Source organism: Phycobacter sedimenti, assembly GCF_038148855.1.
GTDB lineage: Bacteria > Pseudomonadota > Alphaproteobacteria > Rhodobacterales > Rhodobacteraceae > Phycobacter > Phycobacter sedimenti.
Map to the genome: position 1 here is coordinate 1 of NZ_JBBVGR010000003.1, position 227,946 is coordinate 227,946.

At 60.3% G+C, this 227,946-nt stretch carries 223 protein-coding genes, 1 tRNA gene, 3 pseudogenes and 1 riboswitch (1 of these 228 only partly in view); of the genes and pseudogenes, 96 read left to right on the top strand and 131 right to left on the bottom strand.

The window, feature by feature from the left end:
* Positions 1–237: 237 nt before the first annotated feature.
* Positions 238–1,413 carry an acetyl-CoA C-acyltransferase family protein gene (locus tag AADA15_RS05680; RefSeq protein ID WP_341640586.1) on the bottom strand — a complete coding sequence of 392 codons (1,176 nt, stop codon included), beginning with the start codon at positions 1,411–1,413 and terminating at the stop codon, positions 238–240.
* 109 nt (positions 1,414–1,522) lie between these two features.
* Between AADA15_RS05680 and AADA15_RS05685 the strand changes: the two genes are divergently transcribed.
* On the top strand, positions 1,523–2,089 hold the full coding sequence (locus tag AADA15_RS05685; RefSeq protein WP_341640587.1) for a helix-turn-helix domain-containing protein: 567 nt from the start codon (positions 1,523–1,525) through the stop codon (positions 2,087–2,089).
* 34 nt (positions 2,090–2,123) lie between these two features.
* Here the strand turns inward: AADA15_RS05685 and AADA15_RS05690 are convergent, their stop codons facing one another.
* Positions 2,124–2,636: a hypothetical protein gene (locus AADA15_RS05690; protein WP_341640588.1), complete on the bottom strand. Its 513-nt coding sequence runs from the start codon at positions 2,634–2,636 to the stop codon at positions 2,124–2,126.
* A 213-nt stretch (positions 2,637–2,849) separates the two neighbouring features.
* Here AADA15_RS05690 and AADA15_RS05695 point away from each other — a divergent pair, with 213 nt between their 5' ends.
* Together AADA15_RS05695 and tdh are read left to right on the top strand one after the other, a co-directional pair.
* The gene (locus tag AADA15_RS05695) at positions 2,850–4,037 is read left to right on the top strand and encodes a glycine C-acetyltransferase (RefSeq protein ID WP_341640589.1); all 1,188 of its coding nucleotides are present in this window, start codon (positions 2,850–2,852) and stop codon (positions 4,035–4,037) included.
* Between the two features lie 14 nt (positions 4,038–4,051).
* Positions 4,052–5,125, top strand: a complete 1,074-nt coding sequence (gene tdh / locus AADA15_RS05700; RefSeq protein ID WP_341641005.1) for an L-threonine 3-dehydrogenase — start codon at positions 4,052–4,054, stop codon at positions 5,123–5,125.
* 218 nt (positions 5,126–5,343) lie between these two features.
* Here tdh and AADA15_RS05705 read toward each other — a convergent pair whose 3' ends face one another.
* Positions 5,344–6,075: a metallophosphoesterase family protein gene (locus AADA15_RS05705; RefSeq protein ID WP_341640590.1), complete on the bottom strand. Its 732-nt coding sequence runs from the start codon at positions 6,073–6,075 to the stop codon at positions 5,344–5,346.
* A gap of 202 nt (positions 6,076–6,277) precedes the next feature.
* Here AADA15_RS05705 and AADA15_RS05710 point away from each other — a divergent pair, with 202 nt between their 5' ends.
* Positions 6,278–6,643, top strand: a complete 366-nt coding sequence (locus AADA15_RS05710; protein ID WP_341640591.1) for a hypothetical protein — start codon at positions 6,278–6,280, stop codon at positions 6,641–6,643.
* 70 nt (positions 6,644–6,713) lie between these two features.
* Here the strand turns inward: AADA15_RS05710 and serA are convergent, their stop codons facing one another.
* On the bottom strand, positions 6,714–8,312 hold the full coding sequence (serA, locus tag AADA15_RS05715) for a phosphoglycerate dehydrogenase (protein ID WP_341640592.1): 1,599 nt from the start codon (positions 8,310–8,312) through the stop codon (positions 6,714–6,716).
* 93 nt (positions 8,313–8,405) lie between these two features.
* On the bottom strand, positions 8,406–9,551 hold the full coding sequence (locus AADA15_RS05720) for a phosphoserine transaminase (protein ID WP_341640593.1): 1,146 nt from the start codon (positions 9,549–9,551) through the stop codon (positions 8,406–8,408).
* Between the two features lie 248 nt (positions 9,552–9,799).
* Here AADA15_RS05720 and AADA15_RS05725 point away from each other — a divergent pair, with 248 nt between their 5' ends.
* The 3 genes from AADA15_RS05725 (at position 9,800) to AADA15_RS05735 (ending at position 12,604) form a co-directional block, all read left to right on the top strand.
* Entirely contained in the window at positions 9,800–10,840 is a 1,041-nt protein-coding gene (locus AADA15_RS05725) for an AI-2E family transporter (RefSeq protein WP_341640594.1), read from the top strand.
* A gap of 106 nt (positions 10,841–10,946) precedes the next feature.
* Positions 10,947–11,822, top strand: a complete 876-nt coding sequence (gene serB, locus AADA15_RS05730) for a phosphoserine phosphatase SerB (RefSeq protein WP_341640595.1) — start codon at positions 10,947–10,949, stop codon at positions 11,820–11,822.
* A gap of 59 nt (positions 11,823–11,881) precedes the next feature.
* Complete coding sequence (locus tag AADA15_RS05735; RefSeq protein ID WP_437343183.1) at positions 11,882–12,604, top strand: TSUP family transporter; 723 nt, start codon at positions 11,882–11,884, stop codon at positions 12,602–12,604.
* 178 nt (positions 12,605–12,782) lie between these two features.
* Here AADA15_RS05735 and AADA15_RS05740 read toward each other — a convergent pair whose 3' ends face one another.
* Positions 12,783–13,781: an asparaginase gene (locus AADA15_RS05740; protein ID WP_341640596.1), complete on the bottom strand. Its 999-nt coding sequence runs from the start codon at positions 13,779–13,781 to the stop codon at positions 12,783–12,785.
* Positions 13,782–13,962: 181 nt separating this feature from the next.
* Here AADA15_RS05740 and AADA15_RS05745 point away from each other — a divergent pair, with 181 nt between their 5' ends.
* From AADA15_RS05745 to AADA15_RS05755, 3 genes are all read left to right on the top strand, one after another.
* A complete protein-coding gene (locus AADA15_RS05745; RefSeq protein WP_341640597.1) occupies positions 13,963–14,496 on the top strand; it encodes an invasion associated locus B family protein in 534 nt (177 codons plus the stop codon).
* Between the two features lie 169 nt (positions 14,497–14,665).
* Positions 14,666–15,850, top strand: a complete 1,185-nt coding sequence (gene rlmN, locus AADA15_RS05750) for a dual-specificity RNA methyltransferase RlmN (protein WP_341640598.1) — start codon at positions 14,666–14,668, stop codon at positions 15,848–15,850.
* A 192-nt stretch (positions 15,851–16,042) separates the two neighbouring features.
* A complete protein-coding gene (locus AADA15_RS05755; RefSeq protein ID WP_341640599.1) occupies positions 16,043–16,261 on the top strand; it encodes a hypothetical protein in 219 nt (72 codons plus the stop codon).
* A 45-nt stretch (positions 16,262–16,306) separates the two neighbouring features.
* On the opposite strand, the gene AADA15_RS05760 is transcribed toward AADA15_RS05755, so the two are convergent.
* Positions 16,307–17,155 (bottom strand): LOG family protein, encoded by an 849-nt coding sequence (locus AADA15_RS05760; protein ID WP_341640600.1) that lies wholly within the window; start codon positions 17,153–17,155, stop codon positions 16,307–16,309.
* 145 nt (positions 17,156–17,300) lie between these two features.
* Between AADA15_RS05760 and AADA15_RS05765 the strand changes: the two genes are divergently transcribed.
* The 3 genes from AADA15_RS05765 (at position 17,301) to dapD (ending at position 19,804) form a co-directional block, all read left to right on the top strand.
* Complete coding sequence (locus tag AADA15_RS05765; protein WP_341640601.1) at positions 17,301–18,230, top strand: threonine/serine dehydratase; 930 nt, start codon at positions 17,301–17,303, stop codon at positions 18,228–18,230.
* Between the two features lie 38 nt (positions 18,231–18,268).
* Entirely contained in the window at positions 18,269–18,868 is a 600-nt protein-coding gene (locus AADA15_RS05770; RefSeq protein WP_341640602.1) for a GntR family transcriptional regulator, read from the top strand.
* A 108-nt stretch (positions 18,869–18,976) separates the two neighbouring features.
* On the top strand, positions 18,977–19,804 hold the full coding sequence (gene dapD, locus AADA15_RS05775; RefSeq protein ID WP_341640603.1) for a 2,3,4,5-tetrahydropyridine-2,6-dicarboxylate N-succinyltransferase: 828 nt from the start codon (positions 18,977–18,979) through the stop codon (positions 19,802–19,804).
* 56 nt (positions 19,805–19,860) lie between these two features.
* On the opposite strand, the gene hutU is transcribed toward dapD, so the two are convergent.
* Genes hutU through hutI form a run of 4 tightly spaced genes read right to left on the bottom strand, consistent with a single transcriptional unit; the run spans position 19,861 to position 25,038 of the window.
* Complete coding sequence (gene hutU / locus AADA15_RS05780) at positions 19,861–21,528, bottom strand: urocanate hydratase (RefSeq protein ID WP_341640604.1); 1,668 nt, start codon at positions 21,526–21,528, stop codon at positions 19,861–19,863.
* The gene (gene hutG, locus AADA15_RS05785; protein ID WP_341640605.1) at positions 21,525–22,307 is read right to left on the bottom strand and encodes an N-formylglutamate deformylase; all 783 of its coding nucleotides are present in this window, start codon (positions 22,305–22,307) and stop codon (positions 21,525–21,527) included. Before hutG ends, hutU begins: the two co-directional genes overlap by 4 nt.
* Positions 22,304–23,827 carry a histidine ammonia-lyase gene (gene hutH, locus AADA15_RS05790; protein ID WP_341640606.1) on the bottom strand — a complete coding sequence of 508 codons (1,524 nt, stop codon included), beginning with the start codon at positions 23,825–23,827 and terminating at the stop codon, positions 22,304–22,306. Before hutH ends, hutG begins: the two co-directional genes overlap by 4 nt.
* The gene (hutI, locus tag AADA15_RS05795) at positions 23,815–25,038 is read right to left on the bottom strand and encodes an imidazolonepropionase (protein ID WP_341640607.1); all 1,224 of its coding nucleotides are present in this window, start codon (positions 25,036–25,038) and stop codon (positions 23,815–23,817) included. Before hutI ends, hutH begins: the two co-directional genes overlap by 13 nt.
* A 74-nt stretch (positions 25,039–25,112) precedes the next feature.
* On the opposite strand from hutI, the gene AADA15_RS05800 reads away from it, so the two are divergent.
* The 3 genes from AADA15_RS05800 to AADA15_RS05810 all read left to right on the top strand — a co-directional run bounded on the left by AADA15_RS05800 (position 25,113) and on the right by AADA15_RS05810 (position 27,714).
* Positions 25,113–26,480: a formimidoylglutamate deiminase gene (locus AADA15_RS05800; protein ID WP_341640608.1), complete on the top strand. Its 1,368-nt coding sequence runs from the start codon at positions 25,113–25,115 to the stop codon at positions 26,478–26,480.
* A gap of 77 nt (positions 26,481–26,557) precedes the next feature.
* Positions 26,558–27,259, top strand: a complete 702-nt coding sequence (hutC, locus tag AADA15_RS05805) for a histidine utilization transcriptional repressor HutC (protein ID WP_341640609.1) — start codon at positions 26,558–26,560, stop codon at positions 27,257–27,259.
* Positions 27,260–27,366: 107 nt separating this feature from the next.
* On the top strand, positions 27,367–27,714 hold the full coding sequence (locus AADA15_RS05810) for a DUF8846 family protein (RefSeq protein WP_341640610.1): 348 nt from the start codon (positions 27,367–27,369) through the stop codon (positions 27,712–27,714).
* A gap of 21 nt (positions 27,715–27,735) precedes the next feature.
* Here AADA15_RS05810 and AADA15_RS05815 read toward each other — a convergent pair whose 3' ends face one another.
* Together AADA15_RS05815 and AADA15_RS05820 are read right to left on the bottom strand one after the other, a co-directional pair.
* Complete coding sequence (locus AADA15_RS05815) at positions 27,736–28,755, bottom strand: transporter substrate-binding domain-containing protein (RefSeq protein WP_341640611.1); 1,020 nt, start codon at positions 28,753–28,755, stop codon at positions 27,736–27,738.
* A gap of 182 nt (positions 28,756–28,937) precedes the next feature.
* Positions 28,938–30,509, bottom strand: a complete 1,572-nt coding sequence (locus tag AADA15_RS05820) for a Hint domain-containing protein (protein WP_341640612.1) — start codon at positions 30,507–30,509, stop codon at positions 28,938–28,940.
* Between the two features lie 341 nt (positions 30,510–30,850).
* Here AADA15_RS05820 and dapE point away from each other — a divergent pair, with 341 nt between their 5' ends.
* The 5 genes from dapE (at position 30,851) to AADA15_RS05845 (ending at position 36,804) form a co-directional block, all read left to right on the top strand.
* The gene (dapE, locus tag AADA15_RS05825) at positions 30,851–31,996 is read left to right on the top strand and encodes a succinyl-diaminopimelate desuccinylase (protein WP_341640613.1); all 1,146 of its coding nucleotides are present in this window, start codon (positions 30,851–30,853) and stop codon (positions 31,994–31,996) included.
* Entirely contained in the window at positions 31,993–32,415 is a 423-nt protein-coding gene (locus AADA15_RS05830; RefSeq protein ID WP_341640614.1) for a GNAT family N-acetyltransferase, read from the top strand. Before dapE ends, AADA15_RS05830 begins: the two co-directional genes overlap by 4 nt.
* Before the next feature lie 23 nt (positions 32,416–32,438).
* A complete protein-coding gene (locus AADA15_RS05835; RefSeq protein WP_341641007.1) occupies positions 32,439–33,002 on the top strand; it encodes a TIGR04282 family arsenosugar biosynthesis glycosyltransferase in 564 nt (187 codons plus the stop codon).
* Between the two features lie 51 nt (positions 33,003–33,053).
* Positions 33,054–35,336, top strand: coding sequence for a ribonuclease R (rnr, locus tag AADA15_RS05840; protein ID WP_341640615.1), 2,283 nt, complete (start codon positions 33,054–33,056; stop codon positions 35,334–35,336).
* 133 nt (positions 35,337–35,469) lie between these two features.
* A complete protein-coding gene (locus tag AADA15_RS05845) occupies positions 35,470–36,804 on the top strand; it encodes a lytic murein transglycosylase (protein WP_341640616.1) in 1,335 nt (444 codons plus the stop codon).
* Between the two features lie 78 nt (positions 36,805–36,882).
* Here AADA15_RS05845 and AADA15_RS05850 read toward each other — a convergent pair whose 3' ends face one another.
* The 6 genes from AADA15_RS05850 to AADA15_RS05875 all read right to left on the bottom strand — a co-directional run bounded on the left by AADA15_RS05850 (position 36,883) and on the right by AADA15_RS05875 (position 44,646).
* Positions 36,883–38,058, bottom strand: coding sequence for an ABC transporter permease (locus AADA15_RS05850; RefSeq protein ID WP_341640617.1), 1,176 nt, complete (start codon positions 38,056–38,058; stop codon positions 36,883–36,885).
* Between the two features lie 5 nt (positions 38,059–38,063).
* A complete protein-coding gene (locus AADA15_RS05855; RefSeq protein ID WP_341640618.1) occupies positions 38,064–39,743 on the bottom strand; it encodes an ABC transporter permease in 1,680 nt (559 codons plus the stop codon).
* A 130-nt stretch (positions 39,744–39,873) separates the two neighbouring features.
* Positions 39,874–40,974: an extracellular solute-binding protein gene (locus AADA15_RS05860; protein WP_341640619.1), complete on the bottom strand. Its 1,101-nt coding sequence runs from the start codon at positions 40,972–40,974 to the stop codon at positions 39,874–39,876.
* 85 nt (positions 40,975–41,059) lie between these two features.
* The gene (locus AADA15_RS05865; RefSeq protein WP_341640620.1) at positions 41,060–42,160 is read right to left on the bottom strand and encodes an ABC transporter ATP-binding protein; all 1,101 of its coding nucleotides are present in this window, start codon (positions 42,158–42,160) and stop codon (positions 41,060–41,062) included.
* Between the two features lie 340 nt (positions 42,161–42,500).
* Positions 42,501–43,895, bottom strand: coding sequence for an aspartate aminotransferase family protein (locus AADA15_RS05870; RefSeq protein WP_341640621.1), 1,395 nt, complete (start codon positions 43,893–43,895; stop codon positions 42,501–42,503).
* Positions 43,896–43,959: 64 nt separating this feature from the next.
* Positions 43,960–44,646 (bottom strand): GntR family transcriptional regulator, encoded by a 687-nt coding sequence (locus tag AADA15_RS05875; RefSeq protein ID WP_341640622.1) that lies wholly within the window; start codon positions 44,644–44,646, stop codon positions 43,960–43,962.
* A gap of 141 nt (positions 44,647–44,787) precedes the next feature.
* On the opposite strand from AADA15_RS05875, the gene AADA15_RS05880 reads away from it, so the two are divergent.
* From AADA15_RS05880 to AADA15_RS05900, 5 genes are all read left to right on the top strand, one after another.
* A complete protein-coding gene (locus AADA15_RS05880) occupies positions 44,788–45,873 on the top strand; it encodes a polyamine ABC transporter substrate-binding protein (RefSeq protein WP_341640623.1) in 1,086 nt (361 codons plus the stop codon).
* 111 nt (positions 45,874–45,984) lie between these two features.
* The gene (locus AADA15_RS05885; protein WP_341640624.1) at positions 45,985–47,112 is read left to right on the top strand and encodes an ABC transporter ATP-binding protein; all 1,128 of its coding nucleotides are present in this window, start codon (positions 45,985–45,987) and stop codon (positions 47,110–47,112) included.
* Positions 47,112–47,993: an ABC transporter permease subunit gene (locus AADA15_RS05890; protein WP_341640625.1), complete on the top strand. Its 882-nt coding sequence runs from the start codon at positions 47,112–47,114 to the stop codon at positions 47,991–47,993. The genes AADA15_RS05885 and AADA15_RS05890 overlap by 1 nt, the downstream gene beginning before the upstream one ends.
* A complete protein-coding gene (locus AADA15_RS05895; protein WP_341640626.1) occupies positions 47,990–48,805 on the top strand; it encodes an ABC transporter permease in 816 nt (271 codons plus the stop codon). Before AADA15_RS05890 ends, AADA15_RS05895 begins: the two co-directional genes overlap by 4 nt.
* On the top strand, positions 48,805–50,124 hold the full coding sequence (locus tag AADA15_RS05900) for an NAD(P)/FAD-dependent oxidoreductase (protein ID WP_341640627.1): 1,320 nt from the start codon (positions 48,805–48,807) through the stop codon (positions 50,122–50,124). The genes AADA15_RS05895 and AADA15_RS05900 overlap by 1 nt, the downstream gene beginning before the upstream one ends.
* Here AADA15_RS05900 and AADA15_RS05905 read toward each other — a convergent pair.
* The 3 genes from AADA15_RS05905 to AADA15_RS05915 all read right to left on the bottom strand — a co-directional run bounded on the left by AADA15_RS05905 (position 50,097) and on the right by AADA15_RS05915 (position 53,003).
* Positions 50,097–50,840, bottom strand: a complete 744-nt coding sequence (locus AADA15_RS05905; RefSeq protein WP_437343173.1) for a phosphotransferase — start codon at positions 50,838–50,840, stop codon at positions 50,097–50,099. The two genes, AADA15_RS05900 and AADA15_RS05905, sit on opposite strands and share 28 nt — an antisense overlap.
* A gap of 204 nt (positions 50,841–51,044) precedes the next feature.
* On the bottom strand, positions 51,045–51,725 hold the full coding sequence (locus tag AADA15_RS05910; protein ID WP_341640629.1) for a flagellar hook capping FlgD N-terminal domain-containing protein: 681 nt from the start codon (positions 51,723–51,725) through the stop codon (positions 51,045–51,047).
* A 3-nt stretch (positions 51,726–51,728) separates the two neighbouring features.
* Positions 51,729–53,003 carry a flagellar hook-length control protein FliK gene (locus AADA15_RS05915; RefSeq protein WP_341640630.1) on the bottom strand — a complete coding sequence of 425 codons (1,275 nt, stop codon included), beginning with the start codon at positions 53,001–53,003 and terminating at the stop codon, positions 51,729–51,731.
* Positions 53,004–53,541: 538 nt separating this feature from the next.
* Between AADA15_RS05915 and AADA15_RS05920 the strand changes: the two genes are divergently transcribed.
* The 6 genes from AADA15_RS05920 to AADA15_RS05945 all read left to right on the top strand — a co-directional run bounded on the left by AADA15_RS05920 (position 53,542) and on the right by AADA15_RS05945 (position 56,884).
* Positions 53,542–53,829 (top strand): rod-binding protein, encoded by a 288-nt coding sequence (locus AADA15_RS05920; protein ID WP_341641008.1) that lies wholly within the window; start codon positions 53,542–53,544, stop codon positions 53,827–53,829.
* On the top strand, positions 53,816–54,175 hold the full coding sequence (locus AADA15_RS05925) for a flagellar biosynthesis protein FlgN (protein WP_341640631.1): 360 nt from the start codon (positions 53,816–53,818) through the stop codon (positions 54,173–54,175). The genes AADA15_RS05920 and AADA15_RS05925 overlap by 14 nt, the downstream gene beginning before the upstream one ends.
* Positions 54,176–54,389: 214 nt before the next feature.
* The gene (locus AADA15_RS05930; protein WP_341640632.1) at positions 54,390–55,214 is read left to right on the top strand and encodes a flagellin N-terminal helical domain-containing protein; all 825 of its coding nucleotides are present in this window, start codon (positions 54,390–54,392) and stop codon (positions 55,212–55,214) included.
* A gap of 82 nt (positions 55,215–55,296) precedes the next feature.
* Positions 55,297–55,668 carry a flagellar biosynthesis regulator FlaF gene (gene flaF / locus AADA15_RS05935; protein WP_341640633.1) on the top strand — a complete coding sequence of 124 codons (372 nt, stop codon included), beginning with the start codon at positions 55,297–55,299 and terminating at the stop codon, positions 55,666–55,668.
* 2 nt (positions 55,669–55,670) lie between these two features.
* Positions 55,671–56,075 carry a flagellar biosynthesis repressor FlbT gene (gene flbT / locus AADA15_RS05940; protein WP_341640634.1) on the top strand — a complete coding sequence of 135 codons (405 nt, stop codon included), beginning with the start codon at positions 55,671–55,673 and terminating at the stop codon, positions 56,073–56,075.
* Entirely contained in the window at positions 56,072–56,884 is an 813-nt protein-coding gene (locus tag AADA15_RS05945; RefSeq protein ID WP_341640635.1) for a DUF1217 domain-containing protein, read from the top strand. The genes flbT and AADA15_RS05945 overlap by 4 nt, the downstream gene beginning before the upstream one ends.
* A 128-nt stretch (positions 56,885–57,012) precedes the next feature.
* Here the strand turns inward: AADA15_RS05945 and AADA15_RS05950 are convergent, their stop codons facing one another.
* Positions 57,013–58,341: a FliI/YscN family ATPase gene (locus tag AADA15_RS05950; RefSeq protein WP_341641009.1), complete on the bottom strand. Its 1,329-nt coding sequence runs from the start codon at positions 58,339–58,341 to the stop codon at positions 57,013–57,015.
* An 88-nt stretch (positions 58,342–58,429) separates the two neighbouring features.
* Between AADA15_RS05950 and AADA15_RS05955 the strand changes: the two genes are divergently transcribed.
* The 9 genes from AADA15_RS05955 to AADA15_RS05995 are packed head-to-tail and all read left to right on the top strand — an operon-like array spanning position 58,430 to position 62,996.
* A complete protein-coding gene (locus AADA15_RS05955) occupies positions 58,430–58,819 on the top strand; it encodes a FlgB family protein (RefSeq protein ID WP_341640636.1) in 390 nt (129 codons plus the stop codon).
* A 15-nt stretch (positions 58,820–58,834) separates the two neighbouring features.
* Complete coding sequence (gene flgC / locus AADA15_RS05960; RefSeq protein WP_341640637.1) at positions 58,835–59,227, top strand: flagellar basal body rod protein FlgC; 393 nt, start codon at positions 58,835–58,837, stop codon at positions 59,225–59,227.
* A 28-nt stretch (positions 59,228–59,255) separates the two neighbouring features.
* Entirely contained in the window at positions 59,256–59,552 is a 297-nt protein-coding gene (gene fliE, locus AADA15_RS05965; RefSeq protein WP_341640638.1) for a flagellar hook-basal body complex protein FliE, read from the top strand.
* A 3-nt stretch (positions 59,553–59,555) separates the two neighbouring features.
* The gene (gene fliQ, locus AADA15_RS05970; protein ID WP_341640639.1) at positions 59,556–59,828 is read left to right on the top strand and encodes a flagellar biosynthesis protein FliQ; all 273 of its coding nucleotides are present in this window, start codon (positions 59,556–59,558) and stop codon (positions 59,826–59,828) included.
* Positions 59,828–60,541, top strand: coding sequence for a flagellar hook-basal body complex protein (locus AADA15_RS05975; protein WP_341640640.1), 714 nt, complete (start codon positions 59,828–59,830; stop codon positions 60,539–60,541). Before fliQ ends, AADA15_RS05975 begins: the two co-directional genes overlap by 1 nt.
* A gap of 10 nt (positions 60,542–60,551) precedes the next feature.
* Entirely contained in the window at positions 60,552–61,337 is a 786-nt protein-coding gene (gene flgG / locus AADA15_RS05980) for a flagellar basal-body rod protein FlgG (RefSeq protein WP_341640641.1), read from the top strand.
* Positions 61,337–61,753: a flagellar basal body P-ring formation chaperone FlgA gene (gene flgA / locus AADA15_RS05985; RefSeq protein ID WP_341640642.1), complete on the top strand. Its 417-nt coding sequence runs from the start codon at positions 61,337–61,339 to the stop codon at positions 61,751–61,753. The genes flgG and flgA overlap by 1 nt, the downstream gene beginning before the upstream one ends.
* A complete protein-coding gene (gene flgH, locus AADA15_RS05990) occupies positions 61,753–62,493 on the top strand; it encodes a flagellar basal body L-ring protein FlgH (protein ID WP_341640643.1) in 741 nt (246 codons plus the stop codon). The genes flgA and flgH overlap by 1 nt, the downstream gene beginning before the upstream one ends.
* 8 nt (positions 62,494–62,501) lie before the next feature.
* Positions 62,502–62,996, top strand: coding sequence for a flagellar basal body-associated FliL family protein (locus AADA15_RS05995; RefSeq protein ID WP_341640644.1), 495 nt, complete (start codon positions 62,502–62,504; stop codon positions 62,994–62,996).
* 181 nt (positions 62,997–63,177) lie between these two features.
* On the opposite strand, the gene AADA15_RS06000 is transcribed toward AADA15_RS05995, so the two are convergent.
* The 9 genes from AADA15_RS06000 to AADA15_RS06040 form a co-directional block, all read right to left on the bottom strand.
* A complete protein-coding gene (locus AADA15_RS06000) occupies positions 63,178–63,576 on the bottom strand; it encodes a hypothetical protein (RefSeq protein WP_341640645.1) in 399 nt (132 codons plus the stop codon).
* Entirely contained in the window at positions 63,576–64,664 is a 1,089-nt protein-coding gene (gene flhB / locus AADA15_RS06005) for a flagellar type III secretion system protein FlhB (RefSeq protein ID WP_341640646.1), read from the bottom strand. The genes AADA15_RS06000 and flhB overlap by 1 nt, the downstream gene beginning before the upstream one ends.
* Positions 64,661–65,440 (bottom strand): flagellar biosynthetic protein FliR, encoded by a 780-nt coding sequence (locus tag AADA15_RS06010; protein ID WP_341640647.1) that lies wholly within the window; start codon positions 65,438–65,440, stop codon positions 64,661–64,663. The genes flhB and AADA15_RS06010 overlap by 4 nt, the downstream gene beginning before the upstream one ends.
* On the bottom strand, positions 65,437–67,470 hold the full coding sequence (flhA, locus tag AADA15_RS06015; RefSeq protein ID WP_437343184.1) for a flagellar biosynthesis protein FlhA: 2,034 nt from the start codon (positions 67,468–67,470) through the stop codon (positions 65,437–65,439). The genes AADA15_RS06010 and flhA overlap by 4 nt, the downstream gene beginning before the upstream one ends.
* Positions 67,471–68,016: 546 nt before the next feature.
* Entirely contained in the window at positions 68,017–70,539 is a 2,523-nt protein-coding gene (locus AADA15_RS06020) for a tetratricopeptide repeat protein (protein WP_341640649.1), read from the bottom strand.
* Positions 70,536–71,405: a flagellar motor stator protein MotA gene (gene motA, locus AADA15_RS06025; RefSeq protein WP_341640650.1), complete on the bottom strand. Its 870-nt coding sequence runs from the start codon at positions 71,403–71,405 to the stop codon at positions 70,536–70,538. Before motA ends, AADA15_RS06020 begins: the two co-directional genes overlap by 4 nt.
* 89 nt (positions 71,406–71,494) lie before the next feature.
* Entirely contained in the window at positions 71,495–72,112 is a 618-nt protein-coding gene (locus tag AADA15_RS06030; protein WP_341640651.1) for a MotE family protein, read from the bottom strand.
* On the bottom strand, positions 72,112–72,564 hold the full coding sequence (locus AADA15_RS06035; protein WP_341640652.1) for a hypothetical protein: 453 nt from the start codon (positions 72,562–72,564) through the stop codon (positions 72,112–72,114). Before AADA15_RS06035 ends, AADA15_RS06030 begins: the two co-directional genes overlap by 1 nt.
* A gap of 9 nt (positions 72,565–72,573) precedes the next feature.
* Positions 72,574–73,092 carry a flagellar basal body-associated FliL family protein gene (locus AADA15_RS06040; RefSeq protein ID WP_341640653.1) on the bottom strand — a complete coding sequence of 173 codons (519 nt, stop codon included), beginning with the start codon at positions 73,090–73,092 and terminating at the stop codon, positions 72,574–72,576.
* A gap of 119 nt (positions 73,093–73,211) precedes the next feature.
* Between AADA15_RS06040 and fliF the strand changes: the two genes are divergently transcribed.
* From fliF to fliP, 4 genes are read left to right on the top strand one after another with little or no spacing between them, the layout of a single operon-like run.
* Positions 73,212–74,876, top strand: coding sequence for a flagellar basal-body MS-ring/collar protein FliF (gene fliF / locus AADA15_RS06045; RefSeq protein WP_341640654.1), 1,665 nt, complete (start codon positions 73,212–73,214; stop codon positions 74,874–74,876).
* Positions 74,876–75,475 (top strand): ABC transporter ATP-binding protein, encoded by a 600-nt coding sequence (locus AADA15_RS06050; RefSeq protein WP_341640655.1) that lies wholly within the window; start codon positions 74,876–74,878, stop codon positions 75,473–75,475. The genes fliF and AADA15_RS06050 overlap by 1 nt, the downstream gene beginning before the upstream one ends.
* A complete protein-coding gene (locus AADA15_RS06055; protein ID WP_341640656.1) occupies positions 75,468–75,764 on the top strand; it encodes a FliM/FliN family flagellar motor switch protein in 297 nt (98 codons plus the stop codon). The genes AADA15_RS06050 and AADA15_RS06055 overlap by 8 nt, the downstream gene beginning before the upstream one ends.
* Positions 75,761–76,507: a flagellar type III secretion system pore protein FliP gene (gene fliP / locus AADA15_RS06060; protein WP_341640657.1), complete on the top strand. Its 747-nt coding sequence runs from the start codon at positions 75,761–75,763 to the stop codon at positions 76,505–76,507. Before AADA15_RS06055 ends, fliP begins: the two co-directional genes overlap by 4 nt.
* A gap of 307 nt (positions 76,508–76,814) precedes the next feature.
* Here the strand turns inward: fliP and AADA15_RS06065 are convergent, their stop codons facing one another.
* Positions 76,815–77,711 (bottom strand): calcium/sodium antiporter, encoded by an 897-nt coding sequence (locus AADA15_RS06065; RefSeq protein WP_341640658.1) that lies wholly within the window; start codon positions 77,709–77,711, stop codon positions 76,815–76,817.
* A gap of 553 nt (positions 77,712–78,264) precedes the next feature.
* On the opposite strand from AADA15_RS06065, the gene AADA15_RS06070 reads away from it, so the two are divergent.
* Positions 78,265–81,930 carry an ORC-CDC6 family AAA ATPase gene (locus tag AADA15_RS06070; protein WP_341640659.1) on the top strand — a complete coding sequence of 1,222 codons (3,666 nt, stop codon included), beginning with the start codon at positions 78,265–78,267 and terminating at the stop codon, positions 81,928–81,930.
* A gap of 1,068 nt (positions 81,931–82,998) precedes the next feature.
* On the top strand, positions 82,999–84,495 hold the full coding sequence (locus AADA15_RS06075; RefSeq protein WP_341640660.1) for a fused MFS/spermidine synthase: 1,497 nt from the start codon (positions 82,999–83,001) through the stop codon (positions 84,493–84,495).
* Positions 84,496–84,804: 309 nt separating this feature from the next.
* Here AADA15_RS06075 and AADA15_RS06080 read toward each other — a convergent pair whose 3' ends face one another.
* From AADA15_RS06080 to AADA15_RS06110, 7 genes are all read right to left on the bottom strand, one after another.
* Positions 84,805–86,376 carry a tyrosine-type recombinase/integrase gene (locus AADA15_RS06080; protein WP_341640661.1) on the bottom strand — a complete coding sequence of 524 codons (1,572 nt, stop codon included), beginning with the start codon at positions 86,374–86,376 and terminating at the stop codon, positions 84,805–84,807.
* Between the two features lie 64 nt (positions 86,377–86,440).
* A complete protein-coding gene (locus AADA15_RS06085; RefSeq protein WP_341640662.1) occupies positions 86,441–86,653 on the bottom strand; it encodes a helix-turn-helix transcriptional regulator in 213 nt (70 codons plus the stop codon).
* 92 nt (positions 86,654–86,745) lie between these two features.
* Positions 86,746–87,372 carry a hypothetical protein gene (locus AADA15_RS06090; RefSeq protein ID WP_341640663.1) on the bottom strand — a complete coding sequence of 209 codons (627 nt, stop codon included), beginning with the start codon at positions 87,370–87,372 and terminating at the stop codon, positions 86,746–86,748.
* Positions 87,353–88,567 (bottom strand): tyrosine-type recombinase/integrase, encoded by a 1,215-nt coding sequence (locus AADA15_RS06095; protein WP_341640664.1) that lies wholly within the window; start codon positions 88,565–88,567, stop codon positions 87,353–87,355. Before AADA15_RS06095 ends, AADA15_RS06090 begins: the two co-directional genes overlap by 20 nt.
* A 213-nt stretch (positions 88,568–88,780) precedes the next feature.
* Positions 88,781–90,091 carry an McrC family protein gene (locus AADA15_RS06100; protein ID WP_341640665.1) on the bottom strand — a complete coding sequence of 437 codons (1,311 nt, stop codon included), beginning with the start codon at positions 90,089–90,091 and terminating at the stop codon, positions 88,781–88,783.
* Positions 90,091–93,312 (bottom strand): DUF8426 domain-containing protein, encoded by a 3,222-nt coding sequence (locus AADA15_RS06105; RefSeq protein ID WP_341640666.1) that lies wholly within the window; start codon positions 93,310–93,312, stop codon positions 90,091–90,093. The genes AADA15_RS06100 and AADA15_RS06105 overlap by 1 nt, the downstream gene beginning before the upstream one ends.
* 6 nt (positions 93,313–93,318) lie before the next feature.
* Complete coding sequence (locus AADA15_RS06110) at positions 93,319–96,570, bottom strand: TM0106 family RecB-like putative nuclease (RefSeq protein ID WP_341640667.1); 3,252 nt, start codon at positions 96,568–96,570, stop codon at positions 93,319–93,321.
* Here AADA15_RS06110 and AADA15_RS06115 point away from each other — a divergent pair.
* The 4 genes from AADA15_RS06115 to AADA15_RS06125 all read left to right on the top strand — a co-directional run bounded on the left by AADA15_RS06115 (position 96,454) and on the right by AADA15_RS06125 (position 98,820).
* On the top strand, positions 96,454–97,704 hold the full coding sequence (locus tag AADA15_RS06115; protein ID WP_341641010.1) for a helix-turn-helix transcriptional regulator: 1,251 nt from the start codon (positions 96,454–96,456) through the stop codon (positions 97,702–97,704). The two genes, AADA15_RS06110 and AADA15_RS06115, sit on opposite strands and share 117 nt — an antisense overlap.
* 96 nt (positions 97,705–97,800) lie before the next feature.
* Positions 97,801–98,256 (top strand): transposase, encoded by a 456-nt coding sequence (locus tag AADA15_RS06120; RefSeq protein ID WP_341640668.1) that lies wholly within the window; start codon positions 97,801–97,803, stop codon positions 98,254–98,256.
* Between the two features lie 95 nt (positions 98,257–98,351).
* Positions 98,352–98,498 carry an IS3 family transposase gene (locus AADA15_RS19290; RefSeq protein WP_437343174.1) on the top strand — a complete coding sequence of 49 codons (147 nt, stop codon included), beginning with the start codon at positions 98,352–98,354 and terminating at the stop codon, positions 98,496–98,498.
* Between the two features lie 91 nt (positions 98,499–98,589).
* On the top strand, positions 98,590–98,820 hold the full coding sequence (locus AADA15_RS06125; RefSeq protein ID WP_341640669.1) for a hypothetical protein: 231 nt from the start codon (positions 98,590–98,592) through the stop codon (positions 98,818–98,820).
* 87 nt (positions 98,821–98,907) lie between these two features.
* On the opposite strand, the gene AADA15_RS06130 is transcribed toward AADA15_RS06125, so the two are convergent.
* Positions 98,908–100,104 carry a phospholipase D family protein gene (locus AADA15_RS06130; protein WP_341640670.1) on the bottom strand — a complete coding sequence of 399 codons (1,197 nt, stop codon included), beginning with the start codon at positions 100,102–100,104 and terminating at the stop codon, positions 98,908–98,910.
* Positions 100,105–100,505: 401 nt separating this feature from the next.
* On the opposite strand from AADA15_RS06130, the gene AADA15_RS06135 reads away from it, so the two are divergent.
* Positions 100,506–101,537: an IS110 family RNA-guided transposase gene (locus AADA15_RS06135; protein ID WP_341641011.1), complete on the top strand. Its 1,032-nt coding sequence runs from the start codon at positions 100,506–100,508 to the stop codon at positions 101,535–101,537.
* 528 nt (positions 101,538–102,065) lie between these two features.
* On the opposite strand, the gene AADA15_RS06140 is transcribed toward AADA15_RS06135, so the two are convergent.
* From AADA15_RS06140 to AADA15_RS06155, 4 genes are read right to left on the bottom strand one after another with little or no spacing between them, the layout of a single operon-like run.
* Positions 102,066–105,185, bottom strand: coding sequence for a DEAD/DEAH box helicase (locus AADA15_RS06140; RefSeq protein WP_341640671.1), 3,120 nt, complete (start codon positions 105,183–105,185; stop codon positions 102,066–102,068).
* Positions 105,178–106,515, bottom strand: a complete 1,338-nt coding sequence (locus tag AADA15_RS06145) for an EH signature domain-containing protein (RefSeq protein ID WP_341640672.1) — start codon at positions 106,513–106,515, stop codon at positions 105,178–105,180. The genes AADA15_RS06140 and AADA15_RS06145 overlap by 8 nt, the downstream gene beginning before the upstream one ends.
* Complete coding sequence (locus AADA15_RS06150; protein ID WP_341640673.1) at positions 106,512–107,606, bottom strand: OmpA family protein; 1,095 nt, start codon at positions 107,604–107,606, stop codon at positions 106,512–106,514. Before AADA15_RS06150 ends, AADA15_RS06145 begins: the two co-directional genes overlap by 4 nt.
* Complete coding sequence (locus AADA15_RS06155; protein ID WP_341640674.1) at positions 107,603–109,663, bottom strand: hypothetical protein; 2,061 nt, start codon at positions 109,661–109,663, stop codon at positions 107,603–107,605. Before AADA15_RS06155 ends, AADA15_RS06150 begins: the two co-directional genes overlap by 4 nt.
* Before the next feature lie 183 nt (positions 109,664–109,846).
* On the opposite strand from AADA15_RS06155, the pseudogene AADA15_RS06160 reads away from it, so the two are divergent.
* Both AADA15_RS06160 and AADA15_RS06165 read left to right on the top strand, forming a co-directional pair.
* Positions 109,847–110,697, top strand: a pseudogene (locus AADA15_RS06160) (IS5 family transposase).
* Between the two features lie 122 nt (positions 110,698–110,819).
* The gene (locus tag AADA15_RS06165; protein ID WP_341640675.1) at positions 110,820–113,774 is read left to right on the top strand and encodes a UvrD-helicase domain-containing protein; all 2,955 of its coding nucleotides are present in this window, start codon (positions 110,820–110,822) and stop codon (positions 113,772–113,774) included.
* Positions 113,775–114,076: 302 nt separating this feature from the next.
* On the opposite strand, the gene AADA15_RS06170 is transcribed toward AADA15_RS06165, so the two are convergent.
* Positions 114,077–114,397: a head-tail joining protein gene (locus AADA15_RS06170; RefSeq protein WP_341640676.1), complete on the bottom strand. Its 321-nt coding sequence runs from the start codon at positions 114,395–114,397 to the stop codon at positions 114,077–114,079.
* A gap of 15 nt (positions 114,398–114,412) precedes the next feature.
* Here AADA15_RS06170 and AADA15_RS06175 point away from each other — a divergent pair, with 15 nt between their 5' ends.
* Positions 114,413–115,261 (top strand): PGN_0703 family putative restriction endonuclease, encoded by an 849-nt coding sequence (locus AADA15_RS06175; protein WP_341640677.1) that lies wholly within the window; start codon positions 114,413–114,415, stop codon positions 115,259–115,261.
* Here AADA15_RS06175 and AADA15_RS06180 read toward each other — a convergent pair.
* A pseudogene (locus AADA15_RS06180) lies at positions 115,262–115,669 on the bottom strand (transposase); the annotation flags it as partial.
* Between the two features lie 239 nt (positions 115,670–115,908).
* Here AADA15_RS06180 and AADA15_RS06185 point away from each other — a divergent pair.
* The 15 genes and pseudogenes from AADA15_RS06185 (at position 115,909) to drmC (ending at position 137,577) form a co-directional block, all read left to right on the top strand.
* Entirely contained in the window at positions 115,909–116,622 is a 714-nt protein-coding gene (locus AADA15_RS06185; protein ID WP_341640678.1) for a hypothetical protein, read from the top strand.
* A gap of 85 nt (positions 116,623–116,707) precedes the next feature.
* Positions 116,708–116,893 (top strand): helix-turn-helix transcriptional regulator, encoded by a 186-nt coding sequence (locus tag AADA15_RS06190; protein ID WP_341640679.1) that lies wholly within the window; start codon positions 116,708–116,710, stop codon positions 116,891–116,893.
* A gap of 1 nt (position 116,894) precedes the next feature.
* On the top strand, positions 116,895–117,782 hold the full coding sequence (locus tag AADA15_RS06195; RefSeq protein ID WP_341640680.1) for a helix-turn-helix domain-containing protein: 888 nt from the start codon (positions 116,895–116,897) through the stop codon (positions 117,780–117,782).
* Positions 117,783–118,344: 562 nt separating this feature from the next.
* Positions 118,345–118,797, top strand: coding sequence for a DUF2924 domain-containing protein (locus AADA15_RS06200; RefSeq protein ID WP_341640681.1), 453 nt, complete (start codon positions 118,345–118,347; stop codon positions 118,795–118,797).
* Positions 118,794–120,104 (top strand): recombinase family protein, encoded by a 1,311-nt coding sequence (locus tag AADA15_RS06205; protein WP_341640682.1) that lies wholly within the window; start codon positions 118,794–118,796, stop codon positions 120,102–120,104. Before AADA15_RS06200 ends, AADA15_RS06205 begins: the two co-directional genes overlap by 4 nt.
* Positions 120,101–120,319: pseudogene (locus AADA15_RS06210) on the top strand (hypothetical protein); the annotation flags it as partial. The gene AADA15_RS06205 and the pseudogene AADA15_RS06210, both read left to right, overlap by 4 nt.
* A 315-nt stretch (positions 120,320–120,634) precedes the next feature.
* Positions 120,635–121,702 (top strand): integrase core domain-containing protein, encoded by a 1,068-nt coding sequence (locus AADA15_RS06215; RefSeq protein WP_341640683.1) that lies wholly within the window; start codon positions 120,635–120,637, stop codon positions 121,700–121,702.
* Positions 121,703–121,851: 149 nt separating this feature from the next.
* Positions 121,852–122,040: a methylation-associated defense system helix-turn-helix domain-containing protein MAD1 gene (gene mads1 / locus AADA15_RS06220; protein WP_341640684.1), complete on the top strand. Its 189-nt coding sequence runs from the start codon at positions 121,852–121,854 to the stop codon at positions 122,038–122,040.
* Positions 122,041–122,071: 31 nt separating this feature from the next.
* The gene (locus AADA15_RS06225) at positions 122,072–123,169 is read left to right on the top strand and encodes a DNA cytosine methyltransferase (RefSeq protein WP_341640685.1); all 1,098 of its coding nucleotides are present in this window, start codon (positions 122,072–122,074) and stop codon (positions 123,167–123,169) included.
* A gap of 13 nt (positions 123,170–123,182) precedes the next feature.
* Positions 123,183–123,578, top strand: a complete 396-nt coding sequence (locus AADA15_RS06230; RefSeq protein WP_341641012.1) for a very short patch repair endonuclease — start codon at positions 123,183–123,185, stop codon at positions 123,576–123,578.
* Complete coding sequence (drmD, locus tag AADA15_RS06235; RefSeq protein WP_341640686.1) at positions 123,569–126,679, top strand: DISARM system SNF2-like helicase DrmD; 3,111 nt, start codon at positions 123,569–123,571, stop codon at positions 126,677–126,679. Before AADA15_RS06230 ends, drmD begins: the two co-directional genes overlap by 10 nt.
* Positions 126,676–130,986, top strand: a complete 4,311-nt coding sequence (locus AADA15_RS06240; protein ID WP_341640687.1) for an Eco57I restriction-modification methylase domain-containing protein — start codon at positions 126,676–126,678, stop codon at positions 130,984–130,986. Before drmD ends, AADA15_RS06240 begins: the two co-directional genes overlap by 4 nt.
* 2 nt (positions 130,987–130,988) lie before the next feature.
* Positions 130,989–134,975: a DISARM system helicase DrmA gene (drmA, locus tag AADA15_RS06245; protein ID WP_341640688.1), complete on the top strand. Its 3,987-nt coding sequence runs from the start codon at positions 130,989–130,991 to the stop codon at positions 134,973–134,975.
* Positions 134,975–136,816: a DrmB family protein gene (drmB, locus tag AADA15_RS06250; protein WP_341640689.1), complete on the top strand. Its 1,842-nt coding sequence runs from the start codon at positions 134,975–134,977 to the stop codon at positions 136,814–136,816. Before drmA ends, drmB begins: the two co-directional genes overlap by 1 nt.
* On the top strand, positions 136,816–137,577 hold the full coding sequence (drmC, locus tag AADA15_RS06255; RefSeq protein WP_341640690.1) for a DISARM system phospholipase D-like protein DrmC: 762 nt from the start codon (positions 136,816–136,818) through the stop codon (positions 137,575–137,577). Before drmB ends, drmC begins: the two co-directional genes overlap by 1 nt.
* Here the strand turns inward: drmC and AADA15_RS06260 are convergent.
* The 23 genes from AADA15_RS06260 to AADA15_RS06370 form a co-directional block, all read right to left on the bottom strand.
* Positions 137,574–138,818 (bottom strand): radical SAM protein, encoded by a 1,245-nt coding sequence (locus AADA15_RS06260; RefSeq protein WP_341640691.1) that lies wholly within the window; start codon positions 138,816–138,818, stop codon positions 137,574–137,576. The genes drmC and AADA15_RS06260 overlap by 4 nt on opposite strands.
* The gene (locus tag AADA15_RS06265) at positions 138,818–139,450 is read right to left on the bottom strand and encodes a hypothetical protein (protein ID WP_341640692.1); all 633 of its coding nucleotides are present in this window, start codon (positions 139,448–139,450) and stop codon (positions 138,818–138,820) included. The genes AADA15_RS06260 and AADA15_RS06265 overlap by 1 nt, the downstream gene beginning before the upstream one ends.
* Before the next feature lie 2 nt (positions 139,451–139,452).
* Entirely contained in the window at positions 139,453–139,731 is a 279-nt protein-coding gene (locus AADA15_RS06270) for a hypothetical protein (RefSeq protein ID WP_341640693.1), read from the bottom strand.
* On the bottom strand, positions 139,721–140,461 hold the full coding sequence (locus tag AADA15_RS06275; protein ID WP_341640694.1) for a hypothetical protein: 741 nt from the start codon (positions 140,459–140,461) through the stop codon (positions 139,721–139,723). The genes AADA15_RS06270 and AADA15_RS06275 overlap by 11 nt, the downstream gene beginning before the upstream one ends.
* Complete coding sequence (locus tag AADA15_RS06280; protein ID WP_341640695.1) at positions 140,461–141,369, bottom strand: hypothetical protein; 909 nt, start codon at positions 141,367–141,369, stop codon at positions 140,461–140,463. Before AADA15_RS06280 ends, AADA15_RS06275 begins: the two co-directional genes overlap by 1 nt.
* Positions 141,366–141,902, bottom strand: a complete 537-nt coding sequence (locus tag AADA15_RS06285; RefSeq protein WP_341640696.1) for a tail fiber domain-containing protein — start codon at positions 141,900–141,902, stop codon at positions 141,366–141,368. The genes AADA15_RS06280 and AADA15_RS06285 overlap by 4 nt, the downstream gene beginning before the upstream one ends.
* Positions 141,902–142,153 carry a hypothetical protein gene (locus AADA15_RS06290; protein ID WP_341640697.1) on the bottom strand — a complete coding sequence of 84 codons (252 nt, stop codon included), beginning with the start codon at positions 142,151–142,153 and terminating at the stop codon, positions 141,902–141,904. The genes AADA15_RS06285 and AADA15_RS06290 overlap by 1 nt, the downstream gene beginning before the upstream one ends.
* Positions 142,154–142,165: 12 nt before the next feature.
* Positions 142,166–143,410 carry a head decoration protein gene (locus AADA15_RS06295; RefSeq protein WP_341640698.1) on the bottom strand — a complete coding sequence of 415 codons (1,245 nt, stop codon included), beginning with the start codon at positions 143,408–143,410 and terminating at the stop codon, positions 142,166–142,168.
* Complete coding sequence (locus AADA15_RS06300; RefSeq protein WP_341640699.1) at positions 143,410–143,637, bottom strand: hypothetical protein; 228 nt, start codon at positions 143,635–143,637, stop codon at positions 143,410–143,412. Before AADA15_RS06300 ends, AADA15_RS06295 begins: the two co-directional genes overlap by 1 nt.
* Before the next feature lie 3 nt (positions 143,638–143,640).
* On the bottom strand, positions 143,641–143,982 hold the full coding sequence (locus AADA15_RS06305) for a hypothetical protein (protein ID WP_341640700.1): 342 nt from the start codon (positions 143,980–143,982) through the stop codon (positions 143,641–143,643).
* Between the two features lie 135 nt (positions 143,983–144,117).
* Positions 144,118–144,375 carry a hypothetical protein gene (locus AADA15_RS06310; protein ID WP_341640701.1) on the bottom strand — a complete coding sequence of 86 codons (258 nt, stop codon included), beginning with the start codon at positions 144,373–144,375 and terminating at the stop codon, positions 144,118–144,120.
* Positions 144,372–144,590: a hypothetical protein gene (locus tag AADA15_RS06315; protein WP_341640702.1), complete on the bottom strand. Its 219-nt coding sequence runs from the start codon at positions 144,588–144,590 to the stop codon at positions 144,372–144,374. The genes AADA15_RS06310 and AADA15_RS06315 overlap by 4 nt, the downstream gene beginning before the upstream one ends.
* Positions 144,587–145,519, bottom strand: a complete 933-nt coding sequence (locus AADA15_RS06320) for a C40 family peptidase (protein ID WP_341640703.1) — start codon at positions 145,517–145,519, stop codon at positions 144,587–144,589. Before AADA15_RS06320 ends, AADA15_RS06315 begins: the two co-directional genes overlap by 4 nt.
* Before the next feature lie 75 nt (positions 145,520–145,594).
* Positions 145,595–145,906 carry a phage holin family protein gene (locus AADA15_RS06325; protein ID WP_048599768.1) on the bottom strand — a complete coding sequence of 104 codons (312 nt, stop codon included), beginning with the start codon at positions 145,904–145,906 and terminating at the stop codon, positions 145,595–145,597.
* Entirely contained in the window at positions 145,903–146,559 is a 657-nt protein-coding gene (locus tag AADA15_RS06330; protein ID WP_341640704.1) for a tail fiber domain-containing protein, read from the bottom strand. Before AADA15_RS06330 ends, AADA15_RS06325 begins: the two co-directional genes overlap by 4 nt.
* Complete coding sequence (locus tag AADA15_RS06335) at positions 146,559–149,108, bottom strand: phage tail protein (protein WP_341640705.1); 2,550 nt, start codon at positions 149,106–149,108, stop codon at positions 146,559–146,561. Before AADA15_RS06335 ends, AADA15_RS06330 begins: the two co-directional genes overlap by 1 nt.
* A gap of 15 nt (positions 149,109–149,123) precedes the next feature.
* Positions 149,124–149,531, bottom strand: coding sequence for a DUF6950 family protein (locus AADA15_RS06340; protein ID WP_341640706.1), 408 nt, complete (start codon positions 149,529–149,531; stop codon positions 149,124–149,126).
* Between the two features lie 2 nt (positions 149,532–149,533).
* Positions 149,534–150,094, bottom strand: coding sequence for a hypothetical protein (locus AADA15_RS06345; RefSeq protein WP_341640707.1), 561 nt, complete (start codon positions 150,092–150,094; stop codon positions 149,534–149,536).
* A complete protein-coding gene (locus AADA15_RS06350; RefSeq protein ID WP_341640708.1) occupies positions 150,094–150,681 on the bottom strand; it encodes a hypothetical protein in 588 nt (195 codons plus the stop codon). Before AADA15_RS06350 ends, AADA15_RS06345 begins: the two co-directional genes overlap by 1 nt.
* Position 150,682: 1 nt before the next feature.
* Complete coding sequence (locus AADA15_RS06355) at positions 150,683–153,124, bottom strand: phage tail tape measure C-terminal domain-containing protein (protein ID WP_341640709.1); 2,442 nt, start codon at positions 153,122–153,124, stop codon at positions 150,683–150,685.
* 48 nt (positions 153,125–153,172) lie between these two features.
* Positions 153,173–153,337: a DUF7697 family protein gene (locus tag AADA15_RS06360; protein WP_341640710.1), complete on the bottom strand. Its 165-nt coding sequence runs from the start codon at positions 153,335–153,337 to the stop codon at positions 153,173–153,175.
* Positions 153,338–153,504: 167 nt separating this feature from the next.
* Complete coding sequence (locus AADA15_RS06365; RefSeq protein ID WP_341640711.1) at positions 153,505–153,873, bottom strand: phage-derived protein YdaY family protein; 369 nt, start codon at positions 153,871–153,873, stop codon at positions 153,505–153,507.
* Between the two features lie 2 nt (positions 153,874–153,875).
* Entirely contained in the window at positions 153,876–154,814 is a 939-nt protein-coding gene (locus AADA15_RS06370; protein WP_341640712.1) for a phage tail tube protein, read from the bottom strand.
* A 102-nt stretch (positions 154,815–154,916) separates the two neighbouring features.
* Here AADA15_RS06370 and AADA15_RS06375 point away from each other — a divergent pair, with 102 nt between their 5' ends.
* Positions 154,917–155,123 (top strand): hypothetical protein, encoded by a 207-nt coding sequence (locus AADA15_RS06375; protein ID WP_341640713.1) that lies wholly within the window; start codon positions 154,917–154,919, stop codon positions 155,121–155,123.
* 22 nt (positions 155,124–155,145) lie between these two features.
* On the opposite strand, the gene AADA15_RS06380 is transcribed toward AADA15_RS06375, so the two are convergent.
* Positions 155,146–155,565 (bottom strand): acyl-CoA transferase, encoded by a 420-nt coding sequence (locus AADA15_RS06380; protein WP_341640714.1) that lies wholly within the window; start codon positions 155,563–155,565, stop codon positions 155,146–155,148.
* Positions 155,566–155,650: 85 nt separating this feature from the next.
* Here AADA15_RS06380 and AADA15_RS06385 point away from each other — a divergent pair, with 85 nt between their 5' ends.
* On the top strand, positions 155,651–156,349 hold the full coding sequence (locus AADA15_RS06385; RefSeq protein ID WP_341640715.1) for a hypothetical protein: 699 nt from the start codon (positions 155,651–155,653) through the stop codon (positions 156,347–156,349).
* A gap of 30 nt (positions 156,350–156,379) precedes the next feature.
* Here the strand turns inward: AADA15_RS06385 and AADA15_RS06390 are convergent, their stop codons facing one another.
* Genes AADA15_RS06390 through AADA15_RS06420 form a run of 7 tightly spaced genes read right to left on the bottom strand, consistent with a single transcriptional unit; the run spans position 156,380 to position 161,470 of the window.
* Positions 156,380–157,012 (bottom strand): DUF6441 family protein, encoded by a 633-nt coding sequence (locus AADA15_RS06390; protein ID WP_341640716.1) that lies wholly within the window; start codon positions 157,010–157,012, stop codon positions 156,380–156,382.
* Positions 157,009–157,320 (bottom strand): head-tail joining protein, encoded by a 312-nt coding sequence (locus tag AADA15_RS06395; protein WP_341640717.1) that lies wholly within the window; start codon positions 157,318–157,320, stop codon positions 157,009–157,011. The genes AADA15_RS06390 and AADA15_RS06395 overlap by 4 nt, the downstream gene beginning before the upstream one ends.
* Positions 157,320–158,333 carry a major capsid protein gene (locus AADA15_RS06400; RefSeq protein WP_341640718.1) on the bottom strand — a complete coding sequence of 338 codons (1,014 nt, stop codon included), beginning with the start codon at positions 158,331–158,333 and terminating at the stop codon, positions 157,320–157,322. The genes AADA15_RS06395 and AADA15_RS06400 overlap by 1 nt, the downstream gene beginning before the upstream one ends.
* Positions 158,334–158,378: 45 nt before the next feature.
* Positions 158,379–158,750, bottom strand: coding sequence for a head decoration protein (locus AADA15_RS06405; protein WP_341640719.1), 372 nt, complete (start codon positions 158,748–158,750; stop codon positions 158,379–158,381).
* Between the two features lie 6 nt (positions 158,751–158,756).
* Positions 158,757–159,737, bottom strand: a complete 981-nt coding sequence (locus AADA15_RS06410) for a head maturation protease, ClpP-related (protein WP_341640720.1) — start codon at positions 159,735–159,737, stop codon at positions 158,757–158,759.
* A 4-nt stretch (positions 159,738–159,741) separates the two neighbouring features.
* Positions 159,742–161,250, bottom strand: coding sequence for a phage portal protein (locus AADA15_RS06415; RefSeq protein ID WP_341640721.1), 1,509 nt, complete (start codon positions 161,248–161,250; stop codon positions 159,742–159,744).
* A gap of 4 nt (positions 161,251–161,254) precedes the next feature.
* Positions 161,255–161,470: a phage head-tail joining protein gene (locus AADA15_RS06420; RefSeq protein ID WP_341640722.1), complete on the bottom strand. Its 216-nt coding sequence runs from the start codon at positions 161,468–161,470 to the stop codon at positions 161,255–161,257.
* 47 nt (positions 161,471–161,517) lie between these two features.
* Between AADA15_RS06420 and AADA15_RS06425 the strand changes: the two genes are divergently transcribed.
* Positions 161,518–162,132, top strand: a complete 615-nt coding sequence (locus AADA15_RS06425; RefSeq protein ID WP_341640723.1) for a plasmid pRiA4b ORF-3 family protein — start codon at positions 161,518–161,520, stop codon at positions 162,130–162,132.
* A gap of 10 nt (positions 162,133–162,142) precedes the next feature.
* Here the strand turns inward: AADA15_RS06425 and AADA15_RS06430 are convergent, their stop codons facing one another.
* Positions 162,143–164,161 (bottom strand): phage terminase large subunit family protein, encoded by a 2,019-nt coding sequence (locus AADA15_RS06430; RefSeq protein WP_341640724.1) that lies wholly within the window; start codon positions 164,159–164,161, stop codon positions 162,143–162,145.
* Positions 164,109–164,669, bottom strand: coding sequence for a hypothetical protein (locus AADA15_RS06435; protein ID WP_341640725.1), 561 nt, complete (start codon positions 164,667–164,669; stop codon positions 164,109–164,111). The genes AADA15_RS06430 and AADA15_RS06435 overlap by 53 nt, the downstream gene beginning before the upstream one ends.
* Positions 164,670–164,782: 113 nt before the next feature.
* On the opposite strand from AADA15_RS06435, the gene AADA15_RS06440 reads away from it, so the two are divergent.
* Positions 164,783–165,025, top strand: a complete 243-nt coding sequence (locus AADA15_RS06440; protein WP_341640726.1) for a hypothetical protein — start codon at positions 164,783–164,785, stop codon at positions 165,023–165,025.
* Between the two features lie 5 nt (positions 165,026–165,030).
* On the top strand, positions 165,031–165,249 hold the full coding sequence (locus AADA15_RS06445) for a hypothetical protein (protein WP_105234576.1): 219 nt from the start codon (positions 165,031–165,033) through the stop codon (positions 165,247–165,249).
* Here the strand turns inward: AADA15_RS06445 and AADA15_RS06450 are convergent.
* The 19 genes from AADA15_RS06450 to AADA15_RS06540 all read right to left on the bottom strand — a co-directional run bounded on the left by AADA15_RS06450 (position 165,246) and on the right by AADA15_RS06540 (position 180,959).
* Positions 165,246–165,473 carry a DUF7220 family protein gene (locus AADA15_RS06450; protein ID WP_341640727.1) on the bottom strand — a complete coding sequence of 76 codons (228 nt, stop codon included), beginning with the start codon at positions 165,471–165,473 and terminating at the stop codon, positions 165,246–165,248. The genes AADA15_RS06445 and AADA15_RS06450 overlap by 4 nt on opposite strands.
* Before the next feature lie 9 nt (positions 165,474–165,482).
* Positions 165,483–166,664 (bottom strand): DNA cytosine methyltransferase, encoded by a 1,182-nt coding sequence (locus AADA15_RS06455; protein WP_341640728.1) that lies wholly within the window; start codon positions 166,662–166,664, stop codon positions 165,483–165,485.
* Between the two features lie 3 nt (positions 166,665–166,667).
* On the bottom strand, positions 166,668–167,927 hold the full coding sequence (locus tag AADA15_RS06460; RefSeq protein WP_341640729.1) for a site-specific DNA-methyltransferase: 1,260 nt from the start codon (positions 167,925–167,927) through the stop codon (positions 166,668–166,670).
* 407 nt (positions 167,928–168,334) lie between these two features.
* Positions 168,335–168,721, bottom strand: coding sequence for a DUF6362 family protein (locus AADA15_RS06465; RefSeq protein ID WP_341640730.1), 387 nt, complete (start codon positions 168,719–168,721; stop codon positions 168,335–168,337).
* Positions 168,714–168,914: a hypothetical protein gene (locus AADA15_RS06470; protein ID WP_341640731.1), complete on the bottom strand. Its 201-nt coding sequence runs from the start codon at positions 168,912–168,914 to the stop codon at positions 168,714–168,716. The genes AADA15_RS06465 and AADA15_RS06470 overlap by 8 nt, the downstream gene beginning before the upstream one ends.
* The gene (locus tag AADA15_RS06475) at positions 168,911–169,399 is read right to left on the bottom strand and encodes a crossover junction endodeoxyribonuclease RuvC (protein ID WP_341640732.1); all 489 of its coding nucleotides are present in this window, start codon (positions 169,397–169,399) and stop codon (positions 168,911–168,913) included. The genes AADA15_RS06470 and AADA15_RS06475 overlap by 4 nt, the downstream gene beginning before the upstream one ends.
* Positions 169,400–169,789: 390 nt before the next feature.
* Positions 169,790–172,087 carry a PriCT-2 domain-containing protein gene (locus AADA15_RS06480; RefSeq protein WP_341640733.1) on the bottom strand — a complete coding sequence of 766 codons (2,298 nt, stop codon included), beginning with the start codon at positions 172,085–172,087 and terminating at the stop codon, positions 169,790–169,792.
* The gene (locus tag AADA15_RS06485; RefSeq protein WP_341640734.1) at positions 172,087–172,311 is read right to left on the bottom strand and encodes a DUF6511 domain-containing protein; all 225 of its coding nucleotides are present in this window, start codon (positions 172,309–172,311) and stop codon (positions 172,087–172,089) included. Before AADA15_RS06485 ends, AADA15_RS06480 begins: the two co-directional genes overlap by 1 nt.
* Positions 172,308–174,044, bottom strand: a complete 1,737-nt coding sequence (locus AADA15_RS06490) for a DEAD/DEAH box helicase (RefSeq protein ID WP_341640735.1) — start codon at positions 174,042–174,044, stop codon at positions 172,308–172,310. The genes AADA15_RS06485 and AADA15_RS06490 overlap by 4 nt, the downstream gene beginning before the upstream one ends.
* Positions 174,038–174,982: a PDDEXK family nuclease gene (locus AADA15_RS06495; protein WP_341640736.1), complete on the bottom strand. Its 945-nt coding sequence runs from the start codon at positions 174,980–174,982 to the stop codon at positions 174,038–174,040. Before AADA15_RS06495 ends, AADA15_RS06490 begins: the two co-directional genes overlap by 7 nt.
* Entirely contained in the window at positions 174,982–175,344 is a 363-nt protein-coding gene (locus AADA15_RS06500) for a hypothetical protein (RefSeq protein ID WP_341640737.1), read from the bottom strand. The genes AADA15_RS06495 and AADA15_RS06500 overlap by 1 nt, the downstream gene beginning before the upstream one ends.
* Positions 175,345–175,411: 67 nt before the next feature.
* A complete protein-coding gene (locus AADA15_RS06505) occupies positions 175,412–175,912 on the bottom strand; it encodes a DUF669 domain-containing protein (protein ID WP_341640738.1) in 501 nt (166 codons plus the stop codon).
* A 21-nt stretch (positions 175,913–175,933) separates the two neighbouring features.
* Complete coding sequence (locus tag AADA15_RS06510; protein WP_292268928.1) at positions 175,934–176,680, bottom strand: ATP-binding protein; 747 nt, start codon at positions 176,678–176,680, stop codon at positions 175,934–175,936.
* Entirely contained in the window at positions 176,680–177,177 is a 498-nt protein-coding gene (locus tag AADA15_RS06515) for a hypothetical protein (protein ID WP_341640739.1), read from the bottom strand. The genes AADA15_RS06510 and AADA15_RS06515 overlap by 1 nt, the downstream gene beginning before the upstream one ends.
* Complete coding sequence (locus AADA15_RS06520; RefSeq protein ID WP_292268932.1) at positions 177,170–177,946, bottom strand: hypothetical protein; 777 nt, start codon at positions 177,944–177,946, stop codon at positions 177,170–177,172. The genes AADA15_RS06515 and AADA15_RS06520 overlap by 8 nt, the downstream gene beginning before the upstream one ends.
* Positions 177,943–178,428 (bottom strand): hypothetical protein, encoded by a 486-nt coding sequence (locus AADA15_RS06525; protein ID WP_341640740.1) that lies wholly within the window; start codon positions 178,426–178,428, stop codon positions 177,943–177,945. Before AADA15_RS06525 ends, AADA15_RS06520 begins: the two co-directional genes overlap by 4 nt.
* Positions 178,429–178,438: 10 nt before the next feature.
* Positions 178,439–178,648, bottom strand: a complete 210-nt coding sequence (locus AADA15_RS06530; protein WP_173507329.1) for a helix-turn-helix transcriptional regulator — start codon at positions 178,646–178,648, stop codon at positions 178,439–178,441.
* A gap of 156 nt (positions 178,649–178,804) precedes the next feature.
* The gene (locus AADA15_RS06535; protein ID WP_341640741.1) at positions 178,805–179,722 is read right to left on the bottom strand and encodes a hypothetical protein; all 918 of its coding nucleotides are present in this window, start codon (positions 179,720–179,722) and stop codon (positions 178,805–178,807) included.
* Positions 179,723–179,735: 13 nt separating this feature from the next.
* Positions 179,736–180,959, bottom strand: a complete 1,224-nt coding sequence (locus AADA15_RS06540; RefSeq protein ID WP_341640742.1) for a hypothetical protein — start codon at positions 180,957–180,959, stop codon at positions 179,736–179,738.
* 158 nt (positions 180,960–181,117) lie between these two features.
* On the opposite strand from AADA15_RS06540, the gene AADA15_RS06545 reads away from it, so the two are divergent.
* The 5 genes from AADA15_RS06545 (at position 181,118) to AADA15_RS06565 (ending at position 185,490) form a co-directional block, all read left to right on the top strand.
* The gene (locus AADA15_RS06545; RefSeq protein WP_341640743.1) at positions 181,118–181,438 is read left to right on the top strand and encodes a helix-turn-helix domain-containing protein; all 321 of its coding nucleotides are present in this window, start codon (positions 181,118–181,120) and stop codon (positions 181,436–181,438) included.
* A complete protein-coding gene (locus AADA15_RS06550; protein ID WP_341640744.1) occupies positions 181,435–182,340 on the top strand; it encodes an ImmA/IrrE family metallo-endopeptidase in 906 nt (301 codons plus the stop codon). The genes AADA15_RS06545 and AADA15_RS06550 overlap by 4 nt, the downstream gene beginning before the upstream one ends.
* Before the next feature lie 941 nt (positions 182,341–183,281).
* Positions 183,282–183,782: a DUF2924 domain-containing protein gene (locus AADA15_RS06555; protein WP_341640745.1), complete on the top strand. Its 501-nt coding sequence runs from the start codon at positions 183,282–183,284 to the stop codon at positions 183,780–183,782.
* The gene (locus AADA15_RS06560; protein ID WP_341640746.1) at positions 183,782–185,107 is read left to right on the top strand and encodes a recombinase family protein; all 1,326 of its coding nucleotides are present in this window, start codon (positions 183,782–183,784) and stop codon (positions 185,105–185,107) included. The genes AADA15_RS06555 and AADA15_RS06560 overlap by 1 nt, the downstream gene beginning before the upstream one ends.
* The gene (locus AADA15_RS06565; protein WP_341640747.1) at positions 185,104–185,490 is read left to right on the top strand and encodes a hypothetical protein; all 387 of its coding nucleotides are present in this window, start codon (positions 185,104–185,106) and stop codon (positions 185,488–185,490) included. Before AADA15_RS06560 ends, AADA15_RS06565 begins: the two co-directional genes overlap by 4 nt.
* Positions 185,491–185,554: 64 nt before the next feature.
* Here the strand turns inward: AADA15_RS06565 and AADA15_RS06570 are convergent, their stop codons facing one another.
* From AADA15_RS06570 to AADA15_RS06580, 3 genes are all read right to left on the bottom strand, one after another.
* Positions 185,555–186,205: a transmembrane anchor protein gene (locus AADA15_RS06570; RefSeq protein WP_341640748.1), complete on the bottom strand. Its 651-nt coding sequence runs from the start codon at positions 186,203–186,205 to the stop codon at positions 185,555–185,557.
* A 12-nt stretch (positions 186,206–186,217) separates the two neighbouring features.
* The gene (locus AADA15_RS06575; protein ID WP_341640749.1) at positions 186,218–186,946 is read right to left on the bottom strand and encodes a HupE/UreJ family protein; all 729 of its coding nucleotides are present in this window, start codon (positions 186,944–186,946) and stop codon (positions 186,218–186,220) included.
* Between the two features lie 61 nt (positions 186,947–187,007).
* Positions 187,008–187,229: a hypothetical protein gene (locus AADA15_RS06580; RefSeq protein WP_341640750.1), complete on the bottom strand. Its 222-nt coding sequence runs from the start codon at positions 187,227–187,229 to the stop codon at positions 187,008–187,010.
* A gap of 213 nt (positions 187,230–187,442) precedes the next feature.
* Between AADA15_RS06580 and AADA15_RS06585 the strand changes: the two genes are divergently transcribed.
* Both AADA15_RS06585 and AADA15_RS06590 read left to right on the top strand, forming a co-directional pair.
* Positions 187,443–187,703, top strand: a complete 261-nt coding sequence (locus tag AADA15_RS06585; RefSeq protein WP_341640751.1) for a metal-sensing transcriptional repressor — start codon at positions 187,443–187,445, stop codon at positions 187,701–187,703.
* An 8-nt stretch (positions 187,704–187,711) separates the two neighbouring features.
* On the top strand, positions 187,712–189,031 hold the full coding sequence (locus tag AADA15_RS06590; protein WP_341640752.1) for an MFS transporter: 1,320 nt from the start codon (positions 187,712–187,714) through the stop codon (positions 189,029–189,031).
* On the opposite strand, the gene AADA15_RS06595 is transcribed toward AADA15_RS06590, so the two are convergent.
* Both AADA15_RS06595 and AADA15_RS06600 read right to left on the bottom strand, forming a co-directional pair.
* Positions 189,026–190,390, bottom strand: coding sequence for an ATP-binding protein (locus AADA15_RS06595; RefSeq protein ID WP_341640753.1), 1,365 nt, complete (start codon positions 190,388–190,390; stop codon positions 189,026–189,028). The two genes, AADA15_RS06590 and AADA15_RS06595, sit on opposite strands and share 6 nt — an antisense overlap.
* Positions 190,390–191,121, bottom strand: a complete 732-nt coding sequence (locus tag AADA15_RS06600; RefSeq protein ID WP_341640754.1) for a response regulator — start codon at positions 191,119–191,121, stop codon at positions 190,390–190,392. Before AADA15_RS06600 ends, AADA15_RS06595 begins: the two co-directional genes overlap by 1 nt.
* Positions 191,122–191,295: 174 nt before the next feature.
* Here AADA15_RS06600 and AADA15_RS06605 point away from each other — a divergent pair, with 174 nt between their 5' ends.
* The 5 genes from AADA15_RS06605 to AADA15_RS06625 all read left to right on the top strand — a co-directional run bounded on the left by AADA15_RS06605 (position 191,296) and on the right by AADA15_RS06625 (position 195,554).
* Positions 191,296–191,829: an EF-hand domain-containing protein gene (locus tag AADA15_RS06605; RefSeq protein ID WP_341640755.1), complete on the top strand. Its 534-nt coding sequence runs from the start codon at positions 191,296–191,298 to the stop codon at positions 191,827–191,829.
* A gap of 63 nt (positions 191,830–191,892) precedes the next feature.
* Complete coding sequence (locus AADA15_RS06610; protein ID WP_341640756.1) at positions 191,893–192,396, top strand: cytochrome b; 504 nt, start codon at positions 191,893–191,895, stop codon at positions 192,394–192,396.
* Between the two features lie 59 nt (positions 192,397–192,455).
* Positions 192,456–193,673, top strand: a complete 1,218-nt coding sequence (locus AADA15_RS06615) for an HlyD family efflux transporter periplasmic adaptor subunit (RefSeq protein WP_341640757.1) — start codon at positions 192,456–192,458, stop codon at positions 193,671–193,673.
* Positions 193,670–194,842 (top strand): FtsX-like permease family protein, encoded by a 1,173-nt coding sequence (locus AADA15_RS06620; RefSeq protein ID WP_341640758.1) that lies wholly within the window; start codon positions 193,670–193,672, stop codon positions 194,840–194,842. The genes AADA15_RS06615 and AADA15_RS06620 overlap by 4 nt, the downstream gene beginning before the upstream one ends.
* A 10-nt stretch (positions 194,843–194,852) precedes the next feature.
* Entirely contained in the window at positions 194,853–195,554 is a 702-nt protein-coding gene (locus tag AADA15_RS06625) for an ATP-binding cassette domain-containing protein (protein ID WP_341640759.1), read from the top strand.
* A 377-nt stretch (positions 195,555–195,931) separates the two neighbouring features.
* Here the strand turns inward: AADA15_RS06625 and AADA15_RS06630 are convergent.
* From AADA15_RS06630 to ychF, 3 genes are all read right to left on the bottom strand, one after another.
* Positions 195,932–196,021: transfer RNA gene (locus tag AADA15_RS06630), tRNA-Ser, on the bottom strand.
* A gap of 112 nt (positions 196,022–196,133) precedes the next feature.
* Positions 196,134–196,988: a DMT family transporter gene (locus AADA15_RS06635; RefSeq protein WP_341640760.1), complete on the bottom strand. Its 855-nt coding sequence runs from the start codon at positions 196,986–196,988 to the stop codon at positions 196,134–196,136.
* Positions 196,989–197,247: 259 nt separating this feature from the next.
* Entirely contained in the window at positions 197,248–198,345 is a 1,098-nt protein-coding gene (gene ychF, locus AADA15_RS06640; protein ID WP_341640761.1) for a redox-regulated ATPase YchF, read from the bottom strand.
* Positions 198,346–198,556: 211 nt separating this feature from the next.
* On the opposite strand from ychF, the gene AADA15_RS06645 reads away from it, so the two are divergent.
* Positions 198,557–199,048 (top strand): acyloxyacyl hydrolase, encoded by a 492-nt coding sequence (locus AADA15_RS06645; RefSeq protein ID WP_341640762.1) that lies wholly within the window; start codon positions 198,557–198,559, stop codon positions 199,046–199,048.
* Positions 199,049–199,172: 124 nt separating this feature from the next.
* Positions 199,173–199,964: a tryptophan synthase subunit alpha gene (gene trpA / locus AADA15_RS06650; RefSeq protein WP_341640763.1), complete on the top strand. Its 792-nt coding sequence runs from the start codon at positions 199,173–199,175 to the stop codon at positions 199,962–199,964.
* 16 nt (positions 199,965–199,980) lie between these two features.
* Here the strand turns inward: trpA and AADA15_RS06655 are convergent, their stop codons facing one another.
* Positions 199,981–201,264, bottom strand: coding sequence for an ATP-binding protein (locus tag AADA15_RS06655; protein ID WP_341640764.1), 1,284 nt, complete (start codon positions 201,262–201,264; stop codon positions 199,981–199,983).
* 231 nt (positions 201,265–201,495) lie between these two features.
* On the opposite strand from AADA15_RS06655, the gene AADA15_RS06660 reads away from it, so the two are divergent.
* The 6 genes from AADA15_RS06660 to hmuQ all read left to right on the top strand — a co-directional run bounded on the left by AADA15_RS06660 (position 201,496) and on the right by hmuQ (position 206,334).
* On the top strand, positions 201,496–202,662 hold the full coding sequence (locus AADA15_RS06660; protein WP_341640765.1) for an alpha-hydroxy acid oxidase: 1,167 nt from the start codon (positions 201,496–201,498) through the stop codon (positions 202,660–202,662).
* Positions 202,663–202,774: 112 nt separating this feature from the next.
* Positions 202,775–203,398 carry a 50S ribosomal protein L25/general stress protein Ctc gene (locus AADA15_RS06665; RefSeq protein ID WP_341640766.1) on the top strand — a complete coding sequence of 208 codons (624 nt, stop codon included), beginning with the start codon at positions 202,775–202,777 and terminating at the stop codon, positions 203,396–203,398.
* A gap of 153 nt (positions 203,399–203,551) precedes the next feature.
* Positions 203,552–204,238, top strand: a complete 687-nt coding sequence (gene pth, locus AADA15_RS06670; RefSeq protein ID WP_341640767.1) for an aminoacyl-tRNA hydrolase — start codon at positions 203,552–203,554, stop codon at positions 204,236–204,238.
* Between the two features lie 74 nt (positions 204,239–204,312).
* Positions 204,313–205,476 (top strand): serine hydrolase domain-containing protein, encoded by a 1,164-nt coding sequence (locus AADA15_RS06675; RefSeq protein ID WP_341640768.1) that lies wholly within the window; start codon positions 204,313–204,315, stop codon positions 205,474–205,476.
* 18 nt (positions 205,477–205,494) lie between these two features.
* On the top strand, positions 205,495–205,866 hold the full coding sequence (locus tag AADA15_RS06680) for a DUF2237 family protein (protein WP_341640769.1): 372 nt from the start codon (positions 205,495–205,497) through the stop codon (positions 205,864–205,866).
* Between the two features lie 147 nt (positions 205,867–206,013).
* Positions 206,014–206,334 (top strand): heme-degrading protein HmuQ, encoded by a 321-nt coding sequence (gene hmuQ / locus AADA15_RS06685; RefSeq protein WP_341640770.1) that lies wholly within the window; start codon positions 206,014–206,016, stop codon positions 206,332–206,334.
* 73 nt (positions 206,335–206,407) lie between these two features.
* Here the strand turns inward: hmuQ and AADA15_RS06690 are convergent, their stop codons facing one another.
* From AADA15_RS06690 to miaB, 21 genes are all read right to left on the bottom strand, one after another.
* Complete coding sequence (locus AADA15_RS06690; protein ID WP_341640771.1) at positions 206,408–206,953, bottom strand: helix-turn-helix transcriptional regulator; 546 nt, start codon at positions 206,951–206,953, stop codon at positions 206,408–206,410.
* Positions 206,954–207,442 (bottom strand): hypothetical protein, encoded by a 489-nt coding sequence (locus AADA15_RS06695; protein ID WP_341640772.1) that lies wholly within the window; start codon positions 207,440–207,442, stop codon positions 206,954–206,956.
* 196 nt (positions 207,443–207,638) lie between these two features.
* Positions 207,639–208,013, bottom strand: a complete 375-nt coding sequence (locus AADA15_RS06700; RefSeq protein WP_341640773.1) for a hypothetical protein — start codon at positions 208,011–208,013, stop codon at positions 207,639–207,641.
* A gap of 223 nt (positions 208,014–208,236) precedes the next feature.
* Entirely contained in the window at positions 208,237–209,496 is a 1,260-nt protein-coding gene (gene trpB, locus AADA15_RS06705; RefSeq protein ID WP_341640774.1) for a tryptophan synthase subunit beta, read from the bottom strand.
* A gap of 102 nt (positions 209,497–209,598) precedes the next feature.
* Positions 209,599–210,255 carry a phosphoribosylanthranilate isomerase gene (locus AADA15_RS06710; RefSeq protein ID WP_341640775.1) on the bottom strand — a complete coding sequence of 219 codons (657 nt, stop codon included), beginning with the start codon at positions 210,253–210,255 and terminating at the stop codon, positions 209,599–209,601.
* 4 nt (positions 210,256–210,259) lie between these two features.
* Positions 210,260–210,610 (bottom strand): lipopolysaccharide assembly protein LapA domain-containing protein, encoded by a 351-nt coding sequence (locus tag AADA15_RS06715; protein ID WP_341640776.1) that lies wholly within the window; start codon positions 210,608–210,610, stop codon positions 210,260–210,262.
* On the bottom strand, positions 210,611–210,895 hold the full coding sequence (gene ihfB / locus AADA15_RS06720) for an integration host factor subunit beta (protein ID WP_192964471.1): 285 nt from the start codon (positions 210,893–210,895) through the stop codon (positions 210,611–210,613).
* 345 nt (positions 210,896–211,240) lie between these two features.
* Entirely contained in the window at positions 211,241–212,962 is a 1,722-nt protein-coding gene (gene rpsA, locus AADA15_RS06725) for a 30S ribosomal protein S1 (protein ID WP_341640777.1), read from the bottom strand.
* A 294-nt stretch (positions 212,963–213,256) separates the two neighbouring features.
* Positions 213,257–213,886, bottom strand: coding sequence for an NAD(P)H-dependent oxidoreductase (locus tag AADA15_RS06730; protein WP_341640778.1), 630 nt, complete (start codon positions 213,884–213,886; stop codon positions 213,257–213,259).
* A 219-nt stretch (positions 213,887–214,105) separates the two neighbouring features.
* Positions 214,106–214,720, bottom strand: a complete 615-nt coding sequence (cmk, locus tag AADA15_RS06735; protein ID WP_341640779.1) for a (d)CMP kinase — start codon at positions 214,718–214,720, stop codon at positions 214,106–214,108.
* 21 nt (positions 214,721–214,741) lie between these two features.
* The gene (aroA, locus tag AADA15_RS06740; RefSeq protein ID WP_341640780.1) at positions 214,742–216,088 is read right to left on the bottom strand and encodes a 3-phosphoshikimate 1-carboxyvinyltransferase; all 1,347 of its coding nucleotides are present in this window, start codon (positions 216,086–216,088) and stop codon (positions 214,742–214,744) included.
* Positions 216,089–216,193: 105 nt separating this feature from the next.
* Positions 216,194–216,958: a tRNA (guanine(46)-N(7))-methyltransferase TrmB gene (gene trmB, locus AADA15_RS06745; protein ID WP_341640781.1), complete on the bottom strand. Its 765-nt coding sequence runs from the start codon at positions 216,956–216,958 to the stop codon at positions 216,194–216,196.
* 110 nt (positions 216,959–217,068) lie between these two features.
* Positions 217,069–217,713, bottom strand: a complete 645-nt coding sequence (locus AADA15_RS06750; RefSeq protein ID WP_341640782.1) for a COG3904 family protein — start codon at positions 217,711–217,713, stop codon at positions 217,069–217,071.
* A 184-nt stretch (positions 217,714–217,897) separates the two neighbouring features.
* The gene (gene metK / locus AADA15_RS06755; protein ID WP_341640783.1) at positions 217,898–219,079 is read right to left on the bottom strand and encodes a methionine adenosyltransferase; all 1,182 of its coding nucleotides are present in this window, start codon (positions 219,077–219,079) and stop codon (positions 217,898–217,900) included.
* Between the two features lie 6 nt (positions 219,080–219,085).
* Positions 219,086–219,136: riboswitch (SAM-SAH riboswitch) on the bottom strand.
* A 62-nt stretch (positions 219,137–219,198) separates the two neighbouring features.
* Positions 219,199–220,686 carry an apolipoprotein N-acyltransferase gene (gene lnt, locus AADA15_RS06760; protein ID WP_341640784.1) on the bottom strand — a complete coding sequence of 496 codons (1,488 nt, stop codon included), beginning with the start codon at positions 220,684–220,686 and terminating at the stop codon, positions 219,199–219,201.
* Positions 220,686–221,609, bottom strand: a complete 924-nt coding sequence (locus AADA15_RS06765; protein ID WP_341640785.1) for a hemolysin family protein — start codon at positions 221,607–221,609, stop codon at positions 220,686–220,688. Before AADA15_RS06765 ends, lnt begins: the two co-directional genes overlap by 1 nt.
* Before the next feature lie 22 nt (positions 221,610–221,631).
* Positions 221,632–222,144 (bottom strand): rRNA maturation RNase YbeY, encoded by a 513-nt coding sequence (ybeY, locus tag AADA15_RS06770; protein ID WP_341640786.1) that lies wholly within the window; start codon positions 222,142–222,144, stop codon positions 221,632–221,634.
* Positions 222,145–222,157: 13 nt separating this feature from the next.
* On the bottom strand, positions 222,158–223,171 hold the full coding sequence (locus AADA15_RS06775; RefSeq protein WP_341640787.1) for a PhoH family protein: 1,014 nt from the start codon (positions 223,169–223,171) through the stop codon (positions 222,158–222,160).
* A 160-nt stretch (positions 223,172–223,331) separates the two neighbouring features.
* Positions 223,332–223,637, bottom strand: coding sequence for a hypothetical protein (locus tag AADA15_RS06780; RefSeq protein WP_192964483.1), 306 nt, complete (start codon positions 223,635–223,637; stop codon positions 223,332–223,334).
* A 12-nt stretch (positions 223,638–223,649) separates the two neighbouring features.
* Positions 223,650–224,213: an OmpA family protein gene (locus AADA15_RS06785; RefSeq protein ID WP_341641013.1), complete on the bottom strand. Its 564-nt coding sequence runs from the start codon at positions 224,211–224,213 to the stop codon at positions 223,650–223,652.
* Between the two features lie 305 nt (positions 224,214–224,518).
* Positions 224,519–225,844 (bottom strand): tRNA (N6-isopentenyl adenosine(37)-C2)-methylthiotransferase MiaB, encoded by a 1,326-nt coding sequence (gene miaB / locus AADA15_RS06790; protein ID WP_341640788.1) that lies wholly within the window; start codon positions 225,842–225,844, stop codon positions 224,519–224,521.
* A 129-nt stretch (positions 225,845–225,973) separates the two neighbouring features.
* On the opposite strand from miaB, the gene AADA15_RS06795 reads away from it, so the two are divergent.
* Complete coding sequence (locus AADA15_RS06795) at positions 225,974–226,843, top strand: glycosyltransferase family protein (protein ID WP_341640789.1); 870 nt, start codon at positions 225,974–225,976, stop codon at positions 226,841–226,843.
* Between the two features lie 20 nt (positions 226,844–226,863).
* Here the strand turns inward: AADA15_RS06795 and AADA15_RS06800 are convergent, their stop codons facing one another.
* Both AADA15_RS06800 and irrA read right to left on the bottom strand, forming a co-directional pair.
* Positions 226,864–227,661 (bottom strand): phytanoyl-CoA dioxygenase family protein, encoded by a 798-nt coding sequence (locus AADA15_RS06800; protein ID WP_341640790.1) that lies wholly within the window; start codon positions 227,659–227,661, stop codon positions 226,864–226,866.
* A 142-nt stretch (positions 227,662–227,803) separates the two neighbouring features.
* Positions 227,804–227,946, bottom strand: the 3' portion of a protein-coding gene (gene irrA / locus AADA15_RS06805) for an iron response transcriptional regulator IrrA (RefSeq protein WP_341640791.1). The gene runs 274 nt beyond the window's last position; only the last 143 of its 417 coding nucleotides appear in the window; the start codon falls outside the window, past its right edge; the stop codon is at positions 227,804–227,806.

Here is a 227,946-nt window from a genome sequence, read left to right on the forward strand (position 1 = left end):
GGGGGGGTTGTTGGGGGTTGGTGGTCTTTTTTTATTTCTCTCTGTGGTTGTAACCCCACGGGCCCGCGCCGGGGGGGCCCCCGCGGGCGGGGGCGGGGGGGGGGGGGCCCCCCCCCCCCCGCGCCCCCCCCCCCCCCCCCCCCCCCCCCCCCCGGGGCCCAAGGGTGCAAGGGGTGCGACGGCGCAGCCGCCGGATCCCGAGCGCGCGCGGGAGTGCCACGCACGCAGGTATTAAGATCAGAAACGTTCGATCGCCAGGGCGATACCCTGGCCGCCGCCGATGCACATGGTGATGAGACCCAGCTTGCCGCCGGTGCGCTCCAGCTCATACAGAGTCTTGATGGTGATGATCGCGCCGGTTGCGCCCACCGGGTGGCCCAGCGCGATGGCGCCGCCGTTCGGGTTCACTTTCGCGGGGTCCAGACCCAGCTCCTTGTTCACCGCCAGCGCCTGGGCGGCAAAGGCCTCATTCGATTCGATCACGTCGAAATCGCTGGCCTTGAGGCCGGTCTTTTTCAGGAGGTTCTGCACCGCGGGGACCGGGCCGATGCCCATCACTTCAGGCCTTACACCAGCGTGGGCGTATCCCACCACACGTGCCTTGGGGGTAAGGCCCGCCTTTTCGGCCGCTTCGGCCCGCGCCAGAACAATCGCCGCCGCGCCATCGTTGATGCCCGAGGCGTTGCCTGCGGTCACGCGGCCGTCTTTCTTGAACACAGGACGCAAACCACCCAGCGCCTCCATCGAGGTGGCCTTGGGGTGCTCGTCCACCTCGAACGGCACCATATCGCGCTTCACCTTCACATCGACGGGCACGATCTGGCTGGCGAAATAGCCGGCCTCAATCGCCGCTGCCGCGCGGGTCTGGCTGGCGAGCGAGAATTCATCCATCTGCTCGCGGGTGATGTCGTGCTCATCCGCGACGTTTTCAGCCGTGACGCCCATGTGGCCGGTGCCAAAGGGGCAGTTCAGCGCGCCCAGCATCATGTCGAGCGATTTCACATCACCCATCTTCGCGCCCCAGCGCTGCTGCTGCATGATGAAGGGGCTGCGCGACATGTTCTCGGCGCCGCCCGTGAGTGCGTAGTCCGCATCGCCCAGCATCAGTGACTGGATGCCGGACACAATCGCCTGCGCGCCGGACCCGCAAAGACGGTTCACGTTCATCGCCGGAGTGCCATTGGGCACGCCCGCCTGCATCGCCGCGACGCGGGACAGGTACATATCGCGCGGTTCGGTGTTGATCACATGGCCAAAGACCACATGGCCGATCTGCTCCGGCGCCACGCCAGAGCGCTCCATCGCCGCCTTGGAGGCCACTGTGGCCAGGTCGATGGGCGCGGTATTGGCCAATGCGCCGCCAAAGGTGCCGATGGCGGTCCGGGCGCCGTCCAGGATCACGATATCTGTCATTTTTTCTCTCCTCACGAGTCAGTTGCGCGCATTATGCAGATGCAGCATCCGCTGTCTTGCCAAACGTACCGTCATTGACAATTTCACGGATCAGGCGCAGGCTTCCGTTATGCCGGACAAATCAGACGATATCCTGACATTGCTGCCCTCACGCCTGAAAGAGGCGCGCCGCGCCAAGGGATTGAGCCTTGAGGCGGTGGCGCATCTGTCTGGCGTCTCGCGCTCGATGGTCAGCCAGATCGAACGGGGCGAGTCGAGCCCGACGATTGCGACCCTGTGGAACCTCACGCGTGCCTTGCAGGTGGATTTTGCGGGGCTGCTGGATTCCGGTGACAAGACCGACCGGATCGAGGTGCTGCGCGCGGGCGATGTGCCCACCATCGACAACATGGGCCAGGGCTGCCGCATCCGCATCCTCTCCCCGCCCGAGGACGCCGGGGGTCACGAGGTCTACGACATCGAGTTCGACGCTGGCGGGACCCTGGACAGCCAACCCCACGGGCGTGGCACGGCGGAGCATGTGACCGTGCTGGAGGGCGATATCAGCGTCACCTCCGGCAGCGCCCATATGCGCCTTCATGCAGGGGACACCGCGCGCTATGCAGCCGATATTCCCCACAAGATCACGGCATCTGATGGCGCGGCCCGTGTGTTTCTAATCGTCAAGAACGGTTGAGCTGTCGCTTACTCAGCCACCTGCCTGCAGTGCCCTACGGGAAATGCTGGACACCACTCCACAATATGTGGAACCCATATACCCCCCAGAAGTACAGGCAGAAGAGTCCGAAGCGAAGCCACTTTCGCTGATAGGTGTGGTATTGGATCAAGGCGGCCAAAGGATAGACAGGCAACAGTATCGGAACCAAGGACCATAGAAAGCTTGGCTGGTACATTGCGAATGGCATCAACCCGATAACAATCCAAGGAAACCAAGCAACAATCTGAACCGGTGTCACAAGAGCCAAAGAAATGGCTGAGATGAGGCGCCCCCGCGTTGGGCGCAACGCCGTAAGGCCCGCGCTGCGCACGTTTGCCAGCAGCCAACAGATCATGGCCAGCGCCTGACCAAAAATCAAAGCAGCCAGCAGAGCAATCGGGAGTGGAGCCGGATCTCCAAGAATATGGAGGTACTCTCCCCGCTCAACGCGCCACCAGAATTGGTAACCCGCGAAAACCCCAATGCCTATCAGCCCACCCATGAGCCATGGATGTTTGTAGGTCATTTTTCAACTCCATAGCCTCACGGCGAGGCAGAGGCGCCTTTAGCCAACTCGCCTTTGGCAATCTTGCACACCAGTGATTTTGAATACCACCCATTCGACAGGTTCAGGAAGATTATCCGTTTTTACGGATTATTTTCCATCATCACGAAATCCCCTATTTGGGAATTCTATCCGTTATGATAGACACGTTTCCGACGTAGAAGGAGATTCCCCATGTCCAACGCCTTTTTGACCGATATCGCCAAGACCCTGGACGCGATCGAAGCCGAAGGTCTGACCAAGCGGGAACGAATGATCACCTCCCCGCAGGGGGGCGAAATCACGGTGGGCGACCGCGAGGTCATCAACCTTTGCGCCAACAACTACCTTGGCTTGGCGGATCACCCCGATCTGATCGCTGCCGCCTGCACTGTCATGGATGACAAGGGGTTCGGCATGGCCTCGGTCCGCTTCATCTGCGGCACGCAGGACATCCACCGGGAACTGGAACAGAAGCTGGCGAAGTTTCTGAACAAGGACGACGCAATCCTCTTTGCCGCCTGTTTCGATGCCAATGGCGGGCTGTTTGAGCCGCTCTTGGGGCCGGAGGATGCGATCATCTCGGACAGCCTCAACCATGCGTCGATCATCGACGGGGTGCGCCTGTGCAAGGCCAAGCGCTATCGCTACCTCAACAGCGACATGAACGACCTTGAAGCCTGGCTGAAACAGGCTCGCGAGGATGGCGCGCGCCATATCATGATCGCCACCGATGGCGTGTTCTCGATGGATGGCTATCTGGCCAAACTGCCGGAGATCCGCGCGCTGGCCGACAAATATGATGCCGTGGTGATGGTGGACGATTGTCACGCCACGGGGTTCATGGGGCCAAACGGAGCTGGAACGCCCGATCATTTCGGTGTCGATGTGGACATCCTGACGGGAACTCTGGGCAAAGCACTTGGGGGGGCCATCGGCGGTTATATCGCCGGGCCGCAGCCAGTGATCGACCTGCTGCGGCAGCGGGCGCGGCCTTATCTGTTCTCCAATTCGCTGCCGCCCTCCATCGTTGCCGCCGGGATCGAGGCGCTGCGGCTGGTCGAAGAAGGCGCGGACCTGCGCGCGCGCCTGTTCGAAAACACCCGTTTCTGGCGCACGGGACTGGAAAAACTGGGCTTTGACCTGTTGCCGGGCGAGCATCCCATCGTACCGATCATGCTGGGCGAGGCACAACTGGCGCAGGACATGGCGGCGCAGCTGTTCGATGAAGGGGTCTATGTGTCGGGCTTCTTCTTCCCCGTGGTGCCGCGCGGTCAGGCGCGCATTCGCACCCAGATGAACGCAGCATTGACGCAAGACGAGCTGACCCGCGCCCTTGCCGCATTCGGAAAGGTAGGAAAATCGCTGGGTGTGATCTCATGAGCCGTCCAGACACAATGAAAGCGCTGGAGAAATCCAGACCCGAAGAGGGCCTCTGGATGGTTGAGGCACCGGTCCCCGAGATCGGCCCGGACGATGTGCTGATCAAGATCAACATGACCGGGATCTGCGGAACGGACCTCCATATCTGGAACTGGGACGACTGGGCACAGCGCACGGTGCCCGTGCCGCTGATCACCGGCCATGAATTTGCAGGCGAGATCGTCGAACTGGGTCGCAATGTGACGGACCTCAGGATCGGGCAGCGCTGTTCGGGCGAAGGGCACTTGATCGGCCATCATTCGCGTCAATGGCGGGCCGGGAAGTTCCACCTCGACCCGGAAACCCGTGGCATAGGCGTGAACGAGCAAGGCGCCTTTGCCCAGTACCTGCGCCTGCCCGCCTTCAACGTGGTGCCTCTGCCGGATGAGATCCCGGACGAAATCGGCGCCATTCTGGACCCCTTGGGGAATGCGGTCCACACGGCGCTCAGCTTTGATCTGGTCGGGGAAGACGTGCTGATCACAGGCGCCGGTCCCATCGGCATCATGGCCGCTGCTGTCGCCCGTCACGTGGGCGCCCGCCACGTTGCGATTACAGATGTGAACCCAGAGCGGCTCGCCCTCGCCGAAAAGGTCGCCGATGTACGCGCCGTCAACGTGGCCAAAGAAGACCTGAAGGATGTGATCGCAGAGCTTGGCATGACGCAGGGCTTCGATGTGGGGCTTGAAATGTCCGGCAACCAGGCCGCACTGGACCAGATGGTCGAGGCGCTGGTCATGGGCGGAAAGATCGCGCTGCTGGGTATTCCTCCAGGCAAATCCCCTGTCGATTGGAGCCGCATTGTCTTCAAGGCGATCACCTTGAAAGGCGTTTACGGACGGGAAATATTTGAAACCTGGTACAAGATGATCGCCATGCTGCAAAACGGCCTGAAGGTCGATGAAGTCATCACGCATCGATTCGGAATAGAAACGTTCCAAAAAGGGTTTGCGGCGATGAAATCCGGCCATTGCGGCAAGGTAATCCTGGACTGGAACACCCCTTTCCAGACCGCAAACCACCGCCTCAGTCAGCCATCAACCCCCTAATATAAAAGAAAAAGCCGCCCATCATCAGGGCGGCATTACTCATGATACACTTGGTTTTTTGGCGTGGCCGGCGCCGAAACAAGATCATCCCAGAACCGAGAAGAAAAACAGAATAAAACTGGCAAAATGACGACCAGCCACATTCATAAGTTAGCATACCTTCACGTGGGATGCGAAACAAAACTGAGGAGCTGTGCGTAAAATGCACACTCTTTCGGTTAGGCGGGTCTTAACCTTTTTCGCTCGCCGGGCGTGAGTTTCCAGCACCTCCCTCCCTCAAAGACCGCCGCAGTCAGAGGGCGTCCAAAGCCCGCACCGCTGTCGAGGTTCACCCGGTTTCCGCGGTGTTCGGCAGCAGGAACATGAGTATGGCCGTGCACAACGAGCCAGGGATGCTGCCGTGGATCGTTCAGGAATTCCTGGCGGATCCAGATCTTGTCATCCTCGCTTTGCTGCGACAGCGGGACGCCCGGCCTGATCCCGGCATGAACAAACAGAAGCGCCTCTTCTTCGCAATGGCTGGGCAGACCTTCCAGAAAAGCGCGGTGATGCTCTGGCACCGCTGCGCGCGCCTCGGCGTGGACCTCATGAATGCGCGCGCCCTCCGGGACACCAACCCCATATGAGGCCAGCGTCTCAACCCCGCCGATCTTGTCATGCAGCCAGTGATAGCCGACCAGAAGGCGCGCATCATTGCGGGGATAATCCTCCATGAACATCGAGAACATGCGGTCATGGTTGCCCATCAGGCAGGTCCAGTTCTTGCCCGCCGCCTGCCCATCGATCAGCAGATCCAGGACGCCCCGGCAGTCCGGCCCGCGATCCACGTAATCGCCCAGGAACACCACCCGGGCCTCCGGGCCGCCATCCGCCGCGATCAGATCGAGCGCCTCTTCCAGCATCTCGCGCTGTCCGTGGATGTCACCAATGGCATAGATCGGCGCGGTCATGAGGCATCTCCTTGGCAGTGATACAGAATAGATGACCCATGCCCGCCCGCATCACAAGGGGGCCACGGCGTCAGGAAAAACTGGATCAAAGCCGGAAACCCGGCCAGAATGATGCCCACTGTCGCACACAAGGCCCGCACTCCAGCGGAACGAAAACGATGCGGCAGCCAAGGGTAACGAGTTCAACGGGGGAAACAGACCAATGAAGGGACTATCATCAGCATTCTTTTTGATTGCCGTGATCGCAGCGCTTGGCGGCATGGCCTGGGGCATACACATGGCAGCATCGGGCGATCACGGCCTGTCACCCGCGCATGGACATCTTAATCTCATCGGCTGGGTCAGCTTTGCGATCTTCGGTTTTTTCTACCATCTGGTGCCGAATGCCGCCCAAGGGGTTTTGCCAAAACTGCATTTCGGATTGTCTGTTGCCGGTCTTGGTGTGATCGTTCCGGGCATCGCAATGGCAATCTCGGGCCAGACCGAGGCGCTGGCCAAGCTTGGCTCGGTGCTGACCCTGGCCGGCATGCTGGCTTTTCTGATCGTGGTCCTGCGCGCGCGCGACTGATACCCAGCCTGAACGGCAGAAGCCGCCCCGTTTCCGGAGCGGCTTCCTGTGTTCTGATTGATCGTGCAGATCAGTTCACGTCGAACTCAAGCGGCTTGATCTGGTTGAAGAGACCGGTTTCCGCCAGTTTGGCGCGGGCTTCGGCAGGGACCAGACCGTCCACATACAAGAGCGCAATCGCTTCACCGCCCGCAACCGCACGGCCAAGGGTAAAGTTCGCGATGTTGACGCCGTGATCGCCCATGGTCTTGCCCAGGGTACCGATGATGCCCGGCACGTCGTTGTTGGTGGTGTAGAGCATGTGCTCACCCACTTCGGCGTCGATGTTGATGCCCTTGATCTGGATGAAGCGCGGCTTGCCATCCGAGAACACGGTGCCCGCGATGGAGCGTTCACGCGTCGGGGTCGCCACGGTCACCTTGACATAGCCTTCAAAGGCGCCGGACTGTTCCTGATTGGTGGTCGAGATCTGGATGCCGCGCTCCTTGGCGATCATCGGGGCCGAGACCATGTTCACGTCCGGGTTGATCGACTTCATGATCCCCGCGATGAGCGAGCAGTTCAGCGCCTCAAGGTTCATCTCGGCCGCGCAGCCATCATAAAGAATGTTGATCGCCTTGATCGGCTCGTCATCGGTCATCTGGCCGATGAAGGCGCCCAGGTGCTCGGTCAGCTTGATCCAGGGGCCCATGACCTTGGCTTCTTCTGCGGTCACCGACGGCATGTTCAGCGCGTTTTCGACAGCGCCGGTCAGAAGGTAGTTCGCCATCTGCTCGGCCACCTGCAGGGCGACGTTTTCCTGTGCCTCGGTGGTCGCGGCGCCCAGGTGCGGGGTGCAGACCACGTTGGGCAGGTTGAACAGCGGGTTTTCCGTTGCAGGCTCAACCGAGAAGACGTCGAAAGCCGCACCGGCGACATGGCCGGATTTCAGCAGTTCCGCCAGCGCCTCCTCATCGACCAGGCCACCACGGGCACAGTTGATAATGCGCACGCCCTTCTTGGTCTTGGCGAGGTTCTCGGCCGACAGGATGTTCTTGGTCTGATCGGTCAGCGGCACGTGCAGGGTGATGAAATCGGCGCGGGTCAGCAGATCCTCCAGTTCGACCTTCTCGACGCCCATCTTGTCGGCCTTCTCCTGGCCGAGGAAGGGGTCATAGGCAACGACCTTCATCTTGAGGCCGCGGGCGCGGTCGCAGACGATGCCGCCAATGTTGCCCGCACCGATGACGCCCAGGGTCTTGCCGGTCAGCTCGACCCCCATGAACTTGGATTTTTCCCACTTGCCCGCATGGGTGGAGGCAGAGGCCTCGGGAATCTGGCGCGCCACGGCGAACATCATCGCGATGGCATGTTCGGCGGTGGTGATCATGTTGCCAAAGGGCGTGTTCATCACGATCACGCCTTTTTTCGACGCGGCTTCCTTGTCGATGTTGTCGGTGCCGATGCCGGCGCGGCCGATCACCTTGAGGTTGGCCGCGTTCTCCAGGATCTTTTCGGTGACCTTGGTGGCCGAACGGATCGCAAGACCGTCGTAGTTGCCGATCACCTCGGCCAGCTTGTCCTTGTCCTTGCCAAGGTCGGGCTGGAAGTCGACCTCGATGCCGCGATCACGGAAGATCTGAACGGCGGCTTCGGAGAGTTTGTCGGAAATGAGTACTTTGGGGGCCATGTCTGGTGGTCCTTTGTGCGGGGGCCTTCTGAGAGGCCATCAATTTTGAAGGGGAGACGCCCGGCTGTGTCGCCGGGCGAGGACACTTCTGGATCAGCCTTGCGCGGCGATCTCTGCCTCAAAGGCCCATTCAAGCCAGGGCAGCATGGCCTGCACGTCAGAGGTTTCGACCGTGCCGCCACACCAGATCCGCAGACCGGCAGGCGCGTCGCGATAGGCGCCGATGTCCAGCGCGATGTTTTCCGCCTCAAGACGTTTCGCAACGGCCTTGGCAAAGGCGGCGCCGTCCTGGATACGCGCATCGGTGAACTTCAGGCAGACCGAAGTGTTCGACAGGGTCGCCGGATCCTTGGCCAGGAAGTCGATCCAATCGTGCAGTTCGACGAAATCGGCAACCGCCTTGGTATTGGCATTGGCACGGGCCTGCAGCCCTTCGAGACCGCCAACCGAGCGCGCCCAATCCAGCGCGAAGAGGTAGTCCTCGACCGCCAGCATCGAGGGGGTGTTGATCGTCTCGCCCTTGAAGATCCCGTCGATCAGCTTGCCGCCCTTGGTCAGGCGGAAGATCTTCGGCATGGGCCATGCGGGCGTGTAGCTTTCCAGGCGCTCCACCGCGCGCGGGGAGAGGATCAGCATGCCGTGGGCCGCTTCGCCGCCCAGCACCTTCTGCCAGGAGAAGGTGGTCACATCCAGCTTGTCCCAGGGCAGGTCCTGCGCAAAGGCCGCCGAGGTGGCATCGCAGAGGGTCAGACCTTCACGGTCCGCCGGGATCCAGTCGCCGTTGGGGACGCGCACACCCGAGGTGGTGCCGTTCCAGGTGAAGACGACGTCATTGGTGAAATCGACCGAAGCCAGATCAACGATCTCGCCGTAATCGGCAGTCTTGGAAACGGCGTCCAGCTTCAGCTGCTTCACGACATCCGTGACCCAGCCGGAGCCGAAGCTTTCCCAGGCGAGCATCTCGACGCCGCGGGCGCCCAGCAGGCTCCACATGGCCATTTCCATGGCACCGGTGTCCGAGGCGGGCACGATACCGATCTTGTATTCAGCGGGGATCCCCAGAACTTCGCGGGTGCCTTCGATGGCGGCCTTCAGCTTGTCCTTGCCGACAGCGGCACGGTGCGAACGGCCAAGAGGCGCATCTGCGAGTTTGGTCAGATCGAATGTGGGGGGTTTGGCACAGGGGCCAGAGGAAAAACGCGGGTTGGCCGGCCGCGTAGCCGGTTGCTGGTTAGCCATTTATGCTATCCTTCCAGATAAATGCCCCTCGTTGGGGAGGGGTGTCCCACCGACGGAGCTAAGGCCTGTTGTCGCGTCGCGCAATATCAAAAACGACAGATTGCGGCGATCTGGCGCGCAATTGCGACTTGTCGTGACGCCTTTCGGAAACTTCGTGAACAGAGTTTTGCCAAAACCGGTGTTTCATTGCAGCCATGGGGGCAATGCTGTTGTCTGTTCGAGGACAAGAATCGAATCGGATAATTCAGATGAGCAGACTGGCCCTCGTCACCTATTCCCTGGCCCTTTTGCTGATGGTGGGCTGGTTGCTGACCGCCGGTCAGGCCATCCTCCTGCCGATCCTGATTGCCATCATAGCCGTCTATATCCTGACCACCGCCGCCGAGGTGTTGGGCCAGGTCCCGGGCATTGGCCGCCTGCCCCGCACCCTGCGGCGCCTTCTTGTTCTGCTGGGGATTCTCGCGGCCTTCATGGTGCTGGCCTCTTTCATCACGGCAAGTGCCACGGCCATTTCTGCGGCGCTGCCACAATATGCGGCGAACCTCGACAAGCTGCAGCACCAGCTCCTGACCTATCTGGGCGTGGATGAGGTCCCGAGCTGGGCCAATCTGGGCGAAAGCCTTCTGGATCTCATCGATGCCACCACCCTTATGCCAGCCATGCTTGCCACGATCAGCAACGGCGGCACCCTGATCGTGGGCGCAGCGCTATATGCGGTGTTCATCCTGACCGAACTGGACCGTCTGCCGGAAAAAACGCTCAAGGCAATGAGCGATCCCGAGGATGCAGAACGCACGCTCGAACTGGCGCGTAAGATCAACGACAAGATCGGCGGGTATCTTGCGGCCAAGACGCTGGTGAACGTGGTCTTGGGTCTCATCTCCTATGCGATCCTGCTGATGCTCGGGATCGCACATCCGGCCTTCTGGGCGATCCTGATCGGACTGCTCAATTACATTCCCTACATCGGCTCGATCATCGCCGTGTTCTTTCCGGTCACCATCAGCCTGATCCAGTTCGGCTCTTTTGGCCATGCAGCGATGGCGCTGATGACACTGATGACACCGCAGATGATCATAGGTTACTACGTGGAGCCAAAGTACCTTGGCCAATCGGTCAACCTGAGCCCATTCTCGGTGCTTCTGGCACTGGCGCTCTGGACCGAACTCTGGGGGATGACGGGTGCGATCCTGGCGGTGCCACTGACCGCCATGGTGATGATCATCCTGGCCGAAATCCCCAACACACGCTGGCTGGCAGTCATGATGTCCGAGAACGGCAAGATCTGATCCCCTGTCCCATTGAAGCCACCTTTCGCCGCAGGGACTGGTCCCTGCGGCCCCGCATCGCTATGAGGAGCAGCAAACCTGCCCTCTCCCGCCTTGGAGCCTGCCCATGTATACCGTCACCCTGCTCTGCCCCCCTGCGGCCCGCTGCCTTGAGACCGCGCTGGTCGAGTCTCTGCGCAATGCATGGGGTGGCGGAGAAGCCCGCTGGCTGTCACCCGATGTTGCGGCCGAATTCTCGCTTGAGGCACTACCGGACAACCAGTGGACCGTCTGGGACGACCTGCAGAAGATCTCTGTCGATCTGGTGGTCCAACCTTCCGAAGGGCGTCGCAAGAAAATGCTGCTTGCGGACATGGATTCGACGATGATCCAGCAGGAATGCATCGACGAATTGGCCGAGGTCGCAGGAGTCGGCGAGCGCGTCAAGGACATCACCGCCCGCGCCATGAATGGCGAGCTGGACTTCGAAGGCGCCCTGACCGAGCGCGTTGGCCTGTTGAAAGGACTGCCCGAGGCCATGATCACCGAGGTGCTGAACACCCGGATCTCTCTTATGCCGGGCGGCACGCAGCTGGTGGCGACGATGAAAGCAGACGGTGCCTATGCGGCACTGGTCTCGGGCGGGTTCACCGCCTTCACCACCAAGGTCGCAGCCGAGCTCGGCTTTGATGAGAACCGAGCTAACACCTTGCTCGCGGCGGATGGTACGCTCACCGGGGAGGTCGCTCGCCCGATCCTTGGGCGCGAAGCGAAGGTGAACGCTCTGGAAGAGATCACGGCGCAGCTGGGTATTTCCGAAGGGGATGTGATTGCCGTTGGGGATGGGGCAAACGATCTTGGCATGCTCAAGCGCGCAGGGGCAGGTGTTGCACTTCACGCAAAACCGTCAGTCGCCGCCGAGTGCGACATCCGCATCAACCACGGCGATCTGACCGCGCTCCTCTATGTTCAGGGCTATGCCCAGGACGACTTCAAAGGCTGATCTCAGTGCCCGAATTCCTGCTCGTGGCAGAGGTTGCCCCGGACATCCTGCTGCTCCTGATGGCTGCGGGGTTTGTCGCCGGTTTCATTGATGCCATCGCGGGCGGCGGCGGGCTGATCACGGTGCCTGTGCTGCTGATTGCCGGGGCCAATCCGGTGACCGCCCTTGCGACCAACAAAATACAGGGCTTATTCGGCGCTGCGACTGCAGCCCTGTCTTATGCGCGTGGCGGCCATGTGGATCTGCGCAGCCAATGGAGATCTGCACTGATTGCCTTTGGCGCCTCGATCCTGGGAGCCTTGCTTGTGTCAGTACTCCCGGTCGAATGGATCCGAATGATCCTGCCAGTCTTGCTCATAGGCATTGCACTGTTTTTTGCTTTCAAAAAGGGGCTTGGAGATCTTGATCGCGCACGCCGCCTGTCACCTGCCGTTTTTGCCGGAACCATGGTGCCGCTGTGTGCTGCCTATGACGGCCTTCTGGGGCCGGGCGCCGGAAGTTTCTACATGCTCGCCTTCGTCTCACTGGCCGGATACGGGATCCTCAAGGCCACCGCCCATACGAAACTGCTGAACCTCGCTTCCAACGCAGGTGCCCTGGCCGCTTTTGCATTCGTCGCAACACCATGGTGGATCACGGGTCTTGCCATGGGGGCTGCCCAGATTGCAGGAGCAAGATTGGGCGCCATCCTTGCCCAGAAAATCGGCGCACGGCTGATCAAACCCCTTTTGGTGGTCACGTCGGTAGCACTTGCCGCAAAACTCATCATCGACATGCTGTAGACAGGCAAACCCCAGCACGGGCGTTCTCCCGCGCCTGCGCGTGCAAGGGACCATCGGGCCGGGACCCGCTGGCAGCCTTGGGCGCCGCGCCGCGCATCGCGCGGCGCCACGCCCAACGGGAGGGGGGCTTGCCAAAGGCCCCCGACGGGCGGGAGCCCTTGACCAATTCGCTCACCGTTCAGAAAACGAGCTCGTCAGCCGGGCGGATCGCACCGCAGTCGATGCCGCGCCGATTGAGCAGCGGCGCATTCATGTACTTCCGGGTCTCCGGATGGTCCACTTCCAGCACGCCAAGGCCGACAAGGATTGTGGCAATCGCGCATTCGCTGGCGCGCGTCGCCCCGTCCACGATCTTCAATGCAACACCCAGCTGCTGCTCGGGCAGGATCGCCACGAACACCGCCTCGGCGCCGGTCTTGATCGCCACGCGCCCGCCCATGGCGCGCATCAGGTTGGTACAGGCGCGTGTCTCTCCAGCGACAAGCTCGGGGTGCGTGGCCATAGCCGACACCAGCTGCGCTGCCCCTTCCGAGGCACGGTCGGACCGGGTATGCGCAGAGGCAAACCACCCCATCGCCCGCGCCAGCCCATGCACAGAGGTGGCGAAGTTCGGCGCCGAGCAGCCGTCGATGCCATAGCCCGGGCTGTCCATCCCCGTCACCTCCTCAAAGGCGGAAAGGCAGGCCTGTTGCACCGGATGATCGACATCCACGTACTCTGGCCCAGCGCCCAAGTGCTGGTTCAATGTCAGAAACCCTGCGTGCTTGCCCGAGCAATTGTTGTGCACCTGGCAGGGAGACTGATCCGTCTTGATCAGCTCGTTGCGCGCGGGAATATCGGCAGGTTCTTGCGGGCCACACCGAAAATCAGCGTCAGCGAGTCCAAGTTGCCCCAACCAGGTGTTTACCCGATCCGTATGAATGTGGGCTCCGTTGTGCGACGCGCAGGCCAGAGCCAGTTGCTCGGACGTCAGGCCATACTTGGCGGCGGCGCCCGAGGTCATCAGCGGCAGCGCCTGGATCATCTTGGCCGAACTACGCGGGTAGATTACCGCATCCGGATCTCCCCAGCTACGCACGATCTGGCCACTCGCATCACAGACCACCGCGTGACCCAGATGCAAGCTTTCCAGCAGTGGTCCGCGCCAGACTTCGGCCATGGGAACAGGTTTCGTCATGATATCAGCCTCGTTTCTTGGCGAAATCCTGCCAAAACGCACTTTCGCCCGTGGTGCTTGTTACGTTACTGTGCTTCTGTATGGCAAGCGGGGCAATGCGGGTAAAGACGGCGGTTAACGCTGCCAAACCCATGAAGCATCCCCTTGAATTGAGGTTATGACAGTCTTGGAGTCGGGACAAATGGCATCGAAACTCGTCCGCTTGGCCGCGGGCCTGTGTATGGCCGCACTGGCCACCACCGCACAAGCACAGCAAGCAACGACAGACAACCGCGTTGGCGCAAATGTCGACTGGAGCGTCTTCCAGGCCGACAACCCAAAAGAATGCTGGGGCGTTTCAGCGCCCAAGGAAACCGTGAACACGCGTGATGGCCGCGTCGTCGCGGTGCGCCGCAGCGACATTCAACTTTTCGTCCTGTTCCGCCCCGACGACAGCGACAAGGGACAGGTCAGCTTTACCGGCGGCTATCCCTTCGCGCCGGGATCGACCGTGAACATGGTGATCGGGGACGCGGAATTCGAACTCTTCACAGAGGGCGAATGGGCCTGGCCCGCTACCCCAGCGGATGATGCAAAGATCATCACCGCGATGAAACGCGGCGCCGATGCGGTCCTTACGGCGCGTTCGGCGCGCGGTACGCAGACCAAGGACAGCTTCTCGCTCCTGGGGTTCACCGCCGCCTTCGAAGACGCCGAAAAGCGCTGCACGCAGTAAGCCGGACAGCCCACTCGGGCGATAGAATTGGCCCCGCCTTCATAAGGTGTCGGGGCCTTTTTTTGCGCGGCCCGCACCCTCCAACGCAACAGATCTCACAGGAAATCTTTTGATCTTTGGGCAAACTCCTATATAGAGCCGCATCCAGCCCCTTAATTCGAGTCGCCCCATGTCCGCCAACGCGCCGATCACCCAAGACGTTCTGACCCTGCCCCGTAAATTGCCCGAGGGCGGCAAGATCAACCTTGTGGGCCTCACCCGTGATCAGATGCGCGCGGTGCTGATCGAACATGGCACGCCGGAAAAACAGGCCAAGATGCGGGTCGGACAGATCTGGCAGTGGATCTATCAGTGGGGCAAGCGCGACTTTGCCGAGATGACCAACCTCGCCAAGGCTTATCGCGCCCAGCTGGCCGAACACTTCGAAATCGCCATCCCCGAGGTGGTCAGCAAGCAGGTCTCCTCCGACGGCACCCGCAAGTATCTGGTGCGGATTGCAGGCGGGCATGAGGTCGAGGTGGTCTACATCCCCGAAGAGGGGCGCGGCACGCTGTGTATCTCCAGCCAGGTGGGCTGCACACTGACCTGTTCCTTCTGCCACACCGGCACCCAGAAGCTGGTGCGCAACCTCACTGCGGCCGAGATCGTCGGCCAGGTGATGATGGCGCGCGACGATCTGGACGAATGGCCGGTTCCGGGCGAACCAAAAGACGAAACCCGCCTTCTGTCCAATATCGTGCTGATGGGCATGGGAGAGCCACTTTACAACTTCGACAACGTGCGTGACGCGATGAAAATCGCCATGGATCCCGAGGGGATTTCCCTGTCGCGCCGCCGTATTACCCTTTCCACATCGGGCGTAGTGCCTGAAATCGCCCGCACCGCCGAGGAAATCGGCTGTCTGCTCGCGGTCTCCTTCCACGCCACCACCGACGAGGTGCGCGACAAGCTGGTGCCGATCAACAAGCGCTGGAACATCGAGGCGCTTCTGAACGCGCTGCGCGATTATCCGCGCCTGACCAACTCCGAACGCATCACCTTTGAATACGTGATGCTGAAGGATGTGAACGACAGCGACGAAGACGCGCATCGTCTGGTGGAGCTGATCAAGGGCATTCCGGCCAAGGTGAACCTCATCCCCTTCAACGAATGGCCCGGCGCGCCTTACAAACGCTCGTCGAACAACCGCATTCACGCCTTTGCCAATATCATCTACCAGGCCGGATATGCCTCTCCTATCCGCACCCCACGCGGTGAGGATATTCTGGCCGCCTGCGGTCAGCTCAAGTCCGCCACCGAACGCGCCAGGAAAAGCCGCAAGCAGATCGAAGCCGAGGCCGGTCTGTCGTCCTGACCTGCTTGCCCATCTGAAACACGCAGGAGGCGGGCATATCGCCACTGGACCACGCGGATCGCGCCGTTGTGGCCGCTTTTTGCCATGATTGCGCAGTCCCTGCCGCAATCTTTCCCTGTTTCAGGTGAAATTTCGCCATTCAGGCGGAACAGTTTCGATTCCAGCGACAATGTAGTCCAGAAAGGAATCGAAATGCAGTACAGCATCGGCGAAGCCGCCAATCTCAATGAGATCGAACCGGGCGTTCTGACCATGATCCGCGATGAGCGCGAAAAGGCACTCAGCCCGCGCGAATGGAAATTCCGCCTGCGTGGATACGGCTATGGCATCAAGACCGTCGAAGGGGAACAGATCCTGACACGGCTACCCAAGAACGTGCCAATCGGTGTCCTGCCGCCAGAGTTCTGCTGAACACCGGCGGCATGCTTCAAAAGCGTTTGATGGATCGCCCGACGCTCAGATATTGCGGTCCGGCAGAGAGTCGCGCGGCGGCGCCGGCTCCCAGTTATCGATGACATGCACCGCCTCCTGGGCGGTCTCGACAAATCGGAAAAGGTCCAGGTCTCGGTCTGAAATGGTCCCGGCATCGGCCAAGGCCTCCCAGTTTATGATCTTTTCCCAGAAGGCGCGCCCAAAAAGGATGAAGGGCACCCGCTCCATCCGCCCGGTCTGAATGAGGGTCAGGCTCTCGAACAGTTCATCCAGCGTCCCAAAACCGCCCGGGAACACAGTGATCGCCCGCGCGCGCATCAGAAAATGCATCTTGCGCACAGCGAAATAGTGGAAGTTGAAGCTGAGTTCCGGCGTCACATATTCGTTCGGTGCCTGTTCATGCGGCAGAACGATGCCAAGACCAATCGAGTGCCCGCCCGCATCGCTGGCACCCAGGTTGCCGGCCTCCATCACGCCAGGGCCGCCGCCGGTCACAACCACATTGTGACGACAAGAGGATTTCAGCGACTCCACCGTCATCAGCCGAGCAAACTCTCGCGCTTCATCATAGAAATGCGACAGATCCGCCAAGGTCTTGGTGCGTGCCTGATCCTTGTTCTTCGGGCTTGGAATACGGGCACCGCCGAACATGACGATCGTGCTTTCGATACCTCTTTCGTCCAGCAAAAGCTGCGGTTTCAGCAGTTCCAGCTGCAGACGCACCGGGCGCAGCTCGTCCCGCAGCATGAAGGCATCATCCGCAAAGGCCAGCCGATAGGACGGAGACTGCGTTTGCGGGGTCAGGGGAATGTGTTCGGCGCGGCTGCGGTCGGACAGGGCGTCGGGAAACGGACTTTTGCGATCATCACTCATGGGGACTGCCTGCGTTTTTTGTTCACTTACTTTCCTGTCTATCCGCGCCGTGCGGCGGGCGCCAGTCAAACGCTGCTCCTAACCTCTTGCGCCCGAGGCGCAGTGGCGTAGTCTCCCCCGCACGAGCAAGGAACAGGCGGACCAGATGAATTGGACAGGCGAAATCACCAAGGCAGCAGAGCGTATCAACGGCCATGTACAGGTTACACCGGTTCTGCGGACGCAAGGCTTTGGCCTGCCCTTCGCGGTGGAGATGAAGCTGGAGCACATGCAGCACACCGGCAGCTTCAAGGCCCGCGGCGCTTTCAACACCCTGCTGAGCAGTGACGTACCGGAGGCAGGTCTTGTTGCGGCGTCGGGCGGCAACCACGGTGCAGCCGTCGCCTATGCGGCCAGCAAGCTAGGTCACAAGGCGCGGATCTACGTGCCCGAGATGGCCGGCCCCGCCAAGATCTCCCTGATCCGCGATGCAGGTGCCGATCTGCAGGTCGTACCCGGCGCTTACGCGAATGCGCTGGAACTGGCACAAGGCTACGAGGCCGAAACCGGCGCGATGCAGGTCCACGCCTATGATGCCCCAGGCACCGTTGCCGGTCAGGGCACCTGTTTTTCCGAATGGGAAGATCAGGGGCTTGAGGCCGATACCGTGGTAATCGCGGTTGGCGGTGGTGGGCTGATTGCCGGCGCTCTGGCGTGGTTTGACGGTCGCAAAAAGATCGTTGCGGTCGAACCCCATACCTCCTGCGCGCTCCATGCCGCGCTTGAGGCAGGTGCCCCGGTGGATGTTGAGGTTTCGGGCGTTGCGGCCAATGCCCTTGGCGCCAAACGCATCGGGTCGATCTGCTTTGATCTCGCACAGGAAAAGGGCGTGAACTCGGTAACCGTATCGGACGATTCAATTGTCACGGCGCAAACGGCGCTCTGGCGCGAGCGGCGCATCCTGACTGAACCGGCAGGCGCCACGGCTCTGGCGGCCCTGATGTCGGGCGCCTACAAGCCTGAACCCGAGGAGCGTGTGGCCGTGCTGGTCTGTGGTGGCAATATCGCCCCAGATCCGCTTGCATCGCAGGGCTAAGGCTTGCGACAGGGCCAAAGGCACCCTATCGCAGGGTCATGACCGCCACGATTGCAGACAGGATCTATCTGGAGCTGAGCGAGCGTATCGTCACCGGGCAGCTGCCTGCGGGCGAAAAGCTGCGCCAGGACCATATCGCGCGCCAGTTCGAAACCAGCCATGTGCCCGTGCGCGAGGCCCTGTTGCGGCTGGAGGCCCACGGGCTTGCCTATTCGCAGCCGCGCCGTGGCACCCGCGTGAGCGCCCTTGATCCCGCCGAGATCCGAGAAGTGATCGAAATGCGCGTGGCGCTGGAGGTTCTGGCGCTGACACACGCTTTTGCCCGGCTGAGCGATACAGACACCACAGCGGCAGACGCCGCCCGCATCGCCTGTGACGAGGCAACCGACATGGCCTCCTGGGAGCGGCTGAACCGCCAGTTTCATCGAACCATCCTGTCGCCCTGCGGCATGCCGCGCCTTCTGGCGGCCATCGACGATCTGCACATCGCTTCGGCCCGGCATCTGTTTGCGAACTGGAAACACCAGTGGCGCCCGCGCGCCGATAAGGATCACGCCGCCATCGTTCAGGCCATGCTGCGGCGGGATGCGGCGGCGGGATGCGAGATCCTGCGCCGCCACCTGCGCCGGGTGCGTTAGATCGTCCGAGGCCGCCAAAAGGCGCCCGAACACCGCAATCCGCACATGACCTTGCCCGCAAATGCCGCTATGTAGGCGCGAAACCCTATTCTTGCCGGAGATACACATATGTCCAACGCACAGCTGGAAGCCGCAATCGAAGCCGCCTGGGAGGCGCGTGACACCATCACCCCCGCGACCTCGGGCGAAACCCGTGAGGCGATCGAGGATACGCTCAATGCGCTAGATTCCGGCAGCCTGCGCGTCGCCGAGAAGATGGAGAACGGCGACTGGCACGTGAACCAATGGGCGAAAAAGGCCGTGCTGCTGGGCTTCCGCATCAAGGACATGGAGATCCAGACCGGTGGTCCGCAAGACTCTGGCTGGTGGGACAAGGTCGACAGCAAATTCAAAGGCTGGGGCGAAAACCAGTGGAAGGCCGCCGGTTTCCGCGCGGTCCCGAACTGCGTCGTGCGCAAATCCGCCTTCATCGCGCCGGGCGTGGTTCTGATGCCATCGTTTGTGAACCTCGGCGCCTATGTGGATGAGGGCACCATGGTCGACACATGGGCCACCGTCGGCTCCTGCGCACAGATCGGCAAGAACGTGCACCTGTCCGGCGGCGTCGGCATTGGCGGCGTGCTGGAGCCGATGCAGGCCGGCCCCACCATCATCGAGGACAACTGCTTCATCGGTGCCCGCTCCGAGGTGGTCGAAGGCTGCATCGTGCGCGAAGGCTCGGTCCTTGGCATGGGCGTCTACATCGGCAAATCCACCAAGATCGTCGACCGTGAAACCGGCGAAGTCATGTATGGCGAAGTGCCGCCCTATTCGGTTGTGGTCTCCGGCTCCATGCCCTCCAAGAACGGCATCAACCTCTACTGTGCGGTGATCGTAAAGCGCGTGGATGCGCAGACCCGCTCCAAGACCGGCATCAACGAGCTGCTGCGCGACTGATCCCGGCCTTACCAAACGGTTCTTGAAGCGCGCCCCAATTGGGGCGCGTTTTCTCGTTAAAGGATCCCCGGCAGGGTCAGCTGATGCTCTCGCGCGCAGTCCTTGGCGATCTCATATCCCGCATCCGCATGACGCATGACGCCGGTGGCAGGATCGTTCCACAATACGCGGGCAATACGGCGGTCAGCGTCTTCGCTGCCGTCGCAGCAGATCACCACGCCGGAATGCTGCGAAAAGCCCATACCGACCCCGCCGCCATGATGCAGCGACACCCAGGTCGCCCCCGAGGCGGTGTTCAGCAGCGCATTCAGAAGCGGCCAGTCCGACACCGCATCCGAGCCATCCATCATCGCCTCTGTCTCGCGATTTGGAGAGGCGACAGAGCCACTGTCCAGATGGTCGCGGCCAATGACCACCGGCGCGGACAGCTCTCCGGTGCGGACCATCTCGTTAAAGGCCAGCCCGGCCCGGTGGCGGTCGCCCAGCCCGATCCAGCAGATCCGCGCGGGCAAGCCCTGAAAGGCGATCCGCTCCTCTGCCATATCCAGCCAGCGGTGCAGACCCTCGTTTTCGCGGAAAAGCTCTTTCATCTTGGCGTCGGTCTTGCGGATATCCTCGGGATCGCCCGACAGGGCGCACCAGCGGAAGGGGCCGATACCCCGGCAGAACAGCGGGCGGATGTAGGCAGGCACGAAACCGGGAAAATCGAATGCGTTCGTAAGCCCCTCCTCCAGGGCCATCTGGCGGATGTTGTTGCCATAGTCCACTGTGGGAATGCCCATGGCGTGGAACTGGCACATGGCCGCGACCTGCACCTTCATGCTGGCGCGGGCGGCCTTTTCCACTGCTTTAGGGTCTGTTTCACGCTTTGCGATCCACTCCCCCATGGTCCAGCCCTGGGGCAGGTAGCCGTTGATGGGATCATGGGCCGAGGTCTGATCCGTCACCAGATCAGGGTGGATGCCGCGACGGACCAATTCAGGAAAGACATCTGCGGCATTGCCCAAAAGGCCGACGGATTTCGCCTCGCCTGCAGCCGTCCAGCGGGCGATCATCGCCAGCGCCTCATCCAGGCTGTCGGTCTTTTCATCGAGGTAGCGCGTGCGCAGACGGAAATCGATGCTGTCCGGGTTGCACTCCACCGCCAGGCAGCAGGCCCCGGCCATCACCGCCGCAAGAGGCTGCGCACCGCCCATGCCGCCAAGGCCGCCTGTGAGGATCCACTTGCCGGAAAGATCGCCGCCATAGTGCTGGCGCCCGGCCTCGGCAAAGGTCTCATAGGTGCCCTGCACGATGCCTTGGGTGCCGATGTAGATCCAGGACCCGGCGGTCATCTGACCGTACATCATCAACCCCTTGCGATCGAGTTCGTTGAAGTGATCCCAGGTCGCCCAGCGCGGCACCAGGTTCGAGTTGGCAATCAACACGCGCGGCGCGTCCCTGTGGGTTTGGAAGATGCCGACGGGTTTGCCCGATTGCACCAGAAGGGTCTGATCCTCTTCCAGGCTCCGCAGGCTGTCGACGATGAGGTCAAAATCCTTCCAGGTTCGCGCAGCCCGCCCGATACCGCCATAGACCACCAGTTCATGCGGGTTCTCGGCCACATCCGGGTGCAGGTTGTTCATCAGCATCCGCAGAGGCGCCTCTGTGAGCCAACTTTTTGCGCTGATCTTGGGTCCTGTAGGGGGGTAGATGTCGCGGTTGTTCTTGCGGGGATCGGTCATGTCGGCCTCCAGGAAATAAGATCAGTCAGGATGTGGCGAAGATGGTCGCGCAGCCGGTCGGCATGGGAGTTGTCATAGGTCCAGGGCGGAGCCTCAACGCAGTAGGTCGACTGCGCCAGTTCCATCTGAATGGCATGAAACCCTTTCGCGGGGTGGCCATAGTGGCGGGTGGTCCAGCCACCAAGGAAGCGGCCATTGAGGATGGAGGAATAGCCCTTGGCAGCCTCGCACCGCTGCTGGACCTGCGCCTCAATCCTCGGATCGCAGGTCGCGCCGCGATCGGTGCCGATGTTGAAATCCGGCAGCATGCCATCGAACAGGAAGGGGATCTGGCTGCGGATCGAATGACAGTCGTAGAGGATGGCAAAGCCATGCAAATCGCGGACCCTGCGCAGCTCGGCCTCTAGCGCCGCGTGATAGGGCGCATGAAAAAGATCCCGCCGTCGCGAAATCTCTGCCGCGTCCGGTTCCGCCCCCTCCTGCCAGATCGGTTGCCCGTCAAAATCCGTCATCGGGACCATCGTTGTGGTGTTCTGCCCAGGATAAAGGCTTTGTCCATCGGGGTCGCGATTCACATCAATCACGTAGCGATGGATAGGGGTGCGCACCGTGGTGATTCCGTCGATCAGACCGGAATAGAGGTCGTGCACATGCCAATCCGTATCCGTCAGCGCGCGACCGGTTTCGTTGAGCCTGTCCCAGACCTCGACCGGGACATGGGTGCCGGTATGTGGAAGCCCCAGTACGAGGGGCGATGCGCCGCGCGTGACCTCGATCATTTTTCAACCTCAATGCCCGCTGCCGCCGCGATGCGGCCTGCCCGAACCATGGCGCTGGCCGTTTCGATCTCGGGCGCGAGGTAGCGATCCTCGGCCAAAGGCGGAATCTCGGAACGCAAGTCCCGCATCACATCCAGCAAATGGGTGGAAGTCGTCAGCGGCGCGCGCGCTTCGACCCCTTGGGCGGCGCAGAGCAGCTCCACGCCAAGGATGACCGAAAGGTTCTGCCCCATTCGAGCCAGACGCAGCGCGCCATGAGCAGCCATGGAGACGTGATCCTCCTGATTGGCAGAGGTCGGAGTGGAGTCTGTCACGCAAGGATTGGCGAGATGCTTGTTCTCGCTCATCAGGGCAGCTGTCGTTACCTCGGCGATCATGAAGCCGGAATTGAGCCCCGGATCGGGCGTTAGGAAGGGCGGCAGGTTATGGGACAAGGTCGGATCCACCATCAGTGCAACGCGGCGCTGCGCAATGGCGCCGATCTCGGCGATGGCAAGCGCAATCTGATCGGCGGCGAAGCCCACATATTCGGCATGAAAGTTCCCGCCCGAGACAATCCGCCCGGCCTCGGTCAGCACCAACGGATTGTCGGTGACGGCGTTCGCCTCCACCTCAAGCGTGCGGGCGGCCATGCGCAGAACGTCCAGCGCCGCGCCCAGAACCTGCGGCTGGCAGCGGATGCAGTAGGGATCCTGCACGCGGCTGTCGCCCTCACGGTGGCTGTCGCGGATCTCGCTGCCCTGCATCAGGCGACGCATTGCACGGGCCACGTCAATCTGCCCAGCGTGTCCGCGCAAATCGTGTACCTCGGCCAACAGCGGCGCGGTAGAGCCCATGATCGCATCCGTGGTCAAGGCGGCCACCACGATGGAGGCTTCTGCAAGCCGCCAGGAATCGAACAGCCCGGCAAGGGCGCAGGCGGTGGAGAACTGGGTGCCATTGATAAGGGCCAGCCCCTCTTTCGGGCCCAGGACAACAGGCTCCAATCCGGCCTGTTTCAAGGCCTCGGCACCTGACATTCGGGTGCCCGCCACCGTCGCCTCCCCCTCTCCGATCATGACCGCTGCCATATGCGCAAGCGGCGCCAGATCGCCCGAGGCACCGACTGACCCTTGCGAGGGCACAACAGGGATGACGCCATAGGACAGCATCTGTTCGATCAGCTCAATGACCGCCCAGCGCACACCGGATGCCCCGCGCCCCAGCGACACCAGTTTGAGCGCCATCATCAGCCGGACCTTGTCTGCGGGCAGCGGATCGCCGACCCCGCAGCAGTGGCTTAGGATAAGGTTGCGCTGCAACTGTGCGGTATCGGCTGGGGCAATCCGGGTTGAGGCCAGTTTTCCAAAGCCGGTGTTGACCCCGTAGATCGGCTCATCGCCAGCGGCAGCCACAGCGACCATGCGGGCCGCTTCTTCGACCCCGGCGCGGGCGGACGGGTCAAGACACAGGGAATCCGTGCCGCGATATATGGTTTCGAGCGTGTGTAGTGTCACCGCTCCGGGCGTTATCTGGAGCATGTCTTGCCCTCAAAAATGGTTGTGTGAAGCGGGTTGAATCCGATGCGATAGGACAGCTCGGCCGGGCGCGTGACGTCCCATACCGCAAGATCGGCACGCAAGCCGGGTGCGATGCGACCCCGATCCGAAAGGCCCAGCGCGCGGGCGGCATGAGTGGTCACCCCGGCAAGTGCTTCTTCCGGTGTCATGCGGAACAGGGTGCAGCCCATGTTCATCGCCATCAATAGCGAGGTCATCGGAGAGGAGCCGGGATTGCAATCGGTGGCGAGAGCCATGGGCACGCCATGCTTGCGGAATAGATCTATCGGCGGCGCCTGGGTTTCACGGATGGTGTAGAAAGCCCCCGGCAGGATCACCGCAACGGAACCTGCCTCTGCCATGGCTGCGGCATCCGCTTCATTGGCATATTCCAGATGATCGACCGAAAGCGCCCCGCGCCTGGCCGCCAGGGCGGTTCCACCCTGATGGCTCAGCTGCTCAGCGTGGAGTTTGACCGGCAAACCGAGGTCCGCCGCGCATTGGAACACAAGATCGATCTGCGGGGCAGAGAAGGCGATGTTTTCACAGAACCCATCCACCGCATCGACAAGCCCTTCGGCATGGGCGGCGCGCATGGTCGGCAGGCAGATCTCGATCAGGTAAGCCTCGGCCCGCCCCTCGTATTCGGGGGGAACCGCGTGCGCCCCCAGAAAAGTCGTTGTCACGGTAACCGGTCGCAATTGCCCCAGCCGTCGAGCCGCACGCAGCATGTTCAGTTCGGTTGCGCGATCGAGACCGTAGCCGGATTTAATCTCGACCGTTGTCACCCCTCCCGCGATCAGCGCATCCAGACGCGGCAGGGCGCTGGCGATCAGTTCATCCACCGAAGCAGAGCGGGTCGCGGCGACGGTCGAAGCAATCCCTCCCCCGGCGCGCGCGAGCTCTTCATAGGACGCGCCTTTCAGACGCAATTCGAACTCCTGCGCACGGTCGCCCCCAAAAACCAGATGAGTGTGGCAATCGATCAACCCCGGCGTCAGCAGGCGACCCTCAAGATCGACGCTCGCCCACGTCTGGAAACGCAAAGGCAGCTCTGCTGCGCGACCCACCCAGGCAATCCGGCCCTGATCAATGGCAACCGCCGCGTTCTGGATCAGCCCATATGGGATTCGCCCTTGCCCCAATGTCGCAGCCGTACAGTCGCTCAGCACATATTGGATTGGATCGCTCATTCGGTCCTCAGAAATGTCTTGATGGGGAAGTGATATGAGCATACTCATATTATGTCTATACATAAGGTTATCTCATGCAGACAATTTTTGCGCGGCAAGCCTGTCTTCCCAATGGCTGGGTACAAGACCTGCGCCTTGAAATTGCAGGCGGGGTCATTTCGACGATCACACCGGGAGCCGCGCCGCAGAACGGGGATACGCGGGTCGATACGCTGTTGCCAGGCATCGCCAACCTGCATTCGCACAGCTTTCAACGCGCCATGGCCGGGATGACCGAACATCGCGCTCCGGGTAAGGACAGCTTCTGGACCTGGCGCGATCTGATGTACCGCTTCGTTGAAAGGCTTACCCCGGACCATATCCAGGCGATTGCGGCGCTGACCTTCATGGAGATGCTCGAGGCCGGCTTTACCTCGGTTGGGGAGTTCCACTACATCCACCACCAGCCGGGAGGCGCGCCCTACGCAGACCCTGCCGAACTGAGCCAGCGGATCTTTGCCGCCGCCAGCGAGACCGGCCTCGGCCTTACGCATCTGCCGGTCCTCTATTCCTATGGCGGCGCCGGGCAACAGCCACTGTCAGGTGGGCAACTCCGCTTTGGCAATTCCCTGGATGGTTTTGCCGCGCTGCTGGACGGGGTACGCACCTCGGCCCGGCGTGACATGCCCGCTGATGCGGTGGTTGGCCTCGCGCCCCACTCCCTGCGGGCGACCTGTCCAGTTGAGCTCTTGAGCGCGATCACGCTGCAGGAGGGTGCGCCGCTTCACATCCACATCGCCGAACAACCCGCCGAAGTGCGGGACATCTCGGGCTGGCTCGGGGCGACTCCGGTCGCATGGCTGCTGGAAAATGCGCCAGTCAACGACAGCTGGTGTCTGATCCATGCAACGCATATGACCGAGGCAGAGACGCACGATCTGACCAAGACCGGAGCCGTTGCGGGTCTTTGCCCCATTACCGAGGCCAACCTGGGCGATGGCCCCTTCAACGGGCCGGGCTTCCTGTCCAATGACGGGCACTTTGGCATCGGGTCGGATTCCAATGTTCGTATTTCCCTGCCCGAAGAGCTGCGCACGTTGGAGTATTCTCAGCGCCTGCGCGATCTGGCCCGCAACGTGATGGTCAAAGAGGTCGGATCGGTGGGCAATTCGCTGTACCTTGGCGCGGCAAAGGGCGGTGCGCAGGCGCTGGGGCGCGGCAGCGGGCTGATCGAGGTGGGCGCGCTGGCTGATCTCATGGCCATCGACAGTGGCCTTCCTGGCCTTTGTGCACTCGCGCAGGAACAGCTGCTGGATGGCTTTTGCTTTGCCGCAGGCGATGATGCGGTCACCGATGTCTGGAGTGCCGGACGCCATCAGGTCAGGCAGGGGCAGCACATTGCCCGCGATGCGATCATCGCGGTCTATCGCAAGACCATCCGTGACCTCTGTGCATCGCTTTAGCCGCACAACTTTACAAACGGCGCGCAGAGACCGACAAAGACCCCGACGCGCCATTGACGCCAGTGACAGGACAGCCGTTGCAACCGGAAAAGAAGACCACCTATCAGGATGTACGGGACGAGGTCCTGCGCCGCATAAAGGGCCGGATCTGGGACCAGGGCAGCCTGTTGCCGACGGAGCAGGAGCTGTCCGAGGAATTCGGCTGCGCCCGCGCCACCGTCAACCGCGCCCTGCGGGAGTTGGCCGAGCGCGGGATCATCGACCGAAAGCGCAAAAGCGGCACACGCGTCGCGGTCGCTCCTGTGAAACAGGCCCGGCTGGAAATCAGCGTCACGCGGCAGCAGGTCGAAGAGATGAACGCGGCCTACCGCTACAGGCTGGTGAACCGCGAGATCGTGGCCGCCCCCGATTGGCTGGCCGCCCAAATGGGCTTGCCTGCGGAGACTAAAGTTCTGCACCTCACATGTATGCATTACGCGGACAATCGCCCATTCCAGCACGAGAACCGCTGGATCAACATCAAGGCCGTCCCCGACATCGCCGAGGCAGACTTCAATGACACCGGCCCAAACGAATGGCTGCTGGCGCGGGTACCCTTTTCGGATGCCGAAATAACCCTGTCTTCGGTCGCCGCAGAGACCGAGATCGCCGCCTTTCTTGGTGTCCAAGAGGGTGCGCCGCTGTTTCAGATGGAGCGCAGCACCTGGTTTCAAGCGCAGCCCGTTACCTATGTTAGGCTTCACTTCCATTCAGGCTACAGGATGCACACGCGATACTGACGTTCACACTGGCAATACAGCCAGCACCCCTCACCTCTGGGTGCAGCCGTTTTCCAGCGCGCGCTAAACCGATTGACCGCAAGACCGCGCAAGCGTAATTGCGGCCCATGGAAAAGAAGAAACCCTCTCGCCAGCAGGTCTACACACTCTTGGTTCAGATCGGACGCAAAGAGGGCGATGGCCTGCCAGATGGCGCAACAGGCGCAGCACTGATGATCTATGCCTCGGGCGTGGACGAAGCGGAAGCGGTACGCGAGACGGTCGCAATCCTGAAACAGGCGGATACCGCCCCATTGGATGTGACCGGCTATGGTACGCTGGAGGAACGCGAGGCCGAAGGGCATGAGATCGGGGACGAAGAACGCGATCTCATGCAGCGCGCCTTGGCGGAAAACGCCGTTATCGTGGCGCAGATGACGCCCTTCTTTGACGGCGACGAAGCCACGATTCACTGACCGATTTGCGGATTTCCGGCCTTACTTGGTGTTGCCGAACCAGTGCTTGTAGATCTGATCGTAGGTGCCGTCTTCCTGGATCGCCAACAATGCGCGGTTCACCTCTTCGGTATGAGGTGAGCCTTGCGGGAACAAGAGCCCATAGTTCTCACGCAGGAAGGAAGCCCCGATGGTCCGTCCGTGCGCCTCTCCCTCGTGGTTGACGTAGTAGTTCAGGACAGGCGCGTCAAAGACAACCGCATCGATGTCGCCTTCCTCGAAGGCTTCGATCAACTCAGACAACCCAGCGAAGTCGTAAAAGTCGATGTCCCGCCGCTGCAGGAAACCGGACGCGGTCGAACCTGTGATCGTACCCACGCGCTGACCGTATAGATCGTTGACGGAATTCACCTTTCCGGTGATCGCCTCCACAGTCATGGCTGTGGTGATCTTTGCCACGAAGATCGAGACGACAAACAGCGAGGAAATCACCAGGAGCACGCCGAACATACGCCCTATGGGCGTGCGCGGGACGCGTTCTTCAAAGCCGCCATTCACAACCAGGTTCAAGGCCCACCAGAAGGATGGAAACCAGGCCTCGTTCAGGGGGCGGTCGAAATAGGGCTGGGCACGGCGCTCAAATACCCACATCAGCATGCCGCCGCCAAAAAGCACGATAAAAGCAAGTCCGATAGCGGCCGCCAGATCCCAGGACAACATGGCCCGGAGCAGCGACGGCGGGCGCACATCATCGGCATGGACCATGATCTGCAAACCGCTTTCGAACACCGGCTGGCTGAAGTCCATCTCGGTCTCACGCGCCGCCGTGATCGAGATATTGGCCGCTGCCATGTCGGCCGTGCCGCTGCGCACACCCTCGAGCATCTCCCCGAATGTGTCGGTTCGGTTGATCTCGTAGGCCCAGCCAAGACGCTTGGCCAGAGCATCGACCAGATCAATGGAAAACCCGGTATCCCTGCCATTTTCGACCATGGAAAACGGCGGGCGGGTCACGGTGTTGACCGTCAGCGTCTGCGCCGCGATCGTCTGCGCCCATAGCATGAGCACCATCATCATGGAAAAGCGAAAGAAGCGCACGTTCGACCTGGGCCCGTTGTTTGGCAAATCAGAAAGGTCTTAGGCGCTCAGGGTGCTTCACGCAAGCTTGATCACCCTTCGCTCCCCCGGCGCGTGTCCGATCGTGTCACAGCCGCACATCCTGTCATGCTCAGGCATGCCGGGAATCAATTCATATGCACAGCAGAAAGCAGTCGTCCCTCGGCCCCCGACAGGGTGCGCCGCGCAGCCGGTCCGTACCCGCCCCCCGTGTCAGGGTCCAGTTCAGGGAACAATGTGCAGATTTCCTCAAGCACCTGCCGTTCAAACAGATCCTTGATCTGTGGTCCCGGCAGGAAACTCTCGCTTGGCAGATCCTCCGAGTAGACGATCTGGTGGCGATCAAACATCAGGTGAACGTAACGCACCTCGGGGCAGGACCGCCTGCGTACCGTGCAGTCATTGATCAGATCACGAGCCGCGACCAACACTTCCGCCTCGGCAAACAACAGCTCGGCCAGTGCGCCCCGCACCAGCACACGATGCTGCGGTGAAACTTCCAAGTCCCCATGCGCCCCGAACGTTCCGGCAGCAATATGGACGGGGGCAAAATCCCCCACTCCCGCAACGGCGCGCGACCCGATCCAGCGCAACGGCTGCGGTCCCTCATCACGGGTCATCACCAGATCTCCCGGCTTGAGGGTCTCAACCGGAACATCGCCCTGCGGCGTGCGGATCATGGTTCCGGCCACGAAACAGGGTATCGATGTGGCATTGACCAGGCCGGTATCCGAGATCTTTCCATCGCTGACCGTGTAACTGAACGCAAAGTCCTCAACATCACCGTCCCCCGTCAGGGTGAGCGTGCCGTCGGCGTTCAGGGTGACCTCTTGCCCGGTATCAAGCGTCAGCACCGACCCGGGCGCGACCTCAAGCCCGTTGAGATGGGTAATCGACAAAGGCCCGCCCGCATCACTCAGATCATTGTCCAGAACATCGATCGTCTTGCTGCCACTGGGCTGCACGTGAACCATGTCGGTCTGCGCCACGAGGCTGGTCTGAATGGAGTCCCCGGCAATCAGAAGGTTACTGTCGTAGACACTGTCCCCGACATCCGCGATGCCGATCCGCAGGGTGTTCACCTCATCCGGGTTGACGTGCATGGTCAGCGTCATCGTGACGGTCAGCCCGTCCATCTCGGTGTTGTAGGCATCTCCGGTGTTGTCGAGGTAGAAATTCTGGTTCCGCGTGGCACTTACATTGTCCGGTGTCGCCGTTCCGCTTCCCAGTTCCAGCTGCACCTGCTCGCCATTGACCCAGACGGACACGACATCCTGATAGACCGAGTTCTGGTACTCAGGGAACTCTTCCGAGGAAAAGATGAACTGCATGGTCATCACGTCGGCATCCGGGATGAAGCTTACATCCAGATATGAGGCATCAAAGGTGCCCGCCCCCGCAGCAGCATCGAAATCGGCATTGCCATCCGCGCCACCGGTATCGGTCGAGCGGCTCTCGGACTGGTTCGCCTCGCCACTGGCGTTGGTGTAATCATCGGCGCGGCCTGTCGACAGGATGACACCAGTGTCTGCGGGCGTAGCACCCGGTGCGATCGCATCCCCGCCGGAATAGATGCCCGAGGCGCTGCCGTCACCAGAGTAGCTGGCGCTCACCACCGTGACACCGGGGCCAAATATCTCCTCGGCCATCTGTTCGGCCGATGCACTCAGATTGTAGTTCAGATCAGACGCCGCAACCATGACTGCCCCACCCTTTTGCCAACAAGGCAAAGCGATCCCGGCCCAGTCGCAGCGATGCCGCCGCGCCAGAGTTTCGCCCGTCTCTCAAGGGGGGATGGGTGCTTTTGAAAAGACCCGCACCGTGCTGCTCGTGCACGGACGGGATGCCTTGCATTCATTATAGTTAACGGTGTGTTAACATGATTCCTTTCACGAGTCCCCTCCCGCAAAGGCGGATCACGAAATGACCTTTGACACGCCACATTTCGAACGGGCCTGCCCGATTTCTGCCACGCCCCGGTTTGCACCCTGATTGGATCCGCGCTAGGCCATACGCACCCAAGATTTCAGGAGCCTGCCAGATGACCCCGACCGATCCCGCTCGCCTCACCGCCGATCTGATCCGCTGTCCTTCGGTCACACCCGAGGAAGGTGGCGCACTGGCGTTGCTGGACAAGGTACTGAGCGCGGCAGGCTTTGACTGTGCGCGGGTCGACCGGAATGGAACGCCAAACCTTTTTGCGCGCTGGGGCACCAAGGGACATGCCCGCACGTTTGGGTTCAACGGACATACCGATGTGGTCCCGGTAGGCGATGCCGATGCCTGGACCGTCGATCCCTTTGGCGCCGAGGAAAAGGACGGCATCCTATTTGGTCGCGGGGCCACCGACATGAAATCGGGCGTAGCGGCCTTCGCCGCAGCCGCCATCGATTTCGTTCAAACCACCCCGCCGGATGGTGCCGTGATCCTGACCATAACCGGCGACGAGGAAGGCGATGCACTGGATGGCACCACCGCGCTGCTCGACTATATGGAGGATCAAGGCGAAGCCATGTCCGTCTGCCTCGTGGGGGAACCCACCTGCCCCAACACCATGGGCGAGATGATCAAGATCGGGCGCCGTGGATCGCTGTCAGCCTGGTTCACGGTTACCGGAAAACAGGGTCATTCGGCCTACCCGCACCGCGCAAACAACCCGCTGAACGCCATGGCGCGGCTGATGGACCGCCTCGCCAGTCATGAACTCGATCAGGGCACCGAACACTTTGATGCCTCCACCCTGGCCGTCGTTACCATCGACACCGGCAACCCCGCGACCAACGTGATCCCGGCGCAAAGCCGCGCCACGGTAAACATCCGCTTCAACGACACCCACACGGGTGCCAGCCTGACCGAGTGGCTGCGCGCCGAGGCCGAGAAGATCGAAGCCGAATTCGGCACCACTGTGGAGATGAAGGTCAAGATTTCCGGCGAAAGCTTCATCACACCCCCGGGTGCCCTGTCTGATCTGGTCTCGAAGGCGGTTGAGGCGGAAACCGGTATCACACCCGAGCTTTCGACGACCGGCGGCACCTCGGACGCGCGGTTCGTCAAAAGTCATTGCCCAGTGGTGGAATTCGGCCTTGTGGGCAAGACCATGCATCAGGTCGATGAATGCGTCGAGGTTGCGCAGATCCATCAGCTCAAGGCGATCTATTCCCGTATCCTGAAAGACTATTTTGCATGAGCGTCGAGATTACGGTCACCGAGGATCGCGAAACCTGTTTCCGCCTGCGCTTCGAGGTCTTTGTCGACGAACAGGACGTGCCGGTTGAGGAAGAGATCGACGCGCTGGACGATGTGGCAACGCACCTGCTGGCCACGCAAGATGGCCAGCCCATCGGCACTGCCCGCATCGTCTTTGACGGGGCGACGGCCAAGATCGGCCGCGTCTGCGTCACCAAAGTCGGCCGGGGCACCGGGCTTGGCAAGGCCCTGATCGAAAAAGCGGTTCATATCGCCCGAGACACACCGGGCGTCACCCACGCCAAGCTTGGCGCGCAGGTGCAGGCGCTTGGGTTTTATGAAAAGCTGGGTTTTGCAGCCTTCGGACCAGTCTATGACGATGCCGGGATCGACCACCGCGACATGGCGCTTGAGCTGTGAGACAGCGCCCTACCCTTGTCATCATGATCAAGGAGCCGCGCCCCGGACGGGTCAAGACGCGGCTTGCGCAGGGCATCGGAACGATCCCTGCAACCTGGTGGTTTCGCCACCAATCCGCCCGCCTTGTCCGATGCTTACGCGATCCACGCTGGCAGATCGTTCTCGCGGTTGCCCCCGATCGGGCCGTCACCTCACCCATGTTTCCTGTGGATCTGCCGCGCCTGCCACAAGGCGGCGGAGACCTCGGACAGCGGATGAAACGGATGCTCAGAGCCGCCGCTCCCTATGGACCGGTCTGCCTGATCGGGGCAGATATCCCCGGCATCACCCGCGCGCATATCGCTCGCGCCTTTTCCGCGCTTGGGACCAGCGAGGCTGTGTTTGGCCCGGCCACGGATGGCGGCTATTGGCTGGTAGGAGCAAAGCACCCTTCCCGGCTGCCGCAGAGCCTCTTTCAAGGGGTGCGCTGGTCCAGCGCACATGCGCTCGCTGATTCTGTCGCTACCCTGCCCGGCTTCCGCATTGCGTGCACCGATACTCTGCAAGACATCGACACAGCGGCAGATCTGCGCCAAAGCGCAGCCTGAAGACCTCTTTTTCACGATGACCTTGCCCGCGTGCCGTGATACGCGGGATTTATGACCCGTATCCCTTCCAAGGCCGAAATCCTCGACTGGATTTCCGCCCACCCGACCCAGACATCGAAACGCGACATCGCCAAGGCCTTTGGTATCAAGGGGGCCGACCGCATCGACCTCAAGCGCGTGCTGAAGGAGCTGGAGGAGGAAGGGCACCTGCAAAAGCGCAAGAAAACCTATAGCGACCCGGATCAACTGCCGCCCGTCACCATTCTGACGGTGAAGCGCTCGGACCGGGACGGTGATCTTTATGGCCGCCCGCTGGAATGGCACGGCGAGGGGATAGAGCCGATCATTCTACTGGTTCTGCGGGCGTCGGACCCTGCTCTGGGCGAAGGGGACCGTATCCTTGCGCGTCTTTCCGCCGTCAAAGGCGATGATCACAACTACGAGGCCCGCCTGATCCGCCGCATCGGCACCAACCCGAAACGGGTTCTTGGCGTCTTTCGCACCGGGGCCGAAGGCGGGCGTATCGTGCCCATCGACAAAAGCGCCTCGACCGAGTGGATGGTGCCGACGGATGCCACAAACGGTGCCAAGGACGGCGAACTGGTCGAAGCCGAACAGGCCGGACCAAAGGCGCGCATGGGCCTGCCCCGCGCCCGCATCGTCGAACGTCTTGGCGATCCGTCGGCGCCCAAGGCAGTGTCGCTTATTGCCATCCACCAGCACGGCATTCCCGATCAGTTCCCCGATCAGGTCATGGCCGAGGCGGACGCCGCCAAACCCATCGGCCTCAAGGGGCGCGAAGATCTGCGCGACCTGCCCCTGATCACCATCGACCCCGTCGATGCGCGCGACCGCGACGATGCCTGTTTTGCCGAAGCAGATACCGATCCCGACAACCCGGGTGGCCATGTGATCTGGGTCGCCATCGCGGATGTGGCCGCCTATGTGCGCCCTGGCACGGCGCTGGACCGCGAGGCGCGCAAGCGCGGCAATTCCAGCTATTTCCCCGACCGTGTTGTGCCGATGCTGCCGGACCGCCTGTCGGGCGATCTGTGCTCGCTGCATGAAAACGTCCCGCGCGCCTCGGTGGTCGTGCGGATGCAGATCGATGCCGAAGGCAACAAGATTTCCCACCGTTTCATGCGGGCCCTGATCAACTCCAGTGCAGCACTCAGCTATCAGGAGGTGCAAGACGCCATGGACGGGCGCCCCAGCGAGAAAACCGCCCCCCTGCTCGATGACGTAATCAAGCCGCTTTATGCCGCCTACCGCGCCCTGACCAAGGCTCGTACCGCGCGGCAGCCTCTGGATCTGGACCTACCGGAGCGACGCATCGTTCTGGATGACGACGGCCATGTCGCCTCGGTCAACTTCCGCGATCGCCTGGATGCCCACCGGCTGATCGAAGAGTTCATGGTGCTGGCCAATGTCGCGGCAGCTGAGACACTTATCCAGAAGCGCACACCATTGGTCTTCCGCGTCCACGAAGAACCCGCGCCGGACAAGCTGGACGCCCTGCGAGACACGGCTCAGGCGGCAGGGCTGACCCTAGCCAAGGGTCAGGTTCTGCAGACCCGGCACCTCAATGCACTGCTGAATGCCGCTGCCGGGACGGATGACGCCGAGTTGATCAACATCTCCACCCTGCGGTCGATGCAGCAGGCCTATTACAACCCGGAGAACTTTGGTCATTTCGGCCTTGCGTTGCGCAACTATGCGCATTTCACCTCGCCCATCCGCCGCTATGCGGACCTGATCGTGCACCGCGCGCTGATCACCGCCCATGGCTGGGGGCCGGACAAGGGCAAGGACGGTCTCACACCCGATGAGATCGAGCGGTTGGACGATACCGCCACCCATATCTCCGAGACCGAGCGCCGCTCGATGATTGCAGAGCGAGACACCACGGACCGCTACCTGGCTGCCTATCTGTCGGAACGTGTAGGCAACGAATTCACCGGGCGGATCAGTGGTATGGCGCGCTTTGGCGCCTTCGTGAAACTGGATGAGACCGGCGCCGACGGGCTGGTGCCGGTGCGCACCATCGGGCGTGAATTCTTCCATTTCGACGCCGAGGCCGGAACTCTGATGGGCGCCGATACCGGGTTTACACTGGCGATCGGACAGAGGGTTACCGTACGCCTGACCCAGGCCGCGCCGGTCACTGGTGGGCTTGAACTGGAACTTCTATCGGTCGAGGATGCAACGATCCCCACCGGCGGCGGACGCGGACGGCGCAGCCCGGCGGGGCGCACCGTCAAACGCAAGGCCGCCAAATCAAAGCAAAAGGCCGCCAAGACCAAACGCAAGGTCGAGCGCAAACGCCGCAAGTAATCCTGCGTAAGGGGTACGCAAATGCAGGCGAGGCTTTGCCTGCCATGGACCGGTTTTTGGACCGCACCCTTTTGTGAAGGCACGCCAAAGGCTACATTCTGCATGAGCAGACAACACATAAGGTAACAGTCACATGCGAATCTGGATGACGGCGGCAGCCTTTGCTGCAACCGGAACACTCGCTGGGGCCACCGCGCCCGATATTTCCCTGCGGCCTGCTGGCAGGCCTATGGCGCAGGAGCAGAACGGGGTTCAACTGGCAGCGGCGATCTCCCTGCGGCCCCCGGCGCGGCCCGGAGATCTTGCCTCGGTCGTCGACACACCGGAGGAGGCTCAGCCGGTGGCCTCCAACAGCGCCTTTCAAGCCTGGATCAATAGCTTTCGCAAACGCGCGCTGGCGCAGGGCATCACTTCAGCCACATTCAACCGGGCCTTCCGGGGCGTGGAATACGACAACGAGGTCATCCGCCGCGATCGCAACCAGTCCGAATTCACCAAGACGCTGGAAGAGTATCTGGCCAGCGCGGTTTCGGACACCCGTGTCAAGAACGGAAAAAACGCCCTGCGGGAGCAGCGCCGCCGCCTGAACCAGATCGAGGCTACCTATGGTGTCGACAAGGAAGTCGTGGTCGCCGTCTGGGGCTTGGAAAGCAACTATGGCAACAACCGCGGCAACATGGATGTCATCCAGTCGCTGGCAACACTCGCCTATGACGGACGGCGCGGAACGTTTTTTGAAAAGCAGCTGATCGCCGCGCTGAAGATCCTGCAATCGGGAGACGTCCCGCCGCGCAAGATGACCGGCAGCTGGGCCGGCGCCATGGGGCACACCCAGTTCATCCCCACCTCTTACCTGGCCTATGCGGTTGATTTCACCGGCGATGGCAAGCGGGACATCTGGTCGGACAACCCTTCTGATGCGCTGGCCTCGACAGCGGCCTATCTGAAACGGTTTGGCTGGGTGAAAGGGCAGCCCTGGGGCGTGGAGGTCAAACTGCCACGCGGCTTCAATTACGGGCTGGTTGGACGGTCGATCCAGAAATCCCCGGCGGAATGGGCACGGCTTGGGGTTACGGGCATGGATGGCAGAGCCGTACCGAACTACGGCTCCGGCGCGCTCCTGCTGCCTGCGGGCGGAAAAGGCCCCGCCTTCATGGTCTTCAAGAACTTTTCGGTGATCGAGCGGTACAACGCTGCTGATGCCTATGTGATCGGCGTCGGGCACCTGTCGGACCGGATCAAGGGCGGTGGCGAATTTCAGGCGAAATGGCCGGGCGGAGACCGCGCCCTCACCTTCCGTGAACGCAAGGAACTGCAGCGCAGGCTGACCCGTGCCGGCTTCAATACCGGCGGCGTCGACGGCAAGATCGGCCCCAAGACGCTGGGCGCCATTCGGGCCTATCAAAGCGCCAAAGGGCTGGTGCCCGACGGCTTTGCCTCGCTCAGCCTGCTAAAGCACCTCCGCTAGGTCGACGCCCTCCACACAACAAGAAAAGGCCCCGAGCGTTCTGCTTCGGGGCCTTTGTTACTCTCATATCTTGAGCGATCAGCCGGGGCTCATGCCGCGCAGGCGTTCGGACCGGCGACGCAGCAGTTCCAGAACGGTCAGCAGGCAGATCGAGATCGCGACGAGAATCGTTGCCACCGCCAGGATGGTCGGAGAAATCTGCTCGCGCAGGCCAGTGAACATCTGCCACGGCAAGGTCTTCTGCCCCGCTGAGCCAACGAAGAGCACCACGACCACCTCGTCAAACGAAGTGATGAAGGCAAAGAGACCGCCCGAAATAACACCGGGCAGGATGAGCGGCATCTGCACCCTGAAGAAGGTCGTCACAGGGTCGGCGCCCATATTGGCGGCCGCTCGTGTCAGCGACCGGTCAAAGCCCACGAGGGTCGCGGTCACGGTGATGATCACAAACGGAATACCCAGCGCTGCGTGCGCAAGGACAACACCGAAATATGTCCCCTGCATCCCGATACGGCTGTAGAAGAAATACATGCCCGCAGCCGAGATGATCAGCGGCACGATCATCGGCGAGATCAGGATCGCCATGATCGCCCGGCGGAACGGCACATGCGGCTGACTAAGGCCGATCGCGGCCAGAGTGCCGAAAGTCACAGAAAGCACCGTCGCCATCGGCGCGATCTTGACGGAATTCCACAACGCCTGCTGCCAGTCGGAATTGGTAAAGAAGTCCTCATAGTGCTTGAGTGAATAGCCCGCCGGATCAAACCGCAGCATCTCGGGAGTGAAGGTGAAGAAGTCTTCGGCATTAAAGCTGAGCGGCATCACCACCAGAATCGGCGTGATCAGGAAGACGAAGATCACACCGCAGATCACACGGAATGTATAGTGCCACAGGACCTGCCCGGGGGTCAGGTAGGGGGCCAGATGCTGACGGTACCGCGAGGTGGCAAGCCAGAAGATGAACCAGCCGGCAAACCAGCCGAACAGGCCGCCAAGCACGGCTTCGGGCAGGCCACCCAAAATGTAGCCAATCACCAGAAACAGCACGAAGGTTGCCCAGCGCAGCGGTTTTTCCTTGTCGGCCATACCGGCAAAAACAAAGCCGAGTACGCCCATCAGGGCTGCACCGATCAGGATCCCGATCAGCCCGGTGGCCTGCGCCGTGCCGACAAAAAGGCCAAAGAAGGCTCCGGCGCCCGCTGCGACAGCAGCGGTGAAACCGGGCGTTTGAGGTGTAACAGGTGTCAGTGCCATGTGTCTTATCCCAGCTTCACGTTGTCGATGCCGACGATCTTGTCATAGGCCCAGTAGAGCAGCAGAACGACCACCAGAAGGATCGCGCCCAGCGCCGCCGCCAGACCCCAGTTGAGCGAGGACGAGATGTGATAGGCAATCCGGTTCGAGATGAAGACACCCTTGGTGCCGCCAACGATCTCGGGCGTGATGTAGTAGCCGATGGCAAGGATAAAGACGAGGATCGACCCAGCCCCTATGCCCGGCACCGACTGCGGGAAATAGACCCGCCAGAAGGCCGTCCAGTTGGTTGCGCCAAGGGATTTGGCGGCGCGCAGGTAGGATGGATTGATCGTCTGCATCACCGAATACATCGGCAGGATCATGAACGGCAGCAGGATGTGGGTCATCGCCACGATAGTGCCGAACTGGTTGTTGATCATCACAAGGCGGGCGTCATCCGCCACCAGTCCCAGCCAGACCAGAACGTCGTTAATGACCCCCTGCTGCTGCAGCATCACCTTCCAGGCCGACGTCCGCACCAGAAGCGAGGTCCAGAACGGCAGCAGGACCAGGATCATCAGCAGGTTGGCGGACCGCGCCGGCAGGTTCGCCAGGATCCAGGCAATCGGATAGGCCAGAACGATGCAAGACGCCGTGATCACCAGGGACATGAACATCGTGCGCTGGAACAGCGTGATGTAGATCTGCTGGTTCTCGGGGCGCGCCTCGGCTCCGTCTGGCCCCTTCTGCATGTCGATGGAGTTCAGGAAATAGCCACTGGTGTATTTGGGGCTGTAGGTCTGAATCGTGCGCCAGTTGTCGATATCACCCCAGTCCTCGTCGATATCGAGAAAGGATGCCTTGAACGAAATGGGCTCCAGGCCCGCAAGCGCCTCGGCCGCCGATTTCAGCTCGGCTGCGCCAGGACCGGTGTATCCGGCAAGTCTATCAGCACCGCCCGGTGCCTGCACTTCGCTGGCAAAGGCGACAAGCACGCTTTCCCAAGGATCTTCCTCGGCTACAACCTTCTCGTCGACCACCGCCGTGAACAGCGCGAAATCGGTATAGGCCTGCGCCATGCGCGGGAAGCGTTCGGAAATCTCGGCTCCGGGGACGTAACCGATATCCATGGCAAACGCCCCATCGGTCAGCTGACCCATCTTGGTCTTCTGCGCTTCCAGCAGCGCGGAGTCGCCTGCCGCGCCGGTGCCGCCGGTCATTATTGCGAACCACAGCGCTTCGTCCTTGAGGGCGCCGCCACCGGCGCGTTCTATGGCTTTCACATGGTCCTTGCCGATATCATCGACTTTGCGGCCACTGCTGCGGAACAAAGACGAGATACCCGTCTGTTCATAGTTCAGGCGCGTACCAAGCTTGGTGTGTTCCTTGGCTTCCGCGGCGACAAAGAGGTCATAGTACAGGTCTTCATAGACCGCTTCTCCGGGGGCTTCGCCGCTCTTGGCATCCCAGTTCTGCAGGGTTGCAACCGTCTTGGGAAGCGTATCCGAAACGATCCGGTTCTCGACCGAGCGGAACAGCATATCCGCAATCGGGAGAATGAAGGTCAAAAGGATGAACAGCAAAAGGGGCGCGATCAGCATCAGCGCACGCAGCTTTTGCATTCTCAGGGCGCGGGCCAGGCTGCGCTTCAATGGCGTGCCGTCAGCCGCCAGAACCGGGCCGGATTGGGTGGTATCGCTCATATCTATCCCTGTGTTTTGCCCGCAGTGTCCCTCGCGGGTTTTGCTCTTCCGGCCGTTCAAACGCGGCTTGCTGTGAAGAGTGAAGGGCCAGAGAGCGGCGGGCGCTCTCTGGCAAGACTTTCAGGTCGGCTTACTTCGCCAGCCAAGCCTGGAATTTCGCGTCGATGTCGTCGCGGTAGTCAGCCCAGAACTCGTAGTTGTAGAGGAACGTGTTCTTGGCGTTGTTGGGGTCGGTCGGCATGTGCGGAGCCATGTCGATGCCGAGGTCCGCGTGCTTGCCAACCAGAGGAGCCGAAGAGGCACGTGCGGGACCGTACGAGATGTACTTGGCCTGATCCGCCAGACGCTGGGTGTCGGTTGCGAACATGATGTAGTCGAGAGCACGTGCCTTGCGCTCTTCTGAGAGACCTGCCGGGATGATCCAGCCGTCCAGGTCAAAGACCTGCGCGTCCCACATCATGGCAACCGGCTGCTTCTGCTCTTCGATGACCGAGAACAGACGACCGTTGTAGGTGGAACCCATCACGACTTCGCCATCAGCCAGCAGCTGCGGGGTGTCGGCGCCCGCGGACCACCAGATCACGCTGTCCTTGATGGTGTCGAGCTTGGCCAGGGCCTGCTCTTGACCTTCTTCGGTCTCCAGCACGTCATAGACGTCTTCCTTGGCGACGCCGTCACAAAGCAGAGCCCATTCCATGTTGTTGATCGGACGCTTTTCAAGCGCGCGCTTGCCCGGATAGGCTTCGAGGTCGAAGACATCGCAGATGTCATCCGGCGGGGTGTCGCCAACCATGTCGGTGCGGTAGCCGAAGGTGGTGGAGTAGACGATCTGCGGGATGAAGCAGTCGGACACAAGCAGTTCACCAAAATCCTCGGACGCCGGGGTGCCATCGGGCGCAGCCGCCAGCTGGGTGTCGGCATCGATTTCCATCGCCAGGCCTTCGTCGCACAGACGCATGGCGTCAGCGGCAACCACGTCGACCACGTCCCAGGTCACGTTGCCCGCTTCGTTCATCGCGCGCAGCTTGGCCACGGCTTCGGCGGAGGACTCATCGTTGATGATCTTGACGCCGGTCTTCTCGGAATAGGGCTCGTGATAAGCCTTGAGCTGGGAGTTCGAGTACGCCCCGCCCCAGGACACGATGGTCATCTCATCTGCCATTTCCGCAAACGCCATGGGCGCGCAGAGGGCTGTGGAGGCTGCAAGGGCAGTCAGTTTTGTGAGTTTCATAAACACTCTCTCCTTGTTGATCTTGAATTTACGTCATGTCCCCCGGTCACTTGGCCGCCAGGGGTTTAGAGGCAGCGCGCTGGCGTCAGGCGTCCAACGCGCGGCAATCTTCGGGCAACCAGCCGATTTCAATCTGCTGACCGGGCTTCAGACGCACCTGGTCAGGCGCGTTACGCGTCTTGATGATGAACTCATCATTGCCGGCCACCCGCAGGCGTGTGCGGAAGATGTCACCCATATAGATGAACTCCAGCACCTCCGCTTTCAGGGTATGCGCCCCTTCCTGGAGACGCTCCTTGTTGTACTCGACCCGCTCGGGGCGGATGGAGACGCGGGTGCGCTCACCGGGCTGCGAGACATTGACCGGCTTGCAGTCGATCAGCTCCCCGCCATCCAGCTGAACCAGCGCAAGACCGTTGTTGATCTCCTTGACGGTGCCTTCGAGGGTGTTGTTCTCCCCGATAAACTGGGCAACGAAGCTGTTTTCCGGCTCTTCATAAAGCAGGTCCGGCGGTGCCAGCTGCTGAATGCGGCCGTCATTGAAGACCGCCACGCGGTCCGACATGGTCAGCGCTTCGGTCTGATCGTGGGTCACGTAGACCACGGTGATCCCCAGTCGATGCGCCAGGTCGGTGATTTCGAACTGCATCTTTTCACGCAGCTGCTTGTCGAGCGCACCAAGCGGTTCATCCATCAGAACCAGCTCGGGTTCGAACACCAGTGCACGCGCCAAGGCGACACGCTGCTGCTGACCACCCGAAAGCTGCGACGGCCTGCGGCCGCCAAAGTCGCCCATCTCGACCATATCCAGCGCGCGTTTGACTTTTTCCTCACGCTGGGACTTGCCAATCTTGCGCACCTCAAGCGGAAAGCTGAGGTTCTCCGCGATGGTCATGTGCGGGAACAGGGCGTAGTTCTGGAACACCATGCCGATGCCGCGTTTGTGAGGCGGAATATTGTTGATGGAAACGCCGCCGAGCCGGATGTCGCCATGGGTGGCGGTTTCAAAGCCGGCCAGCATCATCAGGCAGGTGGTTTTGCCGGAACCAGACGGCCCCAGCATCGTCAGAAACTCACCTTTGGGCATCACCAGGTTCAGGTCTTTGACGACGAGCGTTTCGCCATCATAACTCTTTTGGACGCGTTCGAATTCAACGAACGCATCACTGTTTGACGCATCAGCCAAAACAGGCTCCCCGTGTTGATTTGGCAGTTTGTTCTGCACTTCTTTCACTGATGTAAACATACCCACCATGTGGGATGCAACCGGATCGTCCGATCAGTGTTGAAAGTCAGCTTATGCGCAGCCTGCCGACTGATGGGATCGCTTGCGACATATATGAGATAAATTGCGGCATATTTGCGATAACTGCGCGAACTGCGCTCAAAACAAAAGAATATGTCGCAAGGAAACGAAGAAGGGCCCCGCAGACACTGACGAAAACGCCAATTGCGAGGCCCATTTTTTTTGCAAAACGGAAGTCAGGCTTCCCTATTATCAGTCAAACCGGTCGTTAATGCGGGAATCAGGCGCTCTTGAGCAGGCCCTGCTCCTTGAGGGCAGCGTGGCACTCATCCAGCGACAGGCGCGCGCGCGCGATCAGCATGTCGATCTCTTCCGGCTTGATCACCAGCGGCGGCGAGATGATCATCCGGTCGCCCACATGACGCATCACCAGATTGTTGGCAAAGCAGCGCTCTCGGCAGATGTAGCCCACGGTGCCCGCAGGAGCCGCAAAGGCCGCGCGGGCCTCCTTGTTCGGCGTCAGCGCGATAGAGCCCATCATGCCAACGATCTTGGCCTCGCCCACAAGCGGATGATCGGTCAGCGCCTCCCATTTCTTTTTCAGATAGGGGGCCGCAACCTCCCGCACGTGTCCGATGACGTTTTCCTCTTCCAGAATACGAAGGTTCTCCAGCGCCACGGCCGAGGACACCGGGTGCCCGGAATAGGTATAGCCATGGTTGAACTCATCCCCCGCGATCACGGCGGCGACCTCATCGGATACGATGGAGCCACCGATCGGCGCATAGCCGGACGACAGACCCTTGGCGATGGTCATGATATCGGGGCGGATGCCCATGGTCTGGCTGCCGAACCAGTTTCCAGTCCGGCCAAAGCCGCAGATCACCTCGTCCGCGATCAGCAGGATCTCATACTTGTCGCAGATCCGCTGGATCTCGGGCCAGTAGGTGGCCGGGGGTACGATCACGCCGCCTGCACCCTGTACCGGCTCGGCGATGAAGGCCGCAACGCGATCCTCACCCAGTTCCAGAATCGCCTGTTCCAGCTCTTGTGCACGCTGCAGCCCGAAGTCTTCGGGGGACATATCGCCCCCTTCGGCCCACCAATGAGGCTGGTTGATGTGGTGAATATCCGGGATCGGCAGGCCGCCCTGCTCGTGCATGGCGCTCATGCCGCCAAGGCTGCCACTGCCCACGGAAGAGCCGTGATAGGCGTTCTTGCGGCTGATGATGATCGACTTGCTCGGCTTGCCCTTCAGCGCCCAGTAATGGCGCACCATCCGGATGTTGGTGTCATTTGCCTCCGAGCCGGACCCGGCAAAGAAGACATGGTTCAGATCGCCCGGCGCCAGTTCGGCGATCTTGTTGGCCAGCGCGATGGCGGGCACATGGGTCGTCTGGAAGAAGGTGTTGTAATACGGCAGCTCGCGCATCTGACGGGCGGCTACATCGGCCAGCTCATCGCGGCCGTAGCCAATGTTCACACACCATAGCCCCGCCATGGCGTCCAGGATCTGGTTGCCCTCGCTGTCGGTCAGCGTAACGCCACTGGCACGGGTGATGATACGCGCGCCTTTTTGGGCCAGTTCACCATTGGCGGTAAACGGGTGCATGTGGTGCGCGGCGTCCAGGGCCTGCAATTCGGCCGTCGGCATGTGGTTGGTGATCGCATTCATAGGAGTCGCTCCAAAATAAGAGATTGGGTCCAGAATATGATCAAATTCTGCAGTGTCAATCGAATCAGTTGCTCTCGGCCAACCCCATGCTCACCTGCTCCATGCCCTGACAAACGTCCCGCTCCATCGCCAGAGCAGCCATTTCCGGATCCCTGCGACGCAAGGCCTCAAGGATGTCTTTGTGACGGTCCGGAAAGCTCTGCGTGCCAAAGCGTCCGCAGACCACCCGCAGCGAGGGGCCGAACCGTAGCCAAAGACGGTCAGCCAGATCGGTCAGAATCGGGGCACCCGCATGACCATAGAGCGCCGTGTGGAAGCTGTAGTTCTGGGCCAGGTAGCCCGGCACATCTCCGGTGGAAATGGCCCTGTCGAGATCCGTATCAATCCGCTCTAATTCGGCAATATCCTCATCGGAGATATTGACTGTTGCCAGCCTCGAAAGCTCGCACTCTATTGTTTTTCTGGCAAAAATAAGCTCCTTCACATCCGCTGGCGTTATCTGGGGCACCGACACGCGCCGATTGCCCTGGAACACCAGCGCCCCATCGGAGATCAACCTGCGGATGGCTTCGCGCACCGGGGTCATTCCCGCGTCCAGAGCTGCTGTCAGCCCCTGGATCGTCACCGCCTGTCCCGGCGCCAGCTCACCAAACAGGATCTGTTCCCGCAACTGTTGATAGACGGCCTCATGAGCGGGCCGTTTTGCAGCGCCCTCACCTGCGTCCTGCGCCGAAGAACTGGTCTCTGTCACCTTTGGGGATCCTCCTAAATTTTGGGCAGCTTGCACCAAGATCGCCTCGGTGAAAACATAAACAGTATTGCCCCCAGAGGCAAAACTTGATCAAATCCACCCCAGCCGGGCACTGAAACCGGCAGGCACAGGGAGATACTCATGACACTCAAGACGATGACACTGACCGCCGTCGTTGCCCTTAGCAGCGCGGCCGCCGTCGCGGAAGAGGTGCGCGTTTACAACTGGTCCGACTATATCGATGAAGCGCTGCTGGAGAAATTCGAAGCCGAAACCGGTATCGATCTGATCTATGACGTTTTCGACAGCAACGAGCTTTTGGAAACCAAGATGCTGGCCGGCGGGTCGGGTTACGATGTTGTGGTCCCGACCGGCACCTTCCTGCAGCGCCAGATCATGGCCGGCTCGTTCCAGAAACTGGACATGTCCAAACTCCCCAACCACAAGAACATGTGGGATGTGGTCGAGGCCCGCACCGAACAGTACGACCCGGATAACGCCTATTCCATCAACTATATGTGGGGCACCACCGGCATCGGCGCCAATGTCGGCAAGGTCAAGGAACTGCTGGGCGAGGATGCCCCGATCAACTCGCTTGAGCTGGTCTTCAACCCTGCCAACATGGAAAAACTGGCCGAATGCGGCGTGCACTTCCTGGACGCCCCGGCCGAGATGATCCCCGCCGCGCTGAAATACATTGGCGAAGATCCCAACAGCCATGACCCGGACGTGATCGCCAAGGCCGAAGACGTCTTCATGGCCGTACGTCCCTACATCCAGAAATTCCACTCATCGGAATACATCAACGCCCTTGCCAATGGTGACATCTGCGTCGCGGTCGGCTGGTCCGGTGATGTTCTGCAGGCCCGTGATCGCGCCGCCGAAGCCGACAACGGTGTCGAGATCGCCTACAACGCCCCAGTCGAAGGCGCTCAGATGTGGTTCGACCAGATGGCTATCCCCGTGGATGCTCCGAATCCGGATGCTGCGCACAAGTTCCTGAACTTCATCATGGATCCGCAGAACATGGCGGATGCATCCAACTACGTTTACTACGCCAACGGCAACAAGGCATCCCAGGAGTTCCTGGTCGAGGACGTGATTGGCGATCCGGCGATCTACCCGGACGAAGCCACACTCGCCAACCTGTTCACAACCACGCCTTATGACCCCAAAGTCCAGCGCGTCGTGACCCGTCTGTGGACCAAGATCAAATCCGGCACCTGATACTTCGATGCCAGATCCGGCAGGGCGCATCACGCGTCCTGCCGTCCTTATCCTAAGACCGTCCAAAGAGGCCCCGCGCCGCCTTGGACATGGACCGCGCAGGGGGCCGGCTTGACACTTCCCGTTTTTGAACCCTGGAACGATCCCGAGGCGAAGCCCTTGATCGAGTTTCAGAATGTCACCAAGCGTTTTGGCGACTTCACCGCCATCGACGATCTGACCATCGGCATCTACGAGCGGGAGTTCTTTGCGCTCCTTGGCCCATCGGGCTGCGGCAAGACCACGTTGATGCGGATGCTGGCAGGGTTTGAAACCCCGACAGAAGGCAAGATCTTCCTGTCCGGTCAGGACATGGCCCCGGTTCCGCCCAACAAGCGCGCCGTGAACATGATGTTCCAGTCCTACGCCCTGTTTCCGCACCTCAGTATCTGGGACAACATCGCCTTTGGTCTCAAACGCGAGGGGCAATCAAAAGATCAGATCGAAACCCGCGTCGGCGACATGCTGCGCCTCACGCGACTTGAAAAATTCGCCCGCCGCAAACCGCACCAGATCTCGGGCGGTCAACGTCAGCGGGTCGCGCTGGCCCGCAGCCTTGCCAAGGCGCCGAAACTCCTGCTGCTGGACGAACCCCTTGGCGCGCTTGACAAAAAGCTGCGCCAGGACACCCAGTTCGAGTTGATGGACATCCAGGAAAAGACAGGCACCACCTTCGTGATCGTGACCCACGATCAGGAAGAGGCGATGACCGTGGCCAGCCGCGTCGCCGTAATGGACAACGGCAAGATCATTCAGGTCGCCACCCCTGCCGACATCTACGAGGCGCCAAATTCGACCTATGTGGCCGACTTCATTGGCGATGTGAACCTGATCGAAGGCACCACGAAACCGATCGGCGAAGACACCTATGCGCTGCACTGGCGCGAGGGCGCCGAGCCGCTTACCGTCAAGACCGCCAACGGTTTTTCGGACGGGCAAACCGCGCATCTGGCGATCCGGCCCGAGAAGGTCACCATCTCCGCCGAGCGGCCCGAGGCAGCCGACAATGCGGTGCAGGGCAAAATCCTGGATATCGCCTACCTCGGGAATATCTCCACCTATCACGTCGAGCTGCCCTCGGGCGCGGTGATCAAGGCGCAGGCGGCCAATACTCGCCGCATCGCCCGCCGTTCCTACACATGGGAAGACACTGTCTGGCTGTCCTGGACCGCCACGGCAGGCGTTCTCTTGGCTGACTGATGCGCCGCTTTGCCCTGATCGCCATTCCCTACCTCTGGCTTCTGGCGCTGTTCTTGGTGCCTTTTGCCATTGTCCTGAAGATTTCACTGTCCGATGTGGCGCTGGCGCGGCCCCCCTATATGCCGCAATTCGACTGGGCTACGGGCCTTTGGGCTTTTCTGTCCGAGCTGGATTTCGAGAACTTTGTCTGGCTGACGCAGGATGACCTTTACTGGAAAGCCTATCTCAGCTCGCTCCAGATCGCCTTCTTTTCCACGCTGCTGACCCTGATGGTGGGCTACCCGATGGCCTATGGCATGGCCCGCGCCCCCGAAGAATGGCGCGCCACTCTGATGATGCTGGTGATTCTGCCCTTCTGGACCAGTTTTCTGATCCGGGTCTATGCCTGGATGGGGATCCTGTCGAACGAGGGCTTCCTCAATCAGGCGCTGCTGTGGCTGGGTGTGATCAACGAGCCGCTGACAATCCTCAACACCAACACAGCCGTCTATATCGGCATCGTCTACACCTATCTGCCCTTCATGATCCTGCCGATCTATGCCGCTCTTGAACGGATGGACGATTCCCTCATTGAGGCGGCCGAGGATCTGGGCTGCTCGCGCCTGTCCGCCTTTTGGCTGGTGACCATTCCGCTGTCGAAATCCGGCATCATCGCCGGCTGTTTCCTAGTCTTCATCCCCACCTTGGGCGAATTCGTGATCCCGTCGCTCTTGGGCGGCTCTGACACGCTGATGATCGGCAAGGTCCTGTGGGAAGAGTTCTTCTCGAACCGTGACTGGCCGGTGGCCTCGGCCGTAGCCGTGGTGCTGCTGCTCATTCTGATCGTGCCCATCGTGCTGTTCCAGCGCAACCAGCAGAAGCAACAGGAGGCCGAGCAATGAACAGGATGAGCTGGTTCAATACCGTATCGCTGAGTTTGGGCTTTGCCTTCCTCTACATCCCTATGGTGATCCTGGTGATCTTCAGCTTCAACGAAAGCAAGCTGGTCACCGTCTGGGCGGGTTTTTCGACCAAATGGTACGGGGAGCTGATGCAGAACGAGGCTTTCCTCAATGCAGCCTGGGTCACGATCAAGGTGGCGGTCTTCTCTTCAACCATCGCGACCGTCCTTGGAACCATGGCCGCCTATGTGATGGTGCGCGGCGGGCGGTTCATGGGGCGCACCCTGTTTTCCGGCATGATCTACGCGCCGCTGGTGATGCCCGAAGTCATCACCGGCCTGTCGCTCCTGCTGTTGTTCATCGGGATCGGCCTTGATCGCGGGGTTCTCACCATCGTTCTGGCTCATACAACCTTTGCCATGTGCTATGTCTCGGTGGTGGTCTCTTCGCGGCTGGTGACCTTTGACAGATCGCTGGAGGAGGCCGCGCTCGACCTTGGCTGCTCTCCGGCGGAAGCCTTCCGCCTTGTGACGCTGCCGATCATCGCCCCTGCGGTGATCTCGGGCTGGCTTCTGGCCTTTACCTTGTCGCTTGACGATCTGGTTATCGCTTCATTCACCTCGGGACCTGCGGCGACCACCCTGCCGATCAAGATCTTCTCGGCAGTGCGGCTGGGTGTATCCCCCGAGATCAACGCCCTGTCGACGATCATGATTGCCATCGTCACAGTTGGCGTGATCACCGCATCATTAGTGACAAAGCATCAGGCGGTACGGCAGAAACGCGACGAACAAGCCGCGGCCCGCAGCTGATGCGGCGGATCTTTTCGGATTATGCCTATGGGCCAGGCCCGCGCACGGGTTGCTGGTGGGACGAAACAATCGCAGCCCCCGATTGGCCGGAGTTGACCGGAGAGGTCAGCACGGAGGTCGCCATCATCGGGGGAGGCTTTACCGGAATCTCTGCCGCGCTCCACCTCGCAGAAACCGGGGCAAAGGTCACCGTCCTGGAGGCCGAAACACCCGGCTGGGGCGCCTCCGGACGGAATGGGGGCTTTTGCTGCCTTGGCGGCACCATGCTGTCCGGTCAAGCGATGCAGCGCAAATACGGGGAAGAGGCCGCCGAAACCTACGCCGCAGGGGAGCTGGCCGCCATCGAACTGGTGCAGGGCCTTCTCGACCGACTCGGGATCGAGGCAGACACCCACTCCAAAGGTGAAACCCGCATGGCGCACAGCCCGCGCGCCATGAAGGCCCTGCGCCGCGAAGCAGATGAGATCGCGGCCGGTGGCGATACCCCTCAGTTGCTGGAGCAACAAGATCTCCCGGATCATGGGCTGAACGGCACGTTTTTCGGAGCGCTCACCACGCCTGTCGGCTTTGGCCTCAATCCGCGCAAGTATCTCTTCGGGCTGGCAGGCGCTGCCGAGGCCGCTGGTGCCACGCTCTGCCAGAACAGCCCCGTCACCGCACTGTCGCAGGATGCCGACGGGCATGTCTTGACCACTCCTCGCAGGAGCCTGCGTGCCAAAAAAGTGATCATTGCAACCAATGGCTATTCCTGGGACGGGCTGCCGAAATGGCTGTCGGGCCGATACATTCCCGCGCAATCCACCGTCATGGTGACCCGCCCCCTGACCGATGAGGAGGTGCAGGCGCAGGGCTGGTTCAGCGATCAGATGGCCTATGACACACGCAACCTGTTGCATTACTTCCGCCTGATGCCGGACCGGCGCTTTCTGTTCGGGATGCGGGGCGGTATCTTTGCCTCACCCCGCGCCGAAGCCGCGATCCGGCGGTTGCTGCGCAAACACTTCGAAGATCTGTTCCCAGCTTGGCGCGATGTGGAAGGCACCCATTTCTGGTCTGGCATGGTCTCTATGGCACGCAACCTTGTGCCTTTTGTCGGCCCGGTGCCCGGAACGCCGGGAATGTTCGCAGGGCTTTGCTATCATGGCAATGGCGTAGCAATGGGCACCTATGCGGGGCGGCTTTTGTCTGACCTGGTGCAAGGGAAGAAACCGGACCTGCCCTACTCCCCGGTGATTCAGAGCATGGGCAAGTTTCCCTTTGGCCCCGCGCGCCGGATCCTGATGCCGCCCGCCTATGCCATGCTTGGGCTGATGGACTGAAGCGCTGCGATCTCAAGCTCCATCGCCTCGCGGTCCTCTGCGCCGCCCCGTTCGGCCTTCCATAGGCAATAGGCCGCCATGCGCCAGTGAAACCAGGGCAACAAGACCCGAAGGCGCGTGACAACCTGTGGGTCCGGATAGGCCACCAGAAATGCGTCCTCCTCTCCCAAGCTAAGAGGTGCACCGCGATAGAGAAGCTGCATGGCAGGTGACAGGAACAGGGCCAGATCCTCTGCCGGATCGCCCAGTTTGGGGCATTGCCAGTCGATCAGGGTCAGGGTGCCGTCGTGCGCCACCAGGTTGCCGGGCACCGGGTCGCCGTGGATGAGCGTGCTACGCTCTGCTGGCAGCACGTGGCAGCTTGGACGCAGGGCACGCAAGGCATCGCCGGTGCGGCAATCGGCCAGGATCGCCTCTGTCTGCGCTTCGAGCATAGAGCTGCCATTGGCGCCTTTGGGCAGCCCCGCAAAGGCCGTCTGGTCGTGCAGGCGACCCAAGAGGCGGGCGACAGGGGCCGGACCATGCTGCCAGGGCGCGCCCTTCAGATGGGAATACGCCAGCCAGTGACGCCCTTCGAAACAGCCTGAACGCACCAGATGCGGCACCATTCCGGTGCCCGACAGCGCTCGCAGCGCCGCCAGCTCACAGCCGGGATCATTGGAGAACAGGGGATTCGCACCACTTTGATCGTAGAGCTTCACCACGAGGGGCCCCATGCGCCACACGTAGTTCGAGCGCCCGCCGGTCAGGATCCGGGGTGCCTGTGCCTCCAGTCCCAGGCCCGCAAGATGGCTAAAGAACCTGGCGTGAAATTCGCAAGTCAGGGCTGACAGGGTCCGCTCCCATTGGCAAAGGCCCACGGATGTGGGGAGTCACAAAGACGTCTTGCCGCTGGTCAAAAGGACCCTGCCAAACAGAGATCAGGCGTCCGTGGACCGGTTGCGCAAGGCCGTCACAGAGGAGGCCAAGATCGCCGAGCCGCCCTCGGTTATCAAGACCACATCACTGCCAAGCATCTGGGTTTCTTTCACTTCGGTGTAAACCTCCGCCAGATCGGTCAGCACAACATCATCGCCTCTGCGGCTTTCGATGGTGAACGTATAGCTGCCTTCCTCAACCGTGTTGCCGTCCTTGTCGGTTCCATCCCAGGAATAGGGCTCTGCCGAGACGGGCAACGCGATTCGGTTGACCTCTGTTCCATTGGAATCCCGCACGATCATCGTCACCGCATCAGCAGTAGCCGCAGGGTTCGGCGAAACCACCACTGGGGATGTTCCGTTGAAATAGCCGGGCGCCGAAACGCGCGCTTCCATACCAACCCAGCCGGACATGGCCGCCATGTTGGACAGTCCCAGCTGATTCTGCATCGCAACCAGTGTCTCGTTGCCCTGCACCTGCTGTTCCACCATCGAGAACTGAGCCAGTTGCGAGGCGTATTCGGTCGAATCAAGTGGCTCCAGCGGATCCTGATAACGGGCCTGAGCCGTCAGCATCTTCAGAAAGGTCTCGAAATCCGAGGTCAGCCCCGTTGCGCGCTTGCTCTGGGCGCTGCTGGATTGGGTTGTGGCTGCGGTGGTCGCCGCGCTTACTGCATCAGTCATTGATTATACCCTCATGTCCACGCCGGTCGTACCCAGGCGGAGGTCTTTCATTTGTGTATCGGCAACCTCGTCAGTGATTGCCATGTCGGTATCCGTTCCACGAATGCCCGCCGCGGAGCCGGAGCCGTCGGAAAGCCCCTGCTCGGTCTGACCTCCAAAGGCAGAATCACCGCTGCTGAATTCGAAAGAGATGTCCTGGAACCCCATGCGGCGGAACTCTTCGGCCAATTCATTGATATGACGCCGCATGAGATCGCCCGTTTCCGGTCGCTCGGTCTGGATGGTCATGACGATACCCGTCTCACTCGTGGAGACGCGCATTTTCACGCGGCCCAGCTCTTCGGGGTTCAGCGACACTTCCATGTTCCGCTCACCCTTGGCGGCAAAAGCCTCGGCCAGCTGCGTTGCAATCATGCGCGGGGTTTCCACGCGATGAGTCGCGCCGGGCTGGAACACAGCCTCGGTCAATAGCTGCGACAGACCGGGCATCTCTGCAGTCAAGGAAGTGTGACTTGCCATCGAATCGGCCAGCAAGGATGCCGACTGTGATCCCTTGGCAATATCGGCCTGCAGGGTCTGCGCCAGCGAAAGCGCCGCGTTTGCCGAGGCCATAGCGGAGTTCGGCGCTGTCACGCCGGCGGCCGCAGCGCTGGCCTGAGAGACCGCAGGCGCAACCTGCACCTCACCCTCGCGGCTGCGATACCGAGCCTGGCGTTTTTCACCGGCTTCCGCATTTTGAACCTGAACCTGGAACACCGATTGCGACGCAGATGCCGGAACCGGGTTTGCGGATGCAGGGGCGCCAGGCGACGTTCCCGCGCTCTGCAGGCGACCCTCAACACCTCTGTCCGAGGGCGGGCTTTGCTTGTCCCCCTCGCCGGCTTGCAGTTTGGCCTGCACCGCAACAGCTTCCTGAGACGCTGTGCGCCCTTGCCCCTGAACCTGAGACGATGCGGGTGTGGCGGTTCCCGTTTCGGAGCGGCGCATCTCACTTAGCCCGGCCTCCGCTTTCGCAGAACGCCCTGCCTCCTTGGCACCGGCTGCGTCCAACGGGACATCGCTTTCGGCCTGAGATGTGTGTGATGCCCCCTTGCTTTCAAGGTCGGGTTTCGCCGCGGCCTCTGCCGAAACTGCCTGTCCGGCAGCGGATGCCTTGGCCGCCGCCGCATCCCCTACTGTGGGTCCAGGCACAGCCATGCGGCCGCGTTTTGCCATGTCGGCATCACCTTCGGCATCATTGCTCTGCGGGTTCGCCGCATCCGAGGCTTCCCGAGCCATTTGCCCGAGCATTTCCCCATCAGTCCGGGAGGCCGAAGCCTTCACAGCTGCTTGCTCACGGCTCAAGTCATTCGCGGCTTCGGCAACGACTTCTGAGCCGTCCGATCCGGCCTGACTCTCAATCGGATCCGCAGCATTTTCGCTTTTCTCGGATGTCGAGTGATCGGCTTGACCTTTCGGGGCGCTGGAGGCAGCTCCCTGATCCGCATTTTTCGGTTTTGATGGCGTATCCGCTTCCGGCTTGGTCCGCTTATCCTCGACATGATCTGCAAAGGATCGATCCTTTGCCGTATTTGACGACGACTTGTACGCATCCTGCGCCGGTGAGGCCTTGGTTCCCTGGGCTCCGCCGAGGGTTTGGCCAATGAGTGATGTGCTGTGCATGGGCTTCCAGACGTTCTATCTCGATGCAACCGGTCTACAGCAAAGCGGTTACGGCAATTTTAACCGGTTCTGTCGCAGTCTCTGAAAAATCGAAGCAATTCGAAACTTCTTTCAAATCGAGGCCAAAATGCCGGATCCAATTCAAACCGTTCAAATGACGCCGATATCGAAACCGCTGTCAAACACGGTGTCACACACCCCAGCAGAAGACCCGCTTCGCAAGGCAGCCATCGACCTAGAGGCTTCATTTCTCGCGGAAATGTTGAAGTCGGCGGGGCTCGGAGAATCACGGGAAGGCTTTGGTGGCGGCGGCGCCGGAGAAGACCAGTTTTCGAGTTTTCTGGTTCGCGCCCAGGCCGAGCAAATTGCAAAGGCAGGCGGCATTGGCCTGGCCGAATCACTGTACCACGCCCTGAAGGAGGCACAAAATGACCACCCCTAACCCCCAAACCCATATCGACGAACTTGACCGAATCCTGGATGAGGAACGCGCGGCGCTGATGGAGGGAGATCTGGCGAAGCTGGAAAAGATCCTTGCACGCAAGGAAGACGTAATTGATCAGCTCAACGCCATCTCTGACCTGGAGCGCGACACGCTTGCCAAGGTTCAGACCAAGGTGATGCGCAACCAGGACATGCTGGAAAGCGCCATGGAGGGCATCCGCTCTATCGCGGCCCGGATGGCCGAACTGCGCCGCGTACGTAAAGGACTGGACGTCTACGACAGCACCGGCCGCAAGACCCGCTATGGCACACGCCTCGACAAGAAGCTGGAGAAGCGCGCTTAAGCCGATGCAATTTAGGGAAAATTCTACGGATTGGAATTTGGCTCATTAGCACTCCCTTAGCAAATATCGCGGCAAAGTCACCTTGCATCTCGGAAACACGAGGTGGCGCGAAAACCGGTCGGTTGAACGCATTGTCAGAAAGACGTCAGAGAGCGCCCTTCGGGGCAGGGAAAATCAGAGACCAAAGTGTCTCTTCGCTAAAGGAATATAAGCTATGACCAGCATTCTGACCAACAACGGCGCAATGGTTGCGCTGCAGACCCTGAAAACCATCAACAACAACCTGGAAAACACCCAGAACGCGATCTCCACCGGTAAAGAGATTGCAACCGCCAAGGACAACTCGGCAATCTGGGCGATCTCCAAGGTTATGGAATCGGACGTCTCCGGCTTCAACGCCGTATCCGACTCTCTGGCGCTGGGTGAATCCACTGTTGCGGTTGCACTTGCCGGTGCAGAGCAGATCACTGAACTCCTGAAAGAGATGAAGGAAAAGGTGGTTGCAGCAACCGGTGAGAACGTTGACAACGACAAGCTCGATGCGGACGTTACCGAACTGAAGAACCAGATCACCTCGATCATCTCCGCTTCTCAGTTCAACGGTGCGAACCTGCTGAACAGCGAAGGTGGCGACATGACTGTTCTGTCCTCGCTGGATCGCGACTCCGCCGGTGACATCTCCTCGTCGAACATCACCGTGTCGTCGGTCAACTTCGAATCCAACCTGGACCTGACCACCGTTGACGTGTCTTCCTCGACTGCGGCCGACGCCTCGATCAGCGAGATCGAACTTCTGATCCAGACCGCAGTTGACGGCGCTGCCGCACTGGGTGCCTCCGCTTCACGGATCGAGAAGCAGTCCGAATTCGTGTCGAAAGTGACCGACGCGATGAAGAGCGGCATCGGCTCGCTGGTGGATACCGACATGGAAGAAGCATCTGCGCGACTGAAGGCTCTGCAGACACAGCAGCAGCTTGGCGTACAGGCGCTATCCATTGCCAACTCGGCGCCGCAGACCCTGCAGCAGCTGTTCCGTTAAACGGCCTGATCTGGGGCGCGCCTGGCGCGCCCCAGTCCTCTATCCTCAGAGAACCTGAAGAAATAGTACGTTAGGAAAACACGTGAATGCCCTTCTGAATGCGAAGCGCGCCTATTCTGCGGCAAAAGCCCCGACACGCACACCGAAAGACCTGGAGTTCGAGGCAATCGCTCGGATTACGCACCGCATAATCCGCGCATCGAAACAAGGACCAGAGGGTTTTTCTGCACTTGCCGAAGCTCTGAATGACAACCGCAAACTGTGGCAGATCTTTCAAACAGACGTCAACAGTTCGGACAACGGGCTTCCCGAAGACCTCAAAGAGCAGATCCTCTATCTCGCGGCGTTCACGACCCAGTACACCAGCCGGATACTCGCCCGCAAAGCGGGAGTCGGCCCCCTGGTAGAAATCAATACGGCCATCATGCGTGGCCTGCGCAGCGGAGCATCCTAAATATGAGCGGTCTGGTCCTCAAACTTGCCCCAAAAGAACGCGTCCTCGTAAACGGCGCGGTAATCGAAAACGGAGATCGACGCAGCCGTCTCTCCATCGTTACACCTGATGCCAACATCTTGCGTCTGCGTGACGCGATTCATCCCGAAGAAGCCAATACTCCGGTACGGCGTGTCTGCTATGCGGCACAGCTGGTACTCTCGGGCGATGTTGATCCTGAAGAAGATCGCCTGCCCATGCTGCGGCGCATCGAAGAGTTGAGCCAGGTGTTCACGGACCCTGACAGCAGAGCCGCCTTGGCCGAGGCCACGGATTCGCTCCTGAACAACAACCACTATCGCTGCCTGAAGGCACTGCGGGCCCTGTTGCCGCGTGAAGAACGCCTGATGGCTATCCGCCCGTCATGATCCTCTATCAGCCGATCATACCCACCGATGGCATTGCAGGATGGAAATTCCTGCAATCGACCTACGACAAGCAGTTCGATACCTTTTCCAAGGATCCTGTTCTGTCCAGGGAAAGCGATTATTTCCTTGAAAACATCGGCAAGGTCGAGACGGCCGCGGATCTGGTCAAGGACACCCGCCTTCTGGGTATCGCCCTCGGGGCCTTCGGCCTGGATGATCAGCTTCCGATGAAAGCCCTCGTACAGCGTGTGCTGGAAGACGGGTCTTCGGCAGACGACGCTCTGGCCAACAAGCTGGGGGATGATCGCTGGGTTGCCTTTACCGAGGCGTTTGGCTTCGGCCCCGGGGAAACGGTAAAGACCCGTTCGCCCAAGGACATGGAGAATATCGTTTTTTCGAACAAGACCCAGTCCTTCGAAGCTGCAGTCGGTCAACAGAATGAATCCATGCGGATCGCCCTGTTTGCCCAGCGGGAACTCGTCAATATCGCAACCGACGTCAACGAAGACGGTGAGCCGACTTCGGTCAACACCAAATGGTTCAACGTGATCGGCCAGCCAGCCCTTCAGCAGATGTTCCAGACGGCGTTGAACCTGCCAAGCAACTTCATCCAGCTGGACATCGACCAGCAGCTCGGCATCTACAAGGATCGTGCACAACGGTTCCTTGGAACGGATGATCTCGGGGTGTTTGCGGATCCTGAAAAAATGGAAGAGCTGACGACGCGCTATCTTGCCCAGGCGCAGCTGGCAGATTTTCAGGCCTCGCAATCGAGTGCGTCAACGGCGCTCATGTTGCTGATGCAGTAGCCTGTGAGACCGATCCGAACGATCTAGAAAAGCGCCTGCCGGGATCCTCCGGCAGGCGCTTTTCTTTGGGATAACAGAAGTCCGGCGCCGCATGGTCCAACCATGGCCGCCGGTTCTGCAGCCATTGCTCACCGCCCGGCAGCCGCGCGGCGCAAGAGAAGCTTCAAGCGATCAAAGCTGCCTTTCACCCCACCGGCTTCATCCCGCCCGAAGAATCCATCCAGCTCGGGCCAGAGCTTGACGGCCGTATCCAGCACCGGGTCGCTGCCTTCGGAATAGAGCCCCGCACGAATCATCACTTCTGACTGTTCATACGACCCCAGATACTTGCGCACATCCAGGATCAGATCATTCTCTTCCTTGGTGGCCGCCGCAGGCAAACTCCGCGATACGGAACGCGATACATCGATGGCCGGGAAGCGGCCACGCTCGGCGATTTCGCGACTGAGCACGATATGCCCATCCAGAACCCCCCGCAGAATATCCGCAATGGGCTCATCCATGTCGGACCCCGCAACCAGAACACTGAAAACCGCAGTGATATCGCCCTGATCGCCGGACCCCGGCCCTGCACGTTCGCACATCCCCGTAATGAGCGGCGTCACCGAAGGCGGGAATCCACGCAAGGCGGGGGCTTCGCCGGAAGCGGCAGAAATCTCACGGTGGGCCTCGGCAAAACGAGTGACCGAGTCCGCCAGAAGAAGGACATTCTTACCCTGGTCACGAAAATGCTCGGCAATCGTCATTGCAGCCCAGGCACAACGGCGGCGCACAAGGGGAGACTGGTCAGAGGTTGCCGCGACGACAACGGATCGGCGCATCCCTTCCGGCCCCAAAACCTGCTCGACAAAGTGATTCACCTCGCGCCCACGCTCACCAATGAGCGCCATGACAACCACATCGGCCTCCATATTTTGCGCAAGTTTTGCAAGAAGCGTCGATTTACCGACACCGGAACCTGCGAAAAGGCCAATTCGCTGTCCACGCACCACCGGGAGAATCGTGTTGAGAACTGACAGTCCGGTGTTCAGCCGTTCTCCCATGTGACGGCGACCAGCTGCCTTGGGAGGGGCAGACATAATGTCCCGTGCCTTTTCTCCCCGCAGAAGGGGCCGACCATCCAGCGGTTCCCCGAAGGGATCAACGACCCGCCCAATCCAGTTGTCACTTGGGGCAAAATCAGGCGCAGAATACAGTAAAACCGGGTCTCCCATGGCGACACGATCTGGCGCCTTGTCAGATAACATACTGATTTTATCTGAATAAATTTTCAGCACCTCGCCGTGCAGCTCGTCCTTCGGACCGCGCCGCAGTACCAGGCGATCCCCGATGCGGGCGACGGTCTGAAGGCCGGAAATTTCTATTTCTCCCCCGGCGATTCCGATCACCCGCCCCATGGGCGTTGCCAGGCGTTTGCTCGCGATTTCTTCGGTCATTGCTTTCAGCTCAGCAATCATGGTCGAGGCCTCCAATTGTTTCCCGCAAACAATTTCTAAAGGAATCGGGGTTAAGCCTTGATTGAAATCGATCGAGGGAGAAGCCCCGGTGTTTACGGAACTGAATGTTTTCAAAATTGCATATGCCATGGCGACCCATGCCGGGAAGCGCCAGGCACTGGTGTCGCAGAACATCGCAAATGCGGACACCCCTGGCTATCATGCCAAAGACATCAAACCCTTCAAGGAAGTCTACGCGGCCAATGCGCGTCCCGGTGACATGGTCGCCAGCCGCGCCTCCCATCTGAACGGCACGGCCGGGATCGGGATGGACTGGGCCGTGACCGAGACAGGCGCTGGGTCGGATCCCAACGACAACTCCGTTTCCATTGAAACCGAGCTTCTCAAAAGCGTTGAGACCAAGCGCCAGCATGATCGCGCCATGGCGATCTACAAGTCTTCGATGAACATCCTGCACGCCAGCATTCGGCGCAACTGAAGGGGGAGATGAACCATGAGTGAGTTTTCCAGAGCCCTGAGCGTAACGGCAAGCGGCATGAAAGCCCAGGCGGCACGCCTGCGCCATGTCTCCGAGAATATCTCGAACGCCGATACACCCGGCTATCGCCGCAAGACCGTGCCGTTCGAAGCGATTCGCGACCTCAACACCGACGTAGAAAGCGTCAAAGTTGGCCGCGTCACACTGGACCGCAGCGATCTGGAAAAAGTCTACGATCCTTCGCATCCGCTGGCGGATGAGTCCGGCCACTATCAAGGGTCCAACGTGGACCTGATGATCGAAATCGCAGACGCGCGTGAAGCGCAGCGCAGCTATGAAGCGAACCTCAAGATGTTCGACCAGACCCGTCAGATGTCGGCTTCGCTGATGGATTTGCTGAAACGATAACCTAACCCTTTGACCTTGGAGATCCAGAATGGATATTCGCTCCCTTTCCGCAGCAAGCGGCTATGCAGCAGCACGCCCGGCCACGCAGGCCGACCCAGAATTCACCGGCACCGGTGCCACCGAACGGGCCAAGGCGAGCTTTGAGAATTTCACCAACACGCTGAAAACCAGCGAGCAGGCATCCGTGCAGGCCATGACCGGCAACGGCGACCCCCATGCGCTGGTCCAGGCCCTGGCCCAGACCGAGCTGGCCGTCGAGACCGCAGTCACCGTACGCAACAAGGTGGTCGAAGCCTATCAGGAAATCCTGAGGATGCCGGTCTAAGCCATGATGACTGAAGGCCTGTTCTACGACACCCTGCGCCAGGCCTTATGGGCCGCGGTCATGATGTCCACGCCGATCCTGATTGTGGCGCTGGTTGTCGGCCTGGCCGTCGGCCTGTTTCAGGCTCTCACGTCAATCCAGGAAATGACGCTCACCTTCGTGCCGAAACTGGCTGCGATCCTCGTCGTTTTCTGGGTGTCGATGGGCTTCATGACACAAACACTTGTGGCCTTTTTCAATGGCCATGTCATTCCGCTGATTTCTGGAGGTTCTTGATGGAAACCGCAGGTTACGCAACCCTCTCCCGCCAATCCGGGCTTATGCGCGAAATGCGGGTGGTGGCGAACAACATCGCTAACGCCGCAACCACAGGGTACCGGTCCGAAGGGTTGATCTTCTCCGAATACGTGAAATCCGCGCCGGGTCAGGAATCGCTGTCCATGGCGCGCGCGAACATTCACAATACCTCTCTGGAACAGGGGCAGTTGACCAAGACAAACGGCACCTTCGATTTCGCCATCGAGGGAGATGCCTTCTTCATGGTCGAAACCCCGCAAGGCGAGCGCCTGACACGCGCAGGCGCCTTTTCTTCGAATGCAGCGGGCGATCTGGTTACGATGGACGGGCACCGGGTTCTGGACGCTGGCCGGGCGCCGGTTTTTGTCCCCACCGACGCCGAATCGGTGCAGGTTGGCGCTGACGGCACCATCAGTGCAGACGGTCAGCCACTGGGCCAGATCGGCCTGTTCAGACCTCTGGAAAAACACACCATGTCCCGCGAGGACGGCGTGATGTTCCGGGTCGACGGTGACATCGAAGAAGCCCTTGATGGCCGCGTTCTGCAAGGCTTCCTCGAAGGGTCCAACGTGAACGCAATCCACCAGGTGTCCCGTCTGGTCGAGATTCAGCGGGCCTATGAAATGGGCCAAAGCTTCCTGACAACCGAAGACGAGCGCATCCGCGCCGCCATCAAGAACCTGATCAAGTAGGAGAAACACCATGCGTGCCCTTAAGATCGCCGCCACCGGTATGAGCGCGCAGCAACTGCGCGTCGAAACCATTTCGAACAACCTCGCCAACATGAACACCACGGCCTATAACGCACGGCGCGCCGAATTCGCCGACCTGCACTATCAGCAGGTATCGCGAGCCGGCACGGTGAATGCTTCTGACGGCACTGTCCTGCCCACCGGCGTTCAGGTCGGTCTGGGTGTCCGCCCGGCCGCAATCTCGCTTCACTTGGCTCAAGGCCCGTTGCAGGAAACCCAGAATGATCTGGATCTGGCCATCGACGGCAAAGGCTATCTGGAAGTCACCCTGCCCTCTGGTCAGACCGCCTACACCCGCGATGGCGCCCTGAAACGCTCTGCCGAAGGGCTGATCGTGACCTCGGACGGCTATCCGGTCTCACCCGAGATCACCATCCCGGATGATGCCCGCAGCATTTCCATCAACGCCGAGGGCGAAGTCTACGCCTACTTTGACGAGGCCGCAGAAGGCGAACTCCTGGGCCAGCTGACGCTGTCCGGTTTTTCCAACCCCAAAGGCCTTGAGGCGCTCGGCAGCAACCTGTTCAGCATTACAGAGGCCTCTGGCCCGGCGCTGACATCTACCGCCGGCGCTGACGGCCTGGGCACCCTGCGTCAGGGGTATCTGGAGGCCAGCTCGGTCGATGCGGTGCGCGAAGTCACCGAACTGATCGAAGCCCAGCGCGGCTATGAAATGAACGCCAAAGTCATTTCGGCAGTCGACCAAATGATGGGCGCAACCACACAGGTCCGCTGATGAAACTCAAACTCGCCCTCCTTGTCACGCTGATCGCGCAGACCGCCGCCGCCGATATTCTGGTGCCGGTGCGCACGATCCGTCCGAAGGAAGTCCTGACGGCTTCGGATCTGGCGCTGAAACCCGGAGAGGTCCTGGGCGCGCTGTCAGACCCAAGCGACGTGATCGGGCAGGAGGCGCGGGTTGCGCTTTATCCAGGTCGCCCCGTTCGGGCTGGCGATATTGGCCCCCCCGCCATCGTTGAACGCAATGATCTTGTCATCCTGACGTTCAGCCGCGGCGGGCTGACAATTTCCGCCGAAGGGCGTGCTTTGGGGCGCGGCGCGGAAGGCGAACTGATCCGCGTGATGAACCTGTCATCGCGCTCAACCGTAACCGGACGCATAGCGGCCGACGGATCCGTCGAGGTAAAATAATGAAAAACAGAGCATTTTATTCCAAGTCCGCCCTGGCTGGGCTGATCATTCTCGGCGCATGCGGACGGGCAGACCATATCGGCAAGCCCCCGTCCTTTTCACCGGCAAACGAGTCGTCGGAACACGTCGCGATGCTCTGGCAGGGTCTACCTCTGGACAGCCAGCCCCGCCGCGCCGTTGACAATGCCTCGCTCTGGAGCGGCTCGCAAAACTCCCTTCTGGGTGATCGCCGCGCCATGAAGAAAGGCGACATCATGACCGTCGTCATCGAGATCGATGAGACGGCCGAGATCAAGAACGACACGGCACGCTCGCGTTCCGGTTCGGAAAGCCTGGAGCTTCCGCAGCTTCTGGGCCTGCCCCAGCGCCTTGACGAAAACCTGCCTGATGGGGCTTCCTCGGCCAATGCTGTTGAGCTTGGCAGCTCGAGTTCTGCCTCTGGCAAAGGTTCGGTCAAACGTAGCGAAAAGCTGGAACTGAGAGTGGCCGCCACCGTTGTCGACGTGCTGCCCAACGGTGTGCTGGCAATCAGCGGCTCGCAGGAGTTGCGGGTGAATTTCGAAATGCGTGAACTGTTGGTGACCGGTTACGTGCGCCCGCAGGACATCAGCCGCCAGAACGAAATCACCTATGACAAGATCGCTTCGGCGCGCGTTTCCTATGGCGGACGCGGTCAGATCACGGACATGCAGCAACCGCGCTACGGACAACAGGTCCTTGATGCGATCCTGCCCTTCTGAGGTTTCAAATGATTGCAAAACTCCTCCCAGTCATCCTGCTGATCGTCGGCACCGGAGTCGGAATCGGTGCCGGGCTCATGCTTGCGCCCGAACCTGATCCCCAAGTCGAAACCGCCGAGGCACAGCAAGATGCCGAAGCTGAACATACGGAAGAAGAGTCCGACCAAGGAAAAGCCGAAGAGCACGAGTACAACAGGCTGCCAAATCAGTTCATTGTACCGGTGGTCGAACGGGACGAGCTGACCTCCATGGTTGTGATCACGCTCAGCCTTGAGACAAAGACCGGGATGGCAGAGAAAATTCGCCTCTATGAACCAAAACTCAGGGACGTTTTCCTGCAGGTTCTGTTCGACCATGCCAATATGGGAGGGTTTCGCGGCGCCTTCACACGGTCCGATGTCATGACTCCGCTTCGGACCGCGTTGCGCGAGGCTGCACAGCAGCTCTTGGGAAAGGATGTCTACGATGTCCTGATCATGGATATCACCCGCCAGGACGTCTGAGGCGTTTCGCAAACCAAAACGATACGCGGCCGGAACTGAACAGTTCCGGCCGCGATGTTTTTCAAAATGCTCACGATACGGCTGCGGCTGCGCCGCAAGTTCATCCCGGCAACCGCATGTTCGAAAGCGCCCCCCTCACGGGAAGCGCCTCGATGCAGCGGTGCTCCGACAGCCTGTCGGCCTAAGACGACAGGCTCTCCTGAAGCGCCTTGATCCTTGCCATTCTGATCCGCTTGTGCTCGGCCTTGGCCATGTCTTCGATTGCGGTCTTGCGACCGAAAGACTTGCGCAGCTTGTCCATTGCCATCAGCTTTCTGGCTGTCACCTTGGCAAGCTCCATGTTCAACTCCCTGCGGGTCCGGATATGCCACCCTTCCCAAAGAAGATCGGCACCAAGCGCCTTCATGGCATGGTCTTGATCTGCCTGCACCCGCGTTTCCAGCACCCGTTCCTGCAACTTGTTCAGTTGCCCGCGCAGCCGCGCTTCTTCGTCCAGCACAGGTTTCACTCGGGCATGTTCCCGCAGATATTGCGCATGAGTCACCGCAGCCATCTGATCCAGCATTTTTTTCTTTTTCATCAGATCCCTCCTTTTGCCCGCTCCCGCATGGCTTCCGCAAAACGGATTGCCGCAGCCACAGGCGCATAATGTTCTTCCTGAATTTCCTGTCCGATCTCGATCGTCGCATGCAGCGCCCGTGCGGTGGGCGGATCGCTATGGATCGGTACGGCATTCTCATTGGCGACACGGCGGATCGCAGCGGCAACTTCGTCCACGCCCTTGGCCACGCATATTGGTGCTGACCCTTTTTCACGGCTCCATTGCAAGGCCACCGCGTAGTGAGTCGGGTTGACGATAACCACATCAGCCTTCGGGACATCTGCCAGCATCTGCCCCATGGCGATCTGTTGAGCCTTCTGCCGACGCTGCCCTTTCATATGAGGGTCACCTTCGGCATCCTTCATCTCGTCCTGGATTTCCTTGCGGGACATCATGTTTTTGCGCCGATGCTCTGCATGCTGAAACGCTGCATCGATCACGCCAATGGGCAAGGCGATCAAGAGCGACAGAACCAGGAACTCCATGCCCAGTTTTGCCAGCATCATCACAACTGAAAAGGCGCCGGTTCCGGACGTGGCGATCATTTCCGGCATACGGTAGCCCAGATAGAGACCAAGACAGATCGAGTAGAGCACGAGTTTGACAAAACTCTTGAAGAACTCGAACAAGCCCGCGCGACCGAATTTGTTCTTCGCGTTCGAGATCACCGAAATCTTTGAGACTTTTGGCTCCAGTCTGCTGGGAGCGAACACCAGTGCTTTCTGAGCCAGAATCGACAAAAGAACTGCCGCGAAGGGCACCACGAACATCGGCAGCAATGGGCTCACCAGGGCCATCAACAACCCGCCGATGGGCGTCGTGCCGGAACCGTTGAACAAGAGTTCCGCATGCCTGTCGGGCTGGTCCAGCAAGGACATCAAGGCCGTGCCGAACCCGTGCATCATGTCGCTGCCTACCGCATACAAGGCGACCAGCAGTCCTGCGTAGGCCGCAGCGACCGACAGATCGGTGGACTTTGCAACCTCACCCTTTTCACGCGCCTTTCGGAGTTTCGCTTCCGTCGGCTCGAATGACTTGTCTGAATCGTCGTCCTGACCGCCGCTCATGGAATGTTGCCTCCCGGATCCCCGAGAAAGGTCGTCAAGGCCCGGAACCACACGTCCAGGATCATCGGGCTGGCGATCATCAGAATGAACAGCCCGCCAAAGGTGATCACCGGCGCACCGACAAAGGCGACCATCAACTGCGGCATCGCCCGGTTGATGACACCAAGCGTCAGGTTATAGATCACGGCCGTGATCAGGAACGGCGCGGCAAGGGTAAAGGCCATGTAGAAGCTTTTCGAAATCCGTTGCACCCCCCATTCCGACAAGGCTGCCGGATTCGGGAATACACCAACGGGAAAGGCCTCGTAGGAGTATATCATGAACTGCGCAACGCGCACATGAAGCCCGAGCATGACCGCAAGCGCCAAGCCAGATACCAGCAGAACAGCCCCCAGAGCCGGCATCGGTTCCGCACCGATGCCGCCCAGGACCTGCGACAACGAGGTACTTTGCGCAGCCATCGTGCCTGCGGTCTGCAAGGCGTGCACGAAGAACCGGATCCCCATCCCCAGAGCCAGCCCCACCACGGCCTCGCTGGCCGCATAGCCTGCGTATTGCAGGGGCCCGGTGGGGATCGGCATTTGGGGCAGCGCCGGTGCGACGATCGCGGTAAAGGCCAGCGCAATGGCCAGTTTGATCCGCGCAGGAACGTATTGTTCGCCAAAGGCTGGCAGAACCGACGTCATCGCACCGATCCGCAGAAACACCATAGCCCCATGCCAGAACGCCGCGCCGAAAAGCGCAAAGAGTTCCGGAGGGAGGTCCAGCAGGTTCATGCCTGTACCATACCCACCAGCGCTGGCCGTGCCTCCAGCCCGATCTCTTCGAAAGACAGAACCGGATTGGTTATACCGCGGGATTTCAGGATGGTGCGCAGATAGCGGCGGCGGCGTGTCGAGGTCACCACGGCGGCAAAGACCCCCTGCTCGGTGATGTTGGTAAGCCGCTCGCTCAGACCTTCGGCCAGACGGTTGAACATGTCCGGCGGCAGCGCGATATCGAGCCCACCACCCTGAGTGTCGACCTGATAGGTCGAGAAGGTATCCTCCCATTCCGGCGCGAGTTGCACCAGCGGGATGGTACCATCCTCGCGTTTCATTTCGGCAACCAGCTGGAACCCCATGCGCTGACGCACATGTTCGCAGATCAGCTCTGGCTGGGTGACATGCACCCGAGCCTCGGCGATGGCCTCCAGAATCAGCGGCATGTTTCGGATCGAGACCCGCTCATCCAAGAGCAGACGCAGCACCGCATGCAGGATATCCATCGGGACCTTGTCCGGGATCAGATCATCCAGGAGCTTGCGGTTGGCCTCGGCCCGGAACGGATCCGACAGCTCGGTCATCTCGTTCAGGATCCGGCGCAGCGACTTCAGGGTCAGCAGGCGCGAGAAGTTCTGTTTTATGACTTCAAGCAGGTGCGTCGCCAAGATTTCCGGAGCAGTCACAACAGTGGCCCCGGCAACGGCAGCCTCGTCCTGGCTTTTACTGGAAATCCAGCGTGCAGGGGCACCATAGACGGGCTCGGTCACATCGGTGCCCGGCGGCAGGGATGAATGGTTGTCCGGCATAAGCGCAAGCACCATTTCCGGATGGAGCGTGCCCCGCGCCTGTTCAACGCCTTGAACCTTGATCACGTATGTTCCCATTTCCAGGTCAGCCTGATCGGTCAGTCGAATCTCGGGCAGGATCAGACCAAAGCTGGTTGCAATATGCGTCCGCATATTGGCGATCCGCGCATCCAGGCCCGTGCCTGAGTCGAGGACCATGCTGACAAGGTCCGGAGAAAACTCGAGATGAAGATCATCCAAGTCAAGAATATCGCCCAAGGCCTTGGAAGGCTCGGGATTGGCAGCAACCTCCAGCTGCTCCTCGATCTCAGCGTCTTCCGCCGCCTGTTTCTTCATCTGGATGCGATAGGCGAGGTAACCAAGGACTGCACCCCCCGTGATGAACGGCAGGAACGGCAAACCCGGAACCAGTGCAAACAGGACCATCAGAACGGCAACCGTGGTCAGGGCTGCGGGGTGCTTGCCGAATTGTTCGAACAGGGCAATATCGGTCGCCCCGGTTGCACCGCCACGGGCCAGCAGAAGGGCAGCCGCGATGGAAATGATCACCGAAGGGATCTGGGATACAAGGCCATCGCCCACCGTGAGAATAGCGTAGGTCTCAAAGGCGCTGCCAATGGGCATGCCATGTACCAGAACCCCCATGATCAGCCCCATGATGAGGTTCAAAAGGGTGATGAGAAGTCCGGCAACGGCGTCGCCCTTGACGAATTTCGATGCACCATCCAGCGAGCCAAAGAACGTCGTCTCGCGTTGATCTGTTTCACGGCGCGCGCGCGCCGTGGCGTGGTCGATTGCGCCTGCGGACATATCGCTGTCGATGGCCAGCTGCTTGCCCGGCATACCATCCAGAGCAAAACGGGCTCCAACTTCAGCCATACGGGCCGCGCCCTTGGTTATGACCATGAAGTTCACGATCAGGAGCACGCCAAACACCACCAGGCCGAGGAAAACGCTGCCCCCCATGACGAACTGGGCAAAGCCCTGAATCACATCCCCCGCCGCATCGGTGCCGGTGTGTCCCTGACCGATGATCAGCTTGGTGGAGGAGACGTTCAAGGACAGTCGAAGCATCAGCGACGCCAGAAGGATCGTCGGAAAAGACGAGAAATCCAGTGGTTTTTCGATAAACAAGGTGATCGTGAAGATCAGGATCGCCAGACCAAAGGAGGCGGCCAGACCCACATCCAACACCCAGGACGGCATCGGCAGAATCATCATCACGATAATGGACATCAGAGCCAGCGCCAGCAGCACTGTGGGGCTGAACAACTGTTGCACGGTAATCTTGGGCACCTGTCTTATCCTCTATTTCAAAGGTGTCAGGACACGCGGCAACTGGACCGCAGCGCGCTGGAGTTTTGCAGAAGATCGTCTTTCGCGCGGTGAGGACTGCACAGTCACCCGTCCGCAGGAAGTCGCCTTCGAGATGCCAACGGGCCGCTGCCAGCCCCCACTGACAGGCCCTTCGCCATCAAGGCAAAAGGATTCGGCCCGAACGGTCGAGCAGCGTGCAGCAACGCGCACCGGACGCCGCACGGCGCCATGCGATACAGGATCACCCAATAGAATCGAGCGGTTGTCAGGCAAATGTGAGCGCCACTGGCTCCATCGCCGCCCGACCAGGCGTGTTTTTTGTTCTTTTTCCGGCATTCTGCCCGTTCCAATTGCGGATTCATCCGCAGACGAAGCTAGGCTGAGACTGTTTATAATCCGTTATCATTCAACGCAAAGACCGCACCCCGAAAGATGCGGCCCGTTTCAAGGAAACCAGTTTGGCCTTTACTGGGAGGCAGCCCCGGAAGCACTCAGCTGGTTGAGCAGTTCCTCGATCCCGCCTCGGGTTCCCTGGCTGCTTTCCACCAGTGCACGCGCATGAGCCAGGGGGGTCAGACCTTCTGGATCCTTTGCTGTCTCGCCAATTTCCGTGGTCATGTCAGCAACCTGCCGGAAGGGAGCATCGGCTTCCGGTTCGATCATCTGGATCGCCTCCAGATCCTCGGAGTGCCAGAAGCCACGCATAGCCTGGTTGGCGTCCTGCGCTACTTGCATGTATTCGCCAGATCGTCCGTATTCCCCATTGCGCCACAGGGCCTGCGCACGTAGTCGGTTCGCCTCTGTCCCATCCAGTCCCATGAGTTCGACCAGGGCCTGTTGCGGCTTGTTTTGCGCAAGGGCAGCCTCTGCCAGCATCAGGCGACGATCTTCGTTCTCAGGCTCCAGCGCCAGTTTCTTCAGCAGCGACATGGCCTGATCGGCAAACCCAAGATCCAACAGGCGCCGCGCGATAAGATCGGCAACAGGCGCCGCCTCGGTGGCTGTGGATTGCTTGGCAAAGACCAGCGCATATTGCAGGAAGGTCACATCGTCCGCACGTTCTGTCAGAAGCGTCATCAACGGATCCAGAGCCTGTGCCCGGGCAGCCGGCCCGTCGTCCTTGGTCACAGCCTTCAACTCCTGGAAAGCGTCGTGAAAGCGTCCGGTCAATGCCAGGGCGGCAATCTGGGCCTGGCGCAACCGGGCACCCAGTTCGCCATCCTTGTTTTCATGCTCATATGACCCGATGAGATCCGGTACATCCGGCGACAGAGCCTTACGTTCGTTGTAGCTGAGAGCAACCAACTCGATCAGCGCAACAGGCGTATTCTCAGTCCGGTCAGTCACCTCTTCGGTCAGCTTTTCCGCCATTGTCTCGGTATCGCCAGCCAGGTCCGCGATCGCGGCCTCGGCCATGTTCATTTCTGGCACGTCTTCCACACCAGTCCGGCTCACGGCGCGCAGAATGGCCTCTGCCACATGAGAATCGCCCGCTTCGGCAAAAATGGAACTCAACCGTGGCCCAAGATGTACCCGCATATGTCCGGGCAAGCGGCCAAAGGCCTGCTGAATGGCATCGGAGTTGGCGCCCTTCTTGATGGTGCCATCCGCCAGAACCGCCCACAGGGGCGAATTGCCTTCACAAATCTGCTGTCCAGAGAACACGTGATTGATCGGCAGGGTATTACCATCGACCAGATCCGCAAGCGCCATCATGATCTCTTTGGTCTGCGGCGCAATTCGGTCGGCAGGCAGTATGTTCAGCATCGCCTTTGCTTCACTGCCGAAACCGAAAAAGAGATAAAGTTTGGCCAGAGACATCACCGTCGCCGGGTTTACGTCGTCGAATTCCTGCACCAGGGCCCCACGCAAGGGACCCAGCTGCTCTGCAAAGGGACTGTCATTTCCCCAGTTGTAGATTGCGGTCGTGCCATCGGGCAGACAAAACTCAGGTTCGCTGTCCTCGGTGGCGCGCGAAATGAGGCCTGCCTCGCGATCAATGGCCGAGGTGATCATGATGTTGGCCAACGGATCCAGCGGGCGACCATCCCGGCCCAGCGGGTTCAATTGCCGTCCGGATGTATCAATCTGCGCATCTGCAATCGCCATATCCAAGAGACCCTGGTTGGCGGCACGTCCAATCTGCTGTAACAAGCGCTGTTCGGATGCGTTGACAGTCGCAGCCCTCGCAGATTCCTCCATATCCAGAAGCAAATTCACCTCAGGAAGATCGTCGCCTTCCGTCACTGCTCCCATGTTCGCTTCAACAGCATCAGGGGCAGGCAGGCCCTGTGCTTCGGCAAGACGCTCGAGCGGGAGAAGAGCAGGCTTGCGCGGCTGTTCAGGTGCGGCGGCGGGACGCGTTTCGGCACTTGAGGGGGCGGCAGTGCCAGCGGTGTCAGCGGCAGGTGCCGGTGTTCCTGGAACCGATCTTGCAGGATACGCCGGAGCATTTCTTGCAATTGCGGCAGCCATATCCAAGGCCAGACGCGCATCGGCCACGGCCTGCTGCCCCAGATTGAAGCGATACCCAGTTCCAGGCTGTTCAATCGCCGCAAGCGGTGCAGAAGGAAGAAACGGAGCGCCGCTGCCGTTGGAAGCATAGACCGGCTGATCGTTGCCATCGCGGATGTCGATCACCAGATAGCCGTTGCTCAGCACATAAGAGCGGATTTCACAATTGCATCCCAGATCCATACGCAGCGGCTGCCCCGGTGCGGTCTGACGGATCGCCGCCAAACGGTCCCGCGGAATGAGGTCAAAGACACGCGAGGTGTCGTATACAATATTGGGCGCTCCAATATTGAGGGTCGCACTGCGCCCGCTTTGGGTCAGCGACCAATCTGCCCCGTCGGGCAGACGCATGACGAGTCGGGAAAACCCGTCATGTTCTCCTGAGCGGGCCACGACCGTCTGGGCTCGGGCTTCGCCCGACGCCAGAAAGGCGATCGCAAGGCCTGCAAGTATCGCGAATGCGCGCAAGATCATGCTGCGTCCTGTTTCACCGATCTAAGAGCTTCTTCCAGTTCCGAAAAACCGGGGCGGATATGAGACGGCGTATTCTGACGGCCGACCTCGATGCAGATTGCTGCCGCGTGATTGTGCAGGTTTGCCACCAGCACTTCGCGGATCAGCTGATAGAAATGAGCGTCTTCCTCGGTGACGGATTTCACCTTGTTTGCGAAAGGGCCAACCAGACCATAGGCCAGGAACACGCCAAGGAAGGTACCCACCAGAGCGCCACCGATCATCTTGCCCAGAACCTCTGGCGGCTGATCGATCGATCCCATTGTCTTGATCACACCAAGAACAGCCGCGACGATCCCAAGCGCAGGGAGGCCGTCTGCCATGGTCTGCAGCGCGTGGCTGCCGTGCATTGCATGGTGGTGATTTGCCTCCATGCGCTTTTCCAGCACCTCTTCGACCTGATGCGGATCGTCGTAGTTCATGGACGCAGACCGCATGGTATCGCAGATCAGGTTCACAACCTCCTTGTCCGACAGGATCTTGGGGTACTTGTTGAAGACCGAAGAATTCTCCGGGTCCTCGATATGCTGTTCCACCTCCACCGGGTTCGCGCGGGCGATCCGGATCAGGGCAAACAGAAGACACAGAAGGTCCTTGTAGTCATCCGCCTTCCACTTGGGGCCTTTGAATACCTTACCGACATCCTTGAGCGTGTGCTTGATTCCGCCCATGTCATTGCCGATCAGGAAGGCGCCAATTGCTGCGCCGCCGATCATCATCATCTCAAATGGAAGCGACTTCAGGATGATGGCCATCTTGCCGCCAGCCAAGAGGTAGCCACCAAAGACCATGACAAAGATGATGACTATACCTACAATCCCGATCATAGGTTCACTCCGAATTTTGTTGCTTTTTAGAAGCTTAGCCGAGTCTGATTAAGAAAGGCTGATCAAGGCGCCGCAAGTTGGGTCCCAGGTTATTCCTTGGGCACCGCACCGTTGCGTCCTGCCAGAACCACACTGATCGTATAAGCCGCTTCGGGGCTGAGACCGGCCATGATGCCAGCAGCTGCCTCGGGCCGCATGCGCGCCAGGAAACCGGCGGCGAATGTGGGGTCCATTTCCTCAAACAGTGCGGCCGATTCTTTTGGCTTCATCTGCTCATAGACCGTGGTGAGCCGCGCCACATCAGATTCGGTGGCACCATCCGCCAAAGCCAGTGTCGATTTCAGCTTTTCCTCGGCGTCCTGCAAGGCCGCAAGCTTCTTTTCGATCGCCTCGTCTGCGATCTCCAGCGCCTTCATACGGTCTTCGATCTCAGCTTCGCGTGCCGCCAGGGCGGCCTCTCGTTCCTTGAAGGCCGCCAGCATTTCCTGCAGCTCCGCAGAAGAAGGCATGGTCTGGCTATGCAGTTGCCCGCTGTCCGCCTCACGTTCGGAACCGCCTTTTTGCAGACTCGCCACCTCGCGGGCGATGGCCGGACCGGCATCAATGCCAAGCCGAACGATTGCAGAGCCCATCAACAGGATCGCAATCATCATCAAGGTACCGCTTTTCGCGCGCGCGCCTTTTCTGGCTTTCTTTTTCTCGCTCATCACGCCACCCGATTCTGACCACGGCTGTGACGGACAAACATCAGACCAGAGGAGCTCGTTGCTTCCTCAGCCGGTTTCTCCGGTTCAGCCTGAGATTCGTAAGCCGCTGCCAGGGCGTCTCGTTCCTCGGCCGCCCTGGGCTGGGCCGGTGCAGGCTGCACTGCGGCCTCGGGCATGTCGTGCATCGATGCCATCATCAGCTCCAGCCGCTGAGCAACGGTTTCAGCCCGGCCAGTCAGTTGCTCAAGCGCCTTGCTGGAGCCATCAGACACATGTCGCGCCGAAACCAGAGATTTGTTAAGGTCATCCACCTGCGCCGAAAGAACCGCGACGGCACCGCCGACGCCCTTTTCAAGGTCATTGAACCGTTTCAACCGGCGCGACAGCACCAGACAATAGAAACCGGCCCCGAGGGCTCCAGCTGCAAGCAGGATATCAGCAATAAGGTCCATCCTGTCCTCCTAGTTTAGTACGAAATCCATGATCAGCAGATCACGCACACGCCCCTGTCCGGTGGCTATGTTGATCCGCCGCAGCATCTGTGCGCGCAGTTTTGGCAAGGCCATCGGATCTGAAAGATCCTCAACCTCCAAAGCTCGCAGATAGCTGTTCAGTACATCGACAACTCGGGGGAGGACTTTTTCGACTTCGGCCTGGTGAGCCACGTCGACCTCTAACTGAGCACGGAACCGCAGATGCATCATTCCGCTGCTGTCGCGCAGCGATATGACAATCGGCTCCATTTCGATGAAGGCAAGTCCTGCAATATCCTCTGCAGTCTCACCACTATCCACGCCTTCTGGCGCCTCATTGGCCATGTGCGCCGATTCGGGCGCGCTTTTCTGACCAAAAGGAAGAAGGCCTGACTGAACAGCGAAGAATCCGCCGCCCCCACCAGCAACTGCGAGCACAACCCCAATAATGAGGGGCATTTTGCTCTTTTTGGCTGGTTCTTCTGTATCAACTACAGCGTCTGTCATGGCTATCCCTAAAACGTCGTGCACCCTCTTCATAACCTGCGAGGAACTAACCGAATGTTAAGGCCGTTGGTTCAAAAGGGTTGCATACCGGACAGAACGCCGGTGCGACGGAGGTTAATGTGCAGCAGATCAAGAATGTCTGGGCAGGTTTGGATACGCGGAAGCGCCTGATCGTGATCGGCGCGACTTTGGCAGTGATTGTCAGCGTCCTTGCGATGTCCAATTTGGCAACCAAGCCAACTATGAAATTGCTCTATGCCGGACTGGAAAGCGGTTCGGCCGGAGATGTTGTAAGCTCGCTCGAGCAGCGCAACATACAGTATGAGGTACGCGGTGGCTCTATTTATGTACCAGCGGACAGGCGCGATGAATTGCGCATGACGCTGGCCAGTGAGGGCCTTCCGGCAAATGGCGGTCGTGGATACGAGCTGCTCGATTCGCTCAGCGGTTTCGGAACGACCTCGCAGATGTTCGACGCTGCATACTGGCGTGCAAAAGAAGGTGAACTGGCCCGCACGATCGTGGGCAGCCCCCATATCAGTCAGGCGCGCGTCCACATTGCCAATACCGGCACCAATCCTTTCCAGCGCACAGCGGATGCGACAGCATCTGTCTCGGTCGTGCCCATGGGCTCGCCCATTACGCCCGCACAGGCAAACGCGATTCGCTTTCTTGTCGCCTCGGCCGTAACCGGGCTTGCCGTGGAAAACGTTGCCGTGATCGACGCAAACGGCGCGCTGATCGGGTCGACCGAGGCTGCTGCGGCGGCGGGTGGCGGCTCCGACGACCGCGCACAGTCGGTTCGGGAACGTGTCATGCGCCTGGTTGAAGCGCGCGTGGGTCACGGGAACGCCGTGGTCGAAGTCAGTGTCGAAACCGTAACCGACACCGAATCGATCCGCGAAAAGCGTGTTGACCCCGAAAGCCGTGTCGCCATCAGCACCGATGTCGAAGAACGCGCCGACTCGTCTCAGAATCAGGCAGGAGAGGTTACCGTCGCCTCGAATATCCCGGATGGAGACGCCGCGTCCGGCCAAGGGTCCAAGGCCAACACAAGCGCAACCCGGGAACGTGTGAACTATGAGATCTCGGAAACGGAAAAAGAAATCGTCCGGGGGCCCGGTGCCATCAAAAGGCTAACGGTTGCCGTTCTGGTCAACGGCAACACCGTGACCAACGCGGCTGGCGAAACCGAATTTGCGCCCCGCCCTGACGAAGAGCTTGAAGCCCTGCGTGAGCTGATTTCCGCAGCCGTCGGTTTCAACGAGGAACGCGGCGACGTGATCACCTTGAAGTCGATGGATCTGCCATCGGTTGAACCTCAGGGTACCGTGGCCACCAGTTCTTTCATGGACAACCTCTACTTTGACGCCATGTCCCTGATCCAACTTGCAGCCCTCGCCATCGTTACCCTGATCCTGGGCCTGTTTGTGGTGCGACCGATCCTCGCCGGTCAGAGCAGCTCGGTTGCTGCTTTGGCAGGCCCTGATTCGTCTCTTCCTGATCTGCCCCAGCTGGGCGGTGGAGATTTCATGGCGAATCCGGATCTGGGCTCAGGTCTCGCGCTGGATGGAGAAATCCAGGATGACATGGGCGGAGGCTTTGCCCCGCTTGGCGACATGCCCGGCATGGGTACGGGCATGGATGAACTTGGCGGATTGCCAGCGCTTGGAGGCGCCCATGAAAATCCCGTCGACCGTCTGCGCGCCATGATTGGCGAGCGCCAGGAAGAAACCGTCCAGATCCTTCGGGGCTGGCTTGAAGAAAACGAGGAGCGGGCCTGATGAGCATTACCCACCTGCTTGAGGACTTTGGCGGCGGATCCGCCGTCGAGATTCCGGATCCCGGACTGTCGGAAGAGGCTGTCGAAGAACAGAGACTGGCCTCCTTCGAAAAAGGGTACAGCGCGGGCTGGGAGGACGCGGTCACTGCGAAAGACCAGGAAGCCACCCGGATTTCCACCACGCTTGCCAGTTCTCTTGAGGATCTGAACCTCACCTACCACGAAGCTCAGACCCAGCTGATCGAATCGCTGGATCCGATGTTCAAGGTTTTGACCAGCGCGGTCCTGCCCGATGCAATGGCTGCCACATTCGGCCACCACATCGTGGATCAGCTGACGGACATGGCACGTACACAAACCGACCAAGCCATGCGGATCCTGGTTGCCCCCGGTGAAAGCGGGGCTGTCCGTTCGCTTGTTGCCGAACATGTCTCGGTTCCGGTCAAGGTTCAGGAAGATGAAAACCTGTCTGCGGGGCAGGCTTACCTTCGGGTCGGCGACGCCGAACGCGAAATAAACAGCGCAGCGCTGCTCGAGTCGATCCACGATTCGATCGACGCCTTTACCTACCATGTCAGAGAGGACAGCCATTATGGATGATGCAGCCGATCTCAATATGAAAGCCACCGACGCCAGCAACCCCTTTGTATCCGTTCCGGTCGAAGTGGTTGTTTCGGTCGGCAAAGCCAGACCCTTGATCCGCGACCTGGTCAATCTCGGCGAAAACGCCATCCTGACGCTGGACAAACGTGTTGAGGATCCGGTCGACCTATACGTCGGTGACCGCCTGGTTGCGCGCGGCCAATTGGAAGAAATGGAAGGCGATCAGGCCGGTCAGCTGGCCGTGCGTCTGACTGAAATCGCCGATTTAAAAAACGGCCTGGGATGACACAGAAATCTTTTGCCTATGCGGTGCTTATCACCTTTGTGGTGCTGGCACTGCCACAGGCTGCTGTTGCTCAAGAACTGAGCTTGTCATTGGCGGATGGGCAGTCGATTACGGCCCGCTCCGTCCAGCTGATCCTTTTGATCACGGTCCTGAGCCTCGCGCCTGGTCTGCTGATCATGATCACCTGCTTCCCGTTTCTGGTGACGGTTCTGTCGATCCTGCGCCAGGGCATCGGCCTGCAGCAGGCCCCCCCCAATATGCTGATCATCAGCCTGGCCCTGTTCCTGACCTATTTCGTGATGGAACCGGTCTTTACCGAGGCCTGGACGGTCGGGATCAACCCCTTGATCGAAGAACAGGTGGATGTGGAAACCGGGATCGTTCGCGGCCTTGAGCCCTTCCGGGCTTTCATGGCCAACCGGCTGGACCCAGATACCTTCTACGCAATTGCGGATTTGCGCCCGGCCACGCAAGGGCTTGATCCGACCCCGGATGCACCGCTTTCCGTATTGGTATCCAGCTTCCTTCTGTCGGAAATCGCCCGCGCCTTCCAGATCGGGTTCCTGGTGTTCCTGCCCTTCCTGGTCATCGACCTTGTTGTGGCCGCGATCCTGATGTCCATGGGTATGATGATGGTTCCCCCGGCCGTCGTCTCCCTCCCCTTCAAGCTGGCTTTCTTCGTGGTCGCCGACGGTTGGAGCCTGATCGCAACAGCTCTGGTGCGCAGCTACTATCCATCCTAGCCGGATCGACGGCCATTCACGGCAGCTCCCAGCCCTCCGAACAGCGTTTCGGGGGGCTTTTGTTGTTCTGTTCTGTGGAGGCGCTCAGGAAATTTTTGTTGCAGATCACGAGTTCTAATCTCTGGTGAACCTGGACGATATCTGCTTGCGGAGCGATGCATTCGCGCTTTTCCACCGCCCCCGTCAGCAACAATAGAAAAGACATGATTGCGAACATGCAGATCTGGATTGCGGGAGCATTGCGACCATTCATCAGGTCACGCCAAAGGTAAGCTTGCGGTCACACGCCTGCAGTCCCCACCTCTCTTCAGGTCAGCAGCACGCCAAGGTAGACCGCGTAAGCCAGAACGAAGAGCCCGCCCTCACGCCGAGAGATCGTCCAGCCCGTTCGAGCAAAGCCGAGAAGAACGAGCGTCGTGGCACACAAAACCCAGATATCCAAGGTGGCAATCTGGCTTGGAATGTCCATGGGTTGGACAAGAGCAGTAATCCCGAGAATGCCCAGAATGTTGAAAATGTTGCTGCCCAGGACGTTTCCCAAGGCGACGGCTCCCTCACCTTTTCGAACCGCAATGATCGAGGTGACGAGTTCCGGCATCGACGTTCCAATTGCAACAATGGTCAGACCGATCACCGTTTCCGAAAGCCCCGCAGCCTGTGCAATCGACACGGAACCAGACACCAGGAACTTCGCACCAAATATGGTAATCGCCAAACCGGCCGCTGCCAGCAGCAGCGAAACGCCGAGCGAGGTTTCCGGTCCGGGCACGGCCTCGGCTTCACTCTCATAGATTTCACCGACTGGCGTGCCACCTGACCGTTTCTCAGACCAGAGCGTGAACGTAAGATATGCCACCAAAGCGAACACAAGCCCCGCACCGAACAGCCGACCAACTTCGCCGATTAGAACGGCCCCCAGACACAGTAGCGTGGCAAGCACGACCACCGTTCCGTCGCGCCGGAACGCTTTCGGGTCAACCGAGATAGGCGCAATCAAGGCAGCAATGCCAAGGATGAGTAGAACGTTGCCAATATTGCTGCCAACAACATTTCCGACTGCGATGCCGGAAGACCCGGAGAGCGCAGCTTGCAGGCTTGTGACCAATTCCGGAGTTGAGGTTCCAAAGCCAACCAGTGTCAGCCCGATTACCATCGGCGAGATGCTGAATGATTTCGCAGCGGAAACCGCGCCACGAACCAGCAATTAGCCGCCGACAACCAGACCAAGAAGGCCTAAAATAACGAGGAGCAACGCACTCATTGCGGGAGGGGCCTTCTACAAGATTTCGTTGCAGATTTGGGCATTTGGAACTGCGTTGCAATACCCCAAGCAGACTTTCGTCAGGGCGCGCAGCAATGTGCCGGTTGGGCTCAGAGCCGACTTGCGGCGTTGCGGCAGCAGGGGCGCAGCGAATCCGCGCCTCGTCTCCGCCCCCGGATGACGTAAGCCAGCCCAAAGCGGACCCGACCATTCAACCGCTTCAAGTGCGGAGCATCTACAAGTCGGGCGGAAAGCAGACATCCTCTGCGGGTGCACGGCGCTAACAATCAATCTCTTAGAGCCGCCGTTCACACGAATGATTGCAAGTTCAGATTAGCGACCCCAAAAGAGGTTATAGCGCAATCGATGCGAGGATGCTAAATTTTTGAACTGCGGCGCTTGTGGTCAATGCAATTTCTGCCGCGCCAGAACTTGAGTGTAGTATATGGTCAGACAAGTATGAGGCACTAGAACCCAACGGCTGTGATGTTGTCAGATGCCACCTCGTTTCTGTGCAAGCAAATTTGAAAGGGATCGTTTATTGTCTAGTAAGGGAAAATTCTGCTGCTTTAGGTGCCCCAAACCTGATTTCGGCATCAAAGCTATCGACGACTTATGCCCTGATTGCAAACACCCATACAACTTTGAACTCAATAATCACCCCACAAGAATCGGTGATTACAAGATTGTTCGTGCCCTTGGTCGAGGATTCTACGGAGCAACATTTGTCGCTGAGCGGATGGGCCCGATTCCGCGCAAGTATGTCCTCAAAGTAGTTCCAAAAAAGAATTACCAAGAATTCGGAAAAGACTTTTCGGAAGAATGTCAAACCCATGCAAGAACTGCGGATGGAGCAGACTATATTGTTGACATCGTCGACGCGTTTGATGGTCGAGCGAAATTTGGAGATTGTGATCTTGAAGTACATGTTGCGGTCTTAGAAAACTTGGATGGTAAACCGCTTCAGAGTTATCTGGATGGGAAATCACAGCTAAGCGCAGGTCTTGTGGCTCAAATAGCAAGTGATCTGATCAAGGTTGTTCATGAACTTCGAGCAAGAAGCCAGAATCATAACGACTTCCATGCTGGTAACATACTGATCGAGGAATTAACTCGGGAGCGCTACCGAGACGCGGCTCTTGAGCCGTCGGTACGTGCAGTAGCTATTGATCTTGGGTCGACTTCAGGCGATCGCAGGTCTGGAGGTGGATACAAGAGCGACCTCCATTGGGTTGCAGAACACATCGATATCCTTTCAAACAAATTGCTTGAGACTGTAGGCGGTCAGATAAACGATCTCGACGCAAGAGTTGCTCTATCTCTGAAAGATGTTGCTGCATCAATTTCTTCACCCGTTGAAACCCAAAGAACACCACCTGCTGAGGAAATGGTAAGAACCATTGAGCAAGCTTACTATCGGTCAGGGGAGCCTTGGAGACCATGGCGCTCTCCCTTGGTTTTCAAGAACTTCGGCGAGTCCTATAACGCTCAGACTTTGGCACCTTGGCACATTCCGCATTTGCTGGTCGACCCGGAAGGTGATTGGCAAAGGCGCGCAAGCTCAAAGGGTCCTCTTATTGTCACTGGCATGCGGGGGTGCGGAAAAACTATGCTATTAAGATCGTTGCAATTTCACGCGCGCGCTATGCAAAAGCGAGATGAAAGCGAAGAGCAGGTGATCGACAGACTGGCAAGTGATGGCTTCGTTGGTTTGTTTGTCTCGGCCCAAATTCTAGTGGACCGTGGCACGTCAGACGAGACCCCCAACAACAAATTATTCGCCAGGCTTTTACTTGCGTATGCTCTTGAGGCTTCGAGAGCTCTCGCCCACCTCAAAGATATCAAAGCAGACTTGGTATCCCCGCAATCTCCTAAACTCATATGTGACGCACTTTCCGATCTTCTTTCAGAATTCCAAATCGACGTCCCAGGAAACTCCATTGAGCGCTTTGAGCACGCTTTAGTTCGAAAGCTCTTGGAAGTAAGCAAGCCTGACAACCCTTGCACCCTTGATATTCATCCATCAAAATCTTTCCCTGCGCTTGCAAAAGCGATCGCTCAATGCTCGAAAGTTTGGACGGATTCTCGAATTCTGTTCCTGCTGGACGATGTATCCACAAGGTATCTTGAGCCCGCAAAAATCGAAGAAATATTCTCGGCGATAATTTTTCAGAACACAGACCAAGGTGCGGATTGCGCATTTAAACTCACATCGGAAACCCAAACAATATTTCTGTCTTTGAAGTCATTGGGCGGAGTTGAGTACGCAGCGCATTGGCGTGACTTTGAGACATTTGATCTTGGCGCGGAGGTATACACACGACTCAAAGGTAAAGGAGGAAAGGCATTTATTGGTGACATTCTTTCTCAGAGATCTCAGTACTTTCCAAGTCACCCAAAGGCTCACCCATCCGTCGTATTGGGCGACAAAAAGCTAAATGATATTGCTCATGAAATCGCGGCAAACTCGGCAACCTTGGGCCGTAGGAAATCCGTCTATGCAGGGGTATCTGCTTTGAAAGCAGTTTGTGTCGGCGACATTGGCAGCGTCATTTCCATTTACGAGAGTATTCTACATAAAGGGCAGACTGCTCATCCCGTATCAGCAGACGTCCAATCACAGGTGTTCCAAGATCACTGCACGCGTCATCTCTATGTTTTGGACAGAAGAGGGAGCGATTTAAAAAACACAGCAAAATCTTTTGCAGCGGCGTCACACCGCGCGTTGATAAACTCCCATCGAAAGGGAGAGACTAGAGGCCTTCGCCAGTACACCTCAATTTATGTGAACGCTTCTGTCGAAGATGCAGGTAATCAGAACGAGCGGTTGCGTGAATTGGTTGACGCAGGTGTTTTTGTATTTCACGGCGGAACACCTAGGAGCAAAACTGAACACTCGGACCCAGTACAGCAATTCAAACTTGTCTTCCGAAAGCTCTATGGTCTTGCGGACTTCATCCCTTTGGCTGATCGAGATCGATTTGAGTTGACTGGAAAAGATCTTTCCGACTGGCTTTCAGATCCTCAAAATGGATCGGATCTCCTGAACAGGAACCTTGGTTCCGAGATTGATGATGAGTATGAGACGGACGAAAGTGAAGTATCGGCTGTAGAACCAAAAATCCCTGAAAAGGAGCAAGCCGAGTTCGACCTCTTATTTCCAAAGACAAAGTCGCAGTCAGCCGCAAAGAAGCATTGCCTTGATGTTCCGAAGATCACCGAATTGTCAGACAAAGAAGTCGAAACTCTTGAAATAGACGAAATACTGCTGGGTCTAGGCTTCGAAGAGTCATGTGAGAAATCTGCAAACAACTGTTTCGAAAGATTGAACCCCCAAAAGGCTAAGCTGATTGAGTACAACCTTTCGGGCCGTGCGGACGCAATCAGAGAAACTGTGCTAAGCCGTGTAAGCGACGTGGAAATACGGAAAGCAGATGCGAGTACTTTTTTCGAGACAGGTGCCTCGAACACATGCAGACTTGTTGATATTTCTGGACTTGCCAAGCCGATAATCTACCGAAGCGTCAAGCAAGCCTTACAGTTGGAAGGGTTCGTGTATTTGGCATTCACTGAGCCAGAATTGAACTCACCCAAGGATGAAGATCTAACCAAGATACTGAGGGCTCAAGAACAACATGAGTCCGTTGTCGACAGTCTGCGTCAGATCGTCGGCAGCGAGTTTCCCCCGTATCATTCGGTTGAAGTTGACAGCATGGAGTCCGACGCGACTCGCAGTCGCGCGCTCTTGGCTTTTTCGAGTTCATCGCATGAAAGGTTAGTCCACTTGGTTTCAGAGAGTAACTACAATCACGCAGACCTAATAACTAGTACCAGCGATAGTTCTCATGCCAGGATTGCTGCGATGTTAGCTAAAGCGGCTGCAAGGGAAGCAGAATCGAGCGACATTATCGAGGTCGACCTCATGGATCCGCAACGCATTCTTAAAACGATCGAGCAGTCTTACACGCAAAAGTACCTGGATAGCGGTATGAACTTTGAAATCGGGCTGACAGGTGGAAAGCTCGATACCGTTGCGAGTGCCGCCTTCTGCTCTCGCTATCCAGTAAACAAAGTTTGGTACGTAAGGCCCGACAAATTTGATCCCGACAAATTTTCGCAGGGCGCGAAGAAAACTCGATATTTCAAAATTTCCAACCAATAGTTATCTGAGGTCGATGTAATGTCAGATTCTCCATATCTAATAGATGATGCGCGACTGGGCGACGTTATCGCTGCGATTCAAGCTATGAGCATCTAGAAGTTCTATAAGCTCGACTTTGCGGGATGGTCTGACCGCATATCCGGAGATCCAGGAAAAAGCGAACACTGGAAGCAAGTTTTCGTGGAGCACCCTGAGTTCTTCCGATTGGATTCGGCTAGAGAAAAAGCGTCGCTAGTAGCGAGGCGTCAGCATCCTAAAAACTACAATGTTGACGCCAGGAAACAGATCGAGACCAATGAGTTTCGTTCTATGGATTCCTCACAAAAGGCGCGGATCTCTAGAAGTCCATTGTCACACGGGGAGATGGCGTCGTTGATCCAAACGGCGGTTGAGCTCCATTCTAGGGCCATGGACCAGGCGAAGGACCGGCGTTGGTGGCTACCCGTTCTGACTGCATTCATTGGCGCGGCTTCAGGTATCGCGGGCACGCTGTTGGGTGCATTGCTCACTTAGCTACAATGGTAAGCCGCAGCGAACGGGCGGATTGCCCCGCATATTGAAAGTTCGCTTGGTTCTGGAGTTTGCTAGCGCAGCGAACGGGTAGTTCGGCGGGCCGCTCCGAAGTATCACTTAGGGTGGCTGGATGTCTCCTTTGGGCCGTGCGTGTCCCGAAGGCGCGCCGTTGCGACCGACTTTGCAAAGGTCGCTATCTGCGCTTCGCTGACCTTGAAGCTGGGACAGCATCGCTTGGGTCAACTGAGCAGACTTGAAGGTCCGCTTTCGGGAAGCGTTTCGCGCTCTCAGAAGCGCCTTCGCTGCACCTTGCATGAATTTCGTGATTGGGCTGGCCTGCAGTCATTTGGTGGCCAAGCCGTCGCTCACCTGGGAGCGGGAATGCCTCAGCAACGTCGCATTGCAACTTTGAACGCCAGAAGCAGAAAAAGGATGCGTATGATCAAACCTGCGTGCCCTGTTCGTGGTGAGCCGAAGCCACTGATCCTACGCCTTGAAACGGGACCTTTCCTGGTTTCAAATGAACTGCTTGAAACCGGATGTGGAGGCGCTCCCGTGGCACGCGCGACACCCTTATGGCTCCTCGTGACGGCGCAAGGCGTGGTCAGCGCTGCGTCACTTGTCGTGGAAATCGTCGCCGGGCGCATGCTGGCGCCTTATGTGGGCATGTCGCTTTATACCTGGACAGCGGTCATCGCCGTTGTCCTCGCCGGCTTTTCGGCCGGTCACTGGTGGGGCGGTCGGCTGGCCGAGAAACCGGCAGCGGCGGCCCTCAGATGGACCGGGGGTGCGATGCTGGCCGCTGCGATTACGACGGCCGGCGCGTTCCTGATCCTGCCGGCCACGGCGGGTTGGGTTCTTGACGCAGTGCCGCAACCGGTTTGGGGCATCACGGCGCTCACGACCCTTGTATTCTTCCTGCCGTCTTTCTTTGCGGGGGTCCCCGCGCCGGTTCTCGCCATGATTGCGGTGAAAAACGCGGATCGGGCTGGCACGGCACTTGGCGCGATGTTCGCCTCCGGAGCCATTGGCGCGATTGCCGGAACGCTGCTCGCCGGGTTCCTTTTCATCTCCTGGCTGGGCTCGTCCACGACTCTTGTTGTCGTGACCGTGGTCTACCTGGTTTCGGGCCTGCTGTTCTTCCGGTTGGGAGGATGGAGCAGAACCGGCACCGAGTTCCTTGCGTCGCTGCTGGCCGCAGGTTCAGCCGTGCTTGCATTGAATGCTCCTGCCCCCTGCGATCAGGAAAGCCGCTACTTTTGCCTTCGGGTCGAAGACATTTCTGCCGACCCGTCAGACCCGGTGCGCCTCATGGTCATCGACCATCTGGCGCATGGGATCAGCGCAGCGCGGCTGCCCGACATCCAGTTCACGGACCACACTGCGATGCTCGACAGCCTGTCGATGCTTCGCGCCCCGAGGGCTGATTTCACCAGTTTTCACATTGGCGGCGGCAATTATGCCGTGCCACGCGCCTTTGCGGCACGCGGAACCGGGGAAATCACTGTAGCTGAGATCGACCCCGCCGTGACGCAGATGGCAGCTGAGTCTTTCTGGTTCGATCCTGCCTCTGCCACCGTCCTGCACGAAGACGGCCGCCGTGCCCTGCTTGCACGACCGGGACAGCGTTTCGACATCATCATCGGCGATGCCTTCACCGACGTCGTGGTGCCCGTCCACCTTGTGACACGCGAGTTCTTTGAGCTTGCCGCAGACCGGTTGTCAGACGGCGGTAGTTTCCTGATGAATGTGATCGACCATGAAGACAGGCTGCAGGCGCTCGGCTCGATCGTCAGGACCATGCAAACCGTGTTCCCGATTGTCGAGGTCTGGACCGAACAGGTTCAGCCCACACCCGGCGCGCGCATGGTGTTCGTTGTGGTAGGAAGCGATGCGCCGACATCTGAAGACAGCTTTGTCGCGAGTGCGCCCGACCGCAAAAGGTTCGGCGCGCTTGCGGAAGAGATGGTCGCGCGAATGGCGAGTCGAAACGGCCTGATCCTGACCGATGACTATGCACCGATCGACCGCCTCATGAGGCGATCAGATTGATTTTTTGCACGACGTCGAAACCATTTCCGTCAATACCCGTCGCACCCTGCATTAGAGGCAGCAGTTTCTCGCGCGGCGAAAGGCACGTCCGGATTTCGAGCTGACCCGAAGTCTAAAGGGCTGCTTCGGTGAGGCGTACGGCAGCACTGCGATCATTTCCGTGCCCCGGTCAGGTCAGACCCCCGGAGCTCTTCGCATCTGCATCAGCCAGTCCCATCCCGCAGAGCAGGCCTTGCAAGGAAAAACGCGGCGACCCTGAGGCCTGATTGCCTGCTTAACGACGGTTTCCTACCCAGTTTCAACCCCCGCTCATTGCCAGCCAACCTTCGCCAGCAACTCATCCAGCAGCGCAATTTTCTGCGCATCGGTCATTTTGCGTGGCGTAGACCCAACATCCCCCTTGCCATTGGCTATCTCCTCAAAAAGGGCGAAACGTTCTGCCTCGGGGAGTTTCCCATAGTGGATTTCGGTAACTTTCTCGCTTTCGTGGCCCATGTTTTCGGACCAAGCCTTGCGCTGTTGCTGTGTCAGAGGACGGCGGTCGCGCTCGGCGGCAAGCGTGTCCTTGACAGAATGGGGGTTATACTTGGCTTCCCTATCTCGGCAAGCGAGAGCGAAGGCTTTGGCCACGGCATCCTTGGAGGCCATCGGCTCAATCGGAGCCCGCACTGGGTCCCTCAAAGAGGAGCCTCTCTTCAATTCGGGGAGGCTTGGGAACAGTGCATCTTCTTCACGCAGCCCCATGGACTGCATCTGTTCGACCCAATCAACCACGGCGGTGACGAACACTTTGGCGATTGGGAACCAGCTGATCCTTAGGCTCTTGCCATTCTTGGTGCGAGAGGTGGTGGCATCCTGAATGATCTTTCGGCCGTCTTGATCAAAGTGGGCAAGCCTCAATGATGTGATGGTATCCGCGCGCAGCGCCCCAAGGTAAGCAATGGCGAACATCGCCCTGGCTCTCCGGTCCGCGAGGCTCAGCGCTGGCATACCCCGCAAAAGCCCCTCAGCCTCCTCTAGGGAGGCGTAGGCCTTCTCCCCCTTTGGCATTGCCTCTGCGTAGGCCGCCTTAGGCAGCTGAATATAGCTCGGCAGGTCGGCTGGTAGACGTTTGTAGCCGTCCTGTTTGATCAACCATTCCAGAAAGCTCATGATCTGAGAAGCCTGATGCGAAGCAGTGGACCTTGATTTTTGGCCTTCTCCCTTCGTCACCATCGCTCCCTTGAGCGCGCTTCGCACGAGATCCACATCCCGGACAGTAAGTCGGTCGAAGGGCTTTCCTGCCAAAACCTCCTCCATAAACCGGATTGCTGACAGGTGCTGATCGATTGTCTGCTCCGCAAGTCGGCCAGCGTGAACCTGCCAGTTATAGACAACGCGGTCATTTCCGCCCCACCAGTGCGGGCTATCCGTTTCCGCGCTAATCCCAATACCACCGGGGTCTCGCCCAATTCCTTCGTGTAAGGAGTCCACGGTGGTATTGGGATCGCGCAACCGTTCAAACACCACCAAATCGGCGTCAGAAACGAACTTTCTCACTTGGCAGCCACACTCCGAACACTGACCAAATGCCATGCTGGCGCCGTTAGGCACTCGGTTGATAGTGAGGCTGCCTAGCTCCGGAAACACCGCTGACTTACAGCCTGTGCATTTAAACTCCCCAGGATTCAGTCGGGTGCGCAGTCGCTCATGGCGAGCCTTGTGAAACGCCATCACCAGACCGCCACGGAAAACATAGGGGCGCTTGCCATCAGAGGGTCGTAAGCCAGCTTTCCTCCAGTTTGAGATCGTGTTGGCGCTCACTGCATAGGCACGCTGCAAGTCTTCGGTCGAATAGACGCGGTTCTTCTTTAGTCGAATGCCCTTGTAGGACCGGCTCATGTGGCACCGCCAATCACGCAGGATAGGGCGTGCAAATCTTTGAAGAAGGCCGCAAACAGGTGCATCATTTTGCGCCGTCATGAGACGGATCGACACGGTTTGCGGCTAGCCAAGCGTTCAAATCAGCTCCGCGATAGATCACCTTGCGGCCGATTTTGTAATAGGCGGGGCCCACCCCCTTGTGGCGCCATTGTGCCAGTTTGGCTCGATTCCCAAGGAGTTCGAGTTCGGGCTCTCCCAAGGCGTAGCAACGTTCATCTTCAAATAGGTTCGGCACGGTTGGGTTTCCTTTCGCTGATTTGAATGTCAGCGAATGAAGTGAACCTTACCTAGGGAGCGCGGCAGTCCCCGATCTGCAAATCTGGGACTCTAAACATTTGATATATATAAAAAAGAAATCTGCGTTTTTGGGTCTACATATGGCAAAGACGTGCCCTTGGGGCAATTAGAGCTAAGGCCGGAGCGAAACTTCTCAGCGAGGTGAAGCACATGCCACGCCGTCTCCGGATGATCTTCGCAGTAGTCCATCGCCATACCCAAATGCACGACACCGCGATAGGTGTTCCAGATCCTTCGCAAAACGTCCAGATCTCGTGCGCCGCCAACTCCATTTTGCTTCGCGTAGTCCCGCGTCTGCTCCAGCAAGCCACCTTTAACCTGCACTCCTTGGAACCTCTTGGTCTGAATGCTGTCCCACACACGCTTTCCGATATACTCGGCTACATTGAGCTTGCGTTCGTTCTTTCTCTCATATCGTCCGGCAATCTCATGGAAAGTGTGCGCGGCATCTTGACGATATTGCGCAGTTTCAGCGACCCATTGGACGAATTCGGGGTGCGAAGACCTGCTAACAGGAAAGTTTTCCAAGCCGAGACTCACAACTTCATGACGTATGGTATCAATTGCTCTAAGTCGGCCCTCGTCCGTCTCTTCACTGAGCGCCATGCGAAACAGCCCGAGGCATTCAGACTCGGGCTCATTCAGTGGAACTTTCATGCCTATGCCCTTTATTGTTCCCGGAGGTTACAAATTTCGACCAATCGTTCATCAATGAGCGGCGCTTTTCCAGAAGGTCAGACCGTGCATATGCCCGCTCCACATCAGAGCCGACCGTATGCGCCAGGCTCTTCTCTGCCACCTCGCGCGGCGCATTGGCCACTTCCGCCGCCCAGTCCCGGAAGGTGGAGCGGAACCCGTGCACTGTCACCCCCTGCACCTTCATCCGGCGCAGAAGCATCAGCATTGACATGTTGGAAAGTGGCTGATGGCGTTTTTGCCCTTCGAACACAAATTCAGAGCCCATGGCTTTTAGCGGCTCGATAATCGCAAGCATCTCACCCGTAAGTGGCACCCTGTGGTCCTCACCGGTTTTCATCCGTTCTGCCGGGCAAACCCACAAACGGTTTTCCAGATCCAGCTCAGCCCAGCGCAGGCCCAGCACTTCACCGGTTCGTGCCCCGGTCAGGCAAGTAAACATCAGCGCCTTGGCGGACATCGCATTCTTGGTTTCAAGGTCTGCAAAGAACTCTGGCACGTCCTGCCAGCGCATTGCCTCATGGTGTTTGGGCTTGGCCTTGACCTTGGGAAGCACTTGAGCGTCCTTGATCGCTGTGACCGGGTTTTCACCGGAACGAAAACCTTTCGACCTGGCTACATCCAGAACAATCTTGATGCGTTGCGCCAGGCGTCGCGCAGTCTCATGCTTCTCTGTCCAGATAGGTGACAAACACATCAGCACCTCAGGTTGGCCGATGCTGTCAACCGGCATGCGACCTATCTTGGGAAAGGCATAGTCCCGCAGAGTGTTGATCCATTGAGCCCCGTGCTTGGCGTTTTTCCACGTTGGCATGCGATCGATGTGGACCTGTTGCGCCACTTCTTCGAAAGTGCGCACCTCTTGACGCGCATTGAACCTGGGATTCAGCCCCTGTTTTGCCATGCGCCGATATTCGAGCGCTCGCTCCCGCGCCTGATTGAGGGGCACAAGATCCGCGCTGCCCAAACCGAAATCAGTGCGAAGCGGGCCACCCTTTTTGTTCTTTTGCCCTTTGACCACCACGCGCACAATCCATCGGCGCGCACCTGACGGATCAACAACGAGATACAAACCGTTGCCGTCCCCGTGACGCCCAGCGCCGAGATTCTCCACCAGCTTTTTGGTTAGCTTGCCAGAAAGGGCCACTGCATTCATACCACATTTCATACCACTCAATGAACGAGAATAGGCGAAACCGAAAGAAACTCAACTAAAAGCTAGCGGCCGAATAACTGCAATAAAAACAATGAAAAAGGCCGCTCAAAGCGGCCCAGTCAGATCAAACAAAATTGGTAGATGGCGGAGAGGGTGGGACACCCGTCGAACCTTCTCCATCTTGCGCGCCTTCGAAGATGATCGGCGGCTCCGTTAAACTGACAGTTCTGCTGCCAACTCGCTGGAGAGAAGCAAGCTTTGAAGCCGATCAATTATGTTTTCACCATTCGCTACATCAATGCTGGCTATCTCCAATGTTGTCGTTTGACCGGTTATTCGGTGTCTAGCCTGGACAAGCTCTGTTGCACCCAGCCCTGGATGATGTGGATAAAGAAGAGTAAGCCGAGGCGCACAATACAGCTGTGCATAGGCCATCATCTGGTAGACGTCGCCTTGGGAAACTCCTTGTTTTCGATCATCAATGCGGGAGGAAATCCGCTTCCACTTCGTGTCAATCAAATGGATAACCTGCCCCGCACGCCAGATCAGGATATCGGGTTTGGTCTGGAACACAGCGCGTTCATCTTCAAGCGATGTCAGGCAGAACAGTCTCCCGCCCTGTAGAGAGACCCGATACTCCGTGCTTGCCAAGGCGCGTGTGACCAGTCGGCCGACATATTCCTCGAAAAGTGTATTCATCTCAAAGAGAAGCGCAGTACCTCGCCCCGCCCCGGCACTCGTCGTTTGGTAGCGGCTACGCAGAAACAGTTGCGCCATCCCGAACAATTCCTGCCAAGCCCGGTTGGTCCGGTCGATAACGACTTCGTCCCATTTCAGCGCAGACACAGCGACTTCGGCAATATCAGCGTAGACGAAAGCCAATTCGCGCAAGCGCTGTTGGTTGGACGGGCTACGGGACATTCTGAAGAGATGTGCGACCGTGGCTTTCATGATGCGGTTCAGAGCGATGTCCTCAGAGAGCTCATCGAACTTGCAGGCAAGCCGTGAGGGGTTCGCTGCGTGGCGTGTAAATTGACGAGGCAGATTGAGCGTCCCGCGCAACGCCGAAAGGTCTTCCTCTTGGACGATATATCGCCGCGGCATGCCGCGACGAACGGCATCGGTCAGCTTGCTGCAGAAAATGCGGATGAGAATTTCCAGAAGCGTTTCGCGCTGCCAGTCAAGCTCTGTGAATTGGCCTGTCTCCATCTTTAGGTCGAGCGCGACAGCAAGCATGTGAACAAGGCGTTTGCGAATGGCAGCGTTTTGCATTGCTTCACCATCCTGCACCTCGACATCGATCTTAGGAAGGATCTCGAGACTGCACTCGTCGGTCGCCAAGACGCCGACGATACCACGCGCTCGCAGTTCATGGCGCCGATCCTCAAGCACTCCGCCGCCGCTGCCGGCAAAGGTAGATTTCTTGGCGAGCGCCGCGAGACGCTCGGCAAAATGCTCGGGAATGCAGCCGTCCCCTTCGCCGTGGGGCAACGTTTCCCATTCGCGCAGGGTGAAGGCCGGCATCAGGCCGCAAACTCCGAGAAGTCGAATTTGTCTTTGACCGTCCACCGCAGCTTTTCGCTAGAAAAGTCGTCTTCAGTCATGCCTCCGGGTACCGCAATTTGTTTGGCGTCAAGGAAGCGGGCGGGACCGTGAGTAGAGTCGCCAAGAACAGCTGCGACCTTGGACCAGTCCTCATAGAAATACTCAGCCAGAAGCGGGATCACCTTGTCTCGCATGACGCTCTCGATATCCGACCGCGTCTGGCAGCTGGTGAAGTACGCGTGCCCGATTTGATGCTCCCGGTCGAACAGATACTCAATTCGCTCGTTGATCGTAGACAGCAGCTTTTGCAGATCAATACCCTCAACGTTGTTCGACAGAACTAAAGGGTCGGGCATCAGTTCCTTGAAAGAAAACCGGCGGCGTAGTGCTGTGTCCAACAGCGCGATGGAGCGATCGGCGGTGTTCATCGTACCGATGACATGGAGGTTCTGAGGCACGCCAAAGGACTTCTTGGAATAGGGAAGCGTGAGGCGGATTTCGTTGTCCATCCCGAGCCGCTTGTCGGGCTCGAGAAGCGTGATCAGCTCGCCGAAGACCTTCGAGATGTTCGCCCGGTTGATCTCGTCGATGATGAGGACATGCGGTCTTGCCTCGCGATGGACCGGTTCACCGCCGCTATTCATGTAGCTTTCGAGGGCAACGGTATCGAGGCGGGCCCGATCGAGAGCATAGATCGACTTCATGGTGAAGTTGCTATCGTAGATCTCGGAGGCGGGAACCCCATCCCTGTCCACCCAGAGCCATCGCACGGACCGCCGGTGGCAGTATTTCCGGTTGTCCCGCTGCCGGTATTGATATTCGCCCGTGACCTCGCCGATGGCCCGGAACAGGCGGTTACCCTTGGTGACAACGATGATGTCTTCGAAGTCCAACTGGTTACGGAACACGTCCACTTGGCTTACCTGACCCGACTGCAGAGTAACCTTGCCTTCGCGCTCACCTTGGGCACGACAAGCCTCCAGTATCTCCTCGACATCGGAAAACCTGTCGTCGGAGAAGTCGATGTCCTCCCAGCCGAGGAGCGCGTGCCCCTCGGAAATGGCCTCCTCGAACAGGTAGCCCTCCGCGGCCACGTTGGCGCGCGCGATCGACATCTTGAAGACGTGGCGCCCATCGAGGGAAAGGACGTTCTCTCGCGGCACGGTCGGTACGCCCTTCTCCGCACGCTCCGAGATGCGTCTGAAGATCCCGGGGACCGGCTCCAGCCGAAACCCAGTGCCCGCCGAGCTGTCTTCGGAATGATCCGTAGTCGGTCGCAGCCCCTCGACGAACTCCTCGTAGGACATCGACTGGTGGAAGGTCACGAATTCGATGCGCCCTTCGCTCACGAGGCTACGGTACGTGCTCATGAGCTCTGCTCGGCTATTCTGTCCAGTAAAGAAAGCGGCAGCCTCGTCACCCAAGCACAGCCGTACTGCTTCCCATGCCGTCTGATACGTTTTTCCCGTGCCCGGCGGGCCGTAGAGGATCAAGTTTACGGCAGAAGGCGAAGCTTCATTGTTTGTGTCGGTCACGGTGTCCGCCTCCGGTTGGGAATTGAGCGTATATGTGAAAACGGTCGAGCTGCTTGGATTCGGTTCGGTACTCTTGGGCGACGGAACTTGCGCAAGTTTCTGGAATTTTTCACCGCCAAGGGCCTGACAGATGTTCGGGAACGCGTCTTTCTGCCCGATCGCCGTTGCAAGGTCTCCTGCGCGGATGCAGACCTCCTTGGCCGCCTTTTCCCGAGCAGGTTCGATGAAATAGTTCAGGGCGCAAAGCCTGATCCGGTCGGCGCCCTCCATCAGGTGTTCATAGCGCTCAGGGCGCTCGGTGGGCTGATCGTTTTGGTCGACGATGATGTAACCGGCGTTGTGAAGACGGGAAGCAGCATCCGCCTTCTGTCCCCATCCACCGTTTAGTTCTGTCTTGCCGAGAATGAAGCCAATTAGCGGTTTGGTCGGATATACTCGGTTTTCGCGCTCACGCGATGACCGGACCCAATAGTCGCGTGGCTCACCGAAAGCACCAAAGATATCGCTATGCGCCCCGTTCGCACGGTAGCTGTCGTATGCGTCCATCGCGGTTTCAATCTGGGCTCGATCGATTTCCTGGCTCTTTCCGCCTTCCTCCATCGCATAGTTATGGACGACCCAAAGCGCACTTTGAACGTCGATCATATCTCGAGGTGCGAGGCCACGCTCTTCGAATGCCTGACGTACTGCCGTCATAAAGCGCATCTCATCCGCGTATGTCTCGGCAAGCGTTGAATGCTTCGGGAATGGTGTTCCTACTGCTTCGCGCCATAGATCCTGCCGAACCGTATGCCGGATGTAGACTGCCTGATCTGGCCATAGATGAAAGAAAATGAACTCGCCGATCTGCCTCGCCGCGTCTTCCGTGCCTTTCGGCACGGCCTTTTTCCAAATGCCTGCGAAGACGTCGAGCGCCGCCGCGTGTTCTTCCGGTGATCTAAGTGCAGCACGTACAAGCGACGCAACGGCGGGATCGAGAAGCCCGTGGTCAGCATTGCTCTTCGGGCTTAGAGGTTCGCTCGTGCGCCAATCCAAAAGGTTATTAGAGTCAGTCGCTGCGGTGAAAACGGCTACAGTAATCGAGCTGTCATCCCCTGCGCTTTCCAGGGCCGGGCGCAGCTTGTTGATCGTTGCCAGTTTGTAGTTTCGTTCTGCTTCATCAAAATCTGGATCCGGGCGATCGAAGCGTTCGAGGCTTGGAAAGAAGTGTTGCAGACGATCTATCCAGCGCTTCACGGCAGTCGGGTCGAGGTGAAAGTCTCCCGCAAAGCCAAGAGCGGTCAGAGCGGCGCACGCTCTATCAGGATCGAGGTCACCAAGCTTCCAAGCGTCTATGTCTTGAAAACCTTTTGACTTGAGCCCGCTGTGGCGACCTTCACTATCGCTTCCGGATGGCGGTTTCCTGCTGGGATCCAGACCCGCATCCTGCAGAGCACGCACATGGCTTTCATGAAACCAGAGGTTTGGGCGATCGTTCGTGTACTCGAGACAGAGCGGCCGACCCTGCGGATCGATCAGTGGGCCAAGATAGAGGCTTGCATCGTAATCCGGGTTTGGCCGCAGTTTCGAGTTTCGAATGACTTCAAACACTGCACGGCGATTAGCCGAGGGCTTTCGCTTTGTTTCAAGTTCGGAGATGCGGTTTGTGAAACTGCTCCAGTCCATTTTCCCCTATCTCTTTGATTCTGTTTGACAGTTTTTCAGCGCGCATAGCGTGTTGACCAGCTGCATTTGCTCAACAGTATTACACTTTGCCTCACGCAATCGCGGAGCTCCAAATGCCAATGCGAGTCCCTTGGCGCGTGACACCGCGACATTGATGCGGTTCAGAGAAAACAGAAACTCCATCCCGCGCGAGGTTTCTTCGGCGGAAGATGCCGTCATGGAAACCAGGCAGACTGGCGCCTCTTGCCCCTGAAACTTGTCCACGGTTCCGACGCGGACGCCTGAAGGAAGGGCATCCCGCAAAGCGTTTACTTGTGCGTTGTATGGGGCGACGACGATGATGTCCGTCTCGCGCATCGGCCGCGTGCTGCCGTCCTTCTCCGTCCAGCTGCCGTCGAGGAGGTCAGTGACGGTTTTGCCAATAGCGTCGACTTCTTCCTGTGCGATCTGTGCATTTCCCTCATGGGGGACAGGCACCCAGAAAGCTCCGGCTTCGGGGAGCGCCGTGCCTGTCACGCACTGGTGAGCCGTATCAGGATGGCTGGTCAGTCGGCCTTCATAGACCTGCTCCGAGATGAACCGACAGACTTCAGGATGCATACGCCGGGATGTGGGAAGGAAAATGCCCCGTTCGGCTGGAACCGTCGCATGCTCACCGAGCATCCAATCCAGGCACGACAGGTTCGCAGGCTCGGGATGTGCCCCCTGAATGACCTGCGGCAACTGGCGTGGGTCGCCCACGAGGACGATGTTTCGCGCGGCACGCCCCATGGCGACCATGTTGGCAAGTCCGACCTGGCCTGCCTCGTCCACGAACAGCCAATCAAAGGCCTGAACATTTTCGTCGCGCGAGAAGAACCACGCGGTGCCGCCCACGACATGCCCGCTTCTGGCGGCTTCTGCGTTGTCGGTCGTACGATGAACATCGCAATCTTCGGGGTAACCATCCTCGCTGCCAGAAACCTTGTGCACGAGTTCGAGATTGATCGGCAGGTCTTGGTCTTCCAACGCTGAAAGACAGCCCATCAGCACATTCCTGATAGCCTCGTGGCTGTTGGATGCGACGCCGACGCGATGGCCCTTGCGCACCAAAGACAGGATCGCGCGCGCGCTCACATAGGTCTTGCCGGTACCGGGTGGTCCCTGGATCGGCAGGACTGTTCCATCCATGTCATTCACCACGGCAATGGTGCCTGCAACGGGGTCTGCCCCGCCCAGAAGATCGCCCCTTGGACCGACGAAGCGGAGACGCGGCGCTGCGCGCGACAGCAGGTCATCCACGGCCGTGTACCGGCGTGCGCCGCACTGATCGGCAATTAAATCACGCAAAGCACCGGCAATGACGCCTGTCTGGATCGGCCAGTTCGGATGCAGCGTCAGTTTATCCGCCAGAAGATCGGCCTTACCCCGGCCTGCTTTGACGGTGATCTGACGAGCGCGGCGATCCATTGACTCGATCTCAACCGTTGTAGGTGGGCCACCGAATACAGGAACCGTCGCCTTCTTACCGCTCCGCAGTTTCGTTTCCTGTTCGGGATAGGTGTATCGGCGCGCGAAGGATCGCTTGACGGGTTCGACAGGGCCCGCTGCCTCAAGCCCGCCAAGCGCATCGAGATCGTCGAGCAGATCATCTTCGTCCTTCGCAGCGCTATCGAATACGGCCCATTGCGCGGGCTTCACCTCGCGGCTGTGAAAAACGCCGAGGTTGAACAACATATCCTGCCGCGCCTCGGGCAAGCCAGACTCTGCCAGCATGCTCCGCAATGCTTGCGTATCGGCATCCTGTTCGACCTCTTTATCGCCTGCATCCGGGGCAAGTGTCGGCCAAGGGCCACCAGGCCGGATGCCAACCAGCCAGTCGCGCAATTCCTCGGTCGAGATACAATCGACGCGGTTGTAATCCTCGATCTCGTCCAGAATCTGCTGGTCCTGTGTTTCCCGCCAGCGCTCATAGGCCACGACGGAACCACCCGCTGTCTTGACCTCGCCGTCGCGCTTGCGGTCGTAAAAGGCCTCCATCGATTTGATGGAATAGTTCGGCTCCGATCCGATCAGCCCGCCGCGGACCACGGCGAATAGATCGACGAAACGGCGTTCCCTTAGCAGCCGGTCAAGGAAAGCCTCTCCGATCCCATATTTCGTGGTCAGGCGTTTGAGCGCTGTGATCTCGTAGGGCGCGTAGTGATAGATACGCGCATTGGGGTACTGTGAAATCCGCGCGCGAAAAAACGCCAGCAAGTCGGACAATGCCCGCGCTTCTGCGTCGTGGTCATGGGCCCAGAACGCCTTGAACTCCCCGTCGAACCAGATGCCGTGCAGGTATTCAAGGCCGCCCTCGTAGTGTGGATCGCCTTCAATGTCGTAGAACAGGTCACCCGGCTGTGGTTCCGGCAAAAGGTCGAAGCCCTTGCCAGGCTCGGGCGCACGCAGTTCGAAATCCGGTTCCCCGGTTTTGCGGGCCTGCTGCAGGCGGGCTTGAGTGACCAAACGGGCTTGGGTGTTTTCGGCCATTCCGCGCACTGGGTGATCGAGCGTCGAGAGAGCCTCCAATGTGTGAACACCCGCGGCTTCCAACTTCTTCACCTGACCACGGCTGATGTTGGCGACATTGAACAAGCTGTCTTCGGCGTGCCAGACGCTGTTGCAATGTTCGGCCCAGCGGCACAGGCCGCAATCGGCACATGGTATAGGGCGGGTCGACGGTGGATCAGCGACGAAGGCTTCCAGCCGTTGTCGCGCCATCCGAGCATAGGAAGAGTAGTCCGCCAGGCGCAGAGTCGCGCGCGTGCCGTCGCCCAATTCGACATGCGCAAACTCGGGCACCACCCCCTGAATTTCCGCCAAAAGATCGGAATACAGAACCAGCTGAAGCACATGTTTGGGATCGGCCCGACGTTTCAGCTTGGTGTCGGCCACCTCGTAGCTGAACGATCCGAACGCCGAGGGTGTCTCGACACGTTCCAGGAAGTCGGACCAGCCGCCCCAGTTTCCCGACAGAAACGCGCCCTGAAATACGACGTCCGGACCAGCAGCGAGAGCCGCGCGCGTGGCTTCGGCGTTTTCGCCAAGTTTGCCGCGCGCGATTTCCATGACCGTGCGCCCTGCTTTCTTGAGATGTGCAAGGTGCGCCGCCTCATGCGCATCGCCCTGCTTTTGCAACAGTGCTGCGTCCTCGGTGTCTTCTCCCGGCTCCGGGCCCGTTCCGCGCATATGTGCCAGATCAAGGGTGGTCGCATGTGCGCACCCTGTGAAGCGCATGAGATCCGTGGCGGACAAAAATATGCGACCGTCGAGATCCCTCATGGCTACTCCATTACCTATGCAAATCAATCTCCAAGGGAATCACCTCGACAGACCGCAAGGTCATCAATACCGTTTGAGGGTGTCAATTTCTGGCATGGAGATCAAATGTCTTTTGCAAAAGCGCAGGATTTGCTTCGCCTTGCCCAGATGGCGGCCTCTCGCCGAGGTGGCGTCAGCCTCGAGGACATCTGCGCCGAGTTCGATGTGTCGCATCGCACTGCTCAACGGATGACTGAGGCTCTCGAAGCAACTTTCGTGAACGTTTCGACCGCAGACGACGCAGAAAGACGGCGTTACTGGCGGATGGACGCACCCTTGCCGGACCGACTGCAGCCCCGACAGGAAACGGCGATCGAGGCGCTGGAAATTGCGACACGTACCGCACGCGAAGAAGGGCGAATACGGCATTCACGCGCATTGGAGGATCTCCGCGACGGGTTGCTGGCGCGATTGAATCCAAGGGACGCGCTTCGGTCGGAAGCCGATGCAGAGGCAGTGCTGGCTGGATTGGGCCAAGTCACGCGCCCCGGCCCTACCGTCACACTGAAGCCTGCCGTGACAGATGCCGTCATCGAAGCCCTGCGCGGTCCGTTCAGGCTGCGCGTCTGCTATGGCGCTCAGGACGCTGCGCCGCGTGTGATCGAGCCGCATGGCATGCTACTGGGGCACCGCACCTATCTCGTCGCACGGCAACCCGCGCGTGGAGAAGACATCCTGAACTTCCGCATGGATCGGATTCATGAAGCGGAGGTTCTGAACGAAAGCTTCCAACTGGCCTCGGGTTTCTCCTTAGAGACCTATGCCGCTCAGGCGTTTGGTGTCTACCAAGACCCCGAACAATACGGCGAAGTCGTGTGGCGCTTCTCACCGGAAGCCGCTGAGCGAGCCGCCGAATTCCGTTTCCACCCAACCCAAGTTGTCGAGCTTCAGGACGATGGCAGCCTGATCGTCAGGTTCAAGGCGGCGGGCTGGCTGGAAATGGCATGGCACCTCTATCAATGGGGCGACAAGGTCGACGTGTTGGCGCCCCAAGGCTTGCGCGAATTGATTGCGGGCCACCAGAGGTCGGATTTCGACGCTCTGCCATGACCGTATCGAAAAAGGATGAGCTCCCTCCCGAAATTCCGACACTGACGGAAGTTACGGTTTGTTGTCTGCTGGTCTTCGGCGAGAAGGAGATCAGAGGTGTCGAAACGGAAGAACCATTCTCCGGAATTCCAGGCGAAGATTCCGCTAGAGGCTCTGAAGGGTGAACAGACGGTGGCCGAGTTCGCGAGCCGGTTTGGCGTTCACCCGCCGATGATCCACAGCTGGAAGCGGGCGCTGTTGGAAAGTTCATCCGGTGTATTTGAGCGCGGCGGCAGGAAAGCCCCGCAGATCGACGAAGAACAGGTCAAGGAGTTGCACGCCAAGATCGTGGGGCGAGGCCGCGAACGCCGTGCGTTCGAGAGAGCCGCCGAACGCTGTGGCCAACGATTTGTTGTCACGAAAGCTCGAGCCGTGAATCTGCGAGTAAGACGGCAGACGGTTAAGCCCGCCAATCCCCAACGGCCCATTGGCAATCAATGCAAGCTGTTGTCGATCTCACGGTCATCGTCCTATTACCAGCCCAAGGGCGAGACCGCGATGACGCTGATGTAAATACGTCAGATCGACGAGCTGTTTCTGGAAACGCCGCTCTTCGGTGTCCGGCAGCATCTATTGACATCGCGGCGCAATGCCATTTCCGCCAGCGTATGACTTGGCATCTGCGCAACCAAGGCCATCTGGTGAACAAGAAACGCATAAGCCGCTTGATGCGACTGATGGGCCTGATGCCGATCTACCAGAATCCCAACACCAGCATGGCCGCGGGGGGGCAAAAACCCAACCCTATGTGCTGAGGGGGCTAAATGTGACACAACCGAACCAGGTCTGGGCAGCGGGCATTACCTACCTGCCGATGCGGCGTGGGTCCTGTATCTGGTGGCGATCATGGATTGGCATACCCGCAAGGTGCTGGCCTGGCGGTTCTCGAACAGGCTGGCGACTGATTTCTGCGTCGAGGAGCTAAATGAAGCCATCTTCACGTTCAGTCTGCCGGAGACTGGATTAGAGTCCAAGGCCGGTGTCGGGAAGTGGATCGCGTTCTACACCCGTAAACGCCCCCATTTCGCTCTTGGCGGCAAATCACCAGCCGTTGTTTATTTACTGAGAAACGATTAAACATAAACCGATCAGCAGGAGCAAAGAGCAGCTTAACTTACCCCAATATCTGTCGAAACGTTGGGAATTATTTCACCGAAACTGCCTTTAAGGACTGTAGTATATCGCATCCAACATCGCTACGCGTGCATCCCACAGCTCCATTTCAGGCCCTGATGGGCGTTCGGAATTGAACCAAGGCGCCTGATGGACGGGTTCGATAATCCTGTCCCAATAATTATCAAGCGATAGTGTAGTTGGTGAAAAGTTGAGCGCTTCAGCTAGGCCATTTTTATTGGGTCCATCTACGCAAACAAACAAATCTGGGCGTTTCATCGTGATCAAGCGTGTCGCAGAGCCTATCGGATCCCTAGCCTCTAAAGTTTTTCGGAAAGCATCGACATAATTCTCAAATTGATGCCTAGTTACGTCACCTCGCTTGGGAATTTGATCCAAGGCTTCAGCAATTCCCAGTTTCTTTCGTTGAATAGCTTTTGAGAACACGGTGGCCCGGTTCATCGAACCAAACCACCCCCATTCGTGCCCCTCCATTTTTGCCTCAACAGCTTCAGAGGGAGGGAGAATTCCAGCAACACCTTTCCACTCCGCAACCGAAAGATCCATGAAAGATCCGCTCTTAGCAAACATCGATTGGATGGCACGAACCAACTCAATGCGTCTTATAAAATCGTGAAATTTGTCTTCTTGCGCCCGTTTAGAAAAATCGTCCCACGACATGGAGGCTAGCTTAGAGACCGGTCGGCCCCATTGATAAGTTTCATTGGGAAGAACGGGATTTTTCGGCCTTGGTTTTCTACTTGCGGCCTTAGCTTGCAGTCGGTAGCTTGCTGCTAACTCTTTCGTGATGCTACGGCCAAACTGTTTGTATGCCGCAAGCTGATCTCTAATTTCCTCGAAAACAGTCTCATCGGCCTTCCCGCGCATGAAAATGTTTCCTTCAAAATTTCCACCCAGGCCGCCACGAGTGAAGTTGGCGCTGCCAACGATCGCCGCAGCGGATTTTCCTGTTTGGAAGTAGTATATCTTCGGGTGAAAGCATCCAGGAGTGTTTTCCGCGACGTAAGCATTGGGGACGCCCACTAGGTTATCAATTAGATCTGGGTCGCTCGCTGAAAAATCAACACCAAATATCACGATGCCAAATTTTGATTGATTGCTTAGCAATTTCTTCGCAACGGGTGTCCAGTGCCCCCAGGCTACGGCCATTGAGATGAGTTCATGCTTGACGAATAACTTCTTGAGTTGGTTGGATAATTTATTTTCCTTTAAAAAATTTACTTTCATCTTCGCTCTCACACATTCAGGTTAAGCAATTTTAGATACAAGAGGGTCGATAGATCGGATGTGCCAACGTGCTTTATAGCTGGCGAGGTATTCACCCCCACAAACTGTCCGTGTTTTTCAGCGGAATGGGCGCTCTTCGGACATTCAAACCTACCATTGCGCATTCCCAGACCCAGTCCAAGCCGTTGGTCGACCGCCATCAATGATAGACGGACGGGGCACGAGGAACGGACCTGAGCAGCTGCGGCGCCCGCATCCACTGAGTCCAGAAGGCCGTGCCAAAGGCGACCTTGTCAATCCGGTTTCAGTCTGAAGCGGTGCGGATGGCTGAGCTCATGTGATGAACTGCCTTCCCACCAACCCGTTGCTAGAGTGGCGGACATAGGTGGAGAGAGGAGGATCTGACGGACATCAAGGTTCTGGGCATTGATTTCGGCAAGACCGTTTGTAGCCTGGCCGGGTTGGATGAAGTGGGAGCGGTTGTGTTTCGCAAACGGCTCCAGCGGCATCGGCTGCTGGACTTTCTTGATGTGCTTCCGCCCTGCGTGGTTGCGATGGAAGCTTGTGGCGGGGCACACCACATTGGGCGCTTTTGTGTTGAGAGGGGACATGAGCCTCGGTTGATGTCGCCGCTCTATGTCCGGCCCTATGTGAAGGTTCACAAGAACGATGACCGTGATGCGGAGGCCATTGCCGAAGCCGCGACGCGCCCGACGATGTCATTCGTTGCGATCAAGTCGGAAGAGCAGCTTGATCTTCAGGCCATGCACCGTGCGCGGGAACGTCTCGTGTCGGACAGGACGCGCTTGATCAATCAGGGCCGCGGTTTCCTGATAGAACGCGGGATCCGGGTAGGAACCGGGCGCCACGTCTTCCAGAAGGAATTGGACAGATTGGCCGCAAAGGGCGCTGCTGATCTATCACCCCGTATGCTCCTGCTCGTGACTGACATGGCGTCTGAACTGAGCGGGATCAACAACCGGGTCGCAGCCATTGATGCCGAGATCAAGGCGTTGGCCAAAGCGGATGCAGATACGCAGAGGCTGATGGAAATTCCGGGGATCGGTCCCACGATTGCCACGGCACTTGTGGCTGCCGTCGGCACGGGCAGCAGCTTTGGTAAGGGGCGTGATCTCGCCGCATGGCTTGGCTTGGTGCCACGGCAGGTCACGACAGGTGGCAAGGCCAAGCTGATCGGCATCTCGAAACATGGCAATCGATATTTGCGAAAGCTCTTCATCGACGGAGCTCGAACGGTTCTGCATCTCGTGCGAGATAGGACGTCGCCAATAACGGCCTGGGTAGACTGCCTGAAGGAGCGAGCGCATGTGAACGTCGCGGCAGTCGCCATGGCCAACAAGATGGCGCATATCGCCTGGGCTGTTCTGACGAAGAAAGAGAGATATCGGCCAAATGCCATGAGCGGTCTGTAGTCGGTCAAACGCGCAACCGGACAAAGGGATCTGCGAGCGAGGAGGAGATGGACCAACGACCGATCGGCGTCTTGTCAGTCTGACGGGGAGTATGGCCCCAGAGTGCCGATGAGCTAACGAGACACAGGACGCGCGACTTCCCATCTTGGTTAGGGGCAATACGAACGGCCCCAAAGAAAGACCGAATACATAGAAGCAGGGTCAATGGCGCATCAACAAATTACTTGCAGGGGAAGGCAGTTCATACATACTCCCCAATGTTTGGACTATTTCCAGCGTGATCTAAGCTACGTGCTGTTCCTGCTGATTGAACCGCCGAAAACTCAAAGGTTTGCCTTAGAGACTACAATGAAGAAAGACCGCATAGCGCGATCGGCAACAAAATTCCGGGAGCGCTCATAAAATTGCTGGATTAATCTAGCCCGTCTGTGTGATTTAAGCGCGGAAAATCTGGCCCTGACTAGGGACACTTTCAGTAGCACATCACTTGTCTGGCTGAAGCCGCCACTGTCTTTCGCCCAATCGTAGTTACTTTAGTTCCCATATCCCATCCACATCCGGGCTTGTTGGATGCAATCCATCCCGGCGAAACTGTTCGGCCATGCTGTCTGCGATAACGGCATGCTTACCGCGCTGTGGGGAAACCATAGCCTCAGCTAACCCGGAAACGTCCTCAGCGTTGTCCCCCATGGGCCAGAGCGCCTGTTCCGCGAGCTTCCGCTTGCGCTGCATCAGGCTCTGCAGAAGGCAGTCAAAACTCTGAACGCCCAGTTCCGGGTGCAAAGCCATTGGAATGTGAACTGATACGGGATTCGTCTGACCGATGCGATGGACGCGGTCGTTGCACTGCTCTTCGACGGCGGGGTTCCACCAGCGAGAAAGGTGGATGACATGTGTAGCAGCCGTGAGGGTCAACCCGGTGCCAGCAGCTTTCGGCCCGAGGATCAGTATATCGAAACCGTCATCCGTGCGAAGATGGCGCTGGAAGTGGTTGACGATCTCTTGCCGCCGAGGGATCGGCGTGTCGCCGTTGATAACGTCGATTTTTTCGAGCCCGAACATGTGGCGGACAATTTCTGCAAAGCGGAACTGCATCTCACGGTGTTCTATGAAGACCAGCACGCGTTCGCCGACGCCCTTTATCCGGTGAAGTATGTCGATTGCCGCCTCGAGCCGGGCACTCTGCGCAATGAACTCTTCGGGCGGCAATGACTTGTTCGCGCCTGGGTGGACGGAAACGGAACGGATGTGGTGCAGCATTTTCAGTGCTGCCCCGGGGCCACCATTGGCGAGCTTGAGTTGCGCGAGGTCGTAAGCGTCGGCCTGAGCTTTTGGCATCAAGCGTGGATGAAGGAAGCGACGCTTTGATGGCAGATCACGCGCGACTTCATCCTTCAGTCGGCGCAGGCCGAGCGGTGGCACCGTCCCACAAGGTTTGAACACGCGTGCATGCAGTTCGGCCATGTTTTCGGCATCAGGCGTAGCGTAATGTGCTTTGAATTCCGTTCCGGATCCGAGGCAGCCCGGCGCGATCCGGTCCATTATGGTCCAGAGGTCGATGGCGGCATTCTCGATTGGGGTTCCGGTTAAGCCGATGCGAAAATCTACATTCATTGCCTCGACGGCCTTCGATGCCAGAGACGCCCGGTTTTTGATGTTCTGGATCTCGTCCAGGACCATTGCAGAGAAAGGGATTTTCCCCAACGAATGCTGATAGTTGGCAAGCGTTGTGTACGTGGTCAGGAACCAGTAGCGATGCGCTCTACCATCTTCGAATGCTTCATCGAGCCAATCGAGATCGAGTTGCGGAAGACCGGATTGCGTTTCTGTGCCCCGTGCGTCGCGGCGTTTCTGGGTGCCGAGCGAAGACCCGAAAAGACGGATCAGGGTTCCGAAGCCGCGTCCCTCGACGTGGATGTCGACTTCCTGTTCCCAGTTCCGGAGCAGCGAGGTCGGAGCTACGACGAGGATAGGACCCCGGTTTGCTGCGGTGGCCTGCTTCATGTGCTCTTTGAGCCAGGCCAGGAATGAGATCGTCTGCAATGTCTTGCCGAGACCTTGTTCATCCGCGTTCAGAATGCCTGGAAGGCCAGCCTGCCAGGCGTTCGTTGCCCAGTCAAAGCTGGACTGTTGGTGCTCGCGGAGCGGTGTGCGGATGGCCTTCGGCAGTGCGACCGGGATCGATGGCTCGCGTGGAGAGAGTTTGGCCTCCCAAGTCAGTTCGTCGTAGTTTGCCATGGTCTCGAGGATGATCGGCCCGTCGTCACCTTCGGACGTCACTTTGTCTTCCTCAGGATCGGTTGCGAGCGTCTCGCGCCGCTGGATCTCGCCTTCGATGACGGCGAGCTGGGTAGGGGTTACCTGCACCTCTTCGCCTGCAATCTCGACTGGGGTATCAGTTCCGCTTTCGATGACATCATTCATGTGATCGCGCAACGCCCGGAGTTCTGGGTCCGGCATGGACTGGATGGCTTCGACGAGATGTTGTGCAAAGGCCTCTGGCAACCAGGTCGTGCCGCTGCCATCTCCCATCTCGGAGGTGCGTTTGTAAACGATGACCCCTGTCACGCGGTCCGAATACTCGCGGCTTTCAATCAGCGCGGGGCCGGCAATTGCCTCAACCATTTCCGCTTGCTGCGCGTCGTCCAGACCATCCAATTGTCCGCGTTCGGCAAGGTGCCGGTTAACTGCTTCGGTAATAAAGGCGCGCGGGTTCTCGATAAAGTTACGGCGTTCCTCGCGCGGTGCCTTCTGGACGCGGATCATCTCCTCTAGGACCGGGGCCGTCCCCTTGTCGATGACAAGGTATGCGTTGTTTCCGAGCCTGTAGGCGGGCTTTGCTCCATATTGGTGTAACCCGAACTGGAAAACCGCCAACGACTCTCCACTCAGTTCAGCATCTTCCTCAGAGATGTCGTCGGTCAGGCCAGCGTTTTCCAACCGTTCCGCAGAATAGGGGACCACCTCGAACTGGCTCAGTGTGCTGTTCGGGGAAATGGAAAAACGGTCGGCGATGCGGACCTCAAGGCCGCGCAGGAAGGCGGTCATGGATAGGCCGGCCACCTCACGGTTGGTCGGCATTTCTGCCCTGATTTCTGTATCCGGCTCGATGGCACGCCGAAATTCGGCGAGAGCTCGCCAGTGCTCTTCTAAAGGGCGAGTAGCGTCAAAGCCATCTGCAAGATCGAGCGCTCGTTTCATCCAGAGCGGCAGGCGACGAGGACCTTTTGCGGTTCGAAGGACCGCGCCGCTACGCTGCGGTGTCTCGCGACGTCCATGGCGGGACCATTCGTAGTGGAATCGGAACTCAGGGCGGCCGAGGACACCCGTTACATCGGTCTTAAGCATCAAGTCGACAGTGCGCGGGAGGCCCAGGGTTTCGGCTGCGGGGGCTGAAAGGCTGGCGGCTGCATCATGGGAAATTCGGAGTAGATCCCTGGAGACCATGACCTCGCCAGGATGGCTGTCCTCCCAGGCGCGCAGCTCCCCGATGGCAAAGAGAAGATCACGATCTTCCGGGGCCAGTTCGGTGAAACTGCGGGCAGCTGGTTTCGACAAGAGACGGGAGAGCAGCCCTTGCCTCGCCTGCGGGAAGCGGATCTCTATGGTGTCGTCAGTGACGGTGCAAATGGGGGCGGTGTCAGACATTCTGCAGCACCCACTGGGACCAATTTCGAATGGAATTATGCGGCTTCGAGTTTCGCGATGCCCGCATGATGCGGTCGCATTCATAGGTGCGCTGATACAGTTTCGGCGCGCGCTCATCATCTATCCGGAAAATGTGTGTCTTGTAGCTGTGGCAACCGTCGACAACGATCTTGTTTCCGATCCGCATGATCAACAACGACGTGCTGCCGCCCCGATCAAGCTGGCGACCGAAGCGACGGTTAATGTCCGTTTTTCCGCCGCGCACAAGGTTTTGCTGGGCAAAGCGGCGCGCTTCTGAGCCAAACGCAACCCAAGCCTCGTCAATCATCTTGTCATCGTATAGCCGCAACCAGAAATCCCGGCGCGGAGGCCACATATGGCTATCCTGTGTGGCCGTCACCATGTCGCAGAAAAACTTCATGTCCTGATGCGTCAACCAACGCAGCAAGACGGCCTTCAGCTCGGGGTCAAAGCCAGACCATATACCGCCCGTGTGCAAACGCGGGTCGTTCCACGCGGCAATTATCTGCTCAGACAACTCATCGCGCAATGTGTCGGGCGGTGCGCGGTGACGCCAAACAGAGAGAAGGGCTTCGACAGCGTGACCAGCGCCGGTCTGCAGGACTGGGCCTTTGTCGGGCGTGAGCCAATTGAAGAGTTTTGCCCGGGCTTCCGGTTTAGCAAGATCAGGGGCGAAGCTTTGGACAAAGGTATGGTGCGCAGCTTTCGCAAGTCCCGAGGTGTGCGGGCTGCTCAACCCCATGGCTTTCAGTGTCGAATAGGAATCCTCAGACTCGACCATGATCTGCGCAAGGTCCATCGGTGCTTCATCTGGCCGGAAAAGAGAGGGCAGGCTCTCCGACAGCTTGTGCGCACGCCCATTCAGGTCAGTGCTGCGTTGCCCGAGTGCCTGGGCGAGGAGCCTTGTATGTGGGGCGTCAGAGCTGAAGCTGTCGATATAAATGCCAACCATTCCGTCAAGGAAGGCTCCGGGTTCGCGCGTTGTGATTTCGGACAGATAAAAGGCGCGCACGGGTTCCAGGTCCGAACGTTCGCGTCTCTCTTCATCAAAGACAGCAACTCCGGCAGAGAGCACCCGCTGGGTGGTGATGTCTTCCCAATTCCAGGTCCTGACACGGGAGAGCATGTTCATCGCGAGTTTTTCCCGGTCACGATCTTCGGGCGTGCGCAAAGCATCTGGCCATCGGGAAAGAATGCTCTCGACTGAGCGACGGACTTGGTCCAATGGGGGCAAAGCGCGTTTGCGCAGCGGATTCAAACGGTCAAGAAGCCCGCGCGTGCTCTCGGTCTTGGCCAGCGCGTCGGTCATGGCTCACCCTCCACAGCTTGCAGGGCCTCGCGAATGATTTTGATCCCTCCGGTATCCTGCGGTGTGACCATGATGAAGCGCAGGTCGATGCGCCGGTTGGTGGCCCGTCCCTCGGGCGTGTCGTTCGTCGTGACGGGGCGGTCGGGACCGTAGGCCGCAACCGAAAGCACAGGCTGCCGTTTCAGGTTCAAGTGCTGCATCACGCCTTGCGCTGCACCAGTCATGGCAAAAAACGTGCTGTTCGCGCGCGCTGCTGAGAGCGACCGATTCACGCGATCAGTTCCTCGGTCATCGGTATGGCCTTCGATCTGGACAGCCTCGACCATAGCGTAGGCCGGGTTGCAGGTTTCATCGAAGCGCGACGCCTCGCCCAGCGTGAAACAAGGAAGAATCTGATCGAGGCGTTCGGCAAGTTTCGAGACGATTGCCGCCTTGTCGCGCGTGAGATCCGACCGGCCGGAGGCAAAAAGGCCTTCGCCCTGGAAACGAAGCGCGTCACTTTCTTCGCTCAGTTCAACCTTCAGGTCAGGGAAATCGGCAAGAATTGCATCACGCAGGCGGGTCAGGACTTCTCGACGCGCTTGCGAGACCCGGGCGAGATAGGCCTCGAGTGGGTCAACTTTCTCCAGTTCGGCCAGCTGCTCGCGCAGCCGTTCGATTTCCGCGTCTTTTTCCTCGATCTGTTGCCGAAGGTCTGCGACCAATTCCTCCAGTTCGGCAACTCGCTGGCGCAATTCGACGTTGTCGGCTTTCAGCTGGGCAATTTGTGCCTTCAGGGCATCGCGTTCGCTGGTCAGTTCAGCCACCTGCGCGCGGAGTTCCGCGACAAGCTGTTGCAATGCAGCCAGTTCGTCCTCGAGACGAACGATGGTTTCTGCACGAGATTCTGCCAGCGCGCGCCACTCGTCGCGTTGTTGGACCATCTCGTCAAAACGGCTGATTGGCACGGTCTCTGTCTCACGCACCTGGCTGGCGAAGAACGCCAGCAGGATCATCATGATGAACAGGAAACCAACCGTCATGTCCGTCATCGAGACGAAGGCGCTTTCTTCCTCTTCCTCGTGACGGGCCTGTTTAGCCTGCGCTCTCATGCGCGTCCTCTGGGCTGTTGCGGGATGAAGGCCTCAGCTTGTTCAACGACGCTCTTGAGAGTGTCGAGACCGGGCGCCAATGCGTCGCGCATCTGACCTACATGATCCTGGGCGGTGCCGAGAGCGGCGTCGAGCTGCGCGTTGTATTCTTTTAGGGCGCGCCCCAGCATCTCGTCGATTTGATCCAGTTTTTCGGCCTCGTTGGACAATTGGGCGATTGCGGAGCGGGTGGCTTCAAGGTTCCTTTGGATGCCCTCGCGTTCCGTACCAAGCGCAGTTTGCGCGCTTTGAAGGACGTGCGCGGCGTTCTCGGCCACTGACTTTGAGTTTTGCATGAGGGTCTCTGAAACCGTATCCACCAGATCGCTCACACGGCGCATCGTCGTCTCGATCCTTTCTTGCGAAGCCCTGATCGGCTCGGCGGCGGCAACAAGGCTCTCGCTGGCTGTTCTGAAGCCTGCAGAAGCCCCTTGAATTGCGTCCGCGCCGCTGTTCATGCCCTGCGCGGCGCTTTGGGCACCGGAGGCTCCACGTTGCACGGCATCGGCCATATCAGAAAGGCGGGCGCTGATTTCCTCAAGACGCGAAAGGAGTTTGTCGCTAATTTCATCGCCCATTTCAGAACCGAGCTTGGCGATGTCCTGGCTTGTCTGGTTGAAGCTTTCAAGCAGAGCGCGCCCGGCGCCAGTGATCGCTTGGCCGGCTTCGTCGGTGCTTTCCGCCATGCGTTGCCGCGCGGCCTCGGCGCTGTCCCGGCTTGCGCTGTCCAAGGTGTTTCGAAAGCCCTCCGCGGCGAGCCGCATTTCCTCGGCGGCTGTTCGCATGGCTTCCGCTCCTTGGCCCGTGTTGTCCCGGATGCTCGAGAGCGTGTCGTTCATGACCGAGAGCAGACGATCGGCGCCCTTGTTCATGGCCTCTGACGCTGTGCGTCCACTCGCGGCCACTTCGGTGCGCATGTCCGACATTGCGCGGGCGATCTGGTCGAGTGCATCGCGAAGTCCATCGCCCGCCTGAGTATTGGAGCTGTTCAAACGATCGACCATGAGACCGATGCGATCGGTGGCCTCGCCAAGCGACTCGCTCGCCCTTGTGAGAGCATTTCCGACGGAGTGCGACAGTTGATGAGACAGGTCGCCGACCAGACCTTCCATGTTGCTGGTTCCCATTGTCGAAACACGGTCAAAGATTGGGTCCATCTTGTCCGAAATGGCGGTGGTGATGGCGTCCGGAAGTGCTTCGAGCGGTTCGCGGAGCTGCGCTATCATTCCGGTACCGATTTCGCGCAGATGTTCACGCTGTTCCGTCGCGGCGCGAAGTTGGCGGAATCCGAGGTCCTCAAGACTCACAAAAACGAGGCGACGCTCGATTCCGCTGCACAGGCGATTGAGTGCCGCTTCGATCCGGTTTTGCCGAGCACGCAGTAGAACAGTGAAGAGGATCGAACAAAACAGACCGGCCAGCGACATCACGAACTTTGCTGAAGCAATTGTCATGAATTCCTGCATTGCGCGATCCATGCCGCCGGAACCAACGTTCATTGATTGCGAAAACTGGTGCAGCGCTGCGACTAACCCCAGAAATGTCAGCAGAAGGCCTGCGGAGACGAAGGTGTTGGGAAGGATACGATAGATTCCGGGTCCAAATTCCAGGTCCTCGACGTTCAAAAATGAAGCAGGGCGAATTGAGTTGCGCAGTCTCAAGGGGCCGTCGATGTCGTCCGGCACGATTGTTTCGCTAAACTCGTCGAAGGCCTCCCAGACGGCTTCGCGCGTGCGGTTCGTCCGATAGTTCTCGCGCAGAGAGGCGCGAAATCCGTCGTAACCTTGTGCAAAGGCATCGATGCTTTCGTGCTTTCGCACGCGGGCATCCAACTCCTTGACGGCATTCAATTGCAGGCGTGTTTTTCTCAGGTAGAGAAAACCCGCGAAAATTGTAAGCAAAAGAAAAAAGCCTGCGAAATAACCAGGGCGGCTGTCGGAAAGTGTCAAGGCTTCTGCCAGGATGATGATGCCGTCTTTCAGCAACAGGCCGAAGTCATTGCCAAGTTCAAATTGCACGTGTGTCTCCTGCGGAAATCCCCGTGATCAAATCAATTTCGATCTACAACCGTAGAATTGAACGCCTCAAATCGCAAGATGCCAAGGTGCTGTTTTCCTTGAAACCTTTGAGGTCGCATTGCTTCTGTTGCACAAATCCCGTGAGGGATTCATCTCGTGAATGCAGGGTGGTAGCTGATATGCATGAGCAGACCCCCACCTCCGATCCACGGGATCAGAAACTGGCCCGCCAATAATCAAGCGCTAAAGCGTCATTGTTTGCTGACTATTTGGTTCGATCCTGAGATGAGCTGGGATTCCGTGCCAAAAGGCAGACGCGGCCGCCATCAGACCTACAACGATGCCGTCATGCAGACGTGCCTTTCAATGAAGGAGCTGTTCGGCATGGCGCTCCGGCAGACGACAGGCTTCGTTGAAAGCCTGTTGCGGCTGGCCGGTCTCTCGCCGTCAGAAGCCGCTGGTGGTCAACATTCCCTTATGGGGCTCCAAGAGAGCGCTGAACCTTCTTCTCGATAGCACCGGGACACAGGTCGAAGGTGAAGGCGAATAGCACGCACGTAAGGATTGTAGGACAAAACGGCGGATCTGTCGAAATCACCGGGAGCCACATCGGCGATGCACCAGTGTTTCCCGACCTGCTCAAAAAAAATCCCGAAGGATCAAGAGATCGGCTCGGTGACCGCTGATGGCGCCTATGATACTCGCAAATGCCACGATGCCATCGCTGATCGCGTCGCCCACGCTGTCATCCCGCCCCGCAAGAACGCCAGCCATGGAGGAACGTCACCGCCGGTGCGGTCGCTCGAAACTAGGCCTTGCGCGCCTCCAAATACCTTGGGCGCGCGCTATGGAAACGATGGAGCGGATACCACCGCCGGAGCAGCGTCGAGACGAAGATGTATTGTGTCAAACTGCTGGGTCAGCGGATGATGGCGCGAGATTTCTACCGCCAAGTCGCGGAGATCCAGGTCCTTGTAGCCCTGCTCAATCACTGCACCGCGCTCGGCATCCCCGTCACGGAAGCTTTGGGATAAGTCCGTCCGGAGAAAGGGGAGCTTCGATCATTGCCCGATTTGTTCAACAGAGTCTGGGTTCGGCAAAAACGACCAAAGTAGGCACTCTTTCGCGCCTGAAATGCGCCCCACAAGGTTCCCCGATGTCCAATATCTGCTACACCTCGGGAAAGACAGGCAATTCGGTGCACATGAACCTCTCCTCAAAATCCTTCTTAGGATTCCTGATTGACCCTCTGGGCCGACATCCAAGATCATTAACACTGCAGAAAAACGGTATCGCGGCACGCGGGGCTGGTTCGCCCTGGATAGGGCTCGAAGATATCGTGACGCGCCCATCGGTGAAAAAGGGCTTTCTCTCGTCGTCGCTTTCGCTCGATCTTGGAGGCGACCGACACCTGACTTTGCCAGCGGTGGATGCGTTTGCTGCCAGAACTTTCGCAGATGCGGCTACAACCGCCTGGACGAATTTTAATCGGGCGGAGCTGGAAAAGGAGGACGCCACGGTCCGGCGCATCTTACATGCACTTGATGCGCTCAAGGTGCCGGATGCCTATCCCGCAGCATGCCATGTAGCGCCGTTGGCGCACGATGCTGCCGATCTGAACAGCCGCGTGCTGTCCAAGCTGAATGCGGAGGCCGTTGGCAAAAAGGTGATGTCTCGAATTGCCCCGATCACGGCGTTCGCGTCCGATCCGAATGCCGTACGTGACGCATCAATCGAGGCGTTCGTCGAAGCTCAACTACTGCGTTGGAAGGATTTCTTCGACACTGTCGAGTCCATGCCGCTGACACCGGAACAGCGGCTCTCAGTCGTGGTCGACGAGGACGCGACTCTCGTTCTAGCTGGCGCCGGATCGGGCAAAACCAGCGTGATCACCGCGAAGGCCGCTTACCTCGTGAAGGCGGAGATACGGGAGCCAAGCGAGCTCCTTCTGCTGGCCTTCGCGAAGGATGCCGCAACCGAAATGTCAGAGCGGATAGAGGCCCGGTGCGGGGTCCCCGTGGCGGCGCGCACCTTCCACGCGTTGGCCTATGAGATCATCGGCGAAGTGGAAGGCGAGAAGCCACCTTTGGCGTCGACTGCGACCGACGACAAGGCGTTCTTGTCGCTGATTAAGGAGATCCTGCGGCACATCGTGGCGACCGCCAGCGAGATCGCGCAGACCGTGATCGGCTGGTTCGCAGGTTTCTTCGACGACTTCCCGACAGAATGGGACTTCAAGACGAAGCACGAATGGTATGCGCAGGTCGAAAGCCGCAACCTGCGGACGCTACAAGGCGAGATGGTGAACAGCTTTGAAGAGCTGCTGATCGCTAACTGGCTGTTCCGGAACGGCATCGCCTACGAATACGAGCCCAGCTACGAGCACATGCTCCGGAAGACCGGGCGCCGCGTCTACACGCCCGATTTCCGGCTGACAGAAAGCGGCGTCTACATCGAGCATTTCGGCGTGCGAAAGAAACGCGGCAAGGACGGCAAGGAGGAGCTAACGACGGCCCCTTACGTCGATCGCGATGAATACCTAGAGAGCATGGACTGGAAACGGCGGGTCCACGCCGAGCACGAGACGGTATTGGTCGAAACATACAGCTGGGAGCGTAAAGAGGGCCGACTTCTCGAGGCACTTGCCGAAAAGCTCGAACCCCACGTCACGCTGCGGCCGATCCACGATATCGAGATCTACGACCGTGTGACCGAGGTCGGGGTGGTGGACAGCTTTACCTCGCTGATGGGCACTTTCCTACGTCACTTCAAGAACGGTGGCTACCGGGTCCAGGACTGTTCAGATAAGGCGCTAACGCTGAAGATGGGCAAACGCGCCGAAGCATTCCTTAAGATCTTCGGCGCCGTATTCCGGGAGTATCAATCCCGCCTGGGTGATCGGATCGACTTCGAGGACATGGTGAACCGCGCCACCGCCCTCGTCGAAAGCGGACGCTACCAGAGCCCGTTCCGGCACATCCTCGTCGACGAATTCCAGGACATCTCGACCGGACGGGCGAAGTTGATCCAGGCCCTCAAGCGCCAGCATTTCGACGCCAAGGTGTTTGCCGTCGGCGACGACTGGCAGTCGATCTACCGCTTCGCCGGGTCGGACATCCACATCATGCGTAACTTCGGCGCTGAATTCGGCGGCGCCTATGCAGGAGCTACTGATGTCCATCGGACCGTCGACCTCGGCCGGACCTTCCGGTCCGTCGACAAGATCGCTCTGGCCGCCCGTCGCTTCGTTCTTCGTAACCCCGCTCAAATCACCAAGACGGTGATACCGGCAGGTGAAACGGACGAACCCTCGATCAGGATCGCCTGGACGCGCCGTGAAACCGGGGAGACGGCGTTGAACGACACTGTGGCTGCTCTTGCCACCACTGAAGGCAAGGGGGGCGGGAAACCATCAATCCTGATCCTCGGGCGATATCGTTTCCTGAGGCCCGATATAGGGCGACTCCAGCGTCAGAACCCAGGAGCGACGATCGACTTCAAAACCATCCATGCATCGAAAGGCCTAGAGGCCGATCACGTTATCATCCTTGGCGTTGACAACGCCAGAATGGGCTTACCGTCGATGATCGTCGACGACCCGCTACTCGGCCTGGTATCGCCCGAGGCCGAGCCATATCCGAATGCCGAAGAGCGGCGTGTCATGTATGTCGCCTTGACCCGGGCACGGCGGACAGTGACCATACTCGCTTCCGAGGCGCGCCCCTCTGTCTTCGTCGAGGAGCTGCTTAAGGAACCGGAGTTCGGCGTGGTCGTGCCCCCGGAGTCCCAGAAGCACACCCACACCTGTCCGGGTTGCGGCGGTCGTCTGCTCCACATGCCGGACCAGGACGGTCGCGATTGGTATCGCTGCGAGCACGTGAAGTTGTGCGGCAGTCGTCTGCCGTCTTGTCCCTCCTGCGGCGTTGGCCTCCCCATCCGTTCCAGGACTGGTGGAGACTCGGTTTGCGGAGATTGCGGTGAAAGCCAGTCGGCTTGTCCCAGTTGTGACGCGGGATGGCTTGTCGAGCGACGCGGCCGTTTTGGAGCATTTCTCGGTTGTGTCCGCTTCCCTGACTGTGCTGGTAAAGCCAAGCTGAAGAAAAGCGACTGACATGCTGAAAGAGCACGACCCTGCCGCCATTCGCCCGGCCTACGACGAAAATCTGCAGGCAGAGAATTCGGAACCGCTATGGTCGCCGCGGCGAATGGCAGGTCCTCGCCCGTTTCTCCACGCGCGAGGATTGTCGGCAGGCAGAGCGCGGGTTTAACCGGCGCTCGGTAATGTCTGGTTGCGGATTAAGTTGGCGAGCCGTCGCCCGAGCCCCGCGCCGGTGATCTGTGCCCGCCAAGAAGACTACAACCAGACTCCCGCCTCGCGCATGGCGGCGACGAGATCGGGCGTGATGTCGAGCTTCAGCTTCGCGCGGGCCTCAGATCAACGGTCCAGACGAGCCGCTCGCGGTCGCGGACCGGCTCCCCTTGGATAAGGAACGCGACCCCGTCGATCTCAATCCGGTCGCCGGAGCGAGGGTTCGCGACATTGGCCACGCGCAGGTCGATCTGAGTGGTTTCCGACCAGAGACGCGCATCGCCGAAGTCTGTCATCGAGTCCACCTGACGCGAGCCAACGCGTACCAGCACTGGCGCACCACCGTCGGAGGTGTATACCGCTTCCCGACTGATATTCGGCTCGGCAAAGAGCGCATCCAAGTCAGATGCAAACGCGCTGGTCATGGCTATAATGCTCCTATGAAACAGGAAAAAATGTCAGAACGCCCGACGAGGATCCGAGCCCTTGAGGCGCTGTCACAGGCGTTCATGCGCCAGCATTCAGGTACGGCCCTCGACCTGAAGGGCTACGCTGAAGATTTCCGCGACACCCTTCTGCCGCAGGTCTCGGTCGAGGACTTCGAAGCAGACCTGTCGTCGGGGGACGGCAACGAACTCGAGAGCAAATTCCGGGCAGCACATTCGTCATCTGGGCTGGCGGTAAACTGTTTCGCGCCGTTCCGGCGCAAGATCACCGATCTAGCGATGACGGGACATGCCAAATTCAATAGCCTCGAGTTCGAGCGGAAATGCCCCACGGGGCTGCGCGGCGGAAGGGCCCCAAATCTTGACGTCGTGCTTTCGGCCACTGGTGGAGTGGTCGGGATCGAGTCAAAGTTGACCGAATACCTGTCTTCCCACCGAGCCAAATTCTCCCCTGCCTACGAGGAGCAGATCAGGGACACGCGGCGTGACCAGGAATACTTCAGAGAGATGCTGCGCCTCCGGGATAGCCCAGACCATTACACCTGGCTCGACGCGGCACAGCTCATCAAGCATGCGTTCGGTCTGGCTCGTACTTTTCCCAATCGTCCTGCGACGCTGCTTTATCTGTTCTGGGAGCCCGCGAACCCGGACGCCGGTCCGGAGTTCGCCGCTCACCGCGACGAGATAGGGGAGTTCACGGCGCGCGTGTCAGGTGCGTCACCAACCTTCAAGGCGATGAGCTATCCAGAGCTCTGGCAATCCTGGCGCGAGAGTGTCTCGACGCCTGGATGGCTGCATGAACATCTCGAAAACCTGCAGAGACGTTATCTGGTCAGCATCTGAGCGTTTCAGAAAATCGCGTTCACCCTCGGTTTTGATGCCCGTGCTATGGATCAGAAGGTTCAGCGGGCCGGTGCCACCACGATAGGGCAGGTTCGCGTTCAGGGTTTTCTGGCGACCGCACAGGGTGCTGAAGTCTGGCACCGACCAATCCAAGCCGATCAGCCGCAACAAACTTTGCACAAAACCGGTTTTCTGCTGGAGCGCCATTCCGAACAGCACCTTCAGCGTGAGGCACGCCTGGATCTCAGCATCACTGAAGCTCTGTTGTCGGCCGCGCTTGCCGCTCGGCGGCAGCACCCAAACCATCTCAGGATCAAAACATATCGACAGCGATCCGCGTCGCTTCAAGATGTCACTGTAAGCTGGCCAGTTCGAAGTCTTGTATGTTGTAGGGGCCCAACTGCTCATGCCCTCCAGCTATCATGCTGGATTCGAGAGATGAAATCCTCGACCGATTTGTGCAACAAAGCCTCGTCGAGGCAGTCTTGGATGGGAGCCGAGCAGCTCCGAGTACAGCAGCGGATGCTCTGCGCCGAGCAATGTGCTGGCGAAGGGCATGCGGGTGACCGAGGCGAGACATTTTTTTAATGCCCTAAGGGTTCGGAGCAGTATGACAGTTTCCTTGGCGTGCCATTAGATTGAGCAGCATGAAAAATGATTCTTTTCTGCAGCATGTGCGCTGGGCCGAAGGCCTTCTCCGGGATCAATTTGAGGTCATGGAGGAAATCCGAGGTGCGATAGGCTGGACAGACCAAGATGAGCGGGTTTTGGACAATCTGACGCGTTTGGAGACAGCGCGAGAAGAAAACGCGCTATCGGCTCGTCAGATCGCTTTGGAGCAGGTTTCACTGGATTTGCGTGATATCGAAGACGCTTTCAGGCAAGGCTTGGCTCCAGAAGGCAAGTTTCCTACCGAACGCAATCCCTACCTGAGGCTTCTCAAAGAACTGGCCGAAACATCATGCCACGAGGCGGCCGCATTTGATGCGATGGTTATCCACGCCACTCAATACTTGAATTACGCAGAGTCAATGCCTGTGGAAATACGGCGTTTCGTCATCGCTTGCCTTAATGGCGAACTAAATCGACCGATCAAGCGCGGTCCTCATACTAAAGGCACGTTGATGAACGGTCTGATTTACGATGTGGTCGTTGACTTGGTTGACCGCTTTGATCTGAAACCGACACACAACGAAGCCGCTGAAGAAGGCAAGAGTGCATGTTGGGTTGTGGCCAAGGCTATGGTCAACCTCAGAGCGCGGCCACAAAGCTACCAATCAATCAAACGCATTTACTTCCTGGAAAACGCCGAGCGAAAGCGCGCTCAGGTGCGAACCATGTGGGCGGAAGTAGGTCAATAATCCGACCGAATTATCAATCCGCGAAATTCTGCACTTCGTCCAGCAAGGTTCCTCTCACACCGTACGTGTTGAGAAAGGAACAACGATGGACGAAGAAATCTGGAGACTGCCACGGGTCATGGCTGCTGTCGGTATGGGGCGAAGCTGGATTTATCAGTCGGTTTCTGACGGTAGCTTTCCCCCCCCATTCAAGATCGGCAAGCGTGCCGTAGGTTGGAGGCGCGCCGACGTACAAGCTTGGCTTAAGAGCCGTCTGACGCGGGGGAGCTGAAATGCACGAAGGAACGAAGCCGCAATCTGAATACGTGAACTTCAAGGCCTTCCAATGGGCATTGAGCGTCGAAGGACTAGCCCAAAACACCCGTTCACTTTTTTTGGAGCTCGCACGTCGATCTGATGAGTACGGTTGCAGCCACATAGGTCGCCGGAAAATCGCCGAAGTCATCGGGTGTAGTAGACGGACGATCGATACTCATGTCTCCAAGCTGGTCAGTCTGGGGCTGATCCGGCGCATTGGCCGGTACACCGCTACCCAGGGGCAGATCACCAGCGTTACTCAGCTCTCCGCATGGCCAAATCGCGCGCGAATTCCGACATCAGGCCATCCAAAATACGGTAAGTTTATCAAAGAAGATGCGCTTGACGCTCTGATCTTTGCCCGCTCGAACCTGCAAGACTTGCAGGGGGCCGGCGAAGATTCTTCGAACCATAGAAAATATTCAAATAGAATAGAAGCTACTACACAGTGCATAGAAAATGAGGCGCTTGTGGCCTGCCTTGACGCGCTGGGGCCTTGGGCCAATGAAACCAACCGCAGAAATTTAAGCCGCAGGGTAAGCACGCTCTCAGATCTGCTCGACGCGGGTTACGATCTCGAAAAGGACGTGTTTCCGACGCTGCGAGAAATGAGCAAACGCGGAGGCAAAATCCCGACCTTGCGTTCCTGGAAGTATTTCGAGGACCCGATTCGGCATTTCGCGGAAGCTCGCAACAGCCAAGGTCACAAACCTGGAACGGAATGTCATTCGACAAGTGCAGAGTGCGAGGAAGGCTATGCGGATCCATCAGATCTCGAACTCAAGACCAATCGGGAAATGAGCCGCTTCCTGCGATCCGTCATCGCGCCAAAACGCATGCCTTTGACTGGTGGGGGATCTTGATGCCACAGATTTCAAAACCCATGGCCGCGCGTTCTTCTGGTGCTCCCATCTTCGGGTCCTTCCTGCGCGTTTTCCTATGCGGGGGGCAAAAGCCCGCAAACTCGCTAGTTCGAGAAAACAATTTTGGGTTCGCACTTGGGGTTCGCAGGTTCGCACTTGGGGCCAAAAGGTTCGCACCTGTTTCGAAACGGGAGCCTGCCGCTCGGGTGCGCCCCGGCATTCAAAGCACCCTATCCCACGGTTCGGGCAGGCTGCCCCCTGTCAAATGGGATCTTGGCGATGAATCCTCACCGATATTAGGGCGCTGGGCGGCGCCTGGGGAAGGTGCGCGATGGAAAACCTGACCTATGGATCCAACCCCGTACCTGTCGCGTTGCTGACGCCAACAGAGCGTCGGCGAGAACTATGCGTCCTTCTCGCGCTTGGCCTGATCCGACTTCGCAACCGCAACCAGGCCAAATAGGGCAGCGGCATAGATGAGACACAGAAAATGAATAACGGCATGGATCTACACTCTTGGACCGATTTGAGCGCCCATTCCCGCATCTCAGGAGGAGACCGCATGACCAAACAAGATCCCATTCCCGCCCGCCTGGCCGCGCTCAAAACGACATCGACTCCAGACTTGAAGAAGCAATGGCGCGATCTTTTCGACAGCGAGCCGCCGCCGTTCAACCGCCGCTACCTTGAGAGCCGACTGGCGTACCGAATCCAGGAGCTGGCCTATGGCGGCCTGAAGCCGGAAACGGTGAAGCGGCTGGAAGCTCTTGGCGAGCAACTTGATGGCGGTGATCGCACAAAGAGCCGCGTCCGCGCTGACATGATGCCCATCGTCGGCACACGGCTGATCCGTGAGTGGCAAGGCGCCGAGCATGTCGTCACCGTCACCGCCGACGGTTTCGACTGGCAGGGGCGGCCCTACAAATCGCTCTCCGCCATTGCCCGCGCCATCACTGGAACGCGCTGGAACGGCTGGGTCTTCTTCGGCCTGAAAAACCACCGGAGGCGCGCATGACCAAGCCAATTGTCCGGAAACTGCGCTGCGCGATCTACACGCGCAAATCCTCTGAGGAAGGGCTGGAGCAGGAGTTCAATTCGCTGCATGCCCAGCGCGAGGCCTGCGAGGCCTATATCGCCAGCCAGCGCTCTGAAGGCTGGGTGCTTGTCCGCGATCAGTATGATGATGGCGGTGTTTCCGGCGGCACTCTGGACCGCCCCGGACTGCAGCGACTAACGACGGACATCGAGGACGGCCTCGTTGACGTGGTGGTCGTTTACAAGATCGACCGCCTTAGCCGCTCGCTGGCCGATTTCGCCAAGCTAGTGGAGGTGTTCGACCGCAATGACGTGACCTTTGTTTCGGTCACGCAGTCGTTCAATACCACCACCTCCATGGGGCGGCTGACGCTGAACATCCTGCTCTCGTTTGCCCAGTTCGAGCGGGAGGTGACGGCCGAACGGATCCGCGACAAGGTCGCGGCCTCGCGCCGGAAGGGCATGTGGATGGGCGGCGTGCCGCCTTTTGGCTACCGCGTCGAAAACCGGAAGCTGTTGATCCACGACGAGCGCGCGGACCAAGTTCGCTGGATCTTCTCCCGCTTCCTCGAGATCGGATCTGGAACGGAACTGTCCCGAGAGGTCGCGAAGCGCGGCATCCGCACGCCGCGCGGCAACCGGATCGACAAGAAGTACCTGTACCGAATGCTGAACAACCGCGCCTACATCGGCGAGGCGGTCCACAAGGGCGACAGCTATCCCGGCGAGCACGACGCCATCATCGACCGTGAGACGTGGGACCGCGTTCACGCCATCCTGCAGGAGAGCCCGCGCAAGCGTGCTGCCCGCACCCGTGCCAAAACACTGGCTCCGTTGAAAGGATTGCTATACGGACCGGACGGCGCGGCGTTTTCGCCGACCCACACTCGCAAGGGCGGTAGGCTCTACCGGTACTATGTCAGCCAGACGGTTCTGAAGCACGGGGCGGGAACCTGTCCCATTGGCCGGGTGCCAGCGGGCGAAATCGAAACCGCCGTCATCGATCAGCTTCGCGCCGTCTTCCGCCAGCCAGAGATCGTGGCCGGGACATGGAAGGCCGCGCGCAAGCATGCCGATGACATCACCGAGGCCGATACCCGCGCGGCTCTGCAGCAGCTCGATCCGATGTGGGACGAGCTGTTCCCGGCCGAACAGGCGCGCATCGTGGCGCTGCTGATTGAGCGCGTGGACATCGGCACGGAGGGGCTGAACGTGCGGCTGCGCGTCGATGGCCTGAGTGGCCTTGCGCGCGAGATGCTTGCAGGCGGTGTTGAGGCAGCGGCATGACCCGCGGAGGACCAATCCCTGAAACGGTTACACTCCACGTCCCGTTCCGCGTCGTTAAGCGCGGAGGGCGAAAGGAAATGCAGCTGCCCGAGGGCGTCCAGCAATCGCGGCGGACCGACAATACGCTGGTCAAGGCGCTGGCGCGCGCGTTCCGGTGGAAGCACATGCTCGACTCAGGTGAGTTCGCGACCATCGGCGAACTGGCCGAGCACGAGGCGGAGGGAGCCAACCTGGCACCCAACTCTCTCCCGTGTCAGAGGCAGCCATTGCGGGCTTGAGCGAAACTCTGCGCGACATTTTTCAGTTGGTTGGGCGCGCTTCCTGACGCGGTTCAGCAGTCTGCGGGGTCGTTCTCGAGGGGATCAGCGGAAGAGGAAAGGCCCAGTTGCGTCCCAAGCTCGAGTTCGACGTCGGCGATCCGCAGCCTTGGACGCTTTTGGCCTTCCCTGAGAAGGGTGCCAAAATGTAAGCGAGCCCCATCACGTTGACATAGCGTCATTTTTTTAAATGCCGCGGTGGAGCCCGGCAAGATGAATTCGACCATATCCCTCCTTCTGGTTTTCCTGAACCAGTTCTTCATGCCGCGGCACAACGCGCAACTGAGGCTGCTGAAGGCCCAGATCGCGATCTTGCGGGCACGCATCCCGACGCAGCGGATCATCCTGTCGCCCGCCGAGAAGGCCGAACTCATTCGCATCGGAGAAGAATGCGGACATGATATTGACGGGCTGATGGAAGTTGCCAAGCCCGCGACCTACAAGCGCTGGCTCGCCCAGATGCGCGGTGGCCGGCCCTTTCAGTCCGTGGGGCGGCCGCGCCTGACCCAAGAACTGCGCGACGTTGTCATACGCGTCGGTTCTGAAAATCTCCTGTGGGGCTACAAGCGGATCGCTGGCGAGCTGAAAAAGCTGGGGCTCTACGCCGGTGCCAATTCCGTCAAGCGCATCCTCAATGATGCGGGCATTCACCCGAGCCCCGAGAGGCGCAAGAAGAAGCCCGCCCTGCCGTGGACCACGTTCATCAGGGCGCACATGGAAACCATGGTCGCCTGCGATTTCTTCTCGAAGACCGTGTTTACGCTTCGTGGCCCAAGGACGGCCTATGTGCTGATGTTCATCCACCTTGGCAGCCGCCGCGTCTTCTGTAGCGCGCCGACCTATGCCCCGGACTCGGGTTGGGTGACCCAGCAGGCGCGCAACACGTTGATGTGGTGCGAAAAACAAGGCATCACGCCGGAGTTTCTGATCCGAGATGCCGACACCAAATTCAGCGCCAGTTTCGATACCGTCTGGGAGTCGGAGGCCGCTCGGGTAATCCAGATCCCGCACAGGGCGCCCGATGCAAACGCCTTTGCGGAATCGTTCATAGGCACGATCAAACGCGAATGCCTCGATTTCTTCGTCTGCTTCAGCCGGTCCCAGCTCGATTACATCCTGCGGACCTGGGTGCGCCACTACAATGTCGAACGCCCACATCGTGGGCGGGATATCGGGAACAACGTGCTGCAAGTCGATTTCAGGCCTGTGCGGGACGGCCCGATCCGGCGCAAGCGCCAGCTCGGTGGCATTGTCACATCATACACCCGCGACGCGGCGTGAACTGCCGCGGAACACCGAACCGGATCAATATCGTGGTCGCACAACGCTGCTCTAATCAGCCTTAATCCCCCTAAATCCGATTTACTCCAACGTAAAAGCGTGCAAACATCCAAGCAAAGCAAGTTGGCTTGACCGCGAAAGGTCGCTCCATGACTGATCGATGGCTTTCCGTTGACGAAATCGCTGACTACCTCGGTGTAAGCAAAGACACCGTCTATGGTTGGATATCCAAACGCGAGATGCCTGCTCACAAGGTAGGTCGGCTTTGGAAATTCAAGGCCGATGAGGTCGACGAGTGGGTCAGGAATGGCAAAGCTGCGGATGAATATAGGGCCTAGGTCCACGAATTTTTGAGGGGCAGTTCAACGAATGAAAGACGTGGCGTGCATTGACCTTTTTTGCGGCGCTGGTGGGCTGACCCACGGGCTGCAACGGGAAGGTGTCAATGTTGTCGCTGGCGTCGATGTAGAGGAAAGCTGCCGCCACCCCTTCGAGCACAACAACGATGCGGCATTCATTAAACAGGATGTCAGCAAGATTTCTGGCAACCAGTTAAATGAATTTTTCGGAGACGCCGCAGTCAAAGTCCTCGCGGGTTGCGCGCCCTGCCAGCCCTTTTCCACCTACTCTCAGCGATATGATGTGTTGAGCAGCCCGCGCTGGGGGCTGCTTTATCAATTCGATAGGCTTGTCAAAGAAACTCGGCCTGAAATTGTGACCATGGAAAATGTTCCGACGGTCGCCAAGCATGCCGTTTTCGATGATTTTGCCGCTTCGCTCGAAAGCCAAGGTTATTTTGTGCACCGCGATGTGATCGACTGCACCAAGTACGGCTTACCGCAAACCAGGCGGCGCATGGTGCTAATGGCATCGAAGCTCGGACCTATCGGCATAGTAGCTCCTGATCTCAAAAGGGCACGCACCGTTCGTGAAGCCATTGGCGGGTTGCGGTCAATCTCTCACGGCGAGAGCGACCCCATGGATCCGATGCATTCGGCTTCCAAGCTGTCGCCACTTAATGTCGAACGCATCAGGGCGTCCAGACCAGGCGGAACCTGGAGAGATTGGCCCAGTCATTTGGTGGCGGCGTGTCACCGCAAAGAAACCGGACGGACTTACCCCGGTGTATACGGGCGGATGGAATGGGACGCCCCTTCTCCAACGTTGACAACCCAATACTACGGTTTCGGGAATGGACGGTTCGGGCACCCCGAACAAGAGCGAGCTATTTCACTTCGTGAGGGGGCGATCCTTCAGGGTTTTCCCACCACGTATTCATTCGTGCCTGAAGGCGCGCCAATTCATTTCAAATCACTTGGGCGGATGATCGGTAACGCAGTTCCGGTCACACTTGGAGAAGTCATAGGCCGAAGCATAACGAGCCACCTGCGGGAGATGTACCAAGCTCGCACTGAAATTACGGAGACGATCTCGGAAGATGGAAAAGACGCAGTCTTCGTCGCATGATGCAAGCCAACGGATGGCACGCGTGCGACAGAAGGGCACGCGCTGTGAAATCGAGCTTCGCAAAGCTCTCCATGCACGCGGATTGCGTTACCGAATACAAGTCCCGTTACTCAGCAAGCCTCGCCGAGTTGCCGACGTAGTATTTCCATCTGCACGCATAGCGGTCTTCATCGACGGTTGTTTTTGGCATGGTTGCCCTGAACACGCTTCATGGCCAAAAACAAATTCCGACTTTTGGCGCTCCAAAATCGAAACAAATCGCGCACGCGATACCGATACAAATCAGCGACTTGATAGCCTTGGCTGGAAGATAATCCGAGTTTGGGAACACGAAGATCCCGACGAAGCCGCTGCGCGCATCGCGGAGCTCGTGAAAACACGCAGAAATGAGGGTAAACGATGCAGGTAACGGCAGATACAAAAGCTACAAGCGTCCTTACCGCACCGGAACCGGGCCAGCTCGTCGAAGCTCGTCGTCGCCAATGGATGGTCTCGGAAGTCAACGGCGGGTCGGTCGCACCCGGTTTGCCCAAACGGCATCTCGTCCGGTTGGCCTCCATCGACGAGGATGCGCTCGGCGAAGAGATCGAGGTCCTCTGGGAGCTCGAGCCAGGAGCTCATGTCATCGAGAGGGCCGGTTTGCCTCGCTTGACCGGCTTGGACGACCCTTCGACACTGCAAGCGTTCCTTGATGCGGTCGTATGGGGTGCAGCGACGAACGCTGATCGCGGCTATTTGCAGGCCCCATTCCGCAGCGGTGTAAGCATCGAAGATTACCAACTGGATCCGCTCGTGCGAGCAATCGACATGGCGCGCACCAATCTTCTAATCGCCGACGACGTCGGCCTCGGCAAGACCATTGAGGCCGGGCTCGTCATTCAAGAGATGCTCCTGCGTCACCGCGCCCGCACGGTCCTCGTGCTCTGCCCTGCCTCCTTGCAGGAAAAGTGGCGCGTCGAGATGGAGGAGAAGTTCGGGCTTGAATTCCGGATCGTCGATACGGACTATGTCAAGCGTTTGCGCCGCGAGCGCGGTCTCCACGCTAATCCGTGGACGTCTTTTCCGCGTCTGATCACCTCAATGGACTGGGCCAAACAGGGCGAAGGATTGCGCCTTTTGCGGGACGCACTGCCCCCGCATGTGAGCCATCCCAGGAAGTTCGACTTGCTCATCATCGACGAGGCTCACAACGTGGCCCCGACCGTCGGCCGCTATGCCGTCGAAAGCCTCAGGACGCGGCTTGTTCGTCTGGCCGCGCCACACTTCCAACACAAGCTGTTTCTCACGGCCACGCCGCATGACGGCTATACTGAATCCTTCACCGCGCTCCTCGAGCTTCTCGACGATCAGAGGTTCGCGAGAAATGTCCTTCCTAGTGACCCCCAGTTGACCCGCGTTATGGTCCGTCGACTAAAGAGCGATCTGGTCGACGCCAACGGCAAGCGCATCTATCCCGAGCGGAAACTTGAGGCATTGCCGGTAGAATATGAGGGCGACGAGAGGAATGCCCGGAGCCAACTCGACGCATACATCAAGAGCCGCGAAGGCGGTGCTGATGGAGGACGGGCCGTCGATCACTTCGTACACCAGTTGCTGCGCAAGCGCCTATCATCATCTCCTGCTGCGTTCGCCGCCACGCTGGAGCGCCATATAGCGACGATCGAAGGTCGCTCGGTTAGCGACCGCAGCCAGAAAAAATTCGATGACCGCATTCTTCGGCGAGCGATAGCCAAGACCGAAGAGGACTACTCGGACGACGCGCAGCGCGACGCCGCCGAAGCGGAGGCAATCGAGGAAGCAGGAAAGCACGTCCGGCCACCGACCGACGAAGAACGCCGGATGCTCGACCGGCTGCGATCCTGGGCTCAGCAGGCGGCTCGTCGGGCCGACGCCAAGGCCACCGCAGTACTGGGTTGGCTGGCCAGACACCTGAAGGACGGTGACAGATGGACGAATGAGCGGGTGATCCTGTTCACGGAGTATCGCGCCACCCAGCAGTGGATGCAGGAGATCCTCGCATCGAGCGGCTTCGGGGGCGATAGGTTGGCTCTCATCTATGGCGGCATGGACCCAAAAGAACGCGAGAGCGTGAAGGCCGCGTTCCAAGCAAACCCCTTGGAATCCCCAGTCAGGATTTTGCTGGCGACAGATGCGGCGTCAGAAGGCATCGACTTACAGAACCATTGCCATCTGATGATCCACCTCGAAATCCCATACAACCCGAATGTAATGGAACAGCGGAACGGTCGCATCGACCGCCATGGGCAACGCGCCGGCGAAGTCGTCATATGGCATCCGGTAGATGCCGAAGGCGGCCAAGGCGACGACATCCTGCGCGCGCTCCGCAAGCTGGATGCGATGCGCGCCGACATGGGCAGCGTAAATCCAGTCATTGCGCCGCAACTACCTGATTTGCTTGAAGGACGCCGCCGTGACCTGGACACGAGGGAAGCCGAAATACGCATGGAGAAGTCTCGCCGTTTCGTGAAGGCTGAACGCGATCTTCGCGATCGTGTGGCAAAACTCCACGAACGGCTGAGCGAGACTCGACGTGAACAAAGCCTCGTGCCCGACCACATTCAGCGCGCCGTCAGCACCGCACTTCGTCTTGCGGACAAACCTGACCTGGAACCCGTTTCCCTGACGGGCGCTCCGGATGGCACGGTTTTCAGAATGCCGCCCCTCTCGGGTTCCTGGTCCCGTTGCCTTGAGGGGCTGGAACACCCGTATACACAGAAGGTCCGCCCCATCACCTTCGACCACGATGTGGCCAAGGGACGAGATGACGTCGTCCTCATTCACCTCAACCATCGACTTGTTCAGATGAGCCTGCGGCTCTTGCGCGCGGAAATCTGGGCCCGTGACGACGTAAAGAAGCTCCACCGGGCAACCGTACGCTCTCTTCCGGATGGGGAAATCGAAGGACCAGCCGTGGTGGTGATGTCCCGGCTCGTCGTGACCGGCGGGAACCATCACCGCCTGCACGAGGAGCTCACGGAGGCTGGCGGCTATATGCGTGATACCGGTTTCCGACGTGAGGGGGTCACGGAAGTTCGGCGTTGGCTCGAACAATCTCAGCCTGCGGCACTGTCGGATGCAACATTCGACGCCTTGAGGACACGTTTCGACAAGCAGCGTGATAACATTTTGGCGGCCGTCGACGCTCGATCCAAGGACCGTCTCCGTTTTCTGGTGAACACGATCGAGACACGCAAGCGCAGGGAAGCCGAGGACATCCGCCAAGTTCTGGACGACCTCGAAAAGGCGCTGAAAACCGAAATCGCCGCAGAGCAAATACCCGTCCAGCTCTCACTTTTCTCAGAAGACGAACGGACGCAGCTCAAGCGCGACCTTGCAGCCCTAGAAGCACGCTTGGCCAGAATCCCGAACGAGCGCGAGCAGGAGCTGAAGGCGATCGAGGAACGGCATTCCAATGCCGTCGACCATACGTTCCCCGTGGCCGTCGTGCTGCTGGTTCCGGATTCCCTCGCGACGGAGAAGCGCAGATGAGCAACGATCACGAATGGCTGAACCTGATCGAAGTATCAGGGCCCTTCCTCGCGGTGCCCGTGCTGCGCGACGTCTTTCCTCAAGGCCTCGAGGCGCTGCCCTCGGGACGACCTCAGCGACTTCGGCGCACCTACGAGGAATGGCGTGATGCAGTCGACACAGACGATCTCGACCTTTCCGCTCTGCACGCGGCTTGGATAGATGATGTGCTGAAAAATGCTCTCGAGATGGACGAGACGGTCCTTCGCAGGGGGGTGGCGCTGCCCGAGCAGCTGACTGTCTCGTTGCCAGAACACGGGGTCAAAGTCGCGCCCGATCTGGCTATCGTGAACCCCACGAACTCCGACGAGCCGCTTTTGCTCATCCAAGTTTATGGACCCGATACTGATCTTGATGCGACGCGCCGCTTCGATGGCTTGGCGATTACCCCGGCCGATCGAATGGTCGCTCTGCTCCGGGCGACTGGATGTCCAACTGGCGTCGTCACCAATGGCGAGCGCTGGATGCTCGTCCACGCGCCCGTAGGCGCCGTGGCAAGCTTCGCGAGCTGGTACGCGCGCCTTTGGGGTCAGGAACCGGAAACGTTGCGGGCATTCGTCAGCCTGCTGGGCGTCCGCCGCTTTTTCGGCCCCGACGACGGCAAACTTCCGGCGCTTTATGAACGTTCCCTGAAGCATCAGGATGACGTTACCGAAGCGCTAGGAGAACAAGTCCGCCGAGCCGTCGAAGTGCTCGTCCAGGCTCTCGACCGCGCCGACCAGGACCGAAATCGCGAACTCTTGCGTGACGTCGATCCGCGAGAGCTCTATGAGGCCGGCCTGACCGTGATGATGCGGCTTGTGTTTTTGCTGGCTGCCGAGGAACGCGCCCTACTGCTGCTCGGCGACCCGCGTTACGAGGCCTTCTACGCCATCTCCAGCCTCCGGATGCAGCTGCGCGCGGATTCCGAGGAAATCCTGGAGCGCCGTCGGTCCGCCTGGTCACGGCTGCTTGCTCTGTTTCGCGGCGTGTATGGCGGGATCGATCACCCGACCCTGCAGCTACCGGCGCTCGGAGGTTCGCTGTTCGACCCGGATCGTTACCCTTTCCTCGAAGGACGGAAGAAGGGCACGAGTTGGCGAAGCGATCCGGCCGAACCACTGCCGATCGACGATCGCACCGTTCTCCTGCTGTTGGACGCGATCCAGATCTTCGAAGGTCGCACGCTGTCCTACCGCGCGCTCGACGTGGAACAGATCGGGCATGTCTACGAGGGCCTCCTCGAGCGCACTGTGAAGCGCGTCGATGACGTCACACTCGAACTCGATAGCGGATCGAAGGCGAAGAGCCCGCGTGTGACGCTCGGCGAAATGGAGTCGGCGCGACTCGATGGCGCTGTCAAAGTGGCCGAACTGCTCAAAGAGCGGAGCGAACGATCGGAGTCCGCAATCCGCAACGCCCTCGATCGGACGGCCGACGACCGCCTTTCCGCACGTCTGCTCAGCGTCTGTCGTGGTGACGTTGGTCTGCGCGACCGCATTCTACCTTATGCCCCCCTGCTGCGGACCGATCCCTGGGGCTATCCGCTCGTGCACCACAAGGGCGCGTTCGTCGTGGTCCTCGGTGCCGACCGGCGCGAGAGCGGCACGCATTATACGCCCAAGAGCCTGACCGAGAAGATCGTCGCAGAAACGCTGACTCCGGTTGCCTACCGCGGCCCGGCCGAAGGCAAGGCGCCCGAGGAATGGGAACTCAAGAGCGCCGAAGACCTGCTGGATCTGAAGATCTGCGACCCTGCGATGGGGTCCGGGGCCTTCCTGGTGCAAGCGTGCCGTTGGCTCTCCGACCGCCTGGTCGAGGCCTGGGGGGCGGCCGAGGCCGACGGCAAGCGGATCGACAGCGAAGGACGCATCTTCGATGATGCGACCGAGGGGTTCGACCCGCTGTCGCAGGATGTCGAGGAACGCGCGATCGTGGCGCGCCGCCTCGTGGCGGAACGGTGCCTCTATGGCGTCGACAAGAACCCGCTCGCCGTGGAGCTGGCCAAGCTCTCGCTCTGGCTCACCACCATGTCGAAGGGGCGGCCCTTTGGCTTCCTCGACCACAACCTGCGCAGCGGTGACAGCCTCCTCGGGATCCATGACATCCGACAGCTGACCGAACTCAGCATGGCCCCGAAAGGATCGACGCAGCTCAGGTTGTTCGGGCGGAGCATTCAGGCTGCTGTGGAGAATGCCATCGAACTGCGCACCCGTCTGCGCTCCATCCCCATCCGGGACATCGGAGATGTAGATGCGATGGCCGCACTCGATGCCGAGTCACGACGCGCGCTTCTCTTGCCGCAGGCCGTGGCCGATGCCTTCGTTGGGATCATTCTGGCGGAAGCGCGCGCGACCGAACGGGCAGACCGACTTCAAGCCCTCGAAACCCTAGCCGACGCGGCGGCAAACGGGACCGAGGCTGCGGTGGATCGACTTCGTCGCGATGCGATGACGGACCTACGCATTGATGCACCTGATGGCCTTTCCCGCGACCCCTTCCACTGGCCGCTCCAGTTTCCTGAGGTCTTCGGCGATCAACGATCAGGGTTCGATGCGTTTATCGGGAATCCACCGTTTATCGGGGGCAAGCGAGTCAGCAGCGTCGCCGGCCCCGCCTATAATGTCTGGCTGGTCACGTCCAATCCAGGAAGCGGCCGAAATGCTGACCTCGTTGCGCATTTCTTCCGTCGGGCATGGAGTATGCTTCGCGAGGGCGGAGGGTTAGGGCTGCTTGCAACCAACTCGATTGCAGAAGGTGATACCCGACAAAGTGGCTTGGAGTGGATGGTTCACGATGGCGCAACTATCTACGCCGCCTACCCAAGCGAGCCGTGGCCGGGAAGAGCAGCCGTTGTCACGAGTAGGATTCACCTAAGGAGAGGTAAATGGCTCGGCACCCGCCGAATTTTTGATGACATCGTCGATGAAATCTCTCCATTCCTGACCTCAGGCACTCAGTGGAGCCCTGTTGCCCTTCAAAAAAATTCCAACCTCGCATACCAAGGCTCAATTGTGCTGGGAATGGGTTTCGTCTTGGATCAGGACACGGCCAGTCAGATGCTTGATGCAGATCCGGCAAATTCGGAGGTCATTTTCCCGTATCTCAACGGACAGGAGTTGAACTCTGATCCGCGCCAAGAACCATCTCGCTATGTGATAAACTTCTGGGATTGGCCTGAAGAGCGCGCGAAGGAGTACGCGCTTCCATACCAATGGCTCAAGAAACATGTTTACCCTGAGCGGCTCGAAAAGAGCTCACAGAACTCTTACAAAAACATTATGAGCATGTGGTGGCTGCATTGGAATGCACGGCCCGCACTCTATCATGCAGTCGGCCGAGGCCATCATTTCGAACGGCATCCAGCAGGCTGGGACCAGGAGCAGCACAGGCTTTCTCGGGTCCTTGCTGTCACCCGAGTTAGCAAAACATTGGCATTCAGTTTTATCTCACCGGATTGGGTGTACTCGGATGCAACAGTAGTTTTTGCCACGGACCGTCCCTCCGCTTTCGCGGCACTGCAAAGTAACATTCACGCTGTATTCGCTTGGCAGCACGCATCTCGGCTAAAAAATGACCTTAGGTACTCACCCACTGATGCTTTAGAACCATTTCCATTCCCCGACTCTGAGAATTCGAATGTGCTTCACTCTCTAGGAGTGGAGCTGGATGATCTTCGTCGGGAGGTCATGACCGCCAAAAATTTTGGGCTCACCAAGTTGTACGGCGAAATGCATTCGAGCGAAATCTCTGGTGCGGACATAGCTCGGATGAGGGAGCTACATCGCGAGATCGATCGCAGCCTCACCATTGCCTATGGCTGGGACGACTTGGAGCTGGAGCATGGGTTTCACGAGGTAGCGTATCTGCCCGACAATGATCGAACCCGGTTCACAATTTCAGAGGCTGCGCGTGCTGAGGTTCTTCGCCGCCTCTCTGAGCTGAACAAGCGCCGCCATGATGAAGAGGTTGAAGACGCGCCAGCCACCACATCAACCGGCACCACTCGGGCACGAGCCCCCAAAGTGTCAGCACAAGCCGAGCTCGGCTTCGACGCCCCTTCGCAGAACAGGCCGGGGTCAATAAACAGCGTAGGCTCCGCGGCAGACAAGATATTGTCTCACCTCAAGGCGCGTCGCTCCTGGCTGAGCAAGTCGGACATCCTCGCTTATGTCGACATCCCGGATGGCCAATGGAATTCCGCGATCAATGATCTGTTGGCGCGCGGCGCCGTTGAACGTCAAGGCGAACGCCGCAGCGCCCGCTACCGCATTTCCGAGAGTGATTGAAAATGACCGAGTTGATTGAACAAGCCGCCCCCCAGAATGCTGCGTGGATCCTCCATGGCGAGCCTGCCAGCAACGGACGTGCACTCCGGATCGAACTCGGCCCGACCGACGAAACCGCGGCTGCGCCTGGTGACTGGGCAGTCGTCGTAGGGTCCGACGATGCGGTGAGGATCGTCGGACGCATTCTGCGCGTCCGGTCGGATACCGATGGTCGGACCATCTATTTCGACCAGGCTCAAGCCGTTGATCCGGCGGTTCCTCTGACCGCGCTCGGCCTGACCGCGCCGATCGCACCGGCGACACGGCTGCCTTGGGGTGATTTCCTTCGTGTCCTTCCCTCACTCGGCGCTGCTTCACCCGACGCAGTGCCGCTGATCCAGGACGTGACCTACGTTCGCGATCTTCTCGAGGTCTCGGTACGGGACGATCTGCTCGGCCCAGCGGAAGGGCCGCACGAGCTGATCAAGGACATGAGCGTACGCGATCGCTATCTGGTTGGCAAGCTGGCCCCTCGACGCCCGAGTGACGATCAGGCCGCGCAGGTGGAACCGGCTTCCGGTGCCGATGAGGCGGGCGACCTCGAGGAAGAGCGGGCCGCACCGCTGCACGAGCCCGGAGCGGAGTTTCCGACTGCCACCGGCCGGGTAGAGCCCGAAGACGACGCGCTCGACGAGATCGACACGACGAACAACCAATCGCTTGTGCCATCGAGCATGGGACTGACCTTCTGCGTCGCGCCCGATGTGCCGGCGTTGTTGGTCGATGCCCGGTGGGGCCGTTACGAACGCGTCCCGAATGATGAGCATGACATCACCAAGACCCGGCGAAACCGCCAGACCGGCCGAGAAGAAGAGGTGAAGGTCAGGGTCTGGCGGCGCGTCCCGTGTGGTGGTGTGGTCCCGCTGCCGCTCGCCGACGGGCAGCTCAAACCGTCCACACCCGACCCCGACCAACCCGACGTACGTGTTCAGGGCACGGTTAGGACGAACGCCAAAGGCGAACGTCTCGTCACTCTGTTCCTCGTAAACGGACAGCTGGAGCCCGACGACAACAAGGATCGCGCATGGCTGTTCCAACCGGAAATCACCGTCGAGGCTCCCGAAGATCACGGTGATAGGTCGGTCTTTCGGCGTCGCCCCACGAACGAAGTTGTTGTCGACGACCCGGAACGTGACCGTCTCGCCCTCATCTATCGCAACCGGCTCGAGTTCGCGGTCGGCCACGGAGTGTCCGTTCACGCCGATACGACGCCCGAGGAGCCGACGAAAGCCCATCGCGTCAGAACAGAGATCATCCCGCGTTACGAAGTCGCCGTCACCGAAACGCCGGGCCTCGATCCTAGAGACCGCCCTGCCATGCGGCGCATGGTCGACGAGGGCTGGCTCGACATGACGCGGCTGGCGGAGATGGCGCCAGACGCGCTGCGCGACGCTCTTTCGTGCCTCGTCGACGATTACGCCGTTTGGATCGGCGAACAGAAAATCCGGCTGGGGTCGGAGATCACCGGCTTCGATGAACCGGGCAAGGACGTCATTCAGCGCTGCGAGGAGATCCTGCGCCGCCTCCGAGAGGGCATGGACACTCTCTTCGCCGACCCGAAAGCGATGGAGGCGTTCCGCTTTGCCAACCGGTCCATGTCGATGCAGCGTGTCCGAAGCATCTACGCTCTGAAGCGCAGACGGAACGAAACCGTCGACGTGACCACTTTGGACGTGCCGAAGAACAGATCGTGGCGCCCGTTCCAGCTGGCGTTCCTGCTCCTGTCGATTCCGTCGCTCGCCGATCCGATACACCCGGACCGGACCAAGCCGGTCGAGGCGTTCGCCGATCTCCTCTGGTTCCCGACGGGTGGTGGCAAGACCGAGGCCTATCTCGGTGTGGCGGCCTTCGCCATGGCCATGCGCCGACTAAAGAATGATCTCGGAGGCCTCGACGCATCACGCGGTCTAGCCGTCATCATGCGCTACACACTGCGACTGCTGACTCTTCAGCAGTTCCAGAGGGCGACGACGCTGCTCTGCGCGATGGAGGTCATCCGTCGTGCAGACGACAAAACCTGGGGCAAGGAGCCGTTTACGCTCGGTCTCTGGGTCGGCAATCGCGTGACACCGGGTACGACCGAAGCGTCTCACCAGGCTGTCGAGGCCATTCGAAACAACGATCGCAACAAGGCGGGTATTGCATCGCCTGCCCAGCTGACCAGCTGCCCGTGGTGCGGTTCGGAGATCTCCGGTGGTCGCGACATCGACGTCGACAGGATCGCCGGCCGAACGCTGATCCATTGCGGCGACAAGCTGGGCGGTTGCGATTTCTCGAAGGCGAAATCCACTGGGCAGCCTCACCCGGGGCTTCCCGTGAAGGTCGTCGACGAGGAAATCTACCACCGCCCGCCGACGATGATGATCGCGACCGTGGACAAGTTCGCGATGATGGCGTGGCGTCCCGAGGTTCGGAACCTTTTCGGCCGCGTCGATCAAGAATGCGGACGCCATGGTTTGCTCTGGCCGAGTCACGACTGCGGTACGGGGCACCGAGCGAGGGGCGCACATCCCGCCGCCAGTGTGAAGCCGGTCCGCGCGATCCGACCACCAGATCTCATCATCCAGGACGAGTTCCACCTCATCAGCGGCCCATTGGGCACAATGGTGGGTCTTTACGAAACGGCCGTCGACGAGCTGAGCAGTTGGGTTCTGGGCGAAAAAAAGGTTCGACCCAAGGTCGTCGCATCCACCGCGACCGTGCGGCGGGCCGACGACCAGGTGCGCAATGTTTTCATGCGCCGCATTTCTGTGTTTCCGCCCTCCGGCCTGGACGTCGAAGACAATTTCTTCTCGGTCCAGAGATCCATCCGCGAGAAACCCGGCCGACGGTACATGGGCATCTGCGCTCCCGGCAGCTCTCGCCCGGCTGTGCTAATCAGGACCTATACGGCGTTCCTAACCGCCGCGCAGGCGCTATTCGATCGGTTCGGCCCGGTGGCCGACCCCTATATGACCCTCGTCGGCTACTTCAACTCGTTGCGAGAACTCGGAGGGATGAAGCGTTTGGCAGAAGACGACGTCCAAACGCGTTCGTTCCGCGTCGAAATGAGCCTGGTGGACCGACCGGGGCTCGCGCAGCGCCGGGTCGAAGAAATCAGCGAACTGACATCGCGGGTCTCCAGTCAGGACATCCCGAGATACCTTGATCAGCTTGAGGTTCCTTTCGATGGCACCTTCGACCCGGCACTAGGCAAATGGGTGACCAACAGGAAGCCAGGAGAGGCCCGGCCGATCGATGCCGTTCTCGCGACAAACATGCTGTCGGTCGGTGTCGACGTGAATCGCCTCGGCGTGATGGTCGTAAACGGCCAACCAAAGGGAACGGCGGAATATATCCAGGCAACCAGCCGTGTGGGCCGCACGCCGCCGGGACTCGTGGCGACAGTGCTGACTTGGGCACGGCCCCGCGACCTGTCACACTACGAGACCTTCGAGCACTACCACGCGACCTTCTACCAGCACGTCGAGGCGCAATCCGTCACCCCGTTCTCGCCACGGGCATTGGACCGAGGGCTCACCGGCGCGATTCTGTCCATCATGCGTCACTCTTACGATCCCTTCGCGGCAAATGACGGCGCTGGCGCCATGAACAGTCCGAGCCGCAAAGAAATGTTGGATACGATCGGCGCCGTCGCCACTCGCACCTGGGAAGTCACTGAAGACTCGGGGAAGAAGACCTTGACCGAAGCCGAGATGAAGAGCCGCGCTGACGATTGGGCCAATGAAGCGGGCGTGGGCGGCCGTACGCTCGTCTACCAAAAGCACGGCGCAGGACCCACTGCCTATCCGCTACTTTCGGCGCCGGGGATCAAGCCTTGGACCGACTGGACGGTCCCGATGTCAATGCGCGAAGTCGAACCCGGTGTACGGCTCGTGATGGAAGATGATCGATCAACCAGTGATCCGACATGGCGACCACGGGTGACGCAGCCCGAGGAGGACCAATAATGAGCAGAACACCCGTAGGTGAAATCCGCCCCAGCCAGTTACTCTGGACCTACGGTCCAGGAGCATTGATCGATCTCCCTAACATGTCGGTGGTCACGATGGGGATCGACCGCTGGGAGAAAGACAGGTGTCAGCCGATACAAGAGGCACGCTTGCTTGCCAATGTCCGCAGCGTGCTCGGGCCTCAGGTCGAGGCATTGCGGATGCCTCCCATCGGCGAGAGGGACGTCGTAGACCCCTTTTCTGCTGCAGCGCTGATCGGCGTACCCGTCAAGCCGTTCCCAAGATGGCTACGCTGCGTCAAGTGCGGGCTGCTATCGCCCTATGACGCCGGCTTGTTTAAGCTGAAGGAAAACAGGTATCGGCCTGAGTTGACTCGTTTCGTCCATGAGGGCTGTCGCGGGTCGAATAACGATCAAAGGGCGAGGGATGCCGATGCCGTCCCGGCTCGCTTTCTAATGGCATGTCGAGCTGGCCACCTCGACGACTTTGCCTGGCATTGGTTCGTTCATGGCGGGCCTAGCACTTGCCGCGCGACGCTGAGGTTTTTCGAGAGCGGCGCATCACTTCAAACCGAGAACCTGTGGGTCAAATGCGACGGCTGCGGTGCATCGAAGAACATGGCGCAGGCTTTCGGTCAGGCTGGTCGAGAAAATCTTCCGGGGTGCCGCGGGCGACACCCGCACATCGATAAGTTCGAAGACGATTGTACAGAAGACCCTCGTGCCATCTTGCTTGGGGCGACAAATGGTTGGTTTCCCGTGACGCTATCGGTCTTGGCCATACCGCAAACAGGAAGCCCCCTCGCGCAGCTAGTTGCAGACGGCTGGACTTTCTTCGAAGACGTAAGTTCAGCCGCAGAGGTCGCGTTCGTCGCGAAGACACTCAAGAAGACCGCACAACTTCCCGGCATCGAACAGTACAGCGATGAGCAGATTTGGTCCGCCATCGAAACCCATCGCAATGGTGGATCGGTCGTCGATCAAAGTGATCTGAAGGGACCCGAATGGGATATCCTGACAGATGACAATCCGCCCACAGATTATCCGCACTTCATGAGCAAGAAGGTTGGCACTCCTCCGGGCTTCGGTACGGCGATCACACGCGTCCTCTTGCTGGAGCGCCTTCGTGAGGTGAATGCACTACTGGGCTTTACCAGGGTTGAGTCCCCAGACGAAGGCACGGGAGACGACGCAGCCCCACGGGCTCCACTCGGACGCGCTGCGCCGAACTGGGTTCCGGCCACACAAGTTCACGGCGAAGGTATTTTCATCCGTTTCGACAACGACGCGTTGAAGAGTTGGGCGGACAAGGAACCAGTTAAAGCGCTCGATGCTCGGCTCCGACAAGGGCACCGAGGATGGCGTCAAAAGCGAAACCTCGACCCGAACGAAGGTTATCCAGGCGTCCGCTACGTGATGTTGCACACCCTCGCGCACATGCTGATCCGAGAACTTGCGCTTGAGTGCGGGTACAATGCTGCGAGCATTCGCGAGCGGATCTATGCTGAGGTCGATGACAGCAGGGATCAGGCTGGATTTCTCATCTATACCGCTGCAGCAGACTCCGATGGCACGCTTGGGGGACTGGTGGAGCTCGGCAAGCCCGAGAACCTCGGTCGTCTTCTACGCCAAGCGCTTGACCGCGCCCACATCTGCGCCTCCGACCCTCTGTGCGCGGAACACGATCCTAGCAAGGATCAGTCGCTTCACGGCGCCGCGTGTCACGCTTGTTCGTTCGTCTCGGAAACGTCATGCGAGAGGGGAAATCGCCATCTCGACCGTTCCCTCGTGGTGCCAACGCTCGAACACCCCGATGCAGCATTCTTCGAGAACATCTGATGGAAAAGATGCTGATCGCTGCCACGGATCTCGTGGCCCTTCTGTCACCGTCGAGGATCGAAGCACTTGCTCATCGTGTCCGCGGCTCGCAGGCGGCCGAGCAAGATGGGAGCCTGCACCGGATAGTTAGCACGCCGGCTGCACGCGCAGCCCTTGATAACTTAATCGCAGCATGGAAGCAGACCGAGATTTCGGGTGATTTGCTGGCCGGCATCTTGGTCGGTGGATCTTTTGCCCGACAACAAGTGCAGCGCGATAACAGTGTCGAACTCGTTTGGACGGGCCCAACGACCCCCTCAGTCCCTACCCGCCGAACAGAGCAGGTGCTCTTAGATCTGATCCATGGCGCAACGCGGGACCTCTTTATTGTCAGTTTCGTTGCATATGACGTCTCCTCGGTAGTCGATGCATTGAATGCCGCAACTACTCGCGGAATTGACACCAGAATACTGTTGGAGACATCCAGCAGCCATGGCGGGAGCCTCTCCGTTGATCCCGTTTCGACGATGCGAAGCTGTGTTCCTTCGGCGTCCTTGTACGTATGGACTGACCGACCCTATCCGTTTGTCGAAGGAAGGGTTCACGCAAAGGTGGCTGTCGCTGACGGCAACTCGGCATTCTTGACCAGCGCGAACCTTACTGGACACGCACTCGAAAAAAACATGGAAGCCGGCGTGATCATCCGTGGAGGAAATGTGCCAAGCAGTCTTCGTGAGCATCTTCATGCCTTGATCCAGACCAGAGTTATCCGCCCAGCCTAACCTGCGCCGTTTTCTCGCCCGGTCTCGCCTTTCACCCCAACCACCACCATCCCCGTCAAATGCCAGACGGCAGCCATCATGATCCCCATATTGAAGGCAAACTCGTTGGCGCAGCTCTGCTTGAAGAACTCGCCCTCGAGGAACATACAGGATCCCTTGCAGAGCTGAACGACGGGGCAGGACATGCATTCCACCCGGAAGGCAAAATGCGTCGCGGTATCGAGCGCGATGCCGTCAAACTCGGCGACATGGCCGATCTTGTGCACGCCCTTCGCACCGGTGTTCTGGCAGGTCATGACGTTTCCGTGCAGGTCGACGGCGATCGCGTCTTGGCTGTCCATCCCGCATTTCTGGCCGAGGGCCTCGATTGGCCGCCGACGCTGGATCGAGGCATAGAATTCGTTGATGCGTTCCCCAAGGCCGAAGGCATTCGGGTCTTCGACCAGCGCTTTGAAGATCGACCGCGTCAAGCTGTTCAGTTCCGCGGGCTCAAACCGCCCTGTCCCGATGGCGGTCGCGGCGTCATAGACATTCACCACGCCTTCGAGCCCGACGAAGACATCCGGCCCGACGTTTTCTGCAAACCAGGCCTTGAGGGCCCGCAGGTCGTGATGCTGGCGCGTCAACACCGCATTGAACCCGGTCTTTTCGGGGCGCTCGGCCAACAGGGTTTGGATCCAGTGTCTCTTGTCAGGATCGTCGAACGGATCCGGCCCGCGCAGATGCTGCCCCGGGCCATCATGAGAGATTGTGATCGCGATGTCATGCGTGGAAATGAAGTCGAGCTTCTCGCGGTCAAGGAGTGATCCGTTGGTGATGATCGAGAAGGTAGCCGTAGTGAACCGCGCCGCCAACGCCGGCACCAACCGCTTGATCTTGGCCCAATAAAGAAACGGCTCACCACCCCAGAGCTCGATCTTTTCCGGGGCGTCGGTGATCCAGCCGTCGAGCTGAGTCAGGAAGTGCTCGACATCGGCCAGCTTCGAGACCGTGGCATCGGCGATCTGGAAGGCCTGGCTGCAATAGCTGCAGGCATAGTTGCACGACAGGCCGAGTTGGATTTTCAGGATGCGGGGAGCGCGAGATTTTCCGATGGGCTTGTCTTTGGCCACGCGGGCAACCGGTGCAAAGCTCCCCCGTTCGACCGGCAGCGGCAGCCCCTCGCATTCGGAGGTGTGCGGGTTGTAGCGCACGGAATGACGACTGCCGTCACGCGCTTCCAAAGTCAGATCAAACCACATCAGTCGAACAGCCTTTCTTCGATAGCGGTTGGCAGGTTGACGCGGAAGTTCGCGACGACCTGAACATGCGGCGCGCTCCCCTCGTAGGGGTGCTGGTTGTGGGGAATATGAGAGGGAAAGAAGACCGAAAGCCCCGGTCGCGGATTAACCGAGAAGCCATGACGGCTCTCATAAGGCAGCCGCCCCTCATCAAAGTACCGCGACGGATCCTCGATCACGAAGCGCGGGGTGCCCACGCTGTTCACCGGCTGGCCCGATCCACCGCCGGTCAGAAAGTGGACGCAGGTCAGGTCCCCCTCGCGGCTGTCCTTATGCGTCGAGATGAACCCGCCAGGCTCGATGATCAGCGCGCGGTTTTCGCAATGGTTGGGGTCGAGGTAGGAAGCCCAAGGGCCGAGCACGGCACGCGCGCAGGCGAAGAGATGCGCCTTCAACGCTTGCCCCGCCGCGCTGCCATCGAGAATGCCGCGCACCCGGCGTTTCGCGGCGCTGGGCGGTTTCGCGGTTTTCCCAATCTCCGCCGCCGTAATAGCCTCCTCGGCCAGAAGCCGGTTTACCTCCCAGTCAGGCGGGGTTTCAAAGAAGCTGACCCGCGTCGGCCAAAGCTCAATGGTGGTGCTGTGAATGTCCACGGTCAGCACCGGCAATTGCAGTTGCAGTTGAACTGCCGCCGCACCGAGGTCACGGTAACATCCCCCGTCGTGCCGCCGCCGCTGATGCTTTCGACATAACAGTTTCCCACGTATGGGTATGCATAGCTTTGACTGATATTCACGCCCCCACTGGGCGCGCCGTTGGTCACGGTCACGGAGGTAATATCGCCTGTGCCGATGACCGGCTTGTTTGCAATGCGCGACCAATCCACATTGCCGCTATCGTCGATGACGATGGTGGTACCAACCTTATAGGCCATGAGAGCCTCCTTGCGCCTGATGGGCCAGGATCTCTGTGAGCCCGGCTTTGCAGTGAGAATTGGGAAGGTCGAGCGAACAAAGAATCGGAATGCACATCCGCTCCTCGCCCTCGAAATAGGTGCTGTCGTGCGGCACATGCCCCTCGAAGACCAGCATCGAGCCCGCCTTTGGCTCGACCGCATACCAACCGCCGACATAGGCGTTGGGATTGTTGCAGGGCCAGAGCCGCTTGCCGACATTGGCCGGATCGTAAAACCGCACCGCCCCGCGATGCAGCGAAGTCTCGGGGCAATCGGCGTCGAGCACCACCCGCGGATAATAGGTGCAGACGATGTCGCTCTGGATATGGGTGTGGGCGTTGATGCCGACGTTTTCCCGCGCGGTACGGCGCTGCCAGAAGGTGTCTGACATCATCCGGATATCGCCCTGATGATCGTAGCCATAGGCGAGTTGCAGATATTCCCGCACCCCGGCGGCAACCATCTGCGCGAGCACCGCAATCGCCGGGTCGCACCGGTCCATCAGGAAGTTGTGCCGCAAATGCCCGAGATGGTTGGTATCATCGCCGACATTGCGGCGGTCCCTCGCATCCTGAATTCGGTTTGCAAGCGCATCCTCGGCCGCCAGCGCATGCAGCCGGTCATTGAAGCCCTCTGGCATCTCCCAGTGCTTATGCAGCACGAAGCTTGGATAAATGAGCTGGAATTCACTTTTGGTTGCGATTTCCATCACACCACCTCCAACACCATCTTGCCGATCGCCGTGTAATGCTCGGTGTTGATCTTGACCGCGATCTGATCGCCGGGCGCGAGCCCCAAGGCCTCAACAGCAAAGCTGCCCGTGCCGTCCGGCCCCGTCACCAACCGCCGCTTCGGCAGATAGCCCGCATCAGACTCGAGCTTCAGCGCCAGGGCATGGGCACAGGGTGCGCTGTCGGCGTTCCAGTGCAGCGCCACGGCCACCTCGGCCCGCCCACCGGCGGGCACGGTGAGAACCGCCCCTTCGGCCGCAACGGCATGGAAATAGAACTGCCGGAACCACTGGCCGTCCTTAGGGATCGTAGCGTCATCGACGCGCCCGGCGATTTCCGTGCCGTTCAGGAAGATCGGGTCCTGATCGCAGAGCACCTCGATGCGCAGCTGATCGAAGGGGGCCTCAAGGGGCATGAAGATCACCAGCGCATTGGCGATCTGGGCACGGGCCCGGTGTCGGAATGAGAGATCGACCTTTTCGCGTGCGGATTGGGCAAAGCGGTTGCGCCAGGGCAGCGGCTGGCCATTGTGGCCGACAGCAATGTCGATCAGCGAATAATCGACAAGCTCATCGCGCCCCCGCATGCCATCCGCAAAAATGTAGGAGCGCCCCTTATAGATGCCGCCATGCGCAGCCCCCGGCAGATCCGGGACCAGAACCTCATTGTAGCTCAGATCGACGAAGCCTGCGTTGTTGCCAAGGCTCGGCGGAGTTTCGAGGTGGCTGCGCAATTCGGCCCAGGGCATGACGCCGGCCATGCCGGATTGCGTGCCTTGGGCCGCGCGCTCAAAGACCGCAATCCCGGCGTAATCGGCCTTGATGTCGACGGCATAGTGCAGCGGCACGCCACAGTTCGTGATAGCGACAAGACCGGTCTGGGTCACGGGAGTTTCCTTTTCAGCTGGGCGACCTCGCTCGCGAGGTCTTTGATGGCCTCGACGAGGAGGCCCACGAGATTGCCGTAAGCGAGGCGCAACACGCCCTCGGCCTCAACCACGGCCTCCGGTGCGACCACTTGCACCTCCTGCGCGATGAGACCCATCTGGCGGGTGTCGCTGCCCACCATGGTGAAGGTGACACCGTTGAGCGCTTGCACCTTGGCCAGCGCATCTGCGATGGGCGCGATGTCGGATTTCAGGCGTGCGTCTGAGGAGGAGACGAAGTTCGGCGCGGTGACCGTGCCTGTGAAGGTGGCCCCACTTAGCGCCGCACGGGTATCGAGCGCCGACTGGAAGCCGGTTATATCGCCCGTCGTGTGCGTGTGGCCTTCCTTTGAAAGCGCCTGACCGCCGGCCGTGATGCCGTCATGAACGACAATGGTTTTCTTGGTCGTGTCGACGGTCAATTCACCAGCCGCCCCAGTGAATACGGAATGTTCCGCCGTGGTGCCGCGCCGGCGCTGGATCTGGGTCGTCATCAGAGGATGCTCCCGTAATCGGCGCTGCTGGAGGGCTGTGAGCTGATCTGCCCGTAGTCGAGCGTGATAGTGCCGCCAGCGCCGATCTCGGACTGTTTGGCAAATGCCTCGAAGCTCGACGCCGAGATGCCGATGGCAAAACGGCCCTCATCCGTCACGAGATAGGGCTCGCCCGCGATCAGGGTTCCTGAACCGGCCGCAGCGGTCAGTTGCGCGCGGGTCCCGCGCTTGATTTTCAGACTGATGGCCATGGGGGGACGTCCTCAAAACGTGCCGGCATCAAGCACGACGCCGTTAATCGTCCCACCAGAGATCATCACATTGCTCGAAGCTTGCGTGGCCATTGACCCAAGCCCGAGATTCGAACGCGCTGTCGCCTTGTTCGGCAGATCGGAAAGGTTCGAGGCAGCAGAGAGCTTGCCCGCCAGAGCGTTCGTGACGGTGGTTGCGAAGTTCGGATCGTCCCCAAGGGCCGCCGCCAACTCGTTCAGCGTGTCCATCGCGCCTGGGGCAGCATCGATCAGCGCGCCGATGGCGGCAGCAACGAAGGCGGTGCTCGCAATCTGCGTTGTGTTTGTTCCTGCGGCGGCGGTCGGAGCCGTCGGCGTGCCCGTCAGGGCCGGTGAGGCTAGCGGCGCTTTCGCGTCCAGCGCGGTCTGCATCCCAGTGACTTGCGAGATCGGATGACTATGCGCCGAGGGGGTAAAGCTGGTGGGTTTGCCGGTAATCCCGGCCCAGGGCGCGGCATCCGCCACCTCTGCCGCATCGACCTTGCCATCTTTGTCAGTGTCATAAGCGGACTTCAGCATGTCGCCGGGGCCAAAATCGACAATGGCCTGCTGCACGAAGGCGGTCGTCGCCACTTGGGTGGTGTTCGTGCCAGAGGTTGCCGTCGGGGCTGTGGGCGTTCCGGTGAGTGCGGGCGACGCCAGCGGCGCCTTGGCATCGAGGGCCGCCTGCAGCCCATCCACATTGCCTATGACATGGGCATGGCTGTCATCGACGACGGCCGCTGTGATGGTGACATTGGCAGACCCATCGAAGCTGACAGAGCCCGAGAGGTCGCCTGCCAAGGTGATGCTGCGCGCCGTGGCCAGTTTGATCGCTGACACCGCATTGGCGGTCGCGCCGAGTTTGGCATCAAGCGCGCCTTGCAGACCGGTGACATCGGCAATCGCGTGACTGTGGCTCAGCGCGGCCTTGGCCCCAAGACCCGCATCGAGTTGCGATTTCCGCACGAGATCGGTTGCGGCGCTGGCATCTTGGGCAGATTTTGGAACGGTCGAGAAGGTTTTCGCGCCCGCGACGGTTTGCGTGCCGACAAGCGCCAGAAACCCGCCCGAGCCTGCCATCGGCACCACCGAGGTGGCATTGCCGGACCCGTCATCGCCCTTGCCGATATAGAGCGTGTCATCGACCTCGTTGTGCGCGAGCTCGCCGGACTTCAGCGCAGCGGGCGCGCCCGCCACGCCAGAGACGCGACGTTTGAGTTGGATGGTGTTTGCCATCAGAAAAATCCCCCGTTGATGGGTGCGTCGGTTGGAAGAATGGTGATCCCGGGCTCGCCTTGGTCACCCTTGTCGCCTTGTGGGCCGGTCACCCCCTGTGGCCCCGGTTGGCCGAGAACGCGGATGCCGATCGGCCCCGCAGCGAGGCGGAGCATGACCGAAGCCTTGGAGATGACAGACATCCGGATCGGCCCTGTGAGGGGCCGCAGATCGAGCGAGGCTGCCATGGATCAGAGCCCCCGTGTAACAGGCAGCAGCACCGGGATTTCTAGCAACACGCCAAGATGGCGATCGGGATCGATATCCGTGCGGACGAGGTCCAGCACGACAGTTCCGGGCGTCAGAGTTGCCGTCGCATCGGCGGGCAGAACGATTTCGAGCGTTCGAGCGTCCCGAAGCAGGACCCCACCATTGGCCGAGGTGATCGTGGTCAAGACCGTGCTTTCGCCCACAGCGCGGCGCAGGTGACCGGTGAATTGAGCCACATCAGGGAACAAATCTGCCTCGGCCTGGAGCTGCAAGCGGTATTCATAGCCGATCAGGATGACCGGACCTTCCTGGACTGTTGTCATGGCCGCCACCCGCAGAGCCGCGCACCGACCTCATTATGGGCGACGATCTGGGCCAGAGTGCCGTCGCTCAACAGATCACCACGAGAAGGACGAATAGGCTCAGCCCAATCGCAATCGTCCCGTAAGCCTCGTGGCTCAATCGCGCATCCAGCGGTTAGCCCGGCGCTCAAGATCAGCGCGGTCAGCGTTTTGAACGTCATGGCGGATGTCCTTGGATGTTTGCAGTGCCCGAACCTGGGCGTCGGCACGGCGGATGGCGAGCTCGGCCTCTGCGGCAAGCCGGCCCTGTCGGATCAGGATCCAGACGGCGACGCCTATGGCCGCAACAATCGCACCCCAATAGGCGACGCGGCGCCCAAGGCCCGCGAACAGCGATGTCAGGATGGCGCTCATGCGGGTGCTCCCAGTGAGAGGGCGACGCAGCGTGTGTCGAGCAGCAGCACGGATTGTCCGCGCGCATCGACGACGGCCCGCATCTGATCATGCGTGCAGACAGCGGCATCCTCGCAGGCGGTGAAGTTTGCGTAGCGGCTTTGGCTGATGCTGCTGGCGCAAACAGGCAGGTCATCCCCTGCAAGGCAGGAGACGACAATCAAGACCCAGATCATGGCGTTTTCCCCGAGCGATAATCGTCGATCCGGGCCGCCTTCGCGCGGAGCGCATAGAGAACGACGCCGACGAACACCGCCGCGCCGATCCATGGCAGGGAGACGGAGAGCCACTCTTCCAGCCCGATCAAGGTGAACATGCGCTCGGCCACATCGCGCGCCTGTTCAGCTTCGACCAACGCCGGTGCAATCTGACTACCGATGGAGCCTGCAGCACCAATCACGCCCAGACCAATCTGTGCATTGGCTGCCGTCACGATCCGGCTATCCGTGGGGACACCAGAGGCCCGCTCGGGGGCGATTTCGCGAGGGGCGGCATTCTCCAGCGCCTCTGCCAGCGCGACATCGATGATCGGCACGAGAGCCAGGTCGTTGTCCTGCCGGAAGGCCAGAATGGCAGCGCGGGTGCGTGGCCCAACCTTTCCATCTATTTGACCGACTTCGTGATAGCCCAGATCTTTCAACCGCCGCTGCACCGATTCCACTGAGAGCGTCACAGCAGGCGCGACATTCCCGGCGCGGCGCACGCCGAGAAGTTTCGAGACCGGAAAGCGCTTCACATTGACGGCGTCGTCCTGATTGCCCCCAAGCCCCCAAACCCAAGCGCCCTCAATCCGATCGATGAAGAACACGTGCCCCTGCCAGTTGGAATTGCCGCGCGGAATGACCCCGATGTCGCCCTGCTGGGCGTCTGCCACTTCGATTGGGATGCCCCAGTCGAGGTAAGAGCGCGCCGTCAGCTTGCGGGTGGATTTGATCCCGGCTTGCTCAAGGCAGTGGCCAACGAAGGCCGCGCACCAGGCCACAGAGTCATGTTCCACCCAGTCGTGACCAACCGAGGCATACATCTCCATAATGGTGGGATTGTCAGCGGCGCCCGGCCCCTCGGTTGTGCCGATGTAGCTGCGGGCGATATCGAACGGTGTCATGGTTGTCTCCCATGCAAAGGAAAACGCGCCCCGGAAACGGGACGGCGTGCAGGATTTCTGTGAGCGGTGGGCGGGTTATTTCTTGCGGCAAAGCCAGGCGGCGAGCAGAGCTTCCGCCCCGCGGGGCCCGAGATAGGCGAGCGTTGCCACGAACCCGGTCGAGACCGGCTGCGACAGGCCGATGTAACGCGCCGCAGCCTCCCCGATCAGCGCCATGCCGACGGCGACGGGGATTTCCCAGAGAAGTTCCTTGCCAAAAAAGCGGCGATTGCCGAGCTTTACCTCGCCCGAATGCCACATCAGCCGTCCGGTGAAGGCGCCGATCAGCGTGGTAACCGCCCCACCGAAGAACGAGTTGATCATGTCGATGAACCCACCATCATTCATGGGCGTGCCTCCTCAAGCGCCGCCACCCGGGCGGCCAGTTCCTTGACGGCCTCGATCAGAAGGCCGGTAATATTGCCGTAGGCGACGGAGAGCTGACCCGCCTCGTTGTCCCGCACGACTTCGGGCAGGACGGTCTCGACCTCTTGGGCGATGACGCCGATCTGGCGGCTGCCATCCATTGTGAAGCGCACGCCGCGCAAGGCGCTGACCAAGGCCAGCGCGTCAGAAATGGTCTCGACCTCAGATTTCAGGCGAGCATCTGACGAGGAGACAAAGTTCGGGGCCGTGACGACGCCAGTGAAGGTTGCGCCGGACAGCGCCGCCTTCGCAGCAATCGCCGCGTCATAGTCGGCTGCCGACTTGGTCGCCATCGAACCAAGGCCAAGGTTCGTCCGCGCCACGGCCGTGTTGGCCAACCCAGAAAGATTGCCAGCCGCATCGAGCAAAACATCCCAGTCCGTATTCGTGGCATTCCGTCGGCGCAAAACCGGCGGTGAGACCGATGTATCGACCCACAGCATCCCCGCGACGGTCGTGCTTGGCGCCGAGGCGCCAGCGCTTGTCGATTGCAGGGCGGCAATCACCTCATTGATCCGCGCCCGCACGGCGGCCCCCGCATCATTGGCAATGGTAAAGCTTGTCGTCTGCGCCATCAGGCCACCTCATCGGCATAAAGCCGCAGTTGTGTGACGATGGGCGTGTAAGACGCATCCTTCGTCGTCAAAAAGGCGCGGGCCTCAATGCCCCGCGCCTCAATCTCATGATTGTCGAGACGCCCCCACGGGCCCCAGCTTGGGGAGCCCGCCGGATCGTCATCGGTTTCGCGGATTTCAAAGAGTACATCGATTTCTGCGCCGGCCGATCCGTCAAAATCGGCCCATGTGTCCATCGAGGCTGTGCGCGCATCGATCCGGTCATTCAGCGCCAGTGCCGCCACGCCGATCTCGGAGCGCAGCCGCACGCGTTTGACAGCCCCGAGATCAAGACCGGTCGCAAAGCCATAGCCTCCCTCCATCGCCGCCACCTGCGGGATGCCATTTGCGTCGAGGGCGGTAGCGAGCGTCAGGTTCGCACCCGTGACCTGCAGCCCGGATTTTTGGCCGACAAAACCAGGATCGGCTTGCAGAAAGTCCAAGGTCGAGAAGGCCAGCACTTGCGCGCCCTTGGTCGAGACCCGGGTTTCAGGGCCAGCACGGCCGCCGCTGTCTTCAGCCCGCACCAGATAGGTGCCAGGTTTCAGCGGCACGACGGCGATGGCCTCGCCGCCCGAGACCCGGTCCATCGAATAGCTGTCGGCCCAGGTGGCCGTCGCTTCCTTCGAGTGCCGGATTACGATATTGCCGCCGACCCGCACGTCAGGATCGGCAGAGCGCGTCCATTTGAGTATCGCAAGCCCACCCGCCGTTTGCAGGGTCACATTCTCGAGCTGCGCTGGTGGTGCCGTCAGCCCAAGGATTTCGGCTTGGGTTTCCTGCCAAGGCGAGGAGACGCCCAGAACCGAGATCGCCTTGACCCGGAAAACCCAAGCCCCCGGCGCGATGTCGCGGATTTCGAGCGCGGTGCCGTCGGTGCGGCCATAGTCGATCCAGTCGGCCGCGCCAGCAAGTTTGCCTTGCAGCTGATAGGCCGCGACAAATCCCGAAGGTGCCGCCTCCCAACTGATTCGTGCCAGAACCTTCAGCCCACCCCCATCCCGCGTGATGTAGAGGTCCTCAGTGACCTGCGGAGCACCGGGTGCCGGGATATCGTAGGCATTGGGCAAAGCCGTCCGTGGGGCAGCTGAGTAAATCTGCTGCTCAGAGGCCGACCAGTCGTAGACCAAGGGCGATGTCTCGCGCAGCACGAGTTCTGGCAACAAAAGCGCGCCATCGCCCGAGGCCGTCAGATCAAGACTGACCCCATGGACCTCGAAGGGTTTGGCCGCAAAGCCCCAGCGGGCATAGGAGAGCGTCACCACATCTCCGACTGTGGCCGCCCAGGCAGACAGTTTCCCCGACAACCGAACCGTCATCTGGCGACGTGCGCGTTCTAGCTCGATTTTCGCGAGACGCTGCGCCATCGACGCAGAGATCGTGAAGGGCAGCGAGATGTCGCGCCATTTCCACTCGCCGCCATCCTCGGCCAGGTAAACATCCGAGGCATAAGCCGGGAAGTCATCTGGCTGCCAATCGTTCTCGGGGCTGACGAACTGCCCGCGCACCCCATTGAAGTTCGACGACATCGTCACGCGCGTTGCGATCGTCAGCCCGCCTTCGCGGACATGGTCCGAGGTCAGCGCCACATCAGGCGCGCGCCAAGCACCCGCGTGGATGCGCCAGGACCCGCCCGAGAAGGCGCAGCGGCCGGCGAAGCTCGACAGCATCCCCTCAATGATGGTCTTCGGGACTTCTGAGAGGGTGATCACTCCGTTGCAGGCATAGCGCGGCTCGGATCCACCGCCTGCAAGAGGAACGGTCTCGTCACAGATGTTCGCCGCCTCAACGAGGGACATCTCGTCGATCCCGTCGGGCTGGCCGATGCGCGCACCGATGCCCCAGGTCGGGTTGGCCATGTAGTCAGCAAGGCAAAGTGCGGGGTTTTCTGAGTAGCCCGCCGTTTGGGTCCGTGGGTCCCAGACGTCGTCCTTACCCTCGAGATCGACCGTGATGTTCGGGATCCCGCCCGGGAAGGCGTCCTGGTCATAGGTGAGCCGCAGCCGGATTGCGGCACAGCCCCGCAGCCGATGGTTCTCAGTCCATTTGTCCGGCAGAGCTGCCTTGAGGCCTGCGAAAGCGGTCTGGTTGGCGGCGCCCAGTTTCTTTTCGACGAGGACCTTGCCGGCCCATCGGCCTTGAGCCACACCTGCGGCATTCACCGCCACTTCGCCTTCGAAGTAGATCGCCCCGATCGATTTAACCCGATGGGTGGCCAGCACGATCACCAGATCGAGGAACTTGTTGTCCGACCCCGAGGAGTGCAGGAAAACGATGACCCCGCCCTTGCGAGTGCGGCCATAAACAAGATCGCGCGGCACGACGGGCTCGCGGATCGTCACAGTGCGCGGCTGCATCGTGGTCTGCGGTTTTGGCATCAGGGCCTGCGCCGCATAGGAAAGCAGAAGCGTGCCGCCGATCCGAAGAAGGGCCGCACCAATTCCGCCTGCAGCCAATACGCCGCTGATCGCCCCCGCGATCGCGGTGACGGCTGTCACGATGAAGGGCATGGAGTGGATCCGTGTTCAGATGGGCCAGGTAAGTCGGCAAGAGGTCAGCGGCACGGTCACGAGGCCTTCAGGGGCCATCCCAACCGCCGAGGCCCCAGTGCAGATACCGAACCCAAGACCGGTATCGGCCAGAACGATGTCGCCGCGTTGCGCAAGCAGCACGGATTGGCGCGGTTCTCCCAAAAGCGCGCGGCCCATCTCCTCGAGCGAGGCCCAGCCCAGTCGGCGCATCACACGTTCGCCGCCAAGCGCGGTGGTGTAGCGACCCCTCCAGAGGGCTGCGATATCCTCGCCGCCCGTGAGGATCATGCGTGTTTCAAAAGCAAAGGTCGGGCAGTCATGGACGCCCCAGACAAAGGGCTTTGCCCGTGCGGTATCAATCGCCGCAGCAAGCAGGCGTTCCCAGTGGTCAACGCGGGCCATGACTATCCGCGCCCCCAGGTGATTTCGCGATCCTGGATCGCTGTTACGTACTCAAAACCGAGATCGCCGGAGAACAGCACCTGCTGGCTTTCATGGGTATAGCGCCAGGTCCGTGCTACGGTCAGGTCGATCAGACGGCTCTCATAGCTGATGGTGATCGTGCAGGTCTCCGCGTCATCCTTGATTTCTGGGACGTCGAGCCGGCCCGAAAAGGCCTGCACCGGATCGGCAATGATGTTGCCATTCTCGGCCAGAAGCCCCAGCCAGATCCGGCCCGGTAGGCCCTGACGCGCTTCATCGATGGCCATCTGCACAAGGTCCAGCGGCACGCCGGAAAGCGAGACGGCCGTGCCGCCGGCCACGACCTCTCCGGTTTCGTCGAGGGAGCCGAGGCCCAAAAGCGATCCAGCGCCGGCCCAGCTTTGACCGTTCCAGCTGACCCCTCCTAGACCCGACCAGATCCGGACCCAACCCGTCGCGAACTGGCCCTCGAAGAAGATGACCGGCCTGAGGCTTTGATCCGCCAGCGAAGTGGCGAAGGCGTGGGTCAAATCGCGGCTCATCAGAGCGCCTCCCGCGCTGAGATCGTGAAGCGGTGCTGATCCGCCCGGCCGATGACCGACGGGACCGGGGCCGTCAGGCGCAACAGAACCGATGGGGCATCAAGGCCGAGAAGCGTGCCGACCGGCACCGAGGCCCTGAGCGGCGGCACGAAGGCGAGCGTGGCCTCACTGCCCAAAGGCGTCACATCTGCCGTCATCTGGTAAAGCCGCGTGGTGGTATCCGAACCCAGTTGGAAGAAGTCGCCTGCGCGCATCCCAAGACCCCAACCGGCCGTGCGAAGCGTTGATATCCCTGCGCCTTGTGCCTCGGTGACGTAGGGATTGCCCGCCGCCGCCGGCACCTCGATCGAGGGATCGGGGAAGAGGAACCGGCCCCGCAATCCACCAAGGGCCGTGAAGAAGGCCGAAAGCCGCCGAGCATTAGCCCCTTGGGTCACCACCATCTCGATCTGGTATTCCCACCACGACGCGCCCCAGTCCTGGATCTGGGATGTGCCGGTGAAGGGCGAGCGCGCCTCGGCGACCGAGGTCACGAGGCGCCGCTCGAGCGAAGACACGAGCGTCAACGGCAAAACAGGGATGGCCATCTCAGATCACCTGACCCCGGCGCCGCCCATCGGCCACGCTTTCTTTGGCGATGCGGGCGATTTCCGGGATGGCCGCGCGAAGGCGCGCGTCGATCTGCTCGGCAACCCCCATCTGCGCCCCACGCGCGTCGATGTTGACGGTCACGCCTGAGCCAATGCTGCCGCCCCGGCCATAGTCAGCCGCTTCGCGCCGGTTTAGCACCCGTTCCCCGCGCTGCAGGATTGTCGGAACTTCGTCAGGGCGCAGACCGGCCCAACCGCCGGAATGCATCCGTGGAGCCGCTGCAAAGGCCACCGCAGGTACAGAGCGGCTATGTCCGGACAGTCCAACGATACCGCCCGCATGCGAGACGGCCGCCGCGACGGAACCGCCGCCAAAGATGCCGGAGAGCGCCGAGGCGATGGGCCCCAGCACCGCGCGCTTGAAGGACAGAACCGCGAGGTCCGCCAGGATCGAGCGCACGAGGCCCTTGAAGTCGAATTTGCCGGTTTCGACAAAACTCCGAAACGCGCTTTCTGCGCCACTGAAGGCTCCAGTCAGGCTTTCGCCGAGGCCTTTGCCCCAGTTCAAAGCCTCTGTGGCATAAGCCTGAAGAGATTCTGAGACTGCGCGCCAACCGGTAGCGATCTGTTCGCCAGCGGTCCCGGCCGTACCAGCAGCTCGGCCCATAGCATCCGACAGCCGATCTGCGGAGGCCGTGGCCTCATCCAGCGCCGCTGCACCTTCTTCACCCGTGCCGGCAACGGCATCGCGAAGTGCGCCCCAGGAGGTGAGTGAGGCGGTTGCACCGTTGGCGAGATCCGTCGCCGCCTGCCTATAGGTGTTCGCGGTGGCCAATGCCTCGGCGGCAATGCTATCAAGCCCAAGGTCGGGAACAGTGAGTGGGTTATCCTCGAAGGCGCGCCGAAATGCCTCTGCCGCAGCCGTTCCGGCATCTGCGGAGGCCCCGGCGAAAGGGTTCTGAATGTCGCCGAGGCTGATTTCGCCGATCTGACCGAATGTGGTCTCAATGCCGACAGCCGCCAGCGCATCGCGGATGTTTCCCGTAAACGCGTCGATCCGGCGGATCGCCCCGTTCAGCATGGCCTCGATCCCGTCGAGCATGCGGTTGGCCGCCGAGAAGACCAGATCCCCGATCACATCCGGAAGGCGCGACCAGATCTCGCGCACGGCGAGAAGTGCGCCCTCGAAGGTGTTGGCGGTGGTGTTGCCAAAGGCGACCACACTCTCGATGGCTCCAGCCATGCCGGTCGCCGCATCGGCTTTGAGATCATAAAACGTGGCTGTGGCACGCGACCCGGCCGCGTTGGCCCCCATTTTGATCCGTTCCCAGACCTCGACAGCGACATCTTTCAAAAGCCGCATGGCCTCACCGAAGCCGCCTGCGCCAGACGCCAGCCGGGTGAACCAGTAGACCAGTTCGCCTGCGCCCACGATCAGCGCACCGATGCCGGTCCGGATCAGCGCGCCTTTCAGCACGACAAGCGTGGTGGCGAGGCCTCGGACAGAGAGCGCCGCGGCGGCCATGGCGGCCACCCAACGTCCGGCGAGGAAAGTTGCAAAAGTCCCGGCGTAGATGGCCAGTCGATCAAGGTTGGCCAGGACCGCGTCAAAAGCCTGGCTGATCGGGCTTGTGGAAGACGCCAACGCAACAAAGGCGTTCGCCGCGGTCTCCAACATGGGCGCCAATGCGACAGCGATCCGGTTGCGCACGCCAGTAAACACCTGGCCGATGCTGACCAGCGCGAGTTCCGACCGGCGCATGGCTGCGATGGCATCAGCGTCGAGCACCGCGCCAAGCGCCTGCGCCTGCGCGCCAAGCCGCGTCATCTCTGCCCCGCCGTTTTGCAGCAGCGGGATCAGCCGCGTCGCATCCGAGGCCATGGCCTCGAGATAGAAGGTCATCTCCTGCTGGCTGGCGCCCGCGCGCTCGAGGCTGTCGACATAGAGTTGCAGCGCTTCGGGGCCTGAAAGCCGGGCGAACTGGTCCGCCGTCACCCCCACTCTTGGCGCGATGTTCTCGAAGAAATCCGCCATCGGACCGCCGCCGGTTTGCAGGAAATCACCTACGCGGTCGTTCACGTCCTTCAGGATGTCGGCCAGCTTCTCTTGCTCGATCCCCACGGTGGCCGATGCCGCCGACCAGCGCTGGAACAGCTCTGGATTGGCATTGGCGACCTGGGATAGTTGGCCGATTTCGTTAGCCGCTGCGACGGTTGAGCGGGTCATCGCGACAACGGCACCGGCCAAAGCAGTTGCGGCAGCGGTCGCGGCGATCCTGGCCCTGCGCGCGAAGGCGGCCATACGGGCGTTTGCGAGTTCCATTTCACGGCTGAGACGCCCGAAGCCACGAGATCCGGCCTCTCCGACACCTTCCAGCTCAGCACGCACTTGTCGGCCTCCCGTCGCGGAAAGCCGGACGGAAACGCGCTTTTCTGCCATGGAAAGACGTCCTCATTAGATGACACCTCGTTCCAGTTGGAAACGAGGTCAGGTCAGGCCTGATCCGGCCTGAAGGTGTTCATTGATCTTGCGCACCATCACCGCCTCGATGGGCGGCAGGAGTTCCGCGAGGATGAGGGGCGAGAGACCGAGGGCCGCACCGAGTTGCAGGGCGACGCCGATATCCCAGCCGAGGACAGCGCTGCCACTCATCCCGCCGGCCACCCGAACCTGTCCGCCGAGGCGCTGGACCAGATCCCAGACCTGCCAGCCCTCAAAACTGCGCGGCGCGTGAAGACTGCGCGGGCATTCCACACACGCAGAGGGGCATGCGGCGCAATAGTCACCGCCCCCGCCAAACTCCCAGTCGGCGAGAGCGGTCAGGCGTTTTTTTCCGCATCCAGAATGAGCGCGCCGGCGATGTACTTAGTCTGAAAGGCCTCGAAGATTGGCCAGAGTTCCAGCAGAGCGTCGATGCCTTGGGGCGTCAGGGCCAGCGGTTTTCCGTCCTCATCACCGACGCCGTCCCAATCTTTCACGACGATCCGGGCGACGGCTTTGGCGACAATGCGCGCGAGATCGTCGTTGGAATGGGCCGCATCGCTTTCAGCATCTACCGCCGCGGCGACAATTGCCGGATCGCTCCGTGCGGCCAACATAATGGCCGTGGTCAGCGGCTCCACCAGCAGGCGGACACCGTGACAGAGATCGAGCCAGCGGGGCTCAGTTGAGAGGTTCAGTCGCAGCATGGTCAGTAATCCTCCCGGTCATTGATGAGCGTGACGGTACACATCCGGCCCGCGTCGGGATCGCTGGCGGCCTGCCAGTCGAAGGTCGCCTGCACGCCTTGCGGGCCGGAAATCTCGATCCGGGGGCGCGGAAGATAAACGGCATGGGCCGTCAGGGTCAGGGTCTCGCCGGTGGGCAGCGTGTAGGAGAACTCGAGCTCGCAGGCCTCGCCGTTGATCGCTTGGGTAACCAGCGTCTGATCGGCGAAACGGACGACGACATTGCCGGTCAGAGCCGCAATCGATGGGTCCGCGCCGTCGATCTTGCCATCGGCCCGGATCGTTTCAATGCGGTCGAGATTGTTGGCATAGGTAAGGTCGGCGGAGACAACGTTACCTATGTTGACCCCGTTTCGCGTAATGGCCCCGTTGAAATGGCCAAAGCGTTTTAGCGCGATATTGGCGGGCGTGCCTACCGCCGTGCTCGTGGCGATCGCTTCACCCTGCGCCACGATGCTGGCAGTTGCGGTGAGCAACCCGGAGCGCGCCATCTGCCAGTTGAGGCTGTCCACCATGCAGCCGGAATACATGGCGAAGCGTGGCACCTCCGGCATCCCGGTCTCGACCGAGAACGACGGCAGCGCCCAGTTTCCGGACCGGAATTCGTGGGTGTAGGGTCCCGCGCCGGTGGTTGTCGGGGTGCCAAAAGCGGCCGTCAGCCAGAAGCCAAACGCCTCGGCATCCAGCGGCACGACCACATCGCCATCCGCCGTCACTGCATCTTTGATCGGCGCCTGCGGATCCCGGCCATAGCCCAGAAGTTCCGAGGTTTGCAGCGGTTGCTCAGCCCCCAGCGTCGTGCTGGCAAAGGGCATCTTGGTGAAGCCGCTCACAGGCGGCGTGCCATAGGTCGTCTCAAAAGCAAGCGCCATTTGCGCTCGCGCCCCTTGGGCTCGTGCCATGGTGTTCTCCTGTCCCGGAAACAATGCTAGAGGCGTCGCGTGACATCACAGAACCCGCGTTTTCCTCGGGTTGCGGATCACGCGCGCATTTGAGGGGCTGCCATGTTTGAAACAATTTTCACCATCATCATCGGGCTGGCGGCCCTTTATATCGTTCTTTGGATCTACATCCTGCTTCCTGCAGGAATGGCCACGAAGCGTGGCCGTAGTGCCTTTGGCTGGGTCGTTCTGAGCCTGCTATTCTCGCCAATCCTGGCCTGCCTTTTGCTTCTACTCCTCGGGGACAATCCCAACGCGCAGCGCACTTAGCCGGGGAACGGTCACTTGGCGCTTATCCAAGCGGATCGCTTGTGGCGTAGAACAGGGACACCCTGATCACGGCCGCCTTCAGGCTCGCCGCGCCCTCGACAGGCAGGTCGACAGGCTGTGGGGCTTCGGCCTCGACCCAGTCACAGAGCCCGCCCAGCGTCCGGTCGGCGGCGAGCGCCGTGCCGATGCTGGTGCACAGCGTATCGAAAGCGGCATCACGGTCGGCGCCCTGCACGACCGCCTCGATTTCGGCGCGATGCTGGTAATGGTAGCGCAGGGGCGAGAGCGTCACCTCGGGCTCCCCCGGCTCGCCGTCGCGCAGGATCAGCAGGCCTGTGGACGGGACGCGCTCGGGCAGCACGTCACCGCGAAGGGCGGTGGCGGCCAGCGCCGAGAGCCGCGCGTGCAGCGCGGCGAGGATGGATTCCCGTGAGGTGGGCATCTTCAGCCAACTCTTTCTGTATATGGCGAAACGGGTTGGTTCCGATTAACTTGCCAATTGCTGAAGCTGCGGGAGGCGGAATCACATGCGAAAGATCAGTCCAGATGGCGTTTGGAACGATTTTGCTGCTCAGCTTGACGAGCAATTCGCGTATTATCAGAGCTCGTGGAACACGCTCAAGGGTGCCGACGACAGGAAGATTGCAACCGAAAACTACATCCTGACCATCGGCGTGATGTTCGAGGGGTATGTGAACGATTTGGTTTTCGCCTATGCTAATAGAGACTGCTCGAAGGTGATGCAGCACCTTGAGAATAGCCTCCGAGCTTGTTTACAGACGGTGCCCAAAGCAGAAGCTGCATTCAATAAGTTCGGTGATTTCAAGCAAAGAGACCACCTTACAAAATCCGATCTAAAGGAAATTCTCGATCCGGAAGGCCGCAACACGTCGTTTCCAGACTTTGCATCAATCGAAGATCGAGCAAACCAGTGGCTCGCTTCGGCGCATGCGCAGAAATTTACAAACCTAAGCGCCCAACAGCGAGCAGTTATTAATGCGGCGATTGCTGCTAGAAACAATCTCGCACATCGGAGTAAGTCCTCTCTCGACAGGTTAAATGTCGTTTTCAACGCTGGAGCTCTCCATCCGACGGGACTCAAGCGGAACGTCAATCTTATCCAACAAGCGGGTCACTATCTTAAAGCCCGTCCAAACAACGGGGATTCTCGGGCAATCATTTTGGGCCGCCTTCTAAGAAATGCCTCGGAAGCATTGGTTCACTGACCAGTGACTGTTTTGCAACCATCTGAAGTTTCAGTCATAATCTCCCCCCACCCAGTTCGCCACGATCAGCCCCGGCACGGCCGCCTGCGCGCGCTCTGCATCCCGTGCCAGATCCAACCGTTTCGCGAGCTTCACCTGTGGCACCAGTAGGAAGATCGGTACTGTCGCCTTACCGCGCCCGGTCTTTGAGCGAGACGCAACGCCCAGTCCGCGGCTGTTCAACCGCCCGTCGGCCACCAAGAGGCTCGGTCCCCGGCGCCGATAGACAAACCGCAACCGTAGCCCCCGCCGCCGTTCCCATTCCCCAGGCGTGATGCGCCCACCTTTCAGACCTTTGCCTGCCGCCGCTGTGGGGATCGCGAGCCAAAACCCGTCCTTCGAGCGGATCAAAGGGCCCGTGTCGTGCGCGCCGACGATGACCGGGGCCTTCGACCAAACCAGCGCAGCCGCTTTGAGGCTTTCACCAGCCTTTGGATAGGTCTGGCTCCGGATCGAATTCGCGAGGCGACGGCCAAGCCCCGCTTGGGTGATCTGCCCGCGCCAGGCGGATTTCAGGTCAGTGCCAGATTCGCGCATCGCGGCGCTGACAGCCTTTTCGCCGGCCTTGATTTCAGCCGCCATCACGGCGACGAGGTCGGGTGTAATATCGAGGCCAAGTTTCATGCGGGGGTCAGTTCTATCGTCCAGACCAGCCGCTCGCGGTCACGCCGCGGTTCGCCATGGATCAGGAAGGTCTCCTCCCCGATCAGGACCTGCTCCTGTGGGCGGGGATTTGGGATATCCACCACCCGAACGTCGATCCGGGTAGTGTCAGAAAGCAGCCGGGCCGATCCGAACTCGGTGATCTCGTCAGGACGGCGCAAGATGCCCCGGGCACGGGTGAACTGCCCCTCGCTGTCCCTATGCCAGATCTCGACCGAGAGATTGGCATCGAGGAAGAGCACCCCAAGGGCATCGGCGAAGGCGCTCATCAGGTCCGTTTGGCTGAGCGCAGCACCTGAGGCCGGGTGCAGATCGGCAGCGGGTTGCTTTCGATCTCAAGGCGCACCCATTCGTCTCGGTCGCGGTCGGGGATCATGCGGGCATAGAGCGGCAGGCCGAGCGTGTTCACCGTCTCGAACGTGTCGGCTGGTGCGTAGTAAATCTCGAACAGCCCCTCGACCCCCTCGGGGTAAAAATACGCCTTGTCCGTAGGCACGCCGAAGCCGAGGCCCCCGCGATAGCGGCGGAAGGTGATGCCGCCAAAGCTGACCTCTTCGCCGACGCGGCCTCGCAAATCGGCTGCGGCTGCGGTGTTGAGATAGGTCTCGCGCACCTCCTTGTGCGCAACAAGATCGGCAAAGAAGGCCGAGCCGCATTCTGCGCGGAGCTGGACCTGACCGGCAGCCAGCCCGCCGAGGCTGTCTTCCACGCTTTCGATCAACGCTTGGCAGCGTTTGCGCAGGGCGCCAGATGCAGGCGACTGGTTGTCGAGATCGAAGTCGACCTCGGCCGCCGGGGTGATGCCGAACTCTGTATAGTAATTGATCACCGTGGCGCCGTCCTTGGGGTCCTTCACCACGCCCTGAATGCCGTTGAAGAGGTGGAACTCGAAGGTCGCTTCCGCGTCGTTGCGCAGCCGCCTCATCTTGACGGCCACTTCGGACTGTAGCTGCTGGACTGCTGTCTCCGAGCCGAAGTCCCGGACACCCTGGATTTCCGAGGCCCAGAGAACATCCTGCTTCTTGAACTGTCGGCATACGAAGGCGCGCATGTCGCGCCGTTCGGGCACCTGTTGTTCATAGGCCGAGCCACGTTCCGAGAACGGGATCAGCGACAGTGTGCCATCGCGGCTTTCGATCATCACGGTGCGCTGGCGCACGCCGCGCGACCCAAAAAGGCCAGAGCCCGACAGGATCGCCGGTTTGAAGGGGATGTTTTCCAGAGCCCGGGTGAGCTCGATGATGCTGAAGGCGTCGCCCTCGAAGATGTCCATGGTGGCCATTGCGCCAACCTCCTGAATTTCGATGAAACGGATGCGCGCCGGAGCTCAGCGCAGGATGATGCCGAGCGCGGCCAAAGCCGTTGTGGCGGCGGTGATCTGCGCCTCGGTTGCGCCGTCGGGCCAAACGATCTCATGCTGGTTCACAAGCGCGGGGCCGCGCAGGACGACAACGCCCGGTGCATCGGCCGCCGTGGCATCGACACCGGCCCAGAGAATGCCGGCGACGTTCTGGCTGCCGTTCGTAGCCGCCGGTGCAAGGCCAGTGTATTTACCGCCGGTGGTGATCTTGCCCAGCACGGTGCCGGGTTCGAGCTTTCCAGCCCCGGAAGCGATGGTGACGGTTTCTCGGGTGTAGTCGCGGAGCACTTCCCAGACGAGGAAGCCGCCCGCGTGTTTGCCTTCTGTGAGCGTGGTCATGGACGCTTATCCTTTCGTCTTGAAGGTGCGGGCGATCACATCGCCCCAGGATTGGGTGGTGGCCGCACGCCCGGGTTGGGCATGGACGGCGGTGATGTCGGGGGTGGCTTCGGCCTTGGCCGCGAGAAGGCGAATTCTGACCTCGTCGAGACCCACGTCTTCTTCGAGGAACCGGCCTGCCATCTGCGGCTGGCCCGCGAGCCTGCAGAGATCGATCACGGCCCGCGCATGTGCGATGGCCTCGGCGCGAACGGATGCGGTGTCAGCCATTGTGAGCTCACTCGCGGCCATGGTTGGCGCTTCCGCAGCTGGATGTTCGGGGTCAGGTAGGGAGTTGGCCTCTGCAATACCCTCGAACTGGGGCTCAGGGGCTGCAGGCTCGCCTCCCTCACTTGCTGCCTCGACCACTTCCGGCGGCGCGTTGCGGAAGCGCGCCACATCGAAGGACGCAACAAGTTTCACAGGCTCGGCGATACGGTCGATGAAGCCGAGCTCCAGCGCGTCCTTGGCATCAAGCCAGGTCTCAGCCGCCATCAGGGTGGCGATTTCCTCATCCGGCTTGCCCGATTTCGTGGCATAGCCCTGAATGAGGCTGCTTTTGACCTTGTCGAGTGCCTCGGCCGTGGACCGCATATCCTCGGCCGTGCCCATGACCAACCCCGAGGGGTCGTGGATCATCAGGAAAGCGTTTTCGGGCATGACGATGCTGTCGCCTGCCATGGCGATATAGCTCGCCGCCGAGGCCGCGATGCCATCGATCCAGACGGTGATCTCGCCCGGGTGCCGCTTCAACGCGTTGTAAATGGCGACCGCGTCAAAGACCGAGCCGCCGGGGCTGTTGAGACGCAGATCAATCGCCGCATCGTCGGGCAGCGCACCGAGTTCCGCGAGGAACCCCTTTGCTGTGACGCCATAGGCGCCGATTTCGTCATAGATCAGCACTTCCGTGCCCGAGGTGCGGGCACGGATCGTGTACCAGGATTTCATGGGATTACTCCTGTTGTAGGTCGGCGCCCGGGTTACTGTCGGACGGTCCGTCACTAGAATTCGGGTTGGGCTCTTGGACGGGCGTTGCCCTTGCCCCCTGCGTTTCACCGGGGCTAGCGCGATAGGTCAGGCCCAAGTCTGCTGCGCGTTTCGCGTCAGAGGCATTCTCGCGATCGACCTCTTCGATGTCGTAGCCCGTCGCCTCGACCACCTTGCGCCGCGAGGTGAGCCCCGCCTCCATTGCCAGCACCTGCGCTTGGATATCCTTCAACGGGTCGACCCAATCCCACCGTGGCGGGATCCATTGCACCGGCCGAGCCGTCACAGGGTCTGCGTCAAGTGCGCCCGAGAGCACAGCCGTTTCCAACCAGCGCCGCCAGATCGGGCGGCATAGCTGGTGGGCGATGACCCCGTGCTGCAGCTGGCCAATGCGGCGCCGGAACTCGACGAGCTCTGCCCGAAGGCTCGAATAGTTCGCCTGCCGGACATCGCCGGTGACGAGGTGATACGGCAGCCCCAGCGAGGCCGAGACCGCTAAGAGCGTGCGGTATTGGAACGCCTCATAGCCACCGCCGACATCGGCGGGGCTCGAGAACTTTACATCCTCACCCGGCAGCAGCACCTGCATGGTACCCGGCTCGAGACTTGCGATCGCGGCCCCATCAAGATCTGCCTCGCTTTCGCCCATCAACGGGTCTTCCGGGGCCGTTTTGGTGATGAAGCCCGCGAACATCGCGGCTGTTTTCTTCCGGTCGAGTTCTGCATCGTCGTATTGGTCGAGTAGAAACAGCCGCACCATGGCCGGGGCAACATGCGGCAGGCCCCGGATTTGGCCTGCATCGATCGGCCGGTAGATGTGCAGCACCTCCTCGGCCGGCACGCGCACCGTGTCCGGCACCGCAACGCGCTGATCCGTGCTGTCGCCGGGATGGCGGCGACGGAAATGATAGGCCACCCGCCGTCCGATTAGGTCGAACTCGATCCCGCAGCGGATGCGATTGCCGTTCGGGTCGATTTCGGTTTTCTCAAAAGGCAACATCTCTGACTGCAGAAGCTGCAACTGCAGCGGCACAAGCAGCCCGTCCTCAGCGCGACGTGGGCGCAGGCGCACAAAGCATTCGCCCGCGACAAACATCTCGCGTGCGACCATGGCCTGCAGGCCGTAGAAATCGGTCAGACCATCGGCGTCCGCTTCATCTGTCCAAGCAAGCCAGAGGCTTTGCACCTGGTCACGCAGCGCCGCATCCGTAATGAGCGAAGACGGTTTAATGCCGTCACCGACGAGATTGGCGGCGAAGGCTTCGCAGGCATTCGCCGCATAGCCGTTGGTGACGACCAACTCGCGTGAACGCGCCAGCAGTCGCGGGCCGCCATAGGCAACCAGCGCGTTGATGTTTTCCAAGGGCGGGTTCCAGCCCCGCAAGCGGCGCTTGGCCATAGCCCCTTCGAGACGCGCTCGCATGGCTTCAGGGCCGCTCGGCTTGGGGCGGCGGAACATGTCGAAGAATGCCATCTGATCAGAGACCTTTAGCCGTCGTTATGCGGACCTGCCGGACCATGCGACGCCCCTCGGCAGCCGCAATCTCGCGGTCCAGTGCTTCGATTGCCCGGTCGATTTCCGCGACGGAGCGATAATCCACCGACTTGCCGTCGTAGCTGACACGGGCCACACCGGAGGCCCGTTGTGCCGCGAGCGCTTCCCGGCGGGCGCGCAGGTCTGTGATTGTGGCCATCGCCATCACCTTTTAAGTTCGGAGCAAAACCACCTTCAGGCCACGCCATGTCCACCAAGATCGCCCGTATCAGGATTGAACTCGAACATATCGCTCCGCGCATCTGGCGGCGCGTTGACGTCAGCCTGACGACCAACCTTCGCGCCCTGCACGAGATCATTCAGGCGGTCATGCCTTGGGAAAACTACCACCTCTATCAGTTTGCCGTAGGCGAACGCGTCTATGGCGAACCAGATCCTGAAGACGCTGTCTGGGGCCGCAAGATTTACCAAGCCAAAGGAATGCGGCTTGGCACCCTTGTGGACCGGGGCATTACAGAATTGCATTACACCTACGATTTTGGCGATGACTGGCAGCACCGCGTCATTGTGGAGGAGGTCCTCGACGCAAAACCCGGCACCGACTATCCAATCTTTATCGATGGTGAGCGCACAGCCCCACCTGAGGATGTGGGCGGCCCTCCCGGGTTCATGGACTTCGTTGAGGCCATGGCCAAACCTCGCCATCCGCAGCGCAAAGATCTGGTGCGCTGGTATGGCGGCCCCTTCAACCCCGTGGATTTCGACGCGGACCGCATTGCCGAAAGCATCCGTTCCATGGCCCAAAAGCGCAAAGCCGCGCTTGAGGCGTTCGAGCGCAGCCGTACAAAGCGGCTGCACTGATGTCACGACCTCATCCCATATACGTTGACCGTGCGACGCGGCGGACTTGTGCTTTGCGGGTCGATTGCAACGCTGATCCGGTCGCGGCGCCACCAGCATCAGCGACCGAGAATTGCGCGGCCAATTCCTCCCATCGTGCATTTGACCAGCGGTCGGCACCAAGGATCCAAGCGGCAGCGCGTGCGTAAACTCTGCAATCAAGCGCCTCGTTGCGTTCGCGCAGCTTTTGCCATTCGAGCTTCGCGAAGCCGCGTTTCGTGCGGACAGTCACCAGCTGTTCCGCCACGACCTGTTTCAGCCATTCGCTTTCCACCCATTTCGGCAGGTGGATCGTTCCCGGTGGAAACACCGCCCCCTCGGCACGCTCCTCGTCCGTCGGCCGATCCAGCCGCAGGAAGCGGTAGGTTTCGGCCTTGAAGGTCGAGACTGCCACCGTCCAGAGCCGAGCGCCACGCCGGAGTCGTTTGCCGCCCTCGGTCGCATCGACAAATGTCGGCCCCGAAACGGGACTCGAGCGGTTGAACCCTTCGACACCCTTTATAGGGGCCACCTGCGCAAAGCCGACTTTTCGTGACCAGGCATAGACTGCCGGGGCCTCATAGCCCGTGTCGATGGCTAGCCGGGCGATCTTGCAATACGCCCCGCATTCGTGGGGCCAACTGCGATCCAAAAGCGCGGTCAGGTCTGACCACGCATCGGGTCGATCCGGGCCACCCTCGATAACAACGTGATCGACAAGCCAGCTCTCGAGACCGCGCCCCCAGGCCCAGATATCGACCTCGATCCGGTCTTTCTGCACATCGGCCCCGGCCGTCAGGAAGAGCCCACCCGCCGGTACCGTTCCGGGTTTCCAAGTTTCGCGGCGGTCATAGAGACGCTGCCAGTCGGGCGCTTCACCCGTTTCGATCCAGGTCTCGCCAAGCGTCGTGTTGCGGAACGCCTTGATTGCCTCGTCTGAGCCCTGTGCAGCCTCCCAGGCGCGGGCGATCTGCATCCAGCTCATCCAGCCGATAGGGGAATAGAGGGCGGAGAGATGATACCCCACGGTTTTCGGGTCGGCGGATGCGCTGGTCGCACGCCATTCACCGGCTTCCAGCATCGCCGTCTTATGGTGCTCAGCAATGGTCTTATCGCAGGCCTCGCAGTGATATTCGGCCGTCTCGGGCTGGCCCTTTTGCCACCGGAGCCGCTCGAACTTCAGCCACTGCATGGCGTCGCAATGCGGGCATGGCACGAAAAAGCGCCGCTGATCAGAGGCTTCGAACTCACGCTCGATCCGGCTCAGCCCCCGGATTGTCGGGGTCGACACCAGCAGGATTTTGCGCCGGTGCGCGAAGGTCAGCGAGCGGGCCTCGGCCAGCGAGACCGGATCGCCTTCCTCGTCGGCCGAGGCCGGATAGGCGTCGACCTCATCAAGGAAGATGTAGCGCGCCGGGGTCGAGCGCAGCCCGACTGCCGAGTTCGCACCCGTCATGATCAGAATGCCGCCCGCGAATTCCTTGGACAGCATGGTATTGCCCGCGTCGCGGGATCGGGCCGGTTTGACCTTCTCCCGGAGCTCGGGGCTTTCCTCAATCAGCGGATCAACCCGCTGGCGCGAGTTTCGCTTGGCGAGTTCCACCGTCGGCTGGACCGCCAGCATTGGACCCGGCGCCTGATGGATCGCAAAGCCGATCCAGTTATTGCCTGCTTCGGTCGCCCCGACCTGTGCGGCCTTCATGAACACGACGCGTTGCGTCGGATCGCCAGGGCTGAGCCGGTCCATGATCTCGCGCATATAGGGTGTACGCATGGTGCGATATCGCCCGGGTTCGGCCGCCGACCGACCCGACAGCATCCGGTGCCGGTCTGCCCATTCAGAGACGGTCAGATCGGAATCTGGCGTAAGGCCAGCGCCCCAGGCGCGCAAGATCTCGGCCGCACCGTCGAAATCGTCGAGTTGTTCGCCTACCGCTTCGCTACTTGAGGCGTGCGCATCACCGAAGGTCGGGTTTGACCTCGGCGAGATCGTCGAGCTGGGCACGGACATGTTTTTCCAAAACCTTCTGCATGGCCGCTGGCTCTACACCGAGGTCGGCGGCCATGAGGGCTGCCGCACGAGCCGGCCAGTTGACCCAGACATCGCGTTCCTGTCGGGCGAGCCGAAACACCAGCGACAATGCGCGCGCCCGGTCGATCAGCTCGCCCTTGAGCTTTTGCAGCCGGAGCCGCCGTTCTTGTGCCTTCAGCACCTCGTTCGCGGTTTTCGCCTGCAGAAATGTCGTCCCACCGCCCACCTGCGGTGCGCTCAGCCCCTGTTCGCGGAGCGTTTCGCCGACGGCGGAGACCGCCGCCTCGGAAACGGGCTTCAGGTTCGGTTGCGAGGACCTGCGCGTTTTTGACGGGTCCGTCGCCTGAGTGCGTAGCGCGTCGCTAGCAACTGCATCGATGCTGCCATCCTCATGCAGGACCAGCCGCCCGGATGCCTTGGCTTTCTGGACCGCACCGCGCGAAAGGCCGACACGGGCCGCGTATTGGCGCTCGCTCATGCCCTCCATGTCGCGCTCCGATTATCATTCGAAATCATGCTCTTATATCGTTGATAAGCCTCCGCATCAGAGCGAACCTGGGTTCAGAAACGGATGAAGGATTGGCCTGAGGAGCCACCGCCATGACCCGCCTGAACCGAACCCGAGAACCGCGCCGGAACCAGACCGCAGCCTTGGCCGCGTTCATCGGGAAAAAGGCAGAGATCGACACCATGCTCGCGCGCCTACAGGCGCTGAGCGCAGACCATTTCAACACTCACCCCGACGAGGTCCATTGGGGCCATGTCGGCAACCTCGACTATTACGCCGAGCTCCTGAAGCGCATCACGGACAGCGCCTTCAAGGAAGGCGAGCACGCGGAGTAGACCCCATGGAAACCACAAGCATTCGGCTCCCCATCCGGAACCTGCCCGAGCACTTTGATCGCAGCCGCATCACCGTCGTCCTTGAAGAGATCGAGATGGCATTGATGGACGATGGCGGCGTTTACGGCAAAACCTTCGCCGACAGCTTCACGATCACGGTCGAGGTTCCGACCCATCAGCTGATGGACACGGCAAGCTGCCTGAAAGACCTCGGCCTGATCTAGCCCTCGGGTTTTGCCACCCGAATGGCCTCGAAGAGCCGCCGAAGCACGAACGAGCGGATTATGCTGACGCCGGTGAACAGCAAGCCCATTTGAAGATTTTGCGCGAGCGTCGTGTGCAGGCCGAAGATCGGGAAGATCAAGATCTGCGTCACCACCGCGACGCCGTAACCGACGATCACGTTGGCAACGGCCTCGGCCAGAGACATGAGGCGGGACTGCTTCATGCCGCTGCCTCATCCATCGGCCAGCAATTGAGCTGCGAGAGTTCTGAGCGCATGCGCCGCAACCAAGGGAACCACGCCGTTGCCACAGAGGCGAAGCCGGTCCACCCGGTGGGCCAACCCATCAGCGCCTCGACGAACAGCGGGTTCAATGTCCGGCGCACATCGGAGGTATTGCTCCCAGCCATCGGTGTCACAAGGACTTGGCGGCCAAGGAGGCCGTTCACCGGCGTATTCGCCAGCGTCGTCGCGCCATCCTTGTGATCCCGCGCCGTTGGCGTCATCCACATCTGACTGGCATGGGTCAGATCGGCTGTCTTGCGGTTGCCCGCGCTCGGCTTGTTGCCGTCGGTCGCCATCGGCGTCGGCCAGTCCCGCGCCATCCGGTCCAAGCCTTTTTCGTCGCGCCTGTCGCCACCCCTGCTGCGAAAGCTGTCCGTCTGCGGCGTCGGCCACATCGCGGCCGTCGTTGCGAGATTCATCCCGTGCTGACCCGCTGTCTGCGAGGGCGTCGGCTTCGTCTGCCGGTTCTCGTTGGCGCTGGCCCTCGGCGTCGGCCAGAGCCGCAGAAGTTCCGTCCGGTTCCCGCCACTCGACCGGGTCCCAGAGCAGGCGAGCGGGGTCGGCCAGTTCGTCCCCCTCACGGATGGCGAGGATGAACAGACGCTCGCGCTTGTGAGGTGCGCCGACTTCCGCCGCCGTAAAGAGGCCTGCCGCAAGCTTGTAGCCCATGCTGACCAGTCCTGCGGCGACTTCGGGGAAGCCGAGGCGGAGATGATGGGCGACATTTTCGAGAAAGACGAAGGGCGGTTCGACCTCGCCGATGATGCGGGCGACGTGCGGCCAGAGGTGGCGTGGATCGTCCGCGCCCTTGCGCTTGCCCGCGACGGAGAACGGCTGGCACGGATAGCCCGCAGTGATGATGTCCACCGCGCCGCGCCACGGGTGGCCGTCGAAGGTGGCAACGTCGTCCCATACAACAGCTTGATCCAGGGCCGCGTCTTCCATCCGCGCCACGAGAGTGGCTGCGGCGTAGGTCTCCCGTTCGACATGGCCCACAGCTCGATATCCGGGCAAAGCGATGGTGAGGCCGAGGTCGATGCCACCGGCGCCGGAGCAGAGCGAGAGGCCGAAGAGGCATACGTCGCCTGTTCCGTCAGGCAGGCCTGCGGAAGGTAAAGCCAGGTCATCCATGCCTCACTCGGATTCAGATTGAGTCGCGTTGAAGGTTTTGCGGGTGTCAGCGTGAACCGCCTCTTTGCCCGTGAACTGCTGCCAGCGCCGGACAATCACATCGACATATCGGGGATCGAGTTCCAAGAGCGCCGCCCGACGCCCTGTAGTCTCGGCCGCGATCAGGGTCGTGCCGCTGCCGCCGAAGGGATCAAACACCAGATCACCCCGCCGGCTCGAATTGCGGATGGCCCGCTCCACCAGCGCCACGGGTTTCATGGTCGGGTGCAGGTCGTTCTTATGGGGCCGCGGGATCTGCCAGACATCGCCTTGATCACGGTCACCGCACCAATGGCGCTTCGCGCTCTCTGGCCAGCCATAGAGGATCGGCTCGTATTGCCGCTGGTAATCAGCCCGCCCGAGTGTGAACCGGTCCTTGGCCCAGATCACGAAGGTCGACCAGTGCCCGCCCGCCGCCTTGAACGCCGCCTGCAAGGTATGCAACTCGCTCGACGACATGCAGATATAGACCGCGCCTTGCGTGTGCAAATTGATCAGCACACAGGCGTCTTGGAGAAACTGACCGAACGCATCACCGAGAGCATCGTTCTTGATCCGCCGCCCCTTGCCAGCTTTTTCCGCGCCAGCGCCGCCGGCATAATCGACGTTATAGGGCGGATCGCAAAAACACAGATCCGCCTGCATCCCGTCCAAAAGCCGATCCACATCGGTGGAAACGGTCGCATCGCCGCACAGAAGGCGGTGGTTGCCAAGGAGCCAGAGATCGCCGGGACGGCTGATCGGCTCTTCCTGCGGCTCGGGAACCACGTCCTCGGCCTCACGGGTGTCATCAGTCTCCCCGCCTTCGCCCGCAAGCAAGGCATCGAGTTCGCTGTCGTCAAACCCGATCAGCGACACGTCGTAATCTTCGGCCAACAACTCCTGCAATTCGGCCGAGAGCAGCGCCTCATCCCAGCTTCCAAGCTCTGTGAGTTTGTTATCCGCCAAACGATATGCCCGGCGCTGCGCCTCGGTCAGGTGACCGAGCACGATTACCGGCGCGTCGGTCAGTCCAATCTGCGTGGCAGCCAGAACGCGGCCGTGGCCTGCGATCAACTCACCGTCCTCGCCGACAAGGCAGGGCACGGTCCAGCCGAACTCGGCCATGCTGGCGGCGATCTTTGCGACCTGGTCTGCGCCATGCACCTTTGCGTTCTTCGCGTAAGGCTGCAGGCGGGCAATCGGCCAGGTTTCGATCCGATCCGGTGAAAAGCTCAACGTCATGGGCGCAGGCTGCCTCGCATGGGGTGGATACCCTGGACACCGGACACCAGCGGCCACCTGGATTCCGCGAGGGATCCAGAGGCCACCGGGGTATCCGGCTTCAAGGGTTTGTTTTCTTGTGGTTTTTAGAGGGCCGCAGGTGGATGCCTGCCGAGGTGGCTTCCCAAAAAATCGACCCTGACGCTAGCGATATGCCGCGCCTCGCCCCCCCGAATACGGTCACGAACAGGAGGGACCCGTTCAATTTCAATAGGTTACGCGATTGGATTCTGGCTGGATCCCGGAGGCCACCGGGGCATCCACCAACGAAAACGGGGAGAGACGTCTCCGCGACGTACTCTCCCCATCATATGCTTCACATAGCATGAATTTGTTGCAGCTGTCGAAAACAAAAGTGTTGCAACACTTTATGCAACTGCAGCATTAAGCCGGGTCGCGATCTTGGTCAGCGCAAGCTTGTGCTGTCGCCAAGCCGTGCTGCGGTCGACACCCAGTTCGTAAGTGATCTCCTTCCAGGGTCGCCGGGCGGCCCGCCACCAGATCAAGCGACGTTCGTTCTCGCCAAGCCATAGCACCCAATCGAAGGTTTGCTCTAACCGGGTGATGGCGCTGGCCGATGGCCAGACCCGCATCGGCTCGGGCTCCATCGCGAGGATTTCACGATCGGTACGCACGATCTGCGGCCAGGCGTTGAAATACCCTTGCACCTTTACCGGCGGCAGCTTGCGCAGAGTGCGGAACGCTTCCTCGAAATGATCGGCGACGTCCTCGGCGGTCCAGACATGTTCAGCCATGGCGCACCTCCCTCGTGGCCGGATGTTTGCCATAGAGTTTTTCGCCAAGCTGACGGACGAGTTCGCGTTCTGGCCAAGTCAGACGCGGGTCATCGAGCGATACGGCCAGTACATGCTGTTCATGCCAACCCTCGCGCTTGACCTGCTCGGGATCGCGGCGTTGGCCGCCATAGCCCTTGGGGTAGAGCCTCATGCCACACCGCCTTGGGTCTCGAGAGCCCAGTGAAGGATCGCAATGGCATCAGCTTCGTTGTCGTCCGCCGGGCTGTAGCCGCGGGCTCTGGCCGCTGCGATCATAGCTTGCTTGGGCGCATTGCCGTGGCCCGTGGCATGACGCTTGATGGTGCCCACCGGCACGCCCTCGTATGGAATGCCGCGCAATTCCCCCCACGAGGTCAGTGAGGCCATAAGGCCCCCATAAACGTGGGCGGCGTCAGTGCCCACGTGCCGCCTGACTTCTTCGAACCAGACGGCCGAAATTGGACCCGACAACCGGTCGAGTTCCGTCAGCCAGTTGGTGAAGCGCAGGTAGCGCATACCGCCGCCGTCATAGCGTCCGGGTCGGAAACTGGCGGTGCCGGTCGTGATCAAACCGTCATAGCCTCGGATGGCCCAGCCGGTGGTGGTACCGAGATCAAGCGCTAGAATGCAGCGCGGGGTGTTTTCGGATTGGGTCATCAAGACCTCCTCTTCGCTTTGGCGAGCGTGGCGAGAGGGCTGGCCGGTGAAGGCTGCGGTCTCGCCAGGCCCCGAAGGGTGGTCTGGTCATGTCAGGCGCGGGGCGAGCGGGCCGCCCGGCAGATCCTTCAAAACCTTCAAAGGGGTCTCTTGAAAGATTTCCGCCCCTAAGTGGTTGTCTTGTATATATAATATATAATCTTTCAATTATTCAATATTTCAGTAGGTACCTCTCTCCTAATATTTAACCGCGCGCGTACGCGTATAGGGATAAGGGGTCCTCTTGAAAGATTGAAAGATTTGAAGGATCTTATTTTTCCTATTCATTGCAGTGACTTAACCCCCTTCAATGCTTCAAGGACTGCTTCAGCGGGTTTGAAGGATCTTCTGTCACCCATCCCACCTCGCCATCCTGTAGACCATGGCCTGCTTGGTCGATGAGCCGCGCATGCCAGTGGTGATGTCCCCGCTTTCGATCAGGGTGAGCAGGATTTCATCGCGATCGCGGGACTTCAGCCACTGCGAGGCCCGAGTGATCTCGGATTTGGTGATGCCCTTGGCACCCGAGCCTCGGATGATCTCCTTCAGCCGCTTCAGGTGCGCCTCGGTCTCGGTATCCGCGACATGGCGCTCGACCGCCTCCATCGTGCGCTGTGCGTAGTGCCGCACGAAACTGATAGCCCAATCCGCCGCCGTGATCTCGATCTCGGGGCGTACTGGATCGCGCCCCACCGCCACGATGAGCGCAAGCTTCAGGGCGTTTTCCCCGATGCGGGCGAGGATGGCCGTGAAGGCCGTGCCAGCCGCGGCCCGCAATTCCTCCGTCAACTCGATGCTCAGTTGGCGAAACCGGGCGCGCGCCTCCTCGGTCATGGGCACGATCATCGGGTTCACGGCGGTATTCTGATCCGCCGTCTTGCCAGCAAGATTGCCCTTTTGTGTGCCCCCACCCGATGCAATGAGCTGAAGCCCGTTGATCAGCGCCGGTGGCGATTGCCGGATGCCGACCGCGATATTCTCGTCAGGATAGTCCTCGTCGCTGGGCAGGATCAGGAAACGCGCCAGTGAGCCATCGACCACGTTTGCCCCTTGGAGCGCACCCCAGAAGTGTAAGGGCGTCGTCGTGCCATAGACGCATAGGCAGGGCTGGTTGATGTCGCGTCGCTCGTTGGTACCGTCTCTGTTGGCATATTCCGCCCCAAGGAAGATCCCGCCGGCTGAGGTGTAGAGCTCGGTCATGTTGTCGAGGATTTCGGTGATGTGGCGCGGGCTGCGCTTGCGGTCTGCGGCAGCTGACAGGAACATGCCGAACTCATCAATCTGGAACAGGATCGCGGGCTGGCGGTGCAGTGCGGTCAATAGCCCCGCGCCGGAGGCGATCTTGTTGCCCCCGAGGTGATGGGCGAGGCCTGCCTCGAAGAAGGTCTCGTTGATGATTTCTCGGGCGTGGTTCTTGCCAGACCCGCTATCGGCAATGCCCACGACGTAAAGGTTCGAGCGCAGATTGCTTTCGGTGCGGTAGTTCCGACCCATCAGAGCACCGATGGCGCAGAGGCTGGCCCCCAATGACAGCAGCGGCTGCGGGCGCCGGGCAGTGGTGAGCATGTAATCCGTCAGATCGCCTACCAGCCCGTCAGGGATGGCAAGCGCATACGCAGGCGCGGCCGGAGATGGAGATGGAGATGGAGATGGAGATGCCACGGATGTTGTCGCCTCCAACCGTGCAAGCAGACCCGCCGCTGGATGGTTCTCAGCCTCGGGCGCGCTTCCATCAAGCCGCAGTTCCACTTCAGGCTGCCAGCCGCGTTCCATTGCCAGATGGTAGATCGTGCCAGCGCCGATCCGGTCGGGCTTGAAGCTGGCCCAAGCCTTCAGCGTGGTGGCCGGCACATCCTTTGCCGCCTGCGCTGACCAATCCGCAAAGAGATCGGCCCCGGCCTCGCCGAGTGCCCCTTTCAGGGCCATGCCGACGCGCATCCAGCTGTCATAATCCAACTCGGCATTGGGCAACCAGGCGAGCGCCGCCTCAATGGCAGGCAATGTGCCGATCTGGCTGTGGCTGCGCATGTGCTCAGCGTCGACCGTCTGGGTCGTCAGCCCGCGCTGCCGCAGGTGTTCTGGCAGCAACGCATAGGCCTCGTCGAGAAACGCCAGCGCTACATCGGCCGAGATTTCCGGAAGGTTGGTGATGTCGAGGTCCGCCAACCCCTCCTCAGGCCAGGCATAGGGCGCACCGGTATCTGGATGATTGGCGTAGGCGACGAACTGCTGCCCGAGGCAGAGCACTTCCAGCGGATGGCGCTTGATGCCCCTGAATGGCTCAGTGGTGCGATAAACCAGCATCCGCTTCGGCGCCCGGCCAATGCGCAGGGCGGGTGTGTCACCGAGGCGCTCACGTGCCAAGCGCTCAATTTTCAGCGCCAACTCTGCGTCGTCTTTGATGTCGATATCGACCGCAGCGACAGCGCCGCCGACAATCCCGATGCCGCAATCCGGCCAGGACGACCATGTGGCCACCTCGACCTCGGTGGTGCCGCGTTCCGCATGGCGGTTCCATTCGGGATAATCCGCCCATGCCCCACGCTGGAAACGGCCAGGCTTCTTCGTGCCCGGGCCGATCGGCAGGATGGCATAGCCATTGGTCACAAGCCGCGCGCCGAAGCGCGCCATGAAGGATGTGTTGGTCATCAGAAAGGCACCTCAGGGGTCATGGCGTCGAGACGCGTGCGGTCCTGGCCCGCCAGCTCGCGCAAGTGGTCGCAATATCCGGTGACAACCGCGTCGATGAAGCGGTCCCACTCGGTCTCGGTCAGAGTGGCGAGATCCGATTTGCCGATGCTTTCGAGATACGCGCCGCCCATCTGGCCGCCGACCGTCATCGCCTGCATCTCATTTGGGGTGGGATCGATCATGCCCTTCCTCCTGTGGCAGATGTCTTGGCAGGTCCGGCTGCAGAGGTGCTTGCGGCTGGCATCGCGGCGCGGGTCCGAAACCCGGAAATTCCGGTCGAACCAGCCAAACCCACGAGGTTGCCGGTGGCAGACGGCGCAGACGCCGGGGTGATTTTGGCGCATGGGTCAAACCTGTAGCCGGAGACTTCGACATAGCGGCCCGCGGGGCGGACCGAGATCGCACTGGGGCGCATCAGTTCTTGGGCCTGCAAAATGGCTTCATCCACGCTGAGCGGCACCGGACAGCCGGGCGCGCGCTTGCGCCACCATTCCGACGCCTTTTGGCGTGCATAGCCCTGATGCTCGATACAGACCCATTCGCTGTAGGATTTGATCCCGCAGCTATAGGTCACCTTCAGTGAGGGCAGCCCGCCCAGCTTGTCGTGGCGGCTGTAGGAGACGCCGTGCACCGGCAGCCATTGGACCTTCGGCGACAGGACGGGAAGTGTGGCCGCCGTGGGGGCGATTTTGACCTCACGGGGTGGGAATACGTAGCCGCAATCCGGGCATTCCGTAGCCGACAGTGCAATGATGCTGTCGCATTCCGGGCAGAGCTTGGTCGGGGCCTCGCCGCTACCGGGCTCACCGGGTCGCCGGGGCCGCACCAGATCGATCGGCCCGTGGCGGCGGACATTGCCGGCAAAATCGAGTACGAGGCAGTTTTCTTTGTCCGGTGCGAGACGCGTCCCACGGCCCACCATCTGCACATAGAGCCCGGCAGACTTGGTGGGGCGCAGGAGTGCGATCAGATCGACGCCCGGCGCATTGAAGCCGGTGGTCAGAACGCCCATTGAGGCCAGCGCGCGGATCTCGCCGCGCTTGAAGGCGGCGATGATGGCATCCCGCTCGTCCTTTGGCGTGTCCCCGAAGATCGTGCGGCAGGTGATGCCCTGGCGGGCGAACTCTTCGGCGACATGGCGGGCGTGTTCGACGCCCGAACAGAAGGCCAGCCAGGACTTGCGGTCGCGGCCATGTTCGATGATCTCGGTGACTGCGGCCCGCGTGATGGCCTCCTTGTCTACCGCAGCCGCCAGATCACGCTGAATGAAATCGCCCGCGCGGGTGCCGACCTTCGAGACATCGAGCCGCGTGGCAGGCTGTTTCGACACGAGCGGGCTCAGATAGCCAGCGTCGATCAGATCGCGGACCGGGGCCTCATAGGCGATGTCGGTGAAGAGCGCGTTCTTGCCCTCGTGCAACATGCCGCTGTCGACCCGGAACGGCGTAGCCGTTAACCCAATCACCTTGAGTGCCGGATTGATGCGGGTGAGGCCATCAAGGAAACGCCGATACATCGTGCTCGAATTGCCAGGGATGAGATGGGCCTCGTCGATCAGCACGAGATCCGTGTGGCCGATTTCTTGCGCGCGGCGGTGGATCGACTGGATGCCTGCAAAGAGGATCTGCGCCCGTGCCTCGCGCTTGCCGAGGCCCGCCGAATAAATGCCCGCTGGCGCATCGGGCCAGAGGCCGATCATCTCGGCATGGTTCTGGGCGATCAGCTCGCGCACATGGGTCACGATCAAGATGCGCTGGTCGGGCCATGCCTTCAGCACGCCCTCAATGAAGGCGGCCATTACCAAGCTCTTGCCTCCGGCGGTCGGGATCACCACCAGCGGGTTGCCCTTGTGGGATTGGAAATAGCCGTAGATCGCTGCGATCGCGGCCTGTTGATAGGGGCGCAGGGTCAGCATGGCGCGGCCTCCGTTGTGCGGGCGTCGTTTGCCCAGGTCGAGCCATCGGCCATGCGGTAGGTGACGACATCGTCGCCCGCATCGATGACCTCGCCCGGAACGAGATCGGGGATGAAGAGATGGCGGATGCAGGCGGCGCGCTGCTCGGAAGGCGTCAGCATCCGGTCGTGTCGGGCGCAGTGCCATCCGCCTTCGATCGGCGTCGCGTGCAGGCAGGACCGGCAGGTCACGGCAGCACCGCCGCCTTCGTGGCAAGCAGCATGGTGATCGCAGAACCGGCATTCGAACCAGGCGGGGTCCTCGCTGATCCGCGCGGGCGGATGCTGGGCGAAGATGACGCGCCCGGCTTTGTCCAGAAGACGCTCGGCCATGGCGCGATCCGCCTCGATGCGTTCGATATGCAGCGCGTCGGTGTCCTTGCAGACCGCCATATACAGGGCACGCGTGATCCCCGTCAGATGCATGTAGATCTGCATCTGCGCGGCGTGCTGGGGCTTGGCCAGCACGACGCCTTTGGCGGTCAACTCGGTGAAGCTCTTGACCCCATGGGTCTTGAACTCCAGCACATGCCAGGTTTTCGGAGCCTCGAGGATGCCGATGGCGACGCCATCAAGCGACCCGCCAAAATGCCCGCCATGGGCCTCGACGCGGAACTGACGGCCGGTTTCCGGATCAACCTCGAGCACCGTTGCGCCAGTGGCGCGCAAGTTGCGCACGAGGCGATCCTCCTCAAGCTGGCCGGTCTCGAAGAGGCGCAGCAGGCGGCCGGAATGGCGCGAAGGCGTGACCCAGCGGAAATCGTACCAGAGGGCACGGGCACAGGACTTGCCGATGATCGAGGCGCCGAGGTGGTCGCGGAACCCATCACCCTGGCGAGCCTCATAATCGGCATAAATCGCTGTCAGCGTCGGCGTGGGGGCTTGAGTTAGCTCGGCCATCACAAACCCTCCCGTTCACTGCGGGCCTGTGCCTCAGCCAGAATGTCGGCCCAGGCCTCAGGGTCATGGCGCTCGCGCAAAACGCCAATTAGCGCGTCCTTGAGCTTCTCGCGGCGGCGACGGCCAGTGCCTTGGGCCAGAAGTTCTGCCCGTTCACGGCTCAGATGCCGCAGCGCCGTGCGCGCCCGGTGAAACCAGTCAGGATCGATAGGCTTATGACCCCGCTGCCGGGCCAGATCGGCCGTCGCGATCTGCGTGCGGATCTTGGCAATAGCGTCATCGAGTTCGATCAACCGGCGCTGATCATCGGGCAAGCCGGGGCTGGTCGCAGCCACAGGGGCTGCGTTGGTCATGTCAGTCATGGAAGTGTCCTCAGATGGGGTTGGAAAGCGCTGCCCCGTCAGTCAGGGTGCGGAGCAGCGCGCTGTTTCAGCCCTTCTTGTTCCAGGGCGCGGAGGCCATTTTCGGCGGCACCGAAGAGCCAGTGGGGTCAGAAGCAGGCCGCGTCGGGCTGGCAGCAGCCGCCGCGCCCTTTTCGGGCGGCAGGTAGGCAATCGCATTGCTCTCGCCGTAACCGTTCTTCGGCGGCTTGATTTTCACCTGGATCGTCATCGGGATCAGGTGCAGCTCCTCGCTGTCGCTGACATGCATCCGGCCCGTGGCGTGGCAGATGGCCGAAAGCGTGCGCTGCGCGATTTCCACCGTCGTCGGGTTTGGGTTCACCAAGTTCAGCTGATCGAAGATCTTCCGGCCTTTCTGCTCACCCTCAAGAATATCGATCATCAGCCAGAGGAACTGGCCCATGCCGTTCTTGGTGACGCGCATCTCGCTCTCGACGATCTGGGCGCGGTATTTGCCTGCGGGCAGCAGCTCATAGGCGGTGGTGGGTTCGACGCTGGTGGCGTCAAAGGAGGTGTCAAAACGTGCCATGGTCTTATCCTTTCAAGGCAATCATTCAGGTTGAGGCATGGCTGCGAGGAACTCCGACCACTCGAGTGGCAGGGTGTCCGGCAGGCCGTAACGGTTCTTGGCGAGGAAAGCGGGGCGCTCTTCGGTGTGCATGACGCGCGCACCGGACCCGAGCGCCCGGGTCACCTTTTTGTTGAAGCCGACATCGGATTTGGCGACCGAGATCTGGTAGTTGGCGAAGAGCACGACGTCTGAATGCTCCTGCAGCAGCGCCGAGGCGCGGGTCTGCAGCTTGATCACATAGCGGTCGTAGGGCTCGTGCTCGGGGCTATCAAACCGCTTGATGTCGGTGTGGGCGATCTGGATGACCACCATGCCCTTCTGGTCCCGAAGCGCGTTCAGCTTGTCGAGATATTCGCGCCAGACATTCAACGCTTCAGCAAAGCCCTTGCCAAAGCCCGGCGCCTCAATGGACGCCCAGCCATTGCGTTTGCAGGTCTCGGCCCAAATGAGCGGCTCGAGCCAATCAATGCTGTCGATGACCACCGTGCCAAAATCGTGGTCCTCGTGCAGGAGCGCATCAAGGGCTTCAGCCACTTCTGCGTAGCTCGTCGCCAGCGGAAAATGCGGCACCTGCAGCTTGCCTAGGCCATCCTCGGTCATGATGAACACTGGCCGATCCGCAGCGGCCGCGAAGGTGGATTTGCCGACCCCAGCCACGCCATGGATCAGAATGCGCGGTGGCGTCAGCGCCGATGTGGTGCGAAGAGATGCGAGGGAAATCGCCATCAGAACTCTCCCATGTCAGGTTTGGGGTTGGAAATCGTCGCCGGGATGGTTGCCACTTCGCCGGTGACAGCCGCGTAGAGCGCATCGAGCCGGTCGGCTTCCGCGAGGCATTCAAGTCCCTTGCGCCGCATGAAACGCCGCGCATCGTCGAGGAGATCAGGTTCAGCGATCAGGTCCGGGACCACGACGTATTCCTCGGCGCTTTCGACGAAGTAGGACTTCGAGCGCAGATCACTGACGAGCGGCGCAAACGCATCGCACCGGTCGGCGAAATCCGTCTGGGTCAGCACGTCATGACGGTTGCGCAGGATCCGTTTCACCTCGGAAATGATCCCAATGCGCAGCATGCGCATCGCGCCTTCCGCCCTTGCCTGCGAACAGGTCAAAGGAAAGGCCTCGCCCATGATGTCATCGGCTATTTTCGGGGCATTGTTGCCAAGCTGGGAGGCCACCTCCCAGACGCGTTCGGCAAAGGCTGCTGACTGGCTGTCAAGCATCGAACCACTCCTTGATTTTGGTGAAAGCTTCCGATCCGGCCGCGATGGCGGCGACGTCGAGATGGTGAAACTGGCTGCCCTGAGCCTCGGTCATGCCCTCGCGGGCCAAGGCGAGCGTGTCATCCGAAGCCCATTCGGCGAAGGCGCGGAACGTGCCGGTGACATGCTGCCAGGCGGCCTGTTGGGGTGTCGGCGGGACATAGAGCGGGTTCCGGCGACTGGGTTTGCGCTCAGGGCGCATTCCCCGCATGGCGGCATCGACCACCATCTTGCGCAGTGCCGCCCGGTTCGGTTCCTCACCACGCTCGAGTTTCTCGTCGAGGGTGCGGCGCACGATGCCCGGGTCAACCTCTTCCGCGTCGCGGATCAGGCGCGCATCGTGAATGGCTTTGCGTGAAAGACCGATGTCTGCGGCGGAAGGAATAACCTCGTTCCCCTGCGAAACGAGGTCCGTCCGTACCCCGCTCTTGCCGACCTCACCTTGGGCTTGTGCCATGTCATATTCATCGGCGAGGCGGCGTTTGGCAGCGGCTTCGATTTCCAAAGCATCAGCCTGGGCACGATGGGCCGCCGCAATCAGATCATCATGTGCGGACTTGGCACGGCTGAGGCGCGCGGCACGCTTTGCGACATCGTAGGCAAGCCCTGCGGCCTCACGGGCTTCGAGAACTTCCGCCGAGGTCTTCGCATTCGAAAGCATGGTCGCGGCACGATCAATCAAGCCGGGAAGGCTCGGATCGCCCTGGGGGATGGGAAGAAGTGCCGTCACGACGCACCTCCGTTCAAAACGAAACGGAACTTCGGCTTGCCGATGCGGACCGTGCGCGCGGGTTCAAAACCCTTGCGCCAGCTTTCGGGCAAAGCGCAGAATTTGCGCTCGGAGACCGACAGCTTGGTATCGATGAACTCTGCAGGGTCTTCCCCGGCCGAGGCGATGTTTTCAGCGATTTGGGCGAGTTTGGCCTGATCCCAATCGATACGTTTGGGCAGTTCGGCGATCACGGTGACGCCGTCATCCTCGAACCGGATGGTGCCCGTGTCCTTGCCTGCGCCATGGCGCGTTGTCTGAGCGCGGTCCGCGTATTTCAGGGAAATGGCGCCATCGAGCCAGTCCGCGAGAGACTTGGCTTGTGCCAGTTGCTGATCGGCTGCGTCTTTCAGCATCGCCAACTGATCGGCGGGCAGCGCCGCGATCTGGCCCACCGGCATGTGGGGAATGTCGGCTAGGGTGATGTGGTTTGAAATTGTCATGTCATCCCCCTCACGCCGACATCGGGCGATGGGGTTCATGATCCGCGCCGCGGATCTGTTCGGCCTCGAAGGCCTCGACATCCTCGAGCCGGTAGATCACCCGGCCGCCGAGTTTGATGAATTTCGGGCCTTCGCCCGTCCACCGCCAACGTTCCAGCGTGCGGTGCGAGATATTCCAGCGAGCCGCCAGCTCGATCTGGGAAAGGTGCCTGATCGCCATGTGAACCTCCTTGGGATTTGCGCGAACACTTGCGGGATCACCATGGCGGAGGGCGTGGTAGGGCTTCGGAAGGGGAACGGTAGGGGAATTGGTAGGAGGCGAAGAAACGCAAAACGGCCGCTCAATCGAGCGGCCGTTCCCATTCTTTTCAATGCCTTATCTGGGCGGCGCTTCGATCCAGCAGTTGCCCTCATCATATTTAATGAAGGTTTGCCATTCTGTTCGACCGCTAAACGCCTTTGAAAGGCTGTTGGTCTTTTCCGAGAAACCGGCCTCAATCAACGTGGGTATGGTTCTACAAACCGGGCGCCCAGACCAATAGGCATTGAACAATAATGCCAGAAAGTCACGATGAAGCAGGCCTCGAAACTTGATCTCTTGTTCATAAACATAAACGACACCGTAATCGTCCGAGTGGTCGATTGGAAACCGACGCTGCGCTTGTCCAGGGAACACCCGCATAGCAACGGCTGACGGCGAGATTGCCAATTTGCCTGGAGCACTTGCGACATCAGTCGCGCTGATGACGATGTTTCGTTTGTTCGCAATTTTTGGGATGCGCCCTCCAGACGTCGATGTCAGGATGACACGCACCGCGTCTGGCGATCGATTGTCAGCGAGCGCACAGAACTTGTCCCAGATCACAGGATCTGAAAGCCGTCGGGCAAACCAGACAGGCACCGGCGATTTGGCCCCAGCGAGCCGAATGGTGCCGATGTCCCATGCAATGCCATCGATCAGAGGCACAGGGCGCGCAGGGGCAACGCGTTCGAAGCCGACCAGCATCTTGGCGAACACCCTCTGATAATCGACTGCCAGGGCAGCGATCTCAGCGGCATCGACCGCGACCCACCGGCCCACGCTGTTGGTGTAGCCGTACTGCCTGCGCTCGGCGCACCATTCCGCCGGGATGGGCTCATCTTCGAAGTTGTCCATCGCCGTGACGACCGGGATATGCCCGGACGCCACCAGAAGTTCGGCCTCAACCAACTGATCCGTTGCCCGAAGTGACACTTGCCGCAAGGTCGTTGCCTGCACCTTGGCTGCGCGGGTTTCCATCACCTGAAGCAGCATATCGACGGCCCGCTTACTCAATGAGATCACCGAGATCAGCGGTGTCGGTCAGGATGCCCCAGCGGCGCAGATACTTCTCACCGATCAACCGCTCATGCGGGGTCATGTCCTTGAGGTTGCAGCCATGTGGCATGGTCACGGTCAGCGTCAGGGATTTGCCACGCCCACCACCGGGGCCGGGTTGGAACTTGATCGTGAACCGGGCGCGGGTAACAATCCATTCCGGCATCTCCGACGCGATCGACAGGACATGCCCGGTGCCGCCGATGTCGAGCCCGATGCGCTCTTCGGCCATTTCCCAGACAGTGCGGTCGGCACCTGACATGGATTCGAGAATGATCCGTTCGTTGGGCTGACCGACCTCCATCAAGCGCAGTTCTTTCACGGTAACGCCAATGATTCCGTCTTCGACGTCCGTCGGGAAGTCGAAAGGCTTAAGCAACATGCTGAGGTCGTATTCGCGGAAGGGGATATGCTTTTCCTCGAAGTCGATGCCGAGCAGATCCCGCGCCATGTAAGCCGTCAGATCCCGCCGGTCTTCCAGCGTGTTGGCCACCACCTCGATGACGCCGGTGTCCGCCTCATAAGTCAGCGCAGCCTCGAACACAGGCTTCACGATACGCCGCGACAAGGTGCTGTTCGCGTCAAATCCAAGCATGTCCTCCGGTCGGCCCTCGCGATAGACAGCGACCTGCACGAGATCGCATTCCTGGTCATCGAGGATGACGCGGTGCCGGTCGAAAATGTCGACGTGCACATGCGGGGTGTCGAAACGGTCGCGGATTGCCTTGGTGAAGGCCGCAACAGACACCAGATCACGGCGAACCGTGCAGTCTTTTTCGACCTCGAAGCCGCTCCAAGAGCGCCCGCGACGGCGTTCATCGTTGTAACGCACCTCTTCCGCAAGGCGGAAGCGGTCGTTCTCGTTCAAAAAGACCCAGAGCGAGCGATTGTTGGCCCCCTCCAGCGTATCGAAGATCGTGCGGTTCAGGACAACGTTCTGCAACGCATTCTGGCCAGCTTCGTCGGCGAGAGCCGCGACACGACCTGCGTCAAGGACGACACGCTGCCTTTCGTCATCCGTCATACCATCGACCGCCTTGATCAGCGATTCGACGACATCAGCCTCTGGCTTGGTCCAATCGACGGGAGCGAGCGAAGTGAACCCGCCGGAGGTGAAATACTCCTTCAGGCGAAGGACGGGGGTCTTGCGGAAGAAGGCGGAGATAGCAGTCATGGGAGACCTTTCGTGACCGGGAGCAGGGAGAATCGGCGCATCGCGATACGCAGACGTTCGATATAGACCGAACAAATCGCCGAGTCCACTTGCGCGGCACGTTTTTGTTCGGCATATCGAACAAGTGTCCTGAACCCAAGGAAAACAAGGATGAAACGATGACCACGTCCCTCGGCGCGAAGATCAAGCGCCACCGCCAGGAAAAGGGATACTCCCTCGACAAGCTCGCTGAGCTTACCGACTCGAGCAAGAGCTACATCTGGGAGTTGGAGAACCGAGACACCAGAAAACCGTCTGGGGAAAAGCTGACCCGCATCGCCCAGGCGCTCGAGGTCACGACCGATTACCTGCTGGACGACAGCGAGGAGCCCAGTGACCAGGTTCTGAGGGAGGCCTTCTTCCGCAAATTCAGCAAGCTCGATCCCCAGGATCAGGAAAAGATTAGTCAGATGATCGATGCGTGGGGGAAGAAGGATTGAGCCTGCCGACGACGCCGCAGAGTTGGGCCAACCGCCTGACCAAGATCTTGTCCGTGCATCAGGCTGTGCACGGGCTCCCGCGCTTCCCCATCGACGTGGCGGCACTGGCGCAGGATTTCTCACGGCAGGTCTTTCCTGACGCACCGATCACGATGGTCGGGGGGCTGGACCTGTCGAAGGGCGTCGAGGGTATGCTGATGCCGCGCGGCGACGGCTCTGGCGAGTGGGGCATCATCTACAACGAAAGCATCCGGTCTGCAGGGCGCCGCAACTTCACGCTGGCGCATGAGCTGGGGCATTATCTCTTGCATCGGCAACTGCACCCGTCTGGCCTCAAGTGCACCAATCGGAACATGGCGGATTGGGACGAGAGCGTGACCAAGATTGAGGGCGAGGCCAACACCTTTGCGTCCTACCTGCTGATGCCGCTTGATGACTTCCGCGCCCGGATCAAGGGGCGGGCAATCGACATCGACGTGATGACCGAGTTATCGGACCGCTATGCCGTGTCGCTGACTGCGGCCATCCTGAAGTGGATGACCATCACCGACAAGCGCGCCATGATCGTCGTTGGTAAGGAAGGCTTCATCGACTGGGCTTGGTCCAGTGAGCCGCTATTGAAATCCGGCGTCTTCTATCGTGCGCGGCAGGAAGTGACCGAATTGCCGCCAGCCTCTCTGGCCGCGCAGGAAGTTGACCAGGATACCGGCCGCCACGGCCACCACCATCCGGCAGGTGTCTGGGCCGGTACCGAGCCGGTGCGCGAAATGACCGTGTTCTCGCCCGGCAACGAGATGTCGATTTCGCTCTTGCTCTACCCCGACTGCGGACCGTCACGGTGGGAGATGGCCGAGCTTGAGGAAGAGCCGACGCTCGACACGTTCGATAAGTTCATGTCCTGACCTTGGAGGCGCTAATGCCAAGAGAGACCACCGCAACTGGCAAATGGCGAGAACCGGGCGTTCCCCATAAGGGGTGGACATGCGTTGGCATCGAAGAATTAGAAGAGCAGGACCACCTGTGTGAGATGTGCGAGGCGCGCCATGTTCGTTTCGTCCACGTTATGCAAAATTCGCGATATCCAAATGAGTTAAGGGTCGGCTGCGTGTGTGCGGGGCACATGGAGGGGGACGTTGCTCAGGCAAAGGAGCGAGAAAAATCCGCTCGTAACAGATCCTCTCGACGCAAGACTTGGATTTCAAAGGGCTGGCGTACTTCGAGAAAAGGGAACCCGTACAGAAACAAGGAAGGCCTGAACGCAAGCGTATTCCAGAGCGGGCGCGGATGGTCGACAATTGTTCAGAACGATCACGTTAAACTTTCCGCATCTGGGCTACCGACAGAAGACGCGGCAAAGCTGAAGGCATTTGAACTCTTCGAGCAGGGCCAGACAATCCTCAAGCGTAGGCCATAGCGCTAGGCGTCACCACCTAGTGATTCGTCGATGCCCCGTTGAACGGAGCGATGATGAGCTTGATATGGTCGATAAGGACTGCGCAGATATTCGCGGCGTTACGCATGGCGCGATTCTGTCCACAAAATATTGAAAAGCTTGTGTTTTCCTGATTTCGCGATACCTTTTGGTCATCATCCCAATCGCGAAAAGTCGCCATGCCAAACCTACCAGAAACCCCGATTTCGGGGCCCAATCCCCTATGCCCTGACCGCATGTCGGTCGATGCACGCCTCGTCGAGATTGGGCGCATCCTTGCCGCAGGCGTCGTTCGGCTGAATGCTGCACAGTCCAGCGGTTTATCTGCCGAAAACGGAGACAGTTTCGTGGACTTCTCGCCCAGAAGGAGCGGTGGTCGTCGTGCAAAACGTATCCGCATCGGAGGAATTCATGAAGCACCACAATAAGATAGCCCCTGCGCAACCGGGTCATGATCCAAGCCTTGATCAGACGGTGCTCTCGCGCCTGGCCGCCCTGAAGGCGATGTCAGTCAAGGAGTTGAAAGCCGAATGGGAAAAGCTCATCGGCACCTCGGCGCCGAACAACAGCCGCGCATTTCTCGAACTTCGGATCGCCTATCGGCTTCAGGAGCTGACCTACGGCGAACCTGACCGCGAGACCCGCCGCATGCTGGATCTGCTGGCCGACGAGGTCGAAGGTCATGCAAGGCGCAAACATCAGATCGCCGATCCCCGCAATCCGGTGGCGGGCACGAAGCTGCTGCGCGAATGGGACGGCAAGGAGCACACGGTCACTGTCCTGAAGGACGGCTTCGATTGGCGGGGTCGGAAATTCAAATCCCTCTCCGCCGTCGCCCGCGAAATCACCGGCACCCGCTGGAACGGGTATCGCTTCTTTGGCCTGCGGGAACGCCAGCGGGAGGACGTGTGATGGACTTCAACACCCGCCCCAACCGCCGCCTGCGCTGCGCCATCTACACCCGCAAGTCGAGCGAGGAAGGGCTCGACATGGAATTCAACAGCCTCGACGCGCAGCGGGAAGCCTGCGAGGCGTATATCGCCAGCCAAAAATCCGAGGGCTGGGTCGCCACGCGCGAACGCTATGACGATGGCGGATTCTCGGGGGGCAATCTGGACCGCCCCGGCCTGAAGCAGCTGCTGACAGACATCGACGATGGGCTGATCGACGTGGTGGTCGTTTACAAGATCGACCGCCTGTCGCGCTCGCTGATGGATTTCTCCAAGCTGGTCGAGGTGTTCGACCGCAACGGCGTGACCTTCGTCTCGGTGACACAGTCCTTCAACACGACCACATCGATGGGGCGGCTGACACTGAATATCCTGTTGTCCTTCGCCCAGTTCGAACGCGAGGTCATCGGCGAACGCATCCGAGACAAGGTGGCCGCATCCCGCAAGCGCGGCATCTGGATGGGCGGCTATGTGCCCTTTGGCTACGATGTACAGGATCGCAAGCTGGTGGTGAACGAGGCCGAGGCCGCCTCCGTGCGCGGGATTTTCCAGCGGTTTATCGAGCTGGGGTCCGCCACTGTGCTGGCGCGGGAACTGCGTGGTGAGGGCTTCCGCAACAAGCAGGGCACGCTGATCGACAAAGGCTATCTCTATCGGCTGCTGAACAACCGCGTGTATCGGGGCGAAGCTCTGCACAAGGGCAAGGCCTATCCGGGCGAGCATGACGCAATCATCGACGCTGACCTTTGGGATCGGGTCCATACCATCCTGCAGGAAAGCCCCCGCAAGCGGGCCAACAACAGCCGCACGCAGACGCCCGCGCTACTGAAAGGACTGATCTTCGGCGAAAATGGCGCCGCCATGACGCCGACCAGCACGAAAAAGGGGGCCAAGCTCTACCGCTACTATGTGTCCATGGACGTGATACGGAACCGCGAAACCGGCGAGGAGACCGTGCCGATGCGGCTTGCGGCCGGAATGGTCGAGGACGCAGTCGTGACCGAGGTTCGCCGCATCCTGCAAACGCCAGAGGTGGTCACGCACGTGCTGGCCGTCCTGAAACGCGACGGCGGTGCGGCTTCGGAGGCGGATGCCATCGCAGCTCTGCACGAGTTCACGGCCCTCTGGTCGCAACTCTTCCCGGTCGAGCAGGCTCGGATCATCCAGTTGCTGGTGCGGCGCGTCACGGTCACCGCTGCCGGGCTCGAGGTCGACATTCGCCGCGAGGGCATCGCCGGAGTGATCCGCGAGATGGTGGTGCCCCGCAGGCTGGAGGCTGCAGAATGAGCAAGCCTAACGATACGATCCGCGTTCTCATTCCCCTGACAGTTCGCAAGAAGAATGGGCGACCAAAGATTCTGCCGCCAGCTGACTACCGCCCCAGCGAGGACCAGACCCAAGACCCGCATATCCTGCGCGCCATCGGTCGCGCATGGGGATGGCGGCGGCGCATGGAGGCCGGTGAGTTCGCCACCATCCAGGAACTGGCCGAGGCGGTTGGACTGGCGGAACGCCATGTCAGCCGCCAACTAAGGCTGGCCTATCTGGCCCCCGAGGTGCTGAAGCGGCTGACCTGTGGGCGCGAGGCTTCATCGGTCAGCCTGTACGATTTGTGTTTTCTAGCAGGGGAGGCTTGGAAGGAGCAGGTGGTGCGGGCCGTCGGAGCATGAGCAGCCGACCGCTGTGATCTACCTAGAAGCGAATGCGCCTGCGGTTTCCCGCAGGCGCACTGTCTTATTCGCTGCGAACGATCTCGGTGTATGCACCGCGCAGCTGCAGCGTGACGGTCACGTCGGAATCGTCACGGTTGCGCCAGAACCAGCCGTGTTCGCCGGGAAACGGCGCCTCGATGCTGCCTGCGCCGTCGGTCGCGCCTCGGCCGCGGTCGTAGTCCACCGACTGGCCATCGCCATGAGCGTGCAGGTCGAAGTTGATCCGTCCGCCTTCCGCGACCCACGAGTATTCGACGATATCGCCTGCGGCCATTACCATCTTGACCTCGGTGAAAGCGTCCGGTGCTAGCGTGAAGGTCACCGTGTCGGTCCACGCTTCCTGCGCATATGCAGCGCCGACGAAGAGGCCGAAGATGTCGTTCATCAGGCTTGAGGACTGATCCCCGTCGCCGTGGACCGCCTCATCCTCCGCCGCCTCGCGAGCGAGCTGCTGTTTGATCTCGCCCATCTCGGTGAGGCCGATGAAATTGCCCACGCCGGTCGGGTCGATCCCGTATTCGGCCGGCAGGTAGACGCCGACACCAATGAAGGCCGCGCCGATCACAGCGGCGATGGTCGAGCGCCGCAGTTGCTTCGGTGTGGGCAGGAGCGCCGGATCGGGCTTCTCCGCGGTTAATTGCATCGTGTCACGCATTCTATCGATAAGTTGCATATCCAATTCTCCTTATGCGGCCGTGAGGAAGCCGTTGATTTGGTAGATTGTGAGCCAGAGCCCGAGGCCCACCATGATGATGTTGGCGACGACTGCCTGGCTCATGAAGCGTTCGGACCGGCGCCAGTAGCCCATCATGACGAGGATCGCGAAGAGCGCGAGGACTTGGCCGACCTCGACACCCACGTTGAACGCCAGAAGGTTCCACAAAAGGCCATCCTCGGAGATGTCGTATTCGATGATCTTCGAGGCGAGGCCGGTGCCGTGGAAGAGGCCGAAGATAAGCGTCGCGGCCTTTGTGTTGGGCTGGAACCCGAACCATTTCCGGTATGCGCCAAGGTTGTCGAGCGCCTTGTAGACGACGCTGAGGCCGATGATGGCGTCGATGATGTAGGAATTGATGCCCCATCCCCACCAGACGCCTGCGAGCATGGTCACCGAGTGGCCCACGGCGAAGATGCTGACATAGATGGCCACGTCCTTCATCCGGTAGAGGAAGAAGACGACGCCCAGAAGGAAAAGGATGTGGTCGTATCCCGTCACCATGTGCTTGGCGCCGAGATAGATGAAGGAGATGATGTGCACCCCCCAGATTTCCTGGATGTAGCCCGCGTCACCGGGGGTGACGTCATGGGCGAGCACCTGCGCCACGCTGGAGGCGTAGAGCGCAAGGGCTGTTAGAAGGATGGCCGTGACGCGTCGCGACGCGAGCGCGTGCAGGCCCGTTGAGTTGGAACTCATGAATAGGTCTCCGTTCGTGCGATTGAATGATCGGTGAAGCCGCGCGCGGGCGCGGCGCCAATCAGGCACGCGGAGGTCGTTCGATCCGGAACGTGTGGTGCCCGCCGCCCGGCGAGGCCTTAAGCCGCCATGCGTCCCTGTAGGCGGAGATCGGATGGCTTCGATCCCCGAGCGCCAGCAGCGCCTGGCTGTGATCGTGGTCGGCCACGTCATGGCTGTGACCGTGCATCGCCCAGTAGAGATCTTCCTCGAACCCGTGCGAATGCCCGTGATCGGCTATCATTTCAAGGTGATCCTGGATCGTCTCGAATACGGCCGGCGCATGGGTCGCGCTCGGCATAACGGACCAGACTACCAACGATAGGCAGAGGAGCGCCGCTAATACCCGTCTTCCGATTGTCGCCAGAGGTCTCATCGATCTTGCCTGTCTGCCCATATGCGCAGCCTCTTTTGAGGCTATCTTGTTTTATCCCCCGGGGGAGGATAGCGTATTTCTATGACAAAGCCCCATGCCCACGCAACCCATCCTTCCTTGATCGCCCGTTTGAAACGCGCCGACGGTCATCTGCGGGCCGTGATCGGTATGATTGAGGACGGCAAGCCCTGCCTCGAGATCGCCCAGCAGCTGCAGGCGGTCGAGAAGGCTGTCGCCAACGCCAAGCGGGTCCTGATCCACGATCACATGGACCATTGCCTCGACGAAGACCATTCCCCCGCGGATCGCGATGAGTTGAAGGTCATCGCCCGTTACCTTTGAGACCACCGATGCTGGAAATCCTCTCTGACCGGACCTACCGCCACCTTTTCCTTGCGCAGGTCGTATCCCTGTTGGGTACTGGCATGGCGACGGTGGCCCTTGGCCTTTTGGCCTATGACCTCGCAGGCGACGGGGCGGCGATGGTGCTGGGCACGGTCTTCACCATCAAGATGGTGGCCTATGTCGGCATCGCGCCCATAGCGGGCGCCTTCGCGGACCGCGTCAACCGCCGCGGGCTGCTGGTCGGGCTCGATGTGGTGCGCGCGGGCGCGGCGCTCTGCCTGCCCTTCGTGACCGAGGTCTGGCAGGTCTATGTCCTGATCTTCCTGCTGCAATCGGCTTCGGCGGCTTTCACGCCGACCTTCCAGGCGACGATCCCGGACGTGCTGCCCGAGGAGGCGCGCTACACCCGCGCGCTGTCGCTCTCGCGGCTGGCCTACGATCTGGAGAACATCGTCAGCCCGACGCTAGCGGCGCTTTTGCTCGCCCTGATGAGCTACAACTCCCTGTTCCTCGGCACGGTGGCGGGCTTCGCGGCCTCGGCGCTGCTGGTCGTCTCGGTCCTACTGCCGAGCCCGAAGGCGTCCGAGCCGCGCGGTATCTACGACCGCACGACACGCGGCATCCGCATATACCTTGCCACGCCGCGTCTAAGGGGACTGCTGGCGCTGAACCTGGCCGCGGCTGCGGCGGGTGCCATGGTGCTGGTCAACTCGGTGGTGCTGGTTCGCGGCGCGCTCGGCCTGTCCGAGAGCGCGCTCGCCTGGACGATGTTCGCCTTCGGTGCAGGCTCGATGCTGGCGGCGCTCGCGCTGCCGCGTCTGCTCGACCGCGTGCCAGACAGGCCGGTGATGGTCGCGGGCGCCGCGCTGATGGTCCTGTCTCTCTTGGTCTTGGTGGCAGAAGTCGCCGCCCTCGGTCTAGACTGGCCTTTCCTGCTCGGTGCCTGGCTGCTGGTCGGGCTCGGTTACTCCGCCGTGCTCACCCCCTCGGGACGCCTCCTGCGCCGCTCGGCCCATTCGGAGGACCGTCCCGCGCTCTTCGCTGCCCAGTTCGCGCTGAGCCACGCCTGCTGGCTCGTGACCTATCCGCTTTCAGGCTGGCTGATGACGCAGTTCGGGCCGGTCGTGGCGCTCGGCTGCCTTGCCCTATTGGCGGCGGCCGGTGCGCTGGTTGCACTGCGGCTATGGCCCAAGGAGGATCCCGAAATCCTCGAGCACACCCACGAAAACCTGCCGCTCGACCACCCCCATCTCAAGGGCGAGCGCCGACATGCGCATCCATTCGTCGTGGACGACCAGCACCCCCGCTGGGCGTCGCAGCTATGATGCGGCGCTTTCGGTCCTAGGCAGGTGAATCGTGGCACGCAGGCCACCGCTGGTCCTGTTGGTGAGAGTCACATCTCCGCCATGGGCGCGCAGAATCGACCTTGCGATGGGAAGGCCGAGCCCGATCCCGCCAGTTTCACGGGACCGCGACGTCTCCAGTCGGGTGAACGGGTCGAAGACCTTCTCGAGATCGTCTTCGGGAATGCCTGGCCCCTCGTCTTCAATAAGGATTTCAGCCGCGTGCGCCGTCTGGCGGACCGTCGCCCTCGCGCCGGACCCATATCGCTGCGCGTTCTCCATGAGGTTTCGCAGGGCACGGCGCATTGCGGTGCGGCGGATATCGGCGTGAACCGGCACCGGCGCCTCGACCGAAATCTCCGGGCCGGTTTCCGAAAGTTCCACCGCGAGGTCACGCATCAGGTCCGCGAGATCGGTCTCCTCCATCGGCTGGTCGGTGGACACGCCCCTTGCATAGGCGAGGGTTGAATCCACCATCTCCTGCATTTCCTCGAGCGTGGCAGCCATCCGCTCGCGCGTCTCGTCGTCATCGACCATCTCGGCGCGCACACGCAAAGCCGTAATCGGTGACCGCAGATCGTGCCCTAGGGCCGCGAGCATCCGGGTGCGGTCCGTCACCATCGCGGTGAGGCGTCCGTGCATCCGGTCCAGCGCGTCCGAGAGGGCCTGAACTTCGCGGGGACCACGTCGCGGCATCTCGGGTGCCGGGGCGTCGAGACCGAACCCGTCCGCCGCAGAGGCCAATTGCCGGAGCGGTCGCGTGATCCGCCCAAGCCCATACCAGAGCGCCGCGATGACCAGCACGAGCGACAGAAGGGTTGCGCCCAAGAGTGCGGGCGGCGCCTGCAGATCGGGCCTCTGGAACTGGGCAGACACGTTGAGCCAGTCGCCATCGCCGAGCGGGACCGAGATCCGGAATTCGACCGGCGCGACGCCCGCGGCGCGCATCCGGTCGTGCAGCCAGGCGAAGGCGGCTGGCGGCTCCGCGGGTCGTCCGTCGTGGGGAGAGACGGTGACTTCCGTTGCCCGGATATCGCCGGGTTCCTCAATCGGCACGAGATCCGGTTGTCCCGACGTCACCAAGGGCGCATCGCCGACACTGAAACGAACCAGCCGCGAATTCACCGCCGCAAGGATGCTCTCGCGGCTCTCACGGGGGGCCTGATCGAGCGCCTGGGCCACCGCGGCGGCGCGCTCGACGGTCTCGTACCGCTGTGCCGCACGGATGGCAGCGCCCCGTTCGTCAGCAAAGATCCACACGCTGATGGCTTGCGCGGCAAGGAAGGCCACGACGATCAGGAGCGCCAGCTGCCCCAGCAGGCTGCGAGGGAGAAGGCGCATCACGTCACCTCGCGCACATCGGCGGCAAGGCTGTAGCCGCCCGAGCGGATCGTCGCGATGATCTGAGGATTGCCAGGGTCGTCCTCGATCTTGCGGCGCAGGCGGCTCACCTGGTTGTCGATGGTCCGGTCGAACACGTCCGCCGTGCGCCCGCTGGTGATGTCCAGAAGCTGATCGCGCGAGAGCACGAAGCGCGGGCGTTCCAGGAACGCCGTCAGCAGCTTGAACTCGGCCGTGGTCAGCGAGACCGCGCGCCCGTCCTCATGGGTCAGCGCGCGCGTGTCGGTGTCCAGCGTCCAGCCGGCAAAGCCGAGCTTCCTGCCACCCAGCTGGCCGGCGAGCGGTTCGGGGCGTTCCGACCGGCGCAGGATCGCCTTGACCCGGGCCAGAAGCTCGCGCGGATTGAAAGGTTTCACGAGGTAATCGTCAGCGCCCACCTCGAGCCCCACGATCCGGTCTGTGTCCTCGCCAAGCGCGCTGAGCATCAGGACGGGCGGCCCGCCGGAGGACGCCAGCCGCCGCGCAGCCGACAACCCGTCTTCGCCGGGCATCATCACGTCGAGCACCACGAGATCGAAGCGGCCCGCCTTCAGGTGGGCATCCATCTCGGCCACGTCCCGGGCCGCACTCGCACGCATGCCGTTCTTTTCGAGATAACGCGTCACCGCATCGCGGATTTCGCGATGATCGTCGACGACAAGGATATGAGGTGCGCGGGTCTGTTCTGTCATAAGCCCTTGATAGCGCAAGGAGCGTCGGTTCAGGGGAAAAAATGCGTCGCGATCGGTCGCGGACGGCAGGGTTTGCGACAGACCGATACAAATCTGGGGTCGGATCGGCAATCTTCTGCGACACGGCCCCCCCAAATTCGCCTCATCGAAACACCAACCCGAAGAGGTGAGACCATGAAACGCAAGACGATCCTGACGCTCAGCGCCGCCGCCACCGCCGCCGTGATCGGCGCCATCGCCATCCCCGCCATCGCAGGCGGCTGGGGGCCGAACGAGGGCTGGGGGCCGCAGCGGATGATGCAGATGATGCATGGCTCGCAAGCGGGCTTCACGCAGGACCACCGGGGCCCGGGCATGATGATTCGCGACGGGCACGGGCCGATGGGCATGGGCGGGATGACCGACAATCCGGTCTACCAGTCCTTCGATGCCGACGCGGACGGCACGGTGACCCCGGCCGAGATTCAGGCGGGCGTGGCCGCGCTCCATGCCGAGCATGACGCTGATGGCAACGGCGCGCTGTCCGAGGACGAGTTCGCGGCGCTCTTCGCCGAAGCGACCCGAGGCTTCGCTGAGCGGCCTTTCGAAATGCTGGACGCCGATGAGGACGGCCAGATCAGCGCCGACGAGATGGCCTTTCCGGCGCAGATGATGGCGCGCATGAGTTTGATGCATATCAATGACGCGCCGAACCAAGCCGATCAGTAAGGACAAGAAACGGGGCTGGCTCTGAAAAGAGTCAGCCTTGGCACTTTAGAAGAGATTAGAACAATGACGAAAAATACAAACACCCCCGAGGGGTATTCAGTCACGCAGATTGCACTTCATTGGGCCGTTGCCGTGCTGGTTGCCGCGCAATACATTTTCAAAGATGCCATTTCGGGCGCCTGGGAGGCTATTCGCGCCGGCGAAGACTACGCCTTCGATCCGCTGATCCTTGCCCATGTCGTCGGCGGCGGTCTGATCCTCGCCTTCGTCGCGTGGCGCCTTGTCCTGCGGCTGCGCCGCGGCGCTCCGCTCCCGCCCGAAAACGAACCCGCGCCGCTCAAGGCCCTCAGCCATGTCGCTCATTGGGCCTTCTACGCCGTGCTTGCGGCGATGTCGGTCACCGGTCTTATCGCCTGGTTCGGCGACGTGACCCCGGCTGCGCAGGCGCACAACGTTCTCAAGGTGGTGCTTCTCGCGCTCGTGGCGCTCCATGTCCTGGCCGTGCCATTCCATCGCATCGTTTTGAAAAACAACGTGATGCAGCGGATGATCCGGCCCGCGCACTGAGACGGCCAGAAAGGGGCGGCACGGACCCGCCCCACACACCCACTAACAGGAAGACGGGCATGACCCAGACCGACGACCCCGACCTACCCCTCGACCTGCGACGCCCAGAGGCACCCAAGCCCCGACGCAAGCTTTTTCGCAAGCGCTACCTCTTGGTCCTGCTGGTGCCCCTGTTCATGTTCTTGGGGGCAGTGATCGGCATGTATTACCAGCCGCCCGGACTGCAGAATTTCTACGCCATGACCGGGCTGCAGCCGGGGGGCGGGGCCGCGAACCCCATCGCGCTGCCGCCCGAGATCAACGTGCCCGAAGAAATCGTGGAAACGCTTCTGCCTTCAGATGTTCTGGGGTTGGCGCGGATCATGCCGCAAGGCGATGTGGCGATCGTCGCGGCCCCTTATGGCGCGGGCGATGCGCGGGTAGCCGAAATCCTTGTGGCTATCGGAGACAGCGTGGCGCGCGGTGCTGTGCTGGCGCGGCTCGACAATGTACAGGCGCTGGAAGGCGCTGTGCTGCAGGCCGAAGCCAATCTGGCGGTGCGGCAAGCGATCCTGACGCAGACCCGCGCTACCATCGAAGCAAGCCGGGCCGAAGCGCAGGCAAGCCTCGATCAGGCACGCGCCAGCGCCGCAGAGGCCGCCGCCAGCCTCGAGCGGACCGAGGTGCTGACGGAGCGGGGCATCGCCACGACCGCGACGCTCGAGACCGCGCAATCCCGCGCAGCTGAGGCGGCGCAGGCCGTTGTCCGTGCCGAGGCGACGCTCGCCCGCTTCACGGCACTGGCCATCGACGATCAGCCCGATGTCGTGGTCGCAGCCCGCAACGTCACCGCAGCCGAGGCGGAACTGAACCGTGCCCGTATGGATCTGGGCCGGGCCGAAGTGCGCGCGCCGATTGACGGCACGATCCTCGATATTCACGCTACCCCCGGCCAGCGCCCCCCGAACGAGGGGATCATGGAAATGGGCGCGACCGGCCAGATGATGGCCGAGGTTGAGATCTGGCAGGACCGCATCGCCCAGGTCGCGCCCGGCCAGCCGGTCGAGATCGTGGCCGATGCGCTGGGGCGGTCGCTGTCCGGGACGGTCGAAAGCATCGGTCTGACGGTCGGTCGGCAGGGGCTGATTTCCGACGATGCGGCGGCGAATTCGGATGCCCGCGTGATCCGGGTGCTGGTCGCGCTCGATGCCCCATCCTCGGAACTTGCCGCGCGCTACACTAATCTGGAAGCTGTGGCGCGGATCGACACGGGCGCCGCCGCAAGGGCCGGGCAATGACGCGGCTCTTGCAACGCCTGATGGGACGGCTGCCCATCGGCTGGCTGCAACTGACCCACAAGCGGGGCCGCTTCGCCGCCGCGCTTGCCGGTGTGGCCTTCGCGAATGTTCTGGTCTTTGTGCAGCTCGGGCTGATGAACTCGATGGCGGCGGCGACGCTGAAACCCTATGAGTTCTTTCAGGCAGATATCATGATCTCGGCATCGGACGCCAACGCGCTGGCCGAGGGGGGCAATGTCGCGCGGCAATGGCTGTTGCAGGCTTTGGCCGACCCGGATGTGGTTGAGGGGATGGGGCTTTTCGTGGGCAATGTGCCTTGGGATCGGGGCGGCAACACCATCTCGTTCACCACCTTCGGCATCGACCCGAGCCAACCCAGCTTCATTGCACAAGGCGCCAGCGACGGCTTGCATCTTCTGGAGGTGCAGGACGCCGTGATCCTTGACCGGCTGGCGCGTGGCTTGCCAGCGGAGGAGGCAGCGGGCATCCGCCCCCAGACGCCGCTACGCTTCGAAGCGCAGGATCGCACGCTTTCGGCCATGGGCACCTTTGCGGGTGGGGGCGGTTTCGGGGGCGACGGTTTCATGCTGACCTCGGACCAGACGTTTCTGTCGCTCTTTCCCTCGCGCAGTTCCGCCGCGCCGGATCACATCCTGTTGCGCCTGCGTCCCGGAGCCGATGTGGCGGCGACGGTCACGCGATTGCGGGCGCTGATCTCGGACCAATCCCTTCGCATCCGCAGTTACGAGGACGCCGCTCAGGAAGACCTGACTTATCAACAGACGCAGCGCCCGACCGGCGTGATCTTCGGCTTTGGCGTCCTGATCGGGGTGCTGGTGGGTCTGGTGATCGTCTATCAGGTCCTGTCGGCGGATGTGGCCGATCACCTGCGCGAATATGCGACCTTCAAGGCGATGGGCTACGGGCCGCGCTTCTTCCTCGGCATCGTCATCGAGGAGGCGCTGGTGCTGGGGCTTTTCGGCTTCGTGCCGGGGGTGCTGATTGGCACAGGCATCCTCGCGTTGATGGGGGCTGTCACGACGCTGCCACTGGGCATGACGCCCGACATGGCCGTGACAGTGTTCTTCGGGACAGTGGTCTTTTCGGCGCTGTCCGGGGTTATCGCCACGCGGCGTCTGGCGGCGGCCGATCCCGCCGATCTGTTCTGAGGGGGCGGGGATGACGGAGGACAGCATCGTCGGGGTGCGCGGCCTAAACCATTGGTTCGGCATGGGCGACGCCAGAAAACAGGCGATGTTCGACATCGACCTGACCCTGGAGCGGGGCAGCTTCACCGTGCTGATGGGGCCATCCGGGTCGGGCAAGACGACGCTTCTGACGCTTCTCGGCTGCCTGCGTGCGGTGCAGGAGGGGTCTGTCAGGCTGCTGGGGCACGAATTGCACGGCGCCGGAGCGGCGGAGCTGACGAGCGTGCGCCAAAGGCTGGGCTTCATCTTTCAGGCGCATAACCTGCATGAAAGCCTGACTGCGGCACAAAACGTCATCATGGGTGTGCAGGTGCGCCCCGGCGTGCCCGATGCGCTGGCCGACGCTGCCGCGGCCCGTGCGCTCGACCTTGTTGGCCTTTCGGACCGGATGGACTATCTGCCAGCCAACCTTTCGGGTGGGCAGAAGCAACGCGTGGCCGTCGCCCGTGCTCTGGTCGGAAACCCGGCGCTCGTGCTGGCCGATGAGCCGACCGCTGCGCTCGACAAGGACAGCGCGGCCGATGTGGTCGACCTCCTGAAACGTTTGGGGGCCACGCGCGGCACCACCACACTACTGGTCACCCATGACAACCGCATCGTGGATCGCGCCGACACGATCCTGACGCTGGAGGACGGACGCATCGTCAGGCGCGAGGGAGGACGGGGTCGATAGAACGACCCAAAAAACAAATGAGGGCGCCAAACTTTTCATCGCAATCCGCTCAGACCCCCCCCCCCGAGACCCACCGCTGATGTGCGCACCATTTCGAAAGGTCACGCCGCCTTCGGGTGTCTCTGTTTGCACCGAGGGCAAATGAACCCGATCCAACTGCGGCGCAATTCGATTTCACCAACACACTGAAAGTAAGACATTTTTTGAATCCGTCTCGATTTGGGTGAAGGGCGGATAGAAAGAGACGCGGGGCGTTCAGAGACCGATTTCGGCGGAAATACCAGTCTCCGAAAGTCGGATGCCTCCGCTAAACCCCTTTGAAACCAAAAGAAAAAAGGTCCCGTCAGGGACCTCAACTCGGGTTTGCGATGTGCAAGTGGCGGAGACGAAGGGATTCGAACCCTCGAGACGGTTTCCCGCCTACTCCCTTAGCAGGGGAGCGCCTTCGACCACTCGGCCACGTCTCCGCTGACCGTCCTATTTAAAAAGACAAAGGCGTACAAGCGGTTTCTGCAGGAAATCTCTGGCATGTCGCCAAATTCCCTGTGCCGGGTCGCACAAGGCTTCAATGCAGCCTGCCTACCGGCGCTGGTAGGTTTCCCGGTGCCACACATAAAGACCCGCTCCAGCGATCAAGAGGCTACCCACGATTGTCCAGACGTCCGGCACCTCCGCAAAAAACACCAGCCCCCAAAAGGCTGCAAAGGCAAGCCCCGTATAGGAAAATGGCGCCAGCATGGCCGCCTCTCCCTGCGAGAAAGCCCGGATCAAGGCCAATTGCCCGACCGTTCCGACCAGGGCAATGACAGCCATCAAAGACGCGTCGCCAAGATCCGGAGATTGCCATTGGAAAGGGACCGCGAGGCTCAAGAGAATGGTGCCAACCAGTCCAGTGTAGAAAAGGGATGTCCAGACATCCTCATCGGAGCCGACACGGCGCGTCAACAAAGCGTAGCCCGAATAGCAAGCAGCAGCGGCCAGCGGCAGCAGCGCAGCCGGAGTGAACACGCCACTGCCGGGCCGCATCACGATCATTGCTCCGACAAGCGCGACGGCAATGCCCCCCACTCTGCGAATGCCAAGTCTCTCTCCCAGGAAGAGCGCCGCACCCAGCGTGATCAGAACCGGATTGGTGGACATCAGCGCCGCAGCATCGGTGAGCGGAATGAGGCTCAGCCCCGTAAAGAAGAATGCCGTCGCGCTCATCAACAGAATCGAGCGCAGCAGCTGCAGAACCGGATACCGGGTGCGCACCACTTGTTTCAGCCGCGGCATCACAAGCACCAGAACCAGCAGCATCTGCCCGGCATAGCGGGCCCAAAGGGCGGGCAACACGCCGACACCGGGGGTTACGGCCTTCACCGTCGCATCCATGACGGAAAAGCAGAAGATCGCTCCGATCATCAGCAGGATTGCGCGGCTTTGCTGTGTCATCGGGCTACTGGCCTTCCTGCATCAGTGTGGCATGGGCCGCTTCTGGCGCGCCAGACAGGCCGGGCGCGATTGAACCGTGCAAAACGCTTACAGAAGCCTCTCGCCGCACTCAATAGCAGGCGATCAGGAGCTGCTGTGCATATTTGCAAGACACAGGCCCCCGCCGCCTTACCCCCGGCCTCCTGTCGCCGCACCTTGAAAACGCCAACACCCGCGATACGGCATCGCGGGTGTTGGTCATTGTCGGAAGGAAGGCGGATCAGGTGTTGAACAGGAAGTGCATCACATCGCCATCCTGCACGATGTAGGACTTGCCCTCAGCGCGCATCTTGCCGGCTTCCTTGGCACCCTGCTCGCCGTTGTTGGCGATGAAATCCTCATAGGCGATCGTTTCTGCGCGTATGAAGCCCTTTTCGAAATCGCCGTGGATCACGCCGGCCGCCTGCGGCGCAGAGGTGCCCTTACGGATGGTCCAGGCGCGCGCCTCTTTGGGACCGACGGTAAAATAGGTTTCCAGGCGCAGCAGCTCGTAGCCTGCGCGGATCAGCCGGTCGAGCCCTGCCTCGGTGAGACCCATTTCCTCCAGGAACATCTGGGCCTCTTCCGGCTCCAGCTGGCTGATCTCTTCCTCGATCTGAGCGGAGATGATCACATGAGAGTTACCCTGAGCCGCAGCCATTTCGGCCACTTTGGCGGAGTGTTCGTTGCCCTCAACGGATTCGGATTCGCCGACGTTGCAGACGTAAAGCACAGGCTTGGTGGTCAGAAGCTGCAGCATGCGCCAGGCTTTGGCGTCTTCGGCGTCCACCTCGACAAGGCGCGCGGGCTTGCCGTCTTCCAGCATCGCCTGGGCTTCGGCCAGCAGGCGATCCTGCTGCTGCGCTTCCTTTTCGTTGCCCTTCAGCTTGCGCACGAGGCCGGCACGGCGTTTTTCGATGCTCTCCAGATCCGCCAGCATCAGTTCGGTCTCGATGGTTTCGGCGTCCGCCACCGGGTCAACGCGCCCTTCGACGTGGGTCACATCGCCATCCTCAAAGCAGCGCAACACATGGGCGATCGCATCGACCTCCCGAATGTTGGCAAGGAACTGGTTGCCCAGCCCTTCCCCCTTGGAGGCGCCTTTGACCAGCCCTGCAATATCGACAAAGGTCATCCGCGTCGGAATGATCTGTTTGGACCCGGCAATGGCTGCCAGTTTGTCCAGGCGCGCATCGGGAACACCGACCTCGCCCACGTTGGGTTCGATGGTGCAGAACGGAAAATTGGCGGCCTGCGCCGAAGCCGTTTTCGTCAACGCGTTGAACAGCGTCGATTTGCCAACGTTGGGCAGACCGACGATTCCCATTTTAAAGCCCATACCGGCCTCCTGATGCCACTTGGGAGCCGCTTCTAGGCAGCAATGAGACGTGGTGCAAGCGTCCTTGACGTGAAACGCAACCGGGTGCCGCATGGTTTCGAACAGGTTCACGGCCCTTCACGCCTCATGCCAATCACTTGATTCCCATGTTGTTCATGGTCTTCAATGAACATGTTGCGGGAACACAAAAGCCAAATTGCAGAGATCAATCATGAAATACATTGCCCTCCTTGCCGCGCTTGCCATGGCGGCCAGCCCCGCCGTCGCCCAGGATCGGGAGTTGTCCATCGGTTTGGGATACTCGGAGTTTTCTCGTCCCGGAGCCGAAAATGGTGCCCTTGTCTCGCTCGATTATCGCCATACGCCTTTCTTTGAAAAAGGGATCTTCGCAGCCCGGTTTGGCGCGGCTCTTGATGTGCAGGAAACCGGAGATGTCTTTCTTGGAGCTGGGGTGTCTGGCAAATGGGATCTCGGGAAGTCCTGGTTCATTGACGCCAGCATATTGCCGGGGGTCTATACCGAGAACTTTCACCTGAACGATCTGGGCTCGACGTTCGAGATCCGCAGCCAGATTGCCGTGGGTCGCGGCTTTGCCAACGGCACGGCACTTTCCCTGTCCTTGTCACACAAGTCCAATGCCTCAACGGCGGACATAAACCCCGGCGTCAACTCGCTTCAATTGCGCTGGCATATTCCGCTTTGAACCTTGGCCGATCTGCTGTTGCGCCTCCCAGGTCCGGCGATCTGCACAAGCAGACCGGGCTTGGGATTGATTTCCGCTCCAACATTCGGCACACCATGGCGGACAGTTAAAACAAGGCCTGACCATGACCCGCATCGACGCAAAATTCGCTGAACTCAAGGCAACAGGGAAGAAAGCTTTCGTCTCCTATGTCATGGCCGGAGACCCGGATTACGAAACATCGCTCAAGGTCGTCAAAGGGCTGCCAGCAGCGGGCGTGGACATCATCGAGCTGGGCCTGCCCTTTACCGACCCGATGGCGGATGGTCCGACCATTCAGCTGGCCGGCCAACGTGCGCTGGAAGGCGGCATGACGCTGGAACGCACGCTGCAGCTGGCGACCGAGTTCCGCAAGGAAGACGATACCACGCCGATCGTCCTGATGGGCTATTACAACCCGATCTACAATCGTGGTGTCGACACCTTCCTGGCCGATGCCAAGGCCGCCGGAATCGACGGGCTGATCGTCGTGGACCTGCCGCCCGAAGAGGATGAAGAGCTGTGTATTCCAGCGCAGGCGGCAGGATTGAACTTCATCCGCCTCGCAACGCCGACCACAGATGACAAACGCCTTCCGCGCGTCCTGCAAAATACCTCGGGTTTTGTCTATTATGTCTCGATCACCGGCATTACCGGAGCCGCCGAGGCTGAAGCCGGCGACGTTGGACCGGAAGTCGCCCGGATCAAGTCTGCAACCGATCTTCCTGTTATTGTCGGATTTGGGATCAACACTCCCGAAAAGGCGCGCAACATCGCATCCGTGTCTGATGGCGCCGTCGTGGGCAGCGCCATCGTCAGTCAGATCGGATCAGGCAAGAGCGTGGATGAGGTTCTCGCCTTCGTAAAATCCCTGTCTGACGGGGCCCACTCCGCATAAGCCCCTGCGTCACCGATTACAGTATCGCTTCAGGGTGGTCTTCACGCCGTGAGGCCGCATTCAATGCGCGCGCCATGATGGCAATCAGATCACGTTTGCGGGTTGGCTTGGCCACGTGATCCGACATGCCACGCGCGATGTAGCCCTGAACCTGATGCAGCATGGCGTTGGCCGAGATCGCAATGATCGGAGTGGACGCCAAACCGGCCTTTTTCTCGGTTGCCCGGATTTTGCCCGTTGCTGCAACCCCGTCCATCACCGGCATGTTGATATCCATCAGGATTAGATCCGCACCGCCGACCAGCCAAATTTCGTAAAGTTCAGCGCCATCCGGCAGGATCACCAGATCTAGATCGAATTCCTTCAGTTGGTGGCGCAGAACCATCTGGTTGGTGAGGTTGTCCTCGGCCACCAGGATCCGCCAGCGGCGGCTGTGCAGAACATCACTGCTCCAGTCGCTGTCTTCCATGGGTGTCGCGGTGGGAGGCTGCGCCAACTCCAGAATAAGAGACACATGGAATTCGCTACCGTCCCCCTCGGCACTGGTAAATTCGATACCGCCACCCATTTCCTTGCAGATCTGCTGCGCCACGACCAGCCCAAGCCCTGTGCCGCCATGTCGCCTGTTCACGCTTGCCTCAGCCTGGGTGAAGGGGTTGAACAGCTTGCCATGCTGCGTCTCATGGATACCCGTACCGGTGTCCCGCACCCTGAAATCGAGCGCAATGGTCTCTTCATCCAGCGGGGCGGCAGACACGCTGAACGTCACGGCGCCCTCGGTGGTGAACTTCAGAGCATTGGACAACAGGTTGCCAAGCACCTGCCGCAGGCGAGACGGGTCCAGATGGGCCCAGACCTCTCCCTTCACCATGAGATCGCTCAGTACCGTCGTGAAGGACAGGCCCTTTGCCTCGATGCGCGGGCGGAACTCTTCGCACAGGGACATGAAGGTTTCATTCACATTGGTCGGCAGCCACTCCAGTTCAAGCTTGCACGCCTCGATCTTGGACAGGTCGAGAATGTCATTGACGATGGTCAACAGCAGATTGCCACTACGGGTGATCCTGTCGAGGATCTGCACTTGATCGTCTCGCAAACCGCTTTCGGCCAAAGCCTCGGCCATGCCCAGAACCCCATTCAGAGGAGTGCGGATCTCGTGACTCATGACGGCAAGGAAGGCGGATTTTGCATTGTTGGCCGCTTCGGCCTCTTCACGAGCCGACCGTTCACGCTCAAAGGCGGCCTTCATTTCGGCCACTGTGCCCCGCTTTGGGAAAGACGACTTGGGATTGCGTTTCACGGTCAATTTGTCTTGCCTGACTGGCCCCCTGCTCATGCGGGACAGGACCGCACCCGCTGCGGCCGACGCGTCATGGTACCGCCAAACTCCGCCCCTGCTGGGAATCCTACAGATCTTTCTTAATAAATCTAACGTAAAATGTCATTTCAGGACATTTTGTATCGCGATCATTGCGCCACCCCCGCACAATTGGTAAAGATTATTGACCACAGTTAGGGCGAGGATGAACCCGTGCCGGTAATCACCAATATCAATGACTTGAAGCGCATCTATGAACGCCGCGTTCCCCGGATGTTTTTTGACTATGCCGAAAGCGGTAGCTGGACGGAGCAAACCTTCCGCGAGAACAGTTCCGATTTCGAAAAGATCCGCCTGCGGCAGCGCGTGGCCGTCGACATGTCTGGCCGGTCCACCGCAAGCCAGATGATTGGTCAGGATGTCGCCATGCCCGTTGCCCTCGCCCCTGTCGGGCTGACAGGAATGCAGCATGCAGATGGCGAAATTAAAGCCGCCCGTGCCGCGGAGGCCTTTGGCGTGCCCTTTACCCTGTCGACCATGTCGATCAACTCGATCGAGGATGTGGCCGAGGCAACCACCAAACCCTTCTGGTTCCAGCTTTACACCATGAAGGACGAGGATTACGTGCGCCGCCTGATTGAGCGCGCCAAGGCTGCAAAATGTTCTGCCCTGGTGATCACGCTCGATCTGCAGATCCTGGGCCAACGCCACAAGGATCTGAAGAACGGCCTCTCCGCCCCGCCGAAACTAACCCCCAAGACCATTGCAAACCTGATGACCAAATGGGCTTGGGGCATTGAAATGCTGGGGGCGAGGCGCCGCCACTTTGGCAACATTGTCGGTCATGTGGAGGGGATATCAGACGCCTCTTCGCTGGGCGCCTGGACGGCCGAGCAGTTCGACCCCTCGCTGGACTGGGGCAAGATCGAAAAGCTGAAAGAGATGTGGGGTGGCAAGGTGATCCTGAAAGGGATCCTCGACGCCGAAGACGCCAAGATGGCCGCCAAGGTGGGCGCCGATGCCATCACCGTCTCCAACCACGGTGGACGCCAGCTTGATGGTGCGCTCAGCTCGATCCGCATGCTGCCGCAAATCATGGACGCGGTCGGGGATCAGGTCGAAGTGCATCTGGACAGCGGCATCCGTTCGGGCCAGGACGTGTTGAAGGCGCTGGCTCTGGGAGCCAAGGGAACCATGATCGGCCGCGCCTTTGTCTATGGGCTTGGCGCCATGGGGCAAAAGGGCGTCACCACCGCGCTGGAGGTGATCCAGAAGGAACTCGACACCACCATGGCCCTATGCGGCGAGCGGAATGTGAACGAGCTGGGACGCCACAACCTGCTGATCCCCAAGGGGTTCGAAGGCACCTGGCAGGACTGAGGCAGAGCTGTATTTTAGCGCTTTGCATCCCGGGGATTATCGGCTATACGCGCGGCTTCATGCGGGGTGACAGCCTTGGAGGCATCCCGCCCTAACAAATTGGAGAATTCAAATGGCTGGAGAGATTCCTGATCTCGTTTGCCAGGCACGTGCGGGGACGGGCAAGGGCGCCGCTCGCGCAGCGCGTCGCGCTGGTATGGTACCTGGTGTTGTTTTTGGTGGTGACGCTGAGCCGATGGCGATTCAGATCCCCTTCAACGAGCTGTTCAAAAAGCTGAAGGCCGGTCGATTTAAGTCGACCCTGTGGAACCTGAAAGTCGAAGGCCAGGACGACGTGCGCGTCATCTGCCGCGACGTTCAGCGTGACGTGGTCAAGGACCTGCCGACCCACTTCGACCTGATGCGCCTGCGCCGCACCACCAAGATCAACCTGTTCATCCCGGTTGAGTTCACTGGTGAAGACGTGGCCCCCGGAATCAAAAAAGGCGGCATGCTGTCCGTTGTCCGCCCCGAGGTGGAACTGGTTGTGACCGCCGGCGACATCCCGGAAAAGATCACCGTGGACATCTCCGACCTGCAGATTGGTGACACCATCACCATCTCTTCCGTTGAGCTGCCCGGTGGCGCCAAGCCGACCATCGAACGCGACTTCGTGATTGCGAATATCGCAGCCCCCGCCGGTCTGGCCTCCTCGAGCGATGAGGACGAAGACGAAGCGGAAGCCGCGGAAGAATAAGATCCGCGTCAGGCGCAGAATTTTGAACGGAGCCCCTTTGGGCTCCGTTTTCTTTTGGCACCCACGGCCACCACGCCTCTGGATTTTCACTGGCAGAGGGGGCATGTATCCCTCGTCATAGAAAACCGTGATCTGCAAATAGCGAGAGATCCCATGAAACTCTTTGTCGGCCTTGGAAACCCCGGTGCGAAATATGCGCATAACCGGCACAATATCGGCTTCATGGCGCTGGACCGGATCGCCGAGGATCACGGGTTCTCGCCCTGGAAGTCCAAGTTTCAGGGGCAGGTCAGTGAGGGCACCATCGGCGCCATAAAGGTACTGCTGCTGAAACCTCAGACCTTCATGAACAACTCCGGCCAATCGGTAGGAGAGGCGATGCGGTTTTACAAGCTGACCCCTGCGGATGTGACCGTACTGCATGACGAACTGGACCTTGCCCCCGGAAAGGCGCGCGTCAAGCAAGGCGGCGGCCATGCAGGGCACAACGGGCTGCGGTCGATCCATGCGCATATTGGCGCCGACTATGCCCGTGTACGCCTTGGCATTGGCCATCCAGGCCACAAGGATGCCGTCGTGGGCTATGTGCTGCGCGATTTCCCCAAGGCCGATGAGGTCTGGCTCGATGATCTGATGCGCGGCATTTCCGATGGCGCGGCCGCACTGGCCAAAGGCGATGGCGGCAAGTTCATGAACGCGGTCGCCCTGCGCACCGCTCCCCCGCGCAGCTCGACCTCGGCCAAAGACAAACCTGTGAAAGAAGAAAAGCCGGAAAAGGACACGGCAAAAGCCGAGGACACGCGCTCCCCGTTTGAACGCCTGGTGGACAAGTTCCGCTAGGCCGCTTTCCGTTGCGTCTGCTTTGCGCGATACCCTCCTCAAGGCTAGGCTGCCGTCCAAAGGGGAGGAAAGACATGCGCAAGTTCATGCGGATTGCCGGGCGTATCCTGGCCGTTATCGCTGTTGTCGTCGTTGCAGGCGGACTGTGGAAGCGTGAAGAGATCATGCGTCTTTTGGCGGTAAACTCTCTATTTTCTGCGGAAAAGATCGTGCACAACTTTTCCAACATGAATTCCGCTTTCCTGACCCGCCCCGTGCCGCGCGGCGACGGGCCGGTCTCTGCCCTGCCCGAGGGAACAGAGATGACCCTGCCGACCGAAACGAAAGGCTGGATCGATGCGCGTGCCGTGACCTCGCTTTTGGTGCTGAAGGATGGGCAGATCCGCCACGAAAGCTATTACCTTGGAACCGATGAAGACGACCGGCGCATCTCATGGTCGGTGGCAAAGAGCTACCTGTCTGCCCTCTTCGGGATCCTTCTGGAGGAAGGCGCAATCGCCTCCATCGACGATCCGGTCACCAAATATGCGCCACGTCTGAAAGGCAGCGCCTATGACGGGGCCAGCATTCGCAACGTGTTGAACATGGCCAGCGGTGTCACTTTCGACGAGGACTATCTGGACTATGATTCCGACATCAACCGCATGGGCCGCGAGGTGGCCCTTGGCGGCACGCTCGATCAGTTCGCAGCCGATCTGAAAGAGACATTCGCAGCCCCCGGCACCACCTGGCAATATGTCTCGATCGACACCCACGTGATTGGCATGGTCATTCGGGGGGCCACGGGCCGCAGTGTTCCCGAGCTTCTGTCGGAAAAGATCATCGCGCCTTTGGGGCTGGAGCAGTCCCCCTATTACGTGACGGACGGAGAGGAAGTGGCCTTTGTTCTGGGCGGCCTCAACATCACCACGCGGGACTATGCCCGCTTTGGCGTGATGATCGAACAGGACGGAGCATACGGCAGCGAGCAGATCGTGCCAGCCGGTTGGATCACAGCCTCGACCCGCCCCTCGGCCCCCACAGAGGAGGGCAAGATCGGCTATGGCTACCAATGGTGGATCCCGGTCGGTGCACAGGCGGGCGAATTCATGGCGCGCGGCGTCTATGGCCAGTACATCTACATCGACCAGACCCGCAATGTGGTCATCGTCAGCACCGCCGCAGACCGGAAATTCCGCGACAACGGCGTCAACCGCACTAATATCGAAATGTTCAGGAAAATCGCCCGCACGCTATAGCACTACAGGTCCAACGCCATGGAAAAAGAAGAAAGCATCAACGTATTGGGAGGCGCTCTTCAGCCCTGCTCCACCGATCCTTTGACCGGCTTTTTTCGCGATGGCGCCTGCAACACCTGCGCGGCGGATCAGGGCAGCCATACGGTCTGCGCCGTGATGACTGCAGAATTCCTCGCCTATTCGAAATATGTGGGCAACGATCTCAGCACGCCCCGGCCCGAGTTTCGTTTTCCGGGCCTCAAACCGGGAGACAGCTGGTGCCTTTGCGCGGCCCGGTTCCTGCAGGCGGCCGACGAAGGCTGCGCACCGAAGGTCAACCTCGAAGGCACCCATGTTCGTGCGCTCGATCTGGTGCCGCTTTCGATCCTGCGGGCACATGCGGCCCAATAGACCGCCTGCGCGCGCGTACCTCACCCGGTTTTCGTTGACCGCACTGTGAATTCTCCGGTACTGGACGTTATCGCCAGCCCCGGTGCGCGCCACATGCCTGCCTTCGCCAGCCTCATGCAACAACAGCAGAGACAAGCCGAGGGCACCATGACCTATATCGCCATGAACCGTTTCAAGATCAGACCCGGCCGTGAGGCGGATTTCGAATCCATATGGAAGAACCGCGAAAGCCGACTGAACGAGATGAAAGGATTTCGCGAGTTTCGCCTGCTCAAAGGGCCGAAAAGCGAAGACTACAGCCTTTATTCCAGCCATGTGATCTGGGACTGCCAGGACGATTTCGAAGCCTGGACGAAATCAGAACAATTCCGCGCTTCTCATCGCAATGCGCGTGGCACCGAGGGCGAAAGCCCCTTTGTCGGACATCCGCAGTTCGAAGGGTTCGAGACAGTTCTGCAGGAAAGCTGAAAGCACAACAATGCCCATCGCGGCATCGGACAGAGGCGCATCCCAGCGCCTCTTTCTTTATGCGGCCCGGTCTTTATGCGGCACGGTCCTGCCCCAGATCGTTTTCCATCAGGTCTTCAATGAACAGGCTCAATAGCTGCGTGCGGCCGCTGACGCCCGCCTTGCGATAGATCGCGTTACTTTGCGCCTTGACGGTGCCATCCGAGGTCTGACGCAAAGCGGCGATTTCCGACAGGCTCAGGCCTTTCAGCGTAAAAAGCGCAACGTCCCGCTCGGCCGGCGTCAGTTGCCAGGCGGAAAACCGGTCTTCAAGGTGATCCTTGAAGGTGGATTGCAGCAGCCTCAGGCTCTCTTCGGCAAGGCGCACACGCTGCTGGCTGCGCCGGTAGGCGATCCACCCCAGCACAACACCCAACACAAGACCGACCGCCGCCCCGATTTCAATCAGCTCACGCAGCTGCCAGCTGATCGGTCGCGAGCGCACCCCGAGGACGGTCATCGCGATGTCGGAGACAAAGAACAGGGCGCACAGACCCTGAACGATCACCAGGACGGGAAGGAAGTAGCCTGCCTTCATGCGATGGAGGTGCCCATGTCTGCGCGCAGAACCGAATGCCATTCAGTCATCTCCGTCGCCGCTGTCGCCATCTCCATTATCGCCAGAGTCTCCGTGCCCCTCGCCCGCTCCGCCATGTCCGGGACCATTCCCGCCACCGGAACCGCCTCCACCTTGGTTCCCACCGCTGTCGCCGTCGTCCCCATCGTCACTTGCGTCATCATCGGACCCAGCACTGGCACCTCCGCCTGAGCCTGCGCCACCAAAGAGGCTGAACAGCCCGCTGCGGCTGCGGTCTGAGCCCTTGTCTTCAATATAATCGCGAAGGATTTCCCCGGTTCCGGGATTGACGATGATCTCTCGCTCAACCTTGGAGGTGGAAGCAACGATCCTGTGGCGCCCCAGCAGCGTGCGCGTGACAACAATCTCGCCATAGCCCTGACGGCGCAACTGGTCCGTGATGCGATCGGTCAATCGGTCCGCGGCAGCCATGCCCGGAAGCATCAGCAGCAGCACAGACGCAAAGAGGAAATCAGCCATTCTGCGGCGCACGTGCATTGTCCTCCTGGGGATGGGGAATGATAGACCGGATGCCTGACACACAATGCCACTGAACGGCAGAAAAGCTCAACCGCGGTATCAGGCAGAGCATACCGCGGTTGAACCTCAAGAGGCGCGCTCGGGAAATGGAGCAGTGGGACAGATGCTCCAACGGCGCCTCGGACGCGCTTGGGAGGCGCGTTAGGGTTTAGTCGTGACCTTCACCACCGTGGCCGTCACCGCCTTCGCCGCCGTGGCCGTCACCGCCGTGACCTTCACCGCCATGGCCCTCGCCACCGTGACCTTCTCCGCCGTGACCTTCTCCGCCGTGACCTTCTCCGCCGTGACCTTCTCCGCCGTGACCTTCGCCATGATCATCACCATCGTCGCCATGACCATCGTCATCTCCGTCATCAGTCTTGCCATAGGCAGAGGCGTGCTGATGCTCGTTCTGATTCTGGTTCTGGTAGGCGTGCTCATGAGAGTTCCGGTTCTGCGCGCCGGAAGCCGTTTCGGTGGACGCATAGGAGGTCGCCCCAAGGCCGAGGAGGATTGCGGTGGTTGTCAGAAGTACGCGGTTCATCTGGATCATCCTTTTCTTGATCATGTCAGCAGATGCTGCTCATCCGCCTTGACCAAGACTGGGCAGACCGGGTCGGCAAAAACCATTCGACCCGGGTTTAGTTTCCGGGGGTACTGCATTTGGTTTAGCTCGCATAAACTTCGGTTTATGCCGCACAAAAACGAAAAAGAGCCGCAGAAGAGCGGCCCTTTCCCTTTGAATTTAAGTCGAAAAAAGCGACCGATCACTCTTCCAGATCACGCCCTTCCTCGGTGTCGGACATGTCAAATCCAAGGTGGCGCGCCACGGTGAAAATATCCTTGTCGCCGCGGCCACACATGTTCATCACGATGATATGCTCTTTCGGCAGGGTCGGTGCGATCTTCATCACATGGGCCAGCGCATGGCTCGGCTCCAGCGCGGGGATGATTCCCTCAAGCGCGCAGGACAGCTGGAAGGCCTCAAGCGCCTCCTTGTCGGTGATCGAGACATACTGGGCGCGCCCGGTTTCATGCAGCCAGGCGTGTTCGGGGCCGATACCCGGATAGTCGAGCCCAGCAGAGATCGAAAAACCTTCGAGAATCTGCCCATCGTCGTCCTGCAACAGATAGGTCCGGTTGCCATGCAAAACACCCGGGCGCCCGCCGGTCAAAGAGGCGCAGTGCTGCATCGTCTCATCCACGCCCTTGCCGCCGGCCTCGACCCCGATGATGTTCACGCTCTTGTCGTCGAGGAACGGGTGGAACAGCCCCATGGCGTTGGAGCCACCGCCGATGGCCGCAATCACCGTGTCAGGCAGGCGACCTTCGCCTTCCTGCTCCGCCAGCTGCCAGCGGACCTCCTTGCCGATCACCGACTGGAAGTCACGCACCATCGCCGGATAGGGGTGCGGGCCGGCCACGGTGCCGATGCAGTAAAAGGTGTCGCGCACATTGGTTACCCAGTCACGCAGCGCGTCGTTCATCGCATCCTTCAGCGTGCCACGACCCGAGGTCACCGGGATCACCTCAGCCCCCAGAAGACGCATGCGGAAGACGTTCGGCGCCTGGCGTTTGACGTCATGGGCGCCCATGTAGACCACGCATTTCAGGCCAAACTTGGCGCAGACGGTGGCAGTCGCTACGCCGTGCTGACCAGCGCCGGTTTCTGCGATGATCCGTGTCTTTCCCATGCGGCGCGCGAGCAGGATTTGACCCAGCACATTGTTAACCTTGTGGGCGCCAGTGTGGTTCAGCTCGTCCCGCTTCATATAGACCTTGGCACCGCCCAGATGCTCCGTCAGGCGCTCGGCAAAATACAGCGGGCTCGGGCGACCCACGTAATGCTTCCAAAGATCGTCCATCTCGGCCCAGAAGGTCGGGTCGTCCTTGGCGCGGTCGTATTCCTCTTCCAGGCTCAGGATCAGCGGCATCAGCGTTTCACTGACGAAACGGCCACCGAAGATGCCAAAGCGGCCCTTTTCATCGGGTCCGTTCATAAAGCTGTTGATAAGATCTTCGGCCATGATTGTTCCTCTCTGCGCGGCACTGCTCCTGACTATAGCGCGGCTGGCGACGGGTAAAGAGAACAACGCGGAAAACCTGCGGCCCGCGTTGTTCGGAAAGGTTCAGCCGCGGGCGGTATGGGCGGCCGAGACAAAAGCGGCGATCTTGCCTGCATCCTTTTGCCCCGGCGCGCTTTCGACGCCCGAAGAGACATCGACCTGACGTGCGCCGGTCATTCGGATCGCCTCGCCCACGTTTTCAGGGGTCAGGCCACCAGCCAGCATCCAGGGTTTGCGCCAGTACTTGCGCGAGGCCAGAAGGCGCCAGTCAAAGGCAAGCCCGTTGCCGCCGGGCAGGTCGGCCCCTTTGGGAGGTTTGGCGTCGATCAAAAGCTGGTCCGCCACTTCGGAGTAGATATCGATCTGAGCCAGATCCGCAGCCTCTGCCACGCCGATGGCCTTCATCACCGGCAGGCCATAACGGGATTTCACCTCAGCCACCCGCGCCGGGCTTTCACTGCCATGAAGCTGCAGCATGTCGAGCGGCACAGCGTCAATCAGCGCATCAAGTTCTGCATTATCGGCATTCACGGTCAGCGCCACCTTGCACAGGCCCACGGGCGCATGGCCAGCAAGGCTTGCGGCGGTTTCAAGCGAAACATTGCGCGGCGATTTGGGAAAAAACACAAATCCCGCGTAGGCTGCGCCAGCTTGCGCCACGCAGTCCACGTCCTGCGGCGTCGTGAGGCCGCAGACCTTTACCCGGATATCAGAGGACATCGGATCAGACCGTATCGTCCAGCAGAGCCAAAACCTCGTCCTTGCCTTCGTGCTTTTGCTTTTTCAGCTTCTGCACTTCGCGGGACAGTTTCTTGACCTCACGGCTATGCTGGCCCGCCTCGCGGCGGTGCTTGTGCTCACGCAGCCATTCCCAGATGAAACCAACCACCAGACCGACGGCGATTCCGCCGAGAACGACCACGAACAGAGGCAGGGTGATGGACGGGTTCCATCCCACCAGCTCCGCCAAGGCCGTCGGCATCAGCTTCAGCTCCACTGCAGAGCGGTTCGCAAGGCAGACCGAGACCAGAATGATCCCCAGCGTGCCCAGGATGGCATAACGAATATAGCGCATTTAGGCCTTTCCGTTCAGACGGTCCCTCAAGAGCTTTCCGGTCTTGAAGAACGGTACATGTTTTTCCTCAACATGGACCGTTTCGCCGGTACGGGGATTGCGACCAACCCGCGCATCCCGCTTTTTCACCGAAAAGGCGCCAAAGCCGCGCAATTCAACCCGGTCGCCCCGGGCCATCGCGTTGGTCACTTCCTCGAATACCGTGTTCACGATCCTTTCGACGTCCCGCTGATACAGGTGCGGGTTTTCGTCTGCAATCTTCTGAATCAGTTCAGAGCGGATCATCCTTCCTGCCCTCCCAAGCCAACGCAATCCTCTGCCAAAGTGCCCCCGACTATAACAAGGAAATCGGCGCTCCGGGAACCGGAAGAGGCACGGCCAATCTCCTTATATTCGAAGTTTGCCTGAAAATGCCATGTAAAACCAGAGATTTGCTGCCTCATGCGGCGATGCCCATAGCGATGAGTGGTATTTTTCACATTCCCCTAAGCCCGCCATCATTTGATTCGCAGCGCCCTGCAGGCCTCAGCAACACCAGCACCTGTCAGGCACGGGCACCGATGTGAAACGAAAAACGGCCCCGCCAAAGGCAGGGCCGTTCCTGGAATGTCAGTTCCAAAGACGAAGCGATCAGTCGCCAGTCTTCAGAGCGGCGCCGAGGATGTCGCCCAGCGATGCACCGGAGTCCGAGGAGCCATACTGTTCCACGGCTTCTTTTTCTTCGGCGATCTCGCGTGCCTTGATCGACAGGCCCAGACGGCGGGTCTTGCTGTCGACGTTGGTGACGCGCACATCGATCTTGTCACCGACCGAGAAACGCTCGGGGCGCTGATCGGCACGGTCACGCGACAGGTCGGAGCGGCGGATGAAGGACTTCATGCCTTCGTATTCCACTTCGATGCCACCGTCTTCGATGGCGGTCACTTCGACGGTCACGATCGAGCCACGCTTCACGCCGCCCACGGCTTCGGCGAACTTGTCGCCACCCAGGGCTTTGATCGAGAGGGAGATACGCTCTTTCTCGACGTCCACTTCGGAGACAACGGCCGAAACCATGTCGCCTTTGCGGTAGTTCTGGATCGCATCTTCGCCACGCTCGTCCCAGCTGAGGTCCGAGAGGTGAACCATGCCGTCGATGTCGCCTTCGAGGCCGATGAACAGACCGAATTCGGTGATGTTCTTGACTTCGCCTTCGACCTCGGTGCCCTCGGGGTGAGTCTCGGCAAAGAGCTCCCAGGGGTTGCGCATGGTCTGCTTGAGGCCCAGGGACACGCGACGCTTGGCGCCGTCGATTTCCAGAACCATGACGTCGACTTCCTGAGAAGTGGAGACGATCTTGCCGGGGTGAACGTTCTTCTTGGTCCAGGACATCTCGGAGACGTGGACCAGACCTTCGACACCGGGCTCCAGCTCAACAAATGCACCGTAATCGGTGATGTTGGTGACGCGGCCCTTGTGCACCGAACCCAGCGGGAACTTGGCACCGACCAGATCCCACGGATCTTCCTGCAGCTGCTTCATGCCGAGGGAGATACGGTGGGTGTCCTTGTTGATCTTGATGACCTGAACCTTGACGGTTTCGCCGATCGACAGGATCTCGGAGGGGTGGTTCACACGGCGCCATGCCATGTCGGTGACGTGCAGCAGGCCGTCAACGCCGCCGAGGTCAACAAACGCACCGTATTCGGTGATGTTCTTGACCACGCCGTCAACCGCATCGCCTTCGGACAGTTTGCCGATGACTTCTGCACGCTGTTCGGCACGCGATTCTTCCAGGATGGCGCGACGCGACACAACGATGTTGCCACGGCGACGGTCCATTTTCAGGATCTGGAAGGGCTGTTTCAGACCCATCAGCGGGCCTGCGTCACGCACGGGGCGCACGTCAACCTGGGAGCCGGGCAGGAAGGCCACGGCGCCGCCGAGATCGACGGTGAAGCCACCTTTGACGCGGCCAAAGATCGCGCCTTCGACGCGGGCATCGTCTGCGTATGCTTTTTCCAGGCGGTCCCATGCTTCTTCGCGGCGGGCCATCTCGCGGGAGATGACGGCTTCGCCACGGGCGTTTTCGGCGGCGCGCAGGAAGACTTCCACGTCGTCGCCAACAGCGATTTCAGGGGCTTCGCCGGGATTTGCGAATTCTTTCAGATCAACGCGGCCTTCCATTTTGTAGCCGACGTCGATGATGGCCTGGCCTGCTTCAATTGCGATGACCTTGCCTTTGACAACGGAACCCTCGTCCGGGGTATCCATTTCGAAGCTTTCGTTCAGGAGGGCTTCGAATTCCTCCATCGATGTGTTCTGAGCCATGTGGTCTCGGATTTCCTTTTCATATCGTATTTTACTGGCCATGCGGTTGTCTCCGCCGGTCTGAATGGGTTGGTCGGGCCGAGATCACGCAATTGGACGCTCTGGAGCAAACAAACACAAAGGGCCGGAGGTTGCCCCGACCCTGCTCAGAGTGTCTTTCGTGCGTTTTCGCATCTCTGTCGACAGGCGCCGTATAGGCGGTTTGAGCCTTGCTGGCAAGGGGAAAGGGACTCTTTCCGCGGGGCGGCAAGGACTCGCCCTCTCCTATCATACAAACAGAAAAACGGGCAGCTGGATCCCCTGCCGCCCGCATCGTTTGATCAACGAGAAGTGACTTCAGTCGATTTCAGTGACCAGCGCCTCTTTGGACTTGCGCACTTTCTTGAGTGGCAGCAGCCAGTCCCCCTCTTCCGCGCGGTAGCCCAGCGGCAGGATCACCACGGACTTGAGGCCCTTGTCGGTCAGGCCCAGTATCTCGTCGAACTTGGCCGGGTCAAACCCTTCCATCGGGGTGCAATCCACCTCCAGCTCGGCGGCCGCAATCATTGCAAAGCCAAGCGCGATATAGGCCTGGCGGGCAGCGTGCTCAAAGTTCACCTGGCTGTCGCGCGGCAGATAGGCCGCCTTCAGGTTCTCGTAGTAGGTGGTCAGCAGCTCGGAGGTGCCCCCGCGCTCGTTGGCCATCTGCTCGACAACGGCATCGATCCGCTCGGCCGTATAGTTGTCCCATGCGGCAAAGACCAGCAGGTGCGAGCCGTCGGTCAACTGCGCCTGGTTCCACGCATGAGGCTGCAATCTGGCGCGCAGCTCCTTGTTGCGAATCACAAACAGCTCAAACGGCTGCACACCGCTTGAGGTGGGGGCAAGGCGCACAGCTTCGATGATCTGGGCAACCTTGTCTTCAGGCACCGATTTTGCGGGGTCCATTTTCTTGGTGGCATAACGCCAGTTCAGTTTATCCAGCATTGCAGCAATCCTTCCAGCAAGAGGAGAGTTCTTTGCCATCGCCTAAATCAAACTGAACGGTTTAGTTCAAGTCCAGATCAGAACGGTGGAGATGATTTACGCAGCGTACAAAGCCTTCCCACAGCGAACAGACGGGGCCAAGCCCGCCCCATAGCGAAAAGGGGCACAGCCAACGTGCAGGCGCGCAGGCTTCTGCCGTCCCCTCGGCAGACAACAGACTCAGTCTTGTTTTTCCTTGATTGCGCCGATGGCCGCTGCGATGGCAGCTTCGATGCTCAGATCGCTGGTGTCGATCAGAACCGCATCTTCTGCCGGCTTCAATGGAGCCTCGGCGCGATTCATGTCGCGCTCATCCCGCGCTTTGACTTCGGCCAGAACGGTCTCGAAATCGCTGTCCGAGCCGCCCTCGCGCAACTCCAGATGACGCCGCTTGGCACGTACCTCGGCACTGGCGGTCACGAAAAGCTTCACCTCGGCGTCCGGGCAGATCACCGTGCCAATATCACGCCCATCCAGCACCGCGCCCCCTGCCCTACGGGCAAAACTGCGCTGGAAATCGACCAAGGCCTCACGGACCTCGCCGATCACGGCCACCTTTGATGCTGCCTGAGCAACCTCGGCCGTGCGCAGCCCCTCGACCTGCAGGTCCTCTGCCACCAGGGCCTGAGCGGCATCGATGGGTTTTTCACCGGCCAGCACCTTGGCCCCGACAGCGCGGTACAGAAGCCCGGTATCAAGGTGAGCAAAGCCAAAATGCGCCGCGACGGCCTTGGAAATCGTCCCCTTCCCGGCCGCGGCGGGTCCGTCGATTGCAATGGTGAAACGCGTGGTCATCCGAAGAGCTTCTCCAAAAGATCATTCATGGGTGAACTTGGCGCCCAGCGCGGTCATCAAAGGCTCAAAGATCGGGAAGGACGTGGCAATGGGGCCGCCATCGTCCACGGAGACGGCGTTCTGCGCCGCCATGCCCATGACCATGAACGACATGGCAATACGGTGATCAAGGAAGCTTTCGCAGGTGCCGCCGCCGGGCACACCTTCGGGGCCAAGACCCGTCACTGCCCACCAGTCTTCGCCCTCGCGCACAGCAACGCCATTGGCGCGCAGACCACGCGCCATGGCGTCGATCCGGTCGCTTTCCTTCACCCGCAGTTCCTTGACGCCCGCCATCATGGTTTCGCCCGAGGCGAATGCGGCAACCACCGACAGCACGGGATATTCGTCGATCATCGAGGCAGCGCGCTCGGGTGGTACCTCGATGCCCTTCATGTCGGGCGAGTATTTCGCGCGCAGGTCGGCCACGGGTTCGCCGCCCTCGATTCGCTCGTTCTCATAGGTCAGATCCGCGCCCATCTCGCGCAGTGTTGTGAACAGACCCGCGCGGGTCGGGTTGAGGCCAATGCCCGGCACCAGCACGTCCGATCCAGGCGTGATCAAAGCCGCACAGACCGGGAAGGCCGCCGAAGAGGGATCGCGCGGCACCGCAATCACCTGCGGTTTCAATTCGGGCCGTCCGGTGAGGGTAATGACGCGACCCTCGTCCGTTTCTTCGGTGGAGATCTCGGCGCCAAAACCTTCGAGCATGCGCTCGGTGTGATCGCGGGTGGCCTCCTGTTCGATCACCACGGTTTTGCCCGGCGCATTGAGGCCCGCCAGCAGCACGGCCGATTTGACCTGCGCCGAAGACACCGGCACCACGTAGCGCACCGGCACGGGATCAGCAGCCCCGACAATGGTCATCGGCAGCCGTCCCCCCGAACGCCCCACCGCCTGCGCGCCAAAAAGGGCCAAGGGGTCCGTCACCCGCGCCATCGGGCGCTTGTTCAGGCTGGCATCGCCAGTGAAGGTCACGGTGATCGGGGACGTCGCCATCGTGCCCATGATCAGCCGCACACCGGTCCCGGAGTTGCCGCAGTCGATCACGTTGTCCGGCTCGGCAAAACCGCCGACACCGACGCCGAATACCGACCAGTTGCCACCGCCATGGTTCACCACCTCGGCGCCAAAGGCCTGCATCGCCTTGGCGGTGTCCAGAACATCCTCACCTTCCAAGAGCCCCGAGATTTTCGTCTCGCCCACGGCCATGGCGCCAAGGATAAGAGAGCGATGCGAGATGGACTTGTCACCCGGCACCTCGGCCACGCCCGTCAGCGCGTCCGCACGGTGAGAGGTCATCGGGATGGGCGTGCCGTGTCCGGACATGTGGCTTTCCTTCGTCAGAGTATCGCTGTCCGCGTCCTGCGCAGACATGTTTCCGCTATCGGTAACGAATTGGCGCCGAGCGGTCCAGCGTAGATCAGCCCGATATCACCCCTTGCGGCGGAAGGTCAGATAATGGGGCGTGCGCCCTTCGCGCAGGGCCTTTTGTTCATAGCGGGTGGAGATCCAGTCCTCCCAAGGCTCGCGCCAGTCGGCGGGACGTTCGGCCAGCCATTCGAACCCGGCCTTTGGCACCTCTTCCAGCGTCTGGCGCACATAGTCGGGGATGTCCGTGGCAACGCGGAAGATCGCGCCAGGTTTCAGGCAACGGGCCAGAGGCTCCAGATGCTCCTGCGTCACGAACCGGCGGCGGTGATGGCGTTTCTTGGGCCAGGGATCGGGGTACAACAGGAAGGCGCGCGCGATCGACGCCTCGGGCAGCACATCCATCAGGTCGCGCGCATCGCCCGGATGCACGGCGATATTATCTGCGCCCGCCTTGCGGATCTTGCCCAGCAGCATGGCAACGCCATTGATGAAGGGCTCGGCGCCAATGATCCCCACATCCGGGTTGCTGGCGGCCTGATGCACCAGATGTTCACCGCCACCAAAACCGACCTCAAGCCAGACATCACGCCCACCAAAGAGCGCATCGAGGTCCAGTGGCGCACGGTCCGGATTCTCGTCCCAGCCTACGGCACCTGGGCTGAGCGCGCCCAGATCTTCCTCCAGATAGCGGCGCTGGCTGTCCTTCAGGGTCTTGCCGCTGAATCGGCCATAGAAGTTCCGCCAGGGCGCACCGCTGGCGTGTTTCTCGGCCGCATCGGTCCGCGCCGGGTGCACGGCAGAGGGTGATTTCTTGTCATCGGACATCGGGCGGGCCTTTTCATTGCCTGGGACTACGCGCCCCGTGGATCGGGACCAGTTGGAATGCTGCGCGCCCATCTGCCGCAAGCTGCCGCGCAGGTCAAGGCGACTGACTCCTAAGGCACCTTCTCCCGGAGTACGCCAGCCGCCACCAGACGAAGGCGAGAGGGATACCATTCATCATCGGGGCGCACCCGCAGGGTTTCGATCGCAAAGGCAGGCTCCACGCCGCGCGACACCAGGTAGGTCAGCTGTTCGTAGATCTCTTCCTGGGTGTCCTGATAAATCCACGACCCGAACTCGAAAGGGGTCGCCCAGTCCTCGGAATCGCGCCACTCGCGATAGTAGCTTTGAACCGCATCGGGCGCCCAGCTGCGCTGGTGAAACCCGATCTTGGAGCCAAGACGCATGCGACGCCGTTCCCCGGCAAGGAAGATGTCGACGCAGGCACTGACGCATTCACCCTCTACCGTTGTATTCAACCCGTGATCCATAATGATCCACGCAATCTCGGCCCCCGCGTAGACACTGCCACCACTGCTGTTGAGCTGCACCTCGGTAACCTGGGGATTGTCCGCCAGAACGTTGCGGAAGATGTCTATGTCCTCAGGGGTGATCTCGGCCAACGCTCCGGAGATATCGGTCTCCGTGTCAAAGATCAGAACTTCTCCATGGATTCGGAACTTCTGCGGCAGGGGGGCCTTGGCCATTGCAACAAAAGGCATCACGGCCAAAAACGGGAGCAGGAACAGGCGCTTCATGGTGTCGGGCAATCCTTCATGCGAGAGGCGGTGCTGCCGCCAGACTAGTCGGGCCTTCGCGTTCGGCTCAACCCTGCATCTATTGGCCACGCAGGTACGATTGCATCCCAGATCGCATGATCAACGAAATGGGGCGGACCCAAGGCCCGCCCCACAGCATTTGTCTACTGAAACCGATACCGGATCAGACAGCCTTTTTCAGGGCCTCTACCAGATCGGTGCGCTCCCAGCTGAAGCCGCCATCGGCATCCGGTTCACGGCCAAAATGACCATAGGCTGCGGTGCGCTGATAGATCGGCTTGTTCAGACCCAGATGGGAACGGATGCCCCGCGGGCTGAGATCCATCACCTGATCAATGGCCTTTTCGATATCCGCCGGCGCGACCTCGCCCGTGCCATGGGTGTCGGCATAGATCGACAGCGGCTGGGAGACACCGATCGCATAGGACAGCTGGATGGTGCATTTATCCGCCATGCCCGCCGCAACGACGTTTTTCGCCAGGTAACGCGCCGCGTAGGCTGCCGAGCGGTCCACCTTGGTCGGATCCTTGCCAGAGAAGGCGCCACCACCATGCGGAGCGGCACCGCCATAGGTGTCCACGATGATCTTGCGACCGGTGAGGCCCGCATCGCCATCGGGGCCACCGATCACGAACTTGCCGGTCGGGTTGACGTGCCAGACGGTCTGATCGGTCAACCAACCCTCGGGCAGAACCTCGCGGATATAAGGATCGACGATGGCGCGGATGTCGGCAGAGGTCAGGCTTTCATCCAGGTGCTGCGTCGACAAGACGAGCGAGCTGATGCCCACCGGCTTGCCATTTTCATAGATCACCGAAAGCTGGGACTTCGCATCCGGCCCAAGCGCGGGTTCGGTGCCGTTCTTGCGCACCTCGGCCAGACGGCGCAGGATCGCGTGGCTGTATTGCAGAGGCGCAGGCATCAACGCCTCGGTCTCATTGGTGGCAAAGCCGAACATGATGCCCTGATCGCCGGCGCCTTCGTCCTTGTCTTCGCTCGAATCCACACCCTGTGCGATATGGGCGGATTGTTCGTGCAGCAGGTTGGTGATTTCCACAGTCTCGTGGTGGAATTTTTCCTGCTCGTAGCCGATGTCCTTGATGCAGGCACGGGCGATCTCATCGATCTTGCCCATGTAGTCGTGCAGTTTGTCCTGGTCGGACAGCCCCACCTCGCCCCCGATCACCACACGGTTTGTTGTGGCAAAGGTCTCGGCGGCAACGCGTGCCTCGGGCTCTTCCGCGAGGAAGGCATCCAGTACGGCATCAGATATCCGGTCACAAACCTTGTCCGGGTGGCCTTCGGAAACGGATTCCGAAGTGAAGATGTAGTTAGCGCGGGTCATGAAAAGTGCTCCATTTGTGTTTTACCTCACCACGCCAGGAAGCCGTTGTGGGAGGAATCACTGCTCAGTAAGCAGGCTCGTGCCTGTCGTCAATCTTTTTGCAGAAATGGGTTGAGCAGCTATGAACGTAGTGACGAATTTGTACCTCTGAGAAATCCGAAACCCGCCAAGAGCAGGGACAGGGCAAGAACAGGCCAATCACCGGTCCGACTGTAGAGCGTTGCGGGCAAGGCCCTGGGCAGCACAACATCCACATGGCCCGCTTCCCCCAGCGGCAGCGACGGGCCGAGGCGCCCGTAAGGATCGATCAAGCCCGAAACCCCTGTGTTGGCGGCGCGCAGCATCGGCAGCCCTTGCTCGGCCGCGCGCATACGGGCCTGCACCAGATGCTGATAAGGGCCCGACCGGGTACCAAACCAGGCGTCATTGGTGATCTGCACGAGAACATCGGGACGGGCGGGCGCCGCGCGCACATCCTGCGGAAACACCGCCTCATAGCAGATCAACGGCAAAGCCGCCCCGACCGGCAGATCCAGCAGCCGCGCGCCGGGGCCGGCGGCATAGCCAGCCCCCGCCTGCGAGGCAAAACCGTGAATCCCAAAACGCGCCATGACATCTCCGAAGGGTATGTATTCTCCGAACGGGACAAGGTGTGCCTTGTCATAAAGCGCCTGCACGGTGCCCTCCGACCCCAGATAGGCAGCGGAGTTGTAATAGGCTCCGCCCTCTTCGCGCTGGATCCCAAGGAGCAGAGGCACGCCTGGCGCGGCCTGATGCACCGCCTCAAGCGTGCCTTGCGCATCGTTCAGCAGTTGAGGAACCGAGGTTTCGGGCCAGATGATCATGTCCGGCCGCGGGCCTTCGGCGTTGAAGGCCATGGCCCGGCGCACGAAATCCCAGCGGAAATCAGGATGCCATTTCTTATGCTGCGGCGCATTCGGCTGCACCAGGCGCACGGTGTGATCGGTCGTCTCAGGCGCAGGCGGCGTTGGCCACAGGGTCACCAGAGCGGCCAGCATGGCGCCGGGCAGCACTGCGATCGCCAGTCGTTCCCGCACAAACGCCAGCGGCAAGAAAGCTGCGAGTGTCAGCACGGACAGCCCGTGGGGACCAATCCAGGGCAAAAGCTGCGCTGCGGGCGTATCGATCCAAAACTGACCAAAGGCCGCCCATGGAAAACCGGTCAGCACATAGGCGCGGGCAAATTCAGCAAGGCTCAACAGCCCCGTCAGCAGCAGTAGGCGCGGGCCACCACGGGCAAAGCGTACCGCCCCGGAAAAGGCGGCAGCCCAGAACAACGCCAGCCCAGCGGCCAGAAACAATAGCGCAAAAGGGGCCATCCAGGCGTGGCGCTCAGGATCAACCAGAAATGGCTCGATGATCCATGCAAGTCCGAGCGCGAAATACCCAAGCCCGAAACCCCAGCCGAGCAAGGCCCCACGCCAAGGGCTTGTGGCGCGCAGCACAAGCGCGCCGATCCCGCCCAAGGCGATGGGCACCGCCCAGATACAATGCGTAGGAGCCAGCGCCAAAGACATCAGCGCGCCCAGACCGAGGGCCAGAAGGCCGGGCAAAGCAGCATCCCGGCTCAGGCGCAATCGCGGCATCATTCCGAGGTATTGGGCACCAGAACCCGGAGCCTTTTGATCCGGCGGGGGTCGGCATCCACCACCTCGAACTCGGGGCCGTCAGGATGCACGATCACCTCACCCCGCGCGGGCACACGGCCAGAGAGCATGAAGACCAGCCCTCCCAGAGTGTCGATCTCTTCCTCGTCAACATCGTCATGGCTGGTCAGTGAAATTCCGATCTCGGCCTCGAACTCGGCCAAAGGCGTACGGGCCTGTGCGATGTAGCAGCCGGTCTTTTCGCGGAACCAGGTCTGATCCTCGCCGGTGTCGTGCTCATCCTCGATCTCGCCGATCACCTGTTCGATCAGATCCTCGATCGTCACCAGCCCGTCCACTCCGCCATATTCGTCGATCACCAGCGCCATATGGCGCCGCTCGCCCTGCATCTTGGCCAAGAGGACGCCAATCGGCATCGAAGGCGGCACGAACAGCAGCGGGCGCAGCATCTTGCGCAGATCGAAGGCTTCTTCGCCGCAGTTGAAGCCGTGGGTCAGTGCAAAATCCTTGAGGTGGGCAAAACCAAGCGGAGTATCCAGCGTTCCCTCGTAGACCGGCACGCGGGTGAACCCGCTTTCGCGAAAGACCTTGACCAGGTCCTCACTGTCGGTTGTCACGGGAACGGCCACGATCTCGGCCGAGGGGATGGCAACGTCCTCCACACGCATTCGGCGCAGATTGATCATGCCATGAGGTCGAACCTCTGGCGCGGTGCCCTGCTCCTCTTGTGGAGCATCTGCCGCAGCCGTTGGCGCGAGGGAGCCCAAAAGACGACCAAAGAATCCCGTCTTTTCGTCGTTATCCGCGCCGAACTCTGTACCGTTTGTGTGGCCCGCGAGAGCCTCACTCTCTACCTGCAGCGCGCTATGCGCTGCGTTAGAACTGCCTTCTATGTCGCCCATCTATCCTATCCACTATGCCCCTTCAGGGACTTCCACCTTCCGTATATGGGTTATCGATACCCAGTTTGCCAAGTATTTCGACCTCAATAGCTTCCATTACTGTAGCGTCCGGGTCGCGGACGTGATCGTAGCCCAAAAGATGCAACACTCCATGAACAAGCAAATGTGTCAGATGATCGGCCAGGGATTTGTCCGCGGCATCCGCCTCACGCTGGCAGGTTTCAAAAGCAATCGCGATATCACCTAGGCAAATCTCACCCGTAAAATCTGGCTCTGGCGGCAGGGGCGTTCCACCCGGCGCCTCGGGGGACAGATCCTCGGCCGGCCAACTCAAGACATTCGTCGGAGTGGGCTTTTCGCGGAATTCCGCGTTGAGATCGGCAATGCGCGCATCATCGCAGGCCAGCAGCGAAATCTCGCACTCATCCATCTTTAGCCCGAAATGATCGAGCGCCGCTTTGATGGCACGTTCAGCCATGGGCTCAAAGTCGCCCTCGCCCCAGCGCGTCTCCTCAAGGGAAATCTCAAGTGTCATGACGCAGCTCTACCTATGCGGCCGGCGTGTCGGCATCATAGGCTTCGATGATGGCGGCAACCAGCGGATGACGCACCACGTCCCGCGCGGTGAAATAGTTGAAGCTGATCTTCGGAATCGACGTCAACAGCCGCTCGGCATCAGCCAGCCCCGAGGGCACTCCGCGCGGCAGATCCACCTGGCTGCGGTCCCCGGTGATCACCATGCGCGAGCCTTCACCAAGGCGGGTGAGGAACATCTTCATCTGCATGGTGGTGGCGTTCTGCGCCTCATCCAGCACTACAAAGGCGTTGGACAGCGTACGCCCCCGCATGAAGGCCAAAGGCGCAATCTCAATGGTTTTCTCTTCCTTCAGCTTGGCCAGCTGTTTGCCGGGAAGGAAGTCGTTCAGCGCATCATACAGCGGCTGCATGTAGGGATCGACTTTCTCTTCCTGGGTTCCCGGCAAGAAGCCGAGCCGCTCTCCCGCCTCAACGGCGGGACGACACAGGATGATCTTGTCGACCTGGCCGGTGATGAACATGCTGACGCCCACGGCGACGGCCAGATAGGTCTTGCCGGTGCCGGCAGGACCAATGCCAAAGGCCATCTCGTGTTCATAAAGGGCTTTCACATAGGCCTTTTGCGCATCGGTGCGCGGCTCGACCAGTTTCTTGCGTGTCTTGATCTCGACCTTGCCACCGCTGAACATCTCAAGCTGGCTACCGCCATCCGCCGCATCGGCCTGCTCCATGCGCAGTTCGCGGTCCACATCCGCGGGCTCGACACTGCGCCCTGTCTCGAGCCGGTCATAAAGCGCCGTCAGAACGGCTGCGGCCTGTTCGCGCCCGCCTTCTTCGCCCATCACGGACAAAAGATTGCCGCGGCGCAGGATCTGCACCCCCAGCTTTTGCTCGATTTCGGCGATGTTGCGATCGTATTCACCGCACAAGTCTATCAGCAGGCGATTGTCGGGAAATTCCAGCAGCACTTCATGTGCGGTGTCGGGATGGGCGTGGTGCGACGGGGTCTGGGCGCTGGTGGCCAATCTGCGGTCCTCTGCTTGAGTGTCTCCCTTCAATGTGAACCTCTCGGCCACCATGCGCAAGCGCAGGTGCGAAAAATTCACAGAGGTGAAACAAAAACAGGCAAAAGAAAACAGCCGCCCCAAAGGGGGCGGCTGCATAATTGGATTTGAACGGGATCGATCAGAGAGGATCGCCGAAGGTCGAGCCGGATTTGAACGGGCCGGTTGCAACATTACGCGGCAATTCGCTGTTGCAGACAGGCTTGCCATCCGGGGTACGGCGCAGGTCCGCATAACCTTCGACACCGTCATCGATGATCCAGTGCTCGCAGCCCGCAGGATCGACCCAGATGCCTGCCGTCAGCTGTGACAGATCCCCGCTTTTGCCATCAAAGATGTTCTGGTCGCGAGTCTTGTCCGTGACATCGCCACAGGCCGCAACGGACAGCGCCAGGCACAGGGCGGCGGCTCCTTTGAGAATGGTCATCCAGTAATCCCCCTAGCGCACACAGTAGATTTCGACGCGGCGGTTCTGCGCCATGTTTGCCGCGCTGGTGTTCGGCACACGCGGCTCACGCTCGCCATAGGCGCGAATATCGCCGACCCGCGCGCCGGCGGATTTGGCCACCTGCGCAACGGCATTGGCGCGGCGCTGCGATAGGCCGATGTTGTATTCATCCGACGCGCGGCTGTCGGTATGACCGGCGATCACGAAATAGCGGGTCCCCGGCTTGGCCTTCTGGAAGAACTCTGTCAGGCGCGCACGGCCAGCGGCGTTGATATGATGTTTGTCGGTCGCAAAGAACTGATCCGTCGGCATCATGCCGCAAAGCTGCCCCCGGCGGCACACCGGCTTTCCGTCCGGGGTCACGTGCGGGGTCATGTAGCCTTCGGCCCCGTCGTCCATGACCCAGTGTTCACAGCCGTCCGGGTCAACCCAGATTGTAGGCACATAACGCTCGCCCCGCACCGTACGGGTCTGCGAATCCTGCGCCGACACGGGCGCCGTCAACAGGCTGAGCGCGGTCGTGGCAGCGACCAGTACAGCGCCTGCGGTTTTCATGTTGAACTTCAGCACAACCAGATTTCCTTCACCTAAGTCCCCCGGAGTTTGCCGCATCATGCGTTAACGCTCAGGCTATCATCAAATTCAATATATACTCGCAAAACTACACGAATTTCCCGCAGATTGCGTGCCATGATGAGATTTTTTTCACGAAACTATGCGGTTTTCGCCAACACTCAAACCCGTTTCCTAAAATTGTTCTCGAAATGGATGCAATAAAGACTCACCTCCTCGCCCACCTCCACTGGCCAAGAGGTGTACCACTTGCTCGTTTCATGTGAGACCGTCGGCGCGATCACGCGTTACCCGATCAACTCGCCCGCGAGAGAGTTTGCCCCGGACGAGACGATGCGCACCCGCGCAAGATCGCCGATCTGCCGGTCGCAATCGGCAACGTGGACCGCATGCAGGTAGTCGGACTTGCCAACCATTTGCCCCGGAAAACGACCCGCCTTTTCAAAGAGAACGCCAACCTCACGCCCGACCATACTGTCCTGAATTTCACGCTGCTGACGCGTCAGAAGGGCCTGCAGGCGCTGCAGACGTTCATCGGCCACGGCAGCCTCAACCTGTGCGCGTTCTGCCGCCGGCGTGCCGGGACGGGTCGAGTATTTGAAGGAATAGGCAGTGCCGTATTTCACTTCCTCGATCAGGTCGAGCGTCGCCTGAAAATCCTCTTCGGTCTCTTCGGGGAAGCCGACGATGAAATCGCCCGAAATCAGGATGTCGGGGCGCGCGGCGCGGATGCGTTCGATCAGACGGATATAGCTTTCGGCGGTATGGCTGCGATTCATCCGCTTCAGGATCCGGTCCGAACCGGCCTGCACCGGAAGGTGCAGATAGGGCATCAGCTTTTTGCAGGTGCCATGCGCCTCGATCAGGTCGTCCATCATGTCGTTGGGGTGCGAAGTGGTAAAGCGGATGCGCTCCAGCCCGTCGATCTTGTCCAGCTCCCAGATCAGCTGCGCCAGGGTCCAGTCTGCGCCATTCGGTCCCTCGCCGTGGTAGGCATTGACGTTCTGCCCCAGGAGCGTGATCTCGCGCACGCCGCGCTCAACCAGTTCCTGCGCCTCGGTCAGGATGCGCGAGACCGGACGAGAAACCTCGGCACCACGGGTATAGGGCACCACGCAGAAGGCACAGAACTTGTCGCAGCCTTCCTGTACCGTCAGAAACGCCGTCGGGCCACGCTTTGCCTTGGGGCGGTTCTTGAGCTTCTCGAACTTGTCCTCTTCGGGGAAATCGGTGTCGAGCACCTTCTCCCCTTCACGCGCCTTGGCCTCCATTTCCGGCAGGCGGTGATAGCTTTGGGGGCCGACCACCAGATCGACCAGTGGCTGGCGGCGCATGATCTCTTCACCTTCCGCCTGCGCGACACAGCCCGCGACACCGATCTTCAGATCCGGCTTTGCAGCCTTCAGCCCCTTGAACCGGCCCAGCTCGGAATAGACCTTTTCCGCGGCTTTCTCGCGGATATGACAGGTGTTCAGCAGGATCATGTCGGCATCATCGGCCGATTTCGTCTCAACATAGCCCTGCCCGCCCAGCGCTTCGGCCATGCGTTCGCTGTCGTAGACATTCATCTGACAGCCATAGGTCTTGATAAACAGCTTCTTGGGCGCGCTCATGGGTTCATAGCCTTTTAGCAGGACACGACGGATCAGCGGCCTGCCTTACAGGGGAATGACGCCGCTTGCAATGCGCGCGCTGATACCCGATTTTGAGGGCAAATGCCAGAACGGCAGGAGCAGAACCCCGTGACCTACCCCACCCTTGACGACTTTCTCAATCGGAAGTGTGCCCTTCTGGAAAAGGGGCCGGTTGCACTGATTTTCGTCGAAGACGACGTTGAGATCGCAACCACCCTGCGTCACCATCTGCAAAGCGGATTTGAAACCGTCGTGGCCTTCATACCGGATGCGTTCGACCTGCCCGAGGCGGTTGCGAGCAAGGTGCATCGGATCGCCTTTGACTGCGCCATTGCCGAAGACGTCTTTGCAGCCATCAACCGGGTAATCCGCAGCGCCACGCCGGGATGCTGGCTTTATTACTGCTACAACGCCGAGTTCCTGTTCTTTCCCTTTTGCGAAACACGTTCCGTCACTGAAATGCTGCGTTTTCACAGCGAAGAAAAGCGCGATGCCATGCTGACCTATGTGGTTGACCTTTATGCAGGCGATCTGGCCACGCACCCCAATGCGGTAGCGCTGGATGATGCCTACCTGGACAAATCCGGCTACTATGCCCAGGCCCGCTACCTTGGCACAAACAGCACCCCCGAAGAGCGCCAACTGGACTTTTTCGGGGGCATGCGTTGGCGGCACGAAGAGCATATTCCGCATGCCAGCCGCAAAATCGACCGCATCTCCCTGTTCCGCGCCCGCGCAGATCTGGAACTGCTGCCCAATCACACGTTCAACGTGCCGGAATACAACACATACGCCTGCCCCTGGCATCACAACCTGACGGCGGCCATCTGTTCCTTCCGAACAGCCAAAGCGCTGAAACGCAACCCAGGTTCGTCCTTCGACATCCAGACCTTCCGCTGGCACAATTCAGTGCCATTCGAGTGGCACTCTCGGCAACTCCTGGATCTTGGCCTGATGGAGCCCGGGCAATGGTTCTGAGGTAGCGCCCTCAGAATCCACTACCGCTGCAACAAAACCGGGAACCAGTCCTCGCGCAGGCGCTGGCCGGGCTGCATGTCATGGCCCGGATAGGGCGGTGAGGTACGGCCCGGGCGCTCGACGTACCGCGCATCCTCCCCCACAAGACGCAGGGAGAACGCACGGCGGCGCTGGTCTGAGGTATTGCCGCGTGCGCCGTGCAGGGTACGATAGTTGAAGGCCACCGCATCGCCCGGCTCCATCTCCCATTCCAGCACCCGCATCCCCTCGGCATCCGGGTCAGGTACGGGCATGTACTGCCCTTCGTCCGGGAAGAACCCCTCCTCGGACACCCAGCGGGTCGGCAGCACTTCCTTTTCCCAGGCGTGCGATCCCGCCACACAGCGCAAGGACGCCTCGCGCACGGGATCGAGCGGCGACCAGAAGCTGATCGTATGCTGGCCTTCGACAAAATAATAGGGGCCGTCCTGATGCCATGGCGTCGCCATCGAGGTGCCCGGCTCCTTCACCAGCACATGATCGTGGAACATCTGCACATAGTCAGACCGCATCAGATCGGCAGCCACCTCGGCCACCGGAGAGGTCGTGATCGCCTCCTCGAACTCGGGAATGCGGGTCCAGTTGCAATAATCGTCAAAGAACCGCCCGGTCTGGCCCGCCTTTTCATTGTTGGACGCATAGGGGCCGGGCGAACGCATGTTTTCCTCCACCCCGGCGCGCAGCAGCTCCAGCTGATCGCGGAATAACCCGCGCACAAGCACAACCCCGTCGCGCTGGTACTGGTCGATGTGGTCCTGGGTGATGAGGGGGTGAATCATTACGGCCTCCGACGATCATTCCGGCATTTGGCCAGAGCCTGCCCCCGATCCGCGCCGGGTTCAAATGCTATCTGATGGCAAAGCCACAATAAAAAACGCCCTGCGGATCATCGCAGGGCGGGGCGTACCGAAGGGAACCGGATCACTTCTTGCGCAGGCGGATCACCACGTCGACCGAGGCAATCTCCATACCCTCAGGAGCGTCCGGCAGACTCTGGATCACCAACTGGTCCGATGGCGCATCGGTGACGCGGCCATCCTGTTCCCAGTAGTAATGAGGGTGAT

Coding starts and splice junctions, on each gene's coding strand:
- AADA15_RS05680 (WP_341640586.1), bottom strand. CDS start 1,413: ATGACAGATATCGTGATCCTGGACGGCGCCCGGACCGCCATCGGCACC.
- AADA15_RS05685 (WP_341640587.1), top strand. CDS start 1,523: ATGCCGGACAAATCAGACGATATCCTGACATTGCTGCCCTCACGCCTG.
- AADA15_RS05690 (WP_341640588.1), bottom strand. CDS start 2,636: ATGACCTACAAACATCCATGGCTCATGGGTGGGCTGATAGGCATTGGG.
- AADA15_RS05695 (WP_341640589.1), top strand. CDS start 2,850: ATGTCCAACGCCTTTTTGACCGATATCGCCAAGACCCTGGACGCGATC.
- tdh (WP_341641005.1), top strand. CDS start 4,052: ATGAAAGCGCTGGAGAAATCCAGACCCGAAGAGGGCCTCTGGATGGTT.
- AADA15_RS05705 (WP_341640590.1), bottom strand. CDS start 6,075: ATGACCGCGCCGATCTATGCCATTGGTGACATCCACGGACAGCGCGAG.
- AADA15_RS05710 (WP_341640591.1), top strand. CDS start 6,278: ATGAAGGGACTATCATCAGCATTCTTTTTGATTGCCGTGATCGCAGCG.
- serA (WP_341640592.1), bottom strand. CDS start 8,312: ATGGCCCCCAAAGTACTCATTTCCGACAAACTCTCCGAAGCCGCCGTT.
- AADA15_RS05720 (WP_341640593.1), bottom strand. CDS start 9,551: ATGGCTAACCAGCAACCGGCTACGCGGCCGGCCAACCCGCGTTTTTCC.
- AADA15_RS05725 (WP_341640594.1), top strand. CDS start 9,800: ATGAGCAGACTGGCCCTCGTCACCTATTCCCTGGCCCTTTTGCTGATG.
- serB (WP_341640595.1), top strand. CDS start 10,947: ATGTATACCGTCACCCTGCTCTGCCCCCCTGCGGCCCGCTGCCTTGAG.
- AADA15_RS05735 (WP_437343183.1), top strand. CDS start 11,882: ATGGCTGCGGGGTTTGTCGCCGGTTTCATTGATGCCATCGCGGGCGGC.
- AADA15_RS05740 (WP_341640596.1), bottom strand. CDS start 13,781: ATGACGAAACCTGTTCCCATGGCCGAAGTCTGGCGCGGACCACTGCTG.
- AADA15_RS05745 (WP_341640597.1), top strand. CDS start 13,963: ATGGCATCGAAACTCGTCCGCTTGGCCGCGGGCCTGTGTATGGCCGCA.
- rlmN (WP_341640598.1), top strand. CDS start 14,666: ATGTCCGCCAACGCGCCGATCACCCAAGACGTTCTGACCCTGCCCCGT.
- AADA15_RS05755 (WP_341640599.1), top strand. CDS start 16,043: ATGCAGTACAGCATCGGCGAAGCCGCCAATCTCAATGAGATCGAACCG.
- AADA15_RS05760 (WP_341640600.1), bottom strand. CDS start 17,155: ATGAGTGATGATCGCAAAAGTCCGTTTCCCGACGCCCTGTCCGACCGC.
- AADA15_RS05765 (WP_341640601.1), top strand. CDS start 17,301: ATGAATTGGACAGGCGAAATCACCAAGGCAGCAGAGCGTATCAACGGC.
- AADA15_RS05770 (WP_341640602.1), top strand. CDS start 18,269: ATGACCGCCACGATTGCAGACAGGATCTATCTGGAGCTGAGCGAGCGT.
- dapD (WP_341640603.1), top strand. CDS start 18,977: ATGTCCAACGCACAGCTGGAAGCCGCAATCGAAGCCGCCTGGGAGGCG.
- hutU (WP_341640604.1), bottom strand. CDS start 21,528: ATGACCGATCCCCGCAAGAACAACCGCGACATCTACCCCCCTACAGGA.
- hutG (WP_341640605.1), bottom strand. CDS start 22,307: ATGATCGAGGTCACGCGCGGCGCATCGCCCCTCGTACTGGGGCTTCCA.
- hutH (WP_341640606.1), bottom strand. CDS start 23,827: ATGCTCCAGATAACGCCCGGAGCGGTGACACTACACACGCTCGAAACC.
- hutI (WP_341640607.1), bottom strand. CDS start 25,038: ATGAGCGATCCAATCCAATATGTGCTGAGCGACTGTACGGCTGCGACA.
- AADA15_RS05800 (WP_341640608.1), top strand. CDS start 25,113: ATGCAGACAATTTTTGCGCGGCAAGCCTGTCTTCCCAATGGCTGGGTA.
- AADA15_RS05810 (WP_341640610.1), top strand. CDS start 27,367: ATGGAAAAGAAGAAACCCTCTCGCCAGCAGGTCTACACACTCTTGGTT.
- AADA15_RS05815 (WP_341640611.1), bottom strand. CDS start 28,755: ATGCTATGGGCGCAGACGATCGCGGCGCAGACGCTGACGGTCAACACC.
- AADA15_RS05820 (WP_341640612.1), bottom strand. CDS start 30,509: ATGGTTGCGGCGTCTGATCTGAACTACAATCTGAGTGCATCGGCCGAA.
- dapE (WP_341640613.1), top strand. CDS start 30,851: ATGACCCCGACCGATCCCGCTCGCCTCACCGCCGATCTGATCCGCTGT.
- AADA15_RS05830 (WP_341640614.1), top strand. CDS start 31,993: ATGAGCGTCGAGATTACGGTCACCGAGGATCGCGAAACCTGTTTCCGC.
- AADA15_RS05835 (WP_341641007.1), top strand. CDS start 32,439: ATGATCAAGGAGCCGCGCCCCGGACGGGTCAAGACGCGGCTTGCGCAG.
- rnr (WP_341640615.1), top strand. CDS start 33,054: ATGACCCGTATCCCTTCCAAGGCCGAAATCCTCGACTGGATTTCCGCC.
- AADA15_RS05845 (WP_341640616.1), top strand. CDS start 35,470: ATGCGAATCTGGATGACGGCGGCAGCCTTTGCTGCAACCGGAACACTC.
- AADA15_RS05850 (WP_341640617.1), bottom strand. CDS start 38,058: ATGGCACTGACACCTGTTACACCTCAAACGCCCGGTTTCACCGCTGCT.
- AADA15_RS05855 (WP_341640618.1), bottom strand. CDS start 39,743: ATGAGCGATACCACCCAATCCGGCCCGGTTCTGGCGGCTGACGGCACG.
- AADA15_RS05860 (WP_341640619.1), bottom strand. CDS start 40,974: ATGAAACTCACAAAACTGACTGCCCTTGCAGCCTCCACAGCCCTCTGC.
- AADA15_RS05870 (WP_341640621.1), bottom strand. CDS start 43,895: ATGAATGCGATCACCAACCACATGCCGACGGCCGAATTGCAGGCCCTG.
- AADA15_RS05880 (WP_341640623.1), top strand. CDS start 44,788: ATGACACTCAAGACGATGACACTGACCGCCGTCGTTGCCCTTAGCAGC.
- AADA15_RS05890 (WP_341640625.1), top strand. CDS start 47,112: ATGCGCCGCTTTGCCCTGATCGCCATTCCCTACCTCTGGCTTCTGGCG.
- AADA15_RS05895 (WP_341640626.1), top strand. CDS start 47,990: ATGAACAGGATGAGCTGGTTCAATACCGTATCGCTGAGTTTGGGCTTT.
- AADA15_RS05900 (WP_341640627.1), top strand. CDS start 48,805: ATGCGGCGGATCTTTTCGGATTATGCCTATGGGCCAGGCCCGCGCACG.
- AADA15_RS05905 (WP_437343173.1), bottom strand. CDS start 50,840: ATGGGGCCCCTCGTGGTGAAGCTCTACGATCAAAGTGGTGCGAATCCC.
- AADA15_RS05910 (WP_341640629.1), bottom strand. CDS start 51,725: ATGACTGATGCAGTAAGCGCGGCGACCACCGCAGCCACAACCCAATCC.
- AADA15_RS05915 (WP_341640630.1), bottom strand. CDS start 53,003: ATGGCTCGGGAAGCCTCGGATGCGGCGAACCCGCAGAGCAATGATGCC.
- AADA15_RS05920 (WP_341641008.1), top strand. CDS start 53,542: ATGACGCCGATATCGAAACCGCTGTCAAACACGGTGTCACACACCCCA.
- AADA15_RS05925 (WP_341640631.1), top strand. CDS start 53,816: ATGACCACCCCTAACCCCCAAACCCATATCGACGAACTTGACCGAATC.
- AADA15_RS05930 (WP_341640632.1), top strand. CDS start 54,390: ATGACCAGCATTCTGACCAACAACGGCGCAATGGTTGCGCTGCAGACC.
- flbT (WP_341640634.1), top strand. CDS start 55,671: ATGAGCGGTCTGGTCCTCAAACTTGCCCCAAAAGAACGCGTCCTCGTA.
- AADA15_RS05945 (WP_341640635.1), top strand. CDS start 56,072: ATGATCCTCTATCAGCCGATCATACCCACCGATGGCATTGCAGGATGG.
- AADA15_RS05950 (WP_341641009.1), bottom strand. CDS start 58,341: ATGATTGCTGAGCTGAAAGCAATGACCGAAGAAATCGCGAGCAAACGC.
- flgC (WP_341640637.1), top strand. CDS start 58,835: ATGAGTGAGTTTTCCAGAGCCCTGAGCGTAACGGCAAGCGGCATGAAA.
- fliE (WP_341640638.1), top strand. CDS start 59,256: ATGGATATTCGCTCCCTTTCCGCAGCAAGCGGCTATGCAGCAGCACGC.
- fliQ (WP_341640639.1), top strand. CDS start 59,556: ATGATGACTGAAGGCCTGTTCTACGACACCCTGCGCCAGGCCTTATGG.
- AADA15_RS05975 (WP_341640640.1), top strand. CDS start 59,828: ATGGAAACCGCAGGTTACGCAACCCTCTCCCGCCAATCCGGGCTTATG.
- flgG (WP_341640641.1), top strand. CDS start 60,552: ATGCGTGCCCTTAAGATCGCCGCCACCGGTATGAGCGCGCAGCAACTG.
- flgA (WP_341640642.1), top strand. CDS start 61,337: ATGAAACTCAAACTCGCCCTCCTTGTCACGCTGATCGCGCAGACCGCC.
- flgH (WP_341640643.1), top strand. CDS start 61,753: ATGAAAAACAGAGCATTTTATTCCAAGTCCGCCCTGGCTGGGCTGATC.
- AADA15_RS05995 (WP_341640644.1), top strand. CDS start 62,502: ATGATTGCAAAACTCCTCCCAGTCATCCTGCTGATCGTCGGCACCGGA.
- AADA15_RS06000 (WP_341640645.1), bottom strand. CDS start 63,576: ATGAAAAAGAAAAAAATGCTGGATCAGATGGCTGCGGTGACTCATGCG.
- flhB (WP_341640646.1), bottom strand. CDS start 64,664: ATGAGCGGCGGTCAGGACGACGATTCAGACAAGTCATTCGAGCCGACG.
- AADA15_RS06010 (WP_341640647.1), bottom strand. CDS start 65,440: ATGAACCTGCTGGACCTCCCTCCGGAACTCTTTGCGCTTTTCGGCGCG.
- flhA (WP_437343184.1), bottom strand. CDS start 67,470: ATGTCCATTATCGTGATGATGATTCTGCCGATGCCGTCCTGGGTGTTG.
- AADA15_RS06020 (WP_341640649.1), bottom strand. CDS start 70,539: ATGATCTTGCGCGCATTCGCGATACTTGCAGGCCTTGCGATCGCCTTT.
- motA (WP_341640650.1), bottom strand. CDS start 71,405: ATGATCGGGATTGTAGGTATAGTCATCATCTTTGTCATGGTCTTTGGT.
- AADA15_RS06030 (WP_341640651.1), bottom strand. CDS start 72,112: ATGAGCGAGAAAAAGAAAGCCAGAAAAGGCGCGCGCGCGAAAAGCGGT.
- AADA15_RS06035 (WP_341640652.1), bottom strand. CDS start 72,564: ATGGACCTTATTGCTGATATCCTGCTTGCAGCTGGAGCCCTCGGGGCC.
- AADA15_RS06040 (WP_341640653.1), bottom strand. CDS start 73,092: ATGACAGACGCTGTAGTTGATACAGAAGAACCAGCCAAAAAGAGCAAA.
- AADA15_RS06050 (WP_341640655.1), top strand. CDS start 74,876: ATGAGCATTACCCACCTGCTTGAGGACTTTGGCGGCGGATCCGCCGTC.
- AADA15_RS06055 (WP_341640656.1), top strand. CDS start 75,468: ATGGATGATGCAGCCGATCTCAATATGAAAGCCACCGACGCCAGCAAC.
- fliP (WP_341640657.1), top strand. CDS start 75,761: ATGACACAGAAATCTTTTGCCTATGCGGTGCTTATCACCTTTGTGGTG.
- AADA15_RS06070 (WP_341640659.1), top strand. CDS start 78,265: ATGCCACCTCGTTTCTGTGCAAGCAAATTTGAAAGGGATCGTTTATTG.
- AADA15_RS06080 (WP_341640661.1), bottom strand. CDS start 86,376: ATGAGCCGGTCCTACAAGGGCATTCGACTAAAGAAGAACCGCGTCTAT.
- AADA15_RS06090 (WP_341640663.1), bottom strand. CDS start 87,372: ATGAAAGTTCCACTGAATGAGCCCGAGTCTGAATGCCTCGGGCTGTTT.
- AADA15_RS06095 (WP_341640664.1), bottom strand. CDS start 88,567: ATGAATGCAGTGGCCCTTTCTGGCAAGCTAACCAAAAAGCTGGTGGAG.
- AADA15_RS06100 (WP_341640665.1), bottom strand. CDS start 90,091: ATGCCGGCCTTCACCCTGCGCGAATGGGAAACGTTGCCCCACGGCGAA.
- AADA15_RS06105 (WP_341640666.1), bottom strand. CDS start 93,312: ATGGACTGGAGCAGTTTCACAAACCGCATCTCCGAACTTGAAACAAAG.
- AADA15_RS06110 (WP_341640667.1), bottom strand. CDS start 96,570: ATGCGCTTCACAGGGTGCGCACATGCGACCACCCTTGATCTGGCACAT.
- AADA15_RS19290 (WP_437343174.1), top strand. CDS start 98,352: ATGACTTGGCATCTGCGCAACCAAGGCCATCTGGTGAACAAGAAACGC.
- AADA15_RS06125 (WP_341640669.1), top strand. CDS start 98,590: ATGGATTGGCATACCCGCAAGGTGCTGGCCTGGCGGTTCTCGAACAGG.
- AADA15_RS06130 (WP_341640670.1), bottom strand. CDS start 100,104: ATGAAAGTAAATTTTTTAAAGGAAAATAAATTATCCAACCAACTCAAG.
- AADA15_RS06140 (WP_341640671.1), bottom strand. CDS start 105,185: ATGTCTGACACCGCCCCCATTTGCACCGTCACTGACGACACCATAGAG.
- AADA15_RS06145 (WP_341640672.1), bottom strand. CDS start 106,515: ATGACCGACGCGCTGGCCAAGACCGAGAGCACGCGCGGGCTTCTTGAC.
- AADA15_RS06150 (WP_341640673.1), bottom strand. CDS start 107,606: ATGAGAGCGCAGGCTAAACAGGCCCGTCACGAGGAAGAGGAAGAAAGC.
- AADA15_RS06165 (WP_341640675.1), top strand. CDS start 110,820: ATGTCCAATATCTGCTACACCTCGGGAAAGACAGGCAATTCGGTGCAC.
- AADA15_RS06170 (WP_341640676.1), bottom strand. CDS start 114,397: ATGACCAGCGCGTTTGCATCTGACTTGGATGCGCTCTTTGCCGAGCCG.
- AADA15_RS06175 (WP_341640677.1), top strand. CDS start 114,413: ATGAAACAGGAAAAAATGTCAGAACGCCCGACGAGGATCCGAGCCCTT.
- AADA15_RS06185 (WP_341640678.1), top strand. CDS start 115,909: ATGAAAAATGATTCTTTTCTGCAGCATGTGCGCTGGGCCGAAGGCCTT.
- AADA15_RS06190 (WP_341640679.1), top strand. CDS start 116,708: ATGGACGAAGAAATCTGGAGACTGCCACGGGTCATGGCTGCTGTCGGT.
- AADA15_RS06195 (WP_341640680.1), top strand. CDS start 116,895: ATGCACGAAGGAACGAAGCCGCAATCTGAATACGTGAACTTCAAGGCC.
- AADA15_RS06200 (WP_341640681.1), top strand. CDS start 118,345: ATGACCAAACAAGATCCCATTCCCGCCCGCCTGGCCGCGCTCAAAACG.
- AADA15_RS06205 (WP_341640682.1), top strand. CDS start 118,794: ATGACCAAGCCAATTGTCCGGAAACTGCGCTGCGCGATCTACACGCGC.
- AADA15_RS06215 (WP_341640683.1), top strand. CDS start 120,635: ATGAATTCGACCATATCCCTCCTTCTGGTTTTCCTGAACCAGTTCTTC.
- mads1 (WP_341640684.1), top strand. CDS start 121,852: ATGACTGATCGATGGCTTTCCGTTGACGAAATCGCTGACTACCTCGGT.
- AADA15_RS06225 (WP_341640685.1), top strand. CDS start 122,072: ATGAAAGACGTGGCGTGCATTGACCTTTTTTGCGGCGCTGGTGGGCTG.
- AADA15_RS06230 (WP_341641012.1), top strand. CDS start 123,183: ATGGCACGCGTGCGACAGAAGGGCACGCGCTGTGAAATCGAGCTTCGC.
- drmD (WP_341640686.1), top strand. CDS start 123,569: ATGCAGGTAACGGCAGATACAAAAGCTACAAGCGTCCTTACCGCACCG.
- AADA15_RS06240 (WP_341640687.1), top strand. CDS start 126,676: ATGAGCAACGATCACGAATGGCTGAACCTGATCGAAGTATCAGGGCCC.
- drmA (WP_341640688.1), top strand. CDS start 130,989: ATGACCGAGTTGATTGAACAAGCCGCCCCCCAGAATGCTGCGTGGATC.
- drmB (WP_341640689.1), top strand. CDS start 134,975: ATGAGCAGAACACCCGTAGGTGAAATCCGCCCCAGCCAGTTACTCTGG.
- drmC (WP_341640690.1), top strand. CDS start 136,816: ATGGAAAAGATGCTGATCGCTGCCACGGATCTCGTGGCCCTTCTGTCA.
- AADA15_RS06260 (WP_341640691.1), bottom strand. CDS start 138,818: ATGTGGTTTGATCTGACTTTGGAAGCGCGTGACGGCAGTCGTCATTCC.
- AADA15_RS06270 (WP_341640693.1), bottom strand. CDS start 139,731: ATGGCCTATAAGGTTGGTACCACCATCGTCATCGACGATAGCGGCAAT.
- AADA15_RS06275 (WP_341640694.1), bottom strand. CDS start 140,461: ATGGAAATCGCAACCAAAAGTGAATTCCAGCTCATTTATCCAAGCTTC.
- AADA15_RS06285 (WP_341640696.1), bottom strand. CDS start 141,902: ATGACGACCCAGATCCAGCGCCGGCGCGGCACCACGGCGGAACATTCC.
- AADA15_RS06290 (WP_341640697.1), bottom strand. CDS start 142,153: ATGGCCATCAGTCTGAAAATCAAGCGCGGGACCCGCGCGCAACTGACC.
- AADA15_RS06295 (WP_341640698.1), bottom strand. CDS start 143,410: ATGGCAAACACCATCCAACTCAAACGTCGCGTCTCTGGCGTGGCGGGC.
- AADA15_RS06300 (WP_341640699.1), bottom strand. CDS start 143,637: ATGGCAGCCTCGCTCGATCTGCGGCCCCTCACAGGGCCGATCCGGATG.
- AADA15_RS06305 (WP_341640700.1), bottom strand. CDS start 143,982: ATGACAACAGTCCAGGAAGGTCCGGTCATCCTGATCGGCTATGAATAC.
- AADA15_RS06310 (WP_341640701.1), bottom strand. CDS start 144,375: ATGAGCGCCATCCTGACATCGCTGTTCGCGGGCCTTGGGCGCCGCGTC.
- AADA15_RS06315 (WP_341640702.1), bottom strand. CDS start 144,590: ATGATCTGGGTCTTGATTGTCGTCTCCTGCCTTGCAGGGGATGACCTG.
- AADA15_RS06320 (WP_341640703.1), bottom strand. CDS start 145,519: ATGACACCGTTCGATATCGCCCGCAGCTACATCGGCACAACCGAGGGG.
- AADA15_RS06325 (WP_048599768.1), bottom strand. CDS start 145,906: ATGAATGATGGTGGGTTCATCGACATGATCAACTCGTTCTTCGGTGGG.
- AADA15_RS06330 (WP_341640704.1), bottom strand. CDS start 146,559: ATGGCGCAGACGACAAGCTTTACCATTGCCAATGATGCGGGGGCCGCC.
- AADA15_RS06335 (WP_341640705.1), bottom strand. CDS start 149,108: ATGCCCTTCATCGTGACAGCCGTCACCGCGATCGCGGGGGCGATCAGC.
- AADA15_RS06340 (WP_341640706.1), bottom strand. CDS start 149,531: ATGGCCCGCGTTGACCACTGGGAACGCCTGCTTGCTGCGGCGATTGAT.
- AADA15_RS06345 (WP_341640707.1), bottom strand. CDS start 150,094: ATGAGCCGCGATTTGACCCACGCCTTCGCCACTTCGCTGGCGGATCAA.
- AADA15_RS06350 (WP_341640708.1), bottom strand. CDS start 150,681: ATGGCCATCCCTGTTTTGCCGTTGACGCTCGTGTCTTCGCTCGAGCGG.
- AADA15_RS06355 (WP_341640709.1), bottom strand. CDS start 153,124: ATGGCAGAAAAGCGCGTTTCCGTCCGGCTTTCCGCGACGGGAGGCCGA.
- AADA15_RS06360 (WP_341640710.1), bottom strand. CDS start 153,337: ATGAGTGGCAGCGCTGTCCTCGGCTGGGATATCGGCGTCGCCCTGCAA.
- AADA15_RS06365 (WP_341640711.1), bottom strand. CDS start 153,873: ATGCTGCGACTGAACCTCTCAACTGAGCCCCGCTGGCTCGATCTCTGT.
- AADA15_RS06370 (WP_341640712.1), bottom strand. CDS start 154,814: ATGGCACGAGCCCAAGGGGCGCGAGCGCAAATGGCGCTTGCTTTTGAG.
- AADA15_RS06375 (WP_341640713.1), top strand. CDS start 154,917: ATGTTTGAAACAATTTTCACCATCATCATCGGGCTGGCGGCCCTTTAT.
- AADA15_RS06380 (WP_341640714.1), bottom strand. CDS start 155,565: ATGCCCACCTCACGGGAATCCATCCTCGCCGCGCTGCACGCGCGGCTC.
- AADA15_RS06385 (WP_341640715.1), top strand. CDS start 155,651: ATGCGAAAGATCAGTCCAGATGGCGTTTGGAACGATTTTGCTGCTCAG.
- AADA15_RS06390 (WP_341640716.1), bottom strand. CDS start 157,012: ATGAAACTTGGCCTCGATATTACACCCGACCTCGTCGCCGTGATGGCG.
- AADA15_RS06395 (WP_341640717.1), bottom strand. CDS start 157,320: ATGAGCGCCTTCGCCGATGCCCTTGGGGTGCTCTTCCTCGATGCCAAT.
- AADA15_RS06400 (WP_341640718.1), bottom strand. CDS start 158,333: ATGGCCACCATGGACATCTTCGAGGGCGACGCCTTCAGCATCATCGAG.
- AADA15_RS06405 (WP_341640719.1), bottom strand. CDS start 158,750: ATGACCACGCTCACAGAAGGCAAACACGCGGGCGGCTTCCTCGTCTGG.
- AADA15_RS06410 (WP_341640720.1), bottom strand. CDS start 159,737: ATGAAATCCTGGTACACGATCCGTGCCCGCACCTCGGGCACGGAAGTG.
- AADA15_RS06415 (WP_341640721.1), bottom strand. CDS start 161,250: ATGGCATTCTTCGACATGTTCCGCCGCCCCAAGCCGAGCGGCCCTGAA.
- AADA15_RS06420 (WP_341640722.1), bottom strand. CDS start 161,470: ATGGCCACAATCACAGACCTGCGCGCCCGCCGGGAAGCGCTCGCGGCA.
- AADA15_RS06425 (WP_341640723.1), top strand. CDS start 161,518: ATGTCCACCAAGATCGCCCGTATCAGGATTGAACTCGAACATATCGCT.
- AADA15_RS06430 (WP_341640724.1), bottom strand. CDS start 164,161: ATGTCCGTGCCCAGCTCGACGATCTCGCCGAGGTCAAACCCGACCTTC.
- AADA15_RS06435 (WP_341640725.1), bottom strand. CDS start 164,669: ATGGAGGGCATGAGCGAGCGCCAATACGCGGCCCGTGTCGGCCTTTCG.
- AADA15_RS06440 (WP_341640726.1), top strand. CDS start 164,783: ATGACCCGCCTGAACCGAACCCGAGAACCGCGCCGGAACCAGACCGCA.
- AADA15_RS06445 (WP_105234576.1), top strand. CDS start 165,031: ATGGAAACCACAAGCATTCGGCTCCCCATCCGGAACCTGCCCGAGCAC.
- AADA15_RS06450 (WP_341640727.1), bottom strand. CDS start 165,473: ATGAAGCAGTCCCGCCTCATGTCTCTGGCCGAGGCCGTTGCCAACGTG.
- AADA15_RS06455 (WP_341640728.1), bottom strand. CDS start 166,664: ATGGATGACCTGGCTTTACCTTCCGCAGGCCTGCCTGACGGAACAGGC.
- AADA15_RS06460 (WP_341640729.1), bottom strand. CDS start 167,927: ATGACGTTGAGCTTTTCACCGGATCGGATCGAAACCTGGCCGATTGCC.
- AADA15_RS06465 (WP_341640730.1), bottom strand. CDS start 168,721: ATGGCTGAACATGTCTGGACCGCCGAGGACGTCGCCGATCATTTCGAG.
- AADA15_RS06470 (WP_341640731.1), bottom strand. CDS start 168,914: ATGAGGCTCTACCCCAAGGGCTATGGCGGCCAACGCCGCGATCCCGAG.
- AADA15_RS06475 (WP_341640732.1), bottom strand. CDS start 169,399: ATGACCCAATCCGAAAACACCCCGCGCTGCATTCTAGCGCTTGATCTC.
- AADA15_RS06480 (WP_341640733.1), bottom strand. CDS start 172,087: ATGACCAACACATCCTTCATGGCGCGCTTCGGCGCGCGGCTTGTGACC.
- AADA15_RS06485 (WP_341640734.1), bottom strand. CDS start 172,311: ATGATCGATCCCACCCCAAATGAGATGCAGGCGATGACGGTCGGCGGC.
- AADA15_RS06490 (WP_341640735.1), bottom strand. CDS start 174,044: ATGCTGACCCTGCGCCCCTATCAACAGGCCGCGATCGCAGCGATCTAC.
- AADA15_RS06495 (WP_341640736.1), bottom strand. CDS start 174,982: ATGGCCGAGCTAACTCAAGCCCCCACGCCGACGCTGACAGCGATTTAT.
- AADA15_RS06500 (WP_341640737.1), bottom strand. CDS start 175,344: ATGACTGACATGACCAACGCAGCCCCTGTGGCTGCGACCAGCCCCGGC.
- AADA15_RS06505 (WP_341640738.1), bottom strand. CDS start 175,912: ATGGCACGTTTTGACACCTCCTTTGACGCCACCAGCGTCGAACCCACC.
- AADA15_RS06510 (WP_292268928.1), bottom strand. CDS start 176,680: ATGGCGATTTCCCTCGCATCTCTTCGCACCACATCGGCGCTGACGCCA.
- AADA15_RS06515 (WP_341640739.1), bottom strand. CDS start 177,177: ATGCTTGACAGCCAGTCAGCAGCCTTTGCCGAACGCGTCTGGGAGGTG.
- AADA15_RS06525 (WP_341640740.1), bottom strand. CDS start 178,428: ATGACAATTTCAAACCACATCACCCTAGCCGACATTCCCCACATGCCG.
- AADA15_RS06530 (WP_173507329.1), bottom strand. CDS start 178,648: ATGGCGATCAGGCACCTTTCCCAGATCGAGCTGGCGGCTCGCTGGAAT.
- AADA15_RS06535 (WP_341640741.1), bottom strand. CDS start 179,722: ATGCTGCTTCAGGTGATGGAAACCCGCGCAGCCAAGGTGCAGGCAACG.
- AADA15_RS06540 (WP_341640742.1), bottom strand. CDS start 180,959: ATGACTGCTATCTCCGCCTTCTTCCGCAAGACCCCCGTCCTTCGCCTG.
- AADA15_RS06545 (WP_341640743.1), top strand. CDS start 181,118: ATGACCACGTCCCTCGGCGCGAAGATCAAGCGCCACCGCCAGGAAAAG.
- AADA15_RS06555 (WP_341640745.1), top strand. CDS start 183,282: ATGAAGCACCACAATAAGATAGCCCCTGCGCAACCGGGTCATGATCCA.
- AADA15_RS06560 (WP_341640746.1), top strand. CDS start 183,782: ATGGACTTCAACACCCGCCCCAACCGCCGCCTGCGCTGCGCCATCTAC.
- AADA15_RS06565 (WP_341640747.1), top strand. CDS start 185,104: ATGAGCAAGCCTAACGATACGATCCGCGTTCTCATTCCCCTGACAGTT.
- AADA15_RS06570 (WP_341640748.1), bottom strand. CDS start 186,205: ATGCAACTTATCGATAGAATGCGTGACACGATGCAATTAACCGCGGAG.
- AADA15_RS06575 (WP_341640749.1), bottom strand. CDS start 186,946: ATGAGTTCCAACTCAACGGGCCTGCACGCGCTCGCGTCGCGACGCGTC.
- AADA15_RS06580 (WP_341640750.1), bottom strand. CDS start 187,229: ATGATAGCCGATCACGGGCATTCGCACGGGTTCGAGGAAGATCTCTAC.
- AADA15_RS06585 (WP_341640751.1), top strand. CDS start 187,443: ATGACAAAGCCCCATGCCCACGCAACCCATCCTTCCTTGATCGCCCGT.
- AADA15_RS06590 (WP_341640752.1), top strand. CDS start 187,712: ATGCTGGAAATCCTCTCTGACCGGACCTACCGCCACCTTTTCCTTGCG.
- AADA15_RS06595 (WP_341640753.1), bottom strand. CDS start 190,390: ATGCGCCTTCTCCCTCGCAGCCTGCTGGGGCAGCTGGCGCTCCTGATC.
- AADA15_RS06600 (WP_341640754.1), bottom strand. CDS start 191,121: ATGACAGAACAGACCCGCGCACCTCATATCCTTGTCGTCGACGATCAT.
- AADA15_RS06605 (WP_341640755.1), top strand. CDS start 191,296: ATGAAACGCAAGACGATCCTGACGCTCAGCGCCGCCGCCACCGCCGCC.
- AADA15_RS06610 (WP_341640756.1), top strand. CDS start 191,893: ATGACGAAAAATACAAACACCCCCGAGGGGTATTCAGTCACGCAGATT.
- AADA15_RS06615 (WP_341640757.1), top strand. CDS start 192,456: ATGACCCAGACCGACGACCCCGACCTACCCCTCGACCTGCGACGCCCA.
- AADA15_RS06620 (WP_341640758.1), top strand. CDS start 193,670: ATGACGCGGCTCTTGCAACGCCTGATGGGACGGCTGCCCATCGGCTGG.
- AADA15_RS06625 (WP_341640759.1), top strand. CDS start 194,853: ATGACGGAGGACAGCATCGTCGGGGTGCGCGGCCTAAACCATTGGTTC.
- AADA15_RS06635 (WP_341640760.1), bottom strand. CDS start 196,988: ATGACACAGCAAAGCCGCGCAATCCTGCTGATGATCGGAGCGATCTTC.
- ychF (WP_341640761.1), bottom strand. CDS start 198,345: ATGGGCTTTAAAATGGGAATCGTCGGTCTGCCCAACGTTGGCAAATCG.
- AADA15_RS06645 (WP_341640762.1), top strand. CDS start 198,557: ATGAAATACATTGCCCTCCTTGCCGCGCTTGCCATGGCGGCCAGCCCC.
- trpA (WP_341640763.1), top strand. CDS start 199,173: ATGACCCGCATCGACGCAAAATTCGCTGAACTCAAGGCAACAGGGAAG.
- AADA15_RS06665 (WP_341640766.1), top strand. CDS start 202,775: ATGGCTGGAGAGATTCCTGATCTCGTTTGCCAGGCACGTGCGGGGACG.
- pth (WP_341640767.1), top strand. CDS start 203,552: ATGAAACTCTTTGTCGGCCTTGGAAACCCCGGTGCGAAATATGCGCAT.
- AADA15_RS06675 (WP_341640768.1), top strand. CDS start 204,313: ATGCGCAAGTTCATGCGGATTGCCGGGCGTATCCTGGCCGTTATCGCT.
- AADA15_RS06680 (WP_341640769.1), top strand. CDS start 205,495: ATGGAAAAAGAAGAAAGCATCAACGTATTGGGAGGCGCTCTTCAGCCC.
- hmuQ (WP_341640770.1), top strand. CDS start 206,014: ATGACCTATATCGCCATGAACCGTTTCAAGATCAGACCCGGCCGTGAG.
- AADA15_RS06690 (WP_341640771.1), bottom strand. CDS start 206,953: ATGGCATTCGGTTCTGCGCGCAGACATGGGCACCTCCATCGCATGAAG.
- AADA15_RS06700 (WP_341640773.1), bottom strand. CDS start 208,013: ATGAACCGCGTACTTCTGACAACCACCGCAATCCTCCTCGGCCTTGGG.
- trpB (WP_341640774.1), bottom strand. CDS start 209,496: ATGGCCGAAGATCTTATCAACAGCTTTATGAACGGACCCGATGAAAAG.
- AADA15_RS06710 (WP_341640775.1), bottom strand. CDS start 210,255: ATGTCCTCTGATATCCGGGTAAAGGTCTGCGGCCTCACGACGCCGCAG.
- AADA15_RS06715 (WP_341640776.1), bottom strand. CDS start 210,610: ATGCGCTATATTCGTTATGCCATCCTGGGCACGCTGGGGATCATTCTG.
- ihfB (WP_192964471.1), bottom strand. CDS start 210,895: ATGATCCGCTCTGAACTGATTCAGAAGATTGCAGACGAAAACCCGCAC.
- rpsA (WP_341640777.1), bottom strand. CDS start 212,962: ATGGCCAGTAAAATACGATATGAAAAGGAAATCCGAGACCACATGGCT.
- AADA15_RS06730 (WP_341640778.1), bottom strand. CDS start 213,886: ATGCTGGATAAACTGAACTGGCGTTATGCCACCAAGAAAATGGACCCC.
- cmk (WP_341640779.1), bottom strand. CDS start 214,720: ATGACCACGCGTTTCACCATTGCAATCGACGGACCCGCCGCGGCCGGG.
- aroA (WP_341640780.1), bottom strand. CDS start 216,088: ATGTCCGGACACGGCACGCCCATCCCGATGACCTCTCACCGTGCGGAC.
- trmB (WP_341640781.1), bottom strand. CDS start 216,958: ATGTCCGATGACAAGAAATCACCCTCTGCCGTGCACCCGGCGCGGACC.
- AADA15_RS06750 (WP_341640782.1), bottom strand. CDS start 217,713: ATGAAGCGCCTGTTCCTGCTCCCGTTTTTGGCCGTGATGCCTTTTGTT.
- metK (WP_341640783.1), bottom strand. CDS start 219,079: ATGACCCGCGCTAACTACATCTTCACTTCGGAATCCGTTTCCGAAGGC.
- lnt (WP_341640784.1), bottom strand. CDS start 220,686: ATGCCGCGATTGCGCCTGAGCCGGGATGCTGCTTTGCCCGGCCTTCTG.
- AADA15_RS06765 (WP_341640785.1), bottom strand. CDS start 221,609: ATGGGCGACATAGAAGGCAGTTCTAACGCAGCGCATAGCGCGCTGCAG.
- ybeY (WP_341640786.1), bottom strand. CDS start 222,144: ATGACACTTGAGATTTCCCTTGAGGAGACGCGCTGGGGCGAGGGCGAC.
- AADA15_RS06780 (WP_192964483.1), bottom strand. CDS start 223,637: ATGACCATTCTCAAAGGAGCCGCCGCCCTGTGCCTGGCGCTGTCCGTT.
- AADA15_RS06785 (WP_341641013.1), bottom strand. CDS start 224,213: ATGAAAACCGCAGGCGCTGTACTGGTCGCTGCCACGACCGCGCTCAGC.
- miaB (WP_341640788.1), bottom strand. CDS start 225,844: ATGAGCGCGCCCAAGAAGCTGTTTATCAAGACCTATGGCTGTCAGATG.
- AADA15_RS06800 (WP_341640790.1), bottom strand. CDS start 227,661: ATGATTCACCCCCTCATCACCCAGGACCACATCGACCAGTACCAGCGC.